At 64.7% G+C, this 226,540-nt stretch carries 214 protein-coding genes and 1 pseudogene (1 of these 215 cut by a window edge); 88 read left to right on the top strand and 127 right to left on the bottom strand.

Annotation, left to right across the window (positions count from 1 at the left end; genetic code table 11):
- Window positions 1-515 precede the first annotated feature (515 nt).
- Window positions 516-1,276, top strand: a protein-coding gene (locus HHL08_RS06645) for an IS5 family transposase (protein ID WP_169571712.1) whose coding sequence is annotated in 2 segments (ribosomal slippage) — window positions 516-849 and window positions 849-1,276 — 762 coding nt in all. Because the reading frame shifts where the segments join, the coding sequence is not laid out codon by codon here.
- Window positions 1,277-1,712: 436 nt separating this feature from the next.
- Here HHL08_RS06645 and HHL08_RS06650 read toward each other — a convergent pair.
- The 4 genes from HHL08_RS06650 to HHL08_RS06665 form a co-directional block, all read right to left on the bottom strand.
- Window positions 1,713-4,079 carry a TonB-dependent receptor gene (locus HHL08_RS06650; protein ID WP_169571713.1) on the bottom strand — a complete coding sequence of 789 codons (2,367 nt, stop codon included), beginning with the start codon at window positions 4,077-4,079 and terminating at the stop codon, window positions 1,713-1,715.
- A gap of 86 nt (window positions 4,080-4,165) precedes the next feature.
- Window positions 4,166-5,467 carry a cytochrome P450 gene (locus HHL08_RS06655; protein WP_169571714.1) on the bottom strand — a complete coding sequence of 434 codons (1,302 nt, stop codon included), beginning with the start codon at window positions 5,465-5,467 and terminating at the stop codon, window positions 4,166-4,168.
- Between the two features lie 302 nt (window positions 5,468-5,769).
- Complete coding sequence (locus HHL08_RS06660) at window positions 5,770-6,513, bottom strand: MerR family transcriptional regulator (RefSeq protein ID WP_169571715.1); 744 nt, start codon at window positions 6,511-6,513, stop codon at window positions 5,770-5,772.
- A 104-nt stretch (window positions 6,514-6,617) separates the two neighbouring features.
- Entirely contained in the window at window positions 6,618-7,661 is a 1,044-nt protein-coding gene (locus HHL08_RS06665) for an aromatic ring-hydroxylating dioxygenase subunit alpha (RefSeq protein ID WP_169571716.1), read from the bottom strand.
- Between the two features lie 265 nt (window positions 7,662-7,926).
- Here HHL08_RS06665 and HHL08_RS06670 point away from each other — a divergent pair, with 265 nt between their 5' ends.
- Window positions 7,927-8,406, top strand: coding sequence for a hypothetical protein (locus tag HHL08_RS06670; protein ID WP_169571718.1), 480 nt, complete (start codon window positions 7,927-7,929; stop codon window positions 8,404-8,406).
- 31 nt (window positions 8,407-8,437) lie between these two features.
- Here HHL08_RS06670 and HHL08_RS06675 read toward each other — a convergent pair whose 3' ends face one another.
- Both HHL08_RS06675 and HHL08_RS06680 read right to left on the bottom strand, forming a co-directional pair.
- Complete coding sequence (locus tag HHL08_RS06675) at window positions 8,438-9,217, bottom strand: SDR family NAD(P)-dependent oxidoreductase (protein ID WP_169571721.1); 780 nt, start codon at window positions 9,215-9,217, stop codon at window positions 8,438-8,440.
- 64 nt (window positions 9,218-9,281) lie between these two features.
- Window positions 9,282-11,498: a TonB-dependent receptor gene (locus HHL08_RS06680; protein WP_328804587.1), complete on the bottom strand. Its 2,217-nt coding sequence runs from the start codon at window positions 11,496-11,498 to the stop codon at window positions 9,282-9,284.
- Window positions 11,499-11,755: 257 nt separating this feature from the next.
- Between HHL08_RS06680 and HHL08_RS06685 the strand changes: the two genes are divergently transcribed.
- From HHL08_RS06685 to HHL08_RS06710, 6 genes are all read left to right on the top strand, one after another.
- Entirely contained in the window at window positions 11,756-13,069 is a 1,314-nt protein-coding gene (locus HHL08_RS06685; protein ID WP_235954967.1) for a Rieske 2Fe-2S domain-containing protein, read from the top strand.
- 147 nt (window positions 13,070-13,216) lie between these two features.
- Entirely contained in the window at window positions 13,217-14,149 is a 933-nt protein-coding gene (locus tag HHL08_RS06690) for a PDR/VanB family oxidoreductase (RefSeq protein WP_169571725.1), read from the top strand.
- Between the two features lie 80 nt (window positions 14,150-14,229).
- Window positions 14,230-15,582: an MFS transporter gene (locus HHL08_RS06695; RefSeq protein WP_235954968.1), complete on the top strand. Its 1,353-nt coding sequence runs from the start codon at window positions 14,230-14,232 to the stop codon at window positions 15,580-15,582.
- Entirely contained in the window at window positions 15,582-17,207 is a 1,626-nt protein-coding gene (locus tag HHL08_RS06700) for a GMC family oxidoreductase (protein WP_169571727.1), read from the top strand. Before HHL08_RS06695 ends, HHL08_RS06700 begins: the two co-directional genes overlap by 1 nt.
- A gap of 19 nt (window positions 17,208-17,226) precedes the next feature.
- Complete coding sequence (locus tag HHL08_RS06705; RefSeq protein WP_169571729.1) at window positions 17,227-18,714, top strand: aldehyde dehydrogenase family protein; 1,488 nt, start codon at window positions 17,227-17,229, stop codon at window positions 18,712-18,714.
- 10 nt (window positions 18,715-18,724) lie between these two features.
- Window positions 18,725-18,943, top strand: a complete 219-nt coding sequence (locus tag HHL08_RS06710; RefSeq protein WP_169571711.1) for a hypothetical protein — start codon at window positions 18,725-18,727, stop codon at window positions 18,941-18,943.
- A 125-nt stretch (window positions 18,944-19,068) separates the two neighbouring features.
- Here HHL08_RS06710 and HHL08_RS06715 read toward each other — a convergent pair whose 3' ends face one another.
- A complete protein-coding gene (locus tag HHL08_RS06715) occupies window positions 19,069-20,313 on the bottom strand; it encodes a LysR family transcriptional regulator (protein ID WP_169571730.1) in 1,245 nt (414 codons plus the stop codon).
- Window positions 20,314-20,518: 205 nt separating this feature from the next.
- On the opposite strand from HHL08_RS06715, the gene HHL08_RS06720 reads away from it, so the two are divergent.
- On the top strand, window positions 20,519-21,658 hold the full coding sequence (locus HHL08_RS06720; RefSeq protein WP_169571732.1) for an acyl-CoA dehydrogenase family protein: 1,140 nt from the start codon (window positions 20,519-20,521) through the stop codon (window positions 21,656-21,658).
- 122 nt (window positions 21,659-21,780) lie between these two features.
- Entirely contained in the window at window positions 21,781-22,140 is a 360-nt protein-coding gene (locus HHL08_RS06725) for a YciI family protein (protein ID WP_169571734.1), read from the top strand.
- 5 nt (window positions 22,141-22,145) lie between these two features.
- On the opposite strand, the gene HHL08_RS06730 is transcribed toward HHL08_RS06725, so the two are convergent.
- The 3 genes from HHL08_RS06730 to putA all read right to left on the bottom strand — a co-directional run bounded on the left by HHL08_RS06730 (window position 22,146) and on the right by putA (window position 28,034).
- Window positions 22,146-23,333 carry a CaiB/BaiF CoA transferase family protein gene (locus HHL08_RS06730; protein WP_169571736.1) on the bottom strand — a complete coding sequence of 396 codons (1,188 nt, stop codon included), beginning with the start codon at window positions 23,331-23,333 and terminating at the stop codon, window positions 22,146-22,148.
- A 134-nt stretch (window positions 23,334-23,467) separates the two neighbouring features.
- The gene (locus HHL08_RS06735) at window positions 23,468-24,202 is read right to left on the bottom strand and encodes a FadR/GntR family transcriptional regulator (RefSeq protein ID WP_169571738.1); all 735 of its coding nucleotides are present in this window, start codon (window positions 24,200-24,202) and stop codon (window positions 23,468-23,470) included.
- Window positions 24,203-24,434: 232 nt separating this feature from the next.
- Window positions 24,435-28,034 carry a trifunctional transcriptional regulator/proline dehydrogenase/L-glutamate gamma-semialdehyde dehydrogenase gene (gene putA, locus HHL08_RS06740; RefSeq protein ID WP_169571740.1) on the bottom strand — a complete coding sequence of 1,200 codons (3,600 nt, stop codon included), beginning with the start codon at window positions 28,032-28,034 and terminating at the stop codon, window positions 24,435-24,437.
- Window positions 28,035-28,132: 98 nt separating this feature from the next.
- On the opposite strand from putA, the gene HHL08_RS06745 reads away from it, so the two are divergent.
- Complete coding sequence (locus HHL08_RS06745) at window positions 28,133-28,624, top strand: Lrp/AsnC family transcriptional regulator (protein WP_169571742.1); 492 nt, start codon at window positions 28,133-28,135, stop codon at window positions 28,622-28,624.
- Here the strand turns inward: HHL08_RS06745 and HHL08_RS06750 are convergent.
- The 8 genes from HHL08_RS06750 to HHL08_RS06785 all read right to left on the bottom strand — a co-directional run bounded on the left by HHL08_RS06750 (window position 28,608) and on the right by HHL08_RS06785 (window position 43,565).
- On the bottom strand, window positions 28,608-29,834 hold the full coding sequence (locus HHL08_RS06750; RefSeq protein WP_169572255.1) for an SGNH/GDSL hydrolase family protein: 1,227 nt from the start codon (window positions 29,832-29,834) through the stop codon (window positions 28,608-28,610). The two genes, HHL08_RS06745 and HHL08_RS06750, sit on opposite strands and share 17 nt — an antisense overlap.
- A 389-nt stretch (window positions 29,835-30,223) precedes the next feature.
- Window positions 30,224-33,133, bottom strand: a complete 2,910-nt coding sequence (locus HHL08_RS06755; RefSeq protein WP_169571744.1) for a TonB-dependent receptor — start codon at window positions 33,131-33,133, stop codon at window positions 30,224-30,226.
- Window positions 33,134-33,276: 143 nt separating this feature from the next.
- Window positions 33,277-34,743: a mannitol dehydrogenase family protein gene (locus tag HHL08_RS06760; protein ID WP_169571746.1), complete on the bottom strand. Its 1,467-nt coding sequence runs from the start codon at window positions 34,741-34,743 to the stop codon at window positions 33,277-33,279.
- Window positions 34,740-36,155 (bottom strand): glucuronate isomerase, encoded by a 1,416-nt coding sequence (gene uxaC / locus HHL08_RS06765; protein WP_169571748.1) that lies wholly within the window; start codon window positions 36,153-36,155, stop codon window positions 34,740-34,742. The genes HHL08_RS06760 and uxaC overlap by 4 nt, the downstream gene beginning before the upstream one ends.
- Complete coding sequence (locus tag HHL08_RS06770) at window positions 36,152-37,447, bottom strand: MFS transporter (protein ID WP_169572257.1); 1,296 nt, start codon at window positions 37,445-37,447, stop codon at window positions 36,152-36,154. The genes uxaC and HHL08_RS06770 overlap by 4 nt, the downstream gene beginning before the upstream one ends.
- Window positions 37,448-37,582: 135 nt before the next feature.
- A complete protein-coding gene (gene manD, locus HHL08_RS06775) occupies window positions 37,583-38,794 on the bottom strand; it encodes a D-mannonate dehydratase ManD (RefSeq protein ID WP_169571750.1) in 1,212 nt (403 codons plus the stop codon).
- A 14-nt stretch (window positions 38,795-38,808) separates the two neighbouring features.
- Complete coding sequence (locus HHL08_RS06780; protein WP_169571752.1) at window positions 38,809-41,178, bottom strand: glycoside hydrolase family 3 N-terminal domain-containing protein; 2,370 nt, start codon at window positions 41,176-41,178, stop codon at window positions 38,809-38,811.
- Window positions 41,175-43,565, bottom strand: coding sequence for a glycoside hydrolase family 3 N-terminal domain-containing protein (locus HHL08_RS06785; protein ID WP_206377759.1), 2,391 nt, complete (start codon window positions 43,563-43,565; stop codon window positions 41,175-41,177). The genes HHL08_RS06780 and HHL08_RS06785 overlap by 4 nt, the downstream gene beginning before the upstream one ends.
- Window positions 43,566-43,725: 160 nt before the next feature.
- On the opposite strand from HHL08_RS06785, the gene HHL08_RS06790 reads away from it, so the two are divergent.
- Both HHL08_RS06790 and HHL08_RS06795 read left to right on the top strand, forming a co-directional pair.
- On the top strand, window positions 43,726-45,849 hold the full coding sequence (locus HHL08_RS06790) for an alpha-glucuronidase family glycosyl hydrolase (RefSeq protein ID WP_235954969.1): 2,124 nt from the start codon (window positions 43,726-43,728) through the stop codon (window positions 45,847-45,849).
- 75 nt (window positions 45,850-45,924) lie between these two features.
- Window positions 45,925-46,998, top strand: coding sequence for a LacI family DNA-binding transcriptional regulator (locus HHL08_RS06795; protein ID WP_235954970.1), 1,074 nt, complete (start codon window positions 45,925-45,927; stop codon window positions 46,996-46,998).
- Window positions 46,999-47,098: 100 nt separating this feature from the next.
- Here HHL08_RS06795 and purB read toward each other — a convergent pair whose 3' ends face one another.
- On the bottom strand, window positions 47,099-48,415 hold the full coding sequence (gene purB / locus HHL08_RS06800) for an adenylosuccinate lyase (protein WP_169571760.1): 1,317 nt from the start codon (window positions 48,413-48,415) through the stop codon (window positions 47,099-47,101).
- 275 nt (window positions 48,416-48,690) lie between these two features.
- On the opposite strand from purB, the gene HHL08_RS06805 reads away from it, so the two are divergent.
- A complete protein-coding gene (locus HHL08_RS06805) occupies window positions 48,691-49,107 on the top strand; it encodes an EF-hand domain-containing protein (protein WP_169571762.1) in 417 nt (138 codons plus the stop codon).
- Between the two features lie 147 nt (window positions 49,108-49,254).
- Here HHL08_RS06805 and HHL08_RS06810 read toward each other — a convergent pair whose 3' ends face one another.
- Window positions 49,255-49,467 carry a hypothetical protein gene (locus tag HHL08_RS06810; RefSeq protein ID WP_169571764.1) on the bottom strand — a complete coding sequence of 71 codons (213 nt, stop codon included), beginning with the start codon at window positions 49,465-49,467 and terminating at the stop codon, window positions 49,255-49,257.
- 150 nt (window positions 49,468-49,617) lie between these two features.
- Between HHL08_RS06810 and HHL08_RS06815 the strand changes: the two genes are divergently transcribed.
- From HHL08_RS06815 to pyrF, 7 genes are read left to right on the top strand one after another with little or no spacing between them, the layout of a single operon-like run.
- Window positions 49,618-50,769 (top strand): fumarylacetoacetate hydrolase family protein, encoded by a 1,152-nt coding sequence (locus HHL08_RS06815; protein WP_206377760.1) that lies wholly within the window; start codon window positions 49,618-49,620, stop codon window positions 50,767-50,769.
- The gene (locus tag HHL08_RS06820; RefSeq protein WP_169571766.1) at window positions 50,766-51,521 is read left to right on the top strand and encodes an SDR family NAD(P)-dependent oxidoreductase; all 756 of its coding nucleotides are present in this window, start codon (window positions 50,766-50,768) and stop codon (window positions 51,519-51,521) included. Before HHL08_RS06815 ends, HHL08_RS06820 begins: the two co-directional genes overlap by 4 nt.
- 1 nt (window position 51,522) lies before the next feature.
- The gene (locus HHL08_RS06825) at window positions 51,523-52,398 is read left to right on the top strand and encodes an SMP-30/gluconolactonase/LRE family protein (RefSeq protein WP_169571768.1); all 876 of its coding nucleotides are present in this window, start codon (window positions 51,523-51,525) and stop codon (window positions 52,396-52,398) included.
- 38 nt (window positions 52,399-52,436) lie between these two features.
- The gene (locus tag HHL08_RS06830; protein ID WP_169571770.1) at window positions 52,437-53,849 is read left to right on the top strand and encodes a sugar porter family MFS transporter; all 1,413 of its coding nucleotides are present in this window, start codon (window positions 52,437-52,439) and stop codon (window positions 53,847-53,849) included.
- An 11-nt stretch (window positions 53,850-53,860) separates the two neighbouring features.
- On the top strand, window positions 53,861-54,751 hold the full coding sequence (locus tag HHL08_RS06835) for an aldose 1-epimerase (RefSeq protein WP_328804589.1): 891 nt from the start codon (window positions 53,861-53,863) through the stop codon (window positions 54,749-54,751).
- Window positions 54,752-54,786: 35 nt separating this feature from the next.
- Window positions 54,787-55,146: a lipopolysaccharide assembly protein LapA domain-containing protein gene (locus tag HHL08_RS06840; RefSeq protein WP_169571772.1), complete on the top strand. Its 360-nt coding sequence runs from the start codon at window positions 54,787-54,789 to the stop codon at window positions 55,144-55,146.
- Complete coding sequence (gene pyrF / locus HHL08_RS06845; RefSeq protein WP_169571774.1) at window positions 55,143-55,817, top strand: orotidine-5'-phosphate decarboxylase; 675 nt, start codon at window positions 55,143-55,145, stop codon at window positions 55,815-55,817. Before HHL08_RS06840 ends, pyrF begins: the two co-directional genes overlap by 4 nt.
- A 499-nt stretch (window positions 55,818-56,316) precedes the next feature.
- On the opposite strand, the gene HHL08_RS06850 is transcribed toward pyrF, so the two are convergent.
- The 7 genes from HHL08_RS06850 to HHL08_RS06880 all read right to left on the bottom strand — a co-directional run bounded on the left by HHL08_RS06850 (window position 56,317) and on the right by HHL08_RS06880 (window position 66,189).
- Window positions 56,317-56,736, bottom strand: a complete 420-nt coding sequence (locus HHL08_RS06850) for an acyl-CoA thioesterase (protein ID WP_169571776.1) — start codon at window positions 56,734-56,736, stop codon at window positions 56,317-56,319.
- Between the two features lie 111 nt (window positions 56,737-56,847).
- Entirely contained in the window at window positions 56,848-57,501 is a 654-nt protein-coding gene (locus tag HHL08_RS06855) for an outer membrane protein (RefSeq protein ID WP_169571778.1), read from the bottom strand.
- A 181-nt stretch (window positions 57,502-57,682) separates the two neighbouring features.
- Complete coding sequence (locus HHL08_RS06860) at window positions 57,683-59,077, bottom strand: L-serine ammonia-lyase (RefSeq protein WP_169571780.1); 1,395 nt, start codon at window positions 59,075-59,077, stop codon at window positions 57,683-57,685.
- 1 nt (window position 59,078) lies between these two features.
- Window positions 59,079-63,266 carry a translocation/assembly module TamB domain-containing protein gene (locus HHL08_RS06865; RefSeq protein WP_169571782.1) on the bottom strand — a complete coding sequence of 1,396 codons (4,188 nt, stop codon included), beginning with the start codon at window positions 63,264-63,266 and terminating at the stop codon, window positions 59,079-59,081.
- Window positions 63,266-65,329, bottom strand: a complete 2,064-nt coding sequence (locus tag HHL08_RS06870) for an autotransporter assembly complex protein TamA (RefSeq protein WP_169571784.1) — start codon at window positions 65,327-65,329, stop codon at window positions 63,266-63,268. The genes HHL08_RS06865 and HHL08_RS06870 overlap by 1 nt, the downstream gene beginning before the upstream one ends.
- A gap of 77 nt (window positions 65,330-65,406) precedes the next feature.
- On the bottom strand, window positions 65,407-65,886 hold the full coding sequence (locus HHL08_RS06875) for a DUF1465 family protein (RefSeq protein WP_169571786.1): 480 nt from the start codon (window positions 65,884-65,886) through the stop codon (window positions 65,407-65,409).
- Between the two features lie 123 nt (window positions 65,887-66,009).
- Complete coding sequence (locus HHL08_RS06880; RefSeq protein ID WP_169572263.1) at window positions 66,010-66,189, bottom strand: YdcH family protein; 180 nt, start codon at window positions 66,187-66,189, stop codon at window positions 66,010-66,012.
- Between the two features lie 188 nt (window positions 66,190-66,377).
- Here HHL08_RS06880 and HHL08_RS06885 point away from each other — a divergent pair, with 188 nt between their 5' ends.
- Window positions 66,378-66,536, top strand: a complete 159-nt coding sequence (locus tag HHL08_RS06885; RefSeq protein ID WP_169571788.1) for a YdcH family protein — start codon at window positions 66,378-66,380, stop codon at window positions 66,534-66,536.
- Between the two features lie 155 nt (window positions 66,537-66,691).
- Here HHL08_RS06885 and HHL08_RS06890 read toward each other — a convergent pair whose 3' ends face one another.
- The 4 genes from HHL08_RS06890 to HHL08_RS06910 all read right to left on the bottom strand — a co-directional run bounded on the left by HHL08_RS06890 (window position 66,692) and on the right by HHL08_RS06910 (window position 69,633).
- Window positions 66,692-67,069, bottom strand: coding sequence for a PilZ domain-containing protein (locus HHL08_RS06890; protein WP_169571790.1), 378 nt, complete (start codon window positions 67,067-67,069; stop codon window positions 66,692-66,694).
- A 65-nt stretch (window positions 67,070-67,134) separates the two neighbouring features.
- Window positions 67,135-67,599: an RNA polymerase-binding protein DksA gene (dksA, locus tag HHL08_RS06895; protein ID WP_169571792.1), complete on the bottom strand. Its 465-nt coding sequence runs from the start codon at window positions 67,597-67,599 to the stop codon at window positions 67,135-67,137.
- Between the two features lie 338 nt (window positions 67,600-67,937).
- Complete coding sequence (locus tag HHL08_RS25525) at window positions 67,938-69,035, bottom strand: hypothetical protein (protein WP_235954971.1); 1,098 nt, start codon at window positions 69,033-69,035, stop codon at window positions 67,938-67,940.
- A 157-nt stretch (window positions 69,036-69,192) separates the two neighbouring features.
- Entirely contained in the window at window positions 69,193-69,633 is a 441-nt protein-coding gene (locus tag HHL08_RS06910; protein ID WP_169571793.1) for a host attachment family protein, read from the bottom strand.
- Window positions 69,634-69,727: 94 nt separating this feature from the next.
- On the opposite strand from HHL08_RS06910, the gene serS reads away from it, so the two are divergent.
- From serS to rimO, 5 genes are all read left to right on the top strand, one after another.
- The gene (gene serS / locus HHL08_RS06915; protein ID WP_169571795.1) at window positions 69,728-71,005 is read left to right on the top strand and encodes a serine--tRNA ligase; all 1,278 of its coding nucleotides are present in this window, start codon (window positions 69,728-69,730) and stop codon (window positions 71,003-71,005) included.
- A 312-nt stretch (window positions 71,006-71,317) separates the two neighbouring features.
- Window positions 71,318-72,361: a M23 family metallopeptidase gene (locus HHL08_RS06920; RefSeq protein WP_169572265.1), complete on the top strand. Its 1,044-nt coding sequence runs from the start codon at window positions 71,318-71,320 to the stop codon at window positions 72,359-72,361.
- On the top strand, window positions 72,358-73,413 hold the full coding sequence (locus HHL08_RS06925; protein WP_169571798.1) for a potassium channel family protein: 1,056 nt from the start codon (window positions 72,358-72,360) through the stop codon (window positions 73,411-73,413). Before HHL08_RS06920 ends, HHL08_RS06925 begins: the two co-directional genes overlap by 4 nt.
- A gap of 161 nt (window positions 73,414-73,574) precedes the next feature.
- Window positions 73,575-76,400 (top strand): TonB-dependent receptor domain-containing protein, encoded by a 2,826-nt coding sequence (locus HHL08_RS06930; protein WP_169571800.1) that lies wholly within the window; start codon window positions 73,575-73,577, stop codon window positions 76,398-76,400.
- A gap of 92 nt (window positions 76,401-76,492) precedes the next feature.
- Complete coding sequence (rimO, locus tag HHL08_RS06935; protein WP_206377762.1) at window positions 76,493-77,881, top strand: 30S ribosomal protein S12 methylthiotransferase RimO; 1,389 nt, start codon at window positions 76,493-76,495, stop codon at window positions 77,879-77,881.
- Window positions 77,882-77,999: 118 nt separating this feature from the next.
- Here rimO and HHL08_RS06940 read toward each other — a convergent pair whose 3' ends face one another.
- A complete protein-coding gene (locus tag HHL08_RS06940) occupies window positions 78,000-78,818 on the bottom strand; it encodes a DUF4163 domain-containing protein (protein ID WP_169571804.1) in 819 nt (272 codons plus the stop codon).
- The gene (locus HHL08_RS06945) at window positions 78,818-79,018 is read right to left on the bottom strand and encodes a hypothetical protein (protein ID WP_169571806.1); all 201 of its coding nucleotides are present in this window, start codon (window positions 79,016-79,018) and stop codon (window positions 78,818-78,820) included. Before HHL08_RS06945 ends, HHL08_RS06940 begins: the two co-directional genes overlap by 1 nt.
- Window positions 79,019-79,158: 140 nt before the next feature.
- Here HHL08_RS06945 and HHL08_RS06950 point away from each other — a divergent pair, with 140 nt between their 5' ends.
- Genes HHL08_RS06950 through argC form a run of 4 tightly spaced genes read left to right on the top strand, consistent with a single transcriptional unit; the run spans window position 79,159 to window position 82,821 of the window.
- Window positions 79,159-80,556 (top strand): leucyl aminopeptidase family protein, encoded by a 1,398-nt coding sequence (locus HHL08_RS06950; protein WP_169571808.1) that lies wholly within the window; start codon window positions 79,159-79,161, stop codon window positions 80,554-80,556.
- A 60-nt stretch (window positions 80,557-80,616) separates the two neighbouring features.
- The gene (locus HHL08_RS06955; protein WP_169571810.1) at window positions 80,617-81,012 is read left to right on the top strand and encodes a MarR family winged helix-turn-helix transcriptional regulator; all 396 of its coding nucleotides are present in this window, start codon (window positions 80,617-80,619) and stop codon (window positions 81,010-81,012) included.
- Window positions 80,972-81,880 (top strand): C40 family peptidase, encoded by a 909-nt coding sequence (locus HHL08_RS06960; RefSeq protein WP_169571812.1) that lies wholly within the window; start codon window positions 80,972-80,974, stop codon window positions 81,878-81,880. The genes HHL08_RS06955 and HHL08_RS06960 overlap by 41 nt, the downstream gene beginning before the upstream one ends.
- Window positions 81,877-82,821 (top strand): N-acetyl-gamma-glutamyl-phosphate reductase, encoded by a 945-nt coding sequence (gene argC, locus HHL08_RS06965; RefSeq protein ID WP_169571814.1) that lies wholly within the window; start codon window positions 81,877-81,879, stop codon window positions 82,819-82,821. Before HHL08_RS06960 ends, argC begins: the two co-directional genes overlap by 4 nt.
- A 149-nt stretch (window positions 82,822-82,970) precedes the next feature.
- On the opposite strand, the gene HHL08_RS06970 is transcribed toward argC, so the two are convergent.
- Window positions 82,971-83,180: a hypothetical protein gene (locus tag HHL08_RS06970; RefSeq protein WP_201785474.1), complete on the bottom strand. Its 210-nt coding sequence runs from the start codon at window positions 83,178-83,180 to the stop codon at window positions 82,971-82,973.
- A gap of 231 nt (window positions 83,181-83,411) precedes the next feature.
- On the opposite strand from HHL08_RS06970, the gene HHL08_RS06975 reads away from it, so the two are divergent.
- Window positions 83,412-83,585: a hypothetical protein gene (locus tag HHL08_RS06975; protein ID WP_169571816.1), complete on the top strand. Its 174-nt coding sequence runs from the start codon at window positions 83,412-83,414 to the stop codon at window positions 83,583-83,585.
- A gap of 51 nt (window positions 83,586-83,636) precedes the next feature.
- Window positions 83,637-84,962: a PQQ-dependent sugar dehydrogenase gene (locus tag HHL08_RS06980; RefSeq protein WP_169571818.1), complete on the top strand. Its 1,326-nt coding sequence runs from the start codon at window positions 83,637-83,639 to the stop codon at window positions 84,960-84,962.
- Window positions 84,963-85,001: 39 nt separating this feature from the next.
- On the opposite strand, the gene HHL08_RS06985 is transcribed toward HHL08_RS06980, so the two are convergent.
- The gene (locus HHL08_RS06985; RefSeq protein WP_169571820.1) at window positions 85,002-85,820 is read right to left on the bottom strand and encodes an ATP-binding protein; all 819 of its coding nucleotides are present in this window, start codon (window positions 85,818-85,820) and stop codon (window positions 85,002-85,004) included.
- A gap of 121 nt (window positions 85,821-85,941) precedes the next feature.
- Here HHL08_RS06985 and HHL08_RS06990 point away from each other — a divergent pair, with 121 nt between their 5' ends.
- Window positions 85,942-86,895, top strand: coding sequence for an L-threonylcarbamoyladenylate synthase (locus HHL08_RS06990; protein ID WP_169571822.1), 954 nt, complete (start codon window positions 85,942-85,944; stop codon window positions 86,893-86,895).
- Window positions 86,896-87,176: 281 nt separating this feature from the next.
- On the opposite strand, the gene HHL08_RS06995 is transcribed toward HHL08_RS06990, so the two are convergent.
- From HHL08_RS06995 to HHL08_RS07030, 8 genes are all read right to left on the bottom strand, one after another.
- Window positions 87,177-87,440, bottom strand: a complete 264-nt coding sequence (locus HHL08_RS06995) for a hypothetical protein (protein WP_169571824.1) — start codon at window positions 87,438-87,440, stop codon at window positions 87,177-87,179.
- Between the two features lie 98 nt (window positions 87,441-87,538).
- Entirely contained in the window at window positions 87,539-88,072 is a 534-nt protein-coding gene (msrA, locus tag HHL08_RS07000) for a peptide-methionine (S)-S-oxide reductase MsrA (protein ID WP_169571826.1), read from the bottom strand.
- 41 nt (window positions 88,073-88,113) lie between these two features.
- A complete protein-coding gene (locus HHL08_RS07005; protein ID WP_169571828.1) occupies window positions 88,114-89,820 on the bottom strand; it encodes a long-chain-fatty-acid--CoA ligase in 1,707 nt (568 codons plus the stop codon).
- 136 nt (window positions 89,821-89,956) lie between these two features.
- Window positions 89,957-90,640, bottom strand: a complete 684-nt coding sequence (locus HHL08_RS07010) for a DUF1013 domain-containing protein (RefSeq protein WP_169572267.1) — start codon at window positions 90,638-90,640, stop codon at window positions 89,957-89,959.
- A gap of 114 nt (window positions 90,641-90,754) precedes the next feature.
- Complete coding sequence (locus HHL08_RS07015) at window positions 90,755-91,783, bottom strand: glycosyltransferase family 4 protein (RefSeq protein WP_169571830.1); 1,029 nt, start codon at window positions 91,781-91,783, stop codon at window positions 90,755-90,757.
- 113 nt (window positions 91,784-91,896) lie between these two features.
- The gene (locus HHL08_RS07020) at window positions 91,897-92,769 is read right to left on the bottom strand and encodes a UDP-2,3-diacylglucosamine diphosphatase (RefSeq protein WP_169571832.1); all 873 of its coding nucleotides are present in this window, start codon (window positions 92,767-92,769) and stop codon (window positions 91,897-91,899) included.
- A 174-nt stretch (window positions 92,770-92,943) separates the two neighbouring features.
- Entirely contained in the window at window positions 92,944-93,321 is a 378-nt protein-coding gene (locus HHL08_RS07025; RefSeq protein ID WP_169571834.1) for a hypothetical protein, read from the bottom strand.
- A complete protein-coding gene (locus HHL08_RS07030) occupies window positions 93,318-94,343 on the bottom strand; it encodes an NAD(P)H-quinone oxidoreductase (RefSeq protein WP_169571836.1) in 1,026 nt (341 codons plus the stop codon). The genes HHL08_RS07025 and HHL08_RS07030 overlap by 4 nt, the downstream gene beginning before the upstream one ends.
- A gap of 103 nt (window positions 94,344-94,446) precedes the next feature.
- On the opposite strand from HHL08_RS07030, the gene HHL08_RS07035 reads away from it, so the two are divergent.
- The 5 genes from HHL08_RS07035 to HHL08_RS07055 all read left to right on the top strand — a co-directional run bounded on the left by HHL08_RS07035 (window position 94,447) and on the right by HHL08_RS07055 (window position 100,011).
- A complete protein-coding gene (locus HHL08_RS07035) occupies window positions 94,447-94,644 on the top strand; it encodes a DUF1192 domain-containing protein (RefSeq protein WP_169572269.1) in 198 nt (65 codons plus the stop codon).
- 153 nt (window positions 94,645-94,797) lie between these two features.
- A complete protein-coding gene (clpA, locus tag HHL08_RS07040; protein WP_169571838.1) occupies window positions 94,798-97,128 on the top strand; it encodes an ATP-dependent Clp protease ATP-binding subunit ClpA in 2,331 nt (776 codons plus the stop codon).
- A 196-nt stretch (window positions 97,129-97,324) separates the two neighbouring features.
- Window positions 97,325-97,996, top strand: a complete 672-nt coding sequence (locus tag HHL08_RS07045) for an alpha/beta fold hydrolase (protein ID WP_169571840.1) — start codon at window positions 97,325-97,327, stop codon at window positions 97,994-97,996.
- Between the two features lie 70 nt (window positions 97,997-98,066).
- Window positions 98,067-99,314 carry a hypothetical protein gene (locus HHL08_RS07050; protein ID WP_328804591.1) on the top strand — a complete coding sequence of 416 codons (1,248 nt, stop codon included), beginning with the start codon at window positions 98,067-98,069 and terminating at the stop codon, window positions 99,312-99,314.
- Between the two features lie 67 nt (window positions 99,315-99,381).
- Complete coding sequence (locus tag HHL08_RS07055; protein WP_169571842.1) at window positions 99,382-100,011, top strand: glutathione S-transferase family protein; 630 nt, start codon at window positions 99,382-99,384, stop codon at window positions 100,009-100,011.
- Window positions 100,012-100,154: 143 nt separating this feature from the next.
- Here the strand turns inward: HHL08_RS07055 and HHL08_RS07060 are convergent, their stop codons facing one another.
- Window positions 100,155-100,889, bottom strand: coding sequence for a Bax inhibitor-1/YccA family protein (locus HHL08_RS07060; protein WP_169571844.1), 735 nt, complete (start codon window positions 100,887-100,889; stop codon window positions 100,155-100,157).
- Here HHL08_RS07060 and HHL08_RS07065 point away from each other — a divergent pair.
- Window positions 100,888-101,049, top strand: a complete 162-nt coding sequence (locus tag HHL08_RS07065; protein WP_169571846.1) for a hypothetical protein — start codon at window positions 100,888-100,890, stop codon at window positions 101,047-101,049. The genes HHL08_RS07060 and HHL08_RS07065 overlap by 2 nt on opposite strands.
- Window positions 101,012-101,569, top strand: a complete 558-nt coding sequence (gene thpR / locus HHL08_RS07070; RefSeq protein WP_169571848.1) for an RNA 2',3'-cyclic phosphodiesterase — start codon at window positions 101,012-101,014, stop codon at window positions 101,567-101,569. The genes HHL08_RS07065 and thpR overlap by 38 nt, the downstream gene beginning before the upstream one ends.
- A 163-nt stretch (window positions 101,570-101,732) precedes the next feature.
- Here thpR and HHL08_RS07075 read toward each other — a convergent pair whose 3' ends face one another.
- The 11 genes from HHL08_RS07075 to HHL08_RS07125 all read right to left on the bottom strand — a co-directional run bounded on the left by HHL08_RS07075 (window position 101,733) and on the right by HHL08_RS07125 (window position 112,338).
- Window positions 101,733-102,269, bottom strand: a complete 537-nt coding sequence (locus tag HHL08_RS07075) for a superoxide dismutase family protein (protein ID WP_169571850.1) — start codon at window positions 102,267-102,269, stop codon at window positions 101,733-101,735.
- Between the two features lie 938 nt (window positions 102,270-103,207).
- Entirely contained in the window at window positions 103,208-104,284 is a 1,077-nt protein-coding gene (locus HHL08_RS07080) for an OmpA family protein (protein WP_169571852.1), read from the bottom strand.
- A 200-nt stretch (window positions 104,285-104,484) separates the two neighbouring features.
- A complete protein-coding gene (locus tag HHL08_RS07085; protein WP_169571854.1) occupies window positions 104,485-104,982 on the bottom strand; it encodes a DUF2793 domain-containing protein in 498 nt (165 codons plus the stop codon).
- A 31-nt stretch (window positions 104,983-105,013) separates the two neighbouring features.
- A complete protein-coding gene (locus HHL08_RS07090; RefSeq protein ID WP_169571856.1) occupies window positions 105,014-107,209 on the bottom strand; it encodes a phage tail protein in 2,196 nt (731 codons plus the stop codon).
- A gap of 22 nt (window positions 107,210-107,231) precedes the next feature.
- Window positions 107,232-107,597, bottom strand: a complete 366-nt coding sequence (locus HHL08_RS07095; RefSeq protein ID WP_206377763.1) for an NlpC/P60 family protein — start codon at window positions 107,595-107,597, stop codon at window positions 107,232-107,234.
- Window positions 107,594-108,421, bottom strand: coding sequence for a DUF2163 domain-containing protein (locus HHL08_RS07100; RefSeq protein ID WP_169572273.1), 828 nt, complete (start codon window positions 108,419-108,421; stop codon window positions 107,594-107,596). Before HHL08_RS07100 ends, HHL08_RS07095 begins: the two co-directional genes overlap by 4 nt.
- Before the next feature lie 11 nt (window positions 108,422-108,432).
- Window positions 108,433-110,763, bottom strand: a complete 2,331-nt coding sequence (locus HHL08_RS07105; RefSeq protein WP_169571858.1) for a DUF2460 domain-containing protein — start codon at window positions 110,761-110,763, stop codon at window positions 108,433-108,435.
- A complete protein-coding gene (locus HHL08_RS07110) occupies window positions 110,763-111,317 on the bottom strand; it encodes a tail tape measure protein (protein WP_169571860.1) in 555 nt (184 codons plus the stop codon). Before HHL08_RS07110 ends, HHL08_RS07105 begins: the two co-directional genes overlap by 1 nt.
- Window positions 111,318-111,431: 114 nt before the next feature.
- On the bottom strand, window positions 111,432-111,629 hold the full coding sequence (locus tag HHL08_RS07115) for a phage tail assembly chaperone (protein ID WP_169571861.1): 198 nt from the start codon (window positions 111,627-111,629) through the stop codon (window positions 111,432-111,434).
- A complete protein-coding gene (locus HHL08_RS07120; protein ID WP_169571863.1) occupies window positions 111,626-111,934 on the bottom strand; it encodes a gene transfer agent family protein in 309 nt (102 codons plus the stop codon). Before HHL08_RS07120 ends, HHL08_RS07115 begins: the two co-directional genes overlap by 4 nt.
- Complete coding sequence (locus HHL08_RS07125; protein WP_169571865.1) at window positions 111,931-112,338, bottom strand: phage major tail protein, TP901-1 family; 408 nt, start codon at window positions 112,336-112,338, stop codon at window positions 111,931-111,933. Before HHL08_RS07125 ends, HHL08_RS07120 begins: the two co-directional genes overlap by 4 nt.
- A gap of 156 nt (window positions 112,339-112,494) precedes the next feature.
- Here HHL08_RS07125 and HHL08_RS07130 point away from each other — a divergent pair, with 156 nt between their 5' ends.
- The gene (locus tag HHL08_RS07130) at window positions 112,495-112,830 is read left to right on the top strand and encodes a hypothetical protein (RefSeq protein WP_169571867.1); all 336 of its coding nucleotides are present in this window, start codon (window positions 112,495-112,497) and stop codon (window positions 112,828-112,830) included.
- A gap of 172 nt (window positions 112,831-113,002) precedes the next feature.
- Here HHL08_RS07130 and gp17 read toward each other — a convergent pair whose 3' ends face one another.
- From gp17 to HHL08_RS07165, 7 genes are all read right to left on the bottom strand, one after another.
- Window positions 113,003-113,404, bottom strand: a complete 402-nt coding sequence (gene gp17, locus HHL08_RS07135) for a tail completion protein gp17 (protein WP_169571868.1) — start codon at window positions 113,402-113,404, stop codon at window positions 113,003-113,005.
- Window positions 113,401-113,592, bottom strand: a complete 192-nt coding sequence (locus HHL08_RS07140) for a hypothetical protein (RefSeq protein WP_169571870.1) — start codon at window positions 113,590-113,592, stop codon at window positions 113,401-113,403. Before HHL08_RS07140 ends, gp17 begins: the two co-directional genes overlap by 4 nt.
- Window positions 113,589-114,122: a head-tail connector protein gene (locus tag HHL08_RS07145; RefSeq protein WP_169571872.1), complete on the bottom strand. Its 534-nt coding sequence runs from the start codon at window positions 114,120-114,122 to the stop codon at window positions 113,589-113,591. Before HHL08_RS07145 ends, HHL08_RS07140 begins: the two co-directional genes overlap by 4 nt.
- A 3-nt stretch (window positions 114,123-114,125) precedes the next feature.
- On the bottom strand, window positions 114,126-114,404 hold the full coding sequence (locus HHL08_RS07150; RefSeq protein WP_169571874.1) for a phage fiber-tail adaptor protein: 279 nt from the start codon (window positions 114,402-114,404) through the stop codon (window positions 114,126-114,128).
- Window positions 114,401-114,565 carry a hypothetical protein gene (locus HHL08_RS07155; RefSeq protein WP_169571876.1) on the bottom strand — a complete coding sequence of 55 codons (165 nt, stop codon included), beginning with the start codon at window positions 114,563-114,565 and terminating at the stop codon, window positions 114,401-114,403. The genes HHL08_RS07150 and HHL08_RS07155 overlap by 4 nt, the downstream gene beginning before the upstream one ends.
- A complete protein-coding gene (locus HHL08_RS26105) occupies window positions 114,552-116,384 on the bottom strand; it encodes a tail fiber domain-containing protein (RefSeq protein ID WP_169571878.1) in 1,833 nt (610 codons plus the stop codon). The genes HHL08_RS07155 and HHL08_RS26105 overlap by 14 nt, the downstream gene beginning before the upstream one ends.
- 142 nt (window positions 116,385-116,526) lie before the next feature.
- Window positions 116,527-117,651 carry a phage major capsid protein gene (locus HHL08_RS07165; protein ID WP_169571880.1) on the bottom strand — a complete coding sequence of 375 codons (1,125 nt, stop codon included), beginning with the start codon at window positions 117,649-117,651 and terminating at the stop codon, window positions 116,527-116,529.
- Between the two features lie 160 nt (window positions 117,652-117,811).
- On the opposite strand from HHL08_RS07165, the gene HHL08_RS07170 reads away from it, so the two are divergent.
- Entirely contained in the window at window positions 117,812-118,483 is a 672-nt protein-coding gene (locus tag HHL08_RS07170) for a phytanoyl-CoA dioxygenase family protein (RefSeq protein ID WP_169571882.1), read from the top strand.
- Here the strand turns inward: HHL08_RS07170 and HHL08_RS07175 are convergent.
- A complete protein-coding gene (locus HHL08_RS07175) occupies window positions 118,448-118,915 on the bottom strand; it encodes an HK97 family phage prohead protease (RefSeq protein ID WP_169571884.1) in 468 nt (155 codons plus the stop codon). The two genes, HHL08_RS07170 and HHL08_RS07175, sit on opposite strands and share 36 nt — an antisense overlap.
- 137 nt (window positions 118,916-119,052) lie before the next feature.
- Window positions 119,053-119,373 carry a DUF6127 family protein gene (locus tag HHL08_RS07180; protein ID WP_169571886.1) on the bottom strand — a complete coding sequence of 107 codons (321 nt, stop codon included), beginning with the start codon at window positions 119,371-119,373 and terminating at the stop codon, window positions 119,053-119,055.
- 46 nt (window positions 119,374-119,419) lie between these two features.
- On the opposite strand from HHL08_RS07180, the gene HHL08_RS07185 reads away from it, so the two are divergent.
- On the top strand, window positions 119,420-119,587 hold the full coding sequence (locus HHL08_RS07185; RefSeq protein WP_169571888.1) for a hypothetical protein: 168 nt from the start codon (window positions 119,420-119,422) through the stop codon (window positions 119,585-119,587).
- On the top strand, window positions 119,584-119,724 hold the full coding sequence (locus HHL08_RS07190) for a hypothetical protein (RefSeq protein ID WP_169571890.1): 141 nt from the start codon (window positions 119,584-119,586) through the stop codon (window positions 119,722-119,724). Before HHL08_RS07185 ends, HHL08_RS07190 begins: the two co-directional genes overlap by 4 nt.
- On the opposite strand, the gene HHL08_RS07195 is transcribed toward HHL08_RS07190, so the two are convergent.
- Window positions 119,721-120,860: a phage portal protein gene (locus HHL08_RS07195; RefSeq protein ID WP_169571892.1), complete on the bottom strand. Its 1,140-nt coding sequence runs from the start codon at window positions 120,858-120,860 to the stop codon at window positions 119,721-119,723. The genes HHL08_RS07190 and HHL08_RS07195 overlap by 4 nt on opposite strands.
- Before the next feature lie 148 nt (window positions 120,861-121,008).
- Between HHL08_RS07195 and HHL08_RS07200 the strand changes: the two genes are divergently transcribed.
- Window positions 121,009-121,551, top strand: coding sequence for an energy transducer TonB (locus tag HHL08_RS07200; RefSeq protein WP_169571893.1), 543 nt, complete (start codon window positions 121,009-121,011; stop codon window positions 121,549-121,551).
- 11 nt (window positions 121,552-121,562) lie between these two features.
- On the opposite strand, the gene HHL08_RS07205 is transcribed toward HHL08_RS07200, so the two are convergent.
- The 5 genes from HHL08_RS07205 to HHL08_RS07225 form a co-directional block, all read right to left on the bottom strand.
- Window positions 121,563-121,901, bottom strand: coding sequence for a hypothetical protein (locus tag HHL08_RS07205; protein WP_169571895.1), 339 nt, complete (start codon window positions 121,899-121,901; stop codon window positions 121,563-121,565).
- A gap of 93 nt (window positions 121,902-121,994) precedes the next feature.
- Window positions 121,995-122,627 (bottom strand): NAD(P)H-dependent oxidoreductase, encoded by a 633-nt coding sequence (locus HHL08_RS07210; RefSeq protein ID WP_169571897.1) that lies wholly within the window; start codon window positions 122,625-122,627, stop codon window positions 121,995-121,997.
- 239 nt (window positions 122,628-122,866) lie between these two features.
- A complete protein-coding gene (locus HHL08_RS07215) occupies window positions 122,867-123,157 on the bottom strand; it encodes a GIY-YIG nuclease family protein (protein WP_169571899.1) in 291 nt (96 codons plus the stop codon).
- A gap of 236 nt (window positions 123,158-123,393) precedes the next feature.
- On the bottom strand, window positions 123,394-124,707 hold the full coding sequence (locus tag HHL08_RS07220; protein WP_169571901.1) for a DNA-packaging protein: 1,314 nt from the start codon (window positions 124,705-124,707) through the stop codon (window positions 123,394-123,396).
- Window positions 124,708-124,904: 197 nt separating this feature from the next.
- The gene (locus HHL08_RS07225; RefSeq protein ID WP_169571902.1) at window positions 124,905-126,239 is read right to left on the bottom strand and encodes a M28 family peptidase; all 1,335 of its coding nucleotides are present in this window, start codon (window positions 126,237-126,239) and stop codon (window positions 124,905-124,907) included.
- Between the two features lie 181 nt (window positions 126,240-126,420).
- On the opposite strand from HHL08_RS07225, the gene HHL08_RS07230 reads away from it, so the two are divergent.
- Window positions 126,421-127,086, top strand: a complete 666-nt coding sequence (locus HHL08_RS07230) for a hypothetical protein (protein WP_169571904.1) — start codon at window positions 126,421-126,423, stop codon at window positions 127,084-127,086.
- 145 nt (window positions 127,087-127,231) lie between these two features.
- Here HHL08_RS07230 and HHL08_RS07235 read toward each other — a convergent pair whose 3' ends face one another.
- The 7 genes from HHL08_RS07235 to HHL08_RS07265 all read right to left on the bottom strand — a co-directional run bounded on the left by HHL08_RS07235 (window position 127,232) and on the right by HHL08_RS07265 (window position 131,699).
- The gene (locus tag HHL08_RS07235) at window positions 127,232-127,570 is read right to left on the bottom strand and encodes a hypothetical protein (protein WP_169572277.1); all 339 of its coding nucleotides are present in this window, start codon (window positions 127,568-127,570) and stop codon (window positions 127,232-127,234) included.
- A gap of 130 nt (window positions 127,571-127,700) precedes the next feature.
- Complete coding sequence (locus HHL08_RS07240; RefSeq protein ID WP_169571906.1) at window positions 127,701-127,988, bottom strand: hypothetical protein; 288 nt, start codon at window positions 127,986-127,988, stop codon at window positions 127,701-127,703.
- A gap of 248 nt (window positions 127,989-128,236) precedes the next feature.
- A complete protein-coding gene (locus HHL08_RS07245) occupies window positions 128,237-128,833 on the bottom strand; it encodes a hypothetical protein (RefSeq protein ID WP_235954972.1) in 597 nt (198 codons plus the stop codon).
- Window positions 128,834-128,968: 135 nt separating this feature from the next.
- Window positions 128,969-129,616: a glutathione S-transferase family protein gene (locus HHL08_RS07250; RefSeq protein WP_169571908.1), complete on the bottom strand. Its 648-nt coding sequence runs from the start codon at window positions 129,614-129,616 to the stop codon at window positions 128,969-128,971.
- Window positions 129,617-129,663: 47 nt separating this feature from the next.
- A complete protein-coding gene (locus HHL08_RS07255) occupies window positions 129,664-130,290 on the bottom strand; it encodes a DJ-1/PfpI family protein (protein ID WP_169571910.1) in 627 nt (208 codons plus the stop codon).
- Window positions 130,291-130,478: 188 nt separating this feature from the next.
- Entirely contained in the window at window positions 130,479-131,288 is an 810-nt protein-coding gene (locus tag HHL08_RS07260; protein WP_235954983.1) for a hypothetical protein, read from the bottom strand.
- A gap of 168 nt (window positions 131,289-131,456) precedes the next feature.
- Window positions 131,457-131,699 carry a hypothetical protein gene (locus tag HHL08_RS07265; RefSeq protein ID WP_169571912.1) on the bottom strand — a complete coding sequence of 81 codons (243 nt, stop codon included), beginning with the start codon at window positions 131,697-131,699 and terminating at the stop codon, window positions 131,457-131,459.
- A gap of 100 nt (window positions 131,700-131,799) precedes the next feature.
- Between HHL08_RS07265 and HHL08_RS07270 the strand changes: the two genes are divergently transcribed.
- The 6 genes from HHL08_RS07270 to trmB all read left to right on the top strand — a co-directional run bounded on the left by HHL08_RS07270 (window position 131,800) and on the right by trmB (window position 137,255).
- Complete coding sequence (locus HHL08_RS07270) at window positions 131,800-132,321, top strand: GNAT family N-acetyltransferase (protein ID WP_169571913.1); 522 nt, start codon at window positions 131,800-131,802, stop codon at window positions 132,319-132,321.
- A 10-nt stretch (window positions 132,322-132,331) separates the two neighbouring features.
- Window positions 132,332-132,982 (top strand): YqaA family protein, encoded by a 651-nt coding sequence (locus HHL08_RS07275; protein WP_169571915.1) that lies wholly within the window; start codon window positions 132,332-132,334, stop codon window positions 132,980-132,982.
- A gap of 5 nt (window positions 132,983-132,987) precedes the next feature.
- A complete protein-coding gene (gene lnt, locus HHL08_RS07280; protein WP_235954973.1) occupies window positions 132,988-134,604 on the top strand; it encodes an apolipoprotein N-acyltransferase in 1,617 nt (538 codons plus the stop codon).
- A gap of 57 nt (window positions 134,605-134,661) precedes the next feature.
- Window positions 134,662-135,861: a methionine adenosyltransferase gene (gene metK, locus HHL08_RS07285; RefSeq protein WP_169571917.1), complete on the top strand. Its 1,200-nt coding sequence runs from the start codon at window positions 134,662-134,664 to the stop codon at window positions 135,859-135,861.
- A gap of 302 nt (window positions 135,862-136,163) precedes the next feature.
- Entirely contained in the window at window positions 136,164-136,334 is a 171-nt protein-coding gene (locus HHL08_RS07290) for a hypothetical protein (protein WP_328804593.1), read from the top strand.
- Window positions 136,335-136,559: 225 nt separating this feature from the next.
- A complete protein-coding gene (gene trmB / locus HHL08_RS07295) occupies window positions 136,560-137,255 on the top strand; it encodes a tRNA (guanine(46)-N(7))-methyltransferase TrmB (protein ID WP_169571921.1) in 696 nt (231 codons plus the stop codon).
- Window positions 137,256-137,260: 5 nt separating this feature from the next.
- On the opposite strand, the gene HHL08_RS07300 is transcribed toward trmB, so the two are convergent.
- From HHL08_RS07300 to HHL08_RS07320, 5 genes are all read right to left on the bottom strand, one after another.
- Window positions 137,261-137,671 carry a hypothetical protein gene (locus HHL08_RS07300; RefSeq protein WP_169571923.1) on the bottom strand — a complete coding sequence of 137 codons (411 nt, stop codon included), beginning with the start codon at window positions 137,669-137,671 and terminating at the stop codon, window positions 137,261-137,263.
- A gap of 128 nt (window positions 137,672-137,799) precedes the next feature.
- Window positions 137,800-138,348: a hypothetical protein gene (locus HHL08_RS07305; protein WP_088181843.1), complete on the bottom strand. Its 549-nt coding sequence runs from the start codon at window positions 138,346-138,348 to the stop codon at window positions 137,800-137,802.
- 182 nt (window positions 138,349-138,530) lie between these two features.
- Window positions 138,531-138,932 (bottom strand): STAS/SEC14 domain-containing protein, encoded by a 402-nt coding sequence (locus HHL08_RS07310; RefSeq protein WP_169571925.1) that lies wholly within the window; start codon window positions 138,930-138,932, stop codon window positions 138,531-138,533.
- Between the two features lie 135 nt (window positions 138,933-139,067).
- The gene (locus HHL08_RS07315; protein WP_169571927.1) at window positions 139,068-139,322 is read right to left on the bottom strand and encodes a hypothetical protein; all 255 of its coding nucleotides are present in this window, start codon (window positions 139,320-139,322) and stop codon (window positions 139,068-139,070) included.
- A gap of 75 nt (window positions 139,323-139,397) precedes the next feature.
- Complete coding sequence (locus tag HHL08_RS07320; RefSeq protein WP_169571928.1) at window positions 139,398-139,616, bottom strand: hypothetical protein; 219 nt, start codon at window positions 139,614-139,616, stop codon at window positions 139,398-139,400.
- A 135-nt stretch (window positions 139,617-139,751) separates the two neighbouring features.
- Between HHL08_RS07320 and HHL08_RS07325 the strand changes: the two genes are divergently transcribed.
- Window positions 139,752-140,864: a sensor histidine kinase gene (locus HHL08_RS07325; protein WP_169571930.1), complete on the top strand. Its 1,113-nt coding sequence runs from the start codon at window positions 139,752-139,754 to the stop codon at window positions 140,862-140,864.
- Between the two features lie 5 nt (window positions 140,865-140,869).
- Window positions 140,870-141,616: a LytR/AlgR family response regulator transcription factor gene (locus HHL08_RS07330; protein WP_169571932.1), complete on the top strand. Its 747-nt coding sequence runs from the start codon at window positions 140,870-140,872 to the stop codon at window positions 141,614-141,616.
- A 91-nt stretch (window positions 141,617-141,707) separates the two neighbouring features.
- Here HHL08_RS07330 and HHL08_RS07335 read toward each other — a convergent pair whose 3' ends face one another.
- Window positions 141,708-142,880 carry a BaiN/RdsA family NAD(P)/FAD-dependent oxidoreductase gene (locus tag HHL08_RS07335; RefSeq protein ID WP_169571934.1) on the bottom strand — a complete coding sequence of 391 codons (1,173 nt, stop codon included), beginning with the start codon at window positions 142,878-142,880 and terminating at the stop codon, window positions 141,708-141,710.
- A complete protein-coding gene (locus HHL08_RS07340; protein WP_169571936.1) occupies window positions 142,880-143,329 on the bottom strand; it encodes a YaiI/YqxD family protein in 450 nt (149 codons plus the stop codon). Before HHL08_RS07340 ends, HHL08_RS07335 begins: the two co-directional genes overlap by 1 nt.
- 110 nt (window positions 143,330-143,439) lie before the next feature.
- Here HHL08_RS07340 and HHL08_RS07345 point away from each other — a divergent pair, with 110 nt between their 5' ends.
- The 6 genes from HHL08_RS07345 (at window position 143,440) to HHL08_RS07370 (ending at window position 150,118) form a co-directional block, all read left to right on the top strand.
- Window positions 143,440-143,874, top strand: coding sequence for an iron-sulfur cluster assembly scaffold protein (locus HHL08_RS07345; RefSeq protein ID WP_169571938.1), 435 nt, complete (start codon window positions 143,440-143,442; stop codon window positions 143,872-143,874).
- Window positions 143,874-145,670, top strand: a complete 1,797-nt coding sequence (locus tag HHL08_RS07350; protein ID WP_169571940.1) for a cation:proton antiporter domain-containing protein — start codon at window positions 143,874-143,876, stop codon at window positions 145,668-145,670. The genes HHL08_RS07345 and HHL08_RS07350 overlap by 1 nt, the downstream gene beginning before the upstream one ends.
- Entirely contained in the window at window positions 145,667-145,993 is a 327-nt protein-coding gene (locus HHL08_RS07355; protein ID WP_169571942.1) for a DUF423 domain-containing protein, read from the top strand. Before HHL08_RS07350 ends, HHL08_RS07355 begins: the two co-directional genes overlap by 4 nt.
- A gap of 46 nt (window positions 145,994-146,039) precedes the next feature.
- Window positions 146,040-146,504: a Fur family transcriptional regulator gene (locus tag HHL08_RS07360; protein ID WP_169571944.1), complete on the top strand. Its 465-nt coding sequence runs from the start codon at window positions 146,040-146,042 to the stop codon at window positions 146,502-146,504.
- Between the two features lie 87 nt (window positions 146,505-146,591).
- Window positions 146,592-148,511 carry a 1-deoxy-D-xylulose-5-phosphate synthase gene (dxs, locus tag HHL08_RS07365; RefSeq protein WP_169571946.1) on the top strand — a complete coding sequence of 640 codons (1,920 nt, stop codon included), beginning with the start codon at window positions 146,592-146,594 and terminating at the stop codon, window positions 148,509-148,511.
- A gap of 95 nt (window positions 148,512-148,606) precedes the next feature.
- The gene (locus HHL08_RS07370) at window positions 148,607-150,118 is read left to right on the top strand and encodes a DUF4403 family protein (RefSeq protein WP_206377765.1); all 1,512 of its coding nucleotides are present in this window, start codon (window positions 148,607-148,609) and stop codon (window positions 150,116-150,118) included.
- A 30-nt stretch (window positions 150,119-150,148) separates the two neighbouring features.
- Here the strand turns inward: HHL08_RS07370 and HHL08_RS07375 are convergent, their stop codons facing one another.
- From HHL08_RS07375 to HHL08_RS07435, 13 genes are all read right to left on the bottom strand, one after another.
- Window positions 150,149-150,562 (bottom strand): DUF3035 domain-containing protein, encoded by a 414-nt coding sequence (locus tag HHL08_RS07375; RefSeq protein WP_169571950.1) that lies wholly within the window; start codon window positions 150,560-150,562, stop codon window positions 150,149-150,151.
- Window positions 150,562-151,071: a signal peptidase II gene (lspA, locus tag HHL08_RS07380; RefSeq protein WP_169571952.1), complete on the bottom strand. Its 510-nt coding sequence runs from the start codon at window positions 151,069-151,071 to the stop codon at window positions 150,562-150,564. Before lspA ends, HHL08_RS07375 begins: the two co-directional genes overlap by 1 nt.
- The gene (ileS, locus tag HHL08_RS07385; protein ID WP_169571954.1) at window positions 151,068-154,112 is read right to left on the bottom strand and encodes an isoleucine--tRNA ligase; all 3,045 of its coding nucleotides are present in this window, start codon (window positions 154,110-154,112) and stop codon (window positions 151,068-151,070) included. Before ileS ends, lspA begins: the two co-directional genes overlap by 4 nt.
- A gap of 126 nt (window positions 154,113-154,238) precedes the next feature.
- Window positions 154,239-155,180 (bottom strand): bifunctional riboflavin kinase/FAD synthetase, encoded by a 942-nt coding sequence (locus tag HHL08_RS07390; RefSeq protein WP_169571956.1) that lies wholly within the window; start codon window positions 155,178-155,180, stop codon window positions 154,239-154,241.
- Between the two features lie 163 nt (window positions 155,181-155,343).
- Window positions 155,344-155,835, bottom strand: coding sequence for a dihydrofolate reductase (locus HHL08_RS07395; protein ID WP_169571958.1), 492 nt, complete (start codon window positions 155,833-155,835; stop codon window positions 155,344-155,346).
- A gap of 127 nt (window positions 155,836-155,962) precedes the next feature.
- Entirely contained in the window at window positions 155,963-157,033 is a 1,071-nt protein-coding gene (locus HHL08_RS07400; RefSeq protein ID WP_169571960.1) for a 5-(carboxyamino)imidazole ribonucleotide synthase, read from the bottom strand.
- Window positions 157,034-157,042: 9 nt separating this feature from the next.
- Window positions 157,043-157,531, bottom strand: a complete 489-nt coding sequence (gene purE, locus HHL08_RS07405) for a 5-(carboxyamino)imidazole ribonucleotide mutase (protein WP_169571962.1) — start codon at window positions 157,529-157,531, stop codon at window positions 157,043-157,045.
- Window positions 157,532-157,640: 109 nt separating this feature from the next.
- On the bottom strand, window positions 157,641-159,206 hold the full coding sequence (locus HHL08_RS07410; RefSeq protein ID WP_328804597.1) for a tetratricopeptide repeat-containing sulfotransferase family protein: 1,566 nt from the start codon (window positions 159,204-159,206) through the stop codon (window positions 157,641-157,643).
- Window positions 159,203-160,207: a HupE/UreJ family protein gene (locus tag HHL08_RS07415; protein WP_169571964.1), complete on the bottom strand. Its 1,005-nt coding sequence runs from the start codon at window positions 160,205-160,207 to the stop codon at window positions 159,203-159,205. Before HHL08_RS07415 ends, HHL08_RS07410 begins: the two co-directional genes overlap by 4 nt.
- Window positions 160,204-161,007 (bottom strand): peptidyl-prolyl cis-trans isomerase, encoded by an 804-nt coding sequence (locus HHL08_RS07420; RefSeq protein WP_169571966.1) that lies wholly within the window; start codon window positions 161,005-161,007, stop codon window positions 160,204-160,206. The genes HHL08_RS07415 and HHL08_RS07420 overlap by 4 nt, the downstream gene beginning before the upstream one ends.
- Window positions 161,008-161,216: 209 nt before the next feature.
- Entirely contained in the window at window positions 161,217-163,400 is a 2,184-nt protein-coding gene (locus HHL08_RS07425) for a xanthine dehydrogenase family protein molybdopterin-binding subunit (protein WP_169571967.1), read from the bottom strand.
- Complete coding sequence (locus HHL08_RS07430) at window positions 163,397-163,867, bottom strand: (2Fe-2S)-binding protein (RefSeq protein ID WP_169571969.1); 471 nt, start codon at window positions 163,865-163,867, stop codon at window positions 163,397-163,399. Before HHL08_RS07430 ends, HHL08_RS07425 begins: the two co-directional genes overlap by 4 nt.
- A gap of 60 nt (window positions 163,868-163,927) precedes the next feature.
- A complete protein-coding gene (locus HHL08_RS07435) occupies window positions 163,928-164,509 on the bottom strand; it encodes a thioredoxin domain-containing protein (RefSeq protein WP_169571971.1) in 582 nt (193 codons plus the stop codon).
- A 329-nt stretch (window positions 164,510-164,838) separates the two neighbouring features.
- On the opposite strand from HHL08_RS07435, the gene HHL08_RS07440 reads away from it, so the two are divergent.
- From HHL08_RS07440 to HHL08_RS07485, 10 genes are all read left to right on the top strand, one after another.
- Entirely contained in the window at window positions 164,839-166,335 is a 1,497-nt protein-coding gene (locus tag HHL08_RS07440; protein ID WP_169571973.1) for an agmatinase family protein, read from the top strand.
- 220 nt (window positions 166,336-166,555) lie between these two features.
- Window positions 166,556-167,404 carry an urease accessory protein UreD gene (locus HHL08_RS07445; RefSeq protein WP_235954974.1) on the top strand — a complete coding sequence of 283 codons (849 nt, stop codon included), beginning with the start codon at window positions 166,556-166,558 and terminating at the stop codon, window positions 167,402-167,404.
- A 4-nt stretch (window positions 167,405-167,408) separates the two neighbouring features.
- Window positions 167,409-167,711: an urease subunit gamma gene (locus HHL08_RS07450; RefSeq protein ID WP_169571977.1), complete on the top strand. Its 303-nt coding sequence runs from the start codon at window positions 167,409-167,411 to the stop codon at window positions 167,709-167,711.
- 121 nt (window positions 167,712-167,832) lie between these two features.
- A complete protein-coding gene (locus HHL08_RS07455) occupies window positions 167,833-168,138 on the top strand; it encodes an urease subunit beta (protein ID WP_169571979.1) in 306 nt (101 codons plus the stop codon).
- Between the two features lie 46 nt (window positions 168,139-168,184).
- Window positions 168,185-169,897, top strand: coding sequence for an urease subunit alpha (gene ureC / locus HHL08_RS07460; RefSeq protein ID WP_169571981.1), 1,713 nt, complete (start codon window positions 168,185-168,187; stop codon window positions 169,895-169,897).
- A gap of 127 nt (window positions 169,898-170,024) precedes the next feature.
- A complete protein-coding gene (ureE, locus tag HHL08_RS07465) occupies window positions 170,025-170,522 on the top strand; it encodes an urease accessory protein UreE (protein ID WP_169571983.1) in 498 nt (165 codons plus the stop codon).
- Entirely contained in the window at window positions 170,467-171,192 is a 726-nt protein-coding gene (locus HHL08_RS07470) for an urease accessory protein UreF (RefSeq protein ID WP_235954975.1), read from the top strand. The genes ureE and HHL08_RS07470 overlap by 56 nt, the downstream gene beginning before the upstream one ends.
- Window positions 171,189-171,830 carry an urease accessory protein UreG gene (ureG, locus tag HHL08_RS07475; RefSeq protein WP_169571985.1) on the top strand — a complete coding sequence of 214 codons (642 nt, stop codon included), beginning with the start codon at window positions 171,189-171,191 and terminating at the stop codon, window positions 171,828-171,830. The genes HHL08_RS07470 and ureG overlap by 4 nt, the downstream gene beginning before the upstream one ends.
- The gene (locus HHL08_RS07480) at window positions 171,830-175,186 is read left to right on the top strand and encodes a hybrid sensor histidine kinase/response regulator (RefSeq protein WP_169571987.1); all 3,357 of its coding nucleotides are present in this window, start codon (window positions 171,830-171,832) and stop codon (window positions 175,184-175,186) included. Before ureG ends, HHL08_RS07480 begins: the two co-directional genes overlap by 1 nt.
- Window positions 175,183-176,103, top strand: a complete 921-nt coding sequence (locus HHL08_RS07485; RefSeq protein WP_169571989.1) for a response regulator transcription factor — start codon at window positions 175,183-175,185, stop codon at window positions 176,101-176,103. Before HHL08_RS07480 ends, HHL08_RS07485 begins: the two co-directional genes overlap by 4 nt.
- A gap of 96 nt (window positions 176,104-176,199) precedes the next feature.
- On the opposite strand, the gene HHL08_RS07490 is transcribed toward HHL08_RS07485, so the two are convergent.
- Window positions 176,200-177,207: an Ldh family oxidoreductase gene (locus tag HHL08_RS07490; RefSeq protein ID WP_169571990.1), complete on the bottom strand. Its 1,008-nt coding sequence runs from the start codon at window positions 177,205-177,207 to the stop codon at window positions 176,200-176,202.
- A 109-nt stretch (window positions 177,208-177,316) separates the two neighbouring features.
- Between HHL08_RS07490 and speB the strand changes: the two genes are divergently transcribed.
- Complete coding sequence (gene speB, locus HHL08_RS07495) at window positions 177,317-178,360, top strand: agmatinase (RefSeq protein WP_169571992.1); 1,044 nt, start codon at window positions 177,317-177,319, stop codon at window positions 178,358-178,360.
- Window positions 178,357-179,784, top strand: a pseudogene (locus HHL08_RS25535) (APC family permease). Before speB ends, HHL08_RS25535 begins: the two are co-directional and overlap by 4 nt.
- Here HHL08_RS25535 and HHL08_RS07510 read toward each other — a convergent pair.
- The 4 genes from HHL08_RS07510 to glmM are packed head-to-tail and all read right to left on the bottom strand — an operon-like array spanning window position 179,781 to window position 182,818.
- Window positions 179,781-180,380, bottom strand: coding sequence for a ribonuclease HII (locus HHL08_RS07510; RefSeq protein WP_169571996.1), 600 nt, complete (start codon window positions 180,378-180,380; stop codon window positions 179,781-179,783). The pseudogene HHL08_RS25535 and the gene HHL08_RS07510 overlap by 4 nt on opposite strands.
- Entirely contained in the window at window positions 180,373-181,257 is an 885-nt protein-coding gene (thiD, locus tag HHL08_RS07515) for a bifunctional hydroxymethylpyrimidine kinase/phosphomethylpyrimidine kinase (protein WP_169571998.1), read from the bottom strand. Before thiD ends, HHL08_RS07510 begins: the two co-directional genes overlap by 8 nt.
- The gene (locus tag HHL08_RS07520; RefSeq protein ID WP_169572000.1) at window positions 181,254-181,478 is read right to left on the bottom strand and encodes a DUF1272 domain-containing protein; all 225 of its coding nucleotides are present in this window, start codon (window positions 181,476-181,478) and stop codon (window positions 181,254-181,256) included. Before HHL08_RS07520 ends, thiD begins: the two co-directional genes overlap by 4 nt.
- On the bottom strand, window positions 181,478-182,818 hold the full coding sequence (glmM, locus tag HHL08_RS07525; protein WP_169572002.1) for a phosphoglucosamine mutase: 1,341 nt from the start codon (window positions 182,816-182,818) through the stop codon (window positions 181,478-181,480). The genes HHL08_RS07520 and glmM overlap by 1 nt, the downstream gene beginning before the upstream one ends.
- A 216-nt stretch (window positions 182,819-183,034) precedes the next feature.
- Here glmM and HHL08_RS07530 point away from each other — a divergent pair, with 216 nt between their 5' ends.
- Window positions 183,035-184,402, top strand: a complete 1,368-nt coding sequence (locus HHL08_RS07530; RefSeq protein WP_169572004.1) for an alanine/glycine:cation symporter family protein — start codon at window positions 183,035-183,037, stop codon at window positions 184,400-184,402.
- Between the two features lie 101 nt (window positions 184,403-184,503).
- Here HHL08_RS07530 and HHL08_RS07535 read toward each other — a convergent pair whose 3' ends face one another.
- A complete protein-coding gene (locus tag HHL08_RS07535; RefSeq protein ID WP_169572006.1) occupies window positions 184,504-184,686 on the bottom strand; it encodes a CsbD family protein in 183 nt (60 codons plus the stop codon).
- 90 nt (window positions 184,687-184,776) lie between these two features.
- A complete protein-coding gene (locus HHL08_RS07540) occupies window positions 184,777-185,934 on the bottom strand; it encodes an N-acetyltransferase (RefSeq protein ID WP_169572008.1) in 1,158 nt (385 codons plus the stop codon).
- Between the two features lie 149 nt (window positions 185,935-186,083).
- Between HHL08_RS07540 and HHL08_RS07545 the strand changes: the two genes are divergently transcribed.
- On the top strand, window positions 186,084-187,151 hold the full coding sequence (locus tag HHL08_RS07545; RefSeq protein ID WP_169572010.1) for a fatty acid desaturase family protein: 1,068 nt from the start codon (window positions 186,084-186,086) through the stop codon (window positions 187,149-187,151).
- A 12-nt stretch (window positions 187,152-187,163) separates the two neighbouring features.
- Here HHL08_RS07545 and HHL08_RS07550 read toward each other — a convergent pair whose 3' ends face one another.
- From HHL08_RS07550 to HHL08_RS07570, 5 genes are all read right to left on the bottom strand, one after another.
- On the bottom strand, window positions 187,164-187,808 hold the full coding sequence (locus HHL08_RS07550) for a trimeric intracellular cation channel family protein (RefSeq protein ID WP_169572012.1): 645 nt from the start codon (window positions 187,806-187,808) through the stop codon (window positions 187,164-187,166).
- A gap of 143 nt (window positions 187,809-187,951) precedes the next feature.
- Window positions 187,952-189,244, bottom strand: a complete 1,293-nt coding sequence (locus HHL08_RS07555; RefSeq protein WP_169572014.1) for a M20/M25/M40 family metallo-hydrolase — start codon at window positions 189,242-189,244, stop codon at window positions 187,952-187,954.
- Between the two features lie 14 nt (window positions 189,245-189,258).
- Window positions 189,259-189,804, bottom strand: coding sequence for a glutathione peroxidase (locus tag HHL08_RS07560; protein ID WP_169572017.1), 546 nt, complete (start codon window positions 189,802-189,804; stop codon window positions 189,259-189,261).
- 39 nt (window positions 189,805-189,843) lie between these two features.
- A complete protein-coding gene (locus HHL08_RS07565) occupies window positions 189,844-190,563 on the bottom strand; it encodes a VIT1/CCC1 transporter family protein (RefSeq protein ID WP_169572019.1) in 720 nt (239 codons plus the stop codon).
- A gap of 74 nt (window positions 190,564-190,637) precedes the next feature.
- Entirely contained in the window at window positions 190,638-192,419 is a 1,782-nt protein-coding gene (locus tag HHL08_RS07570) for an ABC-F family ATP-binding cassette domain-containing protein (protein WP_169572021.1), read from the bottom strand.
- A 138-nt stretch (window positions 192,420-192,557) separates the two neighbouring features.
- On the opposite strand from HHL08_RS07570, the gene HHL08_RS07575 reads away from it, so the two are divergent.
- The 5 genes from HHL08_RS07575 (at window position 192,558) to HHL08_RS07595 (ending at window position 196,852) form a co-directional block, all read left to right on the top strand.
- On the top strand, window positions 192,558-193,289 hold the full coding sequence (locus tag HHL08_RS07575; protein ID WP_169572022.1) for an SIMPL domain-containing protein: 732 nt from the start codon (window positions 192,558-192,560) through the stop codon (window positions 193,287-193,289).
- A gap of 94 nt (window positions 193,290-193,383) precedes the next feature.
- The gene (locus HHL08_RS07580; protein ID WP_169572024.1) at window positions 193,384-193,734 is read left to right on the top strand and encodes a hypothetical protein; all 351 of its coding nucleotides are present in this window, start codon (window positions 193,384-193,386) and stop codon (window positions 193,732-193,734) included.
- Between the two features lie 42 nt (window positions 193,735-193,776).
- Window positions 193,777-194,442 (top strand): response regulator transcription factor, encoded by a 666-nt coding sequence (locus tag HHL08_RS07585; RefSeq protein WP_169572026.1) that lies wholly within the window; start codon window positions 193,777-193,779, stop codon window positions 194,440-194,442.
- 171 nt (window positions 194,443-194,613) lie between these two features.
- On the top strand, window positions 194,614-195,921 hold the full coding sequence (locus HHL08_RS07590; protein ID WP_169572288.1) for a sensor histidine kinase: 1,308 nt from the start codon (window positions 194,614-194,616) through the stop codon (window positions 195,919-195,921).
- A 577-nt stretch (window positions 195,922-196,498) separates the two neighbouring features.
- Window positions 196,499-196,852: a YbaN family protein gene (locus HHL08_RS07595; protein ID WP_169572027.1), complete on the top strand. Its 354-nt coding sequence runs from the start codon at window positions 196,499-196,501 to the stop codon at window positions 196,850-196,852.
- 116 nt (window positions 196,853-196,968) lie between these two features.
- On the opposite strand, the gene HHL08_RS07600 is transcribed toward HHL08_RS07595, so the two are convergent.
- Window positions 196,969-198,192, bottom strand: a complete 1,224-nt coding sequence (locus HHL08_RS07600; protein ID WP_169572029.1) for a polyhydroxyalkanoate depolymerase — start codon at window positions 198,190-198,192, stop codon at window positions 196,969-196,971.
- A gap of 127 nt (window positions 198,193-198,319) precedes the next feature.
- Here HHL08_RS07600 and HHL08_RS07605 point away from each other — a divergent pair, with 127 nt between their 5' ends.
- Both HHL08_RS07605 and HHL08_RS07610 read left to right on the top strand, forming a co-directional pair.
- Entirely contained in the window at window positions 198,320-198,976 is a 657-nt protein-coding gene (locus HHL08_RS07605) for a glutathione S-transferase (RefSeq protein ID WP_169572031.1), read from the top strand.
- A 44-nt stretch (window positions 198,977-199,020) separates the two neighbouring features.
- Complete coding sequence (locus tag HHL08_RS07610) at window positions 199,021-200,667, top strand: M28 family metallopeptidase (RefSeq protein WP_169572290.1); 1,647 nt, start codon at window positions 199,021-199,023, stop codon at window positions 200,665-200,667.
- Between the two features lie 82 nt (window positions 200,668-200,749).
- Here HHL08_RS07610 and HHL08_RS07615 read toward each other — a convergent pair whose 3' ends face one another.
- Entirely contained in the window at window positions 200,750-202,099 is a 1,350-nt protein-coding gene (locus HHL08_RS07615) for a glycoside hydrolase family 27 protein (protein ID WP_169572292.1), read from the bottom strand.
- 52 nt (window positions 202,100-202,151) lie between these two features.
- Window positions 202,152-202,853, bottom strand: coding sequence for a glutamine amidotransferase (locus HHL08_RS07620; protein WP_169572033.1), 702 nt, complete (start codon window positions 202,851-202,853; stop codon window positions 202,152-202,154).
- A 113-nt stretch (window positions 202,854-202,966) separates the two neighbouring features.
- On the opposite strand from HHL08_RS07620, the gene HHL08_RS07625 reads away from it, so the two are divergent.
- Complete coding sequence (locus tag HHL08_RS07625; protein WP_169572035.1) at window positions 202,967-205,294, top strand: GH92 family glycosyl hydrolase; 2,328 nt, start codon at window positions 202,967-202,969, stop codon at window positions 205,292-205,294.
- 12 nt (window positions 205,295-205,306) lie between these two features.
- Here the strand turns inward: HHL08_RS07625 and uraH are convergent, their stop codons facing one another.
- The 8 genes from uraH to HHL08_RS07665 all read right to left on the bottom strand — a co-directional run bounded on the left by uraH (window position 205,307) and on the right by HHL08_RS07665 (window position 215,373).
- Window positions 205,307-205,708 (bottom strand): hydroxyisourate hydrolase, encoded by a 402-nt coding sequence (uraH, locus tag HHL08_RS07630; RefSeq protein ID WP_169572037.1) that lies wholly within the window; start codon window positions 205,706-205,708, stop codon window positions 205,307-205,309.
- Between the two features lie 31 nt (window positions 205,709-205,739).
- On the bottom strand, window positions 205,740-206,414 hold the full coding sequence (locus tag HHL08_RS07635; RefSeq protein WP_169572039.1) for a cyclase family protein: 675 nt from the start codon (window positions 206,412-206,414) through the stop codon (window positions 205,740-205,742).
- Window positions 206,392-206,664 (bottom strand): CBU_0592 family membrane protein, encoded by a 273-nt coding sequence (locus tag HHL08_RS07640; RefSeq protein WP_169572041.1) that lies wholly within the window; start codon window positions 206,662-206,664, stop codon window positions 206,392-206,394. The genes HHL08_RS07635 and HHL08_RS07640 overlap by 23 nt, the downstream gene beginning before the upstream one ends.
- Before the next feature lie 172 nt (window positions 206,665-206,836).
- Window positions 206,837-209,506, bottom strand: coding sequence for an aconitate hydratase AcnA (acnA, locus tag HHL08_RS07645; RefSeq protein WP_169572043.1), 2,670 nt, complete (start codon window positions 209,504-209,506; stop codon window positions 206,837-206,839).
- Window positions 209,507-210,184: 678 nt separating this feature from the next.
- Window positions 210,185-212,950 carry a bifunctional aconitate hydratase 2/2-methylisocitrate dehydratase gene (locus HHL08_RS07650; RefSeq protein WP_169572045.1) on the bottom strand — a complete coding sequence of 922 codons (2,766 nt, stop codon included), beginning with the start codon at window positions 212,948-212,950 and terminating at the stop codon, window positions 210,185-210,187.
- A 217-nt stretch (window positions 212,951-213,167) separates the two neighbouring features.
- Window positions 213,168-214,925 (bottom strand): DUF885 domain-containing protein, encoded by a 1,758-nt coding sequence (locus tag HHL08_RS07655; protein WP_169572047.1) that lies wholly within the window; start codon window positions 214,923-214,925, stop codon window positions 213,168-213,170.
- Window positions 214,926-214,979: 54 nt separating this feature from the next.
- Window positions 214,980-215,183, bottom strand: coding sequence for a DUF5818 domain-containing protein (locus tag HHL08_RS07660; protein WP_169572048.1), 204 nt, complete (start codon window positions 215,181-215,183; stop codon window positions 214,980-214,982).
- Between the two features lie 4 nt (window positions 215,184-215,187).
- On the bottom strand, window positions 215,188-215,373 hold the full coding sequence (locus HHL08_RS07665; protein ID WP_169572051.1) for a DUF1328 domain-containing protein: 186 nt from the start codon (window positions 215,371-215,373) through the stop codon (window positions 215,188-215,190).
- Window positions 215,374-215,548: 175 nt separating this feature from the next.
- Here HHL08_RS07665 and HHL08_RS07670 point away from each other — a divergent pair, with 175 nt between their 5' ends.
- Window positions 215,549-215,998 carry a ferritin-like domain-containing protein gene (locus HHL08_RS07670; RefSeq protein ID WP_169572052.1) on the top strand — a complete coding sequence of 150 codons (450 nt, stop codon included), beginning with the start codon at window positions 215,549-215,551 and terminating at the stop codon, window positions 215,996-215,998.
- A 4-nt stretch (window positions 215,999-216,002) separates the two neighbouring features.
- On the opposite strand, the gene HHL08_RS07675 is transcribed toward HHL08_RS07670, so the two are convergent.
- Complete coding sequence (locus HHL08_RS07675; protein ID WP_169572054.1) at window positions 216,003-217,001, bottom strand: 2-hydroxyacid dehydrogenase; 999 nt, start codon at window positions 216,999-217,001, stop codon at window positions 216,003-216,005.
- Between HHL08_RS07675 and HHL08_RS25910 the strand changes: the two genes are divergently transcribed.
- Together HHL08_RS25910 and HHL08_RS07680 are read left to right on the top strand one after the other, a co-directional pair.
- Window positions 217,000-217,122 carry a hypothetical protein gene (locus tag HHL08_RS25910; protein WP_268932689.1) on the top strand — a complete coding sequence of 41 codons (123 nt, stop codon included), beginning with the start codon at window positions 217,000-217,002 and terminating at the stop codon, window positions 217,120-217,122. The genes HHL08_RS07675 and HHL08_RS25910 overlap by 2 nt on opposite strands.
- Window positions 217,123-217,141: 19 nt before the next feature.
- Window positions 217,142-217,612 carry an SH3 domain-containing protein gene (locus tag HHL08_RS07680; RefSeq protein ID WP_408021760.1) on the top strand — a complete coding sequence of 157 codons (471 nt, stop codon included), beginning with the start codon at window positions 217,142-217,144 and terminating at the stop codon, window positions 217,610-217,612.
- 2 nt (window positions 217,613-217,614) lie between these two features.
- On the opposite strand, the gene HHL08_RS07685 is transcribed toward HHL08_RS07680, so the two are convergent.
- Genes HHL08_RS07685 through HHL08_RS07700 form a run of 4 tightly spaced genes read right to left on the bottom strand, consistent with a single transcriptional unit; the run spans window position 217,615 to window position 222,651 of the window.
- Window positions 217,615-218,319 carry a hypothetical protein gene (locus tag HHL08_RS07685; RefSeq protein WP_169572058.1) on the bottom strand — a complete coding sequence of 235 codons (705 nt, stop codon included), beginning with the start codon at window positions 218,317-218,319 and terminating at the stop codon, window positions 217,615-217,617.
- Window positions 218,320-218,333: 14 nt separating this feature from the next.
- The gene (locus HHL08_RS07690) at window positions 218,334-219,689 is read right to left on the bottom strand and encodes an amidohydrolase family protein (RefSeq protein ID WP_169572294.1); all 1,356 of its coding nucleotides are present in this window, start codon (window positions 219,687-219,689) and stop codon (window positions 218,334-218,336) included.
- A 59-nt stretch (window positions 219,690-219,748) separates the two neighbouring features.
- The gene (locus tag HHL08_RS07695; RefSeq protein ID WP_169572060.1) at window positions 219,749-221,146 is read right to left on the bottom strand and encodes an amidohydrolase; all 1,398 of its coding nucleotides are present in this window, start codon (window positions 221,144-221,146) and stop codon (window positions 219,749-219,751) included.
- Window positions 221,143-222,651, bottom strand: coding sequence for a peptide MFS transporter (locus tag HHL08_RS07700; RefSeq protein ID WP_235954977.1), 1,509 nt, complete (start codon window positions 222,649-222,651; stop codon window positions 221,143-221,145). The genes HHL08_RS07695 and HHL08_RS07700 overlap by 4 nt, the downstream gene beginning before the upstream one ends.
- 156 nt (window positions 222,652-222,807) lie before the next feature.
- Here HHL08_RS07700 and HHL08_RS07705 point away from each other — a divergent pair, with 156 nt between their 5' ends.
- Both HHL08_RS07705 and HHL08_RS07710 read left to right on the top strand, forming a co-directional pair.
- The gene (locus HHL08_RS07705; RefSeq protein WP_169572063.1) at window positions 222,808-223,386 is read left to right on the top strand and encodes a nitroreductase family protein; all 579 of its coding nucleotides are present in this window, start codon (window positions 222,808-222,810) and stop codon (window positions 223,384-223,386) included.
- A gap of 72 nt (window positions 223,387-223,458) precedes the next feature.
- A complete protein-coding gene (locus HHL08_RS07710; protein ID WP_129925954.1) occupies window positions 223,459-223,803 on the top strand; it encodes a GntR family transcriptional regulator in 345 nt (114 codons plus the stop codon).
- A 94-nt stretch (window positions 223,804-223,897) separates the two neighbouring features.
- Here HHL08_RS07710 and HHL08_RS07715 read toward each other — a convergent pair whose 3' ends face one another.
- Together HHL08_RS07715 and prsR are read right to left on the bottom strand one after the other, a co-directional pair.
- The gene (locus tag HHL08_RS07715) at window positions 223,898-225,937 is read right to left on the bottom strand and encodes a tetratricopeptide repeat protein (protein ID WP_169572065.1); all 2,040 of its coding nucleotides are present in this window, start codon (window positions 225,935-225,937) and stop codon (window positions 223,898-223,900) included.
- Window positions 225,938-225,942: 5 nt separating this feature from the next.
- Window positions 225,943-226,540, bottom strand: partial view of a PEP-CTERM-box response regulator transcription factor gene (gene prsR / locus HHL08_RS07720; protein WP_169572066.1) — the 3' end only. Its footprint extends 767 nt past the window's final position; only the last 598 of its 1,365 coding nucleotides appear in the window; its start codon lies beyond the right edge, outside the window — the gene reads right to left on this strand; its stop codon occupies window positions 225,943-225,945.

Consider the following 226,540-nt stretch of genomic DNA (forward strand, 5'->3'; position numbering starts at 1 on the left):
ACCTGATCAATGACGACAACGATATGAAGAGGGCCCCGATCGGGGCCCTCTTCATATCGTCAGGCCCGCATCACAGTGGCCTACTTTTACTCCGCCCCGATGGCCTGGAATCTGACCGCCGTTGACAAATAAAGGCATTTGTAACGGTTGGGATTTATTGCATCCTCACGGTCTATATGCGGGGACAGGTGGTGGTTTGGAGTAAATCTCAAGGTCGTATCATTCGCGAAATTGTGGTCGATCAGGCCAGATGGAAATCGGATGCCTTGGGAAGTTGTTGACGCGCTGTCATCTTTCGCAAGGCTTGCCCATCAGCAAGGCCGCTTGCGCCCCGATGAAACTGCACCAGAGGTTCTTTGGAACAGCCAAGTTACTTATTACTATGGCCAAGTTCGCCAGAACGGGCATTATATCTATGTCAGCAATTCTGGATGGAAAGCTAGGCTCAGGACCTATTAAATGGCTTGCAGGGATTGCGATTGGTTGATTCAATGGCGGGGCAAGGAGGCGTTGTCATGGGTGATTTGATGTGGCTCTCGGAGGCGCAGATGCGGCGGATCGAGCCGTATTTCCCGTTGTCGCACGGGGTGCCACGGGTCGATGATCGTCGGATCATCAGCGGCATCATCTTCGTGATCAGGAACGGCTTGCGGTGGCGCGATGCACCTGCTGACTATGGCCCGCCCAAGACGATCTACAACCGCTTCATCCGCTGGAGCAGGCTTGGTGTGTTCAACAAGATTTTCGCGGCCCTGGCAGCGAAGGGCGGCAAGCCTGACCAACTGATGATGGATGCTACCCATTTGAAGGCGCACCGGACGGCAGCAAGCCTTTTAAAAAAGGGCCTGTTCCCCGACGTATCGGACGCACCAAGGGCGGCTTGAACTCGAAACTCCATGCCGTTTGCGACGGCAAAGGCAGACCGCTGGTCATGCTCCTGAGCGAAGGGCAGATGAGCGACTACAAGGGGGCCGCTCTCATGCTGGATGGGTTGCCCAGGGCCAAAGCCTTGCTCGGCGATCGCGGCTATGACGCTGACTGGTTCCGCAAAACGCTTGCAGACCGCAACATCACCGCCTGCATCCCGTCAAAGAAGAACCGCAATATCCAGATCCCGCACGATGCCGGACTCTACCGACAGCGCCACGCGATCGAGAATATGTTCGGCAGACTCAAGGATTGGCGGCGCATACACACCCGCTACGACCGATGCCCCCACACCTTCATGTCCGCCATCTGCATCGCCGCAACCGTCATATTCTGGCTCAATCAATGAGTCCTGAGCCTAGGAAGCACTGTCTCCAACGATGCCATGCAATCCCGCGCGATCCTAATGGACAGTTGGCACTTGTGATGGTATCAAACGCTGGTCGGAGCAAGAACCGACGTTAAATCAATACCTTGCCACGATTGCCGGGTGCCCGTAGGGGTCACCAATTTTTTTGCAAAATCTGACTGCCCGGAGGCCGCCGGAAACCGGCTTGACCGGAATGCGGACCGGCGCGATTATCGACCTGTTCCGGTTCAAGATCGGGATGCTGCCGGTGCTGGGCGCCTGCGCCGCGATCGGGGCGATCTATGTGCTGCTCACCTGATCGCGACACAGGTGGTTTTTGCGGGGATCGCGCGCCAGACATCGCCGTAGATAACTGTCTTCATAGGATAAAAAATGGCCGCGCCCGCCTTTCAGGGCGCGGCCCAGGGGGAGCTGTTTAGAAGCGCGCCGACAGGGTCGCGCCGAACGTGCGTGGTCGGCCGGCAAAGCGCACCGTCGTATCGGTGATGCGCGTGGCGTTGGACCAGTAATAAGTGTTGCCCAGGTTCCGCACGAAGGCGCTGATCTTGTACCGCTTGTCGGCGAAGGACAGGCCGGCGCGCAGATCGATCAGCGTATAATCCTCGATCGTCAGGCCACCCTGCGCCGAAAGCGCGGCGGAAGGCGTAGCGCGGGCATCGCCCAGCACCGCCTTGGTATCGCTCTGGAAATTCAGGTTCGCGCCGACAAACGCTGCCACATCGTCACTGAGCGCCCAGTCATATTGCGCGTCGGTCACGATCTGGAATTTGGGCGTGTAGGGGAAAGCCGACCCGCCGAAATCCAACTGATTGCCGTAGCTGTCATAGTTGACGAAGCTGCCCTTGATCTTCGTCTTCAGATAGGTCGCGCCGATGCTAACGCGCAGGCCGTCGGTCGGCGCCAGGTCGAGTTGGATTTCGCCGCCCTGCACGCTGGACTTAGGCACATTGACCAAGGCTTCGAGCGGCCCGAACACGTCGGGATTGGCGATGACGCGGCCCTTCAACTGCTTGTCGCTATAGTCGTAATAGAAAAGCGCGCCGTTGATCTGGGCGGTGTTTTCCAACAACGTCAATTTGGCGCCCAGTTCATAGGCGGTCACCGATTCCTGCGTTACCGGGTTGAATTGATTGGCATCGCTGGCCGACAGCAGCGGGAAGCTGCCCGACTTATATCCCTTGCTGACGGAGGCGTAGAGCAGCACGTCCTTGCTGGGCTTATAGTCCACGCCCGCGCGCCAGGAGACATTATCCTCGTCCAGCGACTTGCGCACTTCGCCCACGGTCAGGGTGGTGCCGTCAATCGTGACGCAGCCGTCGGTCGGAATGTCGATCGACGGAAGGCCCACGCTGCCCCGGATGAAGTTCACCAGATTTTCGATGCCGAAACCCAGCGCATTGCCGCGATCGGCGGTGCAGCCGGCGAAATCGATATTGGTCTTGGTATAGCGCACCCCGCCATGCAGGGTGATGCTGTCGCCGATATCATAGTCCAGATTGGCGAAGACCGCCTTGTTCACGAATTTCTGCCGGGCATATTGGCTGTAGACGAAGAAAGGGATGCCCAGCCCCGCATCGACGAAATTATAGGCCGATGTCGACTGGTCGTAGGGACCGGCGTCATCCTGCTGATAGGTTTTTTCCCGCGCATAATTGGCGCCCAGAATATAGGTCAGGCCGCCAGTGCGCCCCTGCAACCGCAATTCCTGCGACAGCGCCGTGATCTTTCCGGTGGTGTTGTAGAAATAGTCGCGCAGCGCCACGCCGTCCGGATCGATATCCTGGTCGTTATGATATTGGGAATAGCTGCTGATCGACGTCAGGGTGATGTCGTCGGTCAGGTCGATGTCGCCGCGGAATGCCGCCTGATAGAACCAGTCGTCGCGCCCCGGCTTCTGCTCCGGTGTCCAGTCGGCGTCGCGATTGTTGCGCGGCGCGATCGGGTAGGTGGCGAGCGGTCCCAGTCGCGCCGGATTGCCCAGCGGCACCACGCCGATCAGTTGCGCCGCCTGCCCGTCGCTTTTGTCGATAAAGCCATTGAGGTTGAGCGAGAAGCGCGCGCCGTCCGACGGTTCGAAATCGATCAGGATGCGGCCGGTCGTGAAATTGCGGTCGCCCAATTTCTCGTCGCGGGTATAGCTGCGCTGCCATGCCCCTCCCTGCTCGGTCCGCACCGCGACCCGCGCGCTCAGCGTATCGCTGATCGGCCCGCTGATGAAGCCGCCGCCCGATACCTGCCCGAAACTGTCTAGCCCCGCATCGATCCCGGCCTTGAAGGTCGAAGTCGGCTTGGCCGCGATATAGTTGATCGCGCCGCCGGTCGCGTTCGACCCGAACAGCGTCCCCTGCGGCCCCTTCAACACCTCGACCCGCTCCAGATCGAGCGTCGCGCCGCGCGTCATGATCGAAAAGGGGATCGGCACCTGGTCCTGATAAATGCTGACCGTGGGCTTGGCTGCCAGGCTGGTATCGTAAAAGCCGATGCCGCGCAGCGTGTAGACCGGCGTCGCAAAGGCGCTTTCGGTATAGTTGAAACCCGGCACGATCTTCACCAGATCGGCAACATTGGTAATGCCTTGGTTGGCCAGTTTCTCGCCCGACGCGGCGGTGATCGACAGCGGCACGTCGTTGATCGCCTGCTCGCGCTTTTGCGCGGTGACGATGATGTCGCCCAAACCGGCGGGTTGCTGGGCCTGCGGCGCTGCCTCCGTCTGTGCAAAGGCGGGCGACTGTATCGCCACTGCCGATACGCTCGCGACCAGCAAGATCATGTTCTTATGCATTTCTGACTCCTCCCATTATCGCCCGGACATTCCATCCTTGGGCATGTGTGCCGGACCCGCTTGTGCGGTGTCCCGGTCTTGAAAATTCAGGCTTTCTTGAAGCGGATCGGCAGCGCCTTGTACCCGCCGACGAAGTTCGTCTCGACCAGCCGCGGGTCGCCCGCCATCTCCACCGATGCCAGGTGCGGCAGCAGTTCCTCGAACAGGATGCGCATCTCCAGCTTCGCCAGATGCTGGCCCAGGCACATATGCGGGCCAAAGCCGAAGGCGATATGCGGGTTGGGCGACCGGGTGACGTCGAACCGGTCCGCGTCCGCGAACACCGCCTCGTCGCGATTACCCGACGGGTAACAGATCATCAGCCGTTCCATCGCGCGGATGTCCATGCCCCGGACCTGCGTGTCGGCGGTGGCGTTGCGCATGAAATGTTTGACCGGGCTGGTCCAACGGATCGCTTCGTCCACCAGGCCGGGGATCAGCGACGGGTCCGCCTTCACCTTCGCCCAATTTTCGGGATAGACCATCATGCCATGCAGGCCGCCGGCCGTGGACGACGATGTCGTGTCATGCCCAGCCGTCGCGATCGCGACATAATAGCCGTTCGCCTCGTCGCGCGGGATCGGCGCGCCGTTGATCCGCGAATTGGCGATCAGCGAGAGCAGGTCGTCGGTCGGCTGATCGCGCCGCTGCGCGCTTAACTTGTCGAAATAGGTATAGAAATCCTCGATCGAGGCTGCCCATTGCTTTGCCGCAACCACCGGGTCGGCCGCCATTTCGGGCCGCTGCTCCTCGGGATCATGGACGCCGAAAAACTCCTGCGTCAGCTTGAGCATCCGCGGTTCGTCTTCGGGCGGGACGCCGAACAGGGTCATGATGACGCGCAACGGATAATGCAGCGCGAAATCGCGAACGAAATCGCATTCTCCGTCGAAACTCAGCAGATTATCCACCGACTGGCGCGCCAGCACGCGGATCTGCTCCTCCAGCTTGCCGATCTTGCCCGGCAGGAACCAGTTGGACGTCAGCGTGCGGTAGGACGCATGTTCGGGCGGGTCCATATAGGTCAGCGATGACAGGATACGGATCGACCCGCCGTTAATCTCCCGCGTGAAGGCATCGGACGCCTGATCGACCAGGATCGGGTTGTGATCGGCATTGTGGAACAGCTTGCCGTTGCGTTCCACTTCCTTGATGTCCGCATGTTTGGTGACGATCCAGACCGGATCATAACCCGGCACCTGCGCGATCCCCAGCGGCATATGCGCCCGCAGCCATTGGAAGGCGCCATAGATGGTGGCGTCGTCGGTATAGCTTTTGGGCGCAATGACGATCCGGGCTATGTCGTCGGGAATGATCGGACGCACGTCGGCACCCAGCGAAGTCGCCATGAAACTACCCTCTCCTGCTACGCCGTCTTACGGATCTTTGCGTATTGCGTATGCTGATTACGTAACTACGAAGGTGGAGAGTCGTCAATCGCAAAAATCGGTCGGACCATTTAGCGCCTTAATGATGGAAAGCCGCGGTTTGCGGACCATAAGCACCGCAAATGCCGCCATTCCGTCCCCAAAACTGAATGATCGCACAAAGATTGAATGAAGCCGCTTTGCCAGACAGCGCGGTCATTGGCAGCCGCACCGTCGCCTGCCCTATGGGGCGTTTGACGCAAACGGGCCCGTCCCGGTCGGCGTCAGGGATACGCGGAGGATGGCTTGACCATATCATCTGGGCGATCCGTTTCCCGGCCGGCCCGGATCGCATCCACATGGCGGAAGAAGGCGCGCTGGCGCATCAGGCCGAAGAAATCGAGCATCAGCGGCAGCGCATGTTCGACCAGTGTCGCAGCCTCCGCCACATCGACATGGCCGCCGACCCGTTCCATGAAGGTCGTCGCTTCCCAACGGCCGACGAAATCGGCAGCGTCCGTATAAAATCCCAATATTTCGGGCGTATAGTCCAATCGTTCATCGAACCCGGCCTTGCGCATGTCGCCCCAGATGCGCACCAGTTGCGCGCCGGTGATGCTCAACGCCTCGCCCTGCTCCGTCCCGATAATGTCGAGGATGCCGATCTTCGCCAATGTTTGCGCATCCTGCGCGGCATGGGGATAGCGTTCCAGCAGCGACGCGACCGTCACCGGCGGGCCGTCCACCCCGACACGATGCGCGACCAGCTGCTCCAACTGGTCGAAGGCGCTGGCCTCGACCCGCCCTTCGGTCCCCTCGCCGCCGATGATCGCCTTGATCTGCGCCAGCGTCAGCCGGTTTTCGCGCTGGAGCCGCCGCACGGCCAGGATCGCCTGCACATGCTCCTCGCCATAATCGGCGACGGTCTTGCGCGGGCGCGCCGGTTCCGGGATCAATCCCTCGCGCAGATAGACGCGGATCGTCTCACGATGGACTCCGGTCCGCTCCTCCAGTTCGCGCATCTTCATGACGACGCTACAGCATGGCGGATCGACCGGAGCAAGCCGCTAAGTGCGCGGCCTACGCCCGATAGCCGACCGCCGTTCAGGCCGAACGGCGGTCGGCAAAAGCGTCAGGCCGCGACCTTCGCGCCCTCTTCGGCTTCCTGCATCGTGCTGAGCAGGCGGCGCGCCTGGTTGACCGCGCCGTCGCTGGCGATGCCGACAAAGGCCCGCTCCGGCTCGTCGTCGATCCGCGCCTGCTGCGCCTGCAATGTCACTTCATCTTCGGTGATCGTGTCGAAAAACTGATCGAACAGCACGTCCGGTACGCCGCTTTCCTTGGGCGCGGTGGTGCAGATGGTCCACAGATAATGGCTGGTCGTCGCCGTCTCCGGCGTGATGAAATGATTGTTGGCCAGCATGAAACCATTGTCGCGCTTGCCCTCATAGGCGCCCGTGCCGACCTCGCACCCGCCGGCATTGACGCGGCAGGTCATGCCGATGCTCGGCTCGAACCGTACTTCCTGCCAGCGATCGACCCGGCCCTTGAACCCGCCTGCGTCGACATAGGATTTGGGCGGCACCGAATTGGGCATCTTGCGCAGCAACGTCACCTTGCGGCCGTCAAATTCGACCTTGGTGTCGGCATTATAGTGCTGCTCCGGGTTTCCGCCGATCGTGCGCGCATGGATATAGGGCACATGGGTCAGGTCCATGATATTGTCGATGATCAGCTGCCAGTTGGCCTTCACCGGGAAATTATAGGGGCGCCAGGTCCAGGCCGGATCATTATGTTCCGGGCTGTCGACGATGATCGACGGGTCGGCCAGCGCCGGTTCGCCCATCCAGATCCAGATCAGATGGTCCTTCTCCACCACGGGATAATGGCGGACATTGGCAGATGCGGGAATGCGCGCCTGGTTGGGGATGCGGGTGCAGGCACCCTTCCCGTTGAACTCGACGCCATGATAGCAGCAGCGCAGGACATCGCCATCGACATGGCCGGCGGACAGCGGCATGGCGCGATGGCTGCACCGGTCTTCCAGCGCGGCGATCTCGCCGCCTTCGGTACGGAACAGCACCACCGCCTTGTTCAGATATTTGCGCCCCAGCGTCTTGCCCGGTTCGATATCGGCGGCGAAGGCGGCCACATACCATGCGTTGTAAATGAACATGCTGCTCTCCATTGTCCGGCCGGGCGGTTCACTGCTCCGGCGCTACCCTATTGTTGGGCATGATTATGGATAGGCTGCACAGAACCGCCAATCGCAATCCCATAAAGCCATAAGAAAAGCGGGAAATGGATGCGAGGAAGCGGGATTGAGGGGGCGGCAGAGATGGGTGGGAAGCGGACGGGCTGATATTGGATCAGCATCACTCAAGTCAGAAGTTGCAGAGCGGGGTCGATCTGGCCATCATCGCAACATGCAATGCCGTTTTATGAACCTCGCTCCTTTGATACTGTTGGTGACGCAAGGGTGTGAACAGCAACCACAGCGGCTCTCGGATAATGCTATTCAAGAGTTTCGAGAAGGAATGCCGGGCATCACCGAGCGGTGCCTTAACAATATTAAATATGGTGGTATCGAAGCGATGCCGTCGAGCACAGATGAATGCTTCGAAATGACACCAGCCCGTCAGTGGGAAGGCCTATGGAGAAGAGAATTCGAGAATTCCCGCTTTTGTCCATCGCCCGCTGGTTCCTGCTCCTATCAAACTGCTGGCGACCGCATCTGGTTGTCGGGGAAGGCTCTAACCTCTTCGGCTGGCGACGAAGGCCTCTACGAAGTTGAGTTTGTGGGACGACAGACGGCTCGCAAGGGAAGCTACGGGCACTTGAGCGCCTTCGACTATGAGATAATCGTCGATAAGGTAATCAACTTACGTCCGGTTTCAGATGCCGCGACTTTAACCAAGTAAGGCAGAAACTGGTCGCAACCCGTCCTTTACCTCACCGCAAATACAGCCCCCCATTCATGTCCAGCGTCGCCCCCACAAAGAACCCGCCCCGGTCCGACGCCAGCAGCGCCGTCGCCGCCGCGATCTCGCCCACGGCCATGAAGCGGCCGACCGGCACTTCGCCTTCGACCCGCGCAATCTGTTCGGCCGACAGCCGCGCCTTGGCGGTGTCGATCGGGCCGGGGGCAATGGCGTTCACGGTCACGCCGGTCCCGGCCAGATAGCGCGCGAAATATTTGGTCAGCATGATCGCCCCGGCCTTCGACGCGGCATAATGGGGGGAGGCCACCGTCCCGCCATTCTGCCCGGCGAGCGAGGTGATGTTGACGATCCGGCCATAGCCATTCTCGCGCATATGTTCGGAAAATATCTGGCAGCTCAGGAACACGCTGCGCATGTTGATCTGGACGATCGCGTCAAATTCTTCGGGTGAAATATCCTGCGTCGGCGTGCGCTTGGCGAAGCCCGCATTGTTCACCACGATATCGACCTTGCCCCACAGGCCCGCAATCTGGTCCCGCGCGGCCAGGAAATGATCCTTTTCCCGCACGTCCAGCACCAGCGCGATCGCCGTCTCGCCCGTCGGATCGAGCGACGCCGCCACCGCCTGCGCCACATCTCTATCGACGTCGCTCACCGCCACGCGCCCGCCACCGGCATGGATTTCGCGCGCCACCGCTTCCCCCACGCCGCGCCCGCCGCCCGTCACCAGCGCGGTACGCCCTGCAAAGGAAAAACTGCCATTGGCGGGAAGGGTGAATTGTTCGGTCATATGTCCGTCCTGAAACTGGCAAAAGAAAAGGCGGGGAAGGCATCACCCTCCCCGCCCCTGGGCATTAGTGGCGGAACGACAGTGTCAGGCCGTAGGTCCGCGGCGTGTTGGTGAAGATCTTCCAATAGGTGGTGCCGTTTCCGGGCACCGCCAGGAAGGCGGTGATGTCGTCCGCATTCACGATCTGGTAGTTGTTGGTCAGGTTCTTGCCCCACAGGCCGACCTGGAAACGGCCATCGGCGGTTTCATAGTTCAGCCGCGCGTTGAGCGTCCGCCCGCGGGTATCCTCGTGCAGATTGTCGTACAGGCGCAGCGTGTTGGCGTCGTCGGTCGAAATACGGGTCGAGAAGTTGAAGTCCGCCTGCGGCGTCAGCGTCGCGCCATTGGCCAGACGGCCGGTATAGGCCGCGCCCACGGTGAAGCTGTCGCGTGGCGCGAACTTGGCCGGATTGCCCGAATAATCCAGGTTCACCAGCGGATCGCGCAGGTCGGTATATTTGCCCACCAGATGCGTGTAATTGGCGGTCAGGCGCAGATCCTCGACCGGGCGGACGACGGATTCGACCTCCAGCCCCTTCATCTTCAGCGTACCATTATAGGTATGCGCAATACCGCCCGCGCCGGAGAAATTCTGGAGGTTCTTGGTCGTCTGCCGGAACAGCGCGATGTTCAGGTCCAGTTTGTTGTCGAACAGGCGCGACTTGGCGCCGATTTCGTAATTCTCCGCCTTTTCCGGCTCCAGCGGGATGGTTGGATCACGATAGGCATTGTCGACGAAACCGCCCGACTTGAAGCCCTTGGCATAGGTCGCATACATGTTGACCTTGTCCATCGGCTCGAACTTGATCGTGAAGCGCGGCGTGAAGGCATCCCAGGTCTTGCCGCCCGACGCGAACACTTCGCCGGGGAAGCCGAAGCCGGGGATCGCGCCCGCGTCCGTGGTCGAGAAGGCGTGATAGTCGATCTTCTTGCGGTCCGACGTGTAACGGCCGCCGGCCACGACGGCCAGCTTGTCGGTGATCTCGAACGTCGCCTCGCCGAACACGGCCAGGCTGCGGACATTGCCTTCCTGAACGCGGGTGATGTTGGTCACGTCCGGGTTGCGCCGCACGGTCGCGTTGACGGCCGAACCTGGCAGCGGGCTGTAGAAGAAGATATTGGTGGTCGAAACGTCAGCCGACAGGAAATAGGCGCCGACCACATAGGAGAAGCGACCGGGCGCGGAGGCGAAGCGCACTTCCTGCGTGAAGCTGCGGTTCTTCACCACCTGGCGGCGGTCGAACACCGGCACCTGGGTCGCGACCGGCACGTCGTCGTTGATCGCGCGGCTGTCATTCATGCGATAGCCGGTGATCGACGTCAGCGTGCCGCCCAGCAGATCCAGGTCGCCGCGCAGATACCCGCCGCGCAGACGCTGGCGATAGGGCGAGGCCACAAAGTCGTTATTGGTCCATTTGTCGTCGTCATAATCGCCGAAGGTAGCGGGGATCACCTGATTGCCGCCGATGCCCAGCTGGATCGCGCCGCCGTTGCCCTTGGTATAGCTGTAATCGCCCGACAGGACGATCTTGAGCGTATCGGTCGGCTGGAACAGCAATTTGCCGCGCGCGGAATAGCTGTCCGACTTGCCATAGCTGCCCGACTGGTTGGGCGTGTCGATCAGGCCATCATTATGTTCGGTGCTGAAGGCGAAGCGGCCGGCGATCTTGTCATCGACCAGCGTGCCGTTGACCATGCCCTCGGTCCGCACATAGCCGCCATTGCCGCCGGTGATCTGCGCGTAATAATCATCCTTGAAGTCGGGATTGTTGGTGATGACGGCGATCGCGCCGCCCACCACGTTGCGCCCGAACAGCGTGCCCTGCGGCCCGCGCAGCACTTCGACGCGGTTGGTGTCGTAGAAGTTGGCGTTTAGGTCGTTGTTGAACACATAATAGACGTCGTCCATGAAATAGGCGACTGGCGTGTCCAGCGTGGCGGTGCGAAAGGTCGACACATTGCCGCGGATCGCGACGATCGAGAGCGACTTGTCGGCGGTGTTGACGGTGATGCCGGGCATCTGCTGCGTCAGCGCGGCGGGGCTATAGACCTGCGCCTCACGCAACAGTTCGCCACCAAAAGCCGCGATCGAAAAAGGCACTTCGCGCACGGTCGATTCGCGCCGCTCGGCGGTGACGACGATGTCTTCGGGGAATAGTGGCGCCTCTTGCGGCGCGGCCTGCGGTGCCGCCTGATCGGCCTGCGCAAAGGCCGGCGCGGCCACGATCATCGCGGCGATCACGCTGAGTGCTGAGGATGTTTTAAAACTGAAAGGCATTGCCCGGACTCTCCCTTAACGACACGGCTTGATGCCGCCTGGGGAGCGTGAAGCAGCAAAAAGGAAATGGGCGCAATAGTATCGTCCCGATTATTGAATGGTCCGACCACATTCCGATTGGGGCATGGCCCGGACAGGCTCTAGCAGAAGGTCAGGGAATGGCGCTGGCTTTGATTCAAGCCGCGCCGATAACGACAAGCAAGGAAGAGGCTGAAAAACTCATGCAGTCCACGGATAGCGCCGACATGACCAGGGTAGGGCCGGGCACGGTCATGGGCACGATGATGCGCCAATATTGGATGCCCGCCGTCCTGTCGTCCGAAGTGAAGGCCGATGGCGATCCGGTCCGCCTGATGATCCTGTGCGAAAAGCTGATCGCCTTCCGCGACAGCTCCGGCCGGGTCGGCATCATGGACCATCGTTGCCCGCATCGTTGCGCGTCGCTGTTCATCGGCCGCAATGAGGAAAACGGCATCCGCTGCGTCTATCACGGCTGGAAATTCGACGTGGACGGCAAGTGCGTCGATATGCCGTCCGTCCCCGCCCGCATGGACTTCAAGGAAAAGGTCCATGCCAAGGCCTATAAGACTTATGAGGCCAATGGCCTGATCTGGGTTTACATGGGCGAAAACCAGGCCAGCCCGCCGCCGATCCCCGAGATCGAGGCGACGATGCACCCGGACGCGGAAATCTGGTGTCTGCAACGCGACTGCAACTGGCTCCAGGCGCTGGAAGGCGACATCGACACCAGCCATGTCGGCTTCCTCCATGTCGGATCGATCGAAGCGGACGATCTGGATGAGGATCATCCCATGCGTCCGACTGTCCTCAACCGCGCGCCCGACTATGAAGTCGCGCAGGCCGACTGGGGCGTCATGTATGGTGGCTATCGCCCGAACGACGATGGCCAGATGAGCTGGCGCGTCGCCCACTATATGTTCCCCTTCTGGACGCAGACGCCCAACAACCGGTTCGCGACCCGCGCCATCGCCCGCGCTTGGGTGCCGATGGATGACGAACATTCGATGCTGTTCGACATCACCTGCGGCGTTGATGCGGGCAACCCGGCCTATACCTCGACGCTCAAGGACGGCACGCCCTTGTTCGCGCCGCTGGAATATGCGCCGACCACCACCGACTGGTATGGCCGCTGGCGCTCGCCCGACAGCCAGGCCAACGATTGGGCGATCGACCGCGATTCCCAGCGCAACGGCACCCAGTTCACCGGCATCCCTAACATCACGATGCAGGATCAGGCCGTCACCGAAAGCATGGGGCCGATCACCGACCATAGCTTCGAAAATCTGGCCCCGACCGACCAGATGATCGCCCGCGTCCGCCGCCGCGTGTTGCTGGCCGCCCGCGCGCTCGCCAACAAGGGCACGTTGCCGCCGGGGATCGAAGACCCCAGCATCTTCTACCGCGCGCGCGCCGGGTCGTTCCTGCACGACCCCAGTGACACGCTCGCCAACGCCTATGAATCGGCGCTGGCCAAGGCGATCCGCTGGCCCGACAAGGTCGAAGCGGCTGAGTGAGACACAAGCAAGGGCCGGGGCGATCCATGCCCCGGTGCCTCAGACAAGGATGATAGAGGTGACGAAACGCATTGCGGTTTGTCCGGTTCGCCGATCCATGGCGCCCCGGCCCTGCCAAGAGACGCATCGCACCGGACGGAGAGGGTGATGCGCGCACGATTGAAGAATATCCGCTGGGAAGCCGAAGGCATCAACAGCTACATCCTCGAACCCGTCGATGGCGGCTTGATGCCAGCCTTTGACCCCGGTGCGCATGTCGATGTGCAGTTGTCGCCTGGCCTCGCGCGCAGCTATTCGCTGGTCAATGATCCCGCGATCCGCGGCTATTATGAAATCGCCGTCCATCACGCGATCGATGGTCGCGGCGGGTCGCGCCACATCCATGAAAAATGGCAGGTCGGCCAGATCCTCGACATCTCCGACCCCAAGAATAATTTCCCGATGGTGGAGGATGCCAGCCACACCGTCATGATCGGCGGCGGGATCGGCATCACGCCGATGTTGCCGATGATCGCGCGCCTCGAAAAGCTCGGTAAAAGCTGGGAACTCCATTATGTCGCCGCCTCGCCTGAGCGCGCCGCCTATGTCGATCGCCTGTCCGATTATGACCGGGTGGAAATCGCCTATGACGGCATCCCCGGCGGCCGCCGCCTGGACCTCAAAGCCATCTGCGCCGCCGCGCCCGCCGACGCGCATCTCTATTGCTGCGGTCCGGGCGGGATGCTCGACGCCTTCGTCGCGATCAACTGCGACCGGCCCAAGGGCCACGCCCATATAGAATATTTCTCCGCCGAAACCGAAATGGCGACCGAAGGCGGCTATACGCTGGAACTGGCCAAAAGCGGCAAGACCATCGCAGTCGAGGAAGGCGAGACGATGCTCGACGCGCTGCTGAGCGCCGGCGTCAATGTCGGCTTCGCCTGTTCCGAAGGGATTTGCGGCACCTGCGAGGTGAAGGTGCTGGACGGCATCCCCGACCATCGCGACCATTTCCTGTCCGATGACGACAAGGCCGCGAACAAATCGATCATGGTCTGCTGTTCGGGATCGAAAAGCGCCAACCTCGTGCTGGACCTGTAAAAGCGATATTCCGGTTTTCCTATTTCACGCCGGCAAATGAATGAAGCGGCCGCAAACGGCCCGAAGATGAGGAGAATGTCTTGGCGGTCGCCACGATAGAAGGCAGCAGCACCAGAGGAATGTTGGACGACATACCCATGTCGTCCTACCAGATCTGGTCGGTGCTGATGATCGCCGCGACCGTCATTCTCGACGGCCTGGACAACCAGATGCTCGGCCTGGCCGCGCCGTCCCTGCTCAAGGAATGGGGCATCGACCGAACGGCACTGGGGTCGGTGTTCGCGCTCGGCTTCGTCGGCATGGCCGTCGGCACGCTGACGTCGGGCTGGGTCGGCGATCGCTTCGGGCGCCGTGGCGCGCTCATCATCGGCGTCGCCATCTTCGGCGTCGCGACGCTCCTCACCGGCTTTTCCGGCGCGCTGTGGCAGGTCGCCGCCTTGAAAACGCTGGCGGGCGTCGGCCTGGGTGGCGTCCCCGGCACGGCGAGCGCCATGATCGCGGAGTTCACGCCGGTCCGCTGGCGCAGCGTCGCCGTCACCTTCGGCGTCGTGTGCGTCTCGATCGGCGGCATATTGGGCGGCGTCGCCGCTGCGCTGATCCTACCTGGCCTTGGCTGGCGCTGGCTATTCTACATCGGCGGCGTGGTGACGATGATCTTCGTCACCTGGCTCTGGTTCGTCCTGCCGGAATCGCCCCGATACCTGGCGGAGCGCCCCGATCGCGCCGCCGAACTCGACCGCATATTGCGCCGCATCGGCCATCCCGACCCTGCCTCCGCCGCCCATGTCCCGCTCGCCGCCGGGGAAGCGCCCCGCTACGAACCGATGCGCAACCTGTTCGGCACCGCCCTGCTGCGCGACACGCTGGCGCTGGCGGTCGCGATGTTCTCGGGCATGTTCATGATCTACCTCATGTTCAATTGGGCGCCAACGATGCTCAACAGCGCGGGCTTTGGCCTACAGACCGCCAGCTTGGGCCTCACCAGCTTCAACATGGGCGGCACGATCGGCGCGATGATCGCGTCGCTCGCCATCATCCGCTTCGGATCCCGCCCGGTGCTGATCCTGATGGCGATCGTCGGCGCGGCCGTGTGCGCCACCCTGGCCCTGCTGCCCATCAGCGGTGGCCGTAACGAAGCCGCCGTCCTCGCCTGCCTCGGCGCGCTCGGCCTGTTCGCCAGCGCCGCCCAGTCCGCCATGTTCGCAGTCGGTGCGCACGCCTTCCCCACCGGCCTGCGCGCGCGCGGCCTTGGCCTCATGGGTGCGGCCGGCCGGGTCGGCGCGATCGTCAGTGCGGTGGCGGGCGCGCTGCTCATCGACTGGGGCAATCTCGGCTTCTTCGGCGCGCTCGGCGCCCTGATGCTGGTCAACGCCCTGGGCTTCATCGCCGTGCGGGGCCATGTGCCCGCGCTCGGCCGTAAGGACGCGCTATAATGGACGCTTTCGACTATATCGTGATCGGCTCCGGCTCGGCCGGCAGCCTGATGGCCAATCGCCTGTCCGCCGACCCCGCCAATCGCGTCGCCCTGATCGAAGCGGGGCCGTCCGACCGAAAATGGCCGCTCAACCTGAAAACCGCGATGCCGGTCGGCAATATCTTCCTGCTGCCGCACGAAAAATATAACTGGAAACAGGCGCTGACCGGCAATGCGGCGGTCAACAACCGCACCATCAATTTCCCGCGCGGCAAACTGTTCGGCGGATGCAGCGCTATCAATGGCGGCGTCTATATTCGCGGGCAGAAGGCGGACTATGACGGCTGGGCGAAAGCGGGCAATGCTGGCTGGTCCTATGACGACGTCCTCCCCGCCTTCAAAGCGGTCGAAAACTACGCCGGTCCCGACAAAGGCTGGCACGGCAAAGGCGGCGAACTGGACGTGCAAAAGCCCAAAAGCTGGAACCCGGTCAGCACCGCCATCGTCGACGCGGCGGAACAGGCCGGGCATCGCCGCAATGACGATTTTGCAAGTGACCGACAGGACGGTTTCGGCCGCTACGACCTCAACCAGCGCAACGGCACCCGCCTGTCGAGCGCCCGCGCCTTCCTCCACCCCGCCCTTAAGCGCGCCAACCTTACCGTCCTTGATGAAACCATGGTCCGCCGCATCCTGTTCGATCGCGGCCATGCGGTCGGCCTGGAGATAGAGAAGGACGGCGCGCGCAGCACCATTGCCGCGCGGCGGGAGATCATCCTGTGCGCAGGCGCCACCAACTCCCCCCAATTGCTGATGCTCTCAGGGATTGGGCCGCAGGATCATCTGCGCGACATGGGCATCGATGTCGTCCACCACCTGCCCGGCGTCGGCCAGCATTTGCAGGATCACCCTACCGTCCATGTCGCGATGGAAAACCCGTCGGCCGAATCCTACGCCGTCTCGGCCAAGGTGTTGCCTCGCATCCTCGCCAGCCCGTTCAAATATCTGTTCAAACGCGAAGGGATGCTGGCGTCCAATGTGGCGGAGGCCGGCGGCTTCCTCTGCACCGACGGCACCGGCCGCCCGGACATCCAGATCACCTTCCTCGCCGGGCTGAAGCTCGACGCGCGCTCGGTCCCCCGCCGCCATGGCTATATGGGCCTGATCCAGTTGCTGCGCCCCAAAAGCGCCGGCTCGGTGCGCCTGGCCAGCAACCGGCCGGAGGACAAGCCGGTCATCGATCCCAATTTCTTCGCCGATCCCTATGACATGCACACGTTGATCGCCGGCTTCCGCGAATGCCGCCGCATCTTCGCCCAACCCGCGCTCGCCGCCATGACCGGTGCGGAGATCGAACCCGGCATCCAGCATCAAAGCGACGCGGAGATCGACGCCGCCCTGCGCAAGATCGTCAACACCGCCTATCACCCCACCGGCACCTGCAAGATGGGACCGGACAGCGACCCACAAGCGGTGGTGGACACCCGCCTGCGCGTGCGCGGCGTATCGGGCCTGCGCGTCGTCGACGCCTCGGTCATGCCGGACATCATCAGCGGCAACACATCCGCCCCCACCATGATGATTGCCGAGCGCGCCGCCCGCTTCATTCTGGAAGACGCCGTCACATCGAATATCGCCGCCTGATCGCGGCCCGGAGAGCCCCATGACCATGATGACCATCCCCCCCCGCCCCGCTCTGCTCGACACGCTCCAGCAGGACATGCTGATCGGTGGCCAGCGCGTGCCGGCCCTGTCGGGCAAGCGCTTCGAAACCCGCAACCCTGCCACCGGCGAACTGCTCGCCATGATCGCGCAGGGCGGGCCGGAGGATGTCGATCGCGCCGTCAAGGCGGCCCGCGCTGCGTTTGAAGGGCCATGGCGGCGGACGAAGCCGGTCGATCGCCAGCGCATCATGCTGCGCCTCGCCGATCTGGTGGAGCAACATTTCGAAGAACTGGCGATGCTCGACACGCTCGACCTTGGCGCACCCTATAGCCGCACCATCATGGGCAAGGCGCGCGCGGGCGCGCTGCTGCGCTATTATGCGGGCCAAGCGATGCTCATCACAGGCGACACGATCGACAATAATGCGCCCGGCGATGTCCTGTCCCACACGCTCAAGGAACCGATCGGCGTCGTCGCGGCGATCAATCCGTGGAATGGCCCGATCGGCATGGCGGTGTGGAAAGCCGGCCCGGTCCTCGCCACCGGCTGCACCCTGGTCATGAAGCCCGCCGAACAGACGCCCCTCTCCGCGCTCCGTTTCGGCGAGCTTTGCCTGGAGGCGGGCGTTCCCGAAGGCGTCATCAACATCGTCACCGGCCTGGGCGATGCGGGGGCGGCGCTATCCAGCCACCCGGACGTGGACAAGATCGCCTTCACCGGCTCCACCGGCGTCGGTGAAAAGATCCTCCACGCCGCTGCCCCGACGATGAAGCGCGTCACCGTCGAACTGGGCGGCAAGTCGCCCAATATCGTTTTCGCCGATGCCGATCTCGACAAGGCCGTCCCCGCCGCCGCCATGGCGGTCTTCGCCAATGCCGGGCAGATTTGCAGCGCTGGCACCCGCCTGTTCGTGCAATCGGCAATCCACGACGAATTTATGGAGCGCCTCGCCGCCTTCACAAAGACCATCAAGGTCGGCGACCCGCTGGACCCGACCACCCAGATGGGACCGGTCGTCTCCCTGCCCCAGATGGACAAGATCCTCGCCTTCATCGACGGCGCGAATACAGAAGGCGCCCGCCCCCTGACCGGCGGCGCTCGCATGAGCGGCGTGGGCTATGATGCGGGCTATTTTATCGAGCCGACCATTTTCACCCATGTCGCCGATCACATGACGATCGCGCGGGAAGAGATTTTCGGCCCCGTCCTTTCCGCCTTCACCTTCGACACGGTGGAAGAGGTACTGGCCCGCGCCAACGCCACCGAATTTGGCCTGGGCAGCGGCGTGTGGACCCGCGACCTTGGCACCGCGCACCGCATGGCGCGTGGCATCCGCGCCGGGTCCGTCTGGGTCAATTGCTACCAGATGCTCGACCCCGCCGTGCCCTTCGGCGGCTACAAGATGAGCGGCTTTGGCCGGGAATCAGGCCCGCATCATATAGAGGATTATCTGGAGACGAAGGCGGTCTGGATCAATCTGGACTGAGGCGCGCACCGTGCAGCAGAACAACAGCAACGGCGTGCATCTGGAGGAGGAGATGATCCTCCAGATGCAGAAGCTGGCCACTGGCCGCACCGACGAAGCGCTCAACGCCCGCTTCGGCATCAGTTACAATACATGGCGCAAATTGCTCGCTGGACAGCCGATCCGGCCCTCCCTCGCCGATCGGCTGAAGGACCGGATCGCCGCGCTCCAGGCGACCGATCGGCCATAGTCGGCTGGCGCTTGTCTCGTTCAACGGGATAGCGTGTTCCCGCGCAGGCGGGAATCCAGTCCCGCCGTCTGGACTGGGTTCCGGCCTGCGCCGGAACACCCCGCGCTAATCGTTCAACAGCCCCATCACACCCAGCCCGATTCCCGCAAATCGGGCGGCGCGCCTTCCACCCGCTCGCCCCTGGCCGCCTCGCTCAGCATCTCCAGAAAGCGCCGCTGCGTCGCGGTCGGCCGCCAACTGCGCCGGGTGGTGATCCCCACCACGCGCTTGCTGTCCTCCAGCGGCGGGCCGATCTGGGTGAGCAGCCCGCTGCGGATCTGCAACGCCACCTGGTCGGGCGACAACAGGGTCAGGAAATTGCCTTCGGTCAGCAGCCGCCCGATGATCATCACCGACCCGCATTCGATGGGAGTCGCTGGCGGCGTAACCGGCGCCGCGCCTTCGCCGAACAATTTCTCCCACTGTTCACGCAACGGCGAATTGGCCGGCGCCACGATCCAGGGATAGGATGCGAGTTGCGCCATCGTCGGCTTCGCCTCGGCCGCCAGCGGATGCTGGCTTCCCGCTGCGATCACCAACCGATCCTCGGACAGCGGCAATTGATACAGGTCGGCAATTTCATACGGACGCAGCGCGCCCACGATGATGTCGATCACGCCGTCGCGCAACGGCTCCACCAGTTCGCGCCAACTGCCCTCCAGCACCTTGAACGCCGCGCGCGGATCGCTCCGAGCCATCCGCGCCATCGCGGCCGGCACCAGATAGGGCCGCGCCAGCGGCAGCGCGCCGAACGCTATCACCTCGCTGCCGCTGCCGCTGTCCAGCCCCATATCGGCCAGCGCCGCGACGATCTCCGCCACCGCCAGCCTTGTGCCGCGCGCCAGTCGCTTCCCCGCCGGATTGAGCCACACCGCCCGGCCCCGTCGCTCGACCAGCTTGCCGCCGATCATCTGCTCCAGGTCGCCGACCGCGCGATGCACCGCCGTCTGCGACAAGGTGCTGCCATGCGCCGCCGCCGCAAAGCTGCCCGCCTCCGCCAGCGCCAGGAAGGCGCGCAGCTGCGTCATCGTCATCAGCCGTTCGGGATATTGGAACACGCCCGACAGCCCCTTCGCTGCCTGCGACAGATGATCGAGCGCCGCGCGCGCGCGTTCGATCACGATCTCGCCCATGGGCGTGGGCACCATGCCGCCCGACCGCCGCTCGAAGAACGTGTATCCGAATTGCCGTTCCAGCTTCGCCAGACCCTGCGTCAACGCGGGTTGCGACAGGCTCACCACATCGGCCGCGGCGGTGATGCTGCCATGTTCGCGGATCGCCAGCAGCGCGCGCAGATGGCGCAGATTAAGGTCGAACGGATCGGTCGCCATGCCGCTTACTCTTGTTACCCTGCGCCCGCGCGCTTTTGCGTCGTCGGGCTGCTCCATCCCTAAAGGACAACTGTCCCAAAGGACAGCCGCCGCGCCATCCATTAGTCAGAAAATTTAATGGACTGACCATTATTCCAATGGTAGGACCAATGCGGAACAACGCGGTTATCCGCGCATCAGAGTCGAACCATAAGGAGGCTGCCCCGTGGACTTTGAACTGCCCGACGACATCAAGGAATTTTGCGACGTCACCCGTGCCATCGTGCACGACCTGCTGCCGCATGAAATCGAATTTCAGGCGACCGGCAAAGTGCCCCCGGTCGTGCGAAAGACGCTGATCGACAATGGCTATTTCGGCATGGCGCTGCCCGAACAATATGGCGGCCTGGGCCTGGGTGCCCTTGCCCAGGCGGCGGTGCAGATCGAACTGTCCCGCCTGCCCCCGCAATTCTGGACCGAACTGCGCCCGTTGATGGGACCGGGTGCCAAGAATATCATGTACCATGGTTCAGACGCGCAAAAGGAAGCGCTGCTGCCCGGCATGTGCACTGGCGAAATCGGCATCGCCTTTGCGCTGACCGAACCCAATAGCGGTTCCGATCCGGGTTCGATGCGCACCACCGCGACCCGCAACGCCGACGGCTGGGTCATCACCGGCAGCAAGACCTATATTTCGAACGGCAAGAACGCGAAATATGTGATCGTCTATGCCTATACCGACAAGGCGGCGGGGCCGCGCGGCGGCATTTCCGCCTTCCTGATGCCGGCCGATACGCCCGGCTTCGCCGTCACTGGCACGATCGAACTGATGGGCACCGCGACACCGGGCGTCTACGAACTGACATTCGACGAATGCCAGGTCGGCCCCGACGCGCTGATCGGCGAACTGGGCCGTGGTTTCCATTATGCGCTCGAAGGGCTGAACGAGGGTCGCATGAATGTTGGCGCGACGGCGGTCGGCATGGGCGAATATGCGCTGGAACTGGCGATCGAGGAATCCAAGCAGCGTCCCGCCTTTGGCGGCGTGATCTCCGATTTCCAGGCGATCCGCCACTATATCGCCACCATGGCGACCGACATGCGCGCTGCCCGCCTGATCCTGCTCGACGCCTGCTGGCGGTATGACCAGGGCGAAAAGCGCCGTGAACTCGCCTCCATGGCCAAACTGTTCGCAACCGAAGCGGGCAGCCGCACGGTCGATACCGCGGTCCAGATTTTCGGCGGTTCGGGCTATTGCCGGGGCTTTGCGATCGAACGCCTCTATCGCGATATCCGCATCACCCGCATCTATGAAGGGTCGTCGGAAATCCAGAAGAACACGATCGCGCGCGAACTGCTGCGATAATCCTTGGCGGGCGGGATGCGTGCAGGGATCCCGCCCCCTCATTGCCCTGAAATATATTGCGCCGGGACGGTAATTCCCGAACACTCCCGCCATCGTTCCAACGCCCGGCAAGGAGACTGGCGATGCGCGTGATGGTGCTGGTGAAGGCGACCGAGGACAGCGAGAAAGGCTATCAGCCCTCGCCCGAAACGGACGCGATGATGGCCGAGATGGGCCGCTTCAATGACGCATTGCGCGATGCCGGCATATTGGTGATGGCCGACGGCCTCACCCCTTCCTCACAGGGCAAGCGCGTCGCCTTTGACGGTGCCGACCGCACCGTCATCGACGGTCCCTTCCCCCAGCCGCGCGAACTGCTCGCGGGTTTCTGGATCTGGAAGGTCAAGGACATGGACGAAGCCGTAGCCTGGGTGAAGCGCTGCCCCAATCCCATGCCGGGGCCGAGCATCATCGAAATCCGGCCCTTTCACGACCTGGAATGAGGGTGTTAGAGCAGGTCGCCACGCGCCCGTAGCGCGGCGACCGCAGCCTCGTCCACGCCCAGCCTGCCCAATATCTCCGCTCCTTCTTCACCCAGTCGCGCGACATGGTTGCGCGCCTCGACCCGCGATCCGCTCATGCGGAACGGCGGATTGGGCACTTTGAAGCTGCCGGCCCCGTCGCTGATCTCGGCAAAGGCACCGCGCGACGCCAGTTGCGGATCGTCCAGCAATTCGTCGATCTCGCGATAGCGCCCGCATGGCACGCCATGGCGCGACAGGATCGCCTCGGCCTCCTCCGCGCTGCGCTCGCGCGTCCATTCCTCGGTCAGCGCCAACAGCGTCGCCCAATTGGCGTTGCGATCGGCATTGGTCAGGAAGCGCGGATCGTCGCGCCATTCGGGATGGCCGACCGCGTCTGTCAATTGCTCGAAATTGCGCGGGCTGGTCGGCGCGACCATGATGAAGCCGTCGTTGGTCTTGAGCGGGGTGTAGAGCGGGCGACGGGCGTCGCCGGGGAACTGTGCCTCCTGCGTCTCGAACACCAGCATCCCCACCATCGCCTCCAGCATCGACAGGTCGATATGCTGGCCCGCACCCGTCTTTTCGCGCTGATACAGCGCCGCCTGGATCGCGCCGAAGGCATGGGTGCCGCCCAGCACGTCGGCGATGAAGACGCCGCTGGTCGCGGGCCGGTCCGCCCCGTCCTGATAGCGCAGATTGACCATGTCAAATCCGCTGGCCGCATGGATCACCGGCGCATAAGCCGGGGACAGCGCTTTCGGCCCGGTCTGGCCATAGCCGGAGATCGAACAATAGATGAGCCGCGGATTGGCCTCGTGCAACGCGGCGAAATCCAGGCCGAACCGCGCCATGACGCCGGGCCGGAAATTCTCCACCAGCACGTCGCAGGTCGCGACCAGTTGCTTGATGAGCGCAATGATTTCAGGCGATTTAAGGTTGCAGGCGATGCTCTGCTTACCAGCGTTCAGATTGCCAAAATAGGCGCTGAAGCCATCCCGCTTGGGCGGCCGCGCGCGCACCTGGTCGCCCTCCAGCGACTCCACCTTGATGACTTCGGCCCCCAGGTCGGCCAGCATCCGCGTCGCGAATGGCCCAGCCATGACGCTGGTGAAATCCAGCACCCGCACGCCATCCAGCGCGCCAACCGCCGCCGCCTTGCTCTCTTCCGCCATAGCCTCACCCACCCGTCGAACCAATTATTTAATGGTCCTACCTATTGCATGGCGGTCATGGGGCGTCAATCGCGTACAACTGTCCAACTCGCTGTTTCAAACGCCCCTGCCGAGCAGGCGCGAAGGCGCGAAGGTCAGCCCTTCGCCGCCGCCTTGCTGTTCTTGCGGACATGGCGATGCACCCGTTCCAGATGCTTGCGCATTTCCGCGACCGCCGCCTCGCTGTCCTTCGCCCGCAATTGCCGCACCAGCCGGAAACGGGATTCGATCAGCGACTGCTGCAACGTCTCATACTCCGGCCCCTGCACGAACTCATGCAGGATCGCCGACAGGGAATCGACGAAGATGCCGAAGATGCGGTTCTTGGTCGCCCGCGCCAGGACAGCATAATATTCCACGGCGCACTGGTATCGCGCCTCGACGCTCGTTTCCCGCTTGGTCCGTTCGGCAATCGCCTCCAGGTCGGCCAGGTCAGTTTCGGTCGCCCGCTCGCAGGCCAGCCGCACGATGATGTCCTGCAACGCCAGCCGCGCTTCGGTCAGTTCATTCAGCGAGATGTCGCCCAGATGCACATAATCCTGCATCGCCTGCACGATGCGGTCGGGCTCGGCGGTCTGCACGAATGCCCCACCCTTCGCCCCCTTCACATTGCGGATGATCCCCGCCACCTCCAGGCTGCGCAGCGCCTCACGCAGCGCGCTGCGGCTGACCTGGAACTCGACCGCCAGTTCGCGCTCGGCCGGCAGTTTGTCGCCGGCCTTCAGGGTCCCCGCCGCGAGTTGCGCGCGAATCTGCTCGCAGATGATCTCGAACGCCCGCCGCGTCTTGATGGGCGCGAAGCTCGGCTTTGCAGAAAGGGTAGATGCCATGGGGTACGCTCCGGAATAGATCGACAAATCTATAGCCGCCGCGACCAAAGGCGCAATGGCCTGACCGAAAAGACGCGCGACGGAGTTCGTCTTGAAATGCGCCTTTGGCGCATCCGCACCAGCCCTCACCCCCACCCGACCACCCATTCAGGATACACTCTGTGGGAGGTCGGGTGGGGGTGAGGGCCGGTGCGGCAACCGAAGCTCTTTCGCGCATTTCGAGATCAGACTCTCAGCCGATCATCATCAAACTGGCATTGCCCCCAGCCGCCGTTGTGTTGATGGAAGTGGATTGCTCCTCCAGCAGCCAGTCGAGGCAATAGCCATGACCATGGTCGTCGGCATGGACCGACACGATCGGGCCAGGCAGGTCAGCGACGCACTGGGCGGTCGCGGCGACCTTGGCGGCGTCCCCCTCGACCAGCGCGGCGGCATAATGGCCGGTGGCGTCGGTGCTGAAACAGGCGGCCACGTCGGCGGGCAAGCCCGCCGGGATCGTCATCCCCTGCACCACGCCATGATTACCGGTCGCAAGGACTGCCGCCATCTGGCGGAACAGTCCCTGCCGCGTCGCCGGGCGCAGCAGGATGCGACCGCGCGGATGCAGGGCGTAGATGTTGCGCTCGCCCACCGGCCCCGGCAGCGCCAGTTCGACGCCCAGCGCGGACGCATCCCCCGCCCGGCGCGCCTGAAGCGCAGCCTTCTCCTCGCATTGCTGCTCAAGCCAGTCGGCAAAGGCATGGAGCGGCGATCGCAAATGGCTGACCCGCGCCGCAAAGACCGGCGGCGTCATGACTAGCCGTCCCAGATAGAGCGGCCCGCCAGCCTTGGGACCGGTCCCCGACAGGCCGCACCCGCCAAAGGGCTGCACGCCCACGATCGCGCCGATGACATTGCGGTTCACATAGATGTTGCCGACCTTCACGCGGGCGGTGACCCGCGCCACCGTCTCGTCCAGCCGGGTATGCAGGCCGAAGGTCAGGCCGTAGCCGGTGGCGTTGATCTGGTCGACAAGGCCGTCGAGCCGGTCGCGCCGGAAGCGCAGCACATGCAGGACGGGGCCGAAGACTTCGCGACTGAGATCGGCGATGGACTCGATCTCGATAATCGTCGGCGCGACGAAGGTGCCGTGGGTCGCTTCGGGCGGCAGCGGGCTTTGCTCAACCTTGCGGCCCAGCGCCTTCATCGCGTCGATATGGGCGATGATGCCATCGCGCGCCTCTGCGCTGATGACCGGGCCGGTATCCACCTTCAGCGCATCGGTGCGGCCGATCCGCAGTTCGGCGAGCGCGCCCTTGAGCATCGCCAGCGTCCGGTCGGCGACATCCTCCTGCAGGCACAGGATGCGCAGCGCCGAACAACGCTGGCCCGCGCTGTCGAAGGCGGAGGCGATGACATCGGCCACCACCTGTTCGGCCAGCGCGCTGCTGTCCACGATCATGGCGTTCTGGCCGCCGGTCTCAGCGATCAGCGGGATGGGTTTGCCATCCGCGGACATCCGCATGGAAAGCTGGCGCTGGATCAGGCGAGCGACCTCGGTCGATCCGGTGAACATGACGGCGGCTGTCTGCGGCGCGGCCACCAGCGCCGCGCCGATCCGGCCGTCGCCGGGCAGCAATTGCAGCGCATCGGCAGGCACACCCGCCTCATGCAGCAGCCGAACCGCTTCCGCCGCGATCAGCGGGGTTTCCTCGGCCGGTTTGGCCAGCACCGGATTGCCCGCGACCAGAGCAGCGGCAACTTGGCCCGTGAAGATGGCGAGCGGGAAGTTCCAAGGACTGATGCAGGTGACCGGACCCAGCGCGACCTGCGCCGCGCCGAAGGTCGAGCGCGCCTGCGCCGCATAATAACGCAGGAAATCGATCGCCTCGCGCACTTCGGCGATGGCGTTGGGCAGCGACTTGCCCGCCTCCCGCACGATCAGGCCCAGCAGGATCGGCATCCGCGCCTGCATCGCATCGGCCGCGCGGTCCAGCGCAGCGGCACGATCGGCAACCGGGCTATTGGGCCAGCGCGACGCGGCGGCGCGGATGGCGGCTGCGCGGGCTTCTTCCGGCGATGCTTCGGTGACGCGGCCCACCACATCGCGATGATCGGCAGGGTTGAAGACCGTGCGCGAAAGGCCAGTCGCATCTTCGGGCGCAGCGGTCCAGGCTAGCGCAGCGCTTGGGCGTAACGCTTCGCCCAGGCTGGCGAGCGTGGCTTCATTGCTAAGGTCCAGCCCGTCCGAATTGCGCCGGTCGGGATAGAGATCGGCCGGCAAGGCGATCTGGTCATGATGATGGCCGGGATGCGCCATGGCGCGCACGACATCGGCCGGATCGGCGATCATCTCCTCGATCGACACATTGGGATCGGCGATGCGGTTGACGAAGCTGCTGTTCGCGCCATTTTCCAGCAGGCGGCGCACCAGATAGGCCAGCAGCGTCTCATGCGTGCCGACCGGCGCATAGATGCGGCAGGGACGGTTCAGTTTCCCGGTACCGACCACCTGTTCGTAAAGTGGTTCGCCCATGCCGTGCAGGCACTGAAATTCATATTGGCCGATCGCGAAGTCCGGCCCGGCCAGTTGATAGATGGTCGCCAGCGTCTGCGCATTATGGGTCGCAAATTGCGGGAAGACCGCGTCGGGCGCCGCGAGCAATTTCTGCGCGCAGGCGATATAGGCGACGTCGGTATGCACCTTGCGGGTATAGACCGGGAAGTCGGCCAGGCCATCGACCTGCGCCCGCTTAATCTCCGCATCCCAATAGGCGCCCTTGACCAACCGCACCATGATCCGGCGGTCGGCCCGGCGGGCGAGATCGACGATCCAGTCAATCATGAAGGGACAGCGCTTGCCATAGCCCTGCACCACGAAGCCAAGCCCGTTCCAGCCGGCCAGGTCCGGGTCGGTCGCCAGGCTTTCGAGCAGGTCCAGCGACAGTTCGAGCCGGTCGGCCTCCTCCGCATCGATATTGAGGCCGATGTCATAGCCTTTCGATAGCAGCGCCAGTTGCTTCACCGCGGGCAGCAATTCGCCCATGACGCGATCCGCCTGCGACCGAACATAGCGCGGGTGCAGCGCCGACAGCTTGATCGATATGCCGGGGCCAGCGTAAATGCCGCGCCCGGCCGACGCCTTACCGATGGCATGGATCGCCTGCTCATAATCGGCATAATAGCGTTTCGCATCGGCTGCGGTGGTCGCTGCTTCGCCCAGCATGTCATAGCTATAGGCGAAGCCCTTCGCTTCCAGTTCCTTCGCGCGCTTGAGCGCTTCCTTGATCGTCTCGCCGGTAACGAACTGTTCGCCCATCATCCGCATGGCCAGGTCCACGCCGCGGCGGATGACCGGTTCGCCGGCGCGGGCGACAAGGCGGGTGAGCGCTGCGCCCAGGCCACGGTCATCGACGCTGCCGACCAGCTTGCCAGTGACGACCAGCCCCCAGGTCGCGGCATTGACGAACAGCGATTTGTCCCCGCCCAGATGCGAACCCCAATCGCCATCGGCGATCTTGTCACGGATCAGCGCGTCGCGGGTGGCGGTGTCGGGGATGCGCAGCAGCGCTTCGGCCAGGCACATCAGCGCCACGCCTTCCTGACTGGACAGCGCATATTCCTGCACCAGCCCTTCGACGCCGGTGCCCTTGTGATTGGCGCGCAGCGCGGTGACCAGGGTGCGGGCGGTGTCGGCGATCGCGGTCTTGGTCGGTTCTGGCAGGGTCGCCGATGCGATCAGCGGGGCCAGCGCCTCTGCCTCGTCACGGCGATAGGCGGCGGTGATCGCTTCGCGCAGCGGGGTGGGCTGGCGAATGGCGGGGGCGAAGTTGGCGAAGGGCTGGTCGGTCATGCGATCAGAATAACCCAGGTCGAATTTTCGTTCCGCCTTATCAACGGCCCTCGCCAAGCCGGAGTGACTTATTAAAGGGGCTTTGCTAGGCAGATGAGATGGAGAATATGCCCAAAGCGGTCGATCTGGATGATTTCGACCGGCGGATCATCGCCGCCCTGGTCGAAGACGGGCGGATGACCGTCACCGATCTCGCCGCACAGGTCGGACTATCCAAGACGCCCTGCCAGGTGCGACTCAAACGCTTGCAGGAATCCGGCGTCATTCGCGGCTTTCGGGCCATCATTGATCCAGCGAAACTGGGGATGGACCATATCGCCTTTACCGAGGTGAAGCTGTCCGACACCCGCGAAAAGGCGCTCGGCGAGTTCAACGCGGCGGTGCGGCGCATTCCGGAGGTCGAGGAATGTCATATGCTGGCCAGCAATTTCGACTATCTCCTTAAAGTGCGTACCGCGGACATCAGGCGATACCGCATGATATTGGGCGAGAAGATCAGCGCCCTGCCCCATGTCGCCAGCACATCCACCTTCGTCGCGATGGAAACGGTGCTGGAGGCAGGGCACAGGCGGATCAGTCGAAAAGGCTAAGCGGGATCGCCTCCCCCATCGCCCTATACCCTTTAGGCGAGGGATGCAGCGCGTCGCCATCATCATAGGCCGGCAGCAGCCGGTCGGGATGGGCGGGGTCGCGGGTCACGCGGTCGAAGTCGATCACCGCGTCGAAATGCCCCGGCGTCCTGATCCAGTCATTCACAGCTTGCCGGTCCGCCTCATTCCGGGCGTCGGCATGATAATAAGCGTTGCCGACGAAGGGCGTGATGGTCGCGCCGATCACCTTCACGCCCCTGGCATGGGCGCGGGTGATGATCTGACGATAGGCGCCGATGATGCGGGCGACATGCGCCTGATGCGCCGCCACGCTCACCGGCGCGTCGCGGGTCAGGGTGCCCAGATCGTTGATCCCCTCCAGCAGGATCAGATGGGTGACGCCGGGCTGGGCCAGCACATCGCGGTCCAGCCGCGCCAGCGCATTGGGGCCAAGCCCGTCATCAAGCAGCCGGTTGCCGCCGATCCCCTGATTGAGGATGGCGATGGCCCGGCGCTTCGGATCGGCCTGCAACCGCTCCGCCAGCCGATCGGTCCAGCGGTCGTTGCCGTTGGTGGTGGAACACTTGCCATCGGTGATCGAGTCGCCCAGCGCGACGATCAGTTTTGCAGGCGCACAGCGTTCGACCTCCAGCGCGGCGAGGTTGAACCAATGGTCGAAATGATCGGCGCCCGCCATGGCGTCGTCGGCCAGATGATCGCCGGGCAGATGCCAGGATGTCGCGCGCGATCCGGGGTGCGATGTCTGTTCGGGATCGCCCGCATAGTGGATCGACACGGCGATGCTGTCGAGCGCGCCGGTCGGGAGCGGCACCGGGTCGGACAGATAATCTGCGCCCGCCGGGACGATGACATCGGGCTTCCCGTCGAAGCGCAGCGCGATCAGCGTGCCGGGATCGATCGCGGCGGAGGCGGCGCCGCGCGCGCGGGCGATGCTGGCGCCGGCCAGGACAAGCGGCCTGGTCCCGGCAAGGTTGGAGATGCGCACGCGCAGGCGATCGCCCGATACGGATGGCCGGACGATCTGGCGCAGCGTCCGGTTCGCCAGCGTGCCAGCGGGCAGCGCGGCGTCTCCGGTGGGCAGGAATTGCGAAGAGGCCCAGCCCGCGACCCAGGTCGGGGTGCAGGTGCTGGCCTGAGTCGGTGTCGCCAGGACGGCGAGCGGAAGGCCGAACAGGAGAGAGAGACGCATCATCGCCTTTCCTTACAAAGTCATGATCGGGTCACGGCCGCGAAGTTCACACCGTCACTGGTTTCGCGTTGCCGCGCTTTTGCGCCGGAGATGCGCTGTCCAAGCGCCTGCGACGCGACACGACCGTAACGCCCGCCTATCGATGACGCTCCCGCTGGATCATTGCGACGCGACAGCGATGCGCCACCTGGGTCACACCCGCCCGTCCGATGCGTAACGAGGGAGAGCGCCGTGGCGGGCAGCTGGCGATCGAGGATAGGGAATGGGGTGCGGCGATGCGGCGTCATGGGACAGAACAGATCAGATAAAATCCAACATTGAAAGCGTCGGCTTTTCAAGAAAAAGGGCCGGCGTTGCCGCCGACCCTATGAGGTGTCCTTGGGGGAGGATCAGAAATTCGCCCGGATGCCGGCCATGATCGTGCGGCCGGGATAATAGACCGAATAGGGCGCATTATCATATTCGAAGTTGGTGCGGATCGGCTCGTTGGTGATGTTGAGCGCATCGACCGTCAGGCGCAGCGCCTTGTTGAAGAAGGGTAGCTGATAGCCTGCGGAAGCATCGAACTGGCCGCGGGCTTCGGACCGGAGATTGGCGTTCTGGATGCCGTTCTGCGGACCGTTGAGGGCGATCGCATCGTCGTTCCAGACATAGTTCAGGCTGACGGAAAGACCGCCATTTTCGTAGAAGCCCTGAAGGTTGTAGGAGTATTTCGATACGCCGGTTGCAACCAGGCCGGACGACGATGATTGATCCAGATAGGTGCCGTTGGCCGAGAAGCCCAGGCCCTTGACCAGGAAGTCGAGCGGCTGGACCCAAGTCGCTTCGAGGCCCTTAATTTTCAGATCGCTCAGGTTGATCGGACGGTTCACCGTGATCGGTAGTGCCGCGATGGGCACACCGGTCTGAAGCGAACGGTCGGTCAGAGCATTCTGCTGAGTCGACAGCAGGCTGTCATAGGGAATGTTCAGCGAACCGAAGGTCACTTCCTGCGATTGCGTGACGGTGAAGCCCGTGATGTTCTTCATGAACAGCGACACGCCTATATAGCCGATGCCGCCGGTGTAAAATTCGCCGCCCAAGTCATAATTGTCCGACGTATAGGGCTTCAGGTCCGGGTTGCCAGCACTGGCCAGCAAGGCCGACGGATCGGAGAAGGTGATGCCGGGCAGGATCTGCCCCGCATCCGGACGGGTCATGGTGCGCGAGGCCGACGCACGCAGTTTCAGATTGTCAGCGACGTCATATGTCAGGTTGATCGACGGCAGGAAGTTTTCATATTTCGACCGCGACGTGATGTCGATGATCGCGGTGCCGACCTGGCTGGGGCCGATCACCTCCTGATCCGTGTAGGCATAACGCATGCCCGCATTGATATGCAGATCGCGCCCGGCGATCGCAGTGACGCCGTTCACTTCGAAATAGGCGCCCAATACCTTTTCATCCATGTCGCCGGTCGCGCCGCCGGTAACGGCCCCGCGGGTTTCCGGTGCGCCGTCACGGAAGCTGGCATAGTTGGTCGCTTGCTTGATCGCGTCGAAATCGGGACGGATATAGTTGGTGTAGCCGATATTGCCGCTGGCCAGATGACCGAAATTGCCGGTCGATCCGGGGCTGAGATATTGCGGGATGGCGCTGGTCGGGATGGTCCCGGTCGCACCGGTGCAACCCACGCCGCAGACCGACGCCTGATAGGCCGGGCTGTTGTCATAGGCGCGGATGGTGCGTTGCGCCCGGTCATAGGCTGCGCCGACCTTCACGTTGAACATCTCGTCGCCATAAGTCAGGTCCAGATGCGCGCCCTTGGTTTCCGTGGTGCGGCGCACCAGCGCGATATTCTGGCGATACCATTCCCACAGGCCGTTATTGGGATCGTTCAGATCGACATTGGTGGTGATCGCGGGATAATCGCCCTGCCCCGTATTGTCGAAATACACGTCCACGCCCGATTGCGGACGGGTCTGGAACGCCCAGGTCGGCTGTTCGCGGAAGAAGCGGCTCTTCGACCAGTTTGCCGACAGGTTGACGGTCAGATTGTCCGCCGGCTTCCATTCCACGCTGGGATTGATGTTCCAGAATTTCGTCGTCTGCTTGAACTGGCTGGCTTCCAGAAAGAAGGACGAATTGGCGAAGGTGCCGCTGGTGACGACGCCATTGTCGTCGACGGTCAGATCGATCGGGATCATGCCGCCGGTCGATTGGGCGCTGGTGCCGGGACCGGAATTGCGGACCTGCCAGTTCATGATCAGGCGGTCATAATTGCGCTTCGATTTGGCCCACAGGCCGTCCAGTGCGAAGTGCAGTTCGTCGCTGGGACGCCATTCGACCGACGCAAGGGCGGAGATGCGCGAACGGTCGCCTTCGGTCAGCGCCTGACGGCCCAGGCGCGGGATGAGTGCAGTGCTGAGCTGGTCGCGGGTCAGACCGGATGTTGCAACCACATCGACCGGCTGACCTGCGACCAGGCCATGCCCCGCATTGCCAGGAACAACCGAAGCGTAGGAGAAGTTGTTGCCGCCCGGATCGCCGACGCCAAGATTACCGTCGGTCCACCCCAGCGATTCAAAGCCATCCACGCGCGTCTTGGTCTTGACGCCCGCCACGCCCAGCAGGATGCCGAACGTGTCGGTGGTGTGGCTGGCGACGATCGCGCCGCGTGGCGAAATCTTGTCATTGCTGTCGGTATATTGCCCCTGCGCTACGACAGTCAGATGCGTGCCCGGTTTGTCGAACGGCCGCGCGTTGCGCAGGTTGACGGTGCCGGCGATGCCGCCTTCCAGCGTCGAGGGCGACGGGCTTTTGGCCAGGTCCAGACGGGTGAACAGTTCGGACGGGAAGAAGTCGAGATCGACTTCGCGGTTGGCGCTGCCGCCGTTGGTGCCGCCGTCCGACGCGACCTGAAGTTGCGATCCGTTCATCAGGACGCGGGTGAAGCTGGGGCCAAGGCCGCGGATCGCGACCTGCGTGCCTTCGCCATTGATGTCGCGGTTGAGGCGAACGCCCGGCATCCGGTTCAGCGTTTCGGCGAGGTTGGTGGCGGGCAGCTTGCCGATATCCTCGGCAAAGATCGAATCGCCGAAGGCGACGGCGTCCTTCTTGGCATTGGTAGCGCTCGCCAGCGACGCGCGGATGCCGGTCACGACGATGTCGGCGACCTCACCATCCTGCGGCGCGGCGGCAGTGGCGGGATCGGCCTGCGGCGCGGTATCCTGTGCCAGTGCAGCCTGGGCGAGGCTCAGCGAACCGACCGCGGAAGCCGCGAACAAGGCGATACGAAACATATGGGTGCGTGAAGACATAAACAAACCCTCTCCTGTGCGCTGCCCCCGACTCTCCGGTGGGCTTAAACTGGTAGCGCTATCACTAAGACTTTAATAAACGGCAATGCGACTTTGTCAAGACGCCGGAAGGCCCTGTATGGTAACGATACAGGTCTGTCGTTTCACCCCCGCAAAGCGGCCAACGCGGCTTGCGCGCCGTGCGTTTCGAGGATGACGAGCCAGCGGGTCAGCGACACGCGCAGCCTGTCGTCGCGCGCCAGCGCCGGCGGCATGACGGCATCGAACGCCAGGATCGCCGCAACGCGATCGGCCGCGTCATGCCGGTCGGCCAAGGCCGCAGCCATCGCTCCGGCCAGGGGATCGTCCACCTGATGGGACGCGCCGCTGTCATCCTGCCCCGCCTGCCAGCGTATCCAGGCCGCGACGGCGAGCGACAGGGCGTCAATCCCCTGCCCGGCCTCAAGCCGAGCGGCGATCGGCGTAAGCAGGCGCTGGGACAGCTTTTGCGATCCGTCCATGGCGATCTGTCGCGTTCGGTGTCGCAAGGTCGGATTGTCAAAACGCGCCATCAGGTCGCGGCGATAGGCCGCCACGTCCAGTTCGGGCGGCGGCGACAGGGTCGTCTCCGCCTCGTCCCAAAGCGCCTCCACAAAATGGCGCGCGTCGGGCAGCGCCAACACTTCATGGACATGCGCGATACCGGACAGGCCGCCCAGATAGGCGATGCCGCTATGCGCGCCGTTCAGCAGGCGCAGCTTGGCCTCTTCCCAAGGGGCGACAGCCGCCGTCAGTTGCACGCATGCGCCGAAATTCGGTCGCGGACCGCAGAAACGATCCTCGATCACCCATTGCAGGAACGGCTCGGTCTTGACCATCGCCTGATCTTCCACGCCCATATGGTCGGTGAGTGCGGCAATATCTTCGGCCGTGGTGGCCGGCACGATGCGGTCGACCATCGTTTCGGGGAAAGCACCATGCTGCGCGATCCACTCGGCCAGATCGGCATCATGGCGGCGCGCCAGTTCCAGCACCGCGCCCCGCAACCGCGCGCCATTATGCGGCAGATTGTCGCAACTGACCGCGGTGAAGGGGGAGATTCCCGCCGCGCGGCGACGCGCCAGCGATGCGACCAGATAGCCGGGTGCCGTCTGCGGACTGTCGAGCGAGACGAGGTCGGCGGCCAGTTGCGGGTCGGCTTCGATCAGCGCGCCGGTCGCCGGGTCGAGCTTATATCCCTTCTCCGTAATGGTGAGCGTGATGATATGCGTATCGGGCGAGGCCAGCGCGGCGAGCAGCGTCTGCGGCTCCTCCGGCGCGACGATGACGCGCTGGACCGCCCCGATCACCCGCGCCTGCTGCGCCGCGCCATCACGCACCAGCATGGTGTAAAGGCCGTCCTGCGGCTGCATCTGGTCGCGCACGGCGGGGGACCGGAGCGATGCGGCGACGATGCCCCAGCGCAGGTCGTCGGCATTCAGTACGTCGTCAAACACGACCGCCTGATGGGCACGGTGGAAGGCGCCGATGCCGATATGGACGACGCCGCATTGCACCGCGGCGCGGTCATAGCCAGGGCGAAGGACATTGGCGGGCAGGGTGGCGAGCGTTTCGGAAGAGAGCCGGCTCACAGCTTGTACGCCGCCTTGACCAGATCATAGCTGAGCGCGCGGGCGACTTCGAACGCTTCATCCTCCTCCAGCCGATGCTCGGCGACCAGTTGCGCGAGCCAGGCGCAGTCCATCCGCCGGGCGACGTCATGCCGCGCCGGGATCGACAGAAAGGCGCGGGTGTCGTCGTTGAAGCCGACACTATTGTAGAAGCCTGCGGTTTCAGTGGTGCGCTCGCGAAAACGGCGCATCCCTTCCGGGCTGTCATGGAACCACCAGGGCGGCCCCAGCTTGAGCGCCGGATAATGGCCGGCCAACGGCGCCAGTTCGCGCGCATAGACATCCTCGTCCAGGGTGAAGAGGATCAGGGTCAGGCGCGGGTCATTGCCATAAGCGTCGAGCAAGGGCTTTAACGCCTGCACAAATTCGCCCGCGATCGGAATGTCGCCACCCTTGTCCTTGCCAAAGCGCGCCAGCACGGCGGCGTTATGGCTGCGATGGACGCCGGGATGGAGTTGCATCACCATGCCGTCCTCGATCGACATGCGCGCCATTTCGGTGAGCATATGGCCGCGGAACAGTTCGGCTTCCCTTGCCGTGACGGGGCTTGTCGTAACTTTGGCGTAGAGCGCCTCAACCTCTTCGCGCGACAGGTTGGCGGTGAAGGCGGATGGATGGCCGTGATCAGTGGAGGTCGCGCCAGCCGCGCGAAAATCAGCGCGGCGCTTTTCATGAGCGCGGAGATATCCGGCGAAGCTACCCGCATCCTCATCCGTCATGGCGCAGAAGCGCTGCACATTGGCCATGAAACGCGGATCGTCCGGGTCCATCACGGGGTCGGGGCGATAGGCGGTGATAACCTTTCCGCTCCAGCCCGACGCCCGGATCGCGCGGTGGTGATCGAGCGGATCGAGCGGCCCTTCGGTCGTCGCGATCACTTCGATATTATAGCGGTCGAACAGGGCGCGGGGGCGGAAGGCGTCGGTCTTGAGGGCGGCGTCGATGATATCATAATAATGGTCGGCGGTGTCCGCGCTCAGTTGCACATCGATGCCGAACGCCTCGGCAAAGACCCAGTCCATCCACATGCGCGTGGGCGTGCCCCGGAACAGATAGTAACGCGCGGCAAAGCGCCGCCAGATGACGCGCGGATCGCTTTCGGTCGCGCTGCCATCGACAGTCGGCACGCCCAGTTCGTCCAGCGTCACGCCTTGGCTCATCAACATGCGGAAGGCATAATGGTCCGGCACGATCAACAGTTCGGCGGGATTGGCAAAAGGCGCGTCATAGGCGAACCAGCGCGGATCGGTATGGCCGTGCGGGCTGATGATCGGCAGATCCCTGACCGTCGCATGGAGGCGCCGCGCGATATCGCGCGTCGTGGGGTCGGACGGAAACAGGCGGTCGGGATGCAGGCGTAAGGGCTTGGTCATGCGCGAGTCTCTGGAAGAGGAGCGAGCACCGCCTGGTAGCGGGGCAGGAGAAGGTGGATGACGCCGAGCGCGATCAGATAGGCGCAGGATGCGACGGCAAAGATCGGGCCGTAGCTGCCGACGGTTTCGAGGATAACACCGGCGAATTTGGCCATCATCATGCCGCCGATCGCGCCAGACAGGCCGCCAAGACCCACGACCGATCCCGCCATCCAGCGCGGGAAGACGTCGCCTGGCAGCGCGTAGAGATTGGCGGAAAAGCCCTGATGCCCAGCGCAGGCAAGGCCGATCAGGCCGACCGCGATCCACATGGATGGCGCGCTGGCGGCAAAAGCGATCGGCACGGCGCAGAGCGCGGCGAGCAGCATGGCGCTTTTGCGCGCGCGGTTGAGGCTCCATCCCCGGCCCATGAAGCGCGAGGAGGCCCAGCCGCCCGCGACCGACCCGACATCGGCCAACAGATAGACCGCGATCAGCGGTGGACCGAAGTCCAGCATCTTCACGCCATATTGTTTGTTGAAGAAGTCGGGCAGCCAGAAGAGGAAGGTCCACCAGACCGGATCGATCAGGAAGCGGCCCGCCATATAGGCCCAGGTCTGGCGATGGCGGAACAACGTCGCCCATTTAACCGGGCGCTTTTCTTCAACAGGATCGGTTTCGATCCAGGCCAGTTCCTCCGCAGAGAGCCCCCTCTTCTCACGCGGGCGGCGGTAGAAAGTCAGCCATGCTGTCAGCCAGACCACGGTCAGCAGGCCGGTCAGGATGAACGCCCAGCGCCAGCCCAGCGTCACCGCGATGATCGGCACCACCAGCGGCGTCAGGATCGCGCCGACATTGGACCCGGCGTTGAAGATGCCGATGGCGAGCGCGCGTTCCTTTTTCGGGAACCACTCATTGGTCGCGGCGATGGCGGCGGGGAATGTGCCTGCCTCCCCGATCGCCAAGGGAATGCGCGCGATCAGCATTCCGGCGGTCGAGGTGAAGAAGATATGGGCGACATGGCCCAGCGTCCACAATGTCACGGCCAGCGCATACCCCGCCCGCGCGCCGATCCGGTCGATCAGCCGCCCGAAGAAAACATAGGAGATGCCGTAGCCCGCCTGAAACCAGATGGCGAGGTCGGCATAGCCGCGCTCGCTCCAGCCATAGCGGGCCTGAAGGTCGGGCTTCAACGTCGGCAGGACCAGGCGATCGACATAGGAGAGGACCACCGCCGCAAAGAGCAGGCCGCAGACGATCCAGCGGATTTTGCCGGAGGGCTTGGGGATGGCGGGTTTGGGGATGGCGTTCATCGGGCTTTCCACCAACCATTCGTCATCCCCGTGCAGGCGGGGATCCATCTATCGGCACGAAGCAAGGCGCGAAATGGCGTGATGGATTCCCGCCTGCGCGGGAATGACGGAGGTGTTTGCGGATAGGACAATGTTTTACCAGTTGAACATGGTGCCGTCTTCCAGCCGGTTCACCGGCAGGAAGGCACGATTATATTCATATTGGGCGGCCAGTTCCTCGTCGATGTCGACGCCTAGCCCCGGTGCTTCGCCCGGATGCATCGCCCCGTCCGCGAACGTATAGGCATGGGGGAAAACCGCGTCCGTCTCAGGCGTGTGGCGCATATATTCCTGCACCCCGAAATTGGGCACAGACAGGTCGAAATGCAGCGCGGCGGCCATGCACACCGGCGACAGGTCGGTCGCGCCGTGGCAGCCGGTGCGGACCTGGTAGAGGTCCGCCAGATTGGCGATCTTGCGCAGATGACTGATGCCGCCGGCATGAACCACGGTGGCGCGGATATAGTCGATGAGCTGGTTTTCGATCAGTTCGCGGCAGTCATGGATGGAGTTGAAAATCTCGCCCACCGCCAGTGGCGTGGTGGTGTGCTGGCGGATCAGCTTGAACGCTTCCTGATTTTCCGCAGGCGTCGCATCCTCCAGCCAGAAGGGACGATAGGGTTCCAGATCCTTGCCCAGCCGCCCGGCCTCGATCGGGGTCAGGCGGTGGTGGATGTCGTGCAGCAGATGCACGTCCCAGCCCAGCACCTCCCGCGCGGCCTTGAACAGTTCTGGGACGATACGCAGATATTTGCTGGTGTTCCAGACATTTTCGGTCGGCAGGTCGGCATCGGCCGGTTCATAGAAATATTTGTCCTTCGACACGCCATAGGTGGACGCCATGCCGGGCACGCCGCACTGGATGCGGATCGCCTTATAACCCTGGCGCTGATAGTCGAGCGCGACGGCGACCGTATCCTCGATGCTGGTGCCGTTGGCATGACCATAGACCATGACGCTTTCCCGGCTCGCACCGCCCAGCAACTGATAGACCGGCAGGCCCGCCAGCTTACCCTTGATATCCCACAGCGCGGTATCGACGGCGGCGATGGCCGACATGGTGACGGGACCGCGCCGCCAATAGGCGCCCTTGTAGAGATATTGCCAGATATCCTCGATCCTGTGGGCGTCGCGGCCGATCAGGCAGGGGACGACATGATCCTGTAAGTAACTGGCGACGGACAGTTCGCGGCCGTTGAGCGTCGCGTCGCCCAGGCCATAGACGCCGTCCTCGGTAATGATCTTCAAGGTGACGAAATTGCGGCCGGGGCAGGTGACGATGACCTTGGCATCAATGATTTTAGGCATTTGCGCAGTCCTGTTCAGATGATTTCAAGCGTGACGGTCTGGACGGCCTGGCTGTCCGGCCCGACCATGATGTCGAAGAGGCCGGGTTCGACCACCTCCTCCATCTCCAGATTCCAGAGGGTGAAGGCATCGGGGCCAAGCGTCAGGCGCACCGTCTTCGTTTCGCCGGGCGCGAGGGTGACGCGTTCGAAGCCCTTCAATTCCTTGATGGGGCGGGTGACGCTGGCCACCTGGTCATGGACGTAGAGTTGGACGACCTCCTCCCCTGCGCTAGTCCCCACGTTGCGGACGTCCACCTCGACCGTGACGGTTCCCCCGACGCCGATACGCGGCGCGGAAAGTCTTGGCTTTCCAAAGGAGAACTGCGTGTAGCTCAGGCCATATCCGAACGGGAAAAGCGGCGAGACATCCTCGAACACATAGCCGCGCCGGGCGCTGGGCTTGCGATTGTAGAAGATCGGGATCTGCCCCGCGTCGCGCGCGACGGTGACTGGCAATTTGGCGCCGGGATTGACGTCCCCGAACAGGATGTCGGCCATGGCGGTGCCGCCTTCCTGCCCCGGATACCAACATTCCAGCAACGCGTTGGCGCCATCTACCACGGCGGGATAGCTGGGCGGGCGACCATTGATCGCGCAGACCACGACAGGCTTGCCGGTCGCTTGCATCGCCGCGAAAAGCGCGTTCTGCTCGCCAAGCAGGTCCAGGCTGGTGCGGTCGCCCAGATGGTTCTTGGCGAAGCCTTCGCGGCTGGTCTGTTCGGTGTCTCCGACGGCAAGGATGATGACGTCGGCCGTCTTGGCCACCTCGACCGACTCGGCGATAAGCTGGCGGTTCTTTCCGGGGTCCGCCAGGAATACGTCATCGACCGAGCGATCCTCGCTCTGCGTGATGAAGACGCCCTGGGCATGGACAACCTCCGCCTTGCCCCTCAGCTTCGCCCTCACCCCGTCGAGCAGCGACACGTCCTGGCGCGGGATGCTGCTATAGCCGCCCAGCCGCGCGATGGCGGCGTTGGGGCCGATCACCGCGACCCGCTTGTGCGCACCGGCGGTCAGCGGCAGCGTGCCGTCATTCTTGAGCAGCGCGATGGACTTGTGCGCAGCCTTCAGGGCCAGCGCGCGCGCTTCGGCGTTGCCTGTCAGCGCATCATAGTCGCGGCGCGGCCAGGGATTTTCGAACAGGCCCGCGCGGAATTTGAGCGTCAACATGCGCGTGCAGGCGATGTCGATCGCTTCGGAGGGCACCTTGCCCGCGCGGATCTGTTCCACGAGCGTCCGATAGGTCGTCCCATCGGGCAGCTCGCAATCGACCCCGGCGCGCAGGGCTGCACGGGCCGACGCCTCCGGGTCGGGCTGGACATGGTGGATGGTGTCGAGTTCGTGGACCGCGCCATAATCGCTGACCACCGCGCCGTCGAAATGCCATTCGCCGCGCAAGATGTCACCGAGCAGCCATTTATTCTGGTGGCTGGGGACGCCATCGATTTCGTTGTAGGAAGGCATGACGGCGGCGATGCCGGTGCGCTTGACCACCTGACGGAAGGGCGGAAAGAAATTCTCGCGCAGTTCGCGCTGGCTGATCGGCGCGGGCGCGACATTCTCGCCGCCTTGGGGCTGGCCATGGCCGGTCATGTGCTTGAGCGTCGCCATGACCTTGTCCGGGCCAAGCTGCTTGCTCTCCCCTTGCAGGCCCAGCACCGCCGCGACGCCCATTTCGCCGCACAGATAGGGGTCTTCGCCGAACGTCTCCTCGATCCGGCCCCAGCGCGGATCGCGGGCGATGTCCACCACCGGCGACAGCGCCAGATGGACGCCGCGGGCGCGGACTTCGCGGGCGATGACGGACTGGACGTCGCGCATCAGGTCGCGGTCGAAGCTGCCCGCCAGGCCGATCGCCATCGGGAACATGGTCGCGTCGGTCGCCATATAGCCGTGCAGCGATTCCTCATGGAACAGGATCGGGATGCCCAGGCGGGTTTCCTGCGTCGCCCATGTCTGGACGGCGGTGATGAAGGCGACGGTGTCGGCGGGCGTGCGCCAACGGGCACCGACGCCGCCGGCCTGTTGCGACCCGTCGGGTGCGCCGCGCCGGTCGGACGGCCGGGTGATCTGGCCGAAGCTGTTGGGATAGGCCTTGCTCGCCTTGGCGGGCGAGAAGGTGAGGTCGTCCATGATGTCCGCCTTGGTCGCCCAGAGCGCGATGATCTGACCGACCTTTTCCTCCAGCGTCATGCGGCCCAGCAGGTCGCGCACGCGCAGGTCGATGGGGGCGGATGCGTCCTTGTAGAGCGAGCCGCCCTTCTTCGCGGCGATTGCGGGTGTTGCCGCAAGCAAGGAGGTCGAGGCGAGCAGGCCAAGTGCCTGACGGCGTGCCAGCGTCATGGCGTCACCGTCAGCGTGGCGGATTGGAGCGCGACCGAACTGTTGCCGGTCATGATCTCGAAATCGCCCGGCTCCACGACGCGCTCCATATGGTCGTTCCACATCCACAGGCTTTGCGGGCTGATCGTGAAGCTGACGGTGCGGGTTTCGCCCGGCTTCAGGGTGATGCGCTGGAAGCCCTTCAACTCCTTGATCGGGCGGGTGACCGAACTGACCTTGTCGCGGATATAGAGCTGGACGACTTCGTCGCCTTCCCGCGCGCCGCTGTTGCGGACATCGACCGAGACAGTTGTTTTGCCCCCGGTGCCGATCGTCGCCACGGCCAGGCGCGGGGCCGACAGGTCGAATGTCGTGTAGCTCAGGCCAAAGCCAAAGGGATAGAGCGGGTCGGTGGTATCGAACAGATAGCCGCGCCGCGCCGATGGCTTGGCATTGTAGAATAGCGGCAATTGCCCGACCGATCGCGGCACGGTGACGGGCAGCTTGCCGCCGGGGTTCACATCCCCGAACAGCACATCCGCCACGGCATTGCCGCCCTGTTCGCCAAGATACCAGCCTTCGAGAATCGCATTGGCCTGTTCGCTGATCGTCACGGTGGAGGCCGGGCGGCCGTTGATGAGGACGACGGTGATCGGCTTGCCCAGCGCCTTCAACGCATCGAACAGCGCCTGCTGCTCGCCGACAATATCGAGGCTGGGACGGTCGCCCAGATGATTGTCGGCCCAGCCTTCGCGGCTTGATTGCTCAGTGTCGCCCAGCGTCAGGACGATGCGATCGACGTTCTTCGCCGCTTCCACCGCCTGCGCGATCAGCTTGCGGTTTTCGGCTGGGTCGGACTGGGTGACTTTATCTTCCCACCAGTCGTCATTTTCGGTGATCTTCACGCCCTGCGCGAAGACGATGTTGGCCCTGATGCCGACTTTGGCCTTGATGCCTTCGAGGATGGAAACCGTGTGCGGCGGTTGGCCATAATAGCCGCCAAGGCGCGCGACGGCGGCGCTGGGGCCGATGACGGCGATCGCCCCTTCGGGCTTGAGCGGCAACATGCCGTCATTCTTGAGCAGGGTGATCGACCGCTGCGCCGATTTCAGCGCGAGGGCACGGGCTTCGGCATTGTTGGTGATCTTTTCCGATGCAGCGGCGTCAGCATAAGGGTTTTCGAACAGCCCTGCGCGGAATTTCAGCTCCAGCATCCTGCGGGTGGCCAGATCGACCTTCGCCTCGCTGACCTTCCCTTCGCGTACCAATTTGCCCAGCGTCGCATAGGACAGGCCATCGGGCAGGTCCGCGTCGACGCCCGCGTCGAGCGCACGGATCGCGGCTTCCTCCAGATTGGCTGCGATATGATGGATGCTCATCAACTGGTCGACCGCCGAATAGTCGGAGACGACCGCTCCTTTGAAGCCCCATTCCTCACGCAGCACATCTTCCAGCAGCCAGCGATTGGCATGGCTGGGGACACCGTCGATTTCATTGTACGACGCCATGACCGCTTCGATGCCGGTGCGCTTGACCACCTGTTCGAAGGGCGGGAAGAAATTTTCGCGCAGTTCGCGTTCCGACACCGGCGCCGGGCCGACATTGGTGCCGCTTTCGGGCTGGCCATGGCCGGTCAGATGTTTGAGCGTGGCAAACACCTTGCCGGGGCGCAAGTCGCGTGAACGCCCCCCGCCCTGCAAGCCCTCGACCGCCGCGACGCCCATTTCACCGACCAGATAGGGGTCTTCGCCATAGGTTTCTTCGATCCGGCCCCAGCGTGGATCGCGGGCGATGTCCACCACCGGCGACAGCACCATCGACACGCCGCGCACCCGGATTTCGCGCGCGATCACGGCGTTAACGTCGCGCAGCATGGCTGTGTCGAAGGAGGATGCCATGGCGATCGACTGGGGGAAGCTGGTCGCGCCGACGGCGGCATAGCCGTGCAGCCCCTCCTCATGGAACAGGATCGGGATGCCCAGCCGCGTCTGCGTCGTCGCCCATTTTTGCAGGGCGTTGACCAAGGCGACCGTCTGGCGCGGATTGCGCCCCGGTGCGACCCGCGGGCTGACCGCCCCCTTCGCATCGGACGGCCGGGTAAAATGGCCCAGGCCGTTGGGATATTGCGCCGCCAGCTTCGCAGGATCGAGTTGAAGCTGCGCGTCGAAAATCTTGACCTTGTCCATCCAGACGGTCGTGATCTGGGCGATCTTCTCGTCCAGCGTCATGCGCGCAAGAAGATCGTCGACCCGCGCCTCTATCGGCGCAGTCGCGTCCTTGTACACAGCCTTGGTCGATGCCGTCGCGGGGGCCGCATGAACCGGCGCCATCGGCAAGGCGACACTCAACGCAAGCGCCGATACGGCCCATAATAATTGGCGGTTACGGATCACGACGCCCCTCTCCATTTTATCCCGCGACAATCTTTCCGCTTGCCGTGGCCAAACTGATAGCGTTACCATTGCGTCGCCAAGAGAGACTTGTCAATGCCCGATCAACGGGCTTTGACGTTCGGGGACAAGGGAGAGGATTTTCGTGAAAGCGCGTCTGTTTTGTTGGATGATCGCAATGGCCGGGACCGCCTTAACGCCGGTTCTGGCACCAGCGGCGCAGGCCGAGGACGGCTATGATCTGTGGCTGCGCTATGCGTATGCAGACCAGGTCCGCAAGCCCCTACTCGCGGCCCATGCGACCGCTATCGTGACGGCCGGGACCAGCCCGACGCTGACCATAGCGACGCAGGAATTGCAGCGCGGCATGGCCGGGATGACCGGCGTCACCCCCACCATATCGGCAACGATGCAGCAAGGCGCGCTATGGCTGGCGACGCCTGCGTCGGCCCCTGCCCTGCCGGTCAACACGGACGGGCTGGGCAGCGAGGGCTATGCGATTCGCTCCACGGTGATAGACGGCAAGGCGGTGACCCTGATCGCGGCCAACAGCGATATCGGCCTGCTCCACGGCGCTTACCATTGGCTGCGCCTGGCCCAGAGCGGCGACAGCCTCGATAATCTCGACATTCGCAGCGCGCCGAAGATCGGCCTGCGCCTGCTCAACCATTGGGACAATCTGAATGGCACGGTGGAGCGCGGCTATGCCGGGCAATCCATCTGGGACTGGTGGCGGCTGCCCGACTGGAAGGGGCCGCGCTACACCGACTATGCCCGCGCCAACGCCTCGATCGGCATCAACGGCACCGTCCTCAACAATGTGAATGCGAAGGCCGACAGCCTGACCGCGCCCTATATCGCCAAGGCAGCGGCGCTGGCCGATGTCTTCCGGCCCTATGGCATCAAGGTCTATCTGTCGGTCAAATGGACCGCGCCGATGGAATTGGATGGGCTGAAAACCGCCGATCCGCTCGATCCCGCCGTCGCCGCCTGGTGGAAAGCCAAGGCGGACGAGATTTACAAGGCGATCCCCGACTTTGGCGGCTTCTTGGTCAAGGCCAATAGCGAGGGCCAGCCGGGACCGCAGGACTATAAGCGCAACCATGCCGATGGCGCGAACATGCTGGCGGCGGCGGTCAAGCCCCATGGCGGCATCGTGATGTGGCGCGCCTTCGTCTACGCCCATGACAATCCCGACGATCGCGCGAAACAGGCCTATAGCGACTTCAAACCGCTGGACGGCAAATTCGCCGACAATGTGATCGTGCAGGTGAAGAATGGCGCGATCGATTTCCAGCCGCGCGAACCCTTCCATCCTCTGTTCGGCGCGATGCCCAAGACGCCGCTGATGATGGAATTCCAGATTACCAAGGAATATCTGGGCCAGTCGACGCACCTGACCTATCTAGGCCCGCTGTTCGAGGAGACGCTGGACGCCGACACCTTTGCCAAGGGCAAGGGATCGACGGTCGCCAAGGTGATCGACGGATCGCTGGACGGACACAGGCTGACCGGCATTGCCGGCGTCGCCAATATCGGGACGGATCGCGACTGGGGCGGGTCGATCTTCAACCAGGCGGACTGGTATGCCTTTGGTCGGCTGGCCTGGGACACCAGCCTGTCGGCCGACGCGATCGCGAAGGAATGGGCGGGGATGACCTTTTCGCCCGACCAGAAAGTCGTGCAGCCGATCGTAAAGATGATGATGGGATCGCGCGAGGCGGCGGTCGATTATATGACGCCCTTGGGCCTGGCCCATGTCATGGATACCGGCCATCATTATGGCCCCGGCCCCTGGGTATCCGACTTGGCGCGGCCAGAATGGAACCCGGTCTATTATCATAAGGCGGATGCGAACGGCATCGGCTTTGACCGGACCAGAACGGGCAGCGACGCCGTCAATCAATATGCACCGCCGGTCGCAAAGATGTGGGCGAACGTGAAAACCACGCCGGAGCGCGACCTGCTCTGGTTCCATCATATGCCCTGGGATTATCGCCTGAGATCGGGCGAGACGCTGTGGGATGGCCTGGTCCATCGTTATGAGGGCGGGGTTCGCTATGTCGCGGATATGCAGACGACATGGGCGTCGCTGAAACCCTATGTCGATGCGGAGCGGTTCGCGGAGACGGACACCTTCCTCACTATCCAGCACCGCGAGGCCCAATGGTGGCGCGACGCCAGCATCGCTTATTTCCAGTCGGTGTCGACACGCCCCCTGCCCGCCGGATCGGCTGCGCCCGCCCATGATCTCAATTGGTACAAGGCGCAGAAATTCCCCTATGCGCCGGGGCATAATTGATTTTTCGCTCTAGTTATGACCAATGATGTCGCTGCCATTTCGGCAGCGCCATTAGCCATCGAAAGCATAGCCGCATTGAGCGATACACGATCATCGCGCCGCCAGCGCAACGCGCCCACGATCAACGATGTCGCCGCCCATGCCGGCGTATCGCCGATGACCGTGTCGCGCGTCATCAATGGCGAACAGGTGGTGCGGGCGGCGACGCGGGCCAAGGTGGATGCGGCGATCGCTGCACTCAACTACGCCCCCAGCGCCGCCGCGCGGACTCTGGCAGGTGGCGACGAAACCCGGATCGGCCTGCTCTACTCCAACCCTTCCTCCTCTTATCTCAGCGAATTTCTGGTCGGTAGCCTGGACCAGGCCAGCCGCAGCAGCGTCGACTTGGTCGTGGAGAAATGGGACGAGGAAACGTCGATCGCATCGGTCGTCGCCCATCTGTTACGCGGGCGGATCGACGGCGTGATCCTACCGCCGCCGCTGTGCGACCTGGACGAGATGGTGGAGGCGCTGGGCAAGGCCGGCATCCCCGCCGTGGCGGTGGCGACAGGGCGCGCGCCGTCGGCGCTGGCCGCGGTCAGCATCGACGATCGCCAGGCCGCCTATGAAATGACCCGGCACCTGATCTCGCTGGGCCATAGCCGCATCGGCTTCATCAAGGGCAACCCGAACCAGACCGCCAGCGCGCGGCGGTTCGAAGGCTATGTCGCCGCGCTCACTGAAGCGGGCCTGCCGGTGCAGGACGAATTGATCGCGCAGGGCTATTTCACCTACCGGTCCGGGCTTGATGCGGCCGAACATATATTGGCGCTGCTCGATCCGCCCACCGCGATCTTCGCCAGCAATGACGACATGGCCGCCGCCACCGTGGCGATCGCGCATCGCAGCGGGCTGGACGTGCCGGGCGACCTGACCGTCTGCGGCTTTGACGACACTTCGCTTGCAACGACGATCTGGCCGGAACTCACCACCATTCGCCAGCCGATCAGCGCGATGGCGCGCGCGGCGGTGGAAGTGTTGGTGCGACAGTTGAAGGGGCGGCGCAGCGGCGACGCGGAGGCGGCCGAGCATCTGGTGCTGGACCATGCGCTGATCCGGCGGCAATCGGATGCCGCGCCGCGGATGCGGCCGAGATTGGGCGGGCGTTAAAAGCTGAAAATAGGTGTGTTCCCGCGCAGGCGGGAACCCAGTTCAGAGGTAGGACTGGGTTCCCGCCTGCGCGGGAACACGGTATTTTCTATCGGCTGAATTACGCTTCCCCGAACACGCGCTTGAAGATCGTATCGACCTGCTTGAAATGATAATCGAGGTTGAACTTGTCCTCGATCTCCTGAACCGGCAGCGCGGCGGTGACGTCGGTGTCGGCCTTGAGCAATTCCAGCAGCGACAGTTGCCCGTCCGATTCCCACACTTTCATCGCGTTACGCTGGACATAGCGATAGCTGTCCTCGCGGCTGACGCCCGCCTGGGTCAGGGCCAGCAGCACGCGCTGCGAGTGGACGAGACCGCCCATCTTATCGAGATTCTTCATCATCCGGTCGGGATAGATCAGCAGCTTGTCGATGACGCCGGTCAGGCGCGCCAGCGCGAAGTCCAGCGTTATGGTGGCGTCGGGGCCGAAGAAGCGTTCGACCGACGAATGGCTGATGTCGCGCTCATGCCACAGCGCGACATTCTCCAAAGCGGGCACGACGGCTGCGCGCACGACGCGGGCCAGGCCGGTCAGGTTTTCCGTCAGCACCGGGTTGCGCTTGTGCGGCATCGCCGACGAACCCTTCTGGCCGGGCGAGAAATATTCCTCGGCTTCCAAGACTTCGGTGCGCTGGAGATGGCGGACCTCGACCGCGAGGCGCTCGATGGACGAAGCGATGACGCCCAGCGTCGAGAAGAACATCGCATGGCGATCGCGCGGGATGACCTGGGTCGACACCGGCTCGATGGCGAGGCCCAGCTTTTCCGCGACATGCTCCTCGACCGCCGGGTCGATATTGGCGAAAGTGCCGACCGCGCCGGAAATGGCGCAAGTCGCGATTTCCGCGCGGGCCGCGATCAGGCGGGCCTTGCAGCGGCTGAACTCGGCATAGGCTTCGGCCATCTTCAGGCCGAAGGTCACGGGTTCGGCATGGATGCCGTGGCTGCGGCCGATGGTCGGAGTCAGCTTATGTTCGAAGGCGCGGCGCTTGATGACCTCCAGCAGCTTGTCGAGGTCTTCGATCAAAATGTCGGACGCGCGGGCCAGCTGCACGGCCAGGCAGGTGTCGAGCACGTCGGAACTGGTCATGCCCTGATGCATGAAGCGGGCTTCGTCGCCCACCTGTTCGGCGACCCAGGTCAGGAAGGCGATGACGTCATGCTTGGTCACGGCCTCGATCGCGTCGATCGCGGGGACGTCGATGACGGGACTGGTCGCCCACCAGTCCCACAGCGCCTTCGCCGCGGATGGCGGGACGACGCCCAGTTCGCCCAGCTTCTCGGTCGCGTGCGCCTCAATCTCGAACCAGATCCTGAAACGGGCTTCCGGCTCCCAGAGCGCGGTCATTGCGGGACGAGAATAGCGGGGGACCATGGGCGAATCCTGCGGTTGGAGAGGGAATGTTGCCGCGCGCCTAGCAGCGTCCTCCCTTTGGGGCAAATCGCGACGGCGACAGGGACGATGCGCATGACCGTATCAGGGTGCCGACAGCAAAGCCGGACGAGTCGAGTATATTTTCAAGACGAATCCATGAACATGAATGGATGTTCAGGAACATTCGCCAGTCGTCATTCATTATTACCACGACATATCGAGACAGCCGGGAATAAAGATCGCCCCGGCCCATTCCAAGGTGGCAGGAGATTATCATGATCCGCACGTTTTTATTCTCGACCGCCCTTGTCATAGCCGCGCCCGCCATGGCGCAGCAGGGCATGGCACCTGATCAGGGCACGACCCCGGCCGTGCCGCAGTCGGCAATGCCGGCCGCACCGCAGGCGGCGACCCCCGCTGCGCCTGCCAACGCCGCCACGACCGTAGCGTCGATCGTCGACAGCGAATTTCCCGCCTATGACGCCAATAGCGACGGGCAACTCGACCAGTCGGAATTTTCGCGCTGGATGGTGGCGCTCAAGGGTCAGGAAATGAAGGCGACAGGATCGACCCTGCCCGCCGAACAGGTTTCCGCCTGGGCCAGCGGCGCATTCACGACTGCCGACAAGGATAAGAGCGTCACGATCAGCAAACCAGAACTGGTCAGCTATCTGAGTGGCGGCGCAGGCTAAACCCTATCATTCCCCAACTTGTCAAGAAGGCGGGGAACATAGAGCCTGAGGGGTCGCACCCGGAGGCGGCATGGAGCGAAGGCCATGCCGCCTCTTTTTTTGGCGTCTGAATAGGGTGAATGGGCGCACCGCCAGAGCGGCGCGCTGTCAGCCTTTTTTGCGGGTATAGAGCAACGCGGCGACGATCGCGGCGGAACCGATACCGACGGCGGCGCCAGCCCATACGCCCTTTCCAGCCGATTTGATCGCCGCGGTGGCGAGATCGGCTTTGTCCTTTTCCTTCGCCTTTCCAGCGGCAGGAACGGTGGGATTTGCGGCGTGTGCGCCGGCGGGCGGCGCGCTGTCTTCAGGCTTGCTCATGGTCTGCAAGGCTATGCCCCAAAGCGGCGGCCACGAAAAGCCGGAACTGCTTCCCTTCGTCGTCTTTTGCATTTTGCGCGCACCCTCTTGACTTCGACCCCCGATCCATGTTGGTAGCGCTATCAATTACAACCATCCCATTAGGAGTTGATGATGCCGGGGGACTCCTCCTTGCTTGCCATGACCTTGGTCAATTGCCTGCCCGCCGACTGGCGCACTGGCCTGTTCGTCGGCCGCGTTCTGACCGCCGATGGCCCCAGCCCTATATTGGTGCGCGACGGGATCGCCCATGACATGAGCCGGGTCGCGCCGACCGTGGCGCAACTGCTCGAAAAACTGCCGTTGGCACCCGATGCCGGCGACGCACTCGGCCCGGTCGACACGCTCGACCTGCCGCTGCTCAGCCCGGTCGACCTGCAATGCGTCAAGGCCGCCGGCGTGACCTTTGCCCTGTCCGCGATCGAGCGGGTGATCGAGGAACGGGCGCGCGGCGATGCCAGCGCCGCTGCGGACATTCGCGGCCGCCTGGAGGAGCGTGTGGGCGGTTCGATCCGCGCCGTGGTGCCTGGTTCGCCCGAAGCCGCCGCGCTCAAGGCCGCGCTGATCGAGGATGGCCTGTGGTCGCAATATCTGGAGGTCGCGATCGGCCCGGATGCGGAGGTCTTCACCAAAGCGCCGGTGCTCTCCACCGTGGGCGCGGGCGCGCAGATCGGCATCCGGTCCGATTCGACCTGGAACAACCCCGAACCCGAAATCGTGCTGATCGCCAATGCCGCTGGGAGCGCTATCGGCGCAACCCTGGGCAATGACGTCAATCTGCGCGATTTCGAAGGACGATCAGCGCTGCTGCTGGGCAAGGCGAAGGACAATAATGCCTCCTGCTCGCTCGGCCCGCTCATCCGCCTGTTCGACGACGACTTCACGATAGACGATGTGCGCAATGCCGAAGTCGAACTGACCATCGATGGTCCCGAAGGCTATCGACTTGAAGGCGCGAGCAGCATGAACCAGATCAGCCGCGATCCGCTGGAACTGGTGCACCAGACACTGTCGGAACACCAATATCCCGACGGTTTCGTCCTATTCCTGGGCACCCTGTTCGCGCCGGTGCAGGATCGCGACGATCCGGGCCGTGGCTTTACCCATAAGGTCGGCGATGTCGTCTCCATCTCCACCCCGCGCCTGGGCAAGCTGGTCAACACCGTCGTCACGTCGAAGGACGCTGCGCCCTGGACCTATGGCCTGGTCGCGCTGATGACCAACCTCGCCGCGCGCGGCCTGTTGAAAGACGCTGCCGCATGAGCGCCATCTATCCCAGTTTGAAGGGCAAGCGCGTCTTCATCAGCGGCGGCGGCAGCGGCATCGGCGCGGGGCTGGTCGAGGCGTTCGTCGGCCAGGGCGCGCATGTCGCCTTTTGCGACATCGCCGTGGCGGAGAGCGAGACGCTGGTCGCCCGCCTCGACGGTGCCGATTTCGCCCCGATCTTCCACGCCATCGACCTGCGCGACATCGAAGCGGTGCAGGCGATGATCGGCAAGGTCGAGGCGCAGCTTGGCGGGATCGACATCCTGATCAACAATGCCGCCAATGACGACCGCCACACGATCGAAGAGGTGACGCCTGCCTATTGGGACGAGCGAATGGCGGTGAACCTGCGCCATCTGTTCTTCGCGGCGCAGGCGGCAGTGCCGGCGATGAAGCGCGCGGGCGGCGGCGTGATCCTGAATTTCGGGTCGATCAGCTGGCATCTCGCCCTGCCGGAACTGACGCTCTACCAGACCGCCAAGGCCGCGATCGAAGGGCTGACGCGCAGCCTGGCGCGCGACCTGGGGCGCGACAACATCCGCGTCAACACCATCATCCCCGGCAATGTGAAGACCCCACGCCAGGAAAAATGGTACACGCCCGAAGGCGAAGCGGAGATCGTCGCGGCGCAATGCCTGGACGGCCGCATCCTGCCGGTGGATGTCGCCGCGCTGGCCATGTTCCTGGCGTCGGACGATGCGCGTTACTGCACCGGCCATGACTATTTCATCGATGCCGGCTGGCGCTGACATGGTGGACGCTGCCCCCCATAGCGTCCTGTCGGTGGGTGCCACGCTGGGCGAAGGGCCGGTATGGGTCGCGCGCGACGCCGCACTGTGGTTCGTGGACATCAAGGGTCATCGCATCCACCGTTTCGACCCCGCGCTGGGCGTCGGGCGTAGCTGGATCACGCCCGAGCAGGTGGGCTGGATCGTCCCGACCGACGACGGCCTGTTCGCGGTCGGGCTGCAATCGGGCGTGCACAGGTTCGACCCAGCCGACAATGGTTTCACACGGCTTCACGCACCCGAAGCGCATCTGCCCGGCAATCGCCAGAATGACGCCTGCGTCGCACCCGACGGGGCACTCTGGTTCGGGTCGATGGACGATGCGGAGGAAGCGACAAGCGGCTATTTCTACCGCATCCACCGGGGGGCCTGCGTCGAAAGCGGACTGCCGCCGGTGTCGATCACCAATGGCCCCGCGCTCTCGCCCGACGGCCGTATCCTGTATCACACCGACACGCTGGGCAAGCGCATCTGGCGCACGGAACTGGATGTCGACGGCACGGTCGGCAACACGACCCTGTTCGCCAGGATCGAGGACGATGCAGGCTATCCCGATGGCCCCACGGTCGATGCTGAAGGCTGCCTGTGGACCGGCCTGTTCGGCGGCTGGGCGGTGCGCCGCTACGACCCGGCGGGCATGCTGATGCGCGAAATTCGCTTCCCTGTCGCCAACATCACCAAGATCGCCTTTGGCGGCGATGGCCTGTCCACCGCCTATGCGACGACCGCGCGCAAGGGGCTGGACATGACAGCGTTGACACAGCAGCCCCTGGCGGGCGATCTGTTCGCTTTCGACCCCGGCGTGTCCGCGCTGCCTGGCCATGTCGCAACGATATAGAAGTCGCAACGATATAAAAACTGGAAGGATGCGTAAGGATGAATGAGGGGAGCGCGGAAAAGGTCAACATGGCCTTTATCGCCGCGATCGTCGCGGTGGCGACGATCGGCGGTTTCATGTTCGGCTATGATAGCGGCGTCATCAACGGCACGCAAAAGGGGCTGGAAGCGGCCTTTGACCTGGGCAAGCTGGGCATCGGCGTCAATGTCGGCGCGATCCTGATCGGGTCGTCGATCGGCGCGTTCGGTGCCGGGCGCATGGCCGACATCATCGGCCGGCGCGGCGTCATGATGCTGTCCGCGATCCTGTTCCTGGGCAGCGCGCTGCTGGCGGGCGCGGCCGGCTCCTCCGCCATATTCATCTTCGCGCGCATCATCGGCGGCCTGGGCGTGGGCGCGGCCAGCGTCATTTCGCCGGTCTATATCTCCGAAGTCACCCCCGCCAATGTGCGCGGGCGCCTGTCCAGCGTGCAGCAGGTGATGATCATTTCCGGCCTGACCGGCGCGTTCATCGCCAATTTCGTGCTGGCGCGCTATGCCGGCGGCTCCACCGCGCCGCTGTGGCTCGACTATCCTGCCTGGCGCTGGATGTTCTGGTTGCAGGCGATTCCGGCCGCCATCTATTTCGTCGCGCTGCTCTTCATTCCCGAAAGCCCGCGCTACCTGGTCGCCCGTGGTCGCGACGCCGATGCGCTGGCGGTGCTGACCCGGCTGTTCGGCCCGTTGGAGGCCGCGCGCAAGGTCAGCGAGATCCGCGCCAGCCTGTCCGCCGACCATCATCGGCCCAAATTGTCGGACCTGATCAGCAAGACCACCGGCAAGATCCGCCCGATCGTGTGGACCGGCATCGGCCTGGCCGTCTTTCAGCAGCTGGTGGGCATCAACGTCGTCTTCTATTATGGCGCGACGCTGTGGGAAGCGGTCGGCTTTTCCGAAGATAATGCCTTGCAGATCAACATCTTGTCGGGCGTGCTGTCGATCGGCGCATGCCTGGGCACGATCATGCTGGTCGACAGGATCGGGCGCAAGCCGCTGCTGCTGGTCGGTTCGGCGGGCATGGCGGTGACGTTGGCGATCGTCGCCTATGCCTTCTCCACCGCCGTTACCGGCGCGGATGGCGCGGTGTCCCTGCCCGGCCATAACGGCCTGATGGCGCTGATCGCGGCGAACCTGTATGTGATCTTCTTCAACCTCAGCTGGGGTCCGATCATGTGGGTGATGCTAGGCGAAATGTTCCCCAACCAGATCCGCGGGTCGGGCCTGGCAGTTGCCGGTTTCGCCCAGTGGATCGCCAACGCCGCTATCTCGGTCAGCTTCCCGGCGCTTGCCGTGTCGCCGGGGTTGGTCGTGACCTATACCGGCTATGCGCTGTTTGCGGCGATCAGCTTCTTCTTCGTGCGCAAGATGGTGCATGAAACGAAGGGACGCGAGCTTGAGGATATGGAAGGCTGAAGGCAGGACTCGTGGGTAAGGACGTCATCACCTTGCGGGCGGGAGGGCTGGAAGCGGCCCTCTCGCCCGCTATCGGCGGATCGCTGCTGCATCTGTCCTGCGATGGCGTGGACCTGCTGCGCCGCGCGCCGGACGGGACCGGCGATCCGCTCGCCATGGCCAGCTTCCCGCTGGTCCCCTATGCCAATCGCATTGCGGACGGGCGTTTCAGCTTCGACGGGCAAAGCTATCAACTGCCGCTCAATTTCGGCGACCATCCGCATAGCATCCATGGCTTTGGCTGGCAGACGGCGTGGACAGCGAGCGAGACAGCTGAAACGGCGGCGACACTGGTCCACGACCATGGCGGCGATGCCGGATGGCCCTGGCCCTATCGGGCACAGCAGCAGGTCGCGTTGACACCGTTCGAACTGTCCATGTCGCTGTCCATCACCAATGTCGGCGATACCCCGATGCCCGCTGGCCTGGGTTTTCACCCCTATTTCCTGGCCGACGCCGCGACGACGATCCAGTTCGACGCGGACGGCCTGTGGCTCTCCACCCCCGACATGCTGCCCGACCGGAAAGCGCCTGCCGATGCGCTGGGCGACTGGTCGCGGCCCGCCATTGTGGGCGGCGATACGCTGGTCGACAATGCCTATACCGGCTGGACCGGCAGCGCGACGATCCGGCGTGGCGACGGCCTGCGCCTGACGCTGCGGGCGACCGGGGCCGACATCCTGCATGTCTATCGCCCACCCTCCAGTGGCGATTTCTGCCTGGAGCCCGTGAGCCATATGCCCGACGCGATCAACCGCGGCGGTATGGCGTCCTTGGCCCCCGGCGACACCGCGCATCTGACCATGACGATCGCCATCGACAAAATCGACCAGACGCTTTCGAAATCCGCCGGGATCGCCTAAGCTACCGCCAAAGCAGCAGCGAAGGGTTTAAGCCTATGCAATTTTTGCGGACAGCCTTCTGGGTCGTTATCGCGGTGGGACTCGCATTCTTCTGCATGGCGAACTACGTGCCCGTGACCGTGCGCCTGTGGGGCGACATGGTGATGGAAACCAAGCTGCCCGTATTGCTGATCGGCGCGTTCCTGCTAGGCGCGCTGCCTTTCTGGATCATGGCGCGGGCGACACGCTGGCGATTGAAGCGCCGGCTCGACAGCACGCAAAAGGCGCTGGTGGTCGCCACCGCCGCCGCCGCGCCGCCACCCCCGCCCCCCATCGTCGTGTCGGACGCGCCCGTGATGGGCAGCCTGCCCGATCCGCTCGCCCCCACCACCCCAAGCCCAACAGGACCAGCATGAGCAGCCCCATCTATGTCGCCATCGACACGCCCGACCTGACCAAGGCGCAGACGCTGGCCGGCCAGGTGAAGCATCATGTCGGCGGGCTGAAGCTGGGGCTGGAATTTTTCTGCGCCCATGGCCATCATGGCGTGCATGAAATGATGAAGTTTGGCCTGCCGATCTTCCTCGACCTGAAATTGCACGACATTCCCAATACGGTGGCCAAGGCGGTGCAGGCGCTGCATGTACTGGAGCCCGCGATCCTGACCGTCCATGCCGCGGGCGGCCGGGCGATGCTGGAGGACGCCAAGGCCGCGGCGGGGGTGAAGACCAAGGTCGTGGCCGTGACCATGCTGACCAGCCTAGACGATGCAGACTTGCTGGATATCGGTGTGGGGGGCAAGGCGGAGGATCAGGTCCGCCGCCTCGCCGACCTGGCGCAGAGCGCGGGGCTGGACGGCATCGTCTGTTCGGGCGAGGAAGTCGCCGCGGTCAAGAAACATTGGTCCGACGGATTCTTCGTCGTGCCGGGCGTGCGGCCTGCGGGCGGAGCGCTGGGCGACCAGAAGCGCGCCGTGACCCCGCGCGAGGCGCTGGACCGGGGCGCGTCCATCCTGGTGGTGGGACGGCCGATCAGCCTGGCGGAGAACCCGGATATGGCGGCGCGGGAGATTGAGGCGACGCTGTAGGTTGGAGAGCAACCATTACGCTGGGAGCGTCATGAATTGCAGGCGTTCCGCAACAGGCTACGTAGACGCATACCTTTGGAGTTGCTCGGGTGCGTTCAACCATTTATCTTATTTTTGCCGTGTTGCCGGCCCTGCTGGAGGGGTGCGTCACATCCTCGTCGCAAGATAGGGCTTCGGAACACAGGATCATTGGGCCTAAAGGCTACACAGTCGACTGGGACATGCCAGAGACGGGCACTTACTGGCTGCCCGTGGACACCGAGAATGAAACAAAAGCTGCCTCAGAAATTTGCAAGGCGAGCATAAGCGTTTTCATCTACCACGACATACCGCGACCGCCGCAGTTCAGCTATATAGGCTTCCGCTTTGAACAAGCGACCAATGACGCTGCGAGATCCTGCCTGATAGCTAGGCTGAAAGCGGTCCCATCTTTAACCATTTACTCAAAGAAAAAATGAATTCTTCACTATCATCTAGCGCCAGCTCTACAGCCGGTAACCTACCGCCCCGCTTCGCCCTCATCCCCGACAAAGAAATGCTGAATCACCTCGCGCGTCAGGCGGGCCGGGCGCAGGCTGCTGGCGTCGATGCAGCACCAGCTGGACTTGACCTCGGCCAGGACTTCCTCGCCGCGCTTGATGATGGTTTCGTAGAAAGCGCGGGCGCCCTGCACCTTTTCCAGCAACACGGTCGCGATCACGTCGTCGTCCAGAAAGGTGGGCTTGCGATAGGTGATTTCATGTTTCAGCGCGACCCAGAGATGCTGGGCGACCGCTTCGGCCGGGGCCAACGCGCGCCAATGGTCCAGCACCGCCTCCTGCACCCATTTCAGGTAGCTGGCATTGTTGACATGACCCATGAAGTCAATGTCGGCCGGATCGATGCCGATCGGAACATAGTGGGGAATCGCGTTACTCACATGGATGTCAATAGCAGCCCTACAGGCTGGCTGATAGAGGGCAACGTCCTGTCCCGCGAAAAAGGGGCCGATCTTGCGACCGGCCCCTCCTGTTTCAACCAATACCGGCGATCAGAAACGCCAGCCGACGCTGCCGACCACCTGATGGCGATCGGTGTCGATGCCAAATTCTTCGCTGGTCGCGCCGTTGGCGAAGTCTATATGCGCGTCCTGATATTTCGAATAGCGATATTCGATCTTCGCGAAGGTGTTGGCGTTGATCGCACGCTCCACGCCCGCACCGATGCGCCAGCCATCCAGCTTGAACGCGGTATCGGTTTCCTGGTTGGTATCGCCCGCCAGCACTTCCATCTTGGTGTTGGTATAGCCGCCCTTCACATAGATCAGCGTGGCCGGATTGGCGAGGATACCGGCGCGCGCGCCGATATAGAGGTCACGGCCCTGCTTGACGCGACCGAAACCAAACTGGTCGGAAAAGTCGCGGCGGCTGCTCTTGGCGGTGGAGTCGGTATATTCGCCCTCCACGCCTACGACCGCGCTGCCCAGATTGATGTCATAGCCCGCGCCGACGCCGTACAGCAGGCCGTCGATGTTCTGGTCGTCATTGCCATTGTCATTGTCCACGTCGCTGCCGGCCCCGGTGCGGTCATAGCCCAGGATTGCTTCGACGCGCGGGCCGGTGAAGGTCGAGCCGACATCCTGCGCGAAAACGGGGGTGGCGACAGTGGCGCCGGCCAGAAGGGTTGCGACCATCAACTTACGCATAACAGATACTCCGTGTGTCATTCTTTCCCCTCTCTCAGGGGGTGAGACGCACAAGCCGGAGCGGCCCGGTTAGTTTCATGAACGGGAGATAAACAATTGATTATGTGACCTTAATGTCACGAAATTGCCTCCGTTCACCGCGCAATCGTGCGGATCGGGCGATAAAATGCCGGAACGATTTTCAACATTCCACCACGTTGACGGCCAAACCGCCGAGCGAGGTTTCCTTGTAGCGGCTTGCCATGTCCTCACCGGTCTGACGCATGGTTTCGATCACCGCGTCCAGGCTGACGATGTGGCGGCCATCGCCCTGGAGCGCGAGATAGGCAGCGTTGATCGCCTTGACCGCGCCCATGGTGTTGCGTTCGATGCACGGGATCTGGACGAGGCCACCGATCGGATCGCAGGTGAGGCCGAGATTATGTTCCATGCCGATTTCGGCGGCGTTTTCGATCTGGCCGTTGGTGCCGCCCAGCACGGCGGCCAAGCCCGCTGCGGCCATGGAACAGGCGACGCCGACCTCCCCCTGGCAGCCCATTTCGGCGGCGGAGATGGAGGCGCGCTTCTTGTAGAGAAAGCCCATCGCCGCGGCGGTCAGCAGGAAGCGGCGCTCGCCGTCGCGAGCCGCGCCGGGCACGAAGCGGCGATAATAGTGCAGCACCGCCGGGATCACGCCCGCCGCGCCGTTGGTGGGCGCGGTGACGACCCGGCCGCCCGCTGCATTTTCCTCATTCACCGCCAGCGCGAACAGGCTGACCCATTCGAATATCTGCGCCGGACCCAGCGCATCCTGTTGCAGCCGCAGCCGCTGGTGAATGGCGCGGGCGCGGCGGCGGACTTTAAGGCCGCCGGGCAGCAACCCTTCCTGCTCCAGACCGCGGTCGATCGAGGCGGTCATGGCGTCGATCACGCTGTCGAGGAAGGCGTCGGTTTCCGTCTGTGTCCGCCAGGCCCCTTCGTTGCGCAGCACCAGCGTCGCGATCGACAAGCCGGTCGCTTCGCCCTGCGCCAGCATTTCCGCGCCGGAGGAGAAGGGATAGGGCTGGACGACATTGTGGCCGAGCGGCGCAGCATCATTAGTGAGCGTTGCGCCAGGCAACACTGCGCCGCCGCCGATCGAATAATAGTCGCGCACCAGCGGGTCTTCGCGCCCGTCGATCCAGGCGGTGAAGCGCATCCCATTACTGTGCGCTTCCAGAAATTCGCCCATGCGGAAGATGAGGTCGCGGGCTTCCTCGAACGGCAGCCAGCGATCGACGGCGCTGCCCGCGCGGATGCGGCCGTCGGTGCGAATGGCGGCGAGGATCGCGGGAATGGCGTCGGGATCGACGCCTTCGGGGCGATAGCCCGACAGGCCCAGCAGGATGGCGCTGTCGGTCGCATGGCCCCGGCCGGTCAGCGCCAGCGAACCGAATAATTCGCACTGCACCCGCTGCGGCTGGGCGGGCAGCGAGTCCATGAACATCAGCGCGGCGCGCATCGGGCCGACCGTGTGGGAACTGGACGGGCCGATGCCGATGGTGAACAGGTCCGTCACGCTGATCGCGGCGGCGACATCGATCCGGCTCTTGGTCACATCAATAATCCTTGGAAACCCGCACGTTGGCGCTTTCGCGACCCAGCGTGGAAATGGCGCCGAGCAGCGAGAGCCAGCGCGTCACCTGATATTCGATCCGGGTGGCGCTATAGCCCTGCCCGTCGGTGATCAGTTCGACATAGGTCTTGCGCGTCAGATATTTGCCCGCCGCGATCGATGTGCCCTGCCCCTGGGTCGGATCGGCCGCGATGATGCGGAGGCGATCAAGGCCCGCCGCCTTGCGCACCGCGTTGATGGGATCGAGGCCGCCATTGCCCTGGAGCGATCCGACGGCGGAGGCGAGTTGCAGCGCTTCGGGTGCGGAGAGGTTGGTGATCGACGTGCCGAACAGGATGCGCGACAGCAATTCGTCCTGCGGCAGCGCGGGAACGCTGGTGAAGGTGATGTCGGGTTTGAGGCCGGTGCCGCCGACATGGATGGTGGCGCTCAGGTCGCTGACGTCCGCTTCGGCGCTGATGTCGAGCGTCGGGTTGACAGGACTCCGGCCGTCGAACTGGATATTGCCTTCGCGCAGTTCGAAGCGACGGCCGGCAAATTCATAGCCGCCGCGCACCAGTTGCGCCCGGCCAGCGATGGTCGGATTGGTGACGGTGCCGCCAAGGTCGAGGTCCGCGCGCCATTCGCTGTCCAGGCCAAGGCCGGTGACGGTCAGGCGATTGCGCGCCCGCGCCTTGATCGCCAGCGCCCAGGGGACGTTGGTGCGCGGCCGTTCGATCTCGTCACCGCGGCGGTTGACCTCTACCACCTTGAGTTCGGGGATTTGCGCCACGGCGGCGGCGCGGCCCATGGTGAAGCGGCTTTTGTTGAGCACCACGTCGCCGCCGATTGTGCCGCCCACGCCGTCCGATCGCAAGGTGATGGGACCAGTCACGGTCGCGGCGATGTCGTCACGCTCCAGCAGTGCGGCATTGTCGGCTTGTAACGCCAGGTCCATGCCCACGCCGGCGATGCCATTGAAGGTGAAGCGGCCGGTGCCATTGACGGTGCCGCCATTTTGCGCGGTGGCGGCGAAGCTGGAGATGACCAGTTGCGCGCCGGAGAAGCGACCGCGCGCCTTGACGCCTTTCAACTGCATGCCGGTGACCGGGCTGTTGATCGCGGCATTGTCCGTCGCGAAGGTGCCGGTGATGACTGGCTCCCCCACTGTGCCGCGCATATCGGCCGACACGCCGACCATGCCCGCGATGTCGACGATCTCCACCCCGGTCAGCCGCCAGAGCGTGTCCGCGGTGCCGTTGAAGCGCAGCTGGGCGAAGAAGGGCGCACGGTTGAGGCGCGCAACCAGACCGCCTTCGGTTCCCAGCGGGTTGAGCAGCGCCTGCGCCTGGCCGATCGTCTTGCCGTCGGCGACGAAGACCATGCGGGTGGCAAGCCGTTCGCCGGTCAGCACGGCGTTGACGCCGACATCGACCGGGCGGGAACTGAGCGAGAGGCCGGAGCGAGACAGGCCACGGATGCGCAGTTCCGCCTTGCCGCTGGGCAAGCCGCCGCGCGGCTGGGCGTAGCTGAGCGACCCGGTCGCCATGCCGCCCAGTCCCAGATTGTCATAGGCGATGTCGAGCAGGGACAGCGGCAGCTTCTGCATCCGCGCCTCGATATGGGTCGCTGCGCCGCCCAGTTCGCCCGCTAGTTGCAGCGATCCGCCGGCATAGGCGATGGTCGCGGGCGACAGGCGCCAGCCATCCTCCGCCCGCGTCAGCACGGCAGGCCGGGTCAGGCGGATCGGGCGCTTGTCGATCGTGCCGCCGGCGGTCAGACGGATGCGATCGGGCTGGACGTCCGCCTCCCCCTGCAAATCGAACAGGCGGCCGCGCTGGCCCGACAGGCTGCCACGTATCTTGCCCTTGCCATCGACCAGGTCGGCATTGGCGGCGAACCGGCCGAGCAGCACGCCGCCGACGCGCAAGCCGCGCGCCTGTGCCGTCGCGGTGACGGTAGTGCCGGTCGGATCGAGCAGGATGGTGCCGTCCAGCGTGCCGCGCCGCACCTCTATGATGGTCGGCCCTTCGAAGCTGGCGTCGCTGGCGGTCAGTTTGAGCTGCACCTGCTGATTTTCGCCCACCGGCTTGAAATTGATATAGCCGGTGACCGGTCCCAACACGCTTAGCTGGCCGTCCAGCCCGCCGCCAATGGGGCGGATGTCGCCGCTGGCGGTGACGCCCGACACGGCGAGGTTGGCGACCCGCACCACCGCCTGCCCGCCCAGCGGCAACAGGATGACGCCCCGGCCGGTGAAGGGGCCGAGCGTCGATCCGCCGGTGGCGGTATAGCTGTAGCCATTGGCGTCGGGAATCAGCTTGGCGTGTACATCGCGCAGGCCCAGGGCGTCCATAGGCCGGGCCAGTATGACGTCGATGGTCGGCTTGTCGATCAAGCCGTCCAGCGTCAGAACCACCGGCCCATAACGGCCGTGGCGGCCAACGCCCTCCAGATGCAGCGACTGGTCGCGATAGCGCACGCCCTGCCCCGTCAGTGTCAGCAACGGCGATTCCAGTCGCAGGTCGCGTAGCCCCAGATCGCCGTTGGGCAGCAGGTCCAGCCCGCTGCGCACGGTCGGCAGCCCACCGCCCAATGTCCGCAGAAATTCATTGTCCAACCGCCGCACCCGCGCCAGCACGTTTCCGGACAGGCCAAAGCCGCCATCGGCGCGCGGCATGGCGCGCAGCTTGGACGTCAGGTCCACGATGCCGAAGTTGGGGATGAAGAGATTGGCGATCTGGCCGTCCAGCCCGGCATCATAGCGGCCGGTCTTCAGGTCGGCGATCACCACCAGCTTGCCGCGCAGCTTGTCCGATCGCAGCTGCATGGGATTGCTGACGATCTGCTGCCCCTTGACCTGGAACACGCCATCAAGCTGGAAATTGCGTAATATGCCCGCGACCAGATCACCCTGCCCATCCACGCTGCGCGCGCGCAGGCGCAGTGGGATGACTGTTGGACCGTTGCGCGTGGCGCGCGCCTTGCCCTCCGCCCGCAGGTCGTTGATGATCGCCCGGTCGATGGTTAACTGGCGCGCGGTGAGCAGATATTCATAGCCCAGCGCTGCAAAAGCGCCGTCCAGCCGGATTTTGGCCGCGACGTCCCGGCTCCGCACATCCTTGAGCAGCGCTTGCGGCTGGGTCAGATTGACGTCGATCCGCATATTGTCGAGCGCATTGTTGCGCAGGTCGATCGCGCCGTCAGCGGCCAGATCGACTGCGGCCGAGCGAAGCGAGAGACGGCCGTCGATCACCCGGTCTATCATCGTCCCGCTGGCCCGCACCGACAGGCGCGGCGCAGCGACGCGGCGGAACAGGCCGTTGCCGGCGATCGCATTCGCCTCCACCGTGCCGCGCGCCGAATAGGCGCCGCTGCGGGCGGCGAGCACGGCATCAACGACAGGCGCGCCGTCCAGCGTGGCGGACAGGCGACCGTCCCACTGGCTCCAACTGCCCCTGCCGCCGATGCGCAGATTGGCGTCCTGCTTCAACCCGGCCATGGCGGCCAATAGGCCCGATTTGGGCGCATTGACCGTTACATCGAGTTTGAAGCGATCCTCATCCGGGCGACTGTCGAGCGCGATGGTCAGGGCGTCGCTGCCATCGAGCGTGCGCGCCGTCAGATCGATGATCGCGCGGCCGCCGCGGATATCGGCGTCGCCCGCCATGGTCGCGACCTGCGCGCGGCCGGTGACGGATGGCGCGATTGCCAGTCGGCCGACCGAAAATTCCATCAGCCTTATGTCGAAACCGGGCAGGATCGGCCCGCGACGCTGGGTCGGGTTCAGCTTGGGCAGCTTGTGCAAGGTCGCGCGCGGGATCACCAGCCGGTCGATGTCCAACCGGTTGGACAGCCAGGCGAAGGGCCACCAGTCCAGCTCGACCCGCGGCGCCTCCAGAAACTTGCCCTTCGGATCGGACAGGATGAGGTCGCGCAGCACCGCCTTGCGATAGATGCTGCCCTCTATCCCGCCGACCTGGATGCGCAGGCCCGACGAGGATTTGATTCCCGCGATCCGCGTGGCCAGGAAGCGATGCCCGCCGCCAGTGTCGAGCCACAGCAGCGCGCCCGCCACGATCACGACCAGCGCCGCCAGCAGCCCTGCCAGCCAGCGTTGCCAGCGCCCGTCCCAGGCGCGGCGCGGGCGCGGCGGCTGGACGACCGGGTCGGCGGGGGCGTCGTCGGCCATCAGAAGGCCTGACCCAGCGAGACATAGACGGCGATCTTGGGATCGCCCGACTGCGGGTTGAGCGGGGTGCCGACATCGACGCGGATCGGGCCGAAACTGCTGTAATAGCGCACGCCCATGCCCGCGCCGATGCGCAGGTCGCGGAAGCGCGGCAGGAAGGTGGTGGAAATATTGCCGGCATCGACAAAGGGCACGACGCCGAAATTGCCAAAGCGCACCCGCGCCTCCAGCGAAAATTCGGCCAGGCTCTTGCCGCCGACCGGATTATCATCGTCGCCAAAGCGCGGCCCGATCGCCTGATAGCCGTAGCCGCGCACCGACGCGCCGCCACCGGCATAAAAACGCCGCGACGGCGCGATCTGATCGACGGTCGATCCCAGGATGGTGCCGAAACGCGCCCGCGCGGCCATGACCAGCTTTTGGCCCACCGGCTGGTAGACGCTGCCGTCCAATTGCACCTTGGCATAGCCGAAGGTGGTGTTCTGGAACGACAATTCGGGGCTGATCCGGCCACCCAGGCGGAACCCCTTGCTGGGGTTGAGCAGGTCGTCGCTGCCGTCATAGGTCAGGCTCAAGGGGATCGCCCCGATCAGGAAGGTGCGCCGCGCACCGCCCGAAAAGGCGTCCGCTTCATCCGACGCCACCAGTTCGGCGCCGACCCGCCACACCCAGTCCTTCTGGAACAATATGTTGGTTGTCCGCTCCAGCCCGCCTGCAACGGTGATGGTGCGCGCATCATAGGCGTCGCGCCGGATGTTGCTGACCGACAGCAGCCCGGTCAGCACATTGTCGCGCCGGTGGAAATTATTGCGGCGATAGGTGGCGGACGCCGTCTGCTCCTGCGTGCCGAGAACGCCACGCAGCGTCAACGCGCCTTCGGGCGGGAAGAGGTTGCGATGCTGCCAGCTGATTTCGGCGCGATACCCCTCCCCCGTGCCATAGCCCAGTTCGCCCGCGATCGTGCGCAGGGGCGCGGGGCGAACATCGACGTCCAGGTCGACATGCTCGCCATCGCCCGCCTCGACCGGCTTCAGGCTGACCGACGAGACGAGGCCGGTGGCGACGATGGCGCGGCGCAGATCCTCCACATCGGACGCGTTATAAAAATCGCCCGGATCGAAGCGGGCGATTTCTTGCGCATGATGGGCATCGAACAGGCGTTCGTCATCCATACGGATCGCGCCGAACCGGCGGAAACCGCCCGGCGCGACGATGATGTCCAGGTCACCCTTGCGCTCCTCATGGTCGATCCGCACTTCGGGTTCATCCACCGTGGCGAAAGGAAATCCGCTTTCGGACAATTTGATCGCCAGCGCGTCGCGCCCGGCCAGGATGACGTCCGCATCGACCGGATCGCCGACCTTGGGCGGAAAGGCGGCGCGCAGCCGCGCTTCCTGCCCGGCGGTTTCGGCCAGGCCGGTGACGTCCACCGATTCCAGCAGATATTGGGTGCCGGGTGTGATGTCGAAGGTGACGGCGAGCCGGTCGCTGCCCGGCGGTGGCGCGGCGACGGCGCTACGGATGCGCGCGGCATAATAGCCCTTCGCGCGCAGCAGCCGGTCGAGCAGTTCGCCATCTTCCTTCATGCGCCGGTTGATCTGGGCGAGGTTGGCGGACCTGCCCTGCCCCAGACGCAGCACCGAGAGTTCGTCGAAACGCAAGGTGAACTGCGCGTCGGCGATCGCATCGATACCGCTCAGCAGTACGGTATAGCGCCGCTCTTCGCCCGCATCGGCGAAGGTTACGGCGTCGTCCGCGGCGGCGGGGGCGGTATCGGCGACCGCCTGGGCATCGGACGTGGTTGGGTCCGGCGGGTCGCCGGGCTGCGCGGCAGTATCGACAGGGTCTTGCGGCAGCGGCGCGATCGTATCGGGCTTGCCCATGTCGGGCCAGTCGACGCCGATGTCGGGCATCGCATCGAGCGTCTGTTCCGGCGCGACCGCCGCTGGTTCCTGCTGCGCACGCACGGCGACGGGCGCTGCCAGAAGCAGCGGCGCGAGAAGGAGCCGGGCGGCATGCGGGCGGCCTGAAGAGCGGCGTCGTATCCGCAAACCATCGGTCATGGCGCCGGTCTAGACCAAGTGCGGGCGCGAACGCCAGCCCCAGAAGGAAGCCAACGCAGCCAATTGCAGGACAATCGTCAGAATGCGGTGTTCAACCGGTCCATCAGCGCGCGCGCCGGGCTGACGCCGACGGTCGCGGCGGAGCTGGTCATCGTGTCCAGCCGGTCCTGAAGCCGGGCGACGCGGTCGTAAAGTTCCTGGCTCGCGTCGATCAGCGCGCGGGCGGCGAAGGGGAAACCGCCGGCCAGATCAGCTTCGGTATGCGATGCGCGGCCCAGCCGATATTTTTCGTCCGACAGATCGACCTGCTCGATCTCGCCCCGCTGCCACGCGCGCTGGCTGAGCAGCCAGGCGATGATGTGCATCAGGCGGGTCGTCACCTTCAACGATTCGCAGGCGAAGGCGACCCGGCGCAGCGGATCGTCCACCCCATCGTCGAGCGAGGCGCTGCCGTCGAAATAGGCACGCGCCTCGTCCGCCATGACCATGGCTTCGAGATAGAGTCCATCGACCAGTCGCCGGTGGAGGCCAGGATCAAGAAAGGCGGCGCGTTGCATCGGATTGAGCTGCCATATTTTTGCAACCTTGTCAGGCCCGTTGCGCCGGTCAGGACACCCTTTGTCCCATTTGTGATCGGTTAGCGCGCCGTTAACCAAAAATGCCGTTTGGATGCCCGGCTTTCAGGCGATGATGTCGGGAACCAGCGCATCTTCCAATATCGCAATCTCGTCGCGCAGGCGCAATTTGCGTTTCTTGAGGCGGGCGACCTGCATCTGGTCGCCACCACCGGCGATGACCAGCGCGGCGATCGCGCTGTCGAGGTCGCGATGCTCGACCCGCAGCAATTCCAGTCGGCGCATGATGTCTTCCCGGCTCACCGCGCCTCTGCCTCCACTTCGTTCGTCTCAACAGCGTCTGATAACCCGCCCTGACGGCGCGGACCATCGCAAATTTTCATGCAGTCCGCCGCAAAGCCCGAATCCGGGCGAGACAAGCCATCCGAATCATGATTTATTTGATGGTCCATAGTCCTCGTAAGGAGAATGTCATGGAAAATAGCCACATTTCAGCTCTTTCAGCCAAGCATGCCGGCCTTGAAGCCCGAATCAAGACGGAATCGAGTCGGCCCATGCCCGACGCTATATTGGTGGCCTCGCTCAAAAAGCAGAAATTGCGGCTGAAGGAGGAGTTGGCAGCCCAGCACTGATCGCTGGCGCAACGCTCTGGGAGGAGGTCAGGACGCGGCGGCAAAGACCGCCCGTCCGGCCGCCTCGACCGCCTGGAATATCCGGTCGCAGGACAGCAAAAAGCCCCGCAGCCGACAGGCTGGCGGGGAATTTTTATGCCGTCTAAAGAAGAAGATCAGCGGCGCTTTACGCCGTGCTGCGTGGTGCGCAAATAATCCGGCACCAGGGTCTGCTGCGTCGCAGCGGCACCGACCGGCTTGCGCGCCAGTTGCGGATCGATCGGCTCGTCAAAGGCAAGGCCGATCTTGTCTTCGCGCGACCAGGCCACCATGCCGGTCACCTTTCCGATGCCGCGCAGATCGCAGATGATCTGAATGCCGGCAGGGACCGCCCGTTCGCAATCGGCCATCAGGCCGGTCGCGGACAGATTACGGACGCGCGCCTTGCCCAGCGGCGCGCCTTCGGGCGTACTGAGCGTGGTCAGCAGGAACAGGCTGTCGCGCGGCGCGGCGCGCGCCGGTCCCCGGTCCGAAATATCCTGATCGTCGTCCATGCAAAAACCCAAGGTTGGAAAGCGGTGAAGGCCCTCATCCTAACCGGCGGGTGATGGAAAAAGCGTTAATCGTCGCGGGAGATTTTTTCCTGCCGCTCGTGACGCTCCTGCGCTTCGACCGTCATTGTCGCGATCGGGCGCGCTTCGAGGCGACCTAGCGAAATCGGTTCGCCGGTCACTTCGCAATAGCCATATTCGCCATCGTCGATACGGCGCAACGCGGCGTCGATTTTGGAAATCAGCTTGCGCTGGCGGTCGCGGGTGCGCAGTTCGATCGACCAGTCGGTTTCGCTCGATGCGCGATCGTTCAGGTCGGGTTCGCGCAGCGGTTCATTCTGCAACACCGCCAACGTACCTTCTGACTCAGTCAGTATCTGCTTCTTCCAATCCCAGAGACGCTGGCGGAAATATTCCAGCTGCACCGGGTTCATAAACTCTTCGTCGGACGACGGCCGGTAATCGGCGGGAAGTGCTACTGTCGATTTTGGCGGCTTATCGCCGTCTTTATCGGAATTCAGGACCGATGCCATCTGGCTCTCCGACTCGTAAGGCCCCGGCGCTTGAATGTTCCGGGCGCCCAAACTTGATTGTGCCCGCCTCATAGCCATGGCCGTGGACCGACACAAGCGGGCAATCTACGGCTCACCGCTTGCTTAGGGCCATTTTTCATACGCATGACGGCGCTTGTCATCGAGTCTCTGGAGAAAGGCGGCAGCGCCTCGCGACGGCTCTGTTCATTCAGCATTGGGCGGCCAGTCGTTTCATAGTGGGACGTTAACCATTTCCCTTCAACCAATGGCAGCTTTTCCCTCGACTTAGACATGATATTGAGGGTTAACGGGATTGCAGTTAACCCTTTCTTTTGCGTTCATGCGCATAGGAAGTTCCCGTCAGCCCATCTCTGGAAATCCAGTGAGGGGTGCGGGGGTAACAAGAGAAGAGTAGATCCTATGTCGGTACGGATGGCTTTGGCAAAGTTGTGCGCCTGCACTTGCGGCGGGGCGATCATTGGCGGCGGTGCCGTCCATGTCGCAGAAAATGCACGGCCTGCGGTGGTGCACAGCACCAAGAGCATGAAGGCTGCGCCCAAGAAGCGCCTGGCCGTCCGCACCGTGCAGCGCAAGGTCGTGCGGACCGTGCAGGTCACGAAGCCGCAGACGGTGACGGTCGTTACGCAGGCTGCGCCCATTCCCCTGCCCGCGCCGATGCCGATGGCCGAAATGCCGATGATGTCGGGCGGCGGCGGCGCGGTGCCGGTTGTGATGGGCGGCGGCGGCGGCTTTGGCGGCGGCGGGTTCATCGGTGGCTTCTTCGGCGGCGGCGGTGGCGGCAGCGGGGGCGGATCAGTCGTGATCTCCTCCACCAGCAGCTCGACCGGCGGCATCAGCAGCTCGACCAGCTCGACCACGGGCGGCGTTTCGACCTCCACCGGCGGCGTTTCGACTTCGTCGGGTAACGTGTCGACCTCTTCGGGTAATGTCTCCACCTCTTCGGGTAATGTCTCCACCTCGTCGGGCAACGTCTCGACGTCGTCAGGCAACGTCAGCAGCAGCTCGTCTTCCTCGTCCAGCTCCAGCTCGTCTTCCTCCTCCAGCTCGTCGTCGAGCAGTTCGGGCGGATCGAGCGGCGGCAAGCCCGGCAAGCCGGACCATCCAGGTTCGAGCGGCGGTAGTTCGGGCAGCAGCGGCTCCAGCGGCAGCTCAGGTTCCAGCGGCAGTTCGGGATCGAGCGGCAGTTCGGGTTCGTCATCCTCGTCCAGTTCGTCGTCCGGCGGCTCTTCCTCGTCGGGCGGCTCGTCCAGCTTCGGCAGCACGGGCAGCACCGGATCGAGCGGCAGCTCGGGCAGCAGCGGCAGTTCGGGGTCGAGCGGCAGCTCTTCCTCTTCGTCCAGCAGTTCGTCTTCCAGCAGCTCGAGCGGGGGCTCGGGTGGCAGCACGGGGGGCACCGATGTTCCGGCGCCGCCCATGGTGCTCCTGTTCGGCGCGGCCGCCGTGGCGCTCGTCGCCCGCCGTCGCTTCGCCGAACGCAAGGTGCAGGCCGCGGCTTAATCGCAGCGCCTGCCACAAAAAAGGGGCGGCCCCGGCATCGGGCGCCGCCCCTTTTTTCGTTTTGCGCGGGAAAGGTCAGGCGGCGGCGATGATCTTCTCGATCTCCGGCACCGGATGGTTGGTCAGATCCTTGGCGATCTCACCGACCAGGCGGCTTTGCACTTCCTTGTGATAATGTTTGCGCATCTCGCCCAGCGCCGTGGGCGGGGCGACGATTATCAGCTTTTCATAATCTTGCGCAAAGGCGCGACGCTTGAGCAGGTCGGCGGCTTCGGTGGCGAAACGCGCTTCTTCCAGATCATGGAAGTTGGTCTGTTCCATCGAGCTTTGTCGACCGCCCATGGGGGAGGAGGAGCGGCCCGCCGCATCGGACGCCTGGTCGCGATCGGCCGGGTTATCCTGCACCTTGACCTCTTCGGCTTCCAGTTGGGGATAGGCCGCATCGCCCTTGTTGCGGAAGAACAGCATCTTGCGGCCGTCCGCCACCAGCACCATCGCGTCATGTTCGATCTGCATCGCTCGATCCTTTTGCTTTTGATTAGTCCGGCACCAACGAACGAGCCGTGCGCAGGGTTGCGCGGCCCGTCGCGCGTCGGCATAGGACTGCCCCATGCACGATATCCGCTTCATCCGCGAAAACCCCGCCGCCTTCGACGCCGGTTTGGCCCGCCGTGGCCTTGCGCCGCTCTCCGCCGAGATATTGGCGCTGGATAAATCTCATCGAGAATTGATCGTGGAGATTGAGCATCTGCAAGCCGAACGAAAGCGCCTTTCCGCTTTTGTCGGTCAATTGCGCGGACTGGGCCAGCATGAAGAAGCGATGTCCTTCCAACAAGATGCCATCGAGGTCAGCAAAAAACTAAAAGATCTAGAACCTGAACTAGATAAATCGAAGGGCGCGCTGACCGCGATGCTGGCCGCGATCCCCAACCTGCCCGTCGACGATGTGCCGCAGGGCGCGGACGAGGCGGACAATGTGGAGGTGAGCCGCTGGGGCAGCCCACGCGATTTCGACTTTGCGCCGCAGGACCATGCCGATTTCGGCCCGGCGCTGGGGCTGGATTTCGAGGGCGGCGCGAAGCTGTCGGGCGCGCGCTTTACCGCGTTGCGCGGACAGATGGCGCGGCTGCATCGGGCGCTGGCGCAATATATGCTCGATACCCAGACGGGCGCGAACGGCTATGAGGAGGTCAACCCGCCGCTGCTCGTGCGGGACGAGGCACTGTTCGGGACGGGGCAGTTGCCCAAATTCGCCGAGGATCTGTTCCGCACCACCGACGGCCGCTGGCTCATCCCGACCGCCGAGGTATCGCTGACCAATCTGGTCGCCGACCAAATCTTGGCCTTAGACAGCCTGCCGATCCGCATGACCGCGCTGACCCCCTGTTTCCGGTCCGAGGCCGGTTCGGCGGGGCGGGATACCCGCGGGTTCATCCGCCAGCACCAGTTCGAGAAGGTCGAACTCGTCGCGATCGCGAAGCCCGAAGAGTCGGAGGCCGAGCATGAGCGCATGTGCGCAGCGGCCGAGGGGATATTGCAGGCGCTGGGCCTGCCCTATCGCAAGATGCTGCTGTGCACCGGCGACATGGGCTTTGGCGCGCGCAAGACCTGGGATCTGGAGGTGTGGTTGCCGAGCCAGGCCACCTATCGCGAGATCAGCTCCGTCTCCAACTGCGGCGACTTCCAGGCGCGGCGCATGAACGCGCGCTACAAGCCGGAGGGCGAGAAGCAGACGCGGTTCCTGCATACGCTCAACGGGTCGGGGCTGGCGGTGGGGCGGACGCTGGTCGCAGTGCTGGAAAATTACCAGCAGGCCGATGGCAGCGTCACCGTGCCGGATGTGCTGGCACCCTATATGGGTGGGATTACCAAGCTGGCGCCGAGGTAAGCGTCTGCCCTTCGGGCGCGCGTGCCCGGAGCAGCATGACACTATCCTCGCCGACCTTGTCGTATAGATTCATCGGAGCCGTCATGGCGTTCCCCGGCGAAGGCCGGGGTCCAGTTCTACGCTCTGGACTGGACCCCGGCCTTCGCCGGGGAACAACGTGTAGCAAGCGAACGAGAGATATAAGACAGCGAGTGAGACAGTTGTAGCACATAGACTATTTTGCTTAGTTGGCTAACTAATGAAAATGGATTTGCGCGCGGTCTTAGCCTGAAAATGCTGGAAACCATGGCAGGATCGGATACACACGGCGCGATGCAGCGCCCGTCTCTTCTGATCCTGCCGCTCGGCTCGCTTATGCTGGCCGCCTGCATACCCAATCAGGGGGAGCGCGCCGATCCTGCGCCCACGCCGCCGCCGCAGATGGGCGCGGATGCGTCGACCGTCGAACTGGCCGAAACGCAGCCGGTCTGGACCGCGCAGCAGGTGGTGGCGAACGCGCGCACCGTCCCCACATCCACCTATGTCGTGCAGCCGGGCGATACGCTGCGCGGGGTCGGCAACCGCACCGGTGCAGGATCGGAGGCGATCGCGCGCGCCAATAGCCTGACCGCCCCCTATGCCCTCCGCGCTGGGCAGACGCTGCAAATCCCCGGCGGCCGCTATCATCTGGTGGCGGAGGGGGAGACGGGCATCGCCATCGCATCGACCTATGGCGTGGCGTGGAGCCGGATCGTCGCGGTCAATGGTCTGAGCGAACCCTATATGCTGCGGCGCGGGCAGCGGCTACTGCTGCCCGGTGACGCCCCGGCCCGCGCGCCGGGCATCGAACAGCGCGCCGCCGCCTTTCGCATCGACATTGACGATGTGCTGACCGGCGGCCAGCCCGCCGCGGCAGACAATGCGCCGGTCGCCGTCGCATCGAGCGCGCCGCGCCCCCTGCCCTCTAACGTGCCGATCGCCCAGCCTGCCCGCCTGTCCGGCAGTTTCGCCTGGCCGCTCAAGGGCGTAATCCTGTCACGCTTCGGCCCCGGCGAAAGCGGCGCGAAGAATAATGGCATCGATATTTCCGCGCCCGCAGGCACGCCGATCCGCGCGGCGGCCGATGGCGTGGTCGCTTATGCAGGCGACAAGGTGGCGGTGTTCGGCGGGCTGGTGCTGCTCAACCATGGGGGTAGCTGGGTCAGCGCCTATGGCCATGCGTCGCGCGTCGATGTGGTGCGCGGGCAGAAGGTGACGAGGGGCCAGGTGATCGGCCTGGTCGGCGACACCGGCTATGCCAGTAAGCCCAAGCTGCACTTCGAATTGCGCAAGGACCGGGTGCCGGTGAACCCGATCGGCCAGTTGCCCCCGGCATGAGGATCGACCAGGTCCGCCCGACGATAGGGACGGCCGGGTTCCTGCGCCGGCGATCGTCCATGCCGATGTGGGTGGATTTGGTCTGGCGCGTGGCGCTGGTGTTCGGGTTGATCGCGCTGGTGCTGCTGCTCCACTGGGTCGGGCGCGACGGGCTGAAGGATAATCTCGACAATGAGATCAGCTTCGTCGATGTCCTCTATTTCACCACCGTCACCGTGACGACCGTGGGCTATGGCGACATCGTGCCGGTCAGCCCGGAAGCGCGGCTGTTCGAAGCGCTGCTCGTCACCCCGATCCGGCTGTTCGTCTGGCTGATCTTCCTCGGCACGGCCTATAACCTCTTCCTCCGCAACATTTTCTACAGGTGGCGCATGGCGCGTATTCAGGCCGATCTGCACAATCATATCGTCGTCACCGGCTTTGGCACCAGCGGGCAGGAAGCGGTGAACGAACTGCTCGCGCGCGGCACCGACCCGCGCGAGATCGTCGTCATCGACGGCAGCGACAAGGCGCTGGAACTGGCCGAAGCGCTGGGGTGCAACATATTGTGCGGCGATTCGACGCGCGACCGGACGTTGAAGGACGTGGCGATCCATCGCGCCCGCAGCATGATCGTATCGGCGGGGCGCGACGACACATCGATCCTCATAACCCTGACCGCCCGCCATCTGGCCCCGCGCCTGCCGATCAGCATCGTCGTGCGGAACGAGGATAATGAACTGCCCGCGCGGCAGGCGGGCGCGACCACGGTCATCAATCCGGTCAGCTTTGCCGGGCTGTTGCTGGCGGGCAGCACCAGCGGCCGGCATATCGCCGATTATATGGCGGATCTGGCCGCATCGGGCGGGCGGGTGAAGCTGAATGAGCGACCTGCCCTGCCAGAGGAGATTGGCGGGCCGCTGTCGGCCATCGGCACCGGTCTTGGCGTGCGGATTTATCGCGACGACCGACCGATCGGTTTCTGGGAGGACGGGGCCAAACGGCTCCAGAACGGCGACCTCATCATCGAGATCACCGAAGGCGATGGTGACGCGCCGACGGACGGTTCCTAGACGCCGACGAAGCGAAGCATTTTGTTGCAGAGCAGCAACATATTGTAAAATTCGCGCTACATGTCCTCCACGCCAGCGCCAGCGTGATTGCTATACTGTTGTAAAACGCAAACACTCCTTCCCAGACCCGTGTCAGATGGGTCGCAGATAAGGGGTGTAACATGCGCTTTAAGAGTGCCTTGCAATGTGGCGTTGTGCTGTCCGTCGTCGCCTGGACCGTTCCCGCCTTCGCCCAATCCGTCGAACCGCAAGCCGAAGATGGCGCCGCGATCATCGTCACCGGATCGCGCATCCGCCGCGACCCGCTGGATCAGGACAAGCCGATCGTCACCGTCGACCAGGCGTCGATCGCGCGCACCGGCCTGACTTCCATCGCCGACGTGCTGCAACGCATCCCGAGCGCGGCGGGTGGCCTCAATACCAAGACGAACAATGCCGGCAATATCGGCGGCCCGCCCGACGGCACCGGCGTCAGCTCCGGCTCGGCCGAAATCGACCTGCGCTATCTGGGCGCCAAGCGGACGCTCGTGCTGGTCGACGGGATGCGTTACGTCAACGGATCGGCGGCGGGCGGCATCCCGGCTTCGGTCGATCTCAACACTATTCCGCAGAGCATGATCGAGCGGGTGGAGGTACTGCAATCGGGCGCCTCCCCGCTCTATGGGTCGGATGCGGTCGCAGGCGTGGTCAACATCATCACCCGCCAGTCGCAAAAGGGCCTCGACATGTCGGCCCAGTTCGGCACCTACCGTCAGGGCGACGGCCACACCTATGACATCAACGCCAGCTACGGCATCCAGGCCGACCGCGTGTCGATCGTCTTTGGCGGCAATTATGTGAAGCAGGAAGGGGTCAGCACCGCCGACCGTTCCATTTCGCAATGGCCCGCCGCGGGCGGTAGCAGCTGCGCCGATGGCGGATGTTCCAGCGCCACGCCCAATGGCCGCTACGACGTGCTGGGGCAAAGCCTGACGCTGAGCAATCCGATCATCGGCCGCGCGCCGGTGGCCAGCGATTATCGCGCCTATAGTTCGGCGACCGACTCCTTCAACTTCGCGCCTTTTAATTATCTGCTGACCCCCTCGGAACGCTATGGCGCCTTCCTGAACGGCAAATTCGAATTTTCCGACGCCGTCAGCCTGCGCACGCGGCTGGTGTACCAGCATCGCGAATCGACCACGCAGGCGGCGTTCCTGCCGCTGTTCATCGGTCCGGATGCGGGCAACGGCAATCTGCTCGACACCATCTCCGTCGATGCCAGCAACCCGTTCAATCCGTTCGGCGTGACCCTGTCTTCGGGCGCGAATGGCACGCCTGCCAACTATTCGACCATCCGCCGCCGCTTCGTTGAGGGCGGACCGCGTATCTTTAGCCAGGAAGTCGATACGCTGACGATGGCGGCGACGCTGGAGGGTACGTTCGATATCGGCGACCATAAATGGTATTGGGACGTCAACGGCAGCTATGGCACCAACAATGCGCACCAGACCTTCACCGGCAACCTGAACGCCGCCAGGCTGGCCCAGGCACTCGGCCCGGTCGGCGCCTGCACAGGCGAATGCGTGCCGTTCAACATCTTTGGCGGGGCCGGGTCGATCACCCAGGCGATGCTGGACTATGTGACCTTCGATCAGCGCGACCGCAGCGAACAGGAATTGTGGGACGCGACCGCCAACCTGTCGGGCGACCTGTTCGACCTGCCCGCCGGTGCGGTGGGCTTTGCGATCGGCTATGAGCATCGCGACCAGCAGGCGTCTTACACGCCCGACCCGATCATTGCCGCGGGTCTGGGCGCGGATGTCCCGACCAGCCCCGCGCGCGGCGGCTTCAACGTCGATGAATTTTACGGCGAACTGCGCATTCCCATTCTCGCCGACAAGCCCTTCTTCCAGAAGCTGGAGCTGAACGGCGCGGTGCGCCATTCCAACTATAGCAGCTTTGGCAGCAACACGACCTACACGGTTTCGGGCCTGTGGAAGCCGACCCGCGACCTGTTACTGCGCGGCGGATACGCCGAAAGCCTGCGCGCGCCCAGCATCGGCGAACTCTATGCCGGTCGTTCGCGCACCGACGCGACGATCAACGATCCCTGCACCAATGTAGCGGGCAGCGCGTGGCAGACCAATGCCACGGTCCGGGCGAATTGCATCGCCAATGGCGTGCCGGCCAGCGGCAGCTATGCCGAACCGCAGGGAGGCCAGCTTGGCGTCTTCTCGCAGGGCTTTACTGGCCTGAAACCCGAAACGTCGAAGACCTGGACCGCAGGCGGCGTCTACAGCCCCGCCTGGGCGCGCGACAGCTTCGCCAGCCAGTTCAGTATCGAGGTGAATTATTACACGATCACGCTGAAGAACGCGATCGACTCGGTCCCTGCGTCGCTTACGCTCCAGCGTTGCGCGTTCGAGGCCGATCCGATCAGTTGCGCCGCGATCACCCGCACCGGCAGCGGCGCGGTCGCGGGCATCAACGGCGTGCTCCAGAACCTCAACGCCATCGAAACCGACGGCATCGACGGCACGCTGACCTATCGGTCGAAGATGGTCGGCAACGGGTCGATCGGCCTGAACGTCAACGCCGCCTATCTGCTGAAATATAACATCAAACCGCCAGCGGATCTGGGTGCGCCGACGATCAAATGCGCAGGGACCGAGCGGTGCGGATCGAGCGACCAAGCCTATCCGCACTTCAAGGCGAACGCCACGCTCGACTATTCGACCGAGGGCTATGGTCTGTCCTTCACCGGCCGTTATCTGAGCAAGGTGACCGAAGGCGACGGCAACGTCATGAAGGCAACCTTCTATGGCGATATTCAGGCCTATTTCTCGCCCGACTGGATGGATCATCGCACCCGCCTGACCATCGGCGTCAATAATGTGTTCGACAAGGATCCGCCGCTGTGCGGCACCTGCGACGGCGCGAATTTCGACACGACCAGCTATGACGTGCCGGGGCAGTTCGGCTATCTGCGCCTGTCCTACAAGATGTAACGGACCGGCGGCTATTATTGGGAAGGGCGCGTCCGATGGGCGCGCCCTTTCTCATTTTCGCAGCACTCGTGACATTCGGCGCAAAAATCCCTATGTGCGCGACCATCATGGCAACCAAATTTCCTGACGCGCCGAAGATCGGCATGGTTTCGCTCGGCTGTCCCAAGAATCTGGTCGACTCCGAACGTATCCTGACCAAGCTGCGGTCCGACGGCTATCAGATGTCCGCCGACTATGCCGGCGCCGACGTCGTGCTGGTCAACACCTGCGGCTTTCTCGATTCCGCCAAGGAGGAATCGCTGGAGGCGATCGGCGAGGCGATGGCCGAAAATGGCCGCGTCATCGTCACCGGCTGCATGGGCGATGAGGCGGATTTGATCCGCGCCAAATTCCCGCAAGTGCTGGCCGTCACCGGCGCGCATCAATATGAGCAGGTCGTTAATGCGGTGCATGATGCGTCGCCGCCGGTGCCCAACGCCTTTGTCGATCTGGTCCCCGAAGGCGGCCTCAAGCTGACGCCGCGTCATTACAGCTATCTGAAGATTTCGGAAGGCTGCAACCATCGCTGTTCCTTCTGCATCATCCCGTCCATCCGCGGCGACCTGGTGTCGCGGCGGATCGACGCGGTGCTGCGCGAGGCGGAGAAACTGGTTCAGGCGGGCACGAAGGAATTGCTGGTCATCAGCCAGGATACATCGGCCTATGGTGTCGATACCCGCCACGATCCGCGCCAGTGGAAGGGCCGCGAGGTGCGCGCGCACATGACCGACCTGGCGCGCGAACTGGGGCAGTTGCGGACGGCCGAGGGCGTCGCGCCCTGGGTGCGGCTGCACTATGTCTATCCCTATCCCCATGTCGATCAGGTCATTCCGCTGATGGCCGACGGGCTGCTGACGCCCTATCTCGATATCCCGTTCCAACATGCCGCGCCCAGCGTGCTGAAGGCGATGAAGCGCCCGGCCAACGAGGCCAAGGTGCTAGATCGCATCCATAAATGGCGCGCCATCTGCCCCGACATCACGATCCGGTCGACCTTCGTCGTCGGCTTCCCCGGCGAGACGGAAGCGGATTTCCAATATCTGCTCGACTGGCTGGACGAAGCGCAACTCGACCGCGTGGGCGCCTTCCGCTTCGAGCCGGTCGAGGGCGCGCCGGCCAATGCCTTGCCGAACCCGGTGCCCGAAGCGGTCAAGGAAGAGCGTTACCAGCGGATCATGGAAAAGACCGCCGCGATCAGCGCCGCCAAGTTGCAGGCGAAGATCGGCCGGGTGTTGCCCGTGATCATCGATGAGGTGGGCGAACCGGACGAGGAAGATGGCAGCATCGGCGCGACCGCACGCAGCCAGGCGGATGCCCCGGAAATCGACGGCAACGTCTTCCTGCGCGATGTCGGCGAAGGGCGAAAGGCGGGCGATATGTTCGACGTCGTGATCGAGGATGCCGACGAGCATGATCTTTACGGGGCGCCTGTTCAGGACTGAAACGCGATAAGCCCGGTTCGTAAATTACGACATGTGTTCCCGCGAAGGCGGGAACCCAGTTCAGACGGCGGGACTGGGTTCCCGCCTTCGCGGGAACACATTCAGTTTGAGCTACAGATTACTCCGCCACAAACCCGTCCTGATACTCCGTCTTGATCGCCTTGCGCATCGCGGCATCGACTGGCAGCGGCACGTCATAGCTGCCCTCCGCATAGGGTCCGGCGCTGTAAGGCCCGACGATCACGGTGATGCTGTCGATCAGTTTGCCGTCCTTCGACGTCGGCACCAGCACCTGTTCCATAGGGTCGATGCATTTGGTAAATTCATCGTCGCCGCGCACCACCGGCTCGCCCCGCTTTTCCGCGCGCTGCTTGTCGAGCGCCGCACAGAAGGGTTCGCGGATCGCCGCGGCGAAGGCGGCAGGCGACGTCATCACCGCCTTGACGCTCGTCTCGCGCTTGCGCGCCTTGTCCCATAGCAGCGCCTCAAAGCCGGTCATGCCGTGCGCGCCGCCGGTATAGACATAGGTTTCCGATTGCAGCGCCAGGAAACGGGGCGTGTCCGCCGCGACGCGCCACTGGGTTTCCAGGCTATGCGGCCGGAACGGAAAGCCGGAGTCCTTGGCCGCGGCGCTGTCTTCCCTCGCCATGGCGAGCGCATCCGCCTTGGACGAGGCCCGATCCTTCGCGAATTTTTCGACCAGGACGGGCAGCGCCGCGGCCTGCGCCGGATAGGCATAGGAAAATTCGAGGAAAGGACTTTTGTCCTTTTCGGCAAAGGGTTTGGCCGCTGGCGCAGGCGCTTCCGCACCAACCATATTCCCGACATAGCGAGACGCCGCCGCATTCGCCGTAGCGTTGCCGCTGCCATTGTCCTGCGATGGTGTGCAGGCGGCGGCTAACAGGGCCACCGCCGGAACCAGTCCCTTCCCCCGCATCAATGCGCCTTCGCTGCGCGGCAGCGTTCGCCGACCGCTTTGCGTGCATAATCGCTGTCGAGCGCCTGCCCGGCATTGGGCCAGCCTTCCGCGATCAATGCCTGCTGCACGGCATGGCTGTTGTCGAATTTGCCGGTTTCGGCCAGTATATAGGCGCGCGCCCTGGCAGCCTGAAGGCCGCGATCATCACCGTGAATCATCGTCCATCTCCTTTTATCTATGCCAGCGAATCTAGGCCCGCCCGGTGCGCAGCGCAAATGAAGAAAGGGCCGGACGTGCCGGGTGCGCGATGAAAAAATTGCGCTTTCCTTGACCGATCCCTTTCCCTTACACCCGCGCAATGACCGATTTTTCCGACCTGCTTAAAGCCGACAACCAGCAACCCGCCCGATCGATCCAGCTTGTCGACGCCAAGGGCCATGACGCTTGGCTGGCGGCCCAGCCGGCGCCGGTGCGCGCCATGGTCGCGGCGCAGAAATTCAGGGGCCAGCCCCATGACGTCGCGATCTTGCCGGGCGAGAAAGACGATGACTGGTCGGTAGTCGCAGGGGTCGCCCATGGCGAGATGCTGGGATCATGGTGCCTGGCGCGCGCGGCCGAAACCCTGCCCGAAGGCGTCTATCGGCTGGCGCAGGGGTCGGCCGGGGCCGCGGCGCTGGGGTGGCTGACGGCGCAGTATCGCTTCGACCGCTATCGCCGCGATGATGCCCCCGCCGGCGCGCGCGTCCTGCTGACAAGCGATGTCGCGCGGATAGCGCCGACGGTGCAACTGGGCCAAGCCGTCGCGCTGGTCCGCGACCTGGTCAACACGCCCGCCGCCGACATGGGACCGCCAGATCTGGAAGCCGCGGTGGAGAAGGTGGCGGCTGCCTTTGGCGCGCGCGTCACGACGACGCGGGGCGATGCGCTGGAACAGGGCTATCCGATGATCCACGCGGTCGGCAAGGCGGCGGACAAAGCCTTCGCGCCGCGCCTGATCGAATTGCTGTGGGGCGATCCCGCCGCACCCCGCATCGCGATCGTGGGCAAGGGCATCTGCTTCGACAGCGGCGGGCTGGACATAAAGCCCTCGTCGGGGATGCGCCTGATGAAGAAGGATATGGGCGGCGCGGCCCATGCGCTGGCGCTGGCGCAGCTCATCATGGCGGCGCACTTGCCGGTGCGGCTGCACCTGCTGATCCCGGCGGCGGAAAATGCGATCGCGGGCAATGCGTTTCGCCCCGGCGACATATTGCGCAGCCGCAAGGGGCTGAGCGTCGAGATCGGCAATACCGATGCGGAAGGGCGGCTGGTGCTGGGCGATGCGCTGACCCGCGCGGGGGAGGACAAGCCGGAACTGATCGTAGATTTCGCGACCCTGACCGGCGCGGCACGGGTGGCGGTCGGCCCCGACCTGCCCGCTTTGTTCGCCAATGACGATGCGCTGGCGACCGATATGGCGGTCGCGGGCGGCGAGGTGGACGACCCGACCTGGCGACTGCCGCTATGGGATGGCTATGCCGATATGTTGAAGTCCGATATCGCGGACCTCAACAATGCGGGCGAAGGTGGCTTTGCCGGCGCGATCACCGCGGCGCTGTTTCTCAAGCGCTTCGTGCCCGACAATACACCCTGGCTGCACCTCGACACCTTCGCCTGGCGCCCGTCCGCCAAGCCCGGCCGACCCAAGGGCGGCGAGGCGCTGGGGCTGCGCGCGGTGTTCCGTCTGCTGCAACACCGTTATGGGCGGGCCGGATAGGCGCTGCAATTGCGTCGCATCCGTTACGCAACCGGATTGGGAATGGTGCGTTAAGCTGACATGAACGCGCTATCGGCAACCGAAATCGACCGCCCCGGCCTCCAGCAACTTGGACAATGGATGCGCACGCTTGTTGACTATGTCCGATCGGGGAAACCCGATCTGACCAATCGGCAGATGGCGCTGATGATGACCGTCTATATCGGGTCCGGCCCCCATACGGTGCGCGGCTTGGCCGAAGCACTGCATGTTTCAAAGCCGGTCATTACCCGCGCGCTGAACAAGCTTTCGGCGCTCGGCTATCTTCGTCGGGAACGCGATGTGGCGGACCGTCGTAATATTTTCATCACCCGGACGCCAAAAGGCGCGGAATTTCTTGACGCCTTTCATCATTTCATCGCAGGAACCGCGCGCGATGAACGGCATAAATACCCCCAAGCGGAACGGACCGCCTGAACGAACACGCTTCGAGCTTGACGGCCGTTCGGTCGCGCTGGATCGGCGCATCCATGCGGCACGCGGCGACCTGGCAGACCTGGCGCTCGCCGGCGTCCTGTTTTCCGCCCATTATGCGCGCGCCGTCCCCCTCACCTGCGTTGCCACCGGCACGGCCATAACATCGGCCCCGACGCCGACGGCCGATGCGGTCAGCGAATTGTTACGCGGCGAAACCTTCCATGCGCTCGATGTGATGACCGACTGGGCCTGGGGCTTTTGCGGCCATGACGGTTATGTCGGCTATATCCGCCGCGATGCGCTCGACGTGCTGGAAATGCCCAGCCACCGCATCATGGTGGAAAGCGCACCACTGTTCAGCGCGGCCGACATCAAGGCGCCGATCGCCGACCATTGGCCGGGCGGCGCGCTGTTTTCCGGCGTGGTGCAGGGCGACTTCGTCGCCTGCGCCGAAGGGTTCGTCCATAGCCGCCATGCCGAGCCGATCGAAACCAAGTCGGCCGATTGGGTATGTGTTGCGGAACGCTATCTGGGCCAGCCCTATGTGTGGGGCGGACGCGGCCATCGCGGCATCGACTGTTCGGGCCTGGTGCAGGCTGCACTCGGCCAGGCGGGCATTCCCGTCCCGCGCGACACCGACCTGCAATGCGAAGGCATCGGGATGCCGATCGACAGCGACGCGGCGCTGCAACGCGGCGACCTGGTCTTCTTCCCCGGCCATGTCGGCATCATGACGGACGCCAAGACGCTGCTGCACGCCAACGCGCACTGGATGGCGGTAGTGAAGGAACCACTGGCGGACGTCGTCGCCCGGCTGGCGGACGCGCACGCCCAACCCATCATCGCCCGGCGGAGGATCAGCGCATGAGCATCAACGTCTTCATCGATGGCGGTCACGGCACCACCGGCATCGAAATCGCCGATCGGCTGGCCGGTCGCCCCGAATTGTCGCTGATCACCGTGCCCGAAGAACGGCGCCGGGATGCCGGCGCGCGCCGCGATGCGCTAAACGCCGCCGATATCGTCATCCTGTGCCTGCCCGACGATGCCGCGCGCGAAGCAGTGGCGCTGATCGACAATGATCGTACCCGCGTCATCGACGCATCGACCGCGCATCGCGTGGCCGATGGCTGGACCTATGGCTTCCCCGAACTGGAGCCGGGCCATCGCGAGGTGCTGGCCGACAGCCGATTCGTCGCCAATCCCGGATGCTGGCCGACCGGCTTCCTGGCGCTTGTCCGTCCGTTGGTACTGGCTGGGCTGATCCCCGCCGATTGGCCAGTGACGGTATCGGGCGCTTCGGGCTATTCGGGCGGCGGCAAGGCGATGATCGCGGACTATGAGGGCGACGCCGGCGCACCCAGCGCCTTTCGCCCCTATGGCATGGCCCTGGGCCACAAGCATGTGCCGGAAATGACCCGCTATTCGGGCCTGACCCACCCGCCGCTGTTCGCGCCCGCGGTCGCCAACGCCTATCGCGGCATGATCGTAGAAGTGCCGTTGCAATTGCGGGCGATGCCGGGTGCGCCGACGCTCACCGACGTCCACGCAGCCCTTGCCGCCGCTTATGCGGGGTCGCAGGTCGTCAGCGTCGCATCGCTGGAGGATAGCCTGAGCATCGGCCAGGTGGCGCTGGAGCATGTCGGCGCGACCGACCGGTTGGCGCTCTTCGTGTGCGGCAATGCCGACAGCGGTCAGGCGCGGCTGGTGGCGGCGCTCGACAATCTGGGCAAGGGCGCGGCCGGCGCTGCGGTGCAGAATCTCAACATCCTGGCGGGCCTGCCCGAAACCGCGGGTTTGCGGCTCTAGGCCGCGTTAGGGCCGATCGACATTCAGATGATGACATGCCGAAAATGTCGGTTTTTCGTGACCCGGAGCGCAGCCTACTCAAAGTAGGTGAGAACCGGAAGCACGGAAAATCGCCATTTGCAGGCCGTCAGGGCTGAATGTCGATGGTCCTAGTGGATGGTGCCGAGCGGCTGGTCATAGGTCAGCAGCACGATCAGCCGCTCGATCTGACGCCAATGGCAAAAATGGATATGGTTGCCCTGATCCAGGCTGCGGTCGGCGCGCGCGGCGGCTTCATAGCCGGCATTATCGCCGAAAGCCGCCATCAGCTCGGTCGCGTCTTCATAGCTCTTTCGGTTCGAAAGATATGGCACCTGCATTGCGACCCCTGACCTGTTCTTGGCGACCTTATTATGAAGCGCACTGTTCAATCGCCGTGCCATTTCAACGCTTTGGCATGAATGGCCGGTTTGAAAGGTGAATCCCCCATTAGCGAAGTCCCGATATGGATCATCCATCCCGCATCGGGACGATGTTTCCCGAAACGGAGCGGTCCAGGCGGATCTGCAAAGCCGCTGGCCTTGGCGCGCGGTCCATGGCAAGGGGCGGCCATGACCAAGGAGACGAAAAACCCGACCGGCGCTGGCGCGATCATCGCCTTCCTGATCCTGGCCTGCACGATCGGCGGCGGCCTGCTGGGCCAGCCCAGCATCGGCCTGCTGACGGGCGCGGGTGCAGGCGTGCTGATCGCCATCCTGCTATGGCTGCGCGAACGCGGCAAATAAGCCGCACACGCCGCCTTGCCCGCCGCGGTGGCTGCGCATAGATGTGGGGGCATGAAGAAGCATATCATCGCCCTTATCGTCATCGCGATCCTGATCGCGGGCGGCATTTTCCTCTATCTGGCCCAGGGCAATACCGCGCAGCTCCCGCCAGGCGCAGATACCGGGCGCGAGCCGGTGTTCACCACCCCGCGCAACGAGATGTTGCCGACGGTCAACATCGCCGAGGTGAAGCCGTGGACCGGCGATGAAAAGCCCGTCGCGGCCAAGGGGCTGAGCGTAGCGCGCTATGCCGATGGCCTGGCCCATCCGCGCTCGCTGCTGCGCCTGCCCAATGGCGACATATTGGTGGCCGAAACCAACAGCCCGCCCCGTCCCAAGAGCGGGATCGTCAGCCGGGTGATGAGCTATTTGATGGACAAGGCGGGGGCCGGCGTGCCGTCGGCCAATCGCATCACGCTGCTGCGCGATGTCGATGGCGACGGGCGCGCGGAAACCAAGACGGCGTTCCTGACTGGCCTTAATTCCCCCTATGGCATGGCGCTGATCGGCGACACGCTCTATGTCGCGAACACCGACGCGCTGATGGCCTTCCCCTATAAGGAAGGGGATATCAAGATCACCGCCAAGGGGCGCAAGATCATCGACCTGCCCGCGCAGGCGCCCAATAATCATTGGACCAAGAGCCTGACTGCCAGCCCCGAAGGGCTGCTCTATGTCGGCGTCGGTTCAAATAGCAATATCGGCGACAACGGCCTGGAGGTAGAGAAGAACCGCGCCCTCATCTTCGAAGTCAATCCCAAGACCGGCTATAAGCGCGTCTTCGCATCGGGCTTGCGCAACCCTGTGGGCCTCGCCTTTGAACCAAAAAGCGGTGCGCTTTGGGGTGTGGTCAACGAACGTGACATGCTGGGCGGCGATCTCGTCCCCGATTATCTGACGCGGGTTGAGTTTGGCGCCTTCTACGGCTGGCCGTGGAATTACTGGGGCGGTTATGAGGATCGCCGGGTCCAGCCGCAGCGTCCGGAAATGCGCGAATATACCCGCCGGCCCGACTATGCGCTGGGCAACCATGTCGCCCCGCTGGGCCTGACCTTCGCCGACAAGCTGCAACTGGGCGCGCCTTATACGGACGGCGCGATCGTGGGCCTGCATGGCAGCTGGAACCGCAAGCCGACCGCGGGATACAAGGTCGTCTATGTCGGTTTTGCCGATGGCGAAGCGGGTAAGGCCAAGCCGGTGGACCTGCTGACCGGCTTCCTCGACAAGGATGGCGCGGCGCGCGGTCGCCCGGTCGACGTCGCCGCCGACGCCAAGGGCGCGTTGCTGGTCAGCGACGATGTGGGCGGCGTGATATGGCGGGTGACGAAGGCGAAATAGCCACAAGCAACCTCCGTTCGTTTCGAACGGATACGGGTTCTAAACGCTCAGCCCGTTTTGCCCCGCCAGTTCGACCACATATTGCCAGGCGACCCGGCCAGACCGGCTCCCGCGCTGGGTCGCCCACTGGATCGCTTCCAGTGGATCGAAGGCCAGGCCCAGCTTGGCCGCATAGCCGCCCACGATCGCGACATAGGCGTCCTGGTCGAGCGCGTGGAAGCCGAGGCTGAGGCCGAAACGGTCGGACAGCGCCATCTTGTCGTCCACGACATCGCGCGGATTGACGGGATCATCCTGTTCGGACAGGTGGCGCGGCACGATATGACGGCGGTTGGACGTGACATAAAGGCGGACATTGGCCGGCCGCGCCGCCGTTCCCCCCTGCAACAGCGACCGCAGCGCCCGCGCGTCCCCCACGCCCTGCTCCTCGAACCCCAGATCGTCGAGGAACAGGATGAAAGGCCGGCTCGTGCCGCGCAGCAGGGCAAAGAGCGCGGGCAGGCTCGCCAGTTCATCAATCGCGCATTGCATCAAGGCGATGTCCTGCCCTTCCTGCTGCAACAGGCCGACGACGGACGCGACGGCGGCTGACTTGCCGGTCCCGCGCGCGCCCCATAGCAGCACGTCATGGGCGGCATAGCGCGCGGCATGGCGGCGGCTGTTACCCAGCAGCGCGCCCTTCTGGGCATCGATCCCGGTCAGCAGCCCATAGTCCACCGGCGCGAACGCCTCCACCGCATGGATCGCCCGCCCGTCCCAAACATAAGCGGGGAAAGCGGCGAGATCGGCGGATGAGGCAGGCGGCGGCGCGAGCCGTTCCAGCGCCTCGGCGATGCGGGTGAGAAGGGCGTCGGTCATGGTCGCGGCTTAACCGCCGATCCGTGCGGCTGCAAGCGCCCTACCTCTTACCGCGTCGATGTCATTGCCCTGACGCAATGGCCTTTTACTTGGCGAAGGCGGGGTCTATATCGCGGGGATCGTGACTATCGCTCATCCATCATTTTCGACGAAATCCTGCCGCTATGGCACCGAAGCCCTGCGCGAGGCGGCGTTGCTGATCCGCGCGGGGGAGCCGGTAGCGGTCCCGACCGAGACGGTCTATGGCCTGGCCGCCGACGCCACCGACAGCAATGCCGTCGCAGCGATCTACAGCGCCAAGGGGCGGCCCAGCTTCAACCCGCTGATCGTCCATGTCGCCGACCGCGCCATGGCGGAGCGGCTGGCCGATTTTTCAGCCGTCGCGGGTGTGTTGGCCGATCGCTTCTGGCCGGGTCCGCTGACATTGGTGTTGCCGGTGCGCAGCGATAGCGGCCTGTCGCCGCTGGTGACGGCGGGCCTGCCGACCGTCGCGCTGCGCCTGCCCGCCCATCCGGCGATGCGCGCGCTGATCCGCGAAAGCGGCTGTCCGCTGGCCGCGCCGTCGGCCAATCGCAGCGGATCGATCAGCCCGACCTGCGCCGAACATGTGTTGGCGAGCCTGGGCGGCAAAATCCGCATGATATTGGACGAAGGGCCGACCAGCGAGGGACTGGAATCAACCATCGCCGCGCCGGAAGCCGATCGAGTGCGCCTGCTGCGCCCCGGCCCCGTCACCGCCGCAATGCTGGAGCAAGCGACCGGACTGCCGGTGATGATGACCAATGATGGAAAGATCGAGGCGCCTGGTCAGCTCGAAAGCCATTATGCGCCGTCAAAGCCAGTGCGATTAAATGCGCTGCGGGCGGACAAGGATGAATATCTGATCGGCTTCGGGCTGATGCCCTGCCACATCAACCTCAGTCAGGAGGCGGACATGCGCGAGGCCGCGGCCCATCTGTTCGCCGCCCTGCACGTCGCCGACGCCAGCGCCGCAGCCCGCATCGCCGTGGCCCCGATCCCGACCGAGGGCATCGGCGCGGCGATCAACGACCGGCTGCGGCGGGCGGCGGCTTGAGTGGGGGGTGGCGACTCTAAAAGCGGACGGACTGTATGACCGGTAATCGGGTGCCTCACTACCGTCACCCCAGCGAAGGCTGGGGTCTCGTGCGGAGGTAAGCAGCGGTTGGGCGTAGCACTTACCCAAGCGGATCGCGTTGCCTCCTGAGACCCCAGCCTTCGCTGGGGGTGACGGGATTTTTCCGTTGCTCCTCAAGTGACGTTCGCGCGAAGCGGAATGGCATGAAACCGTCCAAAACAGACATCCGCCCACGCCCCGTCAAACGACGCCGACCCGCCTCACCCGCAATTATCGTAACCCGCGTCGCGGCATTGCTCGCGCCGCTCTTTATCCGCTTTCTTGCGCTCCTTGCCTTCGCGCGCTTCCTGCTTGCGCATCTTGCGGCCGTAATTGCGGTCGGACTCGCTCTGGCTGGTCGTCGACCAGTCCACGATCTGCGATCCGGCGCGCACCGGCGCGGTCACGATGCTCGCCACCGTGCGCACGCAGCCCGGCAGCGCCAACAGCAGCAACGGCGTCGCCAGCAACATATATTTCTTCATCGTCCATCCCCGACTTTTGCGTTCGCGCCTTCCTACCATGAGCGACATGAACCGCCCACTAAGGACGGCGCGAAACGCGACAGGCCGTGGCGGAAGGCTCAGCCCGCAATCCGGGCGGCGAAGCCCTTGCGCAGCTTGTCGAGCTTGGGCGGGATGACTGCCATGCAATAGGGGTTGCGGTCGCCGACCCGATCCCAATATTTCTGGTGATAATCCTCCGCCGGATACCAGGGCGCATCCGGCTCGATAGTGGTGACGATGGGATCGCTCTGATCCGCCTGCGCCCGTTCGATGCCCGCGCGCGCCTCCGCCTCCTGGCTGGCCGAGTGGGGAAAGATGGCCGACCGATATTGGGTGCCGACATCATTGCCCTGCCGATTCAGCGTCGTAGGATTATGGGTCGCGAAGAAGATGTCGAGCAGATCGGCGTAACTGATCACGTCGGGGTCGTAGGTGATGCGGATCGCTTCGGCATGGCCGGTCGTGCCCGAACAGACCTGTTCATAGGTCGGATCGGGCCGCGCGCCGCCGATATAGCCGCTTTCCACGCCTTCGACGCCCTTGAGATTCTGATAGACCGCCTCGGTGCACCAGAAGCAGCCACCGGCCAGCGTCGCGATTTCCTGCGCCATGTTCGTTCCTTATCTCTGTTTGACAACACAGATAGGGAGGATCAGGCCATGGTTCCAGCCTCCGCGCGCGCCGCGTCCGCCTTGGCCCGCTCCTCGGCCACCAGTTCCTTGCGCGACAGCTTGCCAACCAGCGTCTTGGGCAGGTTCAGCCGGACCTCCACCTCGCACACCCGCTCATGCTTGCCCAATTGCGGATTGAGCCACTCCTTGAGCGCCGCCCCGTCAATCTCCGCGCCCTCGTTCAGGGTCACGAACGCCTTGGGCTGCTCGCCGCGATAATGGTCGGGGATGCCGATCACCAGCGCCTCCTTGACGGAGGGATGGTGGTAGAGAACCGATTCCACCTGGCTAGGGAAAACCTTGAAGCCGCCGACCGCGATCATGTCCTTCAGCCGATCGACGATCTTCACATAGCCGTCCTCGTCGATCAGGCCGACGTCGCCGGTGCGGACAAATTCGCCGATGAACACTTCAGCATCGGCGTCCGGCCGGTTCCAATAGCCCTTCATGATCTGCGGTCCGGCAAAAAGCAGTTCACCTGGTTCGCCTTCGGGCGGCGGGCGGGTCGGGTCTTCGCGATCGACCAGCTTCACCCGCGTTCCCGGCACCGGCTGTCCCACCGTCCCGCTCTTGTTCAAACCCTCATAGGGATTGGTGCAGACGATCGGGCTGGTTTCGGTCAGGCCATAGCCCTCGATCAGCTTCGCGCCGGTCGCCGCCTCGAACTTCTGCTTCAATTCCAGCGCCAGCGGCGCGCCGCCGGAAATACAGGCGCGCAGCGAGGAGAAATCGATATTGCGGATGGCGGGATGGTCCAGCAGCGCCTGGAACATGGTCGGCACGCCGGGCAGCGACGTCGCCTTGACTCGCTGCACCGCCGCCAGCACCTGCGCCGCGTCGAAACGCGGCAGCATGACCATTTCGCCGCCATTCACCACCGTCCGGTTGAGCGTGCAGGTATTGGCGAAAACATGGAAGAAAGGCAGCACCGCGATGATCCGGTCCGGCTCGTTCGCGTGCGGATCAATCGCCTGCGCCTGCCGCGCATTGGCGGTCAGGTTCTGGTGGGTCAGCATCGCCCCCTTGGGCGTGCCGGTCGTCCCGCCGGTATATTGCAGCAGCGCGACGTCGTTGACCGGGTCGATATCCGGCACGGAGCAGCCACCCGCATTGGCGACCAGCCGGTCGTAGCGGATGACCCGCGGATCGTCCGGCAAGGGGGTGGACTCGCTGGCCTTGAACCAGCGGAACAGCAGCGATTTGACCGGCGGCAGCATCTCCGCAACCGACCCGACGATCAGCGTCTCCAGCGCGCTATGGTCCAGCACCTGCAACGCCGTGGGCAACAGCGCCTTGGCCGACAGGGTGAACAAAATCTTCGTGCCGCTATCGGCAACCTGATGTTCCAGTTCAGCCGCGGTATAGAGGGGGGAGAAGTTGACGACGATCGCGCCGGCCATCAGCGCGCCATAATAGGCCGCGACATAATGAGGGGTGTTGGGCAGATAGAGGCCGACCCGGTCGCCCTTTTGCACGCCCATCTTCTGCAAGCCGCAGGCGATCCGGCGGATCTGCTCCAGCATCGCGCCATAGCTGAAATGTCGCCCCATGAAGTCGATCATTGGCGCGTCGGGATGCGCCGTGGCGCTGTTCGTGACCATCTCTCCCATCGACATCGGGGGAAATGTCTGGTCCCAGACGGTGGGGTGCTGATAGCGTTCTCGCCAGATTTTTTCTATGCTCTCCATGCCCGAAGTGTATGGGCATGCCCCACTTTACGCAAGCGTCAAGCACAGCAAAAAGGGCCGCGCGGCATCAGCCGCACGGCCCTGAAAAATGCTGCGTCGCAGCGACTTAGTGCAAGCCGCCGATGACGCTACGGCATTACACCTCGCCCTTGTTGCTGCTGAACGGATCGAGGATCGTGGCCGTTGCCGAAATCAGGTCCGTCTCGGCCTTCAACGCCTCTTCGGCACGGCGCAGCGTCTCCTGACGCTCGCGCCGCAGTTCCTCGATCAGCGCCTCGCGGTCGCCATCCAGGCGCGAATCGGTGGGGGCTTCGATGCCCAGCTTCTTGGCCGTCTTGGCAACCAGGGCATCCAGTTCACGCTGCGAACACAGGCCCAGCGTCACCGGATCTTTGGGCGTGATGTTAGAGATGTTCCAGTGGGTGCGGTCACGGATCGCCGCGATGGTGGTGCGCGTGGTGCCGATCAGCTTGCCGATCGCACCATCGGACACTTCGGGATGGTTGCGCAGGATCCAGGCGATACCGTCCGGCTTGTCCTGGCGCTTGCTGACCGGGGTGTAGCGCGGCCCCTTGGTGCGGCGAACAGGCTCCGGGCCTTTCAGCATCTTGAGCCGATAGTCGGGATTGCTCTCGCCCTTATGGATTTCGTCCATTGTGATTTCATGGGCGCGCACCGGATCGCGGCCGGTATATTTGATGCTGGCAGTATCGTCGGCGATCGCCTGCACTTCCAAAATGTGAAGCCCGCAGAATTCCGCGATCTGGTCGAAGCTCAGAGCGCTATTGTCGACCAGCCAGCTGGCGGTCGCGTGAGGCATGAGGGGCTGGGACACGAGGTCTTCTCCGGCGTAAAAACGATAAGGGCCGCCCAAGCAGGGCGGCCACGACGGGTCGGAGATAGTCCATGACGGCAGACTGAGCAAGGAAAAGCGTCAGGCGACGCTTTCGATCAGCGTGGCCGGGATTGCGTGCAGCCCCGCCAGGAACTCGCGCGCGCTGCGCTCCCAGCTGAAGCTGCGCCCATAGGCGGCGCAGGCGGCGCGGTCGCACGGCAATGCGGCGGCGATCGCCTGCCCCAGATCGTCGGACAGCGCGCCGACTTCGGGCGTGATGATATCGATCGGCCCGGTTACCGGATAGGCCGCGACCGGCGTGCCGCAGGCCAGCGCCTCGATCATCACCAGCCCGAACGTGTCGGTGCGGCTGGGGAAGACGAACACATCCGCCCCGGCATAGGCCCCCGCCAGTGCCGCGCCGAACATCGGCCCCATGAAGCGCGCCTGCGGATAGGCCCGCGCCAGCGCCGCGCGCGCCGGCCCGTCGCCCACCACCACCTTGGTCCCGCCATGATCGGTGGCCAGGAACGCCTCCAGATTCTTCTCCACCGCGACCCGCCCGACATAGAGCATGATCGGGCGCGGCAGGTCCGCGAACAGGGCGGGCGGCGGCGCATCGGGGGTGAAGGCGTCCAGATCGACCCCCCGCCCCCAGGGCCGGACATTGGGCACGCCATGGGCGCGGAGCTGCTCGCGCACCGATCGCGTCGACACCAGCACCGCCTGCGCCGGTCCATGGAACCAGCGTATATAGCGCCAGAACCAGGCCGCGGGCAGCCCGGTGCGCTGCGCGACATAATCGGGGAAATGGGTGTGATAGGCGGTGGTGAACGGCACCCCGCTGCGCAGGCACCAGCGCCGCGCGGCCAGGCACAATGGCCCTTCGGTCGCCAGATGTACCGCATCGGGCTGGAACGCGGCGATCGCCTGCCCCACAACTGTCGACCGCACCAGCGCCAACCGGATTTCGGGATAGGTCGGGCAAGGAATGGAGCCGTAGAGATCGGGCGAGATCACTTCGACCACATGCCCCATCTGCTCCAGTTCGGCCCGGATCGTCTGGAGCGTTCGCACCACGCCATTGACCTGCGGGCTCCAGGCATCGGTGACGATCGCTATGCGCATGGGGATCAACTCCATCATCCCGTCAAATTCAGCATGTTCCCACGCAGGCGGGAATCCAGTTCAGACCGTGAGACTGGGCTCCCGCCTGCGCGGGAGCACGCAGCACCAATGCCTCAAGCCGCCATCCGCGCACGCACATCCTGCTCGCGCTCCTCCCGCTTGGCGATCTCGTCCGCCCAGTGCAGCACTTCCATCCGCCCGTCGTCATGCTCGACCAGCGCGGTGCACCCCTCGACCCAGTCGCCATCATTATAATAGTCGATGCCGTCAATCTCGCGCATTTCGGCATTGTGGATATGGCCGCACACCACCCCGTCGACGCCCCGCGTCCCGGCCTCATGCGCCACCACTTCCTCGAAGCGGGAGATGAAGGATACCGCGTTCTTGACCTTGTGCTTGGCCATCTTGCTGAGCGACCAATAGGGCAGCCCCATCTTCTGCCGCACTGCATTGACCACGACGTTGAGCCGCATCAGCGTCGTGTAGGCCGCGTCGCCCACGAACGCCAACCAGCGGTGCGCGAGCATGATCGTGTCGAACTCGTCGCCATGCAGCACCAGCAGCTTGCGCCCGTCGGCGGTCGTATGGATCGCCTTGCGCCGGATTTCGACCCCGCCAAAGCTCATGCCGGTGAATTGCCGGAACATCTCGTCATGATTGCCGGGGATATAGACGACCCGCGTGCCGCGCTTGGCCCGCTTCATCAGCCGCCACACCACGTCATTATGGCTGGCGGGCCAGTAGAAGCGCTTCTTCAGCCGCCATCCGTCGATGATGTCGCCCACCAGATAGAGGGTGTCGCTATCCACATTATCGAGGAAATCGATCAGCATCGCGGCATTGCACCCGCGCGTGCCCAGATGAATGTCCGAAATCCAGATGCTGCGATAGCGGCGCCGTTTGCCTTCCCGCTCAGGGATATGAAAACGATCGTCCGCGCCCTCTTCCAGCTCGCTCAGGAAGGGCAGCCGCGTAATGGCGTTCATGATACGATCCCCAAAGATCATTGTCCTTGGGAGCGAATCCTTAAGCGCGCAATGTTACAGTTCCGAAGAGAATATGACGGAAATGCTACTGCTTACTTAGAACGCATTTTTATCGATTTTTGATTTTTCTGATTCTTTCAGAATTCTGGCGAAGGTTTCAACTATTGGCTGAACTTAATCATCAACATTCCCAGCCAAAGTCCTAGCGCAGCTCTGCACAACCGTTTTCCCACAAACTCCGACCCAACTAGTGATGAAATAATCCCAGTTTTCACCATCAGCGTAATTACGGAAATTTAGGACTATAGAATAAATCGTTTGAGAACCCTCATCATCAGGATCCAGAGTAACTATCATCAATTTAAAGGCTGATTCATCTGGATCCAGCACAAGTTTATTTCTAGCTGAAGATGCAATCCGTTCGCGCATTTCATACGCTAAAACCTTCCCAACCGGATCAGGTGCCGTCACTCCTATATAGAAGGAAGCCGCCGTCGCCGCGTTAGGAGAAGCAACGATCAAAAATGGTATCGCGAAAAGTAAGCGCTTCATAATCCCCCCGCTACTTGATCGACCACCAGCACGATCTTCCCGAAATGCTCGCCCGCATCCATCCGCGCATGGGCCTTGGCCGCATCCGCCAGCGCGAACTTCTGGTCCATCGCCGGGCGCAATTTCCCCTCACCCACGAACGACCACACCGTCCGCATCAATTCATCCGCGACCAGGCTCTTGAACCCCACCGACCGCGCCCGCAGCGTCGATCCGGTGATGGTCAGCCGCTTTTGCATGATCGCCGGGATGAAAATCTCCGCCTTCGCCCCGCCCAGCACCGCGATCGACACATGCCGCCCATCCTCGGCCAGGCAAGCCAGGTTACGCGGCACATAATCGCCACCGACCATGTCCAGCACCGCCTGAACCCCCTGCCCGCCGGTGATCGCCTTCACTGCCTCGACATAATCCTGGGTGCGATAATTGACCGCATGATCCGCACCCCACGCCTTGGCAGCCGCGCATTTCTCGTCCGAACCGCAGGTCACAATGATCTTGACGTCGAACAGGTTGCACAGCCGGATCGCCATCGTCCCGATGCCGCTGGTCCCGCCATGGACCAGCACCGTATCGCCGCCCACCGCATAGGCGCGCTCGAACAAATTGGTCCACACCGTAAACAGGGTTTCGGGCAGCGCCGCCGCCTCGGCCAGATCATAATCGTCGGGCAAAGGCAGGCATTGCCCCGCCGGCGCCACCGCATATTCGGCGTAACCCCCGCCCGCCAACAGCGCGCACACCTTCTGCCCCACCAACGAATCCGCGCCGCTCCCGGCCGCCACGATGGTCCCGGCCACCTCCAGCCCCGGAATGTCCGAAGCGCCCGGCGGCGGCGGATATTTGCCCTGCCGTTGCAACACATCAGGCCGGTTCACGCCCGCAGCGGCCACGCGGATCAACACCTCGCCGTCGCTCGGCACGGGGACCGGCCGCTGCTGCGCCACCAGCGCCTCCGGCCCGCCCGGCTTGGGAATCGCGATCACCGTCATTTCGCGCGCTATTGCGCCCACATCCGCCATGTCACTGCCCCCGGTGATTAACCATGTTGCGCCGCACCAAAAATCGACGGACGGAACCGACGCCCTTATTGACAGAGTGGCCCGCAGGGTCAACATTGGCGTCATGAACTTGGATGACGATCTGCCGAACAAGGGAGATGATCCGCTGGCCCGCCTGCTGAGGCAGGATCTGGGGCCTTTGTCCGTTACCGAACTGGACGCCCGCATCCGCGCTCTGGAAACGGAAATCGCGCGCACCAGAACGATAAAAGACAACGCCGTTAACCATAAGGCAAGTGCCGAGGCGTTATTCAGGCGATGAACCCGCGCCTTGCCCCCTGCGCCCTTAAGGGCACCATTGGGCTTGGGCAGTCAGGCAATTCCGCTGGTCGTGGCCATGGCCTTGATCCCGCGTCGAGCAATGCCGACATATGGTTCGATACCGCCCCTCTTTGGGGCCAGGAGTAGAACAGACATGCCCTCTTTCGCACCCGCTCTGGAAACCACCCTGCACAACGCGCTGACCCATGCGTCGGAGCGCAAGCATGAATATGCCACGCTGGAACATCTGCTTCTGGCATTGATAGATGACGAACATGCGTCAAAAGTGATGCAGGCGTGCGGCGTGGAAATCGGCGAGCTGGGCGACGCCGTCACCCAATATCTCGACACCGAACTCGACAGCCTGAAGGTCGAGGGGTCCAGCGATCCTTCCCCCACCAGCGGTTTTCAGCGCGTGGTCCAGCGCGCCATCCTCCATGTCCAGTCGTCCGGCAAGGATGAGGTGACGGGCGCCAACGTGCTCGTCGCGCTCTTCTCCGAACGCGAATCCTATGCCGTCTATTTCCTGCAACAGCAGGATATGAGCCGCCTCGATGCCGTGAGCTTCATCAGCCATGGCGTCGGCAAGGGCACGCCCACGCCCGAGCGTCAGGAGACTAAGGGCGCTTCCGAGGAGGAAAAGAAGGTGCAGGACGGCAAGGCCAAGAAGGACAGCGCCCTCGAACAGTTCACCGTCAACCTCAACGAGAAAGCGGGCCGGGGCAAGGTCGATCCGCTGATCGGCCGCACGGCGGAAGTGGATCGCACGATCCAGATCCTGTGCCGCCGCTCGAAGAATAATCCGCTCTATGTCGGCGATCCGGGCGTGGGCAAGACCGCGATCGCGGAAGGCTTGGCGCGCAAGATCGTGGAAGGCGAAGTGCCCGACGTGCTCAAGGAAGCGGTCATCTACTCGCTCGACATGGGCGCGTTGCTGGCTGGCACCCGCTATCGCGGCGATTTCGAGGAGCGGTTGAAGGCGGTCGTCACCGAACTGGAAAAGATGCCGCATGCGGTCCTCTTCATCGATGAAATCCACACCGTCATCGGTGCCGGCGCTACCAGCGGCGGCGCGATGGATGCGTCCAACCTGCTGAAGCCCGCTCTGTCGGGCGGCACCATCCGCTGCATCGGTTCGACCACCTACAAGGAATTTCGTAACCATTTCGAAAAGGATCGCGCCCTGCTGCGCCGGTTCCAGAAGATCGATGTCAACGAGCCCACGATCGAGGATACGATCAAGATCCTGACCGGCCTGCGCACCGCGTTTGAGGATCATCATCACGTCAAATATACCCCCGACGCGATCAAGGCGGCCGTGGAACTCTCGGCGCGCTATATCAACGACCGCAAGCTGCCGGACAAGGCGATCGACGTGATCGACGAGGTCGGCGCGATGCAGATGCTGGTGGTGCCCTCCAAGCGCAAGAAGACGATCACCCCCAAGGAGATCGAGCAGGTCATCGCGACCATGGCCCGTATCCCGCCCAAGACCGTGTCGTCTGACGACAAGACCGTGCTCAGTTCGCTGACCACGGACTTGAAGCGCGTCGTCTTCGGTCAGGACAAGGCGATCGAGGTGCTGTCGTCGGCGATCAAGCTGTCGCGCGCCGGCTTGCGCGATCCCGACAAGCCGATCGGCAACTATCTCTTCTCCGGCCCCACCGGCGTCGGCAAGACGGAGGTCGCGCGCCAACTCGCCTCGATCATGGGCATCCCGCTCCAGCGGTTCGACATGTCGGAATATATGGAACGCCATTCGGTCAGCCGCCTGATCGGCGCGCCTCCGGGCTATGTCGGCTATGACCAGGGCGGCCTGCTGACCGATGCCGTCGACCAGCAACCGCATAGCGTGCTGCTGCTGGACGAGATCGAAAAGGCGCATCCCGACCTGTTCAACATCCTGTTGCAGGTCATGGATAATGGCCGCCTGACCGATCATCATGGCAAGACCGTCGATTTCCGTAACACCATCCTCATCATGACCACCAATGCCGGTGCGTCGGACATGGCGAAGGAAAGCATCGGTTTCGGCGAGTTCACCCGCGAGGATGTGCAGGAAGATGCGGTGAAGAAGCTCTTCACCCCCGAATTCCGCAACCGTCTCGATGCGATCGTGCCGTTCGACTATCTGCCGACCGAAGTGGTGGCCCGCGTCATCGACAAGTTCGTTCTGCAACTCGAACTGCAACTGGCCGACCGCGATGTCCACATCACCCTGGATCAGGACGCAAAGGACTGGCTGACCAAGAAGGGCTATGACAAGCTCTATGGCGCCCGCCCGATGGGCCGTTTGATGCAGGAAAAGATCAAGCAGCCGTTGGCCGAGGAACTGCTCTTCGGCAAGCTGGTCCATGGCGGCGAGGTCCATGTCCATATGAAGGAAACCGACGGGGTTGCGGCGCTGGCCTTCGAAATCACCCCGGCGGCTCCTAAAAAGGGCAAGAAGGGCGGCAAGGCCAAGACCACAGAAGGCACGAAATAAGCGCCTTCCCGGCACAAACGAAAAGGGCGGCCCGCAACGGCCGCCCTTTCTTTATGAAAACCCTTCTCCCCATGGGGGAGAAGGATACGCAGCCTCGCCAGCTTGCTGGCTAGGCGAAGTTGGATGAGGGGGGAAACACCGCTCGCGGACTTGAACGGCTGCGTTCGCCGACACACCACAAGATGAACCCAACCTCATGACCCAGCCGACCGACTCCGTCATCCTCCTCCACGGTTTCGGCGGGCACCCGCTCCAGACCGCCCTGCTCGCCCGCCGCCTGCGCGCCGCGGGCTTTGATGTCGCGAACATCGGCTACCCCAGCTGGCGCTGGCCGATCGACCGCGTGCTGGCCCATCTCCATCAGCGCATTACCGCCGCCCCCGCCTACACGGCCCAGCGCCTCCATTGCGTCGGCCACTCGATGGGCGGCCTGCTGCTCCGCGCCTATCTCGCCCACCATCGCCCCGCTCATCTCGGCCGCGTCGTCATGCTCGGCACGCCCAATGGCGGCAGCGAACTGGCCGATCTCCTCTACCGCCTGCGCCTTAACCATCCGATCCTCAACCATTCGGGCGCGCTCCTGCGCACCCGGCGCGACGCCGCAACACAGGCGCTGTTCGGCTCGATCGATTATCCCCTGGGCATCATAGCCGGCGATCGCCCGATGATCGGCACATTCCCCAACCTCGTCTTCCGCGCCCCCAATGACGGCAAGGTCAGCGTCGCCGCCACGCACCTGCCCGGACAGAGCGATCATCTCGTCCTGCCCGTCGCCCACACCGCTATGATCTACAGCCATCCGGTCGCCGACCAGGTCACGCATTTCCTGCGCGATGGTCAGTTCAAACGCCCCTCCCCGACCGCCTGAATCTCTGCTATAAAGCCGCATCCCAGAAAAAAAGGTCGCATCTCTTCCGTAACGATAAGGAATAGATGTCGTGCAAACACGTCTGACTTCGCGCCCCGCTCGCGGCGCTTTACTTCTCGCGTCCCTAACCTGTCTCGCCGCCCCCGGCTCCAGCCAGCAGGCCGCCGACCCCATCGCCCGCTACACGATCGACGCTGGCACCATGTCCGGCATGGCCGCCCTGAGCGGACATGGGGCCAGCGGCGGCGGCATGGGCGCGGCCATGGGCATGATGATGGGCGGCGGCCGCAACCAGCCGCTCCACGAACTCGTCTTGCGCCTGGGCTCCACCCGCGCGCCGACCAGCGGCGCACCTACCGCCGATCATTTCCTGCCTGCCGCCGCTGGCCTCGGCGCTTCCGTCCCGCTCGCCACCCCGCGGGTGATCCCCAGCGACGATCAGCCCATCCCCGGCGAACGCCTCAAGGGCCGCCTGCGCATCTATTGGGGCTGCGGCGCAACGCCCGGCCCCGGCCAGCCGGTCGTGATCGACTTCGCCAAGGTGGCCAAGGGCCAGATCCCGCCCGGCCTCTACATGACCGGCGCATCGATCCCGCAGGAATGGCAAATCCGCGCGTCGAACAGCAAGACTTATGGCGACTGGCCCAACGGCCAGACCCGCAAGACCGTCCCCCCCAACAGCTCCCTGCTCGGCGATCATCGCATCGCCGGCAATTACAGCCTCGACATCGCCTTCACCCTGAAACAGGATTTCATGCCCGCCATCACTGGCCGCGCGCGTCCGATCGCCAGCGGTGCGACCGAAATCAGCTGGAACAGCCTACCCCAGGCGACCGGCTATTATGCCTGGACCTTCGGCGCGCAGGAAAATGGCGACATGGTCTGGTGGGCGTCCTCCGCGACCCAGGCGTTCGGCGGTCCGGTCTGGGACTGGATGTCGCCTGCCGCCGTGCAAAAGATGATCGCGCAGAAAATCGTCATGCCGCCCAGCCAGACCAGCTGCACCGTCCCCGCCGCCGTCACCCAGGCGGGCGGAGAGATGCTGATGGGCAGCCTCTACGCCTATGGCCCCGAAGCCAATTTCGCCTACCCGCCCCGCCCCGCCGATCCCAAGAACGCCTGGAAACCGGAATGGATCGCCCGCGTCCGCTATCGCGCCAACACAATGTGGATGCTGAACGGCCCGGACATGGGCGACATGATGAGCCAGGCGGGCGAGGCGGATGACGGTGACGAACCCGCGCCCCAGCCGAAGAAAAACAAGTGCCGCGGCGGCCTGGGCGGGATGCTCGGCGGTGCCATGGGGGTGGGCTGCTGATCGAAACGGGGTGGCGCTCGGCCCGTCCGTGCGCCACCCTCACCGTCCTGCGATTCAGGAGCGCGTCATGACCCAAGAGCTGATTTTTTACACCAACCCCATGTCGCGCGGGCAGATCGCCCGCTGGATGCTGGAGGAGGTCGGCGCACCCTATGAAACGGTCGTCCTCGATTATGCCGCGTCGATGAAGGCGCCCGACTATCTGGCGATCAACCCGATGGGCAAGGTGCCCGCCATCGTCCATGGCGGCCGGACCGTCACCGAATGCGCCGCCATCTGCGCCTATCTGGCCGACGCCTTCCCGGCCGCCAACCTCGCCCCCGCGCTCGATCAGCGCCATGCCTATTATCGCTGGCTCTTTTTCGCCGCCGGCCCGGTCGAGGCCGCCGTCACCAACAAGGCGATGGGCTTCGTCGTGCCCGAAGGGCGCGAGCGCACGGCTGGCTATGGCACGTTCGAAGACACGATCGATGCGCTGGAAACCGCAATATCGGGAGACGCCTGGATCTGCGGCGACCAATTCACCGCCGCCGACGTCTATGTCGGCTCGCAGATCGACTGGGGCCTCAGCTTCCAGTCCATCCCCAGCCGCCCCAGCTTCGAAGCCTATGCCGCCCGCCTGCGCGATCGCCCCGCCTATAAGCGGCAGAAGAAAATAGACGACGCCCTGATCGCGGCGATGCAAAAAGAAGGCTGAGCTACCCCTCCGTTCGCTTCCGGTGCAGTCGCGAAGCGCCAAGCGCTTTTCATGCGCTCGAAGCGAACAGGCTTTGCCTCACAAACAAAAAGGCCCGGCGGATCGCTCCGCCGGGCCTTTTGTCTGGCTTCAAACCTCAACGATCAGCGACGATCGCCGAACAGGCGCAGCAGGAACATAAACATGTTGATGAAGTCGAGATAGAGGTTCAGCGCCCCCATCACCACCGACTTGCCCATCATGTCCGTGCCCGCGACCTGCGCATAGATGCTCTTGATCTTCTGCGTGTCATAGGCGGTGAGGCCCGCGAACAGCAGCACGCCGACGCCGCTGATGACCAGGCTCATCGCGTTGGATTGCATGAAGATGTTGATCAGGCTCGCCACCAGCAGGCCGACTACGCCCATGATCAGGAAGGTGCCGAAGCCCGACAGATCCTTCTTGGTCGTGTAGCCCCACAGGCTCAGACCCGCAAAGGCCGCCGCGGTCGCGAAGAAGGTCTGCGCGATCGACGTACCGGTATAGGCCAGAAAAATGTAGGACAGCGATACGCCCATCACCGCCGCATAGGCCCAGAACAGGCCCTGCGCCGCCACGGTGGACAGCCGTTTGATACCGAAACTCAGCACCATCACGAACAGCAGCGGCGCGAACATCACGATATATTTCAGGATGCCGGGGCCGGTGAACACGGAAGCCGCCATGCCGCTCGACGCGAACAGCAGCGCGACGACGCCTGTCAGCAGCACGCCACTCGCCATGTAATTATAGACCGACAGCATATAGCTGCGCAGCCCGGCGTCGAACGCCGCACCGCGCGCAGCGGTGGCGCCGCCAAAGCCTGCAATGTCGGAACGGGGGTCGGACCAGTTGGCCATGAAAATCGTCTCCTTCACCGGCCTGTTTGACCGGTATCCCTATTATCGGCGCATCGGCCGCATGATTCAAGCCAAACCGGTGGAGATATGGCGGATCGCATCGATCACCCTATATCTGGTTCATGCACCGCCTGTTCGTCGCCATCCGCCCGCCCGCTGATCAGCGCGGCAATCTGCTCTCGCTGATGGACGGTGTCGAACGCGCGCGCTGGCAAAGCGACGATCAATTGCACCTGACGCTACGCTTCATCGGCGAAGTCGATCGCCACCGCGCGAATGACATCGCCGACGCACTGGGCGCAATCCGCTTCGCTCCGTTCCACGTCCACCTGTCCGGCGTCGGCGCATTCGATCGCAAGGGCGTAGTCGACACGCTCTGGGCCGGGGTGAAGCCGCGCGATCCGTTGGCGGCGCTGCATCGGAAAATCGACCGCGCCTGCGTGTCCGTCGGCCTGCCGCCCGAAAGCCGCGCCTATCTGCCTCATGTCACCCTCGCCCGCTTCGGCCGGGCGGGCGGGCTGATCGATCCGTTCCTGGCCCGCCATGCCGCCCTGACCGGCGCGCCCTTCCGGGTCGATCGCTTCGCCCTGTTCGAAAGCCGGCTTGGTCATCAGGGCGCAATCTACCACGCCATCGCTGATTATGATGCCAATGGCGCGGCGCAAACACCGCTGGAATAAGCGTTCTCCATCGCAAAGGCGCTCCGAACCCAAAGGGTCCAGAGCGCCTCTAAAAAAGCGGTGCTCCACCATATGAATGGAGCGCCCACGGTGCGTGAGATTTGAAGCAGCGCGCCCTGTGGTCAGACGCAAGCCGCGGCCCGCCCCCGTCACCGCGAAAGGGTCAACCCGTCGCCAGCACACCGCACGCCACGCGGCCACCGGCATTGCCGGCCGGATCGCTCATATTGTCGTCGGCCTGCGCATGGACGACCACCGCCGCACCATCGGTATCGAGTAGCGGCGTCGCGCCCTCACCGATCATCGCGTCGGCAATATGATATTCGATCGCGCCGGTGCCATCCGGCCCGACCGTCATATTGGGCATGTCGCCCATATGCATGCCGGCGGGATTATCCTTGCCATGCTTGCGCGCGGTCGGGTTCCAATGGCCGCCAGCGCTGGTGAAGTCGGGTCCGGCGCACTGGCCGGTGGTGTGGATATGTACGGCATGGATGCCGGGAGCCAGCCCCATCGCCTTGATCACGACATGCAAACCGTCGCCCGCCTGCGTCACCATCGCGGTGCCGCGCGCCGATCCGTCGGCGGCGGCCAGCTTGGCCGAAGCGGTCGGCGCGGTGCTGGGCGTCGTCGATGTGGTGGCGCAGGCGGATGCAGCCAGGACGATCGGCAAGGCGGTGAGAAACGGAAATATTTTCATGGATAGCTCCCAGGAAGGGCAAGATAAGGCGCTAACGCCGCTGGAGCGCTTTTGTTGCCCATCCGCACCGATTTGTCACCGCTCCTTTGATAAGCTTTCGCAACAAGCTGGCGTCGGCCGATCGACCCGCGGATCATCGCGACCGCGAAATGCCTACCCCCGTTCTTCAACAACATATCGGGCAGATGGCGTCGGCGTCGCCCCCCGCCTTGGCTGACCATCACAGCAGCGGGTGACGCACTGTCGGACTAACCTGACCTTACCCCTTCGCATGGCCTGCAAAACGGCACGCGGCATGGTGACGCGGGCAAACTGTCGATCACGCCACCCCTCGACGAAGTTCGTGCCCAGAACCCGCTTCTCAGTTGCATAGCCTCTCGTCGCCCCTGACAGATTGGACAAGAAGGAGCGGGTATCTACACCGATCACGCCAATATCGCCGGTCGCGACTTTGGACGGAAAAGCCGCCGTCGCTGGGCTATCGATCAGGTCGGTCGGCAGGTGCGACGCATGGGGGGATGATCGCGGATAACCACCCTGGCGGCGTCAACATGTCCGGTCCCGACGCCGCGATCGATCGGCACGGCGGTATGAAGGCGCCCCGCCTTAGAAAAAATGCTTCCCCCATCCCCTCACATGACACGGCCGCGAGCGCGGGACGCGAAGCCCGGCACAAGCGCAAGACAGCAATGAGCCTCCAGCCAAGGCTCGGTAATCCGACGCCCGGACGTGAAGCGCTATCGATGCCTGTTCTGCAAGAGCTTACCCGCGCCATCGATATCGGCCCGCCCGCGCATGGAACATGCGGCCAATCGCTAAACGGCCCCTCGCGCAATCCCATCCGCAAAGCACGATCCATATTGATCGGACAAAGAAAAAGGGGCCGGTCCTGCGACCAGCCCCCAATTCTGTTTCCATTCCGAGGAATGGAAATCGGCTTACATGCCCGAACCTGGACCGTAGCTGATTTCCACGCGACGGTTCTGGACTTCGCGAACGCCGTCCGCGGTGTCGACACGCGGCTTCGATTCACCGAAGGCCTGGGTGGTGATGACACCATCAGGGATACCCTTCGAGGCCAGATAGGCCTTGGTCGAGTCAGCGCGGCGCTGCGAGAGGCCGACGTTGTAGGAAGCGGCACCCGAACGGTCAGCGTGACCGGCCAGCATGACCTGTGCGCTACCGCAGCTGCTGTAGGCCGAAACCGCGTTGTCCAGAATGGTGGCGGCATCAGGCGTGATGTCCGACTTGTCCCATTCGAAGAACACGATGTACGGGCCAGGGTTGCATTCGGCAACCGGCGGCGGCGGGGGCGGAGGAGGCGGCGGGGGCGGCGGGGGCGGCGGCGGGGGCGGCGGAGGAGCAGCCGGTTCGCCACCGAAGTTGTAGGTCAGGCCGAGCAGCAGGCTGTGCGTACGCAGCTTGGTGTCGCCGGTCGAACCCGCCTGGCCGTAGATGCTCTGGTAGGCCGGGATGACCTTGATGTCGTCCTGGTTGAAGAAGCGATACTTCAGCGAGACGTCGACATTGTTGGTGACCGGATAACGGACGCCAGCGATAGCCTGCCAGGCGAAGCCGGTGTCGCTGTCGTTGACGATGTCCGAAGCCAGCTTGGCACGCGAAACGCCGACACCGCCGCCGACGAAGCCCTGCAGGCCATCATCGGGACCGAAGTCCAGCAAACCGTTCAGCATGAACGACAGAGCCGAAGCTGCGCCGCCGAAGCCGCCGCCGGTCTTGTCGAAATCGATCTCGGCGCGCTTGTAGGCCGCTTCGGCCTCCAGGCGGAAGCCACCAAAATCGTAGCCGATGTTGGCGTCGAAATCATAGCCCTTATGATAGTCGATCGAAGGAACGACTGAGCCGCCGGGAGGGACGGACGAGAAGGTAAGATCCTGGTCTTCGACGAGCAGGACGCCGGCATCGACGCCGACATACCAGCTATTGTCACGCGCCATGGCCGGGGTGGCCAGGACGGTGGTCGCGAGCGCAGCCGCGAGGGCGAGCTTCCGCATATAAATTCCCCTTTCAAGAGTGTCACGAAGGACTGCTGAAACCCTGTATTCGCAAGAAGGTTTCATGGCAAGTCCACAATTAGTGAAACCGTTGCAAAAATAACGCACTAGCCCGGCTTTCACAGCTTTTCAAAGCTAATGTAGAGGAATCCTAGACTATTGACGCGGGCCTGCAACAAGAAATGCACAGCCCCGTAATATTAGGTCGCGATCAGCCCATGGCCGCGCAAGGCTGTCAGAATGTCGGCGAGCGTAGAGCGCGCCTCCACGTCAATCACGCCACCCCCGCTCGGTGCGATGATCGCCGCCATCTGCGGTCCCACCACTCGTTCGTCATCCAGATAGAGGCCATCATCGCGGATGGCGTCGCCCCGCCACTCTGTCCCGTCGTAGAAAAGACCATGGTCGCGGTCGGCGACGGCGACCCGAAGCCCGGCGCGCGGCGCGACAAAACGCCAACCGCCCTCCGTCCACAGCGCAACCGCGTCCACCTGCCCCGACCAGTCGCCCGATGCCCCGGCGGCGACGATCCAGCATTGGCCGACCGTCGGCGCACCCGGCGGCGCGCTCAGGTCGGCGCTCTCCACTCGTCCGTGCAGCAACGCATCGATCAGCGTCAGCGCCTCATTATGCTGGATTTCCTTCTGCGCCTGTCCTGCGAACAGCAGCGGCAGCGCCCAACGTGGCGTTTCGTCCATATCTCGTCCTCCTTGATCGTCCCTGATGCCGTCAGGCGGTAAAATCGATCCGCGCCGCCCGCCCCTGCGCCATCGTCCCCAACTGGCGCACGTCCGCCACCAGCGGCTGGCCCGCCGTCCCGTCCGCCGCGATCATCGCCGCGGAATAGGTCCAGCCCGGCGCGCCGCTTTCCGCGCTGCGCACCACGCTCGCCCCGTCCATCACCATGATGCGATAGCGCTCTGCCTCCTCGCCCAGCGGCACGTCGCCGCCATTGCTCCATCGCCACCCCGCACGACTGCGCCGGACCCAGCTAAACGCCTGTCCACCATCCAGCCCCCGCGCCGTCAGATGCACCGGCGAAGGCGGCATCAGCGCCGCGCCGCTGATCGCGATCGCCGCGTCCACCGGCTCGACATCGCCCAGCCCGACCGCCGCCAGCCGCAACGTCGCGCCAACCTCGCCCACCGTGCCCAATGCCGCCAGAGGCTGGACCAGCCGCTCCTCCTCGATCAGCAGAAACGGCTCGCCCGCCTCATGCCCGGCCATCGCCCATTCGGTGCCGCGCAGACCCCGGCGCAATCCGCCCAGTCGATAGCTGGCCGGCCCGGTCCGCACCGCCGTTTCGAACTGCACCAGCTCGCGCCCGACCAGGCACAGGTTCCGCCCCTGCGCCAACGCCGCCTCGTCCGCGCCGCCCAGGTCCATGTCCGCCGCCAGCAATGTCACCAGCAGGTCGTGCCGCCGATCGACCAGCGTCGCACTCCCGCCCGGCAGCGCTGCGTCGCTTGTTCCCATCACCGCCCGCGGCGCGCTGCGCCCGATCGGCACCGCCTCGCCGCTCTCACCCATCACGAACAGCGCCGCGCTGCGCCAGCCTTCGCCCCCGCTCGCCGCAACGACCAGCAAAGGCACGCTCGCCGCCCCGTCCTGTATCTGCGGCAGGTCGGCCAGCATCAGCGTGGTCACGCCATGGGGCGCATCCGCCTGCCGCACGATTACGCCCGAAGACGCCCCGGCAGGCAGCACCCCGCCCCCACCCGGCACCCGGCGCAGCGCCAGCCGCACCGCCATCGCCTCCCATTCCCGTTCCTCGATCCGCCACAGTCCCGGCGCATCCGCCACCGTCACTACCACGCCGGGGTTCAGCGACAGCGCGCGCCAGTCGCAGCGCAGCGTCATTGTCGCCCGCCCGGTCCAGCCCGCGCCCAGCCGATCCGCAGCGATTGCCCGCGCTGCGTCCGGTGCCATCACCGCCGGCAACTCAATGCCCATTTCCTGCCGCCCCGGGCCCGGTCGCGTCACCCGCTGCACCCCGGCCTGATAATCGCGCGCGGCATCATAATGGCGCAGACTCAGCGCGACCGGCACGCCATCGGCCGCCGCACCCGATCGCTCGACCGAATCGATCGCCTGCCCATTCACCCGCCGCGCCAGCCCGTCCGCGCCGATCGCCCCCTCCGCCGCGCCTACGGCCGTCAACCGCAACCCCTCCGCGCCAGACTGTAACCCCAACCCATGCGCCTCGACCAAGGGCGCGATCGCGGCCCGCACATCCGCCCCGCTGGCCGCAAAGCCATCCACTGCGGCCAGATCATCGCCTTCCAGCCGCCCCGCGCTCAACATCGCCGCCATCGCGCCGATCGGCACCGGCTCGGCATCGGCCTCCACCTCGAACGTCAGCGACGGAATGCGATTGCCATAATCGGCCAGCGCCAGATCCTCGAACACCACATAGGCGATCCCCCGATGCGCCAGCGTCAGCCCCACGCCCTCCGCCGCCGCGATCAACGGATCGACCGGCTGGTCCTCGCCGCCTATATGAACGCGAAAGGCCGACACTTCGGTCTTGAAATCCCCCGCCGCCCCGCGCAGCAGATTGCCGTCCGCCCAGATGCGCCGTACCTGCCCGATCGCCCGCGCCGACAGCGCCACCGCGAAACTCGCCGAATAGGCATAGCTGGTCACGCTCGGCCGCCCCTTGCCGCCGCCGCTCTTGCTTTTCGTCTCCTTCAGATCGGTCGCCCAGATCACCGTCCCCGCCACCCGCATCGTCCCGAACAGCTTGGGAAGCTGCGTGCCATAGCTCGACGTCTGCAATTGCAGGTCGGCCAGCCGCGCACCCTCGCGCCCCTTGGGCTTGAACAACACCTGATTGTCGATGACATTGCCGATCACCGCGCCGATCGCAGCGCCGATCGGCCCGCCCAGCACGGTTCCCACCGCCGTCAGCACCACCGTCGCCATAAGTTTCTCCTGAAATGCGCTATTATAAGGTCCACCAACCGATCACCGGCCATGGCGACGCGCCCGGCATCTCCACCACCCGCCCGATCCCCGCATGGGCGTGAATGAACCCCGCCCCCGTCCCGATCATCAGGTGCAGCTGCAACGGCCCCGGCCGCACCAGCGCCAGGTCGCCCGGCTGCTCTTGCGCCACCGGCCGCAATCCCGCCGCGCGCAGCCATTGCTCCGCCCGCCCAACGTCCCCGCTCCGCAACCCATAGGCGCAATGCGCTGTCCGCCCCATCGCCAGCGCCGCCAGCCCGACGCAATCCAGCCCCGCACGACTGCGCCCATGCAGCCGGAACGGCACCCCGACCAACGCCCGCGCCCGCGCCACCACGCCGCTCATGCGCCGGGATAGCGGGTCAGCAAATCCATCCCCGGCAGATAAGGCTCCCCGCGAAAATTGACCGCGTTGCCAAACCGCGCCGCACAGGTCGCCAATTGCCGGTCACACCCCTGCGTCAACAACGCCAATGCCCCGGCCGCCACCGCAAAAGCCGGCGGATCGGCCAGCGTCACACCATCCACGCCATTATCGATCACCGCCTGCACCAACCCGGCATTGGCCCCGGTCAACCAGCGCAACGTCCCGAAGGCGTAGACGCCCGCCGTCAGCCCACCGACCGCCACATTCACATTCTCCACAGCGCTCACTGTCACGATCCGCCGACGCCCCGCCATATCGACCCGGCACGCCCCATCGCCCAACCTTGCCCGGCAATCGGGCGAAGTCGACGGCGCCACCGGCCCGCTCAGCACCGCCGCCGCGCCCAGCAGTTCCGCCGTAAACGCCCCGCCCTTGCGCGCCACCGCGCCGATCTCGCCCCGCGCCAGCATCAGCCACAGCGCGCCCGGTTCCTCCCCCAAAGCCTCCCATTGCGTCAGCCGCAATTCCAGCGCCGCCCCGTCCCAGCGCCCGGCCATCAGGTCCGCCTCGCCGATCGCGTCGCTCGACAGCGCACCCGCCACATCGCTGTCCTCGCCGTCCAGCCCGATGCCGCTGCGCACCGCCGACGGCGTCATCCCCGGCGCGGCGCGATAGGTCAGCCCGCCGATGTCCAGATCCCGATCATGGCTGGTCAGCCCGATCGTCACCCCGTCCCGCCGCTCGATCCGCCAGCAAAAGGCCAGCGTATTGAGCGGCTGCGCCAGCCTTTCCCCATCACTCATTATAACACCGCTCATTCCCGTATCTCCACCAGCGGCACCGACGGCGCTTCCCCGGCGGCAAAGGTCGCCCGGTTGATGTCCAGCCGATCCTCGGCAAAGCGCACCGGCACATCGAACCGATAACCGGCGCTCAGCACCACGCCCGCGCCCGGCGCATCGTCGAACGCGATCATGCCCAGCCCCGCATGGCTCCACCCCTCGGTCATCTCGACCCCGTCGGCCGCCACCCTGATGCTTCCCGCCACCGGCCGGGTGATGATCCGCACCTGCGCCTCCTCGCCCGCGCCATAATAGCGCATCAACTGGAACGTCGCCCGCACCCCATCGCCAATCCCTAGCCGCTGGTCGATCGGCGAAGGCGCTACCCCCGGCGCGCCGCTGCGGTCGTCATAAGGGTCGGTGAAACGGAACCCGCGCGCTGCGCCCCTGCGCGCGCGAAAAAAGGCGATCAGCGTCGCAATATCCGCCTCGGATCGTACCCCAGGCCCGGCGTCGAAGGACAGGCGCGCATCGGCCCAGTCGCTGCTGCGCCGCTCATGCCCGGATGGGCTTTCCACGATCTGCGTCGAAAACGCCGGCGACAGGCTCGCCTCCCGCCCGATAGCAATCGGGAAGATAATATCGTCAAAGGCTTGCATATCATCCTCCCCATCGATGCTGAAGCAGGTGAAGCCGTCGCGAGACACCTGCGGCAGCGCCCAGACGAACGTCTGCGCCGTCCCCCGCGCCACCGAAGCCTGCGCCGCCGCGGCAATCTCCCGCCATTGCCCCGCCTGTTCGGGCAACAGCACAAAGCCCGAAAAATAATGCTGCTCTGCAATCGGATAGCCCAGCCGCGCCGTCGCCAACTCCACGCCCCGCGCTGTCAACCCCGGCCGCCCCTCGGTCACCCAGTCATAATCTTCCAGTTGCAGCACGTCGAAAGCGGGCGCTGCCCACCCCACCGGCATGTTGGCCCGCTTGGCGTCGGGCGCGCGCGCGTCCAATATGGTTGGCAGATAGGCCAGCAAATGCGTCACCGCCCCCGGCGCGACCATCTTCACCGCCGCGCATAACGCCGCCGTAGACGCAGCCAGCAAAGCCCCCGCCGCATCCAGCAACGCACATTGCGCGCCGTCCAGTGCGCCCCGCACATCCGCGATCGACACCGGACTGCCACCCAACGCCGCCCGCGCCGCATCATCGTACAAGCAGATGCGACCGTCCCCCGGCATCACCCACCACCAGGGTTCCCCAACCTGAAACAGGATCGGCAACCCCGCCTCCAACCCCATGGAAACAAAGGCACCAGCCACCTGCTGCAAATAGCCCATCGCCCCGCCATGGGCGGGCGACAGCAGGGTCGATGGCGGCACCCATCCGGTCAATGCCGGATCGCCATTTTCCGCCCGCTGCTTCCAGTCGTTCCAGCAATGCGCGTCGAACAATTCATAGGACAGCGACCAGATGATGCCGAACCCCAATGCCTTGGCCCGCGCCGCAAAATTCCGTTGCCACGCTGCGCACGGCGCATTGAGCACCCCGCCCGTCAAACTGACGTAAAGTCCCTCGCCCACTCGTTCGAGCCGGAAATAATGGCTCATGCCCACATAATGATTGATCGCCCCACGATAACCCAGCGCCTGGATCGCCCCCACCACCCGCTCCGGCGTCTGGTTGAAACAATCGTCATAGCCGGTCGCCATGGACAGCCCATGTTCGGGCAGCATGACGTCACCGATCGTCAGCATCGACCCCGCCCCGTTACAGGCGATCTCGCTCAGTTCCGCCCATCCTTCGACCGCCGCGGCAAAAGGCGTGTCGCCTTCATCATAATCCGGCGGCACCAGCGAAATGAACATCCGGTCGACATCGCCCGCCCACACCGGATCATCATCCTCCGGCAGATCATAGCCACCCGTCAGAGCCGAAAAATCCAGTGTAATGACAGCATCTTCCGGCACGCCATTGGCATAGTTCCACAACCGCACATACCAGGCGCGCGGATGGCCGTCCTGATCCCGCCCCTCGATCGTCAGCGTCGGTCCGTGGGTTTCGTCCAGCTTCCGCACGCCTCCGCTGCGCCATCGAAACGACAGCACGCAATCCCGAAAATCCCGATCCGTGTCATAGGCGAGCAGAGGATGGCTCCACTGGTCCGCCGCGTCCCAGATCAGCCCCGCCAGATCGCCCGACCCGTAAAAGACCCCATCCACCCGCAATGCGTCGGGCGCGCTCGTCACCACGCTCGCCATCATCGGCCGCGGGAAATTGACGGTCCAGTGCGTCACGGCAAAGCGCTTGATCCAGTGCGTCTCCTGCCCCCGCCGCGCATCCGCCAGCCAGTAATCGATCCTGCCCATCAGCCCAGCGCCCCCTTCACCGCCCGCGCCACCTGCCGCGCGCTGCGCGCCAGCAACCGCGGCTCGCTCTCCCCGCCGCGCCCCGTCACGGCGATGCTCACCCGCACGTCGCGCCCGCCGCCGCCATTTGCCACGACCTGCCCGCTGCTGGTGGGCACGAACATTTCCGGCCCGCGCTCGCCGACCATATAGGCCCGCCCCGGCGTCACCGGCCCGCCCGTCGCCCGCCCCGGCAGTCCTAGCGCCGACGTCAGCAACGACGCGCCCAGGCTCGCCAGCCCACCTGCCCCGCCACCACCGCCACCCACGGCCGACCGCAAAGCGCTGGCCGCGATCTCGTCCAGCACGCTGACGGCGATCCGGCGCAGATCCTCGAACCCGAACTTGCCGGTCCGCACCGCGCGCATCAGCCCCTGCTCGATCCGCCGCCCGGCCCGATCCGCGCCATCGCCCAGCGGCCCTTCCAGCCCCGCCCGCATCGCCTCGACATCGCGGCTCAGCCCCTGCGTATCGGCCCGCACTCGCACAACCAGCGTCTCGATTTCCTCGTCCACCAGCGCCTCCTCATAAAAACAAACCTTCTCCCCAAGGGGGAGAAGGATACGAAGCCTTGCCCCGGCGAAGGCCGGGGTTAGGCCCAGTTGGAAGAGGGGGACTCCACGCCAGACCTAATCCGGCATCACCCCCATCAACCGCGCCAACTCACCCCCATCCACGCCATCCCCCGGCGCATCCTCCCCCCGCGCGGCGCGCAGCACCGCCGCCAGTTCCGCCGGGGTCGCGCGCCAGAACTCGTCGGGCCGCCAACCCAGCAGCCACCCGGCCACCCCCGCCAGCCGCCCCGCGGCATCCGAAAACCGCGTCACTTCCCCGCCAATATCTGCTGCAAAATCGCTTTCAGCACTGGCGTCACCTTCGCCAGCCCGACCGCGACCACCGCCTCGCCCAGCGCCTCCCGGCTCACCGCCTCGCGATCGACCAGGCAATGCCAGAACAAAGCCACCAGATCGGCCAGCGACAATTTCCCGTCCGCCGCCCGCTCGACCAGATCGAACAGCGGCCCCAATTCCGCCTCCGCCGCCACCAGCGCGGCGAAACTCGGCCGCAGCGCCAGCACCTCCCCACCCAGGGCCAACGCCGCCTCGCCCCGCACGTCGTTCGCCCCGGTCATTCGCTCACCACCGCGCCGGAGCTTTCCAGGCTCAGCGCATAATTGCGCTCGCCATTATAGTCCCCGGCATAGTCCAGCCGCGTGACCAGAAATCGCCCGCGCATCCGCTCGCCACTCTCGAAGCTCAGCTCATAATCCGCGATCGTGCCCGACAGCGCATGGTTGCGGATGCGCACCTCTGCCGCAGAGCCGGTGAACAGCCCCGCCGCCGATACGCTGACCGATCGCACCCCCGCCCCCGACAGCAATTCGCGCCAGCCGCCCGAATCCTTGCTGGTGATGTTCACCGCCTCGCCATTCACCGACAGCTGCGTGGTCCGCATCCCGGCCACCGTCGCATATGTTGCAGGCATGTTTCCGTCGCTCACTTTGAGCAGAAACGCACTTCCCTTTTCGACGCCCATGGCGCATCCTCCAGCCAAGCGATCCCGACGCCGGCAGCACCCTGCTACCGCCCGGAAAATCGCGAAAAAATAAAAGACTCGGATGGCATTCGACCATCCGGTCGCAGCGTGGACACGCCGCCATCGACGTGAAGACGCCGCTATGGAGAGGTTTCTATGATTGTTGCCGCCGCACTTATGATGATGCTGGCCACCGCCCCGTCCGCCCCCAACTCAGCCGACGCGGTCGGCACCGGTCGCAAGGAATTTTCCAAATGCCTCAGCGCACAGGTCCAGCCCGCGCTGGAAAAGAAATTGCCGGTCGGTGATTTTCAGTCTGGCATGAGGAAGGCCTGCGCCGACAAGGAAGCCGCCTTCCGCGCCGCGATCGTCGCCCAGAACAAGGCCGACAAGATGGCCGACGCCGCCGCCAACAGCGGCGCCGACGAACAGATCGCCGAATATGTCGACAAGATCACCAGCGAATATGAGGAAAGCAGCCAGTCGGGCTGACCCTCAAAACCCAAAGTCATCCCCGCGCAGGCGGGGATCCATCTCCTGACCTAACAGCTTGGCCAAACGTCTTATAGGCTTGCGCCTGGCCTATAAAAAACGGTGTTCCCGCGCAGGCGGGAACCTAGCCCCTCCAAGTGCGGCAACGCCCATCCTTGCGGCATCGCCCCCCTCATTCCCGCACCACCCGCAACCGATAATCGATCACCGCCCGCCACCCCACAGCCGCGCCCGCGCCATCCCGCGCCACCCGCGACCGCACCAGCCGCGCGGTGACGATCCGCCACCCATCGCGCGCCTGCGCCTGACAGATCGCCGGATCGATCCGCGCGATCATCCCCGCCAGCCGCGCCGGCGTCTCGTCCGCGCTGCGCAGGCCGATGGTCAGCCGTACCTCGCGCCCCTCGACATCCTTCCCGCCCCAGTCCGCGCCGATACACTCGCCGACATGGCCATAGGGCGCGCTCGCCCGCCCAGGCTCGCCGTCATACAGGCCGTTCAGCCCGTCCATCAGCGCCCCGTCCGCGCGCAATGCCGCGATCACCGCTGCCCGCGCCGCCACTTCCGCGCTCATAACCCGTCCCTCCCCGCCGCCCGCAATCCCAGCTCGCGCCACCAGCGCCCCGCCAGCCCCGGCGCGGACGCCCGCACCGCCTCGCCCTCGATCGTCGCCGCCACCCCGGCCGCCTCCAGCGCCGCGACGATCCGCGACCGCCGCCGCGCCGCCTGCGCCTCGACCAGCGCCACCAGCCCCGCCCTCACGCCAGCCGCATCCGCCGGAACGGCCGCCACAGCGCGCTCACCACGGCGGGCGGCGCGCTTTCGCCGCCCCGCGCCACGAAATGCTCCGCCGCCAGCCGCACGATCCCCTGGCGCAGCGCTTCGGGCAGGCCGTTCAGTTCGGCCGCCAGCCCCGCCTGGTATCGCACCGCCAGCCGCCGCCCGTCGCCCGCGCGGGTCGACCGCACCCATCCGTCGCCCGCCGCATCGATGTCGATCGCATAGGCGTCGACCGGCAGCATCTCTGCCACCCCGTCGGCATCCACCGCCTCGACCGCCTCGATCGCCGCCACCGGCCGCGTCGACAGTCTCTGCCAGCCGCCGTCGCCCGCCACCGTCTCGCGCGCCGCCCGCGCGATCAGCCATTGGCCGATAAATTGCTCGCACAGCGCCGCCGCGCTGCGCAGCAACCCGGCCAGCACGGCGTCCTCCGCGCCCGTCTCGATCCGCAAATAGGCTTTCAGTTCCGCCAACGATGCCGCCAGCGCCCCGCTTTCGCTCTCTTCCACCATCGTTCAGCGCTCCTCCACCCGCATCGTCACCGACCGCTCGTCCACCTGCCCGTCGGACAAGGTGACGCGGTTGGTCAGCCGATAGACGTGCCCGACCACACCCCCGTTCAGCCGCACGCTGCTGCGTTGCGCTTGAAAGGCTTCCGCCTCCGCCACCAGCCCGCCCGTCTCGACCGGGCTCACCGTCCACAGGCTGGCGACCAGGCTCTGCCCGGCCAGATAGGCGGACCAGTCGATCGCATGATCCACCCGTGCCTGGGGGTCTTTGACATATAGGTTCATCGGACCTTGCTCCCCTCATCCCCATCGGGCCGCATCGCCCACTCGCGCGCGGCCACCCGCGCGCCCTGTCCCGGCCGGACGCCCCAGCCCCATGGTCCCGGCCAGGTCGCCGACCGCACATCCGCCAGCGGTCGCCCGCCGATCGCCTCACCCGCCAACATGGTCGCCTCCCGTTTCCAGCGCATCCAGACGCGCCGCCAGCGCCGCGATCGCGCGCCGCTGCCACAGCGCTTCCAGCACGAAACATTCGTCGTAACGCAGCCCCCAACGGTCACCGGCCGCGCGGGCCGGCCGCACGATCGCGCCGTCCTCCCCGCTCAGTTCCGGCTCCGCATCCCAACGGTCATGGCACAGCAATCCCCACCGGACCGCCGCTCCTTCGCCCAGTCGTCCGTCGATCGCCTCGCGCACCTGTTGCGCCACCAGCCCCAGATGCCATCGCGCCGCATCGCCCTTGTCCACCACCGCATCGGCAAAGCGATAGCGCTGCCACGCAACCGCGCCCCAGGCATCGATCAACGCGGTATCGACCGATCCCAGGTCGCATTTGGCGCGCGCATCGGACGTGTTGATCGTGCCGGTCGCCGCATAGATGGTCGACCATCGGTTGGTGGACAGCCCAAAACTGCTGCTATTGTCGATACTGGGATAGATGATGCCGACATGATCGATGACGACACGTTCGACCAGCGCGCTGCTCGCCGCATTGGTCTCGCTCTTCATCAGAAAAGCCAGGCCCATCTGATCGACGTCCGTGCCGGTATGCTTGCCTGCGATCAATGCGCCGCGCCGTCCGGTCCCCTTGCGGCCAAAGGCGATGCCAGCGGCATAATCGCCCATCGCCGCGGTTCCCAGCCCCGACGCATTGAGGAACAGGCTGCCCAGCGCGCCCGATGAGGCGGGCGTCCCCAGGTCGATCGCCACCGTCGAAATCGCTTGCAGGATGGGCGATGCGGCCATCGCGGAAAAATAGGGCGTCGCAATATCGCCGCCCGTAATCGCCACCGCGCTCGCCGCCTGCGTCGCCATGCTACCCAGGCCGCTTATGTCCGTGCTGGGGATGGTCGCGCTCGCACTCATCGCCGCCGCGCCATTGCCCTTCACATATCCGGTCAGGCTCGCCGCCCCGCTCCCGCCGCGCGCCACCGGCAACTGCCCCGACCAACCGACGGTGATCGACGCGGCGTTCAGCAACGCGCTCGCCGCGCCGCCGCCCAGCGTCAGCGTGACATTGCTATCGTTCGTTCTGGTCAGCGCGCTCCCGGTCGGAAACGTCGCCAGCGCCCCGTCGCCGCGCAGATATTGCGCGCTGGTCCCGCCGGGCGCAAAGGCATGGCTGTGCGTCCCCGCCGCCACGCCGTTCGTCGATCCCAGTGTGACGCTGGACGGCGTGCCCAGCGTCACGCTGCCCGCCGCGCCGATCGTCGCGAACGCCATGCCGCTGCCGGCCGACACGGCGGTCACCGTCCCATTGGTGGAGGATGTGCCCGCGCCGATATAGGATCGGAACGCCGCACCATTGGCCAGCGTCAGCGCCCCGCGTCCGAACCCGCTCGTCGCCAGCGCCGCGATCGCGCTCAATTCACCGTTCGCCGCCTGCTTGCCCGCCAGCGCCGCCTCCAGCCCGGCGACCTCGTTCAGCCCATGACCATGCGCGTTGACCTGCGCCACCCAGCCCGCATGCAGCGCCAGCCCGACATGCTTCTCGCCCGCAACGAAATCCACCGCGCCGCCGCCTGCCGAAGACGCTTGCGGCGTGCGCAGCAACCGGCCCTCGCCATCGAGTCCGCCCGTCCCCGCCTCCCATTGGCCAAGATCGGCTACCCCCTGAATGACATAGGGAAAGGTCGCACCAGGACCAAGCGCCGCGGCAAAGCCCCGATAGCCCGGCAATGGACCGCCCAGCACCAACGGCCCGTCGCCCCCTGCATGGCACGTCTCGCGCACCAGGTCCGCCATCTCCAGTTCCGTGATCGCCACGCCCACCCCCTCACAAAAAAAGGGGGAGCGCAAGGACGCTCCCCCCAAAACCTTCTCCCCCAGGGGGAGAAGGATACGAAGCCTTGGCAGCGTGCTGCCTAGGCGCAGTTGGAAGAGGGGGAAGACGCAGCCTCCCCCACCCTTAAGAAGCCGCGAACTTCATCAGTTTGATCGCCTCGCTGTTCGCCACAGCCCCGCCGATCCGCTTGACGGCGTAGAAATGCACGAACGGCTTGTTGCTGAACGGATCGCGCAGGATGCTCGTTTCGCTGCGTTCGCCGATCACATAACCGGCCTGGAAATTGCCGAAGGCGATCGACAGGCTGTTCGCGGCGATATCGGGCATGTCCTCCGCCTCGACCACCGGATAGCCGAGCAAGGTCGCGGGCTGTCCGCCCACCAGGCCCGGCTGCCAGATGAACGCGCCGTCGGTCGTCTTCATCTTGCGGATCACCGCCAGCGTGGCGCTGTTCATGACGAAGCTTGCCCCCTGGCGGTATGGCGCGCGCAGGCTCTGGACCAGGTCGACCAGCTTGTCCTGCGGGTTCGTGGCAAAGGCGCCCGCCGCGCCCGACGCCAGATATTGCAGCGAACCGAAGGCGCGCACGCTGTCCGCCTCATTGGTCGTCGTATAGGTCAGGAAGCCCTTTGGCTTGTTGGTCCCGTTGCCGTTGACGAAGGCCGCGCCCTCCGCCACCGCAAACTCCCGCGCGATCTCGCTCGCCAGCCAGGCTTCGACATCGAACTGCGCATCGTCCAGCATCGCCTGGCTGGCCGCCGGATTGGCGAACAGCTCGCCGCTGGGCGGTGCGATCTCGTTGAACACCGGCGTTCCCGTCTCGGCCCGCGCGCCCGTCTCGCTGGCCCAACCCGACACAATGCCGCCCGCGCTCACCAGCTTGCGATAGCCCGCCGTCCCGGTGCGCACCACATTGGCGATTCCCCGGATCGGCGAAATCGCTTTCAGCGTCGCGCCGATCAACTGGTCGATCTCGCGCGGCACCGCAAAGCCGCCCGCCGCCGAAGTCGCCCCGGAAAAGCTTTTCAGCTCGACCCCGGCTTCATGCCCCTGCCGCAGATAGCGATCCACGAAATTTGCGCGCGCCGGGTCCACCGCGCCGCCCTTCACGCCATCCAGCGCCGGCCGCTGGGCGGCCAGCAAAGCCCCCTTCAACGCAGCAATCTCCCCCTCCAACCCATCGATCCGCTCCCCCTGCACCACCGCATCGCACCGCGCTTCCAATGCGTCCGTCACCTGATCCGTCATGCCCGTCTCCACAAAAAAGGGCGGCCCAAACGGACCGCCCATATTCTCCTCGCCCCTTGGGGGAGAGGATACGAAGTCTAGGCGGCATAGCCGCCTAGACGCAGTTGGAGAGGGGAGCCGCGCCCTTGCCGCTGCTCAACCCTTTGCCCATAAAGCCATCATGTCCCTGACCCTCGCCACCGATGGCGCCCAGCACATCCCCGCCGCGCTCGACGCCGACTCCTTGGCCACCATCGAAGCCGCGCTTGCGCCCCAACCCACCGATCGCGCCGGGCTGCGTCTCGCCAGCCTGCCGGTGCTCTCTGTCATGCTAAGCCCCGCCGGCACGATCGGCCGCCACGCCGCCACCCTGCTGGGCGACGCCGCGCGCCCGGTCCGCGCCATCCTCTTCGACAAAAGCGCCACGACCAACTGGGCGCTCGGCTGGCATCAGGATCGCACGATCGCGGTGCGACAGCGGATCGAAACGCCTGGCTTTGCTCCCTGGACCGTCAAGTCCGGCATTCAGCATGTCGCTCCCCCGCAATCGCTGCTCGACCGGATGCTGACCCTGCGCATCCATCTCGATCCCGTCGATGCGCACAACGCCCCGCTGCTGATCGCCCCTGGCTCGCACCGCCATGGCCGGGTCGCCGAAACCGACGTCGCCGCGCTGGTCGATCGCGGCGGCACCCATGCCTGCCTCGCCGCACGCGGCGACATCTGGCTCTACGCCACCCCGATCCTTCACGCCTCCGAAACCGCGACAGACCCGCGCCACCGCCGCGTCCTGCAACTCGACTATAGCGCCGACCCGCTACCCGGCGGCCTGGAATGGCTGGGCGTCAAGTAACAACCCCTCTCCCCTGGGGGGAGAGGGTGAAGCCCCCTCCACCGCCACCACCCGCGCCAGATCCTGCATTGGGTGCGTCACCAAACTCACCTCCACCAACTCCAGCCCCAACAGTTCGCGCGGCCCCGCCCCCCGCGCCTCCCTCACCCGATATCCGAACGACAGCCCATCCAGCGCCCCGGCCTTGAGCGCCGCCGCCGCCTCGCGCCCGGCCGCGGTGCGCTGCGACACGCGCCCGATCACGCGCAGCCCGCGCGCATCTTCCCGCGCCTTTTCGACGACACCGATCACGCTGCCCGGCCCATGCTGCCACAGCAACGGCACGCCCGCCGCATCGATCGCCCCGAACGCGCCCGCCCGCACCACATCCCCGCCCCGGTCCACCCGGTCGAAAATCGCCGCATAGCCGGCAAAGCGTATGTCGCTTTTCATCCCAATCTCCGTCCTGAGTAGTCCCTGAGCGAAGTCGAAGGGACGTATCGAAGGATCATCCGCGCCGCTGCTTCGATACGAGGCTTCGACAAACTCAGCCTCTACTCAGCACGAACGGACGGTATGTCGGGCCAATGCTATCCGCGCATCAATCCTACCAACCCCACCTTCACCGCAATCCCCAGCACCACCAGCGCCATGACGATCCGCACCGCCCAGCCGATCACCGCCCCACGCGCCGCCTTCTTCGCGTCGCGCCAGGCGGACAGCAATTCGCGCAGCTCGCGCATGTCTCCCTCCGCGTGGCCGTCGGCCAGCCCCAGCCGCTCCAGCGCCCGCCCCGCGCCCAGTTCGCTCGCCTCCTCGATCAGCGCGCGGATCATCACCATGTCCGCCCCGCCCGGCACCCCTTCCGCCTGCGCCACCAGCCGCGCCAGCATGTCACCATCCTGTTTCATCCATCCCGCCTTCCCATGGGGACCGCCCATGCCTATTGGGGCGCGCATGAAACGCACGCCGCGCAAAATCCTGATCCTGCTCGTCCTGGCCGCGCTCGGCGCCGCCGCCTGGCAATTCGGCCTGTTCCGCGCCGGCGACTGCCTGATCCAGGGCGGCCGCTGGAACAACGACACCGGCGTCTGCCGCCTCGACAGCCTGGCCCGCCCGTCATGAAGACGCTTATCCTGACCGTCTGCCTCGTCATGTTCGCCGCCGCTGTCTGCCTGTGGCGCAGCGACTGGCTCGCCCAGGACAGTTGCCTGGATGCGGGCGGTCGCTGGTCCGAAGCGACGGCCGCCTGCCAGCCCTAACCGATCCCCAGCATCGCCTTCTTCTCGTCCGCCGAGAGGAAATCCGCCCCCGCCACCCGCTCCCAAAGCGCCGCCCGCTCGTCCGACAACGCAGGCACCGCATCCAGGTCCGCTTCGATCCCCAGCCCCGGCCACCAATCGCCCAGCCCCTGCGCCAACGCCCCGCACATCTTCGCCACCAGCGGCAAAATCGCCTGCCGCCACAATGCCTTGTTCGCCTCGCGATAATTGGCGTAGCTATTGTCGCCGGGCAGCCCCATCAGCATCGGCGGCACCCCGAACGCCAGCGCAATCTCCCGCGCCGCCGCCGCCTTCAGCCCTACAAAATCCATCTCCGCCGGGGTCAGGCTCATCGCCTTCCAGCTCAGCCCCCCTTCCAGCAGCATCGGCCGTCCCGCGTTCGCGGCACCGGCAAAGGCCACCTCCATCTCGCGCTTCACCCGCTCGAACTGGTCGGGCGACAGCACCGATCCGTCGCCCGGATCATAGACCATCGCCCCGCTCGGCCGCGCCGCATTGTCGAGCAGCGCCTTGTTCCACACGCTCGCCGCGTTGTGGATCGCCACCGCCCCCGCCGCCGCACCGACACAGCCCAGCCCATAATGATCGTCCAGCGGATGCAGTGCCTTGATGTGCAGCATATTGGTCCGCCCCGCGCCATCTTCGGGCGTCAGCCGGGTCACGATCTCCCCCACCCGATACAGATAGGCCGCCGGCCAGCCCCGCGCATCCGCCTCCACGCTCACCCGTTCGGGCCGCAGCGCGAACAGCTCGGCCGGCATCCCGTCCGCCCCGGCGATCACCTGCACATAGGCATTGCCATGCAGCAGCAGGTGGCAGGCCAGCGTCTCGACCAGCCCCTGCCCCGCCGACGCCCGTCCGACCAGCGCCAGCACACGGGCCGCATCCTCGACCCCGCGCACTTTCAAGGCACAGGCCCCCGCCCCCTCCGACACCAGCCGCATCGCCCGCTGCGCGATCGGATTGCCCATCACCCCGGCGCGCAACTGCGCCTCATAACTGGCCGGCCACTCGCCCAGCGCCACCGCGCCCGATCCCCAGGCGCGCGCCAGCACCGGCCGCGCATCCACCGACCCCACAGCACCAAGCGCCGCTTTCGTCCCGAACCATTTCATGGATTTTTACCCTTTCCGCATCATAGATCGAACGCGATCCGATAAAGGAGCCAGATCAATGTTCACCGTCGCGCTTTTCTTGTCAGGTGGAGCCATTCCCATTCATCTGCCTTAGGCAAATGCGCCCATTCCGCTTGCCCGTGCCACATTGGCGGATCGCGATATTGCTGGCTTGGCTCCGGCCGACAGCGGTCAGGCAACGCTGGCACTGGCTCTGTCTCATACAGGCAACGACATCCAATGCCGCGTGACGAGCGCCACTGGCAGCCCTTCAATCGGTGCAGCCAGTTGTCGGCTTGTCACGGCAAAATTGCGTGCGATGGCCGCTATGAAGCGCGCCGATGGCAGCAGCCCAATAGCTGGTAAAATGATCGTTCTATGGCAAACAAAGATTCAGGCGGCGGCAGTCACCAGCGATTATGGCGGCGCCACACCTCTCAATATGGAATATTGGATCACGAACGCGGATCTCGCACCTGTCGGGCAGGACAGCATGTCCTATACTATCGACATCTCACCTCTAGGTCTTGCGACGGCTTGTCACGTATCCAAAGCCTCCAGCGACGAAAAGCTCGATGCCAGGGTTTGCAAAGCCATTTTGCGCCAAGCTAGATTCCTTCCTGCGCTAGACAAAAATAAAACGCCCGTGTCCACCAGGGGCACGGGCGTCATAAAATGGCAGCAGCCCTGATAGGGGCGGGTCTATCGATTGCGCGCCAACACCCGGTCACACACGCTGTTCGTGCCTTCACTCTTGCCGATCACGCGCCCCGCCAGCGCACCCGCGCCAGCGCCCAGCAACGTCTCGCCCAAACTGCCACCGGCCAGCAAACCGACGCCCGCGCCACCGGCCGCACCGATCACCGTGCCCTTGTCGCGGCCCTGTTTGCCCTTGAGCAGGCAATAGCGCACATCGTCACGGTCACGCGGCACCGCGCGCGCCACCCGCGCCCGATCCTTGCTGTTCAGGCTGGCCGCCAGCACCGGCGACGCCGCCACCGACAGGCCGACAACCGCCGCCAACATTCTGGCCATCTTCATCGCACTTACTCCATCCGATCATCCGATCATCCGATGGCGCCGAAACGAGCCGCCCCGACCGCCGGTTCCCCAACGGCCGGGCCGCAGCCGACCTCAATCCACGCGCGACACGAAATCCGCGACCGGCCGCCGCACCTTCTTCAGGTTGACCAACCAGTCGCCTTCCTCGGCGCGATAGCCCACCGGCATCATCACCACCGATCGCAGCCCGCGCGCGCGCAGATCAAGGATCGCGTCCAGCGCGTCGGGATCGAACCCTTCCATCGGCGTCGCATCGACTTCCTCGAACGCCGCGGCGGTCAGGGCGATGCCCAGCCCGACATAGGCCTGCCGCGCGGCATGTTCGAAATTGGTCTGCGCGTCGCGCTGCGGATAGCTGGCCAGCAACTGCTGGCGATACGCTTCCCAGCCCTCATTCTTGAAACCGCGCTCGTCATTGACCAGGTCGAACATATGGTTGATCCGCTCGGGCGTATAATTGTCCCACGCGGCAAAGACGATCAGGTGCGATGCATCCACGACCTGCGCCTGGTCCCAGGCGATCGCCCTGATCTTCTCGCGCACATCTGCGTTGGTGACGACGATCACCTCGAACTGCTGCAACCCGCTCGACGTCGGCGCCAGCCGCACCGCTTCCAATATGCGCTCCAGCGTATCTTCCGGCACCGCCTTGTCCGGATTCATCTTCTTGGTGGCATAGCGCCAGTTCAGCCGGTCGATCAGCATAAAGCAAAGTCCTCATCCATGAAGCCGCGCCAGCCTAAGCCCGACGCATGACGCCCTGATGTAGAGCCTCCCGCCCGAAAATAAAGGTATCACATCAAAACTGATAAAATCGCGATCCAGACAGGAGCGGGCAGCAGTCCGCGAACGACCAGTTTTTGCCTTCAAAACATGGTGTGCCTTTGTCCGGAAGCGGCCGTTTCCCTCATCGTCACCCCAGCGAAGGCTGGGGTCTCAGGCGGTCACGAGATAACGTCTGAAATATCGCGCCAACCTGGATTCCTCTCTTCGACAAGCCGGATTTTCCATTCCCGCTTCCAGGCTTTCAGCGCCTTCTCGCGGGCAATGGCGCGCATGATGTCATCATGTGGCTCGACCAGAACCAAGCGGGTCAGCCCGTATTTTTTGCAAAAAGCCGAACCAGTGCCGTTTCGATCTTGTTCGGCGCGTGCTGCAATGTCGGCTGTGACGCCGATATAGAGAACACCCCTCGGCTTGTTGGTCATGATGTAGGTGTAGCCGCCTCGCGCCATATCTTACCGTAGCGCGTCAACGCCTGAGACCCCAGCCTTCGCTGGGGTGACGGTGGATTTTATGACTGCTCTACAACAATTGCTCCTGTAAACCCGCCAGTCTGCTTCCCACCCAAATCCGTCCTTCCCGCGCAGGCGGGAATCCATCTCCCAACCTCTCAACAAAGCCAAAAGGCGACAGAAGTATCCCCGCCTGCCCAGGCATGACGATATAGCGACACCGTATCCCTCATCCCTCACATCCCCCGCACCCGCGCCTCGCCCCGTTTCCCCAGCATCAATTCGGTGAGCGCCCACACCAGCGCATCGGCCCGATCGGGCGACCGCCCCGGCCCGACATAGCCACCCCCTGCGATCAACCCGCACATCTCGTCCTCCAGCGCCGGGAAAGCGCCGCGGTGCATCACCCGCCCGGCCTCATAAAGCGCCGCAACCGGCTCGGCCCGCGCCACCTTGCCCCGGCTCGCATGGACCAGCTTAACCGGCATCGCCGCTTCCGCCGCGCGCAACACGCTTTCCACCATCGCACCGCCATTATTCGCCTCGGCCACCACCCGGTCCGCATCATGGACCAAAGCCGCCGCCGCAACCGCCCGCGCCCAGCCTTCGGGCGACTGGCCCGCGACACTCGCATCAGCGATCACATAAGCGCGCCCGTCGCCACCAACCCCCGCCACCACGATGCCGCAGGCGTCCCCGCCCGCCGACGCCGGCGGATCGACCGCAACCACCACCCGGCTGAGCGCGCCCGGCACATGCGCGACCCGGCACCGCTCGACTAGCAAGCGCGTCCACAAAGCGCCCTCCACCTCCTCGATCAGTTCGCCGTCCAGTTCCTGCCGCCCCAGCCGCGTGCCGCCATAGCTGGCCGTCATGGCGTCAACAAAGCCGTCGGCCAGATGCGCGACATTCTCCGCCGTCCGCCCCCGCGTCACCACGACATCCGCGCCATCCCGCGCCACCAGCGCACGCACCAGCGGCACCGGCCGCGGCGTGGTCGTCGCCAGCACCCGCGGCGCGTCCCCCAGCCGCAACCCCATCATCAGATTATGCCACGCCGCCTCGCCGCCCGCCCATTTCGCGATTTCGTCGGCCCAGCCATGGCTGAATTGCGGCCCGCGCAGCCCCTCCGGCTCGGCCGCGCCGAACAGGCTCGCCACCGCGCCATTGGGCCAGGTCAGCTTGCGCAGCGCAGGCGCATAGGCGGGCCGGTTCCACCAGGGCGCGATCGCCAGCAGGCCCGACGCCCCCTCCACCATCACGCTGCGCGCCTCGCCCAGCGTCGCGCCGACCAGCGCGATCCGCGCCTGCGGATCGGCCTCGGCGATCCCGCGCACCCATTCCGCCCCGGCCCGCGTCTTGCCAAAGCCGCGCCCCGCCATCATCAGCCAGATGCGCCAGTCGCCCGGCGGCGGCAATTGCGCCGGCCGCGCCAGATACAGCCATTCCCGCTCCAGCCGCTCGGCCGACGCCCCGTCCAGCCGCTTCAATATCGCCGCCCTGGCGCGCCGATCGTCGCCGGCCAGAAAAACCTGATCCGAAACCTCCATCGCGCTCCCCCAAAATCCCCGCCCCTATTCGCGCAGAGGCGCAGAGAGCGCAGAGACAAAAAAAGCCGCCCGAAGGCGGCCTGAAAAATCTCTTCTCACATCTTCGCAAGGCAGCGCCATTCTCCCGACAGCGCCACATTCTCCGCGCCCTCTGCGCCTCTGCGCGCAAAAATCTCCGTGCCTCCGCGCGACCCTCTCTACTTACGCGGCGCCATCCCACCGAACGTCACCAAACTCTCCGCCCCATCCTTGGCCACCGCCGCCACGCCGATGAAATGATCGTCCACCACGATATCCTTCAACACCGTCTCGGTCGCGCCCGTCACCATCCGGCTATCCGTCCAATCCTGCGCATCGGCCCGCCGCCAATAGAGCTTATAGCCCGCCGCACCCGGCACCGCGTCCCAAAACACCCGCGTATCCATCGACAACGCCCCGTCCAGCGACACGCTCGCCGGCGCGGCCGGCGCATCCGCCAGTTGCCGCAGCGCCGCGACGTTCAGCGCCGTCACCTTCGCCAGATAGGGGAAATCCATCCCCACGACGGTATCGCCATAGACCCGGCCACCCTCGGTCCGCAGATCCTGATGCTGCCGGTCGTAATTCTCGATCCCCACCGAAAAGCGCACCGCGGGAAAGCCCAGGTCCAGAAAGGGCGAATGATCCCCGCCGCGCCCGAAGCGATCGAAGCGCCGCACCGCGAACACATCCAGCCCGATCTGCGGATTACCCTCCGCAATCCCGTCGATCTTTTTCGCCAGCGCCCGCGAAGGCCCATCATCCTCGCCGCCGATCGCCCGCCGCGTCGCGCTCGCCTTGGCGTCGTCGCCCGCGCGTATCCCTTCGGAAAAGACCCGCACCCGATCCGCCACGACATGCCCGTTTTGCCCGATCGTGTTCCCGACAATATCATTGTTCAGCATCGCCCGCACCTGCCAGCCGCGCGCCTTGGCCGTCGCCGCCAGCAACTTGCCGCCCCACAGCCCCTGCTCCTCGCCCGACAAGAGCGCGTAGACGATCGTCCCGTCGAATTTCTCCCCCGCCAGCACCCGCGCCGCCTCGATCACCAGCGCGGTGCCCGACGCATTGTCGTTCGCGCCCGGCGCATCGCTCGTCACATTCATGACGTCGGTCACCCGGCTGTCGATATGCCCGGCGACGATCACGACCTGGTTTGGCCCAACCTCTGTCCAGCCGGTCCCCTTCTGAATCGCCAGCACATCGACCACCTCGACCCCATCGGGCGCGCGCGGCCCGGTAAAACGATCCGCGATCGTCTCCACCGTCAAACAGCCGCCACAACCCTTGGCGATCTTCGCAAATTCCGCCGCCCCCCACCGCCGTGCCGCGCCAATGCCGCGCTTCGGATCAGTCGCCGACGACAAAGTATGGCGCGTGCCAAAGCTGACCAGCTTTTCGACCGTCGCCTTCATCCGCCCCGGATCGGGCGCCCGGCTCGTCGGGTAGGTCTGGGCGGATGCCAGCATGGGAAACACAGCGGCGGCGGCGGTCAGGAGGATCATCTTTGTCATGCCCCCTGGTCTACCGCCTGTTGCACATCTGTAAAGCGTCCCGCGAAATTCTCGCACCCGCACAATAAACACCCCTATAGATCAAATATTTACCGCCTTGACGATAGACCCCGCCCGATTGCACCAGTGCATCCTCAGTTCGGGGGCGAACTGAGTCTTTATACGTGGGGGTTTTATACACATGAAGTTCGTCGCCAGCGCCCTTGTGGGCGTGATCGCCTGCGCCTGCGCGCCATCCGTCCTTGCCCAGGTCATAACCACGCCTGCCGCGCCGGTCGCCACCATCGTTGCTTCGCCCGGCGGCAACATCCTGCGCGCCGGTATGCAAATCCCGCTCAAAATGTCCGAAGCGCTGACGACCGAGGGCAAGACGCTGCGCATCGGCCAGCGCGTCCAACTCGAAGTCGCCGAAACCGTATCGCTGAACGGCCAGACCGTGATCCCGGCCGGCAGTCCGGTCACCGGCGAAATCACCGACGTCCGCAACAAGGGCATGTGGGGCAAGTCCGGCCGCATCACCGGCCGTATCCTCTACGTCCGCGCCAATGGCAATCAGATCCGCCTGACCGGCAGCTTCGATGACAAGGGCACCACCGGCACCGCCGGCGTCGTCGCCGCCATCGCCTTCGTGCCGATCGCCGGTTTCATCACCACCGGCACCAGCGCCCGCATCCCGCTCGGCACGCCCGTCACTGCCTTCCTCGACGAAGATGTCAGCGTCGCCTTCGCCGCCGCCGCGCCTGCTGCTGTTCCCGTCGCAACGCCCGCCATCGCTCCAGCGATCGCAACCCCGGTCGCGACCAAGACCTCGCTGGTCGACCCGTCGCTGGAGATCAAGGCGAACTAAAGGCGCTCACTACGAAAAAGAATAACGTGCTCCCGCGCAGGCGGGAGCCCAGTTCGACCGTCTCGACTGGGCTCCCGGCTGCGTGGCAGCATCATCATCGACGGGCCTTGTCGAAGCGCAGGCCAACCATCCCTCCCCGGCACCCTCAATGCGTCCGGCTCGTCACCTTCGCCGTGCCGTCGCTCAATATCTGGATCAGATGCGCGCTGCCATTGTCGCATTGCGCCTTCCATCCGCGCACGCCAGGGCTGATCTCGGCCCGGTCCGATCCGGTCACGCTGGGACACGCCGCCCCGCTCGCGCGGATCGCTTTCTCGAACACGCCATTGCGCAATCCCTCGTCCAGCTTCGACACCGCCGCCGTCGCCCCGGTTTCCGGTTCCTGGCGGTTGTCAGCCATCACCGGATCGCCGCCGTTATCGCCGCAAGCGGCCAGCGCGCAGGACAGCGTACAGACCAGCCCCAGAACCATCAACCGCCGCATCGCCATTCCCTTCATCGCTCCGATCATGCGCCATCATGTGCGCCCGCGCGCCCGGCAAAGCAATCCATGCAAAAAGGCTCCTCCTGCACGCAGGAAGAGCCTCTTTGTCATTCCACCGAAATGGGGCCGATCACTCTTCCCCATTATCCTTCACGCCCACGGTCGGAACCTCGATCGTTTCCTTCTTGGTGCCGACCACGACCGCCTTGGAATCGACATCGACCTTGGGCAGGTCGCCGCCCTTGACGCTCACTTCAGGCATGTCGCCGCCGCTCACATCGGCTTTCCAAAATCCGGTGGCGAACAGCACGCCGACCAGGGCCAGGGCCACGATCAGGATGATCGCGATCGTGCGACCAGCGCCGCTTTTCTTCACGACGACGCGATCGCCATAGGGGTCGTTCCGCACTTCAACCATGTTGCTCTCCTGCACATTTTCTGCGCCATCGAACGGGCCTGGAAACGCTTTGTTCCGGTTGAGAAACACTCGCAACAGGATAACCAGCCAAAATTCGACCCATGGTCAAAGACTTGTGTCCGCGGTCAAAAAGGTCGGAGCCCGACAGTGGGGACGGTTAGGCCGGGCTCCATCTTCCATAACGGCCCCGTCCGCATCCCATTGATTAGACGTTGGTCGAACGCGGACCTCTTTCGGCTCGCGCCCCATCATGTCTCCACCGCGACCCGCCTTCGCCCGATCGCGCCCAGCACATCCTCCACCCGCGCGATCGCGTCCGGGCTGTCGGGCCGCCCGGCCGTCCCCTGCCCGGCCTCGGCCCGCCGCCTGTCCACCCGGTCGCGGTGCAACGTCAACAGCCGCAGCGCCACGGTCAGGTTGCGCGTCCGCTTGACCTTGCGTCCTTTCACCGCGCCCTCGCCATCCAGCGTCAATTCCTCGACCTCGCTTCCGAACAGCACCTCGCGCATCAGCAGCGCCTCGATCTCGGCATAGCCCACGTCCAGCGCCTCTTCCCACGCGCGGGCGAACCCCGCATCGCTCTGCCGCCGGCGATAGGCGCTCGCCCGGCACATGCCCGCTTCCCGCGCCGCCTCGCTGGCATTGCATGTCTCGGCCAGCGTCTCCAGAAACCGCCGCTCCTTGACCCTGGTCCAGCCGTCCTTGCGCGCTTTGCCCTTCTGCGCCCGCGCCGTCCCGCACACGCCCATTCGCTGCCGCCGCGCCACCAGCCCCGTCCGCTGCACCGCCCGCGCGCCCGTCTTTGCGCCGTTCTCCGCCGCCATGCCCGCTCCCCCCGTCGCCATGCCCCGCCACGCAAAAGGGGCCGATCCTTTCGGACCAGCCCCTTCATTCTCGCCGCCTTGGCGACTCACATTTTTCCACTGTGCCAATCTCTGCCAGATCAGCGTGACGATGTCAAGAATAATGTTCCAGATAGGTTATTTTTGTATCATCGCCTGAACCGTCGCCGCTTCCAGCGCCATCGCATCAGCCACGCTCGGCCGCGCCTTCACTTGCTCCAGCCAGGCCGCTGTTTTGGGCCAGCAATCCGCCGTCAGCCCATCCGAACAATAGCCGACATTGATGATCGGGCACGCCGCCGCCAGGTCCGCCAGGGTGAAGCGATCCTCCACCAGCCAGCCACTTTGCGGCAGCACATCCTCCAGATAATCATAGATGCCCGGCATCTCATCGGTCTCGGCCACATCCGCCGCGCCCAGGTCCGGTTCGCGCTTCAGTGCCCTGGCGACCACACGGTTGAAGAAGATCTTCTGCCCGATCGGCTGCACCACCGTATCGCCAAACTCTTCATACCATATGGTCCGCGCCCGCGCTTTCGGTTCCGCCGGGATCATCTCCTGGCCGGGGCGCAAAGCATCCATATAGGTGATGATCGCGGTCGAATCGCACAGCAGGAAATCGCCATCCTCCAGCGCCGGAATCTTGCCAAAGGGCGACCCCTTCATATAGCCCTCCGCGCCCCGGCCGAACCCGGCCGTCTGCACCTCGATCGCGATCCCCTTCTCCGCGGCGAACACGATCACCTTGCGCACAAAGGGTGACGGCCGTGCGCCATGAATGATCAAATCGTCTCTCCTCCTGTCATCGGGTCGGTCGCGGCGATCATGCCAATTCAGTATTTAATTGCAACTTTTTCTTGCGCCGCCTGCCCCAGGAACGGCGCGATCACGCCCATCACCCGCGCCACCGTCTCCGCCTTCTCGCCCACCGGCGCGACATAGTCGATCACATCCCGCGCCGCATCCTGCCCGGCCCCCAACGCAATCGCCCAGGCGCTCAGATAATGCGCTGCCATGCACCCGCCCGCGGTCGCCACCGGCCCATGCGCCACGAACGGCGCATCGATCACCCGCACCCCCGCTTCGATCACCCAGGGCTTGCTCGTGCTGTCGGTGCAGGCGGGCAGGTCACCGATCAGCCCCAGTTTCGCCAGGATCAGTGCGCCCGAACATTGCGCGCCGATGATCTGCCGGCCCGGCTCCAGCGCGATCCGCGCCATCAGTTTCGTATCCGAAACGACATCGCGGGTCCGCACGCCGCTACCGATCAGCACGATATCGGCCGCACCCGCAAATTCCAGCGGCTGCTGCACATCGACCCGCACCCCGTTCATCGACGTGACGGACTCGCCCGGCCCGCAGATCTCCGCGCGCCAGCCCGGCACCCGGTTCAGCAGCGCCAACGCCACGAAACTGTCCAGTTCGTTGAAACCGTCGAACGTCAAAACCGCAACCCGCATCGCCGCCTCCCATTCCCCACAACCTCGTCATCCCCGCGAAGGCGGGGACCCATCTCCAGCCGTTGCGACCGATCGAGAGGTCGAGAGATGGATTCCCGCCTGCGCGGGAATGACGAAAATTTAGAGCTGCCGCATCTAATCGGTTCCGCGCCTATCCGCGCGATCCGCTCGCGCGCAATTGGCACCGTTCAGAATTGCGGCCCGGCGACCCCCGGCGCGAGAGGCTTGGGCTGAGGTATCGAGCCAGACCCGGCGTCATATCCAGGCCCAGGCTCGGCCCCGGCGCTGCTCCCCGGCCTCGCCCCGCCCGGCACCATAGTCCGGGTATAGTCGATCCGTATCCGCACCCAACTGCCCACCATCGCCTTGCCATTGACCCGCGGCGGCCGCACCAAAAACTGCCAGGCCGCCAGCCGCACCGCCTTTGCAAAACCCGACCCCAGCGGCGCCTCGCCCAGCGTCTGACAATTTTCGACATGATAATGGTCGATCGTCTTGCACGCCACCAGGCCATAGCCCTGCGCGGGCGCATTATTGGGAAGGTAGGACGACAATTCCGCATGGGTCGGCCGCCGATACCATTCCGCCTCGAACAACTGGACCCCTCCCGGTCCTTCGCCCGGCCCGGCCACCGCCGCGCTGTCGCCCTTGCCCTGTCCCGCGCCCTGCGCGCCCTTGGGCAGGTTGCCGATATCGGCCGACGCCATCTGCTCGCGGCTGAGCGTCAGGAAGGGGAAGGGCGATGGCGGCTGCTCCGCGGGCTTCTCGACCGGGATCGGCGGGCGCACCACCGGATCGGCCTGCTTCTGCGGCGCGGCATTATTCTCTTCGCGCTTTTCCGCTTTCTCGGCCTTGGCCTGTTGCTGCTCGGTCTGCTTCCCCGTCTCCACGTCGAACGTCACCGGCAACCGGTCGTCCTGCTTGGGCGGCTCCATGTTCGGCGACAAAGTGAACAGCGCGAGCAGCATCAACAGGTTCAGCACCAGCGCGAACGCCATGCCGCCTGCGCGCTGCCGCACCTTGTCCCACGGAATCGCGGAAACCCGGAAAATGGAATGCAATATCAAACGCGCCGACCAAAAGGACTCTATGGGATAAGTCCATGCCCAGACGACGCCGGACAATCAACCCCGTCGGTCGAAAGGCCACAGGCCCTTACCCCATAATCAGCACACATCCTCTTCGCGCACCACCGGCCGGCTTTCCCGCGTCGCCCGCATCCGGCTCGCCTTGTCGTCCTCGTCGCTGGTCAGCACGACATGATCGTCATGCACCTCCAGCAGCACGCCCGCGAACGGAAAGCCGTCCAGGCTGCCCATCACCCGGTAACTGACCGGATCACCGACCTTGAAGGTCGCCGGATCGGTGTTGAAGGTGAAGGGACAACCGCCCTCGCCCATGCCCTGCATATCATCTCTCCTTTGCCGCCATATTATCCGTCCGTTCCGCCCGATCAAGCCGCGCGATGCCCCCTGCCCAAGCCATCGCCACCTCGCTAAAGCATCCACCATGGACATCCGCCTCGCCACCCCCGCCGACCTGCCCCTGCTCCATCGCGTGATCCAGCGCGCCTATCGCGGCGACTCCGCCCGCGCCGGCTGGACCTTCGAATCCGACCTGCTCAGCGGCCCGCGCACCAGCCTCGATACGCTCGCCAAGATCCTGGCCAACCCTGCCGAACGGCTGGTGGTCGCGCTGGATGCGGAGGAAATGCCGATCGGCTGCGTCCAGATCACGGACCGCGGTGCCGGCATCGCCTATCTCGGCCTGCTCTGCATCGATCCGGCGCGCCAGGCCGCGGGCCTTGGCCGTCGCCTCATCGCCGCGGCGGAGGATCACGCCGCCCGCCTCTTTACCGCCAGCCTGATGGAAATGACCGTCATAGACAGCCGCACCGAACTGATCGCCTGGTATCAGCGCCGCGGCTATGTCTTGACCGGCGAGGTGCGCCCCTTCCCGATCCCGCTCGATTCCCCGCTGGCGATGGTGGTGCTGGCAAAAGCGCTGGCGACCCGAAACGATCTCGGCTAGGTCGCGGCCCATGCTCACGCGGCTCTACCAATGGACCCTGGCCAAGGCGGCGCACCGCCATGCCGAACGCTGGCTTTTCGCCATCAGTTTCATGGAATCGAGCTTCTTCCCGATCCCGCCCCATCCGCTGCTCGGCCTCATGTGCCTGGCCCGCCCGGAAAAGGCGCTCCGCTTCGGCTTCATCTGCACCCTGGCCTCGGTGATGGGCGGTATGTTGGGCTACGCCATCGGCCATTTCCTCTATGAAGCGCTCGGTCAGCAGATCCTGACCGCGCTCGGCCTTGCCGCCAAATTCCCGGTCGCGGCCTGCTACCTGCGCGATTACGGCGCGGAAATCATCCTCATCAAGGGCGCGACGCCCATCCCGTTCAAGCTCATCACGATCACGGCGGGCTTCGTCGGCCTGTCGCTCTTCACCTTCCTGTGGGCCAGCATCGTCAGCCGCGCCTTTCAGTTCATGCTGGTGGGCTTCCTGTTCTGGAAATTCGGACGGCCGATCAAGGCGTTCATCGAAAAATATCTCGCCTGGCTCTCCGCTCTCTTCCTCGTCCTCATCGTCGGGGGCTTCATCGCCGCCTCGATGCTGACCGGCGGCGTGAAGAAAGACGACAAATGCAGCCACGCCACCATGGCGACTCTTGATGTGACTGGCGGCCGATAACGCCGATGCGCGCGCTGCTTGCCATGTTCGCCGCCCGTCCGAAACTGGCCGCGCTGCTCGCCGGTTTCGCCTCGGCCACCGGCTTCGCACCGCTTAACCTCTGGCCCGTCACCCTCGCCTGCCTCACCGCGCTGATCGTCCTGATCGAGCGCGCCCCCGACCGCCGCGCCGCCTTCACCCGCGGCTGGCTGTTCGGCGTCGGCCATTTCACCCTGGGCCTCAACTGGATCGCCCACGCCTTCACCTTCCAGGCAACCATGCCCCACTGGTTCGGCTATGGCGCGGTGATCCTGCTCTCGCTCTACCTTGCGGTCTTCCCCGGCTTCGCGACGCTGGGCGCATGGTGGATACACAATAAACTCCCCTCCCTTTCAATGGAGGGGCAGCGAGACTTGGCGGCTCTGCCGCCTAGTCGCAGCGGGGTGGGCACAAATGCGACGTTCGTCCTCCTCCTGGCCGCCACCTGGCTCGCCACCGAATATTTGCGTGCGACCCTCTTCACCGGCTTCGCCTGGAACCCGCTGGGGGCGGTCCTCCTCCCCACGGGACTTGGTATAGCCGCCACCCTGATCGGCACCTACGGCCTCGGCGCGCTCACCATCCTCGCCGCCGCCGCCCTCCTCTTCACCGTCCGCCGCCAGTATCGCCCCGCCGCGATCCTCGCCGCACCGCTCCTCGCCCTCGCCCTCTGGGGCCTCCTCTCCCCCGCCCCCATCACGCCCCCCGGCGCGCCCCGCATCCGCATCGTCCAACCCAATATCGGCCAGGACGAGAAATACTCCGCCGCCCTCGAACAGGCGCATTTCCGCACTCTCGCGGCGCTGTCCGGCACGCCGCGCCCGGCCCCGCGCCTTATCTTCTGGCCCGAAGCGGCCATCCCCGCCTATCTCGACATGGAACCCGACTGGCGCGCCCGCCTCGCCGGCCTGCTCGGCCCCGGCGACCTGCTGATGACCGGCGCGACCAAAGTCTATTTCAAGCCCGACCCGAACAGCCCGATCGGCGAATCCAAACTGGCCGGCGCGAACAACAGCCTGTTCATCGTCACCCCCGACGCCCGCCTGCTCACCCGCTATGACAAGTCGCATCTGGTCCCCTATGGCGAATATCTGCCGATGCGGTCGATCCTTGAACCCATAGGCCTGTCCCGCCTCGTCCCCGGCGACGCCGACTTCTGGCCCGGCCCCGGCCCGCAAAGCCTCACCCTGCCCGCAACGCTCGGCCGCCCGGACCTCAAGATGGGCGTGCAAATCTGCTACGAGATCATTTTTTCGGGCCATGTCATCGATCCCGCCAACCGCCCGGCCTTCCTCTTCAACCCCTCCAACGACGCCTGGTTCGGCAGTTGGGGTCCGGTCCAGCATCTCGCCCAAGCCCGCCTCCGCGCGATCGAGGAAGGCGTACCGATCATCCGCTCGACCCCCACCGGCGTCTCGGCGATCATCGATGCGCGCGGCCATGTCGTCCACGCGCTCGGCCTCAACCGCGCCGGTTTCCTCGATTCCGGCCTGCCCCCCGCGCTGCCGCCCACACTCTTCGCGCGGCTCGGCAACTGGGCGTCCGGCCTGCTGATGCTCATCCTGCTTGGCGCGGCCATTGCCATCCGCCGAGGCAAAAGCTAATAACGACATAACGATTTCTTTATATCGAACTCTGCCCAAGCATCTTATGGGAGCCTCATGCGCAATCAATTTCTCTTCACCTCGGAATCCGTGTCCGAAGGCCATCCCGACAAGGTCGCGGACCAGATTTCCGACTCGATCGTCGATCTGTTCCTGTCCAAAGACCCCGAAGCCCGCATCGCCTGCGAAACCCTGACCACGACCCAATTGGTCGTCCTGGCCGGCGAAATCCGTTGCAAGGGCGTCTATGAAAATGGCGCCTGGGCGCCCGGCGCGCAGGAAGAGATCGAAGCCACCGTCCGCGAAACGGTCAAGCGCATCGGTTACGAGCAGGACGGCTTCCACTGGCAGACCTTCCGCTTCGAAAACAACCTCCACGGCCAGTCCGCCCATATCGCCCAAGGCGTCGATGAAAGCGGCAACAAGGATGAAGGCGCCGGCGATCAGGGTATCATGTTCGGCTATGCGTCGGACGAAACCCCCGACCTGATGCCCGCCACCCTCTATTACAGCCACAAGATCCTGGAACGTATGGCCGCCGATCGCCATGCCAAGGTCGTGCCCTTTCTGGAGCCGGACGCCAAGAGCCAGGTGACGCTCGAATATATCGATGAAAAGCCGGTCCGCGCGACCGCCCTCGTCGTCTCGACCCAGCACGCCGCGGGCATGGACAATGACGCCAGCCGCGCGGAATTGCGCGCATACGTCAAGGGCGTGATGGCCGACATCCTGCCCGACGGCTGGCTTCCCGAAGACGAGAAAATCTACGTCAACCCGACCGGCCTGTTCGAAATCGGCGGTCCCGACGGCGACGCAGGCCTCACCGGCCGCAAGATCATCGTCGACACCTATGGCGGCGCGTCGCCCCATGGCGGCGGCGCGTTCAGCGGCAAAGACCCGACCAAGGTCGACCGCTCGGCCGCCTATGTCACCCGCTATCTGGCCAAGAACATCGTCGCTGCCGGCCTCGCCCGTCGCTGCACGATCCAGCTGAGCTACGCCATCGGCGTCGCCGAACCGCTCTCGCTCTATGTCGATCTGCACGGCACCGGCACGGTGGACGCCGCCGCGATCGAGGCGGTCCTGCCGACCCTCGTGCGCCTGACACCCAAGGGCATCCGCACCCATCTCGGCCTCAACAAGCCGATCTACCAGAAGACCGCCGCCTATGGCCATTTCGGCCGCACCCCCGAAGGCGACTATTTCCCTTGGGAAAAGACCGACCTGGTAGACGCCCTCAAGGCCGCCCTGGCCTGATCCAACTACGCCCCTCCCGCTTGCGTTGGCCGGAGGCACGTGACTCCGGCCAAGGGCAGCGAGACTTGGTTCGGCGCAGCCGGGCCTAGTCGCAGCGGGGTGGGCACGACCCCACCATCCAATCCCGAAAAGGGCGCCGCAGCATCACGCTCCGGCGCCCTTTTCATGTCTCCGTCCCCTGTCCATAAAATGACGAAAAGTTCATTAGGAAAGCCCTCCCGTCCGGCGCATATCGCCCTTGTCGGGTCCGCCACCCCTGTCGGACCCGACACCTCTCCCCAAAGAGGCTTTCAATGACAAAGATGGTTGCCTCCGCCCTCCTCGGCCTCGCTATGATCGTCGGCAATGTTGCTCCTGCATCGGCCGCCCCCTGCAAGGACGCGAAGGGCAAGTTCGTCAAATGCGCCCCGAAACCGCCCGTCAAAAAGGCGGTCTGCAAGAACGCCAAGGGTCGTTTCATCAAGTGCAGATGACCTGACGAACGACGGCGGCGGGCGGCTTTCAGCCATGTCCCGTCGAAACCGGCGACGCTCCTCCTCAGCGCTGACCGCCAACCGCTTTTCATTCTGTCCCTTCCCACGACCCCGCCTGCACAGAAGGGGTTCGGGAGGGGACAGGTTTACGCCATGCGCAGCAAGCGCGCGCCGCATCACCTCCCCGCTTGCCCTCCTCGCCCCCTCCCGCTAGTCAGCCGCCCCATGACAGCGCATAAATCGGGCGATCCCACGACCCTCAACCGCCTCTATGGCCGCCAGTCGGGGCACAAGCTGCGCCAGGGGCAGCAGGAACTGGTCGACACCCTCCTGCCCGCCATATCGGTGCCGGAAGAAGGCGAGATCACCGCCGCCGGCCTGTTCGGCTACGACCGCCCGCTCCATTTCGAAATCGGTTTCGGCGGCGGCGAACATATGGCGCATCGCGCCGACATGCTCCCCGATCATGGCTTCATCGGCGCGGAACCGTTCCTCAACGGCGTCGTCACCGCGCTCGGCCATGTCCGCGACGGCGCGCTGGGCAATGTCCGCCTCCATATGGGCGACGCGCTTCAGGTTCTGTCCCGCATCCCCGACGGCGCCTTGAGCTTCGCCTATCTGCTCCACCCCGATCCCTGGCCCAAGGCGCGCCATGCCAAGCGCCGCATGATGAACCCCGGCCCGGTCGCGATGATCGCGCGCAAACTCAAGCCCGGTGGCGAGTTCCGCTTCGGCACCGACCATCCGGTCTATCTGCGCTGGGCGCTGATGGTGATGAACGGCCATTCCGACTTCGAATGGCTGGCCAGCGAGCCGAAGGATTTCCAAAACCGCCCCGGCGGCTGGCCCGAAACCCGCTATGAGGCGAAGGCCCGCCGCATCGGCCATGAAGTCTGGTACTTCCGTTACCGGCGTCGCTGAACCCGTTACGGCGCGCCCGGATCGAACAGCCCGATCGGCGCGCCAAATTCGTCAGGCCAGGCCAGATAGGCGACATCGGTCGGCCCGACGACGAACGCCCGCACCATCCACCGCCCGTCCTGCTGCTCCAGCAGGGCATAGACGTCCGGCCCATCGAATATCCCTGCCTCGACCCGTTCGGCATGGCGCGTCTTGCGAAAATCGATCGCCCCGCCCGCCGGCGTCTGCGGCACGACATGGGCAAAGGCCCAGCGATCCTGCCGCCGCAGCCGATGCACCACGAACTTGACCTTTTGCGCAAGGTCGCGTTCGACCGCGGGCCGCAACGCATCGAGCAGAATCCGCCGCTGCGGATCGGCGACACCGATATCGCTCGCCCCGGCCAGCGCGGCCATCACCATCATCGTCGCGATCATCCGCCCCTCCCGTCAAAGCCGGACCGATAGCCCAGCCCCGCCGCCATGGACATGAAAAAGGCCGCGCGTGGCCCCCACCCCGCGCGGCCCTTCATTGGACGAACAAACCCGGCACGTAAAAACCCGGCTCAGTTCGCCTTGGAAAGATCGACCTTTTCCACCCATTCGGGGTAGAAGGTCGGTTCGCGGTTGGACCAACCCACCGCCGTCGCCGCCGCCTCGCTGATCGACTGGAGCAGCGCGCGCCGCTTTTCGGGATGCAGATGGGGCAGGCTCGCCGCCGCGCAGAAAGCACCCGGCAACCAAGGCCGCGCCCCCGCGCCCAGCAATCGCTCATAGAGGAAGCGGTAGGAGGAAAAGCTACCCAGCCGATCCTGGCCGAGGTCGAACGCGGACACCGTCACCAGCGGCGCCATGAACGGCTCCACCTGTTCCAGACCGCTGTCGTCGGGCACGCGCGCCTTGATATCGTCCAGCCGCCCATAGATGCGCGCCTGCGCCCGGATGGAGGCCTCCTCGACCATGTCGCGGGACCATAGCTTCATCGCGTCGCGGCGATGCAGCCCGATATCCAGCGATCGGCGAATATAGCGTTGCGTAGAGGATGAGAAGCTTGCGAACTCTCGCAGTTCCGCCAGGGTTACAGCCCCATCCGCCGGTCTTGCACTCGTACCCATGTCATGCCCTCCGACTGGAAGTCGTAGGATGGAACGTGCGCCCTCTATGGTTACTGAAGGCTTAAGGGCCTGTTCCACCGCCATTCACAAGGGACCAGATTTCTTTTTGCAGCGCAACATGAAAATCTCATGACTGCGGCGAATGGAATTTTTGGCAAGCATCTCAATAGGCAACGACCAGCTTACGCCACTACATGCGGTTTGGGCGTTGTGGCCGCAACGGCCTCTGCCCCAATCAGCCAGACGAATGCTTCGTCTGCTTGCGTGAAGATGCGCATATAGGGTTGGGTCATTTCCCGTCGCACTTGCAGCTTGGCGATGACACTCGCTGTAACAATGGCGATTCGTGATGCACGCGGAAACAGCCCCTCGCCCAGATGTGTACGAAACGCCGCCACAGCTTCCTGGGGCTGCACCGCGCTGCGGCGCATGTCCATGCGTAACCGATAACCCGGCGAAAAGCCCTCGGCGACGAACCGCGCTTTCACATCACGGGCGTAGGCAGCGACGTCATCGGCGTCGAACAGACCATGCCAGCTTATGTCGAGCAGGTTGACGTCTTTGCGAAAATTAATCTCGTACATGATGGCACCTCCGCGGCCTTCATGCCCGATCCGCCTTACCCAACTCTTATCGCGCCATCAGTTAACCGAACTGCCCACGCATAGGCCTGCCATATCACCGATGCGACAGGACGACGTCGATACTGGGCAATCAAATCAGGCCCCGGCGCGCCGCTCCAGCACCGCGCCGATCATCGACCGCCACACCGCGACATCGCCCGCCTGCGCCATCTGGGCATCGGGTTCGCGCAACGTGTGCAGGATGGCATAGGCGTCGTCGACATGGTCGGGCCAGGCCGCATCTACCGCGCCGGCCGCATGGGGATCGCTGCCGCCGCCGTTCAGGCTCAATTGGCGCCCGGCCAGCACGCGGGCGATACGCTCGATGGCGGGGGTGGTGGACGTCGGCATGGATGGCAAACTCCTCTCTTGCGGGCGGCGCTTTGGCTCTACCACCGCCATGATAGCATGTTCATATCGGCGGAGCTATGCGTCCCCGCCTTCCTTATAGCCCGAAGACGGCACCGGATCGCCATGGTCGCCAGGCTTCGTGGTCGATGGCGGATCGGATGCGTCCATCGAATCCTTCAGGCTCTCGTCACGCTTTTCGTCATGATCCAGCACATGGTCCTGCGCATCGCTATCGCGGTCGTCGCCCGCTTCCTCACGGCTGTTGGGACGCATATCGGTCTTGTTGTCCGTCATGATGTCTCTCCTGTATCTAACCGGATCAACGGACGGCGCGGCGGCGCGGTTCCGCTTCGACCAACGCCGCCGCCTGTTCGACCAGCAACCGGGCACGCTACAGACTTTTGCCCCGTCACGGCGTAGACAGGCATCATGATTGATCTCCCCGAAGACGGCGATCGCGGCGTGGCACCGTCGATCGCGCTCTATTCCATCCTGGGCTTCTGGTTCTTCTACACCATCATCGTGACCTTGCGCGCCGCCGTCATCGGCTTCGACGCGCAGCTGGATCTGGCCGCCCGCCGCATGGTGGTGGCGGTGATCGGCATCATCGTCACCTGGATACTCTATCTCGCCCTGCGCCGCTTCGACGGCAAACCGCTCAGCGTGCGGATCGTCGCGGCCTTCTCGCTCGCCGCGCCCTTCGCGCTCGCGATGGCGGCGGCCAACTATTATATCTTCAACGTCTATGATCCGGTCACCCTCTTCCCCGACGCGGAATCGAAAAAGAAGATAGCGGAGGACGGCTATGTCCTCATCCAGATCGTCGAGGATGCGATCAGCCGCTATTTCTTCCTCGCCGCCTGGGCCGGCCTCTATCTCGCTCTGTCCTACGCCAGCGAAGCGCATCGCACCGAACGCCGCGCCGCCCGGCTGGAACGCGCCGCCCAGCAGGCCGAACTGCGCTCGCTGCGCTATCAGGTGAACCCGCATTTCCTGTTCAATACGCTCAACTCCCTCTCCACCCTGGTCATGCGCAACCGCCCGGACGAAGCGGAACAGATGATCATGTCCCTCTCCAATTTCTACCGCACCAGCCTGACCGGCGATCCGCTTGAAGAGGTGCCGCTGGAGGAGGAGGTCCATCTCCAGAAACTCTATCTGGATATCGAATCGGTCCGCTTCCCCGATCGGTTGAAGACGGTGGTCGATATCCCGCCTGCGCTGATGAACGCCTGCGTCCCCGGCCTCATCCTCCAGCCGCTCGTCGAAAACGCGATCAAATATGGCGTATCGCGCACCTCCAGCCCGGTGGAGATCCGCATCACCGCGCGAGAGGATGGCGACCTGATGCACATCGCCGTCACCGACGATGGCGACAATCCGCCCGGCCTGTCGGACAGCGGCAGCGGCATCGGCCTTGCAAATGTGCGCGATCGGCTGACCGCGCGCTTTGGCGATCAGGGCCAGATCGTCTATGGTCCGCGCGAGGGGAAGGGTTTTTCCGTCCTCCTCACCTTGCCCATCATCCGCCGGGGTTGCTGACGCCCATGTCCATCCGAACAATGATCGTCGACGATGAACCGCTCGCCGTCGAACGCCTCCAGATGCTATGCGCGCGCGAACCGCGCATCGCCCTGGTCGGCACCGCCACCGACGGCGAAGCCGCACTCCGCCTGATCGAAGGGCTGAAACCCGACCTCGTCATGCTCGACATCGCCATGCCCCTGCTCGATGGCATCGGCGTAGCCCGCGCCGTCGGCCGCATGGGCATCCGCCCCGCGGTGATCTTCGTGACCGCCTTCGAAGGGTTCGCGGTGGAAGCGTTCGATCTCGCCGCTGTCGATTATCTGCTCAAGCCCGTCGCCCATGATCGCCTGACCCGCGCGGTCGACCGTGTCGAAGTGGCGCTGCGCCACCAGTCCCCCGACGCCGCGCCCGCCATCTCCAGCGCACCGCAGCCCGAATGGGCCGAGGAATTCTGGGTGCCGCACCGCTCCGAACTGATCCGCATCGCCACCGACCAGATCGAGCGGATAGAGGCGGAGCGCGACTATATGCGCCTGCATGTCGGCGGCCACAGCTATCTGCTGCACCAGACTATCAGCAGCCTGGAGGAACGGCTCGATCCCCAGCAGTTCGTCCGCCTGCACCGCAGCCACATCGTCCGCCGCGACCATATCGCCCGCCTGCGCCACGACGGCAGCGGCGTCTGGTTCGCGGCACTCGCCGACGGAGGCGAAATCCGCATCGGCCGCACGTTCCTGGCGAACGCGCGCGCGATGACGGGGCGGTGATGGCTTACCCTGTTCCCCGGCGAAGGCCGGGGTCCAGTTCCGCCCTCTCAACTGGACCCCGGCCTTCGCCGGGGAACGCCGACCACCGCCCTTAGATTGCCTGCCCCGCAGCCCATCCACTCGCCCAGGCCCACTGGAAATTATACCCCCCCAGCCATCCGGTAACGTCCACAGCTTCCCCGATCGCATAAAGCCCCGGCACCTTGGCCGCCTCCATCGTCCGCGAAGACAGCCCGGCCGTCGCAATGCCGCCCACCGTCACCTCGGCCTTCATATAGCCCTCCGTCCCCGACGGCGCGAATGGCCAGTCGCTTAAGCGCGCGGCTACCTGCCGCAGCGCCTTGTCGGACAGGTTGCCCATCTCGCCCTGCACCCCGATCCGCTCCAGCAGCGTATCGGCCAGCCGTTCGGTCAGCGCCTGCGCCACCACCTTGCGCAGCATCACCCGCGGCCGCTCCCGCTTCTCCGCCAGCAGCCAGTCCGCCGCCTTGTCCGGCAGGAAATCGACCTGGATCGGCGTGCGATGCTGCCAGTAGGAGGATATCTGCAACATCGCCGGCCCCGACAGACCGCGATGCGTGAACAGCGCCGCCTCGCGGAAGCGCGTCTTGTCCCAGCGCACTTCGACATCGGCCGACACGCCCGCCAGCGACTGGAACAGCGCCTCCTCCGGCCCCAGCGTAAACGGCACCAGCGCCGGGCGCGGCTGCACGATGCTGAGGCCAAAATGCCGCGCCACATCATAGGCAAAGCCGGTCGCGCCCATCTTCGGGATCGACGGCCCGCCGGTCGCCAGCACCAGCGCGGGCGCGCGATACACTGTCCCGCCGATCGTCACCCGATACAGGCCATCGCCATGGTCGACATCGGCGATCGACTGCCCCAGCGCCAGCGTCACGCCGCCCTTGGCGCATTCCTCCTCCAGCATCGCGACGATCTGCTTGGCCGATCCGTCGCAGAACAGCTGCCCCAGCGTCTTTTCATGCCAGGCAATGCCGTAGCGATCGACCAGCCCGATAAAGTCCGACGCCGTATAGCGCCCCAGCGCCGACTTGGCGAAATGCGGATTGGCGGACAGATATCGGTCGGCGGCGGTGTGAATATTGGTGAAATTGCAACGCCCCCCGCCTGAAATCAGGATCTTCTTGCCCACCGCATCGGCATGGTCGACCAGCAGCACCCGCTTGCCCCGCTGGCCCGCGGTCGCCGCGCACATGAGGCCCGCCGCACCAGCGCCCAGCACGATCGCATCATAGTCCGCCATCAGCGCGCCCGCTTCAGGCGAACCACCGCCTCGTCCAGCGTCTGTAGAAAACGCGACCGGTCATTCTTGCCAAAGGGCGGCGGCCCGCCAATCTGGTCGCCACCCGCCCGCAAATCCGCCATGATCGCCCGCGTCGCGATCGCCGCGCCGATCGAACTATGCGTGAACGCCTTGCCATTGGGACCAATCACCACCGCCCCCGCCTTCAGGCAACGATCGGCCAGCAAGATGTCCGCGGTGATGCACACCGACGCCGCATCGGCTCGCTCGGCGATCCAGTCGTCCGCCGCATCGAACCCGTCGCTCACCACCACCCGGTCGAGCAGCGGATGGGCGGGAATACGGATCGGGCTGTTGCTCACGATCGTCACGGGGACTTCATGCCGCCAGGCGACCTTGTAGATCTCCTCCTTCACAGGGCAGGCATCGGCATCGACCAATATCTTCATGGCCTGCGCGATAGGCCGTGGGACTGATAGAGACAAGGATGCGCGGCTTATTTCGCGTAGCGCCATTCCCCGCCTTCACCCCGCGCCGCTCCTGTCCTACATGGGTCGGCATGAACGCCCCCCCGAACGCGCCCCTGTATAACAAGGACATATTGCGGCTCGCCGCCGGCATCCCGCACCACCAGCGGTTGTCGGACGCGCAGGCCAGCGTCGAAAAACGCTCCCCTACCTGCGGGTCGCGCATCACCGCCGACGTGCGCATGGCCGACGGCCGCCTCGCCGACATGGGTCTGGACGTAAAGGCCTGCGCGCTGGGCCAAGCATCCGCCGCGCTGATGGCGGGCCACGCGATCGGCCTCACCGCCGACGAACTGGCCGACGCCCGCGACAAACTCGCCGCCTTTCTGTCGGGCGACAGTGACGATCTCGACTTCTGGCCCGGCCTCGCCGTCCTCGCCCCGGCGCGCGGCTATCCGGCCCGCCATGCCTCGATCCGCCTCGGCTTCGAAGCGATCGCCGAAGCCGCCCGACAAGCGGACGCCTGATGGAAGCGCATCAGGCCGTCAGCGCCACCGACATTCTCCTGTCCGAAGGCGTCATCCTGCTAGGCGCCGCCGTGCTCTTCGTCATGCTCTTCCGTCGCTTCGGCCTCGGCGCGGTGTTGGGCTATCTGGTCGCGGGCGCGCTGGTCGGACCGCAGGGGCTGGGCCTCGTCGGCGGCGGCGAATCGAAGCTCGCCATCGCCGAAATCGGCATCGTCCTGCTACTGTTCCTCGTCGGCCTCGAACTGCACCCCGCACGGCTCTGGCGCCTGAAACGCGACATTTTCGCGCTCGGCCTGGCGCAAGTGGTGCTGTGCGGCTGCATCCTCACTGCCATCATCTTCTATTCGACCGGCTTCAGCTGGGGCGCGGCGATCGCGCTCGGCCTGCCGCTTGCCCTCTCCTCCACCGCGCAGGTGCTGCCGGGCCTCAAGTCCAGCGGCCGCATCAACTCCCCCTTCGGTGAGAAGGTCTTCTCGATCCTGCTGTTTCAGGATCTCTCCATCGTCCCGCTCATCACCATCGTCGCCGCCCTGTCCCGCAACCCCGCCGATGCCGGTGGCCCACCGGGATGGATGATGGCGGGCTACACCATCGCCGCCATCGCCGGCCTCGTCCTGGCCGGCCGCTTCATCCTGCGCCCGCTGCTGGGACTGGTCGGCCGCATGGGCGAACGCGAGATGTTCGTCGTCGTCGGCCTCTTCACCGTGCTCGCCGCCGCCGCACTGATGCACAGTCTGCACCTCTCCACCGCGCTCGGCGCTTTCGTCGCGGGCGTCATGCTCGCCGATTCGCCCTACCGGCATGAGATAGAGGCCGACGTCGAACCCTTCCGCTCGATCCTGCTCGGCCTCTTCTTCCTGGCCGTCGGCATGGTGCTGGACCTGCGCGCCGTCGCCGCCAACCCGCTGTTCGTCCTCTCCATGGCGGTCGTGCTCGTCGCGACCAAGGCGGCGATCATCACAGGCCTTGCGCGCCTTTTCGGCATGGAATGGCGTCCGGCGCTGGGTGCGGGCCTGCTGCTCAGCCAGGGTGGCGAATTTGGCTTCGTGCTCTTCACCCAGGCGCAAAACGCCCTGTTGATCGCACCGGAAGCCGCCAGCCTGTTCGCCGCCATCGTCACCTTCTCGATGGCGACGACGCCCTTCCTGATGCTGTTCGCCCGCCGTTTCGAGTTTGCGAAGCCCAAGGACCAGCACCTGCCCGGCCCGGAGGATGCGCCGCGCGGCTCCGCCATCATCGTTGGCTATGGCCGCTTCGGGCAGACGGTCGCGCAAATGCTGATGGGCCATGGCTTTGGCGTCACCCTGATCGACAAGAAGCCCGCCCAGATCGAGGTGTCGAGCCGTTTCGACATGAAGGTCTATTATGGTGACGGCACCCGCATGGACCTGCTCCACCGCGCCGGGGCGGACGAAGCGCGTCTCATCGCCTTCTGCATCGACGACCCCTCGCTCGATTCGCGCGCGCTCCAGCCCATCGCCCAGGCCTTCCCCCAGGCCGCGCTGATGGTCCGCGCCTTCGACCGGCGGCAGGTTCTTGAACTACAGGACATGGATCTCGCCGGCATAGTCCGCGAAGTCTATGAATCGGCCATCTGCATGGGCGTGCAGGCGATGCAGTCGCTTGGCGTGCCGGACGGCGAAGTCGAGGAAGTCGAGCGCCAATATCGCCAGAACGACGCGCAGCGCATGGCGCTCCAGACCGAACATGGCAGTCTGCTCGCGGCCAAGGACTTGATGTATCGCCCCGGCAAGTCCATGCGGCTGCTCAGCAGAGGGGATGGAGAAAAGGCATGATCGCGATACTGGCCTGTCTGTCGGCGGCATTGGCGATAGGCGCCGGCGCATTCGGCGCGCATGGCGTCGCCGATCCCAAGGCGGCGGAATGGCTGCGCACCGGCGGCCTCTATCAGTTGATCCACGCGGTCGCCGCGATCGCCCTTACCGGCGTCGCGCGCGGCGCAGCGGCGCTGATGCTCATGGGTGCGGCGATCTTCGCCCTTACCCTCTATGCCATGGCGCTGGGCGGCCCCAAATGGCTGGGCGCGGTCACGCCGATCGGCGGCGTGCTGATGATCGCTGGCTGGCTCTGGGCCGCATGGACCTTTGGACAGCGCTGAAACCGCGCCCTTGCCCCCGATCCCTCGCACGCCTAGATTGGGCAATATGGCCGACCATCACCATCATCACGAACCGACCGGCACCAAGCTCGCCGACGCCGCGCGCCTGACGCTGGAGGCGCAGGAAGAGCAATGGACACCGATGCGCGCCGCCATTTTCGATGCGCTCGCGGCGGAGGAACGGCCCGCTTCGGCCTATGACATCGCCGATACCGTGTCCAAGACGCGCGGCAAGCGCGTCGCCCCCAACAGCGTCTATCGCATCCTCGACCTGTTCGTGACGAACAACATCGCGATACGGGTGGAAAGCGCCAACGCTTATATCGCCAACGCCCATCCGGGCTGTCACCATGACTGCATCTTCCTGGTCTGCCGAAATTGCAAGCAGGCGACCCATGTCGATGACGACAAGGTGACGGGCGATGTGCGCGCGGTCGCGGCCCATGAAGGCTTCCATGCCGAACGGCCGGTGATCGAGGTATTGGGCACCTGTGCGAAATGCGCGGCCTGATGGAGCGTTGCGCTTCCGCCCGGAACGGCCTAGCGGACCCTGCTTTGATCCTGAACGGCCTTTGGGCCGGGGGAGTCTATGTCTTTGATGAATGATCGCCCGGAAACCCCGCTCCTCGACCAGGTCGTCTGGCCGTCGGACCTGCGCGCCCTCAAGCCCGACCAGCTGCGCCAGCTGGCCGACGAACTGCGGCAGGAGGTCATATCCGCCGTCGGCGTGACCGGAGGCCATCTGGGGTCCGGCCTCGGCGTGGTCGAACTGACCACCGCGATCCATTATGTGTTCGACACCCCCCAGGACAAGCTGGTGTGGGACGTCGGGCATCAATGCTATCCGCACAAGATCCTGACCGGCCGGCGCGACCGCATCCGCACCCTGCGCATGGGCGGCGGCCTGTCCGGCTTCACCAAGCGCAGCGAATCGGACTATGACCCGTTCGGCGCAGCGCACAGCTCCACCTCGATCAGCGCCGCCTTGGGCTTCGCCGTCGCCAACAAGATGCAGGATCGCCCTGGCAAGGGCATCGCTGTGATCGGCGACGGCGCGATGTCGGCGGGCATGGCCTATGAGGCGATGAACAACGCGCGCGCGGCCGGCAACCGCCTGGTCGTCATCCTCAACGACAATGACATGTCGATCGCACCTCCTGTTGGGGGATTGTCCGCCTATCTCGCCCGCCTCGTGTCCAGCCGCGAATTTCTCGGCCTGCGCGACCTCGCCAAGCGCCTCGCGCGCAAACTGCCCCGCCCGCTCCACAATGCCGCCCGCAAGACGGACGAGTTCGCCCGCGGCATGGCGATGGGCGGCACCCTGTTCGAGGAACTGGGCTTCTATTATGTCGGCCCGGTCGACGGCCATAATCTCGACCAGTTGATCCCGGTGCTGGAAAATGTCCGCGACGCCGCAGAAGGCCCCTGCCTCGTCCATGTCGTCACGCAAAAGGGCAAGGGCTATGGCCCGGCCGAAGCGGCGGCGGACAAATATCATGGCGTCCAGAAATTCGACATCGTCACCGGCGCCCAGGCGAAGGCCCCACCGGGACCGCCCAGCTACACCAATGTCTTCGCCCAGGCGCTGATCGCCGAAGCGCAGCGCGATCCCAAGGTTTGCGCCATCACCGCGGCCATGCCGTCGGGCACCGGCCTCGACAAATTCGAACTCGCTTTCCCCGATCGCACCTTCGACGTCGGCATCGCCGAACAACATGCCGTCACCTTCGCGGCCGGCCTCGCGGCGGAAGGGATGCGCCCCTTCTGCGCCATCTATTCGACCTTCCTGCAACGCGCCTATGACCAGGTCGTGCATGACGTTGCGATCCAGAATCTGCCCGTCCGCTTCGCCATCGACCGCGCCGGCCTGGTCGGTGCCGACGGCTCGACCCATGCGGGCAGTTTCGACGTCACCTATCTCGCCACCCTGCCCAATATGGTGGTGATGGCCGCCGCGGACGAGGCGGAACTGGTCCATATGGTCCACACTTGCGCGATGCATGACAGCGGCCCGATCGCGCTGCGCTATCCGCGCGGCAACGGTACCGGCGTCGCCATGCCCGAAATCCCCGAACGGCTGGCAATCGGCAAGGGCCGGATCGTGCGCGACGGGCGTCAGGTTGCCATCCTCTCGCTCGGTACCAGGCTAGAGGAAGCGCTCAAGGCCGCCGAAGCGCTGGAGGCCAAGGGTCTTTCCACCACCGTCGCCGACCTGCGCTTCGCCAAACCGCTGGACGAAGCGCTGATCCGCAAGCTGCTGACCACGCACGAAGTCGCCGTGACGATCGAGGAAGGTGCGATCGGCGGCCTCGGCGCGCATGTGTTGACCCTGGCGAGCGACCTCGGCCTCATCGACAATGGCCTGAAGCTGCGCACCATGCGCCTGCCCGACATTTTTCAGGACCAGGACAAGCCGGAAAAACAATATGCCGACGCCCGTCTGGACGCCGACGCCATTGTCGACACCGTCCTGACCGCCCTGCGCCACAATAGCGTAGGCACAGAGGCGCGGGCCTGACCATCGACAGGAACTAAATCATCCTCGCAAACGTAATGGATCAACCGTGCCGTCAGTACGCTGAACGGCACGGCCATTGGGAGCGGAGGAAACGGTTGGCGTCGCATCTTCAACGGATATCGCGGGCGTTCGCTAAACCCTCGCCCGCCCTTTGCCTATTAATCCTGTGCGCCGCATGTCAGCAAAAGCCCGTCGACATCGCGCCACCCCGCGCGTCCGATCCTGTCCCGGCACCCCAGGAAAAGTCCCTGATCGCGGTGCCGGTCGATGCGGATGCCGGCGCTTTGCGCGAGGCGATCGAACAGGCGGTGCCGCGCATCCTGTGGACCATCAACCGGCGCGAACCGCGCTGCGTCGCACCGCAAAAGGTCAAGATATTCGGCGGGGAGCTAAAGGTCACGCCGCCCATCGGCTGCACCATCGTAGGCACCGTCACGCGCGGCCCGGTCAGCCTGCGCGGCGAAGGGCGGGAGATCATCGCTGACCTGCCCATCCATGCCAGCATCAGCGCGCGCGACGTGGGCGGCGTGCTGAAAGGCGAAACCGCGACCGGATCGGCCATGGTGCAGGCCCGCATCACCATCGACCTGGCGCGCGACTGGACACCCAAGGGCACGGTGCGGCTGCATTATGACTGGACCACGCCGCCGGGCATCGATTTCCTGGGTCAGCGCATCGGCTTCACGGACGAAGCCGATGCGAAACTGCGCCCCATCGTCGCCAAACTGGAGCGGGATTTGCCGCGCGAACTCAGCAGCATGAACCTGCGCGGCGAAGCGGAAAAATACTGGCGTCAGGCCTTCTCCACGCTGGAACTGAACAGGCAAAATCCGCCCGTCTGGATGCGCATCAGCCCGCAGAAGATATTCTACAACGGCTACACGATGCGCGGCCGCTCGATCCGGCTGGACCTGGGCATGGAAGCGATAACGGAAACCTTCGTGGGCGATCGTCCTTCAGCACCGCAGCCGACGGCCCTACCGCCGCTCGACCGGGCACCGGTACGAAACCGGCTGTCCTTCCATCTGCCGGTGACAGCGGATTATCGCCAGCTTCAACCCGTCATTCAGCGCGCCTTGTCGAAACGCGCCGCGCGTCCGTTTAACCTACCCGGCATCGGCGCGGTGTCGACGCGCTTTTCCAACGTGACCTGCTATGGCGCGACGGGCGGGCGGATCGCGGTGGGCGTCGATGTCACCGCCCGGCCCGCCGATTCGACGGAGGATATCCATGGCCGCATCTGGCTGGCGGCGCGTCCGGTCAATGCCGCCAACTCGCCGCGCGTGGGCTTTGTCGATCCCGTCATCACCGGCGATACGGACGGCGTCAGCGGCGACACGCTATTGGCGATCGGGCAAAGCCCCGGCTTCTCCAGCCTGATCGCCAGTGCACTCGGTCAGAATTTCGCAAAGGATATAGCGGAACTCAAACGCAAGATCGGCCGCGCCATCGCAGACAAGCGAGAAGGCGACTTCGTCATCCACGCCCATGCCGATCGGTTCGACATCGGCCAGATCCACGCTTATGGCCAGGGATTGCACCTGCCCGTCCATGCAACGGGTCAGGCGCAGATCAGCTATCGACCGACCGACGGCGCGGCAAAGTAAGCCGCGCCGTCCGATTGATCAGGCCGAATATCAGGGCTGCGGCGTCGCGGCGCGCGCCTCCTGGCCGTCGCCTTCGGGCGCGGCGATGATGTCGCGGGTGGTCGCACCCTTGTCCACGACCTCGGTGCCCGGATCGCCCACCGACGATCGGATGCCCGACGCGGCATTGGCGCGACCGGCCGCGGTCAGCGTGCTGCTCTCACCGGCGCTGCGGGCGGCGGGGCCGCCGAACATCGCGTCCATCGCCGCCTTGCTCGAATCGACCGACGCAGCGGCCGGCGTGCCCGGCGCAGGCGGCACCAGCGCGAAGTCGGGCGGGATTACCAGCGGCGCCTGACGCGAGACGGCGAATTCATCGGGGCGCTGGCGGTTCATCAGGCCACCGCCGCCGCCACAGGCGGACAGGATGGACACAAGGCCGGCAGCGAGGATCAGTTTACGCATTACTTCAAAGTCTCCGTCTTTGCGCCCTTGTCGCGCAGCAGCAACGCCCGCGCAAGCAGGATCAACACGCCGATGGTGATGGCGGCGTCAGCCAGGTTGAAAATCAGGAATGGCCGCCACTCGCCGATGTGCAGGTCCGCATAATCAATGACATAGCCCAGCCGCACGCGGTCCACGATATTGCCGATCGCCCCGCCCAGCACCAGGCCCAGCGCGGCGACATCCTGCCGCGCCTTTTCGCGCCACATCCACACGCCGACGAAGGCGGAGATGAGGACCGTCATCCCCACCAGCGCCCAGCGCGCGGTGTCGGTGTCGGCATGGAAGAACCCCATCGAAACGCCGCGATTTTCCAGCCAGCGCAGGCGGAAGAAGGGCAGGATATCGATCCCCTCCACCCGGCTTTTCAGCGCCAGCGGATAGGTGACCGTATATTTGATGAGCTGGTCCAGCGCGAGCGTCACGATCGCGACGGTCAGCCCCAGCGGGCGGTGGTTGACGGCGTTCATGCGTTCAACACCCCGTCACAACGGTCGCACAGCGTCCCATCTTCCGTCACTTCCGGCAGCTTGCGCCAACAACGGCCGCATTTGTGCCATTCGCTAGGCGTCACGATGATGCCGTCGCCCTCGCCCATGGTCACCCGCGCAACGATCGCCACTTCGGCGAAATCAACGTCGCCCACCGGCAGCCATTCGCCCATGGTGACGTCCGCGTCCAGGCTGGATCGCACGATCTTCTCGCGCCGCAACGGCTCGATCGCCTCGTTCACCTGTTCGCGCTGGCTGCGCAGTTCGGCCCACTTGCTGTCCAGGTCGCCGTTCAACCAGTGCTTCTCGATCTCCGGCCATTCGAGGAAATGGACGCTCTCTGCCTCATCAGGGAAGCGGCTCTGCCACACTTCTTCCGCGGTGAAGGGGATGATCGGCGCGGCATAGCGGACCAGCGCATGGAACAGCGTGTCCAACAGCGTGCGATAGGCGCGGCGCTTGGGGTCGCTCTTCGCGTCGCAATAGAGGCAATCTTTGCGGATATCGAAGAAGAAGGCCGACAGGTCGCTATTGGCGAAGTCGAACAGCGCGCGGGTATAGCGGCTGAACTCCAGCCATGTCTCGCTGCCCTTGCTCTTGTCCACCACGCCACGCAGTTCCGCGTCCAGCGCCGCCAGCCGATGAAGCATATAGCGCTCCAGCTCCGGCATCTCGGCATAGGACACCGCCTCGCTGTCCTCATCATAATCGGCCAGCGCGCCGAGCATGTAGCGGAACGTATTGCGCAGCTTGCGATAGGCGTCGGACGACCCGGCCAGCACTTCCTTGCCGATGCGCACATCGTCGAAATAATCGGTGCTGGCGACCCAGACGCGCAAAATGTCCGCGCCGCTTTCGCCCATGATCTTGAGCGGATCGACCACATTGCCAAGGCTCTTGGACATTTTCTTGCCCGTGCCATCCAGCGCGAAGCCGTGGGTCAGGACAGCCTTATAGGGTGCCTGTCCGCGCGTGCCGCAGCTTTCCAGAAGCGAGGACTGGAACCAGCCGCGATGCTGGTCCGATCCCTCGATATACAGGTCGGCGCGCGTCCCTTCGCCATAGCGGCCCTCGACCACGAAACTGTGGGTCGATCCGCTGTCGAACCAGACGTCGAGAATGTCGTTCACGACTTCGTAGTTATCAAGGTCATAGTCTGGACCAAGCAGCGCCTGATGATCCGCCCCGAACCAGGCGTCCGCGCCCGCGCCCTTGAACGCCTCGATGATGCGGGCATTAACCGCCGGATCGACCAGATATTGCCCACTCTTGCGATGGACATAAAGCGCGATCGGCACGCCCCAGGCGCGCTGGCGACTGATAACCCAGTCGGGGCGGCCTTCGACCATGGAGCGGATGCGGTTGGTGGATCGCTCCGGCACCCAGCGGGTCTGGGCGATCGCGTCGACCGCGATCTCGCGCAGCGTCGGACCGTTGCCGGCGATGATCGGGGTCGGCATCACGCCGCCGTCCACATCGGCGACCGCGCCTTCCTGGGGCTTATCCATCGGGATGAACCATTGCGGGGTGCAACGATAGATGATCCGCGCCTTAGACCGCCAACTATGCGGATAGCTGTGGCGGAAGTCGCTGGCGGAGAGCAACGCGCCCGCGGCGCGCAGATCGCTACAGATCGGGCCGTCCACACCGTTGAACTTGGTGTTGATGACGCTGCCCTGCCCCGGCAGCCATTCCCAATCGTCGCGATAGAAGCCCGCATCATTGACCGCAAACACCGGATCGATACCCAGCTTCTTGCAGGCGATGAAATCCTCCTCGCCATGGTCGGGCGCCATATGGACAAGGCCGGTGCCCGCGTCGGTGGTGACGTGATCGGCGGGGAGGAAGGGACGGGGCCGATCGAAGAAAGAGCCGCTCTTAAGCCCCTCCCCTTCAGGGGAGGGGGTGGGGTGGGGGCGTGCCCCGGACACTGTGTCATCCGGCACGCCCCCACCCCCGGCCCCTCCCCTGAAGGGGAGGGGTGAGGAAAGGCGGCCAGCCATCGGGTGGCGGGCAATGGCTCCGGCAAGTTGCGCACCTTTGACCACACTCTTCTGGGTCAGGTGGAAATGAGCATTAAACTCACTCCAAGCCTTATTAAGTCGTTCTTCGAAATCACGAACAAGATTTGGTTCGTTTGCAATCAACAGCTTCTTGCCTTGGAAAAACTGCAACGCCGAATTTTGAGCGACATCTACTTTCTCAAGGCTTCGGATAACCGGAGTAGGATCGAATACAGCATACTCAATTTCCTCCCCGAAAGCGATCGCCTGGTTCACCGGGATCGTCCAGGGCGTCGTCGTCCAGATCACCGCATAAGCGCCGACCAGTTCCGGCGCGTTCGGCGCTTCCACGATCTCGAACGCCACGTCGATCTGCGTCGACGTCACATCCTCATACTCAACTTCGGCTTCGGCCAGCGCGGTCTTCTCCACCGGCGACCACATGACGGGCTTGGCCCCGCGATAGAGCTGCCCACTCTCGGCGAATTTCAGCAACTCGCCCACGATCGTCGCTTCCGCGTCGAATTTCATCGTGAGGTACGGATCGGCCCAATCGCCCATCACGCCCAGCCGCTTGAACTGCTCCTTCTGCACGCCCACCCAACGGTCGGCATAGGCGCGGCACTGGGCGCGAAATTCCTGAGCCGGAACCTCGTCCTTGTTCAGCTTCTTCTTGCGATATTCCTCCTCGATCTTCCATTCGATCGGCAGGCCATGGCAGTCCCAGCCGGGCACATAGGGCGCATCCTTGCCCAGCAAGGATTGCGATCGGACGATGATGTCCTTCAGCACCTTGTTCATCGCATGGCCCATATGGATGTCGCCATTGGCGTAGGGCGGGCCGTCATGAAGGATGAAGCGCTCACGCCCGGCCCGCTTCTCGCGCAGGCGGTCGTACAGGCCCATCGCCTCCCACTTGGCGGCGATCGCCGGTTCCTTCTGGGCCAGCCCCGCCTTCATCGGAAAGTCGGTGACGGGCAGGAAGACGGTGGACTTATAATCAGGTGCGTCGGTCATGGGGTTCCAGAACAACCAAGGTCCGTTCGCCCTGAGCCTGTCGAAGGGCCGTCCTTTCTCAACGAAAGAAGGGCGGGGCTTCGACAGGCTCAGCCCGAACGGGTGAGGAAAAACGTGCCCGGTGCCTTAAGCGAGCCGGGGCGTTCCCGCAAGGATTTGCCGCGCGTCCACGCAGTCCTGCGCAATGCCCGCCATCAGCGCGTCCAGCCCATCATATTTCCGCTCGCCGTGCAGATAGTGGATCAACTGCACCTCGATCACCTGGTCGTAAAGGCTTTCGGCGAAATCGAAGAAATGCGGCTCCAGCAATTCCTTGGGCGGATCGAAACTGGGGCGGATGCCCAAGTTCGCCGCCCCGTCCAGCATACGGCCGTCGGGCAACAGCCCGCGCACCGCATAAATGCCATAGGCCGGCCGCAGATAATGGCCCATGTCGATATTGGCGGTCGGAAAACCGATGGTGCGGCCCAGCTTGTCGCCATGCTGCACCACGCCCTGAATGGTGAAGGGCCGCGTCAGCAGCCGTGTGGCGGTGTCGCAGTCCCCGGCGCGAAGCGTGTCGCGGATGCGGCTTGAGGATATGATCTCGTCGCTGCCGTCGGTCACGGCCGGCACCGCTTCGGCCACCATGTCCAGCGCCGTGCCCAGTTCCGCCAGGGTGGCGGCATTGCCGCTCCTGGCCTGGCCAAAGGTGAAATCCTGCCCTGTCACGACCCCGGCCGCGCCCAGATCCTGCACCAGGAACGCTGCAAATTCCTCCGCGGGCATCCCCGCCATGGCTGGGGTGAAATCGAACACCAGCATCGCGTCCGCCCCCGCCGCCGCGAACAGCGCTTGCCGCTGGTCCAGCGTCGTCAGGCGGAACCAGGGTGTGTCGGGCCGGAACAGCCGCACCGGATGGGGATCGAAAGTGGCGACGATCGCCGGCCGCCCCTCGGCCCGCGCGCGCGCGATCGCCCGCGCAACCACCGCCTGATGGCCCGCGTGAAACCCGTCGAAATTGCCGAGCGCCATGATGCTCCCGCGCAGATGCGGCGGGATCGGGGCGCTGCTCCTAAGCCGCTCCATGGCGCGGCCTATAGGGGGGTGGATGGGGCGTGGCAATCAGGATGCTTGCCCTATCATCTGTTCGCCCTGAGCGAAGCCAAAGGGGATCGCCGACAACAGGGAGGTGCCTTCGCCTGCGCTCAGACAAGGGCTTCGACGCCGCTCAGCTTGAACGTAGATAAACTCATTTACGCCGCAGCAACGTAACGAAACTATAGGCCGGCCGTCCATCCAGCGCCTCGTGGCCCACCCGCGCCGTTTCGCGCCAGTCCACCGGATCGGGATAAGCGATATGCGCATCGCCCGCCACCTCCAGATGCACCTCGGTCAGTTCGATCCGGTCTGCCAACGGCAGGAACAGCCGATAGATTTCCGCGCCGCCGATCACCATGACGGTCGGCGCATCGGCCAGCATAATCGCCCCGTCGATATCATGGACGACTTCAGCCCCCCGCCCGCGCCAGTCGCGATCGCGCGTCAGCACGATATGACGACGACCGGGCAGCAAGCCGGGCAGGCTATCGAAGGTCTTGCGCCCCATCACCATCGGATGGCCGGCGGTGATTGCCTTGAAATGCTTGAGGTCGGCGGGCAACCGCCAGGGCAGGTCGCCATCCCGGCCGATCACACCATTATCTGCGCGGGCGAGAACGAGAGTGATTTCCGCGCGATTCATACGCCCAAACCCTCGTCATTCCCGCGCAGGCGGGAATCCATCTCCCAACGCCGCGGATGGGGAAAGCGTTGGAGATGGATCCCCGCCTGCGCGGGGATGGCGGAACAGAAAAAACGCAGCGCGTTGCTCACAACGTCAACCGCGTCACATGCCCCATCTTTCGACCGGGCCGCGCCTCATGCTTGCCATAGAGGTGCAGATGGTTCGCCGGATCGGACAGGATCGCCAGCCAATCACCGGCGTCGTCGCCGATCAGGTTGCGCATATCCACCGCCTTCGCCGCCAGCGTCGTGTCGCCCAGCGGCAAACCGCAAATCGCGCGGACGTGGTTTTCGAACTGGCTCGTCACCGCACCCTCGATCGTCCAATGGCCGCTATTATGGACGCGCGGCGCCATCTCGTTGAACACCGGCCCGTCGCCGCTGGCGAAAAATTCGCAGGTCAGCACCCCGACATAGTCGAGCGCATCGGCGATCTTGCGCGCCATGCCGCGCGCCTGCGCCATTTGCCCCGCGATCAGCGCGCCTGCCGGCACGGTCGATGTGGCGAGAATACCATCGACATGGACATTGGCGGCCGAATCCCAAAATCGCACCGCGCCGTCATGCCCGCGCACCAGGATCACCGAAAATTCCTGGTCGAAGGTCACGAACCCTTCCAATATCGCGCTCTGCCGCCCGATCGCGTTCCACGCGCCGACCGCATCGCCCGGCTCGGACAGGCGGGCCTGTCCCTTGCCGTCATAGCCCATGCGATTGGTCTTCAGGATCGCCCGGCTGCCGACCTGTTCGATCGCGCTCTCCAGATCGTCCAGGCTCTCGACCGGCGCGAAGGGCGCGGTCAGCCCGCCCAGGTCGCAGACGAAGCGCTTTTCCGCCAGCCGGTCCTGCGCCACGCGCAACGCCTGCGCGCCGGGGCGGACCAGCCCATGGGTGGACAGTATCTCGACCGCGGCGGGATCGATATTCTCGAACTCGTAAGTGACGACATCGACGCTGTCGGCGAAATCGCCCAGCGCCTGCGGGTCTTCATAAGCGCCGCGCGTCCAGTTGGGCGACACATCGGCGGCCGGGCCGCTCTCTTCGGGCGCATAAATATGCGTGCGATAGCCCAGTTGCGCCGCCGCGGTGGCGATCATCCGGCCCAGCTGGCCGCCGCCTAATATGCCGATCGTGGCGCCGGGCGCGATGGTCGTCATGGGCCTTGCTCAGTCCTCGACGGTTTCGGCGACGGCATCGGTCTGGCGCGCGCGCCAGGCGTCCAACCTTTCAGCCAGCGCATCGTCGGTCGTTGCCAGGATCGATGCCGCCAGCAGCCCCGCATTGATCGCACCGGGCTTGCCGATCGCCAGCGTGGCGACGGGGATGCCGCCGGGCATCTGGACGATGGACAGCAGCGAATCCATGCCCTTTAACGCCTTGGATTCGACGGGCACGCCCAGCACCGGCAGGCGGGTCATGGATGCCGTCATGCCGGGCAGATGCGCCGCGCCGCCAGCCCCGGCAATGATGACCTTCAGGCCCCGGCCGACCGCCCCGGTGGCGTAATCATAAAGGCGCTGCGGGGTACGGTGCGCGGACACAACCTTACATTCATGGGGGACGCCCAGCGCGTCGAGCGTTTCGGCGGCATGGCGCATCGTGTCCCAATCGGACCGCGATCCCATGATGATGCCGACCGTGACTGCCCCGCTCATATGCTGCTTCCCCTGAACGCGCGGCTTGTGACGCCGCCCGGAAAGCAAAGCCCCTTAGCGGCCGGGCCGCCAAGGGGCAATGCTATTCCGCCCGGCACCGTCCAAGCCGTCAGTCGATATCTATACCCTGCCCGGCCAGCCAGTCGCGCACCGGGGCCAGTGCATCCTCATGCCGCTTCCACCGCGCCACCGCATCGGCATTGAGTGGACGCCGCACCTGCGCCGCGCTGGGCGTCGCGACCGCCGCCTTGTTTTCATGGAAGGACAGGCACGCCACGTCCCATTCCAGCCCGCAATGGTCCAGCAGGCGGCGCGTCTCGCCCTCCTGATCGGCGACCAATGCTTCATAGGAAAGCTGGAGCACCCGGCCGGGAAACAGCCGATCCCACAGCGCCATCAACCGGTCGAACCGCGCATAATAGCGCGCAATGTCCATCAGGTCATAGCTATAGGCATAATAAGCCGACTGGCTGGCGAAGAGATTCTTGTAGTTGCTCCAGACCGTATCCATCGGATGTCGGCGCAGGCAGACGATCTTCGCCCGCGGCAGCGCGTGCAGGATATGCCCGATATAGAGGAAATTGGCCGGCAGCTTGTCGGTGAAGCGCGCCTTGCCATCGGGCCGGTGATGGCTGGCGCGCGCCATATAGGCCTGCCCCATCGCCAGCGGCTCCGCCCCCCCGCTCGCCGCGATCGTGTCCGGGTCGATCACCAGCCGGGATCGCGTGGCCGAAAGCTGCTTCACCGCCAGCGGCATCGCCTGCAATTCGCCGGCCGACCCGACCTGCCGGTGGGAAGAGAGGATGCGATCGACCAGCGTCGTGCCGGTGCGCGGCATGCCAGTGACGAAGATCGGCGCAGGCTCATCCAGTCCCGCGCCCCATCCCTTCGGCGCGCCATCGGCGAACAGCCGCTCGATCGCGTCAAAGATCGCCGCATCGGCGGCAAAATCATAGCCGATCGCCTGTTTGTGCGCAGCATTGGCCGCAGCAAGATGGGCGAAGGCGTCCGCGGCGTTGCCCATATCCTCATGGCTCTTGGCCAGCGCATAGCGGATGCGCAGCCTGTCTTCGGGCCGCTGCGCCTTCGCCAGCGCCGCCTCCAGGCGGGGCACTTCATTGGCCTGCGCGCTCTGCCGCGACAGAATCGCCAGCGCATAATGGACCCGCGCGTCCCGCGGATCGGCGCGCAATATCGCCTCATAATGGTCCCGCGCCGCCTCCACCCGCCCCGTAAAACCGCAGGCAGCGGCGAGATTATAGCGATAGCTGAGATTATCCGGCTCCGCCGCCACCGCCCCCTCGAACGGCACAACCGACGCCGCATGATCGCCCAGCCGCGCCAGCACGCAACCGATCGTGTCCAGCGTCAACGCATCGTCCGGCCCCGCTGCCAACGCATCGCGCGCCGCCCGGCCCGCCTCGCCATCGCGGCGCAGCAGGATCAGCAGCCGCGCATATTGGGCGAGATGCTCGGCCTGCCCGCCGCGCGCCACCGCCTGTTCCAGCATCGGCAGCGCCTTGGCCACCTGCCCCGCTTCGGCCGCGGCCATGCCCAGCAGGAAGAAACCGGCGGGGCGTTCGGGCTGCTCCATCGCCAGCCGCTGCGCCGCCTGCGCGGCCGCGGGCAGATCCCCCCGCGCCAGCGCCGCGCGCGCGGACGCCTCCAGGCTCACGCCATCCCCATCGTGAATCCGGCTACCCGCTCGATCACCCAGAAACAGCCAATAATTCCCGCGCTATAGAGCGCGACCTGCCGCACCCATTGGTCGCGATCGAAGATCGACGCCAGCTTCATCGCGCCCAGCACGCAGGCGACAAAGATCAACTGCCCCAGTTCGACCCCGCCATTGAAGAACACCAGGCCCGACAGCCGCTCCTGCGGTGCCACGCCCAATTCGCGCAACACGGTCGCAAAGCCAAGACCATGGAGCAAACCAAAGCCCGCCACCACCGCCAGTTGGCGACGACGCTTGGCCGGATTGGCCATATCGCCCTCCTTCGCGCGGATCGCCTCGCGCGCCATGAAGGCGATGGACAATGCAATCACCGCCTCAACCGGCGGCACCGGCACAGTAACGATGTCGAAAAAGGCGAGCGCCAGGCTAAGCGAATGGCCGATGGTGAAGGTCGTCACCAACCCCAGCAGGAAGCGCCCGCGCGCCAGCAGGCACAGGCACAGGACGAAGGCGAGATGATCCCAGCCGCCCAATATATGCACGATCCCCTGCCAGGTATATTCGACCGCGATCTCCGGCAGGGCGCGCGTCCGCGCCGCCGTCTCGCCGATCGGCAGGGACAGGCTGTCACCATCGGGCTGGAGCGCCTGCGTCACCCGCGCGCCGGTGGCGGTAGACAGGAAGGTAGCGCCATCGACCGCCCAGGGGGTGACGATCGCATCGTCGGCCTTGAGCGCGCGATCGCAGGCGATGCCGATCGCATAGCGGGTCATCACCGTTTCGGTCAGCTTGTCGCGGCTGGTTTCCCGGCACCCTTCGGGCAGGCCAAGCGGCTTGTCGCTGGCGAGGACCGACGGGACCGAGGCGCTCAATTCGAAACTGCCGGGGTCCGCGCCCTGTTGTATTGTAAAGTCGCCGACGCGGAACACATCCGCCTGCGCCGGGACGGCAAAGCCCAGGAGCAGCGTCAGGATCAGCAGCAGGCGGCGCACCATCATTGCTCCACCTCGATGCGGTAGGCACCTTCGAGCTTGCGCACTTCCTTCTCGACCAGTGCGCCGGTTTCCGCGGCCAGATAATCCTGGCTCACCTGATCGCGCACATCGGTATAGGGCAGCATCGCGGACGGGCCGCGATCGCGCACCCGCGCGAAATGCCAGCCGCGCGTCGACTGGAGCGGCCCGATCCACTGGCCGGTCGGCACCTTTTTCAGCGCATCGGTGAAGGGCTGGCCGAACATGCCGCGCACCATCGATTCGCCATAATTGGGCAGGTCGTGGCCCATCCAGAAATCATCGCCCTTCACCGTGCCGCCAGCACGCAGCGTCGCCAGCATCGCGGGCGCATCGGCCGGTTTGCGTTCGAAGAAGACATGGTCGAGCGACATGCGCGGTTCGGCGCGATACAGATCGCGATGGGCCGCATAATAGCCCATCAACTGATCCTCGCTCGGCTCCGCAGGCGCGCCCGCGATCATGAAGCGGACCCGATCGATCAGCCGCTGCTTGGTGGTCTTGTCGGTCATGTGCATACCCCGCTCCACCGCTTCGCGGAACAGCAGTTCGTCGGCGACATAATCGTGGATCAGCTTGGCCTTGGCCTGCGCATCGGGCCTCTTGCCCGCCATCATCTCATAATCGTCGGACAGGCTTTTTTGCACTGACAGGGGCACGTCGATCGTCTCGCGACTGGCCGTTACTGCCCAGTAGAGCGCGAAGATCGCCCCCGCCACGACCAGGAAGACAAGGAACGGATCGCGCGCTGCCAAAGCGCGCAGCGAAGCAGTCAAACGGCGCATCAGCGCAAGCATCCTTTCAAACCCGCCCGGCAGAGCGGGCGTTCTTCGCCCAGCTTATGCCGACGCCAACCAGCCGTCCACCTACGTCAAATGACGCATGGGTGCGACACCCTGCCATAGCAACTTCCGTTCGTTTCGAGCGAAGTCGAGAAACGATGGCGCAGTTCTCGCCGCTTCTCGACTTCGCTCGAAGCGAACGGGCGGAGGCATCAAGCCAGCATCTCCGCCGTGACCGGCAGGGTACGGATGCGCTTGCCGGTCGCGGCATATATGGCGTTGACCAGCGCCGGGATCACCGGCGGCAGCGCCGGTTCGCCAAGACCGGTGGGCGGATAATCGGTCTTCACGAACTCGACGATGATCTGCGGCGCATCGTTGATGCGCAGATAGGGGTGGGTGTCGTAATTGGCCTGTTCCACCGCGCCTGCAACCTGCGTGATCTGCTGCCCGGCCAGTGCCTGGCCCAGCCCCTCGATCACAGAACCTTGCGCCTGGTGCAGCGCGTTGATCGGGTTGATGATCTGGCTACCGACATCGCCCGCGACCCAGACGGTCTTCACCTTGGGCACCCCGTCGACAATCGCCACTTCCACCACTTCGGCGAAATAGCCCATATGGCTGTAATAGAAGGCAAAGCCCTTGCCCGACCCCTTGGGCAGCGTCTTGCGGTTCGCCCAGTCCCCCATGGCGATCGCCTTTTCGATCACCCCCTTGGCGCGCGCGGTTACGAAGGGCGGCTGGTTGGGACCGCGCGGCAATGCCTTCGGGTCGCTGAACAGGTCCAGCATCAGCGTCGGCAAATCCTTGCCCGCCGCCTGCGCAACCTCGTCCAGAAACGCCTGGGTGACGAACCCCAGCGCGTTGGAGCCGGGCGCGCGCAACCAGCCGGTCGGCATGTTGGTGGCGAGGAAACTCTGTTCCAGCAGCACATTGTCGATCAGCCCAACGGGCAGTTCGCTCGCCGGCATTTCCGCCGACCGCACTGGCTTGCCATCCTTGCCGAAGGTCACGAAATGATCGTGGAAGGCGGTCAGCTTGCCGCCCTTGTCCAGCGCGGCGCGAAAGCCGTGCCAGCCGGCGGGGCGATAGAAATCGCGCTGGATATCCTGCTGCCGGGTCCAGAGCAGCTTCACCGGCACGCCGGGCAGTTGCGCCGCGATAGACGCCGCCTGCACCATATAATCGTTCATCAGCCGCCGCCCGAAGCCGCCACCGATGCGGGTGAAGTTGATGCGGATCTTCTCCGGCGGCAGGTTCAGCGCCTTGGCCACCAGCGCGCGCCCACTTTCCGGGTTCTGCGTCGGCGCCCATATTTCGACCGCGCCGTCCTTGAACAAGGCGGTGCAATTTTGCGGCTCCAGCGTGCCATGCGCAAGGAAGGGATAGTCATAATCGGCCGTCACCGTCTTCACGGCGCTGGCGAAGGCAGCATCGACGTCGCCAGTGCGGACGATGTCGGCGTCGGCCTTGCCCTTTCGCTTCGCCGCGGCTTGGCTCGCATAGCTTTCGGTCGAAAAGCCGCTGACCGCGCTGACGTCCCAATCGATCTTGAGCGCCTCGCGCGCCTGATTGGCGCTCCACCAGCTTTTCGAGAGGATAGCGACGCCCTCGAAACCGGATTCCGGCGTGCCATCGCCCTTGATCGTCAGCACATGGGCGACGCCGGGCAGCGCCTTCACCGCGTCCAGATTGGCCGATTTCATGGTGCCGCCGAACGCCGGGCAGGTTTCCAGCACCGCATAGAGCATGTTCGGCAGCTTGAAATCAATGCCGAACAGCGGCTTGCCCGCGACGATGGCGGGCGTATCGACACCGCCGACCGACTGGCCGATGATGCGGAAATCAGCGGAGTCCGTCAGCTTGAGTGTCGCCGGATCGGGCGCGGGCAGCTTGGCCGCTACCGCCGCGAGCGAGGCATAGGTCGCCGACTTGCCCGATTTGGGGTCGATGACCTTGCCAGCCGACGTCTTTAGCGTCTCCGGCGCCACGCCCCAGCCCTGCGCCGCCGCCGCGACCAGCATCGCCCGCGCCGCTGCGCCCGCCTGCCGCGTGGGCAGCCATTCGCGCGGGGTGGTGCGGCTGCCGCCCGCGCTCTGGCCGCCGAAAATCTTGGCGTCGGCATGGGTCTGCTCAATCGTCACCTGGCTCCAGTCGACGCCCAGTTCCTCGGCGATCATCATCGGCAACATGGTCTTGGCGCCCTGCCCGATCTCCGCATTTTTCGCGCCGATGACGACGCGGTTGTCGGGCAGGATGCGAATGAAGGCGGTCAGGATCACCGGCGTTCCGTCGGCCGCACGCGCCACGGGCACGTTCAGGTCGAACAGCAACCCGCCGCCTGCCAGCAGCGAAGCGGAGATGAAGCCCCGGCGCGACAATGTGGCGGCGCTCATGCCTGCATGTCCTTGATGCCGGCCGCATCCTTGATCGCGGCGCGGATGCGGACATAGGTGGAGCAGCGGCACAGATTGCCCATCATCGCCGCATCGATCTCCTCGTCACTGGGTTTGGGTGTGGTGGCGAGCAAAGCGGTGGCGCTCATGATCTGCCCGGCCTGGCAATATCCGCATTGCGGCACGTCATGCTTCACCCAGGCAGCGGCGATGCGCTTGCCCGCGTCACCCGCCTGCACGCCCTCGATCGTGGTGATCGCCTTGCCGGCCACATCGCCCAGCGGCGTCTGGCAGGATCGCACCGCCTCCCCGCCGACATGCACGGTGCAGGCGCCGCACAGACCCGCGCCGCAGCCGAACTTGGTGCCGACCATGTCCAGATCCTCGCGCAGCACCCACAGCAGCGGCTTGGCGCTGTCGCCATCGACCTGCCGTTTCTGACCATTCACCGTGAAGCTGATCGCCATATCTCTACCCCGTCTCTTTTACCGCCAATAGAGGCGCATCTGCACGCTTCTGTCCAGTCGTCATGACAGGAGCGCTATGGCGTCCCCGTTTTCGCGCTCGATCGGGCGCGGCTGGACATGGACCAGTAGCGCATCAAGCTGCTCGCGCGCCTCCACCACCCCCCGCGCCAGCAGCCGCCCGCGCGCATCGATCAGCGCGGCGGACGGTCGGTCGCCGGACCGGAAGTCGCGCATCACCTCCGCGCTCAATATGACATCAGTGTCGCGGATATGATGCTGGCGCAGCATGTCGCCATAGTCCTCCGCCCGCCCTTCCCCCAGGAACAGCAGCCGCAACCGCTTGCGATCGGTCAGCGCCAGCGCATCGCGGATCGCGGCGCGACTGGCGGCGCAATCTGGGCGGATGAAGAGCAGCAGCAGCGCGCGCCCGTCCGCGCTCGGCCCGCCGATCGTCAGCATGTCCCCGGCCAGGGTCGGCGCGCTGACCACCGGGGCCGCGCCGCCGGGACCGGGCAGGCCCGCACGCTGCGCGATCGGCGTGCCGCGATCCTGCAACTGCCGCAACTGGCGCGCCAGCGCCACCACCGCCACGACCAGCAGGATGACGATAATCCATAAAAGGAAGAGAGACGCGATCAGCACCAGGCGGTCATGCTCATAAATATCAGAACATGGCGCTAACCCGCCGATCCGCGCCGCTCGATAGGGTGTTTGACGTAGAGCCTTGGCCGGGCATCCCGTTATGCCGGACGCAGGGTCGTTCGCAGGATCCTCTTGGGCAGCGCAAGCCGCCCTGCAGCAAGCGCGCAAAAAACCTCTCCCATAGCGCCTTGCTCCGGCCCGGACTCCCTGTGGGTCCGGGCCGTTGCCCATAGCGCGCGCCAAAGGCTACGTCGTTCACCCCATTTGCCGCTTACCCGCCCACCCCTAGCTTTCGGGACAATCGTCAAGATTGTATAAGGGGGTTAGTGATGAGGCTGAAACATGCGCTGCTGGGCGTGTTGCTCGCCGCCACGGTGATTTCGTCGGCGGCGGTCGTCGCCCAGAATGACAAGCCGACCGTGCCCGCCGCATTGGAAGCCAAGATCAAGTCCCTGTCCAAGGAAAAGCGCGACTTCCTGACCTCCGACCCGGCCGAGATGTTCGCCGGCTCCTACGACAAATTGTTCGAACGGCTGGCGACCAAGACGCCGGAAGAAATCAGCGCCTATATCGAGGCGATGATGGATGCGGTCGCCGCGTCGAAGTTCAACGCCAAGACCGACATGGCGGCCATCCCGCTCGATACCGACAATGAAAATTTCAACGGCTGGAAGCTGCGTCGCCCCGCGGGCCTGGACCCCAAGCGTGAAGCCGGGCCGTTTTCGCTGAGCTATTATGCGCATAGCATGGGCGGCGGCGGCGTCTATGGCGGCGGCATCGCCACCTTTGCGGGCGCGCCGGTGGCGATCTTCCCCGAAGATCTGGTCGCGGGCAAGGTGGACGTCGCGATCGTCGGCGCGCCGCTGGACATGGGATCGGGCTATCGCGGGGCGAAGGGCGGCCCATCGGCGATGCGCACCCAATATGGCGCGGGCGGCATCGACATGTATACGATGGTCGATCCGTCCAAGGAATTGAAGATCGTCGATTATGGCGACATCGCCGTCGACAATATGTCGACCGAGCGCACCGTTGCCCATGTCCGCGAACGGGTGGCCGAAATCGCCCGGACCGGCGCGATCCCCTTCATCGTCGGCGGCGATCACAGCCTGGAATATAGCGATGTCGCCGGGATAGCCGACGTCCATGGCAAGGGCAGCTTCGGCGTCGTCCATTTCGATTCCCACTATGACGCGGGCAAGGGCGGCGTGCATTTCATCACCCATGGCGCCCCGGTCTATCGCGCGGTCAAGGAAGGCCATGTGCTGGGCAAGAACTACATCCAGGTCGGCCTGCGCGGGCCGTGGCCGGAAAAGGAAGGGTTCGAATGGATGCGCGACAATGGCGTGCGCTACCATGCGATGCCGGAGGTCGAGAAAAATGGCTGGGCCGCGACGATGGAACGCGCGCTGAAGGAAGCACGCGAGAGCGGCAAGAAACTCTACGTCTCATTCGACGTGGACGTGCTCGATCCGGCCTTCATCCCCGGCACCGGCACGCCTGTCCCCGGCGGGCTGACGATGCGCGAGGCGATCCCGATCGTGCGGCGGCTGTGCGCGGAAAATGACCTGGTCGGTTTCGAGATCGTCGAACTCGCGCCAGTGCTGGACCCGACCTATCGCAGCGCCCTCAACGCCAATTTCATCATGCACGCCTGCCTGACCGGCGTCGCGATGCGCAAGAAAGGCATCCGCCAAGCGGGCTATCTGTCCGACCTGACGACCGAGCACGGCCAGCCCTTTAATGGCGACAAGGCGGCCAAGGACGGCAAGGCGGAAAAGATCGACCCCAATTTCGCCCGCGGCGGTCGTCGGCCGACGACTTAAAAATCCTCCCCTTTGAGGGGAGGTGGCAGGGCGAAGCCCTGACGGAGGGGTATCGCCCTATCGATAGGGTGATACCCCTCCACCACGCCCTTCGGGCGCGATTCCCCTCCCCTTTGAGGGGAGGAATTGCCAAAGCGCTCCGGCGGTCCAGCGCCGCCCTTTCGTTACATACGTCATATGCCCCATGTCGCGACCTGCCCGCGCTAACCACATGTCTTATATGACCGTTCAACGCGCCATCACCGTGCCGCCCAAGTCCCGGCACCAGCGGGTGGACGGGCGCGCCATGGTCGCCTTTTCGCCCCGCGGCATCCGCGACATGATGCAGGTTGCGCCGGCCCGGCTGCTGTTCCCCGAGGGGCGAGAAGGCGATTTCCCTCTGGCCGTCACCGTCACCACCAGCGGCGGCCTGACCGGCGGCGACAGGCTGGCGCTGGACATCATCGTCGATCCCGGCGCGGCCGCGACTATCGTCCCGCAAGCGGCCGAAAAGCTATACCGCGCGCTGGACGAGGACGAACCGACCCGCATCGACACGCGCATCACCATCGGCGCGGGCGCGACCTGCGAATGGCTGGCGCAGGAAGCGATCCTGTTCGACCGCAGCCGGATGCGCCGGACGCTCGAAGCAAACCTCGCGCCCGACGCGCGCATGCTGGCGATGGAAATGCTGGTGCTGGGCCGCGGCGCGATGGGGGAAGTCTATGCCAGCGGCCTGATCCACGACGCCTGGCGCATCCGCCGCGACGGGCGGCTGGTCTGGGCCGACACGCTCCATGTCGAGGGCGATTTCGCTGCCCAGGGCCGCGCGCCCTTCGGCTTCGGCGATGCGACCGCTATCGCCACCCTGGTCTATGCCGGGCCGGACGCGGGCGACTATCTCGACCTCGCCCGCAGCCTGTTCGAGGGGCCGGGGGCCGGCGCGACCAGCTTTGACGGGCTCCTCATCCTGCGCCTGACCGCCGCCGATCCGCAGGCCCTGCGCAAGGATGTGATGCGCGCGGCGGGCATATTGCGCGCCGCCATATTCGGACTGTCGCCAACCATGCCAACCATCTGTTACTGCTAGGGCCATGAATCTCACCGGGCGGGAAAAGGACAAGCTGCTGGTCGCGATGGCCGCCATGGTCGCGCGCAATCGACTGGCGCGCGGGGTGAAGCTCAATCATCCCGAAGCGATCGCGCTCATTACGGACCATGTGGTCGAAGGCGCGCGCGACGGCCAATCGGTCGCCACGCTGATGGCCAGCGGCGGCCATGTGGTGACGCGCGATCAGGTGATGGAGGGCATTGCCGAGATGATCCACGATATCCAGGTCGAGGCGACCTTCCCCGACGGCACCAAGCTGGTCACCGTCCACAGGCCGATCCGGTGAGGGACAACCCGCTTGCCCCCCAACCCCCGTTCGCCCTGAGCCTGTCGAAGGGCTTTTATTGCTCGACGAAGAGAGCAGGGCTTCGACAGGCTCAGCCCGAACGGATGTGGGAGTGGGCCAGATGATCCCCGGCGAAATCATCCCTGCCCCCGGCGACATCCTGCTGAACGCAGGGCGCGTGCCCATCACCCTCACGATCGCCAATAGCGGCGACCGGCCGATCCAGGTCGGCAGCCATTATCATTTCGCCGAAACCAACCCGGCGCTGCTGTTCGATCGCGACGCGGCGCGCGGCTATCGGCTCGATATCCCGTCGGGCACCGCCGTCCGCTTCGAACCGGGCCAGAGCCGGGACGTGCAACTCATCCCCTATGCCGGCGACCGCATCGTCATCGGCTTCCGCGGCGATGTGATGGGGAAGCTATAATGGCGTACACGTTAACACCCGTTCGTTTCGAGCGGAGGGGTCGCTGATGCCCGTAACCATGACCCGCCGCGCCTATGCCGGCATGTTCGGCCCTACGACCGGCGACCGCGTGCGGCTGGGCGATTCCTCCCTCTTCATCCGGGTCGAGGAAGACCGGACCGTCTATGGCGAGGAGGTGAAGTTTGGCGGCGGCAAGGTGATCCGCGACGGCATGGGGCAAAGCCAGATGAGCCGCGCCGACGGCGCGCCCGACACCGTCATCACCAACGCGCTGATCCTCGACCATTGGGGCATCATCAAGGCAGACGTCTCGATCCGCGATGGCCACATCGCCGCGATCGGCAAGGCGGGCAATCCCGACGTCCAGCCCGGCGTCACCATCCCGATCGGCCCCGGCACGGAGATCATCGCCGGCGAAGGCCGCATCCTGACCGCAGGCGGCATCGACGCGCACATCCATTTCATCTGCCCGCAACAGGTGGAGGAAGCGCTCAACGCCGGAATAACGACGATGCTGGGCGGCGGCACCGGCCCGGCGCACGGCACGCTGGCGACCACCTGCACGCCGGGCAGCTGGCATATCGGCCGGATGCTCCAGGCGCTGGAAACCATGCCGATGAACTTCGGCCTGTTCGGCAAGGGCAATGCCAGCCAGCCAGCCGCGCTGGAGGAAATGATCCGCGCGGGCGTCTGCGGCCTGAAACTCCATGAGGATTGGGGCACCACCCCCGCCGCGATCGACTGCTGCCTGTCGGTAGCGGACGACTATGACATTCAGGTCGCGATCCATACCGATACGCTGAACGAAGCAGGCTTCGTGGAAAGCACCGTCGGCGCGTTCAAGGGCCGCACCATCCACGCCTTCCATACCGAGGGGGCGGGCGGCGGCCATGCGCCCGACATCATCAAGGTCGCGGGCCTGCCCAACGTCCTGCCCTCCTCCACCAACCCGACCCGACCCTATACCGTCAACACGATCGAGGAACATCTCGACATGCTGATGGTGTGCCACCATCTCGATCCGCGCATCGCCGAAGACGTCGCCTTCGCCGACAGCCGCATCCGCAAGGAGACGATCGCAGCAGAAGACATACTGCACGACCTCGGCGCCTTCTCCATGATGTCGTCGGACAGCCAGGCGATGGGCCGCGTCGGTGAAACCATCATCCGCTGCTGGCAGAGCGCGGACAAGATGAAGCAGCAGCGCGGTTCGCTGGGGTCGGACGATGCCGACAGCGACAATTTCCGCGCCAAACGCTACATCGCCAAATATACGATCAACCCAGCGATCGCCCATGGCATATCTCACATCGTCGGCTCCATCGCGGTCGGCAAACTCGCCGATCTCGTCCTCTGGTCCCCCGCCTTCTTCGCGGCAAAGCCTGACATGGTGATCAAGGGCGGCAGCATCGCAACCGCCCCCATGGGCGATCCCAACGCCAGCATTCCCACGCCCCAACCGGTCCATTACCGCCCGATGTTCGGCGCGATGGGCCGCGCAGGTGCGCTGTCGTCGCTGCATTTCGTGTCGGCGGCAGGGATCGCCGAAGGAATTGGCGAACGGCTGCAACTGGCCCGCCCGCTGGAAGCCGTGCGCAACACCCGCGGCGGGATCGGCAAGGCGTCGATGATCCTTAACGACGCCATGCCCGATATCCAGGTCGATCCCGAAACCTACGAAGTGCGCGCCGACGGCGAATTATTGACCTGCGAACCGGCGAGCGTGCTCCCGTTCGCGCAAAGATATTTCCTGTTTTGACAAGCTGCCTTAACCGCCCTTCACCCGTCATCCCCGCGAAGGCGGGGACCAATCTCCGGGCCTCGCGTCTGGAGATAGGGTGGGAGATGGGTTCCCGCCTTCGCGGGAATGACGGAGTGAATAAATCATGCTGACCGCCCATGATGTCATCCCCCACGGCCACTGGTCCGGCCCCGCCGCCGACCATATCATGCTGGACCATGACGCCCGCCATCGCCGCCGCTGGGTCTATACCGCCGACCATGGCACGATGTTCCTGCTCGACCTCGCCCGCGCCACTGTGCTGAACCATGGCGACGCGGTGCAACTATCCGATGGTCGCCTGGTCGAAATCCTTGCCGCACCCGAAGCGCTGGTGGAAGTCACCGCCGCAGACCCGTCCGCGATGATCCGCCTCGCCTGGCATATCGGCAACCGGCATTTGCCCGCCGAACTGCACCCCCATGCCATCCGCCTGCGTGACGATCATGTCATCAACGCCATGCTTGAAGGGCTGGGCGCGACCGTGGTGAAGATCCACGCGCCCTTCACCCCCGAAGGTGGTGCCTATTCCGGCGGCGGCCATGATCATGGCCATCATCATCACGATCATTCCCACGACCACCATCACGACCATGCTGGCTGACGCCGCCCTCCACCGCCTGCTCGCATGGACGTCGCCTTCCTACCCGGTGGGCAGCTTCACCTATAGCCATGGCCTTGAAACCGCGGTCGAGGATGGCCGCGTGCGCACCGCAGCCGACGTTACCGCCTATGTCGAGGCGGTGCTGGCGCGCGGCGGCGGCTGGGTCGATGCGGTGCTGTTCGTCCAGGCCTATCAGGCCGCAGGCGACCCAGCGGCATTCGATGCTGTCGCCGAACTGGCGGGCGCCTTCCGCGGCAGCAGCGAAACCGCGTTGGAAAGCCGGCAGCAGGGCGGCTCCTTCCTGTCGGTCACCCGCAAGGCCTGGCCCCATCCCGCGCTTGATGCCTTTGCGACGCGCTGGGACGGGCATCCGATGGCCCATGCTGTCGTGATGGCGCTGGCCTGCGCTGCGCATGCTATCCCGCTGGAACCGGCGCTGCACGGCTGGCTCCATGCCACCGCCGCTAACCTGGTATCCGCCGGGGTACGCCTCGTCCCCCTCGGCCAGACCGACGGGCAGTTGGCGCTCGCCGCCCTCTCCCACGCCATTCCCGCCATCGCAGCCAAGGCGCTGGCCACCCCACTTGACGATCTGGGCACCGCCGCCCCCGATCTCGAACTCGCCTCCCTCACACATGAAACCCTCTACACAAGGCTCTTCCGCTCATGACTTCTCGTAACGGCCCGCTCCGCGTCGGCATTGGCGGCCCGGTCGGCTCCGGCAAGACCGCGCTGACCGACCGTCTCTGCAAGGCGATGCGCGACCATTATAATATCGCCGCCATCACCAATGACATCTACACCCGCGAGGATGCGGAGTTTCTTACCCGCTCCGGCGCGCTGGTGCCCGAACGCATCATGGGCGTGGAAACCGGCGGCTGCCCCCATACCGCCATCCGCGAGGACGCCAGCATCAACCTGGCCGCCGTCGACGAAATGAGCCGCAAATTCCCCGGCCTCGAACTCATCTTCATCGAAAGCGGCGGCGACAATCTGGCCGCAACCTTCAGCCCCGAACTGGCCGACATCACCATCTATGTCATAGACGTGTCCGCGGGCGACAAAATCCCGCGCAAGGGCGGCCCCGGCATCACAAGGTCCGACCTGCTCCTCATCAACAAGATCGATCTTGCGCCGTTCGTTGGCGCGGACCTTGGCGTCATGGACCGGGACGCCAGGAAGATGCGGGGGGACCGGCCCTTCCTGTTCACGAACCTCAAGGACAATATCGGCTTGCCCGCCGTCATCGACTTCATCCTCGCGACTGGCGGCCTGCGCCCTTATCCCGCAGACGCCGCTGCGATCTGATGGACCGCGCCGCCTATGTCCTGCGCGAAAAGCGGCTCTACAATAAGTGGGTCGCCAGCCAGACATTGGAGGATTATGCCCTGCGCTACACCGCCGACAGCGCCCGGCGCTGGTCGGCGGGGCAGGTCGCCAACACCGCGATCGGCGCGACCGCCTTCCTCGCCTGCGAAGCGATCGGCGCATCCATCACCCTGACCTATGGCTTCGCCAACAGCGTCGCCGCGATCGCCGCCGCCGTCGCGCTGATGTTCGTCATCGGCCTGCCGATCGCCTATCATGCGGCCAAGCATGGGCTGGACATCGACCTGCTGACGCGCGGCGCGGGCTTCGGTTATCTGGGGTCCACCCTCACCTCGCTCATCTACGCCAGCTTCACCTTCCTGCTCTTCTCGGTCGAAGCGACGATCATGGCGGTAGCGCTTACCGCCATGACCGGGATGCCGATGAGCCTCGCCTATCTGGCGAGCGCGCTGATCGTGATCCCCATCGCGCTCTACGGCATGAGCGCCATCACCCGTTTCCAGAACGCGACCCAATGGGTCTGGATCGTTCTGCAAGTCGCGCCGATCGTCTATATCCTCTGGTCCGGCCCGGCCGCGCTGGCGCAATGGAGCCACTTCACCGGACAACTGGGCGCGAAGGACGGCAGCGTCAGCCTGCTCTATTTCGGCTTCGCCCTCTCCACCCTCCTCTCCCTGCTGCCGCAGATCGGCGAACAGGCCGACTATCTGCGCTTCCTCCCCAGCGCGAAGACAATCGGCAAAGGCAAATGGTGGGCGGCGATGCTGGCGGGCGGGCCGGGCTGGACCTTGATCGGCGGCATGAAGCTGCTGCTTGGCTCATGGCTGGCGCATTTCCTGGTCCAGAGCGCCGCTCTGCAAAGCGAGGCGTCCAGCCCGACCGCCATGTTCCGGGGCATCTACACCGCCATGTCGGGCCATGCCGGGCTGTCGCTGATCCTGACCGGCCTGTTCGTCATCATCTGCCAATTAAAGATCAACGTCACCAACGCCTATGCCGGCTCGATCGCCTGGTCGAATTTCTTCGCCCGCCTGACGCACAGCCATCCCGGCCGCGTCGTATGGCTGATCTTCAACGTGCTCCTCGCCCTGCTGCTGATGGAAGTCGGCATTTTCGACGCGATCGAGGCGATCCTGATCCTCTACGCCACGGTCGCGGCGGGCTGGATCGGGGCGCTGGCCGCCGACCTGATGATCTCCAAGCCGCTGCGCCTGTCGCCCGCGGGAATCGAATTCAAGCGCGCCCATCTGTTCGACATCAACCCGGTCGGCATCGGCGCGATGCTATTGTCCATTTCGGTGTCCGCACTCGCCCATTTCGGCCTGATGGGCGACATCGCCCGCGCCTTCGCCCCGGTCATCGGCATGGCAGTCGCCTTCACCAGCGCGCCGGTCATCGCGCTCATCACCCATGGCCGCTATTATATCGCGCGCCAGTCGCACTGGCCCGAAGGCAGCGATACGAAGACTTGCATCATCTGCGAAAACGCCTTCCAGCATGCCGACATGGCGCACTGCCCCATGTATGCCGCGCCGATCTGCTCGCTCTGCTGCACGCTGGAGGCGCGCTGCCATGATCGGTGCAAGAGCGACAGCCGCGCGACGCAACAGGCCGCCCGCTGGCTGGAGCGGCTGCTCCCGCGCGCCGTGGCCGACTATGTCCATACCCCGGTCGGCCATTTCATCGCCGTCATGAGCATCATCACGCTGGCGAACGGCGCCCTGATGGGCGGCATCGGCTGGCAGGTGGCGCGGCGCGCGCCGACCTTCGCAGCGCAGACGTCCAGCCTGATGCTCGGCCTGTTCCTCCTCTTCTCGCTGCTGGGCGGGGTGATCGCCTGGATGATCGTGCTCGCCCACCAAAGCCGCCGTTCGGCGATGCAGGAAAGCGAGCATCATGTGCAAAAGCTGATGGAAGAAGTGATCGCGCATGACGTGACCGGCGCGGAACTGCAACGCGCCAAGGAAGCCGCCGAAGCCGCCAACGCCGCCAAGAGCCGCTATCTCGTCAGCGTCAGCCACGAGATACGCTCGCCGCTCAACAGCATCTACGGCTATGCCCAGCTGATGGAACGCGGCCATGAAATCGCCCCGATCGAGGCGGCCAAAGTCATCCGCCGCAGCGCCGAGCATCTGACCAATCTGGTCGAAGGGCTGATGGATATCAGCCAGGTCGAAAGCGGCGTCCTGCGCATCAGCAGCGAAACGGTACGCCTGTCCCCCTTCGTCGACCAGATCGCCAACATGTTCCGGCCGCAGGCCCAGTCCAAGGGGATCGACTTCCTCTACGAACGGCCCGAAAAACTGCCCGATTTCGTCCGCACCGACCAGAAACGCCTGCGCCAGATCCTGATCAACCTCCTGTCCAACGCGATCAAGTTCACGCGCAGCGGATCGGTCACCTTCCGCGTCCAGTATCGCAGCCAGATGGCGACGTTCGACATTATCGACACCGGCATCGGCATCGCGCCCGATGATTTGAAGCGCATTTTCGATCCGTTCGAGCGCGGCTCCAACCCCGATGCGCAAAAGCAGAAGGGGATTGGCCTCGGCCTCGCCATCACCCAGGCGCTGGTGCAGATATTGGGCGGCGACCTGTCGGTTGTCAGCACCGCGGAAAAGGGCACGCAATTCACCGTGCGCCTGATGCTGGGCCATGTCGCCGGGGTCGCCGACAGCCAGCCGGTCGAAACGATCAAGGGCTATGAAGGCGACCGGCGCAAGATTTTGCTGATCGACGATGACGCCGTCCAGGTGGCGGTGCTGCGCGGCCTGCTGGAGCCGCTCGACTTCATCGTGTTCGAGGCATTGAACGGGCGTACCGGCATGGAGATCGCCGCGCGCGAACAGCCCGACATCGTCCTGCTCGACATATCGATGCCCGGCGAATCCGGCTGGGACATATGCCGGGCGCTGCGCGAAACGCTGGGCGGCGGGGTCCGCATCGTCATGGTGTCGGCCAATGCGCATGAGTTCCATCGCGGCGGTGACGGCCGGGCGGCGCATGACATGTTCCTGATGAAGCCGGTCGATCTCGACGCGCTGCTCGACGCGATAGCCGACCAGTTGCGCATCCGCTGGACCGGCGATCTGCTGCCCGCGCCGCCGCCCGCGATCGAGGACGAAGCCCTTCCGCCATTACCCGAAGAAGCTGGCCCGATCCTGGCCGATATCGAGCAGAAGGCGATCATCGGCCATGTCCGCGGCATCGAATCCAGCATCAGCGCGCTGGAGGAAGCCGTGCCCGACGCCGCCCCGCTCACCCGACGCCTCCTCGCCCATCTCGACCGTTTCGACCTCAAGGGGCTGATCAGAACCATAAGGGCCGCCCGATGACCACGCCTTCCCACACCGATACCGTCCTCGTCGTGGACGACACGCCCGAATCGCTACGTTTTCTCACCGACACGTTGGAAGCAGCCAACATCTCCGTGCTGATCGCCACCAGCGGCGACGCGGCGATCGAATTGCTGGACCATGTCGCCCCGGACCTCATCCTGATGGACGCGGTGATGCCGGGACTGGACGGGTTCGAAACCACCCGCGCGATCAAGCAGATGCCCGCCGGCGCGCCGATCCCGATCATCTTCATGACCGGCCTCACCGAAAGCGAGCATGTCGTCCATGCGCTGGAGGCAGGCGGGGTCGATTATGTGCGCAAGCCGATCGTGGTCGAGGAGCTATTGGCCCGCGTGCGCGTCCATATGGCCAATGCGCGCCAGACCCAGGGCGGCCAGTTCGCGCTCGACGCGACCGGACGCAATTTGATCGCGGTGACCACCGATGGACGGCTCAGTTGGAGCACGCCGGGCGCGGAAAAATTGATGGAAGCGCTGGCCCCCGGCTGGTCGCGAGGCGACGCCGCGCCGCCCGCTTTGTTGCGCAACGCGGTCGGACGGCTGCTGGGCGACGATCTGGCCGCCGGCGCCACGGCCAAGGCGGACAGCGGACAGGGCGACACGGTCGAACTCATCATCGTCGGCCGCCCCCGCCGCGACGAAATATTGATCCGCCTCAACCATATCGATCCGCTCGCCGATATCGGCCGGCTGCAAAGCCATTTCAGCCTGACCCAGCGCGAGGCCGAAGTGCTGCTATGGATCAGCTATGGCAAGCCCAACCGCGTCATCAGCGAGATACTGGTCATCAGCCCGCGCACCGTGAACAAGCATCTGGAACAGATTTTCGAGAAACTGGGCGTGGAAACGCGGGCTGCGGCGGCGGCCTTCGCCGTCCGGGTAATCGCGCACTGAGGGGCAAGCCAATGCCCTTCTCCGCCAGGGGGATAAGGATACGCAGCCTTACGCGCGCAGCGCGTTAGGCGAAGTTGGAAGAGGGGGGATGCGCCCTCACGTTCGTAACATCCCCTCCAACTGCGCCAGCATCTCGGCATGCACCGCCACCCCATCCCGCAGCGCCTTCTCCCGCGCCGCAAAGCGCCGGTCGCCCGGCATCCGCTCCTGCCCCGCTGCGCGCAACGCCTCCACCAACTGCTCGACCCGCGCGGCGAACCCAGCCGCCGATCCCCCGCGCGCCGGGTCGATCAATATTACGCACTCGCCAGTGCAGGGCGTCTGCGCGCCGGGATGCGCCGACCAGTCGACCTCATGCGAATACAGCCCGCCGGTCAGCGCCGCGGCCATAATCTCGATCATCATCGCGATCGCTGCGCCCTTATGCCCGCCAAAGGGCAGCAGCGCGCCGCCGTCCAGCACCGCGCGCGGATCGCGGGTCGGCCGGCCCGCCGCATCGACGCCAGCGCCTTCGGGCAGGTCATGCCCCTCGCGCGCGGCGATCTGCACGTCGCCATGGGCCAGCACGCTCACCGCCTGGTCGAACACCACGATCTTTTCCCCGCCGCGCGGCGCGGCAAAGGCCAGGGGGTTGGTGCCATAAACCGGCTTTCGTGCGCCAGGCGGTACGACGACGGCCATGCTGTCCACCATGGCAATCGCGACCAGCCCCGCTTCAGCAAAGGGTTCCACATCGGGCCAGAGCGCCGCGAAATGATGCGATCGCCGGATCGCGACGACGCAGGCCCCGGTCGCGCGGGCCTTTTCCATGGCCAGGGGCGCGGCGGCCGCCAGTGCCGGCTGGGCAAAGCCATTGGCGGCATCGACGCGCAGGAAGGATGCCCCGCCATCCTCCACCACCGGCTCGGCCAGCCCGTCGACCCAGCCGCTTTGCAAGGTCGCAACATAGCCGGGCATCCTAAACAGGCCATGGCTCATCGCCCCGTCCCGCTCCGCCCCAGCGCAGTTGCGTGCGAGAATGTCCGCCACCATTGCCGACGCGCCGTTGGCGATGAAGATGCGGGTCAGCAGCGCCACCAGCGCGTCGAAATCCATATGGGTCATGGGCGCGCACCCTCCCTTGCTTTGCCGCGCGGCGCAACGGCGGGAACGCGACAGGCCATACGTCCTTCACCCCATTGCCGCCCTTTCGCCGCCGTTCAGACTAGCGGCCATGGCCCATGATCCGATCGACCTTGACGAACTCCGCCGCCTCTATGCCGGGGGCGGCGGGGCCGACATTCACGATCCCCATTTTCGCGAGGTGGCGGGACTGCAGTTCAAGAGCGGTGACAAGCGCCGCTGGCCCTTCGCCCAGCCCTCCACCCTGCTGGATGCGCCCTACATCGCGGGCGGTCTGACGCCGGAAACCCTCGATACGCTGGACGTGGCGCTGATCGGCGTGCCGATGGACTTGGGCGTCACCAACCGCCCCGGCGCGCGCTATGGCCCCCGCGCGGTACGGGCGATCGACCGGATCGGCCCCTATGAGCATCAACTGCGCGTCGCACCGATGAACGCGCTCAAGGTCGCGGACGTCGGCGATGTCGCGATGCAGAGCCGCTACGACCTCTCGCTCTGCCACGCCGATATCGAGGAATGTTATGCGATGATCGGCGCGACCCGCGCGATCCCGCTGTCGGTCGGCGGCGACCATAGCATCACCGGGTCGATCATGAAGGGACTTGCGGCCGCCAAAGGCCCGATGGGCATGGTCCATTTCGACGCCCATTGCGACACCGGCGGCATTTATGAAGGTTCCAAATTCCACCATGGCGCGCCCTTCCGCGAAGCCGTGCTGGCGGGCGTGCTGGACCCCAAGCGATCGATCCAGATCGGCATCCGGGGTGGGGCGGAATATCTGTGGGAATTTTCCTACGCCAGCGGGATGACCGTCATCCATGCCGAAGACTGCGCAGCGATGGGCATGGACGCGGTGGTGGCAAAAGCGCTGGAGGTCGTCGGCGACGGCCCGACCTATGTGACCTTCGACGTCGATGGCCTCGACCCGGTCTATGCGCCCGGCACCGGCACGCCCGAAATCGGCGGCCTTTCGACGCGCGAGGCATTGCATCTGCTACGCGGGCTGGCGGGCATCGACATCATCGGCGGCGACGTGGTGGAGGTCGCGCCCGAATATGATCCGACCACCGTGACGGCGCAGGCCGCCGCGCAGATGCTGTTCCAATTGCTCTGCCTGGTGCAGTTGCGGCGATGAGCGCGCCAACCGCTCCAACACCCGAACCGGCGCTGAAGCGCGGCATAACCGGGCCGGGCTATTTCGCGCTCGCCTTCGGCACGATCGTCGGGTCCGCCTGGATGGTGCTGATGGGCGAATGGGTCGCGCCCGCGGGACCGGGCGGCGCGGTGCTGGCGTTCCTTGGCATGACGCTGCTGATGGTGCCGATCGCCGCCGCCTATGCCGAACTGGTCGCCCGTGTGCCGCGCGCAGGTGCAGAGTTTGTGTTCGTAGAAAAGGCGTTCGGGCCATGGCCGGGCTTCGTCACCGGCTGGTATCTGACCCTCTATTTCGTCGGGATCGCCGCGTTCGAGGGGCTGGCCCTCTCCTGGTTTCTCGAAAATCTGGTGCCGTCGCTGAGCGGGCAGACCCCACTCTACACGCTGCTCGGTCGGCCGATCACGGCAATGGACCTGATCGTCGGGCTGGCGGGGGCCGGCGTCATGACCCTGCTCAACGCATCGGGCGCGACCATCGCGGTGGGCTTTCAAAAGATCGTGACCTTCGCCTTCCTCGCCGCCTCTGCGGCGCTGGTGCTGCTTGGCTTTGCGCAGGGCGATACGAACAACTGGCAGCCCCTGTTCGAATCGGCGCAGGATCGCAGTTTCGGCGGCGGCATGTTCGTCATGCTGGGCGTGGCGGGCATGTGGCTGGCGGGGTTCCAGACCGCCGCGTCTGCCGTCGAGGAACGGGCGCCTGGCACCAGCTTCCATACCGTCGCGCGGGCCATGATGGCGGCGGTGGCGGTCGCGGCGTTATTCTAGAGCCTCATCATCCTGGCATCGGCATCGCTGGCGCCGTGGCGCGACCTGACCTCGGGCGCGCTGCCGGTCGCCGCCGCCTTCGACCATGCGCTCGCCGGCGGCCTGGCTACAAAGGGGATCATCCTGGTCGCCATGGCGTCCCTGCTCAAGACCTGGAACGCGATGCACCTGTCGGCGACGCGCGTCATCCTGGCGCAGGCCCGCGCCGGATTCCTGCCCGCCGGCCTCGCCCATATCGACGCGCGCACCGGCGCGCCGCGCCGCGCCGCGCTGCTGGTGGGGCTGTGGACCTGCCTTGGCGTGCTGGCCGGGCGCGGAGCGATCAGCCCGATCATTTCGATGGGGACGATGTGCACTACGGCCATCGCCGCGGTTGCAATGCTTGCGCTGCTGCGCCTGCGCAGCCGGGACAGGGGCGCGGCCCCGCCCGCTTTCGTGCTGGCGGGGGGCAAGCCGTTGCTGCTCGCGATCAGCATTGGTGCCGCCGTGGTGGCGAGCGCCGCCATTGCCACGCCCTTCGGCGTCAACGACGGGATGCCGGTCGAAATCTGGCTGATGCTGGGCTGGCTGGCGCTGGGTGGAGGGATGGTGATGGCGCAGCGTTTGCTGATCGCAACGCCGACGGCGCAACCGGCCTAAAGCAATATCAACTGCGCCACCGGGGCGAAACTGCGGCGGTGCAGCGGAGTGGGGCCATGTTCGCGCAGCGCCGCCAGATGCTTGGCGCTGCCATAGCCCTTGTTCGTGTCCCAGCCATAATGAGGATGGTCGGCAGACGCTGCGACCATCATCCGGTCGCGGGTTTCCTTCGCGATGATGGAGGCCGCCGCGATCGACAGGCATTTGGCGTCGCCCTCCACAATCGCGGTCGACGCCCAGCGCCATGTCGGACAGCGATTGCCGTCGACCAGCACATGACCGCAGTCGTGGCTCAACGCCTCGACCGCGCGGGTCATGGCCAGCATCGTCGCCCACAGGATGTTGATCTGGTCGATCTCCTCCACGCTGGCGACACCTACGCCCCAGCACAGCGCCCGCCTCTTGATCTCGATTTCCAGCATGGCGCGGCGCTTCGCCGTCAATTGCTTGGAGTCATTGAGGCCATCGGGACAATCCTCAGCCCGCAGAATCACGGCAGCCGCAACCACCGGGCCAGCGAGCGGACCGCGCCCCGCCTCGTCCACGCCTGCGACCAAGCGGGGATGATGGATCAATTCGTGCGCGAAATCAGGCATGGTCGGCGTAGCGCGCAGCGAAGGCCGCTGCGTCCCAGCCGGCCGAGTCGGTCGCCGCCAACAGATGATGGAAAGGCGTCAGGCCCAGCCCATGGCCCATCGGCCCATGGCCCTGCCCCAGGCCAGGTGCCGCCGCCAGGACCGCCGCGACATAGGCTTCCGCCCGGTCGGCCGCATCGGCCAATGAAAGCCCCCCGCCCAGTCCGGTGGCAATGGCGCTGGCCAGGGTGCATCCCGTGCCATGGCTGTTGCGGGTTTCGATGCGGGCGACCGAAAATTCGACCACCATATCCTCATCGATCAACAGGTCGTGGATCATAGGCCGATCATCATCGGCCTGCTGCGACAAATGCCCGCCCTTGGCGAAGATGACCGCGCCGGTGCGATCGTGCAGCGCCTGTCCTGCCGCCTCCAATTGCTCGACATCGGTTATCGTCATGCCGGTCAGCGCTTCCAGCTCCGGCACATTGGGGGTGATGACGCTCGCCACCGCCATCAGCCTTTCGAAGGCGGCGATTGTCGCCGCATCCGCCAGCAGCGAACCACTGGTCGCGACCATGACCGGATCGAAGACGATGGGGACATCCTGCAATTGCGCCAGTCGATCCGCGACGGCGGCGGCCGTCTGCGCCGATCCGATCATGCCGATCTTTACCGCATCGACGCCGATATCGCTGATGCAGCTTTCCATCTGCGCCAGCACCATCTCGGTCGGCACCGGATGGACGGCCTGCACGCCCAGCGTGTTCTGCGCCGTGATCGCGGTGATCGCGGTCATGGCGTGGCCGCCCAGCATCGTCACCGTCTTGATGTCCGCCTGGATACCCGCGCCGCCCCCGCTGTCGGAACCGGCGATGATGAGGATGCGCGCCGTCATCCTTTGAAGTGCCGCTCCGTCGACGCCGGGTTGCCCGCCAGTGCCTTGCCGGTCCGGCTGGGCCGGTCCATCAATTCGCCACCACAATTGGGGCAGCGATCGTCCAGCGCTTCGGCGCAGGGCGCGCAAAAGCTACATTCGAACGAACAGATGAACGCGCCGGGTTGATCAGCCGGCAAGTCCGTACCGCAGCGTTCGCAATCGGGGCGCATCTCAAGCATTACGCCGCTGCCTTTTCCACCGCGGCGCAGATGCGCTCTACCACATCCCTCACCTGGTCCGCCTTGTCGCCTTCGGCCATGACGCGGATCACCGGTTCGGTGCCGGACGGGCGGATGACGAGGCGACCGGTGCCATTTAGTTCCGCTTCGGCCTGCGCGATCACGCGCTTGACCTCGTCATGCTCCAACGGCTTGCCGCCGGAGAAACGAACATTTTTGAGCAGTTGCGGGACGGGATCGAACTGGTGCAGCGTTTCGCTCGCGGGCTTGCCCGACCGTACCAGCGCCGCCAGCACCTGCAACGCGGCGACAGTGCCATCGCCGGTGGTCGCATAGTCGGACAGGATCATATGGCCCGACTGTTCGCCGCCCAGATTGAAGCCGCCCTCGCGCATCCGCTCCAGCACATAGCGGTCGCCGACCTTCGTGCGCTCCAGCGCGATGCCCTTTGCCGCCAGGAAGCGTTCGAGGCCCAGGTTCGACATGATCGTCGCGACCAGCCCGCCGCCGCGCAACGTGCCTTCGCGCGCAAAATTAGCCGCGATCAGCGCCATGATTTGGTCGCCGTCGACGATCTGGCCCTGTTCGTCCACCACGATCAGCCGGTCGGCGTCGCCATCCAGCGCAATACCGACGTCCGCGCCGGATGACACCACGGTTTCCTGCAACAACAGCGGCGCGGTCGATCCGCAACCGTCATTGATGTTCGTGCCGTTGGGCGTCACCCCGATCGCCACGACCGTCGCGCCCAGTTCCCACAGCGCCGACGGCGCAACCTGATAGGCGGCGCCATTGGCGCAATCGACCACGATCTTCAGCCCGTCGAGGCGCAGGTCGGCGGGGAAGCTGGACTTGACCGCATGAATGTAGCGGCCGCGCGCATCTTCCACCCGGCGGGCGCGGCCGATATCCTTGGATGCGGCCAGCGCGATGTCCTGCCCGATCAGCGCCTCGATCTTCAGTTCATCCTCGTCCGACAGCTTGTAGCCATCCGGCCCGAACAGCTTGATGCCATTGTCGAAATATGGGTTGTGACTGGCCGATATCATGACGCCCAGGTCGGCGCGCATCGAATGGGCGAGCAGCGCGACTGCGGGTGTCGGGATCGGCCCGAACTGGACCACGTCCATGCCCACGGCGGTAAAGCCCGCGACCAGCGCATTTTCGACCATATAGCCCGACAGGCGGGTATCCTTGCCGATCACCACGCGATGCCGGTGGTTGCCGCGCTGGAAATGAGTGCCGGCGGCCATGCCGACCTTCATCGCCAGTTCCGCCGTCATCGGCCATTGGTTGGTGCGCCCGCGGATGCCGTCGGTGCCGAAATATTGCCTGCTCACAAAGCGCTCATCTTCCTCTGGGGACATTCCCCGCTCATCCGTTCGTCCTGAGTAGCCGCTGAGCCTGTCGAAGCGGCGTATCGAAGGACACGCATGTCGGCGACCCTTCGATACGGGTCTTCGACGTCGCTCAGACCCTACTCAGGGCGAACGGAGAGGGAAAGCATCAAGTTTTTCTCGATCGACTTTCCGCGCATCCCGCGGCATCGCGGGCTGATGGAAAATTTCAATACCTTTGTCGACGGACTGTCCGCCGCCGTCTTTTTCAAGGTGCCGCTCTTTGGGGCGCAGATCGAACTGATCGTGCTCTATCTGGCGTTGCCGATGCTGTTCTTCACGCTCTGGCTCGGCTTCCCCAACATCACTCAGGTCGGTCGCGCCATCCGCATCCTGCGGACCCAGCCGCGTGAGGGCGAGGCGAAGGGCGACGTCAGCCAGTGGGCGGCGCTCTCCACCGCTTTGTCCGGCACGATCGGCCTGGGCAATATCGCGGGCGTCGCGGTGGCGCTGACCATGGGCGGCCCCGGCGCGATCCTGTGGATGTTCATTATCGGCTGGTTCGCGATGACGGTGAAGATGGCGGAAGTCACGCTGGGCCTCAAATATCGCGTGTTCGACGCACAGGGCCATGTCCATGGCGGGCCGATGTATGTGCTCAAAGCCGTGGGTGCGGCGCGCGGATGGCCCAAGGCAGGACTTGCGCTGGGCGGGGCCTACGCTTTCTTCGCGCTGTTCGGCGCGATCCCGATGGTGCAGGTGAACCAGAGTTTCGCGCAGGTGAAAGTCGTCACCGGCCTGACCAATGGCTGGGCCTATGGTGTGTTTCTGGCGGGGGCGGTGGCGCTGGTGACGCTGGGCGGCGCGGCCTGGCTGGGCGAGGTGGCCAAGCGACTGACCCCGATCAAGGTGGCGGTCTATCTGCTGGGGGTCGCCGCGATCCTGATCCTGCATATCGGCGAGATACCCGGCGCGCTGGCGCTTATCTGGAACGGCGCATGGAGCGGACAGGCCGCAACCGGCGGCGCGGTCGGCGCGTTCGTCGCGGGGATGCGCCGCGCGGTCTTTGCCAGCGAAGCGGGGGTGGGGTCCGCCGTCATGGCGCACAGTCTGGCGCGGGCGGACCATCCGGTGTCCGAAGGACTGGTCGCCCTGCTGGAACCGCTGCTCGGCACGATGATCGTGTGCGCGTTCGGTGGTCTGGCACTGGTCGTCGCAGGGACATGGAATACGGGGTTGGAGGGGATCGCCATCACCTCCGCAGCCTTTGCCCAGGTATCGCCCTGGTTCCCCTGGCTGCTGGCGGTCGTCGTATTCCTGTTCGCCTATTCGACGCTGGTCGCCTGGGGCTTTTATGGCTTGCAGGCCTGGGGCTATCTGTTCGGCAACGGGCCGCGCGCGCAGTGGACCTACAAGATCCTGTACGTCGTCGCCCTGCCCCCGGCCGCCGCAATCGACCTAGGCCGCGTGGTCGGGATCGTTGATAGCAGTTTCTTCCTGATGGCCATCCCCAACGTCATCGCGCTGTATCTATGTGCGGGGGAATTGCGCCGCGACGTGAAGGCCTATCTGGTCGCACAAAAGTAACAACATGTCCCGCGCAAGCGGAAACACGCTGAATGTGGCCTACAGCAAAAAAGGCCCCGCACCTTTCGGAGCGGAGCCTTTTTTCGACTGTGGCGATCAGATCAGATCTTGTCGCCCAGCGCACCCTTGACCGAACCGGCGACGTCCTGCGCCGTGCCCTTGGCCTTCTGCGCCTTGCCTTCGGCTTCCAGACGATCATTGTCGGTAGCCTTGCCTACGCCTTCCTTGACGGCGCCTGCGGCCTTGTTGGCGGCGGCCTTCAGCTTGTCGGTTGCTTCACCCATGTCATCACTCCTTTTCAGTGTGTTCGATGGGTTCAACGATGCTCAAGAGAAAGGGTTTCCGCCGGTACGCAGGCGAAACGAACTATCCTTTCAAAGCGGCTTTTCGTAAATCTGATAGACTTTGTTCACCGTCCCCTGGATCGCCTCCGCAATCGCGTTCATGCCTTGATTGTCGTCCAGTACCCAGCCAAGCTCCCCACGGGTCGAACCATATTGGGCCACCGCCGCCAACCGGATCGTCTCGATCATCATGAAGGCAAGTTGGCTGGCCATGCGCGAACTTTGCAGGCGCTGCACCACGCCCATCAGCGGCACGCGCATCGTGCGCACCTGGGGCTTGCGCAGCCAGCGCAGCAGCTTGATCCAGCCGAATGGGAAAAGCGACCCATTGAGCGGCTTTGTCGCTTCATTAAGGTCGGGCAGCGTCATCATGAAGGCGACCGGTTCGCCGTCCAGCTCAGCGATCATGATTAGGTCTTCGAACACGATCGGCTTCAATTTCTTGCCGGTATGCGCGATTTCCGCGTCGGTGATCGGCACGAAACCCCAATTATTGCCCCAGGCGTCGTTCAGGATTGCGAGGATGATGGCGGCTTCCTGATCGAATTTCGACTTATCGACCTTGCGGATGCGGATACGCGGGTTTTTCTCGCCCGACGCGATGATCCGCTGCAGCAGCGGCGGAAATGGATTGGTGATGTCCAATTCGTAGGTTTTGAGCTGCTTGGCCGGGGCATAACCCGCGCCCTCGATCATCGCCTGATAGGCCGGGCTGTTATGCCCCATCATCACCGTCGGGGGATGATCATGCCCGGCGATCAGCAGGCCCGGCTCTTCCCAGATCGACAGCGAGATCGGCCCCAGCACGCGGGTCATGCCCTTGGCGCGGAGCCAGTCTTCCGCGGTCGCGATCAGCGCTTTGCCGGTTTCCGCGTCCTCCGCTTCGAACAGGCCGAAATTGCCGGTGCCCGGCCCCATCCCCTGTTCCACCGGCTGCGTCAGCGCCAGACGGTCGATATGGGCGGAAATGCGGCCGACCACCGTGCCGCCGCGGCGGGCCAGGAAATATTGCGCCTCGGCATGGCCGAAAAACGGGTTCTTGCCCGGCGTCAGCAATTCCCGCACCTCCGCCTTTAACGGCGGCACCCAATGGGGATCATCGGCGTAGAGCCGCCAGGGCAGGTCGATAAAAGCCTTGAGGTCGGACTTGCCGGAAACGGGGGTAATGACCAGATCGGTATGCGCCACAGGTGCCGCCTTGAGCAAAAAAGAAAGTGCGGTGCAGTTCGCCCCTTGTTTGCGCAATGTCAATCGCGCGCGCAAAACCGGGACTAACACAAGTGAAATGTCATGGTGCTGCCATGATCTCAGCGCATTTGGAGGCTAGGACCGCCCGCATGACTGTGCATGATCCCATATTGGCCGCCGCCCAGCGCGCGCGCGCCGCCATCCCCGACGACAGCGCGATGCTCCGCGCCGCGGCCGAATTGACGCGCGACTATGCGGTCGCCAACCCGCGCATTTACTGGCCCGACCTGCTGGCGTCCGCGCTGATCGGCTGGGGCGCTATGGCTGGCGCGATCCTGGCGCAGAATGGGCTGATCGCCATCGTCTACGCATTTGTTGCGATGATGGCGCTCTATCGCGCAGCCAGCTTCATCCACGAACTGACCCATATCCGGAAAGGCGCCCTTCCCGGCTTTCGCTTCGCCTGGAACCTGATCGTCGGCATCCCGCTTATGATCCCGTCCTTTATGTATGAGGGCGTCCATATCCAGCATCATGCCCGCACCCGCTATGGCACGGCGGACGACCCGGAATATCTGCCGCTCGCGCTGATGAAGCCTTGGTCGCTGCCGCTGTTCATTCTCGTCGCGTCGCTGGCGCCGGTCGGCCTCATCCTGCGCTTCGGCCTGATCACGCCGCTCTCGCTACTGATCCCGCCGCTGCGCGCCAAGGTCGTGGCGGAACTGTCCGCCCTGTCGATCAACCCCGCCTATCGCCGCCGCGCGCCGGAGGGCGATTTTGCGCGGATGTGGATGTGGCAGGAAGCGGGCGCGAGCCTGTTCGCGCTGGCGCTGGTCGGCAGCGTCTTCGCCTTCGGCTGGAAGCCGCTGCTCGTCTATATGGCGATCCATTCGGCGATGACCGTCATCAACCAGTTGCGCACCCTGGTCGCGCATCTGTGGGAAAATGAGGGCGAACCGATGACGGTGACGGCGCAATATCTGGACTCGGTCAATGTACCGCCACCCGGCGCGCTGCCCGCGCTCTGGGCGCCGGTGGGCCTGCGTTACCATGCGCTGCATCATCTGTTGCCCAGCGTCCCCTATCATGCGTTGGGCAAGGCCCATGCCCGGCTGATCGCCACGCTTGACGCGCAATCGCCCTATCATCGCGGCAATTATCCGGGGATGTTGCCGCTGGTCGGCAAGATCGCGCGCAGCACGATGGCGGCGCGCTAATCAACAGCGCCCCTAGCCTTCGTCGTCCCGATAGACCGGCAATCCCAGCCCGCGCCGGATCGCCATCGCCCGCAGCAGGAACCCCAGCAGCGCGGCGATGACGCCCGCGACCGGCACGTCCAGCCCGATCCAGCGCAACGCCACGAACAGGCCGGAGGCGAAGGCCGCCGCCGTCACATAAAGCTCCGGCCGCAGCAGGATAGACGGCTCGCCCGCCAGCAGGTCGCGCATGATGCCCCCGACGCAGCCCGTCACCACCCCCATCATCCCTGCGACGAAAGGCGGCACGCCAAAACTCATCGCCTTGGCCGCGCCAAATACGGCGAAGGCGGCCATGCCGATGGCGTCCAGCCAGTCGAGCGCGCGTTCGCTCCAGAATTTGCGCGGGGTGATCCACACCAGGACCGCCGCGCCCATGCAGGCGATGGCCGGCACCGGATCGACCACCCAGAAGACCGGCGCACCGATCAGCAGGTCGCGCACCGTGCCGCCGCCGACCCCCGTCACCAGCGCGAAGAAGGCGAAGGTGACCAGCGTCTGCCGCAACCGCGCCGCCGCCAGTGCGCCGGACGCGGCAAAGACGAAGGTGCCGACGATGCTCAAGGTTTCGAGCACGGGGCCGATCGAGTTGGCGAGCAGGGGCGTAGGTGGAAGCATGACGTTACCTAACCACAACCGTTCGTCCTGAGTAGCCACTGAGCGAAGTCGAAGGGGCGTATCGAAGGATTGCGCCACATGCTTCGATACGGGACTTCGCCAAGCTACCCCCTACTCAGCACGAACGGACTTTGGGACGACCCTTATTTCCGCCCCTTCTCTACCGCCAGCCGGCTCATCAATATCGCGGCGCGCTTGGCCTGGCGCTTCATGGTCGACAGGTCGGCCTTCTCCGCCGCGCTGTGATCGCCGCTGGACGCCAGGCCCAACCCCACCAGTCCGTCCGTGTCGGCCGCGACGAAGCTGATGTCGCCCGCCCCGCGCTTCAACGGATCGAGCGCCGCCATTTCCGCCAGGCCCAGGTCCGCATTGACGCCGTTCAGCTTGCCCAGCAGCGCCTTGTTCCCCGCCGTCGGCGCCATCGATGGATAGCCCAGGTCGAACGCAATGCTGGCCGACGTGCCCGTCAAATGCCCCGCATCGACGATCGTCTGCATCTTCGCCTGAACCCGCTTCGTCTGCTCTTCGCTCAGCGTGCGAAAATCGCCCTTCGCCACCGCGATCGGCGGGATGATGTTGGTCTTGCCGGTCACGGCGATGCGCACGCCGTCCTTGTCGACCGCCGCGCTTTGCCCGCCGCCGATCAGCCCGACATTGAATGTCAGATTGGGTTCGGGCAGTTCCTTGCGGAATGCGACGATGATCCGCGCCAGTTCATAGACCGCGCCATCGCCGGCACTCGCCGAAAAGATGCCCGAACTATGGCCCGACTTGCCCGTCGCCGTCAGCGTCCAGCTATTGGACGACCGCCGCGCGATCGACCCCATGTCCTTGCCGCCTTCCTGCGACAAGCCTTCGAAATCGAGCGCAACATCGGCCCGCTTGCCGGCCGCCACCAGATCGGCGCGAGCGACGGCGACCGGATCGCCCGAATCCTCCTCGTCCCCGGTCAGCACGACTTCGATGTTTGCGTTTTTCAGAGTGCCCGCCGCCTGCATGGCTTTCAGCGCCAGCAGCATCGTCACCACCCCGCCCTTGTCGTCGGCGACACCCGGACCGGCGGCCCAATCGCCATCGCGCTTGAAGGTCTGGAACGGCGAATCCGGCTCGAACACGGTATCGAGATGGCCGATCAGCAGCATTTTCGTGCTACCCGCCTTGCCCTTGTGCACCGCGATCAGGTGGCCCGCCCGTTTGGCCGCATCCATCGGCTTCCACGTCACGGTAAAGCCCAGCGCCTCATATTCGGGGCGCAGCATGTCGGCCACCGCCTTCACGCCGGGGAAATTCATCGACCCGCTATTCTGGTTGACCAGCTTTTCCAGCAGCGCGACGGATGGTTCATAGCCCGCCTCGACCGTAGTGCCGATTGTCTGTTCCGCCGGGCTAAGCGCCGCATGGGCGACGGGCGCGCCACCGCAAAGCAGCGCGCCCATAACCAGTCCCCTGATCACTTGGCCAATTCCGCCTCGATCGCCGCGACCAGCGCCGGGTCATTGGGCGCGGTCGTGGGCGCAAAGCGCGCAGCGACGCTACCGTCCTTGGCGATCAGGAACTTTTCGAAATTCCACAGCACTTCCGGCACCGGATTGGGGGTCATGCCATAGCCTTTGAGCTTCTCGCGGAAGGCGTCGCCCTCGCCCTGCGCTTCCGGCTGCGCGCTGGTCAGCGCGGCGTAGAGCGGGTGCTTGTCCGGGCCGGTGACGACGATCTTCTCGAACATCGGGAAATCCACGCCGAAATTGGTGGTGCAGAAGGTCGCGATCTCGTCATTGTCGCCCGGTTCCTGCGCACCGAAATCATTGGCGGGGAAGCCTGCGATGACCAGCCCCTTGTCCTTATAATCGCCATAGAGCTTTTCCAGCCCCTCATATTGCGGCGTCAGGCCGCATTTGGAGGCGACATTGACCGCCAGCACCACTTTACCCGCATAATCGGCCAGGCTGGTGTCGGCACCCTTGATGGTCTTGAGCGCAATCTGCTGAATATCGGTCATATATCGTCTCCTTGGATGAATTTACCCCGAAACTTGCTACTATATCGCCGCGCCGAACAGATGCCCCGCACCTGCCGTCACCGCCATCGCCAGTGCGCCCCACAACAGCGTCCGACACACCGACCGCGCCACCTGCGCCCCGCCCAGCCGCGCGCCGACATAGCCCAGCAGGGCAAGGCACAGGAGGGACAGTGCGACGATGGCGACAATCGCCCCGCCCGCGGGCACCATCGCTGCGATCAACACCGGCGGCGCCGCACCCACGGCAAAGCTCGCCGCAGACGCCAGCGCAGCCTGCACCGGCCGCGCCGTCGCCATATCGGAAATGCCCAATTCGTCACGGGCATGCGCGCCCAGCGCATCGGCCGCCATCAACTGCTCCGCCACTTGGCCCGCCAGATCGTGCGTCAGGCCGCGTTCGACATAGATATCGCGCAACTCCACCCACTCGGCATAAGGCTGGGTAGCGATCGCCTTTTTCTCTTTAGCCAGGTCCGCGCGTTCGGTGTCGGATTGCGCGCTGACGGACACATATTCGCCCGCCGCCATCGACATGGCACCCGCCACCAGCGCCGCAATGCCGGTCAGCAATATCGTCTCGCTCGGCGCGCCCGACGCGGCGATGCCGGTCATCAGGCTGGCGGTGGACACGATCCCGTCATTGGCCCCCAGCACCGTCGCGCGCAGCCAACCGACGCGGTTCACATAATGAACGGCATGGTGCGGCTGGTCGATTGCGGTGTCGGTCTGCGCGTCCATCGATCAGCCCCTTTGCCTGGCCCCTATCCCGGCATCCATGCGCCCGGAGCCTGTCGAAAGGAAGGCGGGAAATGCTACCCCGCCAGTCCTTCGGCCTTTTCCGCCAGTTCCAGCCAGCGCATCTCGGCAGCGTCCTTGTCGGTCCGCGCCTTCTCGATCGCGCCCGTCAGCATGTCGAACCGTTTGCGATCGCGCGTGTAGAGCGCCGGGTCGGCCAGCGCTTCCTCATGCCCGGCAATGGTCGCTTCCAGTTCCTCCACCCGTTTGGGCAGCAGTTCCAAGTCGCGCTGGTCCTTATAGGTCAGCTTGGCCGATACGGGCTTTGCCGGTGGGGCCGCGGCCACCGCCTTCTTCTCGATCCTGGCCGCCTTGCGCGGATCGCGCTTGGCGAGCCAGTCGGCATAGCCGCCAACGATCACATCGACCACGCCCGTCCCGTCCAGCCCCAGCGTCACGGTAACGGTGCGATCGAGAAAATCGCGATCATGGCTGACGATCAGGACGGTGCCGTCATAATCGGCGATCACTTCCTGCAACAGGTCGAGCGTTTCCAGGTCGAGGTCGTTGGTCGGCTCGTCCAGCACCAGCAGGTTGGATTCGCGGGCAAATTCGCGCGCGAACAGCAGGCGCGACCGCTCTCCGCCCGACAGCGTGGCGACCTTCGCCTCCGCCAGACTGGGGTCGAACAGAAAGTCCTTCAGATAGCCATGGATATGCTTGCGCACGCCGCGCACGTCGATCCAGTCGCCGCCCTCGGCCAACACGTCGCGCACCGTCTTGTCGCCCTGCATCAGGCTGCGCTGCTGGTCGATGAAGATCATGTCCAGCGTCTTGGCCAGCGTTACTTTGCCGCTATCGGGCGCCAGTTCACCGGTCAGCAGTTTCAGCAGCGTCGATTTGCCCGCGCCATTGCCGCCGACGATGCCGATCCGGTCGCCGCGCTGCACCCGGATCGACAGGTCGTCGATGATCGTGCGCTCCCCGAAATTCTTGCTGACATGCTCGACCTTGATGACGCTCTTGGTCTTGCTGTCGTCGCTGGCGACGGCGATCTTCGCTGTCCCCTGCGGCCCGTTCATCGCGGCGCGGGTTTCGCGCATTTCCCACAGCTTCGCCAGCCGTCCCTGGTTGCGCTTGCGCCGCGCGGTGACGCCGCGTTCCAGCCAGTGCGCCTCGATCTTCAGCTTCGCGTCCAGCTTCTCCGCCGCCCGCGCCTCTTCGGCATAGACCGCTTCCATCCACTGTTCGAAACCGCCAAAGCCGATCTCGTTGCGCCGCATCTGCCCCCGGTCCAGCCACAGCGTCTGGCGCGTCAGCCGCGTCAGGAAGGCGCGGTCATGGCTGATGACGATGAAGGCGCCATTATACCGCGCCATCCAATTCTCGATCCAGTCGATCGCCGCAATGTCCAGATGGTTGGTCGGCTCGTCCAGCAGCAGCAGGTCCGGCTCGCTCGCCAGCGCGCGGGCAATGGCGGCGCGGCGACGCTCGCCCCCGCTTGCCGTGCTGGCGTCGCGGCTCAGGTCGATGCCCAGTTGGTCGGCGATCGCCTCCACTTCATGCGGGGCCGGCGCAAACTCGCCCGCCAGCGCGAAATCATGCAGCGTCTTGAACGGCGTGACGTCGGGATCCTGCTCCAGCGTGATGACCCGCGCGCCCGGCCGCACGGACCGCACGCCCTCGTCCGCCTCGATCTGTCCGCCCAGCAATTTGAGCAATGTCGTCTTGCCCACGCCGTTGCGGCCGATCAGCGCCAGCCGGTCTTTCGCGCCCACGGCGATATTGAGGCCGCGGAACAACCAGTGAGAGCCTTGCGAAAGGCCAAGATTTTCGAACGAGAGAATAGGAGCTGCCATTTACACGCAGCTAAGGCCTGTCAGCCTGCGGGGCAAGTGCGGAACCGGAAAGCTGTCGGACGGCTTTCAACGTGCGACAGCGTCCATTCATCGCACCCCGGCCAAAGAGGGGCGCATATTCGCAGAGGAGAAATATCCATGAAATCCGCTCTCGCCCTGATGGCGCTCGGCGTTGCCGCCCTTCCCGTGGCGGCGCTTGCCCAGACCAGCGTCACCATCGCAGAGACTGCGCCGGTCGTGACATTGAACGTCACCGAAAGCGTCGAGGCCGCACCCAATGTCGCGACCGTCGGCACCGGCGTCCAGACCCGCGCGCTGACCGCGCAGGCTGCAATGCAGGATAATGCCGCCAAGACCGAAAAGCTGATTGCGGCGCTGGCCAAGGCCGGCATCGCGAAGAAGGATATCCAGACCAGCGGCATCAATCTGTCCGCCCAATATGATTACAGCAATCAGGACGGAAAGCCGGAGGGTCCGCGCTTCATCGGTTATGAAGCGTCCAACCAGTTGACCGTGAAACTGCGCGACATCAAAAAAGTTGGCGCCTCGCTCGACGCCATGGTCGCAGCGGGTGCCACCAACATCAACGGCCCGAGCTTCTCTATCGAAGACCCATCGCCGCTGATCCAGCAGGCCCGCGGCACCGCGCTCAAGAGTGCCAAGACGCAGGCCGATTTCTATGCCCAGGCTGCCGGTTTCCGTACCGCGCGCCTCGTTTCGATCAGCGAAAGCAACAGCGGCGGCCAGCCGCCCATGCCGATGATGCAAAGCGCCCGGTTCAAGGCGGATGCGGCCCCTACTACCCCGGTCGAACCCGGCCAGGTCAGCGCCTCGGTCACGCTCACGGTCCAGTACGCGCTGGACAAGTAAGCGCCCATAGAGCGGACAGAAGGCGGCGGCGCTTGAGCATCGCCGCCTTTGCCGTTCATTCTTGTTCATCTGCGCGCCATTCACCACCTGTTCAATGCCTCACGCCTATGCCATGCCCATGAATATGAAGTGGAACAGCCTGCCCCGCTCTCTGACCGCTGCGGTCGCCGCCGCGCTTGCCATCGGCGTCATCATCCCGGCCGCCGACGCGGGCAATCGCCGCGATGAACAGGACGCCGCGCGCCGGGCGATGCTCGACGGACAGGTCATGCCCTTCGCCATGATCAAGCGCCGGGTCGACGCCACCATGGGCGGTGCCACCTATGTCGGCAGCGAATTTAATCCATCGTCCAACCGCTACCGCCTGAAATATGTGAAGGACGGGAAGGTCATGTGGGTTGATGCGGATGGCCGGACGGGCGATATCATCGGCATGGCGCGCTAACATCCGCCCATGCCGCAATTCTAAAAAAGAAAAGGGCCTTTCATGCGTCTGCTGATCGTCGAGGATGAACCGAATCTGGGCCAGCAGCTCAGGAACACGCTGGAAGGCGCGGGCTATGCCGTGGACCTCGCCACCGATGGCGAGGATGGCCATTTCCTCGGCGCGACCGAAAGCTATGACGCGGTCGTGCTCGACCTTGGCCTGCCCACCATTGATGGGCTGACCGTGCTGGACCGTTGGCGCAAGGAAGGCCGCGCATTCCCGGTGCTGGTGCTGACCGCGCGCGACAGCTGGTCCGACAAGGTCGCCGGGCTCGACGCGGGCGCCGACGACTATCTCGCCAAGCCTTTCCAGAGCGAAGAACTGATCGCCCGCCTGCGCGCACTCATCCGCCGCGCATCCGGCAATGCGTCGAGCGAACTCACCGCCGGCGACGTCCGTCTCGACACCCGGTCGGGCAAGGTGACGCTTGCCGGCGACCCGGTAAAGCTCACCGCGCAGGAATATAAGCTGCTCAGCTATCTGCTCCATCACAAGGGCAAGGTGGTCAGCCGCACCGAATTGATCGAACATATTTACGACCAGGATTTCGATCGCGATTCCAACACGATCGAGGTGTTCGTGACGCGCATCCGCAAGAAGCTGGGCGCCGACGTCATCACCACCATCCGCGGCCTTGGCTACAGCCTGGACGAGCCGGGGCGATAATCAGCCTTTCACCCTACCCCGTTCGGGCTGAGCCTGTCGAAGCCCTGCACTTTCTTAAGAAGGGTGGCCCTTCGACAAGCTCAGGGCGAACGGATATGGGAACAGTCTGAAAATATGACCGATCCCGCCTCTCCTCCCCCTGTCCGCTCCACCGGCTCCATCAGCCGGCGGATGATCGGCATCGCCGCTTTGTGGATCAGCGTGCTGCTGATCGGCGGCGGCGTGGCGCTGGACCGGGTGCTGAGCGACGCCATCACGCGCAATTTCGACGACGGCATGAACTATGTCCTGACCGCCATGATCGCGGCGTCGGAAATCGCCCCGGACGGCGAAGTCCTGTTCAATCGCGAACTGGCCGACCAGCGCTTCCTCGAACCCAATAGCGGCCTTTATTATCAGGTCAGCGCCAAGGGGCATGAGGACTGGCGCTCCCGCTCGCTCTGGGACCGCGCGCTCAAGGTGCCGGCGGAACATCATGATCGCCACCTCCACACCTATGACAGCAAGCAATTCCCTGGCGAGGATCTGCGCGTGATGGAGCGCACCGTCGTCCTGCCCGGCTCCAACACGCGCTGGCTGTTCATGGTCGGCCAGGCACGCGAAGGGCTGGACGCGCAGATCAAGACGCTGCGTTCCACTTTGTTCAAAAGCTTCGCGCTGCTGGCGCTTGGCCTTTTCGTGCTGGCGAGCCTCCAGACCATCTATGGCCTGCGTCCGCTGCGCAAGGTGCGGCTGGAGATCATCCGTATGCGCGACGGCCACAAGAGCCGCGTCACCGAACCCATGCCCGCCGAAGTGCTGCCCATGGTCGAGGAATTGAACGCCCTGCTCGCCCATAATGAGCGGCAGGCGGAGGAAGCGCGCACCCATGCGGGCAATCTCGCCCATGCGCTAAAGACGCCGCTGACGGTCATCATGAACGCGGCGACGGCCAAGGCCCCGGACCTGGGCGACGCCGTGATCCGCGAAGCGACGACGATGCGCCGGCAGGTCGACCATCATCTTGCCCGCGCCCGCGCCGTCGGCCGACGCGGCGCGGCGCAGAGCCGGGCGGACGTCTGGGTCAGCCTCACCGCGGTCGAACGCGCCGTCCAGCGCCTCTATCCCGAAGCCCGCGTCGACATGGACGGCGACAGGCAAGCCGCGGTCCGCGTCGAACGCCAGGATCTCGACGAAATGCTCGGCAACCTGATCGAAAATGCGGCCAAATATGGTGGCGGCAGCGTCTTCGCCACCGTGGTCGCGCGTGCGGGCGGCATGGTGGAAATATTGGTGGAGGATGACGGCATGGGCATCCCCGAAACCGAACGGGTCCGCATCTTCGACCGCGGCGTCCGTCTCGATTCCGGCAAGCCCGGCACCGGCCTCGGCCTCGCCATCGTCCGCGACGTCGCGGAAATCTATGGCGGCACCGTGGCGCTGGAGGAAAGCGAGGATCTAGGCGGGCTGCTGGTGCGGCTACGCCTGCCAGCGGCGTGATTCGGCGTGGCACTGCCGTCTGAACACGGACTCCTCTGCTGCCGCAGTTACATGGGAATGTCTTGGAGCGACCATTTTTCGTCGCTCAGAGACGGAACGGCAGCGTCCAATAACAGACGTTCATGCCCCGTCTTGAGGAAGCCAAGAGGTTCGTGTCGCTGACACCTCTAGGACAGGAAGGTTACTCATCTGCCTCCAAGGCGTCGATGAGGTATCGTATTCGATCAGGTGATAGCTTCGGCCACAGGTTCGCCAATTGGTGCATGGACACACGTTAGGCGCTTCATTCCAAGGAAGTTTGGCCAATCGCTGCAATTCGTCCATCGCCTCGGCTTTGCTGCTAAACTCGCCAATCTGTTCGGCATGCAACTCATCTTCTACAATAAACATGCCGATGTACCCTGCGTCATTCTCACGGCGACTATACATGAATCTCGCCCAAAAGCCGACAGTCCCCTTCCCACCCATCCCCGCCCTTCTCCAACCACCGACCACATCCAACTTGCCATCCAACCCCGCAGCTGCGAAGCAATAGCAGCGAAGATCGACCATCCCGCTTCGCCCCGACAGGAGCATCATGCGGCGGCATTTCTATCTTATCGCAGGATTCCTCTCGATCGGCCTAGGCACGATCGGCGCATTTCTGCCGCTGCTTCCCACCGTCCCCTTCATGATCCTCGCGGCCTTCTGCTTCGCCCGCTCCAGCCCCCGGCTGGAAGCAAAGCTGCTCGACCACAAGCATTTCGGCCCGCATATTCGGCGCTGGCGGGAACGTGGCGCGATCAGCCGCCGGGGCAAGAAGGCAGCGCTGGCCGCCTTCGCTTTCAGCGTCGCCCTCGCGCTGATCTTTTCGCCCTTCCCCTGGTTCCTCATCCCCGTTGCCGCCGCGCTGATCGGCGGCAGCTGGATCTGGACCCGGCCGGAAAGGTAAACAGACAGCGGCGAAGCGACAGCGATGCCTGTGGCTCAGATGTCGGACAGTCGCCCGGCACGCAGCATCATCGCCATTAAGCCCTTATCCCGGCCGCCCAGCCCTGCGCCGCGCCGTCAATTCATCGCCAGGATCATGTTCCGCACCTGCGGATAGACCTGCTTTTCCCATTTGCTGCCCGAAAACACGCCATAATGGCCGACGCCGGGCTGAAGATGGTGGCGCTTCAAATGCGGACGCAGCCCGGTGCACAGGCCATGGGCGGCGGATGTCTGGCCCACGGCACACACATCATCCTTCTCGCCCTCAACAGTCAGCAGCGCCGTGTTGCGGATCGCACCCGGATTGACCGGGCGTCCGTGCACCGTCAGTTCGCCCTTCGACAACAAAGTCCGCTGGAACACCTGGTCGACCGTCTCCAGGTAGAATTCCTTGGTCAGGTCCAGGACCGCGAAATATTCCTCATAGAAATGCTTGATCTTGTCCGCTTCGACCGTCTTGCCGTCGGCCAGAAGCTGGTACAATTCGCGATGCTGCGACCCGTGCCGCTCCATGTTCATCGCCATGAACGCCGACAGTTGCAGGAAACCCGGATACACCTCCCGCCCGCGCCCGGGATAACGGAACGGCACCACGGAGATCAAATTCTCCTCGAACCATTCGATCGGCTTTTCATTGGCCAGGTCGTTGACCACGGTCGGCGCGGCATTGGGGTCGATCGGCCCGCCCATCAGCGTCATCGATCGCGGTGTCGCCTTGTCCTTGTCCTCCGACATCAGCGCCACGGCGGCCAGCGCGGGCACGCAGGGCTGGCATACCGACACCATATGCGCGCCGGGGCCGATCTGCTGGAAGAAGCGGATGACATAATCGACATAGTCGTCAAAGCCGAAGCGCCCGGCCTCCAACGGCACATCGCGCGCATTTTTCCAGTCGGTGATGTAGACGTCATGGTCGCGCAGCAATGTTGCGACCGTGCTGCGCAGCAAGGTGGAAAAATGGCCCGACATCGGCGCGACGACCAGCACCTTGGGCTGGGCCGCCTCGACATCGTCCTTGACGAAGTGCAGCAGGTCTCCGAACGGCAGGTCTAGCGCGATTTCCTCGCGCACCGCCACTTCCGCATTGCCGCTGGTGACGGTCATTATGTCATAGGCCGGACGCTTGTGCGTCAGCTTCGCGCCCTGGAACACGTCCATCATCGCGAACATGCGCCGCGGCATCGCCCAATCGGCCATCGGTCCCATCTTGTCGCGCATGCCAAGTGCGATCTGCGCCCCGAACCGTGCTGGCGCCAGCATGTCGTTCCAGGCCTGATAACCACTGTAAAGCATGCGCATGATGAGGTTTGAGCCTTGTCCTGTGTCCGCGAACCGAATCGGTACTCCGATGAAACGCTATACATGCTTTTTATGTTGCGCCGCATCATCATAAATGTGAGGCTGACCGCAAGCAGGAGGGTATGCCATGGCGATCGCGGAACTCACTCTTTCCAGCAAGAATTATTCCTCCTGGTCGCTACGCGGCTGGCTTTTGTGCCGAATCGCGGGGTTGCGGGTGGAGGAAAAGACGATCGCGCTCGACGATCCCGAAAACCGCGCCGAACTGCTGCTCCTGTCCCCTTCCGTACTGGTGCCTCGCCTGACGCATGAGGGGGCCAGCGTCTGGGACACGCTGGCGATCGCGGAATATCTGCACGAACTCTATCCCAATGTCGGCATGTATCCCGTCGATCGAATCGCCCGCGCCCATTGCCGGTCGGTGTCGGGGGAAATCCATTCGGGCTTCGCCAATCTGCGCTCCGCCCTGCCGATGAACCTTAAGGTGCGCCACGCGCGCTTCCCGATCTTTTCCGGAGCAAAGCCCGATATCGACCGAATCGAAACGATCTGGGCCGAATGTCTGGACAGCTATGGCGGCCCCTGGCTGTTCGGCAAGGAACCGACCGTCGCCGATGCCATGTTCGCACCGGTGGCCCAGCGTTTCCTGACCTATGCCGTCCCACTGTCCGCCCCATCCGCCGCCTATTGCCAGACGATCAACAGCTGGCCGCTGATGCGCGAATGGATCGACGATGCGCGCAATGAACCGGAAGAGATGGTCGAACTCGAAATCGAGTTCTGAACGCCCTTTCGCCCATCGCCGCAGCGGGTTAGACCGGCGGGATGATGACACGCATCCTCGCTTTGGCCCTCGGCCTGGCCGCCGCCCTACCCCTCCATGCCCAGACCGATCCCAAGCAGTTGGAACAATCGGTCCGCACGCTGGCCTCCGACCTGTTCCAGGGCCGCGCGCCCGGCACCGTGGGGGAGGAACGGACGATCGGCTATATCGTCGCCCGCTTCGAACAATTGGGTCTGGAACCCGGCGGCCCGGACGGCCAGTGGGTGCAGACCGTGCCGCTGCTCCACACCCGCCTTGGCCAGGCTGAAACGCTCTCGATCGCGCAAAATGGTGCGTCCGCGCCCTGGACCTTCGGCCGCCAAGTCTATCTCTCCACTCTCCAGCCCAAGGACAAGGTCGGCGTCGCCAACGCCCCGCTGGTGTTCGTGGGCTATGGTGTCTCCGCCCCCGAACGCGGCTGGGATGATTTCAAGGGCGTGGACCTGAAGGGCAAAATCGCCGTCTTCCTCATCAACGACCCAGATTTCGAGGCGGCCAAGGGCGAAGATTCGTTCGGCAAATTCGGCGGCAAGGCCATGACCTATTATGGCCGCTGGACCTATAAGTTCGAGGAAGCTGCCCGCCGCGGCGCGATCGGCGCGCTGATCGTCCACGACACGCCGGGCGCGGGCTATGGCTGGAACGTCGTCACCAGCCCCGCTGGCGAAAATTACGATCTGGTCCGCGCATCCGATAAACTGACCAGCCTCCAGGTGCAGGGCTGGGTCGAGGGTGACGCCGCGCGCACGCTGTTCGCTGGTGCGGGCCTCGATCTCGCCGCGCTGCGCAAACAGGCGCGATCGGCCAGATTCAAGCCGGTAGAACTAAAAGGCGCGACCTTCTCCGCCGCCTTCCCGGTGACGCAGGAAGTGGTGCAGAGCGCCAACGTCCTGGCCCGCATCCCCGGCACCAAGCGCCCGGACGAAACCCTGATGTATGGCGCGCATTGGGACGCCTATGGCAAGGGCGCACCCGATGCGCAGGGCCGCATCTACCGCGCCGGGGCCAATGACGACGCGCTGGGCATGGCTGGCCTGTTCGAGATCGCCCGCGCCTTCAAGGCGGCCCCCGCACCCGACCGCTCGATCGTCTTTGCCGCCTGGACCGCGGAGGAGCGCGGGCTGCTGGGGTCCGAACATTATGCCCAGAACCCGGTCTATCCGATCGACAAGACGGTGGCGAACCTCACCATCGACGTGCTCCAGACCGCGGGCAAGGCGAAGGACGTCATTCTGATCGGCAAGGGACAGAATGGCCTGGAGGATGACCTGGCAAAATTCGCGGCGAAGCAGGGCCGCGTCATCACGCAGGAAAGCCTCCCTGAACGCGGCCTCTTCTACCGCGCCGACCATTTCTCCATGGCCAAGCGCGGCGTGCCCGTCCTGCTGATGATGGGCTTGGCGGGCGCATCCGACCTGGTCGAGGGCGGCCGCCCAGCCGGCCAGGCGTGGATCGATGCCTATACCGGCACATGCTATCACCAGGCCTGCGACGCCTGGGGACCGGAATGGCAACTGGACGGCGCGGCCCAGGATATCGACCTGATGCGCGACATCGGCCGCGACCTGGCCAATTCGACCCGCTGGCCGGAATGGAAAGCCGGTTCGGAATTCAAGGCCATCCGCGACAAGAGCGCAGCGGCAAGGAAGTAAATCTCCGTTCGTTTCGAGCGTAGTCGAGAAACGCTGGCGCAGGGCTATCCGCTTCTCGACTGCACTTGAAGCGAACGGGCCTTTAGCTCAGTCGATAGAGCGCAGCACCATGCGGCGGCAGCACCGCGCTTACCCGCTCCGCCTGTTGCCCCAGCGTCTTGCCCGCCCACAGGTCGCGCACCGCAACCGGCCCGCTAATCCCCAGATCGCGCAGCCTGATCCCGACCTCCCGCGCCTTGTCGCCGGTGTTGAACAGCGCGACATAGAGATCCTCGCCGCCCTGCGCGACTGCGGACCAGACGCGCACGCCATCCTCCACGAAATGCGGGCAATTGCCCTCGCTCGCCTGGTTGACCGTCAGCACCTCGCGATTGGTCAGCAGCGCCAGCGTCGCGCTGTCCAGATGCCGCAAATCGCCGCCCATGATGAGCGGCGACCGCGCGATCGCCCATAGCGTCATCAACGTCTTCTGCTCGTCGGGCGTGAAGCGCGTATCCCGCTCCCCCAGCGCCAGCCGTCCCAGCGGCAACATGTCGGCGTCCGGCCATGATCCCGGCCCGCGCCAGGGTGTCCAATTCTCCAGCCGGGTGAACTGCGCCTCCAGCATCGCCCAATCGTCCCAGAAATCGTCGGAGATACGCCACATCTGCGCATATTTGCGGACATGATCGCCCCGGATCACCGGCGTCTCGCCCGGCGACAGGCTCAGCATGATCGGCCGCCCCGTCGCCATAATCGCCTTGTGCGCCGCCTCGATCTCCGGCGCATGGGCGTCATAGGGGCGGCTCATATCGTCCATTTTGACGAAATCCACGCCCCAATCGGCATAGAGGCGGAAGATGCTGTCATAATAGGCCTGCGCGCCCGGCCGCGTCATGTCGACGCCATACATATCCGGGTTCCAAGAGCAGATGCTCGACAGATCGGCGACGTCGTTTGCGCGATATTGCGTCCCCAGGATCGGCAGGTTCGCCTCCACCGCCGCGCGCGGGATACCGCGCATCACATGGATACCGAACTTCAGGCCAAGCGCATGCACCACCTTGGCCAGCGGCGCAAAGCCCTTGCCCCCGGCGCTCGACGGAAACCGATTGGGTGCCGGGATCATCCGGCCATAAGCATCCATGGCCGGCTTGGGCCTGGCATTATAGGTGTAGCTCGACGCTTCCGGCTCATACCATTGGATATCGACGGTGAAGATGTCGTAGCCGAACGGCAGCAGCTTTTCCGCCATGATGGCGGCCGTCTCGCGCGCCTGGGCTTCAGTGATGGTCGTGGCGAAGCTGTTCCAGCTATTCCATCCCATCGGCGGCCGCGGCGCAAGCACGGGCTTGCCCGGCTCGGCCGCACCCACTGCCCGCGCGACGCTTACCGCCGCCATCCCCGCCATGCCGGCCGCGAACAGATCGCGACGGCTCGTTTCCAATGTCATCCTCTTCATTTGTCGGAGTTAATAGAAAGGCCGCGGCAAGATCAAGCCGCAACTAGATCCTTATCCCCGCCAGCCATTCGCCGATCATCGCGCGACCCGCCGCCACCGCAATCGGGCCGTGCAAGCCATGATCCTCCCGCAGCGCGATCCCGCATTGCTGCGCCACGTCCAGATCGGCCCAGAAATGGGTCAGCCAATCCTCGAACCGCGGGTCTTCGCCCATCTCGGCATGAAATTGCAACGCCAGCAGGTTTGACCCGCGCCGGAACGCTTGATGCGCATATTTGGACGTCGATGCCAACAACTCGACATCGTCGGGCAGGTCGAACGTGTCGCTATGCCAATGCAACACCGGCACATCCACCAGATGCCGCAGCGGCGACGCCGCGCCCGCGCCGTTCACGCTGACCGGTGCGAAGCCCAGTTCCATATGGCCACCGGGATAGACCGGCGCGCCCAGCGCCGCCGCGATCATCTGACTACCCAGGCACACGCCCAGCGTCGGCCGATCGGCCGCCAGCCGCGCGGCCAGCTTGTCGATCTGCATCGGTATCCACGGATGGACGTCCGTTTCATACACCCCCATCGGCCCACCCATCATGATCAGCAGGTCGGGATCGCACAGGTTCACGCCCGCGAAATCGGGGCTGGCGACATCGATCCGGTCGATATGATAGCCGGCCGCCTCGATCGGCTGCAAATAGCCTGCGGCGCCTTCGCGCGGCACATGTCGGACGATCAATGCTCTCTTCATGATCCCCTGTGCTAACCAGCGCGGACGCGCGACGCCAGCCCAGCCTTTCTTGGGCAGGGAAAATTGCGGCTATCGACTTGGCCGCGCGCCACAGCCATGATTTAACCCACGCCATGATCCTGACCCGCCTCGCCCGCCCGCTCCTCCTCGCCAGCCTGCTCGCCGGGTCCGCCCTCCCGGCCCAGACGCATACGCCCGCGCCCTCCCCGGTAGACGCCGTCGATCCCTTTATCGGCACGTCAGGCGAAGGCCACACCTTCCCCGGCGCGGTTGCGCCCTTCGGCATGGTCCAACTGTCCCCCGACACCCATGTCGGCCCAGCCCGGCAAACTTACAATTGGGCGGCGGGTTATCGCCATGAAGACCCGACCATCCTGGGCTTCTCCCACACGCATTTCTCCGGTGCGGGGCATAGCGACCTGGGAGATTTCCTAGTGATGCCCGTGAGCGGCGACACGGTGCCGCTAGAGGCAGGCACAGCCGACACGCCCGGCTATCGCTCGCGCAAGGCGGACGAGGTCGCATCGCCCGGCTATTATGCCGTCACCCTGACCGATCCGGGCGTGCGTGCGGAAATGACAGCCGGCACCCGCATCGGCGTCCACCGCTATGCCTTCCGGGCCGACAAGGCGGCGCATCTGGTCCTCGACCTCCGCTCCGTCATCTACGACTATCCCGGCAAGATTCTCTGGTCCTCGATCCGCATCCGGCCCGATGGCACAATTACCGGATCGCGCGAGATACGCGGCTGGGCGACGCCCCGCCGCCTCTTCTTCGCCATCCGCTTTTCGGCGCCGCTGACCGGCCACCAGTTCGTCACCACAGAGAAGGATGTCCTCTACAAGGGCTTCAAAGGGCCGGGCCGTGGTCCTGAAACGCTCGTTTCCCTGTCGGGCCGGGCGATCGTCGCCCAACTCGATTTCAGCAGGATCGCCAAACCATTGGAGGTGAAGGTCGCGCTGTCGGGCGTGGACGAGGATGGCGCGATCGCCAACCTTTCCAGCGAACCGGGCGATTTCGACGCCATCCGAGCCAAGACCCGCGCCGCCTGGGCCGACGCATTGGGCGCGGTGCAGATCGCCGCTCCCGCCCCGATGCGCATCAATATCTATACCGCCCTCTACCACAGCCTGATGGCGCCCAGCATCTGGGGCGACGCCGACGGCCGCTGGCGCGGGCCGGACGACCAGGTGCATGGCCCGTCGGGGTTCACCATGCACTCCACCTTCTCGCTATGGGACACGTTCCGCGCCGAACATCCGCTGCTGACCCTGATCCAGCCCGACGCGAAAAATGCCGATTTCGTCAACAGCCTGATCGCCGGCCAGAAGACCAACCCCTTCGGCATCCTGCCCGTGTGGCAATTTGCGGGCAAGGAAACCTGGACGATGATCGGCTATCATGCCGTGCCGGTGATCGCCGACGCCTGCCTCAAAGGCATCAAGGGCATCGACTGCGCCGCCGCGCTCAAGGCGATGGTCGCCAGCGCCGACTATGCCCCCTATGGGGGGCTCAGCGACTATATGAAGCTGGGCTATGTGCCGATCGACCGGGAGCCGGAAGCGGCATCCAAGACGGTCGAATATGCCTATGACGACTGGACCATCGCCCGGCTGGCGCGGCAATTGGGCGACGCGGCGACCGCGCAGCGGTTTGAGAAGCGCGCGGCAAACTGGCGCAACAGCTTCGACGCGAAGACCGGCTTCCTGCGCGCGCGCAAGGCAGACGGCACGTTCCGCACCCCGTTCGATCCGACCGCGATCAACTATGGCAGCGACTATACGGAAGGGAATGCCTGGCAATATAGCTGGTTCATGCCGCACGACCAGGGCGGCCTGTTCCGCCTGCTGGGCGGCGACGCCAAGGCGGTCGCCAAACTCGACGCCATGTTCGACTATGACAACAGCAAGATCGACTATAGCCATGCCGAGGATATATCCGGCCTGATCGGCCAATATATCCATGGCAACGAACCCAGCCACCATGTCGCCTATCTCTACAGCTATGCGGGGCAACCCTGGCGCACGCAGGAACGGCTGAAGCAGATCGTCGAGAGCCAGTATAAACCAACGCCCAATGGCCTCGCGGGTAACGACGATCTGGGCCAGATGTCCGCCTGGCTGGTGTTCACCGCGCTGGGCTTCTATCCGGTGGCACCGGGCAGCGGCGAATACGCAATCGGCCGCCCCTTCGTAGAGCGGGCGGAGATGCGCGTGGGCGACAAGCGCTTCATAATGGTGGCCGACGGCCTGTCGGACGCCAACCGCTATGTCGGCACTGTGACGCTGAACGGCCAGCCGCTCGACCGCAGCGTCATCACCGACGCGGAAATCCGCGCCGGTGGCGAGCTACGCTTCACCATGCAGCCGACCCCGAACAAGATATGGGCGACCGGCGTGAAGGCGCGGCCCTATTCGATGACGGGTTATGGCAAACGCTAACGCGCGCGCCGGTCAGTTGCCCCTATAGGTGCTATAGCCATAGGGGCTGAGAACGATCGGCACATGGACATGGCGAGTCGGATCGGCGACGCGAAAGACGATGGTGATTTCTGGGAAAAACGCCGAATGCGTGGGCTTGCTCATGTCCGACATGTCGAAGCTTAGCCGGTAAAGCCCTTCTTCCGCTTGGAGATTGTCACCGAAGGCGCGGACCCGGCCATTGTCGTCGGTCATCGCGCTCGCCAGCATCTTCCAGGTGCCATCGGCCTGCCGGCGCGACAGCGTAACCGGCAGACCGGCACCGCCTTCGCCGCGGACAAGGTCGAGAACATGGGTGGATATGGTTTCGGCGCAGGCAACAGCCGGCGTCAGTGTCAACAGGCCCGCCATGGCCAGAGCGACAATTTTCAGCATCACATCATCCTCAATATTGGAGGACGGACCGTTACAACCGGGCTTCGACTTGGGCAAATGCCCGTACGGGAAACGTCCCCATCCCAACCACCTTGGGCGGCACCGCGGTAAAGGTGAAGCCGTCCTCCGGCAGGGCGCCCATATTGGTCATATGTTCGCAGATCAGCACGCCTGCGCCCAGTAGTTCGGCATGGACCGGGCGACCGGTGCCGGGCCGCGTATCGTCGATATTATGGCTGTCGATCCCGACCAATTTCGCGCCGCGCTCGACCAGGAGCCGCGCCGCCGCCTGCGTCAAAAACGGATGCTCCTCGAAATAGGCCGGCGTGCGCCAGTGGCGGTCCCAACCGGTGTGGACCAGCACAGCGCGCCCCGCGACGTCCACCCCGTCCAGATCGGCCGCATCGGTCGCCAGCCCCACGGCATCGAACGGCCGCCGCACGACGATGGCGGGCAGGCTCGCGAGCCTCTCCAGCGCCAGCATCGACAGGTCGTCGCCCTCCTCGAACCGATGGAAGGGCGCGTCGAGATAGGTGCCGGTGTTCGACACCATGTCGATCCGCCCCATCTGGAAGGCGCTGCCATCGGCATAGTTGGCGCGCGACTGGTCGCGGGTCCAATAGTCACAGATATGCGGCACGGCGACGCCCTTATAGGTCTGCATCCCATGTTCGATTGCATGGCTAAGGTCGATGAAGCGGGTCATGATGGGGAATTCTCCGGCGTGCTATGCGCCATAGGGTGACGAAGCCGACGACGCTCCAGATGATGTTCAGCACCATCGATGGAAAGGCATCACGCCACCATGTATTGACGACGAACAGCGTCGCGCCGACCGCGTTGAGCCATTGGAAGGTCGCCGACCCGCCCGACATCCGCCCTGTCGACACCCCGACATAGGCCGCCAGCACCAGCAGCGCGCCGGTCCAGCCGATGATTTCGACGAAGAGAGACATGGCGACTCCAGGCTTTGGTGCTCCTGCGAAAGCAGGCGCCTTAGGGCGACAGATCACATCCAGCGACACTGGACTCCTGCTTAGGCAGGCACACGCCCGCCAGCGGTATCAAGAATGAGGGCTCCATCCTCGCGGAAGGAACCCTCAGCTCTTAGGTCAAATCCTGCCGCTATCAAGCGGCCAGCTTGCGCAGCACATATTGCAGGATACCGCCGTTCAGGAAATATTCCAGCTCGTTGATCGTATCGATCCGGCACAGCGCGGTGAAGGTGAAGGTCGATCCGTCGGCGCGCTTGACGATCACGTCCACATCCTGACGCGGCTTCAAACCCGCGACATTCTGGATCGTGAATGTCTCGTCGCCGGTGAAGCCATGCGTGTCCTTGCTCTCGCCATCCTTGAACTGTAGCGGCAGCACGCCCATGCCGACCAGGTTGGAGCGGTGGATACGCTCGAAGCTTTCCACGATGACCGACCGGACGCCGAGCAGGTTGGTGCCCTTGGCCGCCCAGTCGCGCGACGACCCCGTGCCATATTCCTTGCCGCCGATGACGACCAGCGGCGTGCCGTCGGCCTTGTGCTTCATCGCCGCGTCATAGATCGGCATCACCTCGCCAGAATAGCGGGTCATGCCGCCTTCCACCCCGTCCAGCATCAAATTCTTGATGCGGATATTGGCGAAGGTGCCGCGCATCATCACTTCATGATGGCCGCGACGCGAACCATAGCTGTTATAATTGGCCTGCGCGACCTGATGCTCGCTCAGCCATTGGCCCGCGGGCGAGGACGCCTTGATCGACCCCGCCGGCGAAATATGGTCGGTGGTGATCGAATCGCCGAAGATCGCCAGCGGCTTGGCTTCGATGATGTCGGTGACCGGCGCGGGCGTCATGCTCAGCCCCTCGAAATAGGGCGGATTGGCGACATAGGTGGACCCCGCGCGCCAGCTATAGGTAGCCGATCCCGTCACGTCGATCGCCTGCCAGTGCGCGTCGCCCTTATAGACATTGGCGTAGCGCGCCTGGAACATTGCCCGGTCCATGCAGCCGGCCATGGTCGTGGCGACTTCGTCATTGGTCGGCCAGATGTCTTTCAGATAGACGTCGTTACCCGCGGTGCTGACGCCGATCGGGGTAGTGATGAAATCCTCGATCACCGTGCCCTTGAGCGCATAGGCGACGACCAGCGGCGGGCTGGCCAGGAAATTGGCGCGCACGTCTGGCGACACGCGGCCCTCAAAGTTGCGGTTGCCGGAAATGACGGCGGCGGCGACCAGGCCATTGTCGTTGATCGCCGCGCTGATAGCGGGCGCCAGCGGGCCGGAGTTGCCGATGCAGGTGGTGCAGCCATAGCCGACCAGGTTGAAGCCGATGGCGTCCAGATGTTCCTGAAGCCCCGCCTTGTTGAAATAGTCGGTGACGACCTGGCTGCCCGGTGCCAGCGACGTCTTGACCCACGGCTTGGGCTTGAGGCCTAGTTCGTTCGCCTTCTTGGCGACCAGGCCGGCCGCGATCATGACGCTGGGGTTCGACGTATTGGTGCAGCTGGTGATCGCGGCGATGGTGACGTCGCCGTCGCCAATGTCGAAATCCTCGCCGGCTACGGGCACACGCTGCTGCGCCTTCTTGTAGGTATTGACCAGATCGGCGTTGAACACATCATCGACGTCGGGCAGCGATACGCGATCCTGCGGGCGCTTGGGACCGGCCAGGCTGGGGACGACGGTGGCCAGGTCCAGTTCCAACGTGTCGGTAAAGACCGGCTCGATGGCGGGGTCGATCCAGAAGCCCTGCTCCTTGGCATAGGCTTCGACCAGCGCGATATTGTCGTCGGTGCGGCCGGTCAGGCGCATATAGTCCAACGTCTTGTCGTCAATGCCGAAAAAGCCGCAGGTTGCGCCATATTCGGGCGCCATATTGGCCAGCGTCGCGCGATCGGCGAGCGACAGGCTGGCAAGGCCGGGACCGAAATATTCGACGAAGCGGCCGACAACGCCGCGCGCACGCAGCATCTGGGTTGCCGTGAGCACCAGGTCGGTCGCGGTCACACCTTCCTTCAACTCACCAGTGAATTTGAATCCCACGACTTCGGGGATCAGCATGGAGACAGGCTGGCCCAGCATCGCCGCTTCCGCCTCGATTCCACCAACGCCCCAGCCCAGCACGCCCAGGCCGTTGACCATCGTGGTATGGCTGTCGGTGCCGACGCAGGTGTCGGGATAGGCGATGGTGACGCCGTCAGCATCGACCGACGACCACACGGCCTGCGCGATATTCTCCAGATTGACCTGATGGCAGATGCCGGTGCCTGGCGGCACGGCGTAGAAATTGGCCAGGGATTTGCTGCCCCATTTCAGGAAGTCGTAGCGCTCCATATTGCGCTGATATTCGATTTCCACATTCTGCTCGAACGCCTTGGGCGTGCCGAACTCATCGACCATGACCGAATGGTCGATGACGAGGTGGACCGGCACCTGCGGATTGATCTTGCCGGCGTCGGCGCCCAGCGCATTCATCGCGTCGCGCATCGCGGCCAGATCGACCACGCAGGGGACGCCGGTGAAATCCTGCAACAGCACGCGCGCGGGGCGATACTGGATCTCGCGCTGCGCCTTGCCCCGGTCCTGCTGCCAGTCGACGATCGCCTGAATGTCTTCCACCGTGACGGTGACGCCATCTTCGAAGCGGAGCAGATTTTCCAGCAGCACCTTCATCGAAAAAGGCAAATGCGACACGTCGCCCAGCTTCGCCGCGGCCTTCTTCAACGAATAATAGGCAATGTCCTTGCCCTCGACATTCAGCATGTCGCGCGTGCCGAGGGTGTCCTGTCCGATGGCGGTCATAAGATGTGCGTCTCCTCGCATGGCCCCGGCCAGAGGATGGCGCTTTTCCACCAGAAGCTCGCCGAACGGCGATTCAGAAACCGGCCGGCAAGGTGGCAGGGATGCGCCCCAACCCTTGGTCGAAGCCGGTATGTCCCGATGCTGCGGTGCCATAACATCTGAAGGGTTCAAGTCAAATGGCGACGCAGCTTGAGCCCCCTATGTAGGGATATGTTTCGCACATTGAAGCGTTGCAGGGGCAGAAAGGGGAAACGCCCATGGAAATCTGTTTTGCACCCATCGAAAACGGGATAATTGCTATCAATCCGCAATATTATCAGGGACAAGCAACGCATTGCCCCGATTGCGGCGGCAACCAGTGGATCGTGGGTCGGATGGTGGCGGAATGCGCCCGATGCGAAACCCCGCTGCCACTTGCCGCATCGCAACATCGCAGGTGGATTGACCGCGTTTCCTGACACGGCTCCAGGCAGACGATACCGACCGTTCGTTTCGAGCGCAGTCGAGAAACGCGGACGTTGTGCTATCCGCTTCTCGACTCCGCTCCAAGCGAACGGATCACAGTAAATTTGCAGGCCCGTAGGACCGTCATAAACGGCAATGCCGCCGCCACATTCCCCCCACAGGGAGAGCGTAGCGGCGGCATCTTTTTTAGAAAAGGCGCGGCAAGCCCGGGGGTCAGTGGGCCACAGGCGGCGCGAACTTGGTCAGGTCGATGCCCACAACCGCGCTCTTATACTCGTCCATGTTCGGCGTGCGGCCCAATATGGTCGACAGCACCACGACCGGGGTCGACGCCAACAGCGATTCACCCTTCTTCTCGGCCGTATCCTCCACGACACGGCCCTGGAACAAGCGGGTCGAAGTGGCCATGACGGTGTCGCCCTTGGCGGCTTTTTCCTGATTGCCCATGCACAGGTTGCAGCCCGGACGTTCCAGATACAGCATATTCTCGTAACTGGTGCGGGCCGCGCCCTTGGGCGCTACGTCGTCAAACTCGAACCCGGCATATTTCCTGAGTACGTCCCAGTCGCCTTCGGCCTTCAGCTCATCGACGATATTATAGGTCGGCGGTGCGACGACCAGGGGCGCCTTGAACTCGACCTTGCCCTGCGTGGCTTCGACATTTTTGAGCATCTGCGCCAGGATCTTCATGTCGCCCTTATGGACCATGCACGATCCGATGAAGCCCAGATCGACCTTCTTGGTGCCGCCATAATAGGAAACCGGGCGAATGGTGTCGTGGGTGTAGCGCTTGGACACGTCGGCATTGTTAACGTCTGGATCGGCGATCATCGGTTCGTCGATCAGGTCCAGGTCGACCACGACTTCGGCGAAATATTGCGCATTGGGATCAGGCACCAGCGCGGGCTTTACGCCCGAACGAATTTCGCCGATGCGCGCATCCGCCTTGCCGATCAGGCCCTTGAGCGTGCCGGCGGCGTTCTCCATGCCCTTGTCGATCATGATCTGAATACGCGACTTGGCGATTTCCAGCGACTGGATCAGCGTCTCATTCTCCGAAATGCAGATCGACGCCTTGGCCTTCATCTCGGCCGTCCAGTCGGTGAAGGTGAAGGCCTGGTCGGCCAGCAACGTCCCGATATGCACTTCGATGATCCGGCCCTGGAACACATTTTCGCCGCCGAACTGGGCCAGCATCTGTGCCTGGGTCGCGTGGACGACGTCGCGGAAGTCCATATAGGGTAGCATCTTGCCCTTGAAGGTGACCTTCACCGACTGCGGGATCGGCATGGTCGCCTCGCCGGTCGCCAGCGCCAGTGCGACCGTGCCGGAGTCCGCGCCGAAGGCAACGCCCTTCGACATGCGCGTGTGGCTGTCGCCGCCGATGATGATCGCCCAATCGTCCACGGTGATGTCGTTCAGCACCTTATGGATCACGTCCGTCATCGCATGATAGCGGCCCTTGGGGTCGCGCGCGGTGATGAGGCCGAAATTGTTCATGAAGGACATGAGCTTGGGGATGTTGGCCTGCGCCTTCTTATCCCACACCGACGCCGTATGACAGCCCGATTGATAGGCGCCATCGACCAGCGGCGAAATGACGGTGGCCGCCATCGCTTCCAGTTCCTGCGCGGTCATCAGGCCCGTGGTGTCCTGCGACCCCACGATGTTCACCGTGACGCGCACGTCGGACCCTGCGTGCAACACCTTGCCCGGCGCGACGCCGACGGCATTGCGGTTGAAGATCTTCTCCACCGCGGTCAGGCCCTGGCCCTCGACGGTGATTTCCTTGTTCGGCGCGAACACCAGCGGCGCTTCCACGCCCAGCGTTTCGGCGGCAAAGGTCTGAAGCTTCTTGCCGAACACGATAGCGTAGCTGCTGCCCGCCTTCATGAATTCCATCTTCTGCGGCGTGAAGGCGGCGGCGACGTCGACCAGTTCGTTGCCGGCCTCGTCGGTCAGCTTCTTGTTCTTGACGTCGATCTTCAGCACCGTGCCGGTTTCGACCGAGAATTTCTCCTCCAGTACCGGATTACCGTCATTGTTCAGGATGGCCTTGCCATCCGGGCCGGTCATCTTCACCCAGTTTTTCAGGTTGATGCCGATGCCGCCGGTCACGTCCACGGTGGTCGCGAAGATCGGCGAGATCCCGTTGGTGCCGCCAACAACGGGCGCATAGTTGACGAAGGGGACATAGGGGCTGGACTGTTTGCCGGTCCACAACGCCACATTGTTGACGCCCGACATGCGCGAGCTACCCACGCCCATCGTGCCCTTTTCGGCAACCAGCATCACGCGCTTGTCGGGATGCTGCGCCTTGAGCGCCACGATTTCCTGCTGCGCTTGCGGCGTCATCATGCACAGGCCATGCAGTTCGCGGTCGGAACGCGAATGCGCCTGGTTGCCCGGCGACAGCAGGTCGGTCGATATATCGCCCTCGCCCGCGATGAAGGTCACGACCTTGATCTCGTCCTCGACATCGGGAAGCTTGGTGAAGAACTCCGCCTTGGCGTAGCTTTCCAGCACGCCCGTCGCCACCGCGTTGCCCGCCGCATGGGCATCGCGCAGGCGGAACATGTCGGCGTCGTAGAGGAAGAATTGGGTCTTGAGGACGTCGCCCGCCTGGGTCGCGAGTGTTGCGTCATCGCCCAGCGCGATGTCCAGCAGCACGGCGATCGAGGGACCACCCTTCATATGGCTAAGCAGTTCGAACGCGAAGGCCACCGGGATTTCAGGGACGATCGCCTCACCCTGGATGATCTGCTTGAGGAACGCCGCCTTGACGACCGCTGCGCTCGTGGTGCCCGGCAGCGTGTTGTAGATGAAGAATTTCAGCGCGTCGGCGCGATGTTCGCTGCCCGCATCCCGGATCAGGGTGATGATCTCGGCGACCAGTGCACCATCGTCGATCGGCTTGGGCGCGAGTCCCTGAGTCTGTCGGCTGTCGATTTCGGCCAGATAATCCAGGTAAATGCTCATCTCGTTCCCAACGTCATAAAGTGTACGGACTCGACGCGCAGCGCCACTTGCCGATCTTTATGCCCGGTCTGGGAGCTGACGCGGTTCCGGTACGGCAAGAGACGCCGATTGGCAAGTCGCGGCGGCGCAGCAAATTGACGCTGCCATCTACACCAATCGGCCAGAAACTGCGGCTTTTGCTAATACTCTGAGTAAAGAATGGACTTAAGTAGGACGGCTATCCCCTGGCCTTCTCCGCCGCGATCCAACTGTCCATCTGGCTGTCCAGCACGGTGAGCGGCACCGCCCCTTGCGCCAGCACCGCGTCATGGAATCGCCGCAGATCGAATTTCGACCCCAACGCCGCCTCCGCCTTTGCCCGCAACGCCCGAATCCTGATCTCGCCCAGCTTGTAGCCCAGCGCCTGGCCCGGCCAACTGATATAGCGGTTTACCTCAGCATCGATATTCGCGTCGCTCAGCGCGCTGTTGGTCTTCATGAAGGCGACCGCCCTGCCCTTGTCCCATCCCTTGGCATGGATGCCGGTGTCCACCACCAGGCGGCAGGCGCGCCACATCTCATAGGACAAGCGCCCCATCATTTTTTCGGGCGTGTCGTACAGCCCCATCTCCTCGCCCAGATATTCGGTATAGAGCGCCCAGCCCTCCACATAGGCGGTGAAGCCCGCCAGATATTTGCGGAACGGCGGCAGCGGCAATTCCTGTTGCAGGGCAATCTGATTATGGTGGCCCGGCACCGCTTCATGCGCGGTCAGCGCGGGCAGCTCCCAATAGGGCCGCTGGTCCAGCTTGGACGTGTTTACGAAATAGGTGCCCGATATCCCGCTCTCCGGCGCGCCGGGCATATAATAGGCCGTCGTCGTCCCCTCAGCCTCGGCCGCTGGAATCGCTTTCAATCCATAAGGCAATCGCGGCAGCGTGCCGAAATAGCGCGGCAGCAGGCCGTCGATCGCCTTGGCCTGCCGCGCCGCAACGCGCAGCAATTCCTCTGGCGTCTTGGCATAATAGGACGGATCGGTACGCAGATGCGCGATATAGGCCGCGCGGCTGGGATAGCCGGCCTTGGCCGATATGGCGTCCATCCGCTTGCCGATGCGGGCGACCTCCTCCAGCCCGATGGTATGAATCTGATCGGGCGTCAGGTCGGTAGTGGTATGCGCCTTGACCCGGCTGGCATACCAGGCCGCCCCGCCAGGCAGAGACGATGCGCTGTCGCTCTTGCGGCAATGGGGCAGATAGTCCGCCACGAACAGATCATGCCATTTGCGATATTCCGGCGTCAGCACGTCACGGATCAGAATCACAGCCTTCGCCTGCATCGCGCGCCAGTCGCCCTCGCTGATATCACGCGGTCTGGCGCGCGTGAACGGTTCGTAGAAGCGCGTCTCCTCCGGCTTGCCCGCAACGATGCCGCTGATCGTTCCCGCATAATTTTGCAGCACGGAACAGGGCTGGACATAACCGCCCTTGATCGCCTGCCGCGTGATGGCCAACGCATCGCCATTCTGCTGGGGGTAAAGCGCCAACCGCTTGAGGTAACTGTCATAATCAGCGCGATTATAGAAGGGCAACCCGTCGGCCATGCCCGAAAAGCCCTGATGCCAGCCATAATAGGTGGTAAACAGCATCAGCCGTTCCGCCGGATGCGCGTCGCCATCAATATCGTCGCGCAGCATCCACAACAAAACGTCGCGATTGACCCGGTCCGCGGGGTCCAGCGCATCGGCGGACAGCGCCTGCAAGCGGGCGACGAATCCTCGCTCCACCTTGATCTGCGCATCCCGCGCGCCGAGCGAGATATCATAGATACGGTCGTCATAATCGCGCACGCCGCGCGCGGTCGCGTCGACCGGATGGGTGGACAGATACCAGGCCCAATGGTCATCCATGACCTTGGCGAGTTCATCATGGGGCGTTTGCGCCTGCGCCAATATGGGCGCGGCAACGGAGAGCATCAGGGATAGAATCTTACGCATGGACGCAATGGTTCGCGCGTCCGGACATATTTGGCAAGGGGGGAGCGCCAGCGTTCAGGCCGCAGCCACGCCCTCCGCCTCGACAATACCGTCCCCGGCATAGAAGCCCTGCACGCGCACCCGCTTTTCGACATGATCGACGGGTACGCGCAACAGGACGAGGCGGTAGCTGCCGCCCAGATCGCGCTGGAGCAGGAAGCCGGCTTCGTCGCGCAGCAACCTGCCGGTTTCATTCACGCCAGCGCCAATCTCGGTCATCGCGTCAGTCTATCGCGTCCTTGATACCCTTGCCAGCCAATAGTCCAAGCACGAGAAACAGGACGAACACCGCGATCGCGATGAAGAACAGGATCTTGGCGATGCCGACGAACGTGCCGGCCGCGCCGCCGAAGCCGAGCAGCGCCAACACGGCCGCAATGACGAGGGAGATGAGGGCGAGCTTGAGCATGGGAAGTCCTTTCGTTTCGTGTCCGGTCTATGCCAGCATCAACAGACGGCGACGGCGCTTGTTCCGCCAGCTCGCAACTATGGATAACGCAGGATTAAGGTTCATTCTCAGACAGTTGAATGAACAATCGCGCCTGATCGGCCGTTCTTCCCTCGCCGCATCAAAGGAGAAGGCGATGTCGAACAATCATGCCATCAGCAAGCTGGACGACCTGATCACGACCCTGATCGATAGCGTGAAAGGCTATGAACATAGCGCCGACAAGGTAAAGTCGGAGGCGTTCCAGAGTCTGTTCCGCGATCTGGCGGCCGAACGCGCCAAGGCGGTCGAGCTGTTGCAGGCGCGCAGCTGGGCGCTGGGCGGCAAGCCCAACGAGTTCGGCTCTGTGGCGGGCACCGTCCACCGCCGGATGGAGGATATCTTCGTGGCGCTGGGTGGCGGCGACAAGGCCGTGATCCAGGCCATCGACCGCGGCGAGGATTATCTGCGCGAAGAGTTTGAGCGCGTGCTCAAGGACGAAGCGATAGACGCCGAAACGCAGGATGTAGTGCGCCGCGCCCATGAATCCGTCGCGCATGGCCATATCGTCGTGAACGGGTTGAAGGACCAACTCGCCACCGCCTAAGCGATCAGACCCAGCCTTCCAGCACCTGGTTCGGCGGTCGATGGCCATCGACCCAGGTGCGGATGTTGGCGATCACCCGCGCGCCGGTCGCATCGCGCCCCTCGAAGGTTGCAGAACCCATATGCGGCAGCAGCACGACGTTGGCCAGCGCCAGCAGCCGCGGATCGACCGCCGGCTCATGGGTATAAACGTCAAAGCCTGCACCGGCGATCCGCCCTTCGTCCAGCGCCGCGATCAGCGTCTGTTCGTCGGTAATTTCCGCGCGCGACGTGTTGATCAGATAGGCGTGCGGCGGCATCAGCCCGATCCGCCGCGCGTCGATCACTCCGCGGCTGTCGGCGTTCAGCGGGCAATGGATCGACACGATATCGCTACCTTTCAGCAGCGCGTCCAGGTCGCCATGCCATTCCGCCTCCAGCTCCTGCTCCACTTCAAAGGGCAGGCGATGGCGATTATGATAGGCGATCGACAGGCCAAAGGCGCGGGCGCGGCGCGCGACGGCGCGACCGATCCGCCCCATGCCGATGATGCCCAGCTTCTTGCCGCCGATGCGGTGGCCCAGCATCCCCGAAGGGCTCCAGCCGCGCCATTCGCCGGTACGGACCAGCTTTTCCCCCTCGGCCAGGCGGCGCGGCACCGACAGGATCAGCGCCATCGTCATGTCGGCCGTGTCCTCGGTCAGGACGCCGGGCGTATTGGTGACGATGATCCCCTTCGCCCGCGCAGCCGACAGGTCGATATGATCGACCCCGCTGCCGAAGCTGGCGATCAGTTGCAGCCGTTCCGGCGCGGACGCCAGCAGCCCGGCGTCGATCTGGTCACTAATACACGGCACCAGCACGTCGCACTGGGCCATGGCGCGGGCAAGGTCGGTGCGGTTCATCGCGACATCGCCGATATTGAAGCTGGCATCGAACAATTCGGCCATGCGCGCCTCCACATTGGGGGGCAGGCGGCGCGTGACGATGACGCGCGGCTTTGCGGGACGCGGTTTTCTGGCCATGACCAAGCCGCTATGCCCGCCCGCGCCGCCGGTCAAGCGGATATGGCGACTGGCAGCGCAATCGGCGACATCAACGCTTGTCGGGGCGGGCCGTGCGGGCGTATGGGAAAGCCATGGGTGACATGGAATTTAGGTCTGGAATGAAGCGTCTTTTGCTGGCCGCTGGCGTGGTCGCGTCCTTGACGACGGCGGGCACGGCGCTGGCCGGGCCGAGCAAGCCGGTCCCCTATTGGGCGTCGCTGTCGCAGGATGAGGCGCGGATGCGCGTCGGGCCGAGCCTGGATTACCCGTCCAACTGGATATACCGCCGCCGCGACCTGCCGGTGAAGGTGGTTCAGGTGCTGGGCCTGTGGCGCAAGGTGGAAGACCCCGATGGCGCGCGGGGCTGGATGCATGTCCGCCTGCTCAGCGACACGCCGACAGCGATCGTCCGGTCAGAGGTCGCGCCGCTGCGCGAATCGCCGCGCGACGGATCGCGGGCCCTGTACCGGGCGGAACGCGGTGTGGTCGGGCGGCTGGGCGACTGTTCGGGCGGCTGGTGCAATTTCGACGCCAAGGGCCAGCGCGGCTATGTGAAGGCCAGCGACGTCTGGGGCGCGACCGGCGGCTGACCTTATCGGCGTCGTTCGACCGACACGGAAAATCTTGGCACCAGCGCGCAATCGGCCGGTGCCGTCCCTAAAGCAGCGCGATCGATGCAATTGGCGGCTGACGCGAAATTCGCCGCGATCGCCGCACGAACGATGCCATTGTCCCGCATCCCGGCATCCACGCCTCCACCCTGCGCCGACGTCGTAATCTCCCGGTCGAAGATCGTCTGGCCGTTGTCGATACGCACCAGTTGGTAATGCATCGTCACGCTAGCCTCGTTCTTAGTGGCGATGCGGAATGGCGTATCGCTCCCTTTCCATTGCACCATCAGCCGCGCACGACCGGACGCCGCATCGGGGGCGAGCATATTCATCCGCTCGAAACTCTCGCGCAGCGCCGTATTGACGCTCGACCGCTTGGCCGCCGCGATCCAGTTGAGCGCGGAGCTTTTGATCGTGGGCGGCAACCCTGCAATCTCACCCGTCTCGATCCGGTGATGCAGCGGATGGCTCGCCGCCACAGGCCGCGGCGTTTCGGGTGCGAAGGGCAATCCGATCGCCACCATCGGAATATCGGCCGCGGCCAGCGGCGACGCCGTCAGGATGAGCATGATCGCGATGATAGGATGGCGCATGTCGCCCTTATCGGCGGCTATTCCTGACAATTCGGTTAAACAGGCGACGTCCATGCCGATCCACGCCCCCGCGGGCAGGAAAAAGGGGGCCAAAGCCCCCTCCACCATCACCATTCATAGGCCTTGGGCAACGCGCCCTCGGTCGGCGTCGCATAGCGGTCACGCAGCTTGGTCTGGCGGTTTTCGAGCGGTTGCTGCACGCCGTCGATCCAGACCGCGACCGGGGCGGATGTCATTTCCAGCGGATCGCCGTCCCAGATCACCACGTCGCCCGCCTTGCCGGCCTTCAGCGACCCGATCCGGTCGCCCAGCCCCATCGCTTCGGCCGGGGCCGATGTGATGGTGCGCAGCGCCTGCCCCCAGCTAAGGCCGGTGGCGCCGGGCACCTTCAGCAGCGCCACCATATTGCCCGCCTGTTGCGTCGCCGCCCGCAATTGCAGCGCATCGTCACCGGTGAGCATCCCCATGGAGACGGACACGCCCGCCTTCACGAGGCGGCCGACATTGCTCTGGGTCGCGGCCAGTTTCTCGAAGGACGACGGCAGGTCTTCCAGACCCGCTGTGATGACCGGCACCTTGGCCGCAGCGATCTGCGCCGCGACCATCCAACCTTCGGTCGCCCCGGCCAGGATCAGCTTCAACGCCGGGAAATCCTGCCGCAGCGCCAGCACCGCCAATATGTCGCGCGCGCTTTCGGCATGGACCATCAGCGGCATAGCGCCGCTGACGACCGGGACCAAAGCCTCCGCATCGACGCGGTTGAGCAGCGCGTCCCTGGATCGGCCGTCATAGCTGGCGGGGGCTTTGGCGTAATCCTGGGCTTCGCGGAGCATCATCTTGAAGGTCAGGATCATCGCCGCGCGGCTGCCGCCCGCTTCCTGCACGCCCGCTTCGCCCATCTCGACATATTGGAAGGCGCGGGCCTTGGTGATCGGACTCATGTCCGCGCCCAGATCGACCACTGCGCCCTGGCCCGCGAAGATGTTCGTGCCGGTGGCGGGCGCGACGACGGCGCGGGTGATGCCCGCGGTGCGGCTGATCGCGATCGGGTTGGCCAGCGGATTGATGACCGGCGCAACGTCGATCGCCGCGGAGAAAGGCGATCGCGCGCTGGTGTCGTTGGTTTCCTTGACCGCCGGCACCTCGGCCAGCCCCACGCGGGAGAAGCCCGACATGATGCCCGGCGTCACCCATTTGCCGCCCGCGTCGATGGTCTTGACGCCCGCCGGAACGGCCACGCCCGCGCCGGCCGCCACGACCTTACCCGCGCTGATGACCACGGTGCCGTTTTTGATCGGCTCCGATCCGTCGCCGATGGCCAGCGTTGCGCCGGTGATGACGATGGATTGGGCGAAGGCTGTGGTTGTGGTGGCGAGCAAAATGGCCCCCAAGACCGTTCGGGCTGAGCCTGTCGAAGCCCCCTTCTGTCTTTTCAATAAGTAAGAAGGAAAGCCCTTCGACATTCGAACGAGACAGGCGGCTCGTTGGAACAGGGCGAACGGCGTTTTGTTGGTGGGATACCTCATTTCACGTCTCCCGCGCCGATCTGGCCCAGTTCGAAATCGACCACCGGCCGCAGCTTGGGATTGGCGCTGTCGTACAGCAGCGCGCCGTCGATCCACACTTTTTCGGGCCGGGTATAGGTGCTGAACGGATTGCCGTTCCATAGCACCACATCGGCCATCTTGCCGACCTTCAGGCTGCCGGTCTGCTCCGCAATACCCATGGCCCGCGCGGGATTGATAGCGAGCCAGGTCCAGGCGACCTCATCCGATATGTCGATCCCCATGCGCCGCCCCGCGCCCAGCGCCTTGGCCGCTTCCTGGTTCAGCCGCTGGATACCGTCCTGATCGTCGCTATGGACGATGGCGCAGGCCCCGGCGCGGTGGACCAGGGGCAGATTCTCCTTGATGCCGTCATAGGCCTCCATCTTGAAGCCATACCAGTCGCCCCACAGCGCCGCGCATATGCCATTGTCGCGCAGCAAGTCGGCGATCTTGTACGCCTCGACCGCATGGTGGAAGGCGGCGACCTTGTACCCGAACTCCTTGCTCATATCGATGACATTGGCCATCTCGTCCGCGCGATAGCAATGGTTGTGGACCATGATCTTGCCTTCCAGCACGTCGGCCAGCGTCTCCATGCCGAGGTCGCGGGTCTGGTCCTTTCCGGCGGCGCGCTTCTTCTGATACTCGCGCGCCTTGATCCAGGTCTGGCGGTTGACCGCCATATTGCCCATGCGAGTGGCAGGCTCGCGCCCCTTGCTGCCATAGACGCGCTTGGGATTTTCGCCGCACGCCATTTTGAGGCCTTGCGGCGCGCCGGGGAATTTCATCCCCTGCATGGTGCGTGCGGGCACGTTCTTCAGCGTCACGCTGCGCCCGCCGAACAGGTTGGCCGAGCCAGGGAGGATTTGCAGCGAGGTCACGCCGCCATTGGCGAGGGCACGGGAAAAGCCCGCATCCTGCGGCCAGATGCTATGTTCCGCCCACACATGGGCGGTGACCGGCGCGGTCGCCTCATTGCCATCGCTATTGGCCTCCACGCCAGGGGATGGATAGTCGCCCAGATGGCTGTGAATGTCGATGACGCCGGGGGTGACATATTTGCCCGTACCGTCGAACACCGCGATATCGGCGGGGATCGGCGTGTCCGGGCCGCCGATCGCCGTCACCTTGCCATCCGACAGGAACACCACGCCATTGTCGATGCGGCCGCCCTCCCCGTCGAAGATGGTCGCGCCCCGGATCGCCGTGGGACGGCCGGGATAGGGTTTGTAGGTGGAGGGATAGGGATTATCAGGTTCGGCCGATGCCCCTTGCGCGGGCGGCGCGTCCTCCTTGTCCTTGCGCGCGGCGGCGGGTCCGGCGACCCCCGCCAGCAGCGCCGCGATCAGCAGCGTGCGTCCATAGGCCTTCATGCTTTTTCCTCCGCGCCGATCAGATCGAGATGCATTAATCGTTTGATATAGGGCGAAACCAGCAGCACCAGCCCGCCCACAACGATCGCGAACCAGCCGATGCGGCTATAGACGTCCAGCACTTGGGTCACGTCGCCCGCCTCCCCGCTGCCGGTGGCGCGGGCGATGAGGCCCGCGATGAAATTGCCCGCGGCCATGGCGAGGAACCAGGTGCCCATGACCAGGCCGACCATCGACGACACCGACAGGCGCGTCATGGCCGACAGACCGACCGGCGAGAAGCAGAGTTCCGCCATGGTGTGGAGCAGGTAGATCAGGAAGACGAAGAGGACCGGGGTCAGATTTTCGCCGGCCATCGCGGCACCCGCGACCAGCACCAGGAAGCCCGCCCCGCATAGCACCAGGCCGATGCCGAACTTGGCGGGCGAGGACGGCTCCAGACGACGTTTGTCGAGGAAAGTCCACAGCACCGCGAAGAGCGGCGCGAGCAGGATAATGAAAACCGAATTGACCGACTGGAACAGCGAGGCAGGCACATCCCAGCCGAGCATGTTGCGGTCGACGTTGCGGTCGGTGAAGATGTTGAGCGACGACCCCGTCTGTTCGAACAGGCCCCAGAAGAGCGGGTTCAATGCGATCAGGAACAGCGCGGCGAACATCCGGTCGCGGTCGATCTTCCCCAGCGTGCCGACCGTGCGCCACAGGATATAGACGACCGTCAGCGCAGAGAAGGCGAGCAGCGCATAGCCCAGCAGCTCCGCGTAACGGATGACCAGCCAGATGGCGGCGACGCCGAGCGCGGCGGCCAGATAGATCGTCCATTCCTGGCTGAGTCCGGTCGCGGTCCGCTGGCGAAGCTGCTGCGGCGCGGGCGGTTCGCCCTTGCCCAGCAGCCAGGGTTTCAGCCACACGAACATAACCAGCCCCGCGAGCATCCCGACACCCGCCGCGCCGAAGCCCCAACTCCAGCCCCATAGTTCGCCCAGCAGGCCGCAGACGATCGGGCCGAGCATCCCGCCCATGTTGATGCCCATGTAAAAGATGGAGAAGGCCGGATCACGGCGATGGTCGTCACGGGCATAGAGTTCCCCCACCAGCACGGAGATATTGGCCTTGAGGAAGCCCGTCCCCACGATGATACTGGCCAGCGCAAAATAGAAGCCGTTGAGAAACAGCGGGTCTTGCCCGCCCGGCCCCTCGGTGATGGCGATCAGGAAATGACCGATCGCGATGAACACGCCGCCTACCAGCACCGCCTTGCGCGGTCCCAGGAATCGGTCGGCCAGATAGCCGCCGATGACCGGCGTGATATAGACCAGCGACGTGTAGGCACCGTAGAGCAGATACGCCTTGTCCTCGCCGAAGAGGAAATGTTTGGTGAGGTAAAAGATTAGGATGGCGCGCATCCCGTAATAGGAGAAACGCTCCCACATTTCCGCGAAAAAAAGCAGATACAGCCCGCGCGGATGGCCGAGCCAGGTCTTGCCCGCCTCGACCGAATTCATGTCCGAAATCGCCATTCGGCACCCTTTGCATATCTTGTGTCCGGCCTGCCGATCGGCGGCCGCTTATGGTGCGCAGCCTAGAACCTATCGGTTCGTCCTGTCAAAAGCGCACCCCGCCCTTGCGTCGAAGCGAACAGCGCGCCATCTGTCGGCACGATGTTCAACGACCTCTCCTCCCCGCTCGCCCTGCTCCAGACCCGCCGTTCCGGCAAGCCGCGCGACCTGATCGCGCCCGGCCCGGACGATGCGCAACTGCGCCAGATATTGGAGGTCGCGCTGCGCACGCCCGACCATGGCAAGCTCGCGCCCTGGCGCTTCGTGATCGTGCGGCCGGACCAGCGGGCCGCGCTCGCGGACCTACTGGAAACCGCCTATCGCGCCGAAAAGACCGATGCTGGCCGGCTGGAAATAGAGGCGATGCACCAGTTCGCGCATCAGGCCCCGACCCTCGTGGTCGCCCTGTCAGCGCCAGTGGCGGGCAGCAAAATCCCGGTCTGGGAACAGCAATTGTCCGTCGGCGCGGCGATCATGAACCTGCTCCACGCCACCCATGCGTTGGGCTTTGCCGGCGGCTGGCTGACCGGATGGCCGACCTATAATGCGGACATTCGCGCAGCCTTTGGCGCGCCGGGCGAATCCATCGCCGGATTCGTCTTCATCGGCACCCCGGCCAAAGCGCAGGAAGAACGGCCGCGGCCAGAATATGACGCGATCGTATCGACCTGGGAAAGATAATTGCGATCGCAAAGCTTTGCTGGATAACCATGTGGATTGACCTGCATGGCTGTATTATGGCACTGATGCACTATGGCCGACGAATCCAAACCCGTCTATCTCCGCCTGCGTGAGATCATCGCCGCTTCCATATTGGATGGGGAATTTTCCGATGGCGACCTGCTGCCATCGGTGCGCGCTTTCGCCGCGACGCAAGGCGCGAACCCGCTGACCGTGGCCAAGGCTTATCAAAGCTTTCAGGATGACGGGCTGGTGGTCGTAAAGCGCGGCGTCGGCATGTTCGTCGCCGACGGCGCGACCCGCCGCCTGCGCGAAGCCGAACGCGAACGCTTTCTCGACAGCGTCTGGCCCCCGGTCGCGGCGCAAATCAAGCGGCTGGGAATCCGGCTGGACGATCTGGATCTGGCGAAGGCCTGACACTCATTCGGTTTGCCGTGTTCCCGCGCAGGCGGGAACCCAGTCCGACGTTTTGAACTGGGCTCCCGCCTATGCAGGAGCACGCGGCCCCAGACTACAGCGCCGCCAGTGCGTCCAAAGCATCCTGCCGCCCTGCAAAACCCCGCACCGCCGCGGCCCGGCCCAGCGCCAGCTTCGCTTCCCCCTTGCGCCCCGCAGCGGCATAGGCCTGCCCCAGATGCATCTGGAACGCAGGCGCTTGCGGTGCCAGCGCCACCGCCTTTTCCAGCAAATCGACCGCGACCGGCCCCTTCTCGCCGGTCTTCATCAACACCCAGCCGAACATGTCGGCGGTCAGCGGATTGCCCGGCATCAACCGATAGCCATGCGCCGCATAGGCCCGCGCACTCGCGCGATCCCCACTCTCCAGCGCCGCGCGGGCCATATCCGCCATCAGCACCGCGTCATTCTCCCCGATCTGCGCCTGCACCGCGCGCAGCATCCGCAATGCGCCACGCCAGTCTTGCGCCTGCATCGCGATGCCTGCGGCCAGCCGCTGCGCCTCCACATCATTGGGATTTTGCGTCAGGAACAGTTGCACGATCTGCGCCCCGCGCGCGGGGTTCCCGACCCGGCCCCACGCCGCCGCCAGCCGCAACGCCACGTCGCGATCGAAGCGGATATTGGCCGCTGCCTCATAGGCGCGCACCCCCTCCTGCGTCGCGCCGTCCGCGCCCAGCGTATCGCCCAGAATCAGCCAGGCATCGGGCGCGCCCGGATTGGCCCGGCTCAGCAGACGCGCCCGCGCCACCGCCTCCCCGGTCCGCCCGGTGCTGAGCAGCGCGCGAATATAGGGCACATTGTCGCGCGCAGTCGCGGCGCTAGCCGGCGCTGGCCCGTTCGCCAGCCCGCCGTCCGCTGCGCTGGCGAAGGCATCCGCCGACGCCCGCACAGGCCAGGCGGCCCGTGCCAGCATGTCGTCCGCCATCGCCCGGTTGCCCATCGCTTCCTGCGCGCGCGCGGCGAGCGTCAGCACATAGGGATCGGCGTCACGCTGGGCCACCATCGGTGCCAGGGTGGAGGCGGCGGACGCAAAGTCGCCATTACTATGATAAGCCCGCGCCAGCAACGTGCGCGCGGTGCGATTCTCCGGCTGCGCCGCGACCAGCGGGCCAAGCGCGTCGGCAGCGAGAACCGGATTGCCATCCTGCAATTGCAGCACGCCGCGCAGCAACCGGGTCGCTGGCTCCCCGTCCAGCCGCCCCTGCGTCCGGCCCAGCAGCGTGCGCGCCAGATCGCCCTGCCCGGCGCGCGCCGCCATCACCGCCTGCATCATCCAGGCGCGCGGGTTGGACGGATCGATCGCGATCAGGCGACGGGTCAGGCTCAGCATCGCGCTCGCCTGCCCCGCATCCGCCAGCGTCGCGGCATATTGCTCCAGCGTCGGCACCGAATCGGGATTGGCCGCCAGCGCCCGTTCGAACCAGGGCAGCGAGGCCATGAGGCCATATTGGGTGCGCACCAGTTCGCCGCGCAAGGTCAGCGCCTTCGCATCGGTCGGGGCCAGCGCCACCGCCCGGTCGGCCGCGGCGATCGCCCCGGCCTGATCCCCGGACAGGATGCGCAGGCGGCCCAATTCGACCCAATTGGCCGGATCGCCTGGCGCAGCCTTCAGCGCGCGGTCCAGCGCCGCGCGCGCGCTAGTCATGTCTCCCTGCGCCAATGCGGCACGCGCCACGACCCGCGCGGCCGGCACCGCGGCATCAGTCGGCAGATCGGCCGCCTGCGCTTCCCGTAGCGCGCCGTCCAGATCGGCCTGCAACAACAGCGCCTGCGCGATCACGGCGCGCGTCTGCGCCGGTGGCGCGCCCAGCGCCCGCGCGCGTTGCACCGCCGCCTGCGCGCCCACGCCATCGCCCAGTTCGGCGAGCGCCCGCGCCTGCGCCTCATGCGCCACCGCCGATCGCGGCGCGCCCTTGATCGCGTTCATCAACTCGATCCGCGCGGTGCGCGCGTCGCCCTTGTCGAGCGCGGCCAGTCCGCGCGTCAGGGCGGCGCTGCCGTCGCGTTCATGCGCGCGCCATTGCCACAGGCCTACGCCTGCAAGCAGCAGCAGGACCAACAGGGCCAGGATGATCAGGCGGGACCGGCGCATTGCGATCAACCCTGCATCTGATATTGTTTGAGCAGATCGTAGAGCGTCGGCCGGCTGATCCCCAGCATCTTGGCCGCGCCGGAGATATTGCCGTCGGTCCGGGCGATGGCGCGACGGATGGCGCGGCGATCGGCCATTTCGCGCGCCGCCTTCAGGTTGACGAGGTCGCCGCCCTCGGCCCGCGCATCGCCCAGGTCGAGGTCGGCGGCGGTGATCATCTTGCCATCGGCCATGATGACCGCACGCTTCATACGGTTTTCCAGTTCGCGCACATTGCCGGGCCAGCCCCACGCATCCAGCGCCGCTAACGCATCGGGCGCCAGTCCCTTGACCTGCGGGTTCATGTCCCGCGCGAAGCGAGTGAGGAAATGGCGCGCCAGCAGCGCCGGGTCGCCCGCCCGGTCCTTCAGAGCAGGGATGCGCACGACGATTTCGGCCAGGCGATAGAATAGATCCTCGCGGAACGTGCCCGCCGCAATCATCTGCTCCAGATTCTGATGGGTCGCGCACACGATGCGGGTATCGACCGCGATCGGCTGACGCCCGCCGATCCGTTCGATCACCCGCTCCTGTAGGAAACGCAGCAGCTTGACCTGCAACGCC

The sequence above is a fragment of the Sphingobium psychrophilum genome, from assembly GCF_012927105.1.
GTDB lineage: Bacteria > Pseudomonadota > Alphaproteobacteria > Sphingomonadales > Sphingomonadaceae > Sphingobium > Sphingobium psychrophilum.

Excerpts from the sequence above, each read along its gene's own strand:
- HHL08_RS07180 (WP_169571886.1), bottom strand. The coding sequence starts at position 119,373 with ATGAAACAGGATGGTGACATGCTGGCGCGGCTGGTGGCGCAGGCGGAA.
- HHL08_RS06940 (WP_169571804.1), bottom strand. The coding sequence starts at position 78,818 with ATGCGGGGGAAGGGACTGGTTCCGGCGGTGGCCCTGTTAGCCGCCGCC.
- putA (WP_169571740.1), bottom strand. The coding sequence starts at position 28,034 with ATGACCGACCAGCCCTTCGCCAACTTCGCCCCCGCCATTCGCCAGCCC.
- HHL08_RS07470 (WP_235954975.1), top strand. The coding sequence starts at position 170,467 with ATGGCCATCATCATCACGATCATTCCCACGACCACCATCACGACCATG.
- HHL08_RS07260 (WP_235954983.1), bottom strand. The coding sequence starts at position 131,288 with ATGGCGTTCGCGCTGGTGCTGAACCTGTTGATGCTGCTCGCGCTGTTC.
- HHL08_RS06665 (WP_169571716.1), bottom strand. The coding sequence starts at position 7,661 with ATGTTCATTTACAACGCATGGTATGTGGCCGCCTTCGCCGCCGATATC.
- HHL08_RS07225 (WP_169571902.1), bottom strand. The coding sequence starts at position 126,239 with ATGACAAAGATGATCCTCCTGACCGCCGCCGCCGCTGTGTTTCCCATG.
- trmB (WP_169571921.1), top strand. The coding sequence starts at position 136,560 with ATGACAGCGCATAAATCGGGCGATCCCACGACCCTCAACCGCCTCTAT.
- HHL08_RS06920 (WP_169572265.1), top strand. The coding sequence starts at position 71,318 with ATGCAGCGCCCGTCTCTTCTGATCCTGCCGCTCGGCTCGCTTATGCTG.
- HHL08_RS07425 (WP_169571967.1), bottom strand. The coding sequence starts at position 163,400 with ATGAGCGCCGCCACATTGTCGCGCCGGGGCTTCATCTCCGCTTCGCTG.
- HHL08_RS07690 (WP_169572294.1), bottom strand. The coding sequence starts at position 219,689 with ATGTCGAAGGGCTTTCCTTCTTACTTATTGAAAAGACAGAAGGGGGCT.
- HHL08_RS07030 (WP_169571836.1), bottom strand. The coding sequence starts at position 94,343 with ATGGCGGATGTGGGCGCAATAGCGCGCGAAATGACGGTGATCGCGATT.
- HHL08_RS07640 (WP_169572041.1), bottom strand. The coding sequence starts at position 206,664 with ATGTCTCTCTTCGTCGAAATCATCGGCTGGACCGGCGCGCTGCTGGTG.
- HHL08_RS06785 (WP_206377759.1), bottom strand. The coding sequence starts at position 43,565 with ATGGAGAGGGGCGTCGTGATCCGTAACCGCCAATTATTATGGGCCGTA.
- argC (WP_169571814.1), top strand. The coding sequence starts at position 81,877 with ATGAGCATCAACGTCTTCATCGATGGCGGTCACGGCACCACCGGCATC.
- HHL08_RS07635 (WP_169572039.1), bottom strand. The coding sequence starts at position 206,414 with ATGACCCGCTTCATCGACCTTAGCCATGCAATCGAACATGGGATGCAG.
- HHL08_RS06655 (WP_169571714.1), bottom strand. The coding sequence starts at position 5,467 with ATGGCGACTTCGCTGGGTGCCGACGTGCGTCCGATCATTCCCGACGAC.
- HHL08_RS07290 (WP_328804593.1), top strand. The coding sequence starts at position 136,164 with ATGGTTGCCTCCGCCCTCCTCGGCCTCGCTATGATCGTCGGCAATGTT.
- HHL08_RS06780 (WP_169571752.1), bottom strand. The coding sequence starts at position 41,178 with ATGACGCTGGCACGCCGTCAGGCACTTGGCCTGCTCGCCTCGACCTCC.
- HHL08_RS07670 (WP_169572052.1), top strand. The coding sequence starts at position 215,549 with ATGTCGAACAATCATGCCATCAGCAAGCTGGACGACCTGATCACGACC.
- HHL08_RS07650 (WP_169572045.1), bottom strand. The coding sequence starts at position 212,950 with ATGAGCATTTACCTGGATTATCTGGCCGAAATCGACAGCCGACAGACT.
- HHL08_RS07615 (WP_169572292.1), bottom strand. The coding sequence starts at position 202,099 with ATGACATTGGAAACGAGCCGTCGCGATCTGTTCGCGGCCGGCATGGCG.
- HHL08_RS07155 (WP_169571876.1), bottom strand. The coding sequence starts at position 114,565 with ATGTTGGCGGGTGAGGCGATCGGCGGGCGACCGCTGGCGGATGTGCGG.
- HHL08_RS06675 (WP_169571721.1), bottom strand. The coding sequence starts at position 9,217 with ATGACCGAACAATTCACCCTTCCCGCCAATGGCAGTTTTTCCTTTGCA.
- HHL08_RS07320 (WP_169571928.1), bottom strand. The coding sequence starts at position 139,616 with ATGACGGACAACAAGACCGATATGCGTCCCAACAGCCGTGAGGAAGCG.
- HHL08_RS07125 (WP_169571865.1), bottom strand. The coding sequence starts at position 112,338 with ATGGGCGTCGAAAAGGGAAGTGCGTTTCTGCTCAAAGTGAGCGACGGA.
- HHL08_RS07430 (WP_169571969.1), bottom strand. The coding sequence starts at position 163,867 with ATGGCGATCAGCTTCACGGTGAATGGTCAGAAACGGCAGGTCGATGGC.
- HHL08_RS07005 (WP_169571828.1), bottom strand. The coding sequence starts at position 89,820 with ATGGAGAGCATAGAAAAAATCTGGCGAGAACGCTATCAGCACCCCACC.
- HHL08_RS06870 (WP_169571784.1), bottom strand. The coding sequence starts at position 65,329 with ATGACCGATGGTTTGCGGATACGACGCCGCTCTTCAGGCCGCCCGCAT.
- HHL08_RS07625 (WP_169572035.1), top strand. The coding sequence starts at position 202,967 with ATGATCCTGACCCGCCTCGCCCGCCCGCTCCTCCTCGCCAGCCTGCTC.
- manD (WP_169571750.1), bottom strand. The coding sequence starts at position 38,794 with ATGCCTAAAATCATTGATGCCAAGGTCATCGTCACCTGCCCCGGCCGC.
- HHL08_RS07275 (WP_169571915.1), top strand. The coding sequence starts at position 132,332 with ATGCTCACGCGGCTCTACCAATGGACCCTGGCCAAGGCGGCGCACCGC.
- HHL08_RS07565 (WP_169572019.1), bottom strand. The coding sequence starts at position 190,563 with ATGGACGCGCAGACCGACACCGCAATCGACCAGCCGCACCATGCCGTT.
- HHL08_RS06825 (WP_169571768.1), top strand. The coding sequence starts at position 51,523 with ATGGTGGACGCTGCCCCCCATAGCGTCCTGTCGGTGGGTGCCACGCTG.
- ileS (WP_169571954.1), bottom strand. The coding sequence starts at position 154,112 with ATGACCGACGCACCTGATTATAAGTCCACCGTCTTCCTGCCCGTCACC.
- speB (WP_169571992.1), top strand. The coding sequence starts at position 177,317 with ATGGCCCATGATCCGATCGACCTTGACGAACTCCGCCGCCTCTATGCC.
- HHL08_RS06985 (WP_169571820.1), bottom strand. The coding sequence starts at position 85,820 with ATGACCGACGCCCTTCTCACCCGCATCGCCGAGGCGCTGGAACGGCTC.
- HHL08_RS07600 (WP_169572029.1), bottom strand. The coding sequence starts at position 198,192 with ATGCGCATGCTTTACAGTGGTTATCAGGCCTGGAACGACATGCTGGCG.
- HHL08_RS07150 (WP_169571874.1), bottom strand. The coding sequence starts at position 114,404 with ATGAACCTATATGTCAAAGACCCCCAGGCACGGGTGGATCATGCGATC.
- HHL08_RS06855 (WP_169571778.1), bottom strand. The coding sequence starts at position 57,501 with ATGCGTAAGTTGATGGTCGCAACCCTTCTGGCCGGCGCCACTGTCGCC.
- HHL08_RS07420 (WP_169571966.1), bottom strand. The coding sequence starts at position 161,007 with ATGCGCCGTTTGACTGCTTCGCTGCGCGCTTTGGCAGCGCGCGATCCG.
- uxaC (WP_169571748.1), bottom strand. The coding sequence starts at position 36,155 with ATGACCAAGCCCTTACGCCTGCATCCCGACCGCCTGTTTCCGTCCGAC.
- HHL08_RS07315 (WP_169571927.1), bottom strand. The coding sequence starts at position 139,322 with ATGCCGACGTCCACCACCCCCGCCATCGAGCGTATCGCCCGCGTGCTG.
- HHL08_RS07440 (WP_169571973.1), top strand. The coding sequence starts at position 164,839 with ATGAGGCTGAAACATGCGCTGCTGGGCGTGTTGCTCGCCGCCACGGTG.
- HHL08_RS07170 (WP_169571882.1), top strand. The coding sequence starts at position 117,812 with ATGTCCCTGACCCTCGCCACCGATGGCGCCCAGCACATCCCCGCCGCG.
- HHL08_RS07660 (WP_169572048.1), bottom strand. The coding sequence starts at position 215,183 with ATGACCGAGATTGGCGCTGGCGTGAATGAAACCGGCAGGTTGCTGCGC.
- HHL08_RS07130 (WP_169571867.1), top strand. The coding sequence starts at position 112,495 with ATGATTGTTGCCGCCGCACTTATGATGATGCTGGCCACCGCCCCGTCC.
- HHL08_RS06745 (WP_169571742.1), top strand. The coding sequence starts at position 28,133 with ATGGAGAATATGCCCAAAGCGGTCGATCTGGATGATTTCGACCGGCGG.
- metK (WP_169571917.1), top strand. The coding sequence starts at position 134,662 with ATGCGCAATCAATTTCTCTTCACCTCGGAATCCGTGTCCGAAGGCCAT.
- HHL08_RS07415 (WP_169571964.1), bottom strand. The coding sequence starts at position 160,207 with ATGATGGTGCGCCGCCTGCTGCTGATCCTGACGCTGCTCCTGGGCTTT.
- HHL08_RS07240 (WP_169571906.1), bottom strand. The coding sequence starts at position 127,988 with ATGGTTGAAGTGCGGAACGACCCCTATGGCGATCGCGTCGTCGTGAAG.
- thiD (WP_169571998.1), bottom strand. The coding sequence starts at position 181,257 with ATGACGGCGCGCATCCTCATCATCGCCGGTTCCGACAGCGGGGGCGGC.
- HHL08_RS07090 (WP_169571856.1), bottom strand. The coding sequence starts at position 107,209 with ATGGCGACGGTGGTGCTGACGGCGGTGGGAACCGTGCTGGGCGGGCCG.
- HHL08_RS07555 (WP_169572014.1), bottom strand. The coding sequence starts at position 189,244 with ATGGGCGCGCTGCTTTGCGGTGGCGCGCCCGTCGCCCATGCGGCGCTT.
- HHL08_RS07340 (WP_169571936.1), bottom strand. The coding sequence starts at position 143,329 with ATGAAGATATTGGTCGATGCCGATGCCTGCCCTGTGAAGGAGGAGATC.
- HHL08_RS06875 (WP_169571786.1), bottom strand. The coding sequence starts at position 65,886 with ATGCAACGCGCCGCCTTTCTTGATCCTGGCCTCCACCGGCGACTGGTC.
- HHL08_RS07270 (WP_169571913.1), top strand. The coding sequence starts at position 131,800 with ATGGACATCCGCCTCGCCACCCCCGCCGACCTGCCCCTGCTCCATCGC.
- HHL08_RS07075 (WP_169571850.1), bottom strand. The coding sequence starts at position 102,269 with ATGAAAATATTTCCGTTTCTCACCGCCTTGCCGATCGTCCTGGCTGCA.
- HHL08_RS06790 (WP_235954969.1), top strand. The coding sequence starts at position 43,726 with ATGGCCGGGACCGCCTTAACGCCGGTTCTGGCACCAGCGGCGCAGGCC.
- HHL08_RS25910 (WP_268932689.1), top strand. The coding sequence starts at position 217,000 with ATGACCAAGCCGCTATGCCCGCCCGCGCCGCCGGTCAAGCGGATATGG.
- HHL08_RS07080 (WP_169571852.1), bottom strand. The coding sequence starts at position 104,284 with ATGCGGAAGCTCGCCCTCGCGGCTGCGCTCGCGACCACCGTCCTGGCC.
- HHL08_RS07375 (WP_169571950.1), bottom strand. The coding sequence starts at position 150,562 with ATGCGTAAACTGATCCTCGCTGCCGGCCTTGTGTCCATCCTGTCCGCC.
- HHL08_RS06880 (WP_169572263.1), bottom strand. The coding sequence starts at position 66,189 with ATGCGCCGACTGGAATTGCTGCGGGTCGAGCATCGCGACCTCGACAGC.
- HHL08_RS07100 (WP_169572273.1), bottom strand. The coding sequence starts at position 108,421 with ATGAGTGATGGGGAAAGGCTGGCGCAGCCGCTCAATACGCTGGCCTTT.
- HHL08_RS07020 (WP_169571832.1), bottom strand. The coding sequence starts at position 92,769 with ATGAACGCCATTACGCGGCTGCCCTTCCTGAGCGAGCTGGAAGAGGGC.
- HHL08_RS07060 (WP_169571844.1), bottom strand. The coding sequence starts at position 100,889 with ATGGCCAACTGGTCCGACCCCCGTTCCGACATTGCAGGCTTTGGCGGC.
- HHL08_RS07605 (WP_169572031.1), top strand. The coding sequence starts at position 198,320 with ATGGCGATCGCGGAACTCACTCTTTCCAGCAAGAATTATTCCTCCTGG.
- HHL08_RS07205 (WP_169571895.1), bottom strand. The coding sequence starts at position 121,901 with ATGAAGATGGCCAGAATGTTGGCGGCGGTTGTCGGCCTGTCGGTGGCG.
- HHL08_RS07485 (WP_169571989.1), top strand. The coding sequence starts at position 175,183 with ATGACCACGCCTTCCCACACCGATACCGTCCTCGTCGTGGACGACACG.
- HHL08_RS07305 (WP_088181843.1), bottom strand. The coding sequence starts at position 138,348 with ATGGGTACGAGTGCAAGACCGGCGGATGGGGCTGTAACCCTGGCGGAA.
- HHL08_RS07530 (WP_169572004.1), top strand. The coding sequence starts at position 183,035 with ATGGAAAATTTCAATACCTTTGTCGACGGACTGTCCGCCGCCGTCTTT.
- dxs (WP_169571946.1), top strand. The coding sequence starts at position 146,592 with ATGAATGATCGCCCGGAAACCCCGCTCCTCGACCAGGTCGTCTGGCCG.
- HHL08_RS07510 (WP_169571996.1), bottom strand. The coding sequence starts at position 180,380 with ATGCCTGATTTCGCGCACGAATTGATCCATCATCCCCGCTTGGTCGCA.
- lspA (WP_169571952.1), bottom strand. The coding sequence starts at position 151,071 with ATGAACGCCGTCAACCACCGCCCGCTGGGGCTGACCGTCGCGATCGTG.
- HHL08_RS07335 (WP_169571934.1), bottom strand. The coding sequence starts at position 142,880 with ATGGCGGACTATGATGCGATCGTGCTGGGCGCTGGTGCGGCGGGCCTC.
- HHL08_RS25525 (WP_235954971.1), bottom strand. The coding sequence starts at position 69,035 with ATGGGCGGCGCCGGAACATCGGTGCCCCCCGTGCTGCCACCCGAGCCC.
- HHL08_RS06950 (WP_169571808.1), top strand. The coding sequence starts at position 79,159 with ATGACCGATTTTTCCGACCTGCTTAAAGCCGACAACCAGCAACCCGCC.
- HHL08_RS07490 (WP_169571990.1), bottom strand. The coding sequence starts at position 177,207 with ATGACCCATATGGATTTCGACGCGCTGGTGGCGCTGCTGACCCGCATC.
- HHL08_RS07655 (WP_169572047.1), bottom strand. The coding sequence starts at position 214,925 with ATGCGTAAGATTCTATCCCTGATGCTCTCCGTTGCCGCGCCCATATTG.
- HHL08_RS07065 (WP_169571846.1), top strand. The coding sequence starts at position 100,888 with ATGAAAATCGTCTCCTTCACCGGCCTGTTTGACCGGTATCCCTATTAT.
- msrA (WP_169571826.1), bottom strand. The coding sequence starts at position 88,072 with ATGGCGCAGGAAATCGCGACGCTGGCCGGTGGCTGCTTCTGGTGCACC.
- HHL08_RS07360 (WP_169571944.1), top strand. The coding sequence starts at position 146,040 with ATGGCCGACCATCACCATCATCACGAACCGACCGGCACCAAGCTCGCC.
- HHL08_RS07230 (WP_169571904.1), top strand. The coding sequence starts at position 126,421 with ATGAAGTTCGTCGCCAGCGCCCTTGTGGGCGTGATCGCCTGCGCCTGC.
- ureG (WP_169571985.1), top strand. The coding sequence starts at position 171,189 with ATGACTTCTCGTAACGGCCCGCTCCGCGTCGGCATTGGCGGCCCGGTC.
- HHL08_RS06715 (WP_169571730.1), bottom strand. The coding sequence starts at position 20,313 with ATGGCGACCGATCCGTTCGACCTTAATCTGCGCCATCTGCGCGCGCTG.
- HHL08_RS06865 (WP_169571782.1), bottom strand. The coding sequence starts at position 63,266 with ATGGCCGACGACGCCCCCGCCGACCCGGTCGTCCAGCCGCCGCGCCCG.
- HHL08_RS07235 (WP_169572277.1), bottom strand. The coding sequence starts at position 127,570 with ATGCGGCGGTTGATGGTTCTGGGGCTGGTCTGTACGCTGTCCTGCGCG.
- HHL08_RS07700 (WP_235954977.1), bottom strand. The coding sequence starts at position 222,651 with ATGAATTCGGTCGAGGCGGGCAAGACCTGGCTCGGCCATCCGCGCGGG.
- HHL08_RS07680 (WP_408021760.1), top strand. The coding sequence starts at position 217,142 with ATGAAGCGTCTTTTGCTGGCCGCTGGCGTGGTCGCGTCCTTGACGACG.
- HHL08_RS07120 (WP_169571863.1), bottom strand. The coding sequence starts at position 111,934 with ATGACCGGGGCGAACGACGTGCGGGGCGAGGCGGCGTTGGCCCTGGGT.
- HHL08_RS06705 (WP_169571729.1), top strand. The coding sequence starts at position 17,227 with ATGACCATGATGACCATCCCCCCCCGCCCCGCTCTGCTCGACACGCTC.
- clpA (WP_169571838.1), top strand. The coding sequence starts at position 94,798 with ATGCCCTCTTTCGCACCCGCTCTGGAAACCACCCTGCACAACGCGCTG.
- HHL08_RS06885 (WP_169571788.1), top strand. The coding sequence starts at position 66,378 with ATGGAAAATAGCCACATTTCAGCTCTTTCAGCCAAGCATGCCGGCCTT.
- HHL08_RS06925 (WP_169571798.1), top strand. The coding sequence starts at position 72,358 with ATGAGGATCGACCAGGTCCGCCCGACGATAGGGACGGCCGGGTTCCTG.
- HHL08_RS07045 (WP_169571840.1), top strand. The coding sequence starts at position 97,325 with ATGACCCAGCCGACCGACTCCGTCATCCTCCTCCACGGTTTCGGCGGG.
- HHL08_RS06700 (WP_169571727.1), top strand. The coding sequence starts at position 15,582 with ATGGACGCTTTCGACTATATCGTGATCGGCTCCGGCTCGGCCGGCAGC.
- dksA (WP_169571792.1), bottom strand. The coding sequence starts at position 67,599 with ATGGCATCGGTCCTGAATTCCGATAAAGACGGCGATAAGCCGCCAAAA.
- serS (WP_169571795.1), top strand. The coding sequence starts at position 69,728 with ATGCACGATATCCGCTTCATCCGCGAAAACCCCGCCGCCTTCGACGCC.
- HHL08_RS07580 (WP_169572024.1), top strand. The coding sequence starts at position 193,384 with ATGCCTCACGCCTATGCCATGCCCATGAATATGAAGTGGAACAGCCTG.
- rimO (WP_206377762.1), top strand. The coding sequence starts at position 76,493 with ATGTGCGCGACCATCATGGCAACCAAATTTCCTGACGCGCCGAAGATC.
- HHL08_RS07015 (WP_169571830.1), bottom strand. The coding sequence starts at position 91,783 with ATGCGCATAGCGATCGTCACCGATGCCTGGAGCCCGCAGGTCAATGGC.
- HHL08_RS07095 (WP_206377763.1), bottom strand. The coding sequence starts at position 107,597 with ATGAGCGGCGTGGTGGCGCGGGCGCGGGCGTTGGTCGGGGTGCCGTTC.
- HHL08_RS07550 (WP_169572012.1), bottom strand. The coding sequence starts at position 187,808 with ATGCTTCCACCTACGCCCCTGCTCGCCAACTCGATCGGCCCCGTGCTC.
- HHL08_RS06840 (WP_169571772.1), top strand. The coding sequence starts at position 54,787 with ATGCAATTTTTGCGGACAGCCTTCTGGGTCGTTATCGCGGTGGGACTC.
- HHL08_RS06980 (WP_169571818.1), top strand. The coding sequence starts at position 83,637 with ATGAAGAAGCATATCATCGCCCTTATCGTCATCGCGATCCTGATCGCG.
- HHL08_RS06975 (WP_169571816.1), top strand. The coding sequence starts at position 83,412 with ATGACCAAGGAGACGAAAAACCCGACCGGCGCTGGCGCGATCATCGCC.
- pyrF (WP_169571774.1), top strand. The coding sequence starts at position 55,143 with ATGAGCAGCCCCATCTATGTCGCCATCGACACGCCCGACCTGACCAAG.
- ureC (WP_169571981.1), top strand. The coding sequence starts at position 168,185 with ATGCCCGTAACCATGACCCGCCGCGCCTATGCCGGCATGTTCGGCCCT.
- HHL08_RS07265 (WP_169571912.1), bottom strand. The coding sequence starts at position 131,699 with ATGCAGGGCATGGGCGAGGGCGGTTGTCCCTTCACCTTCAACACCGAT.
- HHL08_RS07085 (WP_169571854.1), bottom strand. The coding sequence starts at position 104,982 with ATGGACGAAACGCCACGTTGGGCGCTGCCGCTGCTGTTCGCAGGACAG.
- HHL08_RS07210 (WP_169571897.1), bottom strand. The coding sequence starts at position 122,627 with ATGCTGATCGACCGGCTGAACTGGCGCTATGCCACCAAGAAGATGAAT.
- HHL08_RS06945 (WP_169571806.1), bottom strand. The coding sequence starts at position 79,018 with ATGATTCACGGTGATGATCGCGGCCTTCAGGCTGCCAGGGCGCGCGCC.
- HHL08_RS06670 (WP_169571718.1), top strand. The coding sequence starts at position 7,927 with ATGAACCTCGCTCCTTTGATACTGTTGGTGACGCAAGGGTGTGAACAG.
- uraH (WP_169572037.1), bottom strand. The coding sequence starts at position 205,708 with ATGCTGAAAATTGTCGCTCTGGCCATGGCGGGCCTGTTGACACTGACG.
- HHL08_RS06730 (WP_169571736.1), bottom strand. The coding sequence starts at position 23,333 with ATGGCGGAAGAGAGCAAGGCGGCGGCGGTTGGCGCGCTGGATGGCGTG.
- HHL08_RS07300 (WP_169571923.1), bottom strand. The coding sequence starts at position 137,671 with ATGATCGCGACGATGATGGTGATGGCCGCGCTGGCCGGGGCGAGCGAT.
- HHL08_RS07245 (WP_235954972.1), bottom strand. The coding sequence starts at position 128,833 with ATGGCGACGGGGGGAGCGGGCATGGCGGCGGAGAACGGCGCAAAGACG.
- HHL08_RS06660 (WP_169571715.1), bottom strand. The coding sequence starts at position 6,513 with ATGAAGATGCGCGAACTGGAGGAGCGGACCGGAGTCCATCGTGAGACG.
- HHL08_RS07590 (WP_169572288.1), top strand. The coding sequence starts at position 194,614 with ATGATCGGCATCGCCGCTTTGTGGATCAGCGTGCTGCTGATCGGCGGC.
- HHL08_RS07665 (WP_169572051.1), bottom strand. The coding sequence starts at position 215,373 with ATGCTCAAGCTCGCCCTCATCTCCCTCGTCATTGCGGCCGTGTTGGCG.
- HHL08_RS07715 (WP_169572065.1), bottom strand. The coding sequence starts at position 225,937 with ATGCGCCGGTCCCGCCTGATCATCCTGGCCCTGTTGGTCCTGCTGCTG.
- HHL08_RS07220 (WP_169571901.1), bottom strand. The coding sequence starts at position 124,707 with ATGGAGGTTTCGGATCAGGTTTTTCTGGCCGGCGACGATCGGCGCGCC.
- HHL08_RS07055 (WP_169571842.1), top strand. The coding sequence starts at position 99,382 with ATGACCCAAGAGCTGATTTTTTACACCAACCCCATGTCGCGCGGGCAG.
- HHL08_RS07390 (WP_169571956.1), bottom strand. The coding sequence starts at position 155,180 with ATGGAGCGGCTTAGGAGCAGCGCCCCGATCCCGCCGCATCTGCGCGGG.
- HHL08_RS07545 (WP_169572010.1), top strand. The coding sequence starts at position 186,084 with ATGACTGTGCATGATCCCATATTGGCCGCCGCCCAGCGCGCGCGCGCC.
- thpR (WP_169571848.1), top strand. The coding sequence starts at position 101,012 with ATGCACCGCCTGTTCGTCGCCATCCGCCCGCCCGCTGATCAGCGCGGC.
- HHL08_RS07610 (WP_169572290.1), top strand. The coding sequence starts at position 199,021 with ATGACACGCATCCTCGCTTTGGCCCTCGGCCTGGCCGCCGCCCTACCC.
- HHL08_RS07620 (WP_169572033.1), bottom strand. The coding sequence starts at position 202,853 with ATGAAGAGAGCATTGATCGTCCGACATGTGCCGCGCGAAGGCGCCGCA.
- ureE (WP_169571983.1), top strand. The coding sequence starts at position 170,025 with ATGCTGACCGCCCATGATGTCATCCCCCACGGCCACTGGTCCGGCCCC.
- HHL08_RS06725 (WP_169571734.1), top strand. The coding sequence starts at position 21,781 with ATGCGCGTGATGGTGCTGGTGAAGGCGACCGAGGACAGCGAGAAAGGC.
- HHL08_RS07445 (WP_235954974.1), top strand. The coding sequence starts at position 166,556 with ATGACCGTTCAACGCGCCATCACCGTGCCGCCCAAGTCCCGGCACCAG.
- HHL08_RS07570 (WP_169572021.1), bottom strand. The coding sequence starts at position 192,419 with ATGGCAGCTCCTATTCTCTCGTTCGAAAATCTTGGCCTTTCGCAAGGC.
- purE (WP_169571962.1), bottom strand. The coding sequence starts at position 157,531 with ATGAGCGGGGCAGTCACGGTCGGCATCATCATGGGATCGCGGTCCGAT.
- HHL08_RS07175 (WP_169571884.1), bottom strand. The coding sequence starts at position 118,915 with ATGAAAAGCGACATACGCTTTGCCGGCTATGCGGCGATTTTCGACCGG.
- HHL08_RS07165 (WP_169571880.1), bottom strand. The coding sequence starts at position 117,651 with ATGACGGATCAGGTGACGGACGCATTGGAAGCGCGGTGCGATGCGGTG.
- HHL08_RS07695 (WP_169572060.1), bottom strand. The coding sequence starts at position 221,146 with ATGAAGGCCTATGGACGCACGCTGCTGATCGCGGCGCTGCTGGCGGGG.
- lnt (WP_235954973.1), top strand. The coding sequence starts at position 132,988 with ATGCGCGCGCTGCTTGCCATGTTCGCCGCCCGTCCGAAACTGGCCGCG.
- HHL08_RS06770 (WP_169572257.1), bottom strand. The coding sequence starts at position 37,447 with ATGAACGCCATCCCCAAACCCGCCATCCCCAAGCCCTCCGGCAAAATC.
- HHL08_RS06890 (WP_169571790.1), bottom strand. The coding sequence starts at position 67,069 with ATGGACGACGATCAGGATATTTCGGACCGGGGACCGGCGCGCGCCGCG.
- HHL08_RS07310 (WP_169571925.1), bottom strand. The coding sequence starts at position 138,932 with ATGTACGAGATTAATTTTCGCAAAGACGTCAACCTGCTCGACATAAGC.
- HHL08_RS07705 (WP_169572063.1), top strand. The coding sequence starts at position 222,808 with ATGTTCAACGACCTCTCCTCCCCGCTCGCCCTGCTCCAGACCCGCCGT.
- HHL08_RS06815 (WP_206377760.1), top strand. The coding sequence starts at position 49,618 with ATGATGCCGGGGGACTCCTCCTTGCTTGCCATGACCTTGGTCAATTGC.
- HHL08_RS07035 (WP_169572269.1), top strand. The coding sequence starts at position 94,447 with ATGAACTTGGATGACGATCTGCCGAACAAGGGAGATGATCCGCTGGCC.
- HHL08_RS06650 (WP_169571713.1), bottom strand. The coding sequence starts at position 4,079 with ATGCATAAGAACATGATCTTGCTGGTCGCGAGCGTATCGGCAGTGGCG.
- HHL08_RS06735 (WP_169571738.1), bottom strand. The coding sequence starts at position 24,202 with ATGGCATCTACCCTTTCTGCAAAGCCGAGCTTCGCGCCCATCAAGACG.
- HHL08_RS07105 (WP_169571858.1), bottom strand. The coding sequence starts at position 110,763 with ATGGGCAGGATCGATTACTGGCTGGCGGATGCGCGGCGGGGGCAGGAG.
- HHL08_RS06995 (WP_169571824.1), bottom strand. The coding sequence starts at position 87,440 with ATGAAGAAATATATGTTGCTGGCGACGCCGTTGCTGCTGTTGGCGCTG.
- HHL08_RS07560 (WP_169572017.1), bottom strand. The coding sequence starts at position 189,804 with ATGACCGATATTCAGCAGATTGCGCTCAAGACCATCAAGGGTGCCGAC.
- HHL08_RS07520 (WP_169572000.1), bottom strand. The coding sequence starts at position 181,478 with ATGCTTGAGATGCGCCCCGATTGCGAACGCTGCGGTACGGACTTGCCG.
- HHL08_RS07450 (WP_169571977.1), top strand. The coding sequence starts at position 167,409 with ATGAATCTCACCGGGCGGGAAAAGGACAAGCTGCTGGTCGCGATGGCC.
- HHL08_RS07395 (WP_169571958.1), bottom strand. The coding sequence starts at position 155,835 with ATGAATCGCGCGGAAATCACTCTCGTTCTCGCCCGCGCAGATAATGGT.
- HHL08_RS06910 (WP_169571793.1), bottom strand. The coding sequence starts at position 69,633 with ATGCAGATCGAACATGACGCGATGGTGCTGGTGGCGGACGGCCGCAAG.
- HHL08_RS07010 (WP_169572267.1), bottom strand. The coding sequence starts at position 90,640 with ATGCCTCACGCGACCGCCAGCTGGCTGGTCGACAATAGCGCTCTGAGC.
- HHL08_RS06805 (WP_169571762.1), top strand. The coding sequence starts at position 48,691 with ATGATCCGCACGTTTTTATTCTCGACCGCCCTTGTCATAGCCGCGCCC.
- HHL08_RS07400 (WP_169571960.1), bottom strand. The coding sequence starts at position 157,033 with ATGACGACCATCGCGCCCGGCGCCACGATCGGCATATTAGGCGGCGGC.
- HHL08_RS07535 (WP_169572006.1), bottom strand. The coding sequence starts at position 184,686 with ATGGGTGAAGCAACCGACAAGCTGAAGGCCGCCGCCAACAAGGCCGCA.
- HHL08_RS06970 (WP_201785474.1), bottom strand. The coding sequence starts at position 83,180 with ATGCAGGTGCCATATCTTTCGAACCGAAAGAGCTATGAAGACGCGACC.
- HHL08_RS06960 (WP_169571812.1), top strand. The coding sequence starts at position 80,972 with ATGAACGGCATAAATACCCCCAAGCGGAACGGACCGCCTGAACGAACA.
- HHL08_RS06955 (WP_169571810.1), top strand. The coding sequence starts at position 80,617 with ATGAACGCGCTATCGGCAACCGAAATCGACCGCCCCGGCCTCCAGCAA.
- HHL08_RS07255 (WP_169571910.1), bottom strand. The coding sequence starts at position 130,290 with ATGCGGGTTGCGGTTTTGACGTTCGACGGTTTCAACGAACTGGACAGT.
- HHL08_RS07675 (WP_169572054.1), bottom strand. The coding sequence starts at position 217,001 with ATGGCCAGAAAACCGCGTCCCGCAAAGCCGCGCGTCATCGTCACGCGC.
- HHL08_RS06750 (WP_169572255.1), bottom strand. The coding sequence starts at position 29,834 with ATGCGTCTCTCTCTCCTGTTCGGCCTTCCGCTCGCCGTCCTGGCGACA.
- HHL08_RS06755 (WP_169571744.1), bottom strand. The coding sequence starts at position 33,133 with ATGTCTTCACGCACCCATATGTTTCGTATCGCCTTGTTCGCGGCTTCC.
- HHL08_RS07455 (WP_169571979.1), top strand. The coding sequence starts at position 167,833 with ATGATCCCCGGCGAAATCATCCCTGCCCCCGGCGACATCCTGCTGAAC.
- acnA (WP_169572043.1), bottom strand. The coding sequence starts at position 209,506 with ATGACCGCCATCGGACAGGACACCCTCGGCACGCGCGACATGCTGAAT.
- HHL08_RS07480 (WP_169571987.1), top strand. The coding sequence starts at position 171,830 with ATGGACCGCGCCGCCTATGTCCTGCGCGAAAAGCGGCTCTACAATAAG.
- HHL08_RS07710 (WP_129925954.1), top strand. The coding sequence starts at position 223,459 with ATGGCCGACGAATCCAAACCCGTCTATCTCCGCCTGCGTGAGATCATC.
- HHL08_RS07145 (WP_169571872.1), bottom strand. The coding sequence starts at position 114,122 with ATGGTGGAAGAGAGCGAAAGCGGGGCGCTGGCGGCATCGTTGGCGGAA.
- HHL08_RS07215 (WP_169571899.1), bottom strand. The coding sequence starts at position 123,157 with ATGGCGCGAGGCGGCTACACCTACATCATGACCAACAAGCCGAGGGGT.
- HHL08_RS07350 (WP_169571940.1), top strand. The coding sequence starts at position 143,874 with ATGGAAGCGCATCAGGCCGTCAGCGCCACCGACATTCTCCTGTCCGAA.
- HHL08_RS06690 (WP_169571725.1), top strand. The coding sequence starts at position 13,217 with ATGCGCGCACGATTGAAGAATATCCGCTGGGAAGCCGAAGGCATCAAC.
- HHL08_RS07585 (WP_169572026.1), top strand. The coding sequence starts at position 193,777 with ATGCGTCTGCTGATCGTCGAGGATGAACCGAATCTGGGCCAGCAGCTC.
- HHL08_RS06830 (WP_169571770.1), top strand. The coding sequence starts at position 52,437 with ATGAATGAGGGGAGCGCGGAAAAGGTCAACATGGCCTTTATCGCCGCG.
- HHL08_RS06685 (WP_235954967.1), top strand. The coding sequence starts at position 11,756 with ATGCAGTCCACGGATAGCGCCGACATGACCAGGGTAGGGCCGGGCACG.
- purB (WP_169571760.1), bottom strand. The coding sequence starts at position 48,415 with ATGGTCCCCCGCTATTCTCGTCCCGCAATGACCGCGCTCTGGGAGCCG.
- HHL08_RS07185 (WP_169571888.1), top strand. The coding sequence starts at position 119,420 with ATGAAACGCACGCCGCGCAAAATCCTGATCCTGCTCGTCCTGGCCGCG.
- HHL08_RS07195 (WP_169571892.1), bottom strand. The coding sequence starts at position 120,860 with ATGAAATGGTTCGGGACGAAAGCGGCGCTTGGTGCTGTGGGGTCGGTG.
- HHL08_RS07025 (WP_169571834.1), bottom strand. The coding sequence starts at position 93,321 with ATGAAGCGCTTACTTTTCGCGATACCATTTTTGATCGTTGCTTCTCCT.
- HHL08_RS06810 (WP_169571764.1), bottom strand. The coding sequence starts at position 49,467 with ATGAGCAAGCCTGAAGACAGCGCGCCGCCCGCCGGCGCACACGCCGCA.
- HHL08_RS06930 (WP_169571800.1), top strand. The coding sequence starts at position 73,575 with ATGCGCTTTAAGAGTGCCTTGCAATGTGGCGTTGTGCTGTCCGTCGTC.
- HHL08_RS07595 (WP_169572027.1), top strand. The coding sequence starts at position 196,499 with ATGCGGCGGCATTTCTATCTTATCGCAGGATTCCTCTCGATCGGCCTA.
- HHL08_RS07330 (WP_169571932.1), top strand. The coding sequence starts at position 140,870 with ATGTCCATCCGAACAATGATCGTCGACGATGAACCGCTCGCCGTCGAA.
- HHL08_RS06820 (WP_169571766.1), top strand. The coding sequence starts at position 50,766 with ATGAGCGCCATCTATCCCAGTTTGAAGGGCAAGCGCGTCTTCATCAGC.
- HHL08_RS07355 (WP_169571942.1), top strand. The coding sequence starts at position 145,667 with ATGATCGCGATACTGGCCTGTCTGTCGGCGGCATTGGCGATAGGCGCC.
- HHL08_RS07575 (WP_169572022.1), top strand. The coding sequence starts at position 192,558 with ATGAAATCCGCTCTCGCCCTGATGGCGCTCGGCGTTGCCGCCCTTCCC.
- HHL08_RS07325 (WP_169571930.1), top strand. The coding sequence starts at position 139,752 with ATGATTGATCTCCCCGAAGACGGCGATCGCGGCGTGGCACCGTCGATC.
- HHL08_RS07345 (WP_169571938.1), top strand. The coding sequence starts at position 143,440 with ATGAACGCCCCCCCGAACGCGCCCCTGTATAACAAGGACATATTGCGG.
- HHL08_RS07190 (WP_169571890.1), top strand. The coding sequence starts at position 119,584 with ATGAAGACGCTTATCCTGACCGTCTGCCTCGTCATGTTCGCCGCCGCT.
- gp17 (WP_169571868.1), bottom strand. The coding sequence starts at position 113,404 with ATGAGCGCGGAAGTGGCGGCGCGGGCAGCGGTGATCGCGGCATTGCGC.